The sequence below is a fragment of the Mycobacterium sp. ST-F2 genome (genome assembly GCF_001905655.1).
In the GTDB taxonomy this organism is placed as follows: domain Bacteria; phylum Actinomycetota; class Actinomycetes; order Mycobacteriales; family Mycobacteriaceae; genus Mycobacterium.
The window spans coordinates 1-201,845 of sequence record NZ_JMHT01000007.1 but is presented as its reverse complement, the minus strand read 5'-3'; the positions used below and the strand labels follow the sequence as shown (position 1 = coordinate 201,845).

The 201,845-nt window shown below is 67.6% G+C and carries 179 protein-coding genes, 1 tRNA gene and 2 pseudogenes; 57 read left to right on the top strand and 125 right to left on the bottom strand.

Features of this window, described 5'->3' with window-relative positions:
• The coding region (locus EB75_RS04535) for a DUF899 family protein (RefSeq protein WP_073694273.1) at window positions 1-605 on the bottom strand (605 nt) is incomplete at its 3' end.
• 86 nt (window positions 606-691) lie between these two features.
• On the opposite strand from EB75_RS04535, the gene EB75_RS04530 reads away from it, so the two are divergent.
• On the top strand, window positions 692-1,423 hold the full coding sequence (locus tag EB75_RS04530) for an MgtC/SapB family protein (RefSeq protein ID WP_073694272.1): 732 nt from the start codon (window positions 692-694) through the stop codon (window positions 1,421-1,423).
• Here the strand turns inward: EB75_RS04530 and EB75_RS04525 are convergent.
• Together EB75_RS04525 and uvrB are read right to left on the bottom strand one after the other, a co-directional pair.
• On the bottom strand, window positions 1,420-2,811 hold the full coding sequence (locus EB75_RS04525; RefSeq protein WP_174557621.1) for an MFS transporter: 1,392 nt from the start codon (window positions 2,809-2,811) through the stop codon (window positions 1,420-1,422). The genes EB75_RS04530 and EB75_RS04525 overlap by 4 nt on opposite strands.
• 49 nt (window positions 2,812-2,860) lie before the next feature.
• Entirely contained in the window at window positions 2,861-5,020 is a 2,160-nt protein-coding gene (gene uvrB / locus EB75_RS04520) for an excinuclease ABC subunit UvrB (protein WP_073694270.1), read from the bottom strand.
• 68 nt (window positions 5,021-5,088) lie between these two features.
• Between uvrB and EB75_RS04515 the strand changes: the two genes are divergently transcribed.
• Together EB75_RS04515 and EB75_RS04510 are read left to right on the top strand one after the other, a co-directional pair.
• Window positions 5,089-5,595: a ribonuclease FAU-1 family protein gene (locus EB75_RS04515; protein ID WP_073694269.1), complete on the top strand. Its 507-nt coding sequence runs from the start codon at window positions 5,089-5,091 to the stop codon at window positions 5,593-5,595.
• Window positions 5,596-5,606: 11 nt separating this feature from the next.
• Window positions 5,607-6,167, top strand: coding sequence for a hypothetical protein (locus tag EB75_RS04510; RefSeq protein WP_073694298.1), 561 nt, complete (start codon window positions 5,607-5,609; stop codon window positions 6,165-6,167).
• Here EB75_RS04510 and coaE read toward each other — a convergent pair.
• The 3 genes from coaE to EB75_RS04495 form a co-directional block, all read right to left on the bottom strand.
• Entirely contained in the window at window positions 6,164-7,342 is a 1,179-nt protein-coding gene (gene coaE / locus EB75_RS04505; protein ID WP_073694297.1) for a dephospho-CoA kinase, read from the bottom strand. The genes EB75_RS04510 and coaE overlap by 4 nt on opposite strands.
• Before the next feature lie 76 nt (window positions 7,343-7,418).
• Window positions 7,419-8,858, bottom strand: a complete 1,440-nt coding sequence (gene rpsA, locus EB75_RS04500) for a 30S ribosomal protein S1 (protein ID WP_020103282.1) — start codon at window positions 8,856-8,858, stop codon at window positions 7,419-7,421.
• A 169-nt stretch (window positions 8,859-9,027) separates the two neighbouring features.
• Entirely contained in the window at window positions 9,028-11,334 is a 2,307-nt protein-coding gene (locus EB75_RS04495; protein WP_142239418.1) for an outer membrane protein assembly factor BamB family protein, read from the bottom strand.
• Between the two features lie 169 nt (window positions 11,335-11,503).
• Between EB75_RS04495 and EB75_RS04490 the strand changes: the two genes are divergently transcribed.
• Window positions 11,504-12,601 (top strand): PrsW family intramembrane metalloprotease, encoded by a 1,098-nt coding sequence (locus EB75_RS04490; RefSeq protein WP_073694296.1) that lies wholly within the window; start codon window positions 11,504-11,506, stop codon window positions 12,599-12,601.
• Here EB75_RS04490 and EB75_RS04485 read toward each other — a convergent pair.
• A complete protein-coding gene (locus tag EB75_RS04485; protein ID WP_142239417.1) occupies window positions 12,586-13,902 on the bottom strand; it encodes an SMI1/KNR4 family protein in 1,317 nt (438 codons plus the stop codon). The two genes, EB75_RS04490 and EB75_RS04485, sit on opposite strands and share 16 nt — an antisense overlap.
• Before the next feature lie 83 nt (window positions 13,903-13,985).
• Here EB75_RS04485 and EB75_RS04480 point away from each other — a divergent pair, with 83 nt between their 5' ends.
• Entirely contained in the window at window positions 13,986-14,618 is a 633-nt protein-coding gene (locus EB75_RS04480) for a LysE family translocator (RefSeq protein ID WP_073694266.1), read from the top strand.
• 4 nt (window positions 14,619-14,622) lie between these two features.
• Here EB75_RS04480 and polA read toward each other — a convergent pair whose 3' ends face one another.
• Entirely contained in the window at window positions 14,623-17,283 is a 2,661-nt protein-coding gene (polA, locus tag EB75_RS04475) for a DNA polymerase I (RefSeq protein ID WP_168175981.1), read from the bottom strand.
• Window positions 17,284-17,341: 58 nt separating this feature from the next.
• Entirely contained in the window at window positions 17,342-18,229 is an 888-nt protein-coding gene (locus EB75_RS04470; protein WP_073694265.1) for a LysR family transcriptional regulator, read from the bottom strand.
• A gap of 70 nt (window positions 18,230-18,299) precedes the next feature.
• Here EB75_RS04470 and EB75_RS04465 point away from each other — a divergent pair, with 70 nt between their 5' ends.
• Window positions 18,300-19,439: an FAD-dependent monooxygenase gene (locus EB75_RS04465; RefSeq protein WP_073694264.1), complete on the top strand. Its 1,140-nt coding sequence runs from the start codon at window positions 18,300-18,302 to the stop codon at window positions 19,437-19,439.
• Here the strand turns inward: EB75_RS04465 and EB75_RS04460 are convergent.
• Together EB75_RS04460 and EB75_RS04455 are read right to left on the bottom strand one after the other, a co-directional pair.
• Window positions 19,434-20,873 carry an FAD-dependent monooxygenase gene (locus tag EB75_RS04460; RefSeq protein ID WP_073694263.1) on the bottom strand — a complete coding sequence of 480 codons (1,440 nt, stop codon included), beginning with the start codon at window positions 20,871-20,873 and terminating at the stop codon, window positions 19,434-19,436. The genes EB75_RS04465 and EB75_RS04460 overlap by 6 nt on opposite strands.
• Window positions 20,870-21,436, bottom strand: coding sequence for a TetR/AcrR family transcriptional regulator (locus EB75_RS04455; protein WP_073694262.1), 567 nt, complete (start codon window positions 21,434-21,436; stop codon window positions 20,870-20,872). The genes EB75_RS04460 and EB75_RS04455 overlap by 4 nt, the downstream gene beginning before the upstream one ends.
• Before the next feature lie 118 nt (window positions 21,437-21,554).
• Between EB75_RS04455 and EB75_RS04450 the strand changes: the two genes are divergently transcribed.
• The 3 genes from EB75_RS04450 to EB75_RS04440 are packed head-to-tail and all read left to right on the top strand — an operon-like array spanning window position 21,555 to window position 23,419.
• Window positions 21,555-21,995 carry a Zn-ribbon domain-containing OB-fold protein gene (locus tag EB75_RS04450; protein ID WP_286150083.1) on the top strand — a complete coding sequence of 147 codons (441 nt, stop codon included), beginning with the start codon at window positions 21,555-21,557 and terminating at the stop codon, window positions 21,993-21,995.
• Complete coding sequence (locus tag EB75_RS04445; protein WP_073694260.1) at window positions 21,992-23,194, top strand: lipid-transfer protein; 1,203 nt, start codon at window positions 21,992-21,994, stop codon at window positions 23,192-23,194. The genes EB75_RS04450 and EB75_RS04445 overlap by 4 nt, the downstream gene beginning before the upstream one ends.
• A gap of 3 nt (window positions 23,195-23,197) precedes the next feature.
• Complete coding sequence (locus EB75_RS04440) at window positions 23,198-23,419, top strand: DUF167 domain-containing protein (protein ID WP_083611969.1); 222 nt, start codon at window positions 23,198-23,200, stop codon at window positions 23,417-23,419.
• 153 nt (window positions 23,420-23,572) lie between these two features.
• Here the strand turns inward: EB75_RS04440 and EB75_RS04435 are convergent, their stop codons facing one another.
• The 6 genes from EB75_RS04435 to EB75_RS04410 form a co-directional block, all read right to left on the bottom strand.
• On the bottom strand, window positions 23,573-24,307 hold the full coding sequence (locus tag EB75_RS04435) for an ABC transporter ATP-binding protein (protein ID WP_073694258.1): 735 nt from the start codon (window positions 24,305-24,307) through the stop codon (window positions 23,573-23,575).
• Window positions 24,294-25,139 carry an ABC transporter ATP-binding protein gene (locus EB75_RS04430; protein ID WP_073694257.1) on the bottom strand — a complete coding sequence of 282 codons (846 nt, stop codon included), beginning with the start codon at window positions 25,137-25,139 and terminating at the stop codon, window positions 24,294-24,296. Before EB75_RS04430 ends, EB75_RS04435 begins: the two co-directional genes overlap by 14 nt.
• Complete coding sequence (locus EB75_RS04425) at window positions 25,136-26,329, bottom strand: branched-chain amino acid ABC transporter permease (RefSeq protein ID WP_073694256.1); 1,194 nt, start codon at window positions 26,327-26,329, stop codon at window positions 25,136-25,138. The genes EB75_RS04430 and EB75_RS04425 overlap by 4 nt, the downstream gene beginning before the upstream one ends.
• Entirely contained in the window at window positions 26,326-27,363 is a 1,038-nt protein-coding gene (locus tag EB75_RS04420; protein WP_073694255.1) for a branched-chain amino acid ABC transporter permease, read from the bottom strand. Before EB75_RS04420 ends, EB75_RS04425 begins: the two co-directional genes overlap by 4 nt.
• 94 nt (window positions 27,364-27,457) lie before the next feature.
• Entirely contained in the window at window positions 27,458-28,672 is a 1,215-nt protein-coding gene (locus EB75_RS04415) for a branched-chain amino acid ABC transporter substrate-binding protein (RefSeq protein ID WP_073694254.1), read from the bottom strand.
• Between the two features lie 206 nt (window positions 28,673-28,878).
• The gene (locus tag EB75_RS04410; protein WP_073694294.1) at window positions 28,879-29,511 is read right to left on the bottom strand and encodes an ANTAR domain-containing response regulator; all 633 of its coding nucleotides are present in this window, start codon (window positions 29,509-29,511) and stop codon (window positions 28,879-28,881) included.
• Window positions 29,512-29,618: 107 nt separating this feature from the next.
• Between EB75_RS04410 and EB75_RS04405 the strand changes: the two genes are divergently transcribed.
• The 4 genes from EB75_RS04405 to EB75_RS04390 all read left to right on the top strand — a co-directional run bounded on the left by EB75_RS04405 (window position 29,619) and on the right by EB75_RS04390 (window position 31,989).
• Window positions 29,619-29,695 (top strand) — tRNA-Leu (locus EB75_RS04405).
• 23 nt (window positions 29,696-29,718) lie between these two features.
• The gene (locus EB75_RS04400) at window positions 29,719-29,991 is read left to right on the top strand and encodes a hypothetical protein (RefSeq protein WP_073694253.1); all 273 of its coding nucleotides are present in this window, start codon (window positions 29,719-29,721) and stop codon (window positions 29,989-29,991) included.
• A 6-nt stretch (window positions 29,992-29,997) separates the two neighbouring features.
• A complete protein-coding gene (locus tag EB75_RS04395; RefSeq protein WP_073694252.1) occupies window positions 29,998-30,534 on the top strand; it encodes a hypothetical protein in 537 nt (178 codons plus the stop codon).
• A 90-nt stretch (window positions 30,535-30,624) separates the two neighbouring features.
• Complete coding sequence (locus EB75_RS04390; RefSeq protein ID WP_073694251.1) at window positions 30,625-31,989, top strand: adenylate/guanylate cyclase domain-containing protein; 1,365 nt, start codon at window positions 30,625-30,627, stop codon at window positions 31,987-31,989.
• On the opposite strand, the gene EB75_RS04385 is transcribed toward EB75_RS04390, so the two are convergent.
• From EB75_RS04385 to EB75_RS04365, 5 genes are read right to left on the bottom strand one after another with little or no spacing between them, the layout of a single operon-like run.
• Window positions 31,962-32,609, bottom strand: coding sequence for a response regulator (locus EB75_RS04385; RefSeq protein ID WP_073694250.1), 648 nt, complete (start codon window positions 32,607-32,609; stop codon window positions 31,962-31,964). The two genes, EB75_RS04390 and EB75_RS04385, sit on opposite strands and share 28 nt — an antisense overlap.
• On the bottom strand, window positions 32,602-33,777 hold the full coding sequence (macS, locus tag EB75_RS04380) for a MacS family sensor histidine kinase (RefSeq protein WP_073694249.1): 1,176 nt from the start codon (window positions 33,775-33,777) through the stop codon (window positions 32,602-32,604). The genes EB75_RS04385 and macS overlap by 8 nt, the downstream gene beginning before the upstream one ends.
• Entirely contained in the window at window positions 33,777-34,529 is a 753-nt protein-coding gene (locus tag EB75_RS04375) for an amino acid ABC transporter ATP-binding protein (protein ID WP_073694248.1), read from the bottom strand. The genes macS and EB75_RS04375 overlap by 1 nt, the downstream gene beginning before the upstream one ends.
• 41 nt (window positions 34,530-34,570) lie before the next feature.
• On the bottom strand, window positions 34,571-35,524 hold the full coding sequence (locus tag EB75_RS04370) for an amino acid ABC transporter permease (protein WP_142239416.1): 954 nt from the start codon (window positions 35,522-35,524) through the stop codon (window positions 34,571-34,573).
• Complete coding sequence (locus EB75_RS04365) at window positions 35,508-36,428, bottom strand: ABC transporter substrate-binding protein (protein WP_073694246.1); 921 nt, start codon at window positions 36,426-36,428, stop codon at window positions 35,508-35,510. Before EB75_RS04365 ends, EB75_RS04370 begins: the two co-directional genes overlap by 17 nt.
• Before the next feature lie 150 nt (window positions 36,429-36,578).
• On the opposite strand from EB75_RS04365, the gene EB75_RS04360 reads away from it, so the two are divergent.
• The 6 genes from EB75_RS04360 to EB75_RS04335 all read left to right on the top strand — a co-directional run bounded on the left by EB75_RS04360 (window position 36,579) and on the right by EB75_RS04335 (window position 43,434).
• Window positions 36,579-37,184, top strand: a complete 606-nt coding sequence (locus EB75_RS04360) for an HdeD family acid-resistance protein (RefSeq protein WP_502689336.1) — start codon at window positions 36,579-36,581, stop codon at window positions 37,182-37,184.
• A 140-nt stretch (window positions 37,185-37,324) separates the two neighbouring features.
• Entirely contained in the window at window positions 37,325-38,773 is a 1,449-nt protein-coding gene (locus tag EB75_RS04355) for a cytochrome ubiquinol oxidase subunit I (protein WP_073694244.1), read from the top strand.
• 12 nt (window positions 38,774-38,785) lie between these two features.
• Window positions 38,786-39,841 carry a cytochrome d ubiquinol oxidase subunit II gene (gene cydB / locus EB75_RS04350; protein WP_073694243.1) on the top strand — a complete coding sequence of 352 codons (1,056 nt, stop codon included), beginning with the start codon at window positions 38,786-38,788 and terminating at the stop codon, window positions 39,839-39,841.
• A gap of 23 nt (window positions 39,842-39,864) precedes the next feature.
• A complete protein-coding gene (gene cydD, locus EB75_RS04345) occupies window positions 39,865-41,472 on the top strand; it encodes a thiol reductant ABC exporter subunit CydD (RefSeq protein ID WP_083611965.1) in 1,608 nt (535 codons plus the stop codon).
• Window positions 41,459-42,985: an ATP-binding cassette domain-containing protein gene (locus EB75_RS04340; protein ID WP_073694242.1), complete on the top strand. Its 1,527-nt coding sequence runs from the start codon at window positions 41,459-41,461 to the stop codon at window positions 42,983-42,985. Before cydD ends, EB75_RS04340 begins: the two co-directional genes overlap by 14 nt.
• A complete protein-coding gene (locus EB75_RS04335) occupies window positions 42,982-43,434 on the top strand; it encodes a DUF4190 domain-containing protein (protein WP_073694241.1) in 453 nt (150 codons plus the stop codon). The genes EB75_RS04340 and EB75_RS04335 overlap by 4 nt, the downstream gene beginning before the upstream one ends.
• A gap of 15 nt (window positions 43,435-43,449) precedes the next feature.
• On the opposite strand, the gene EB75_RS04330 is transcribed toward EB75_RS04335, so the two are convergent.
• The 3 genes from EB75_RS04330 to EB75_RS04320 all read right to left on the bottom strand — a co-directional run bounded on the left by EB75_RS04330 (window position 43,450) and on the right by EB75_RS04320 (window position 46,275).
• Complete coding sequence (locus EB75_RS04330; RefSeq protein ID WP_073694240.1) at window positions 43,450-44,310, bottom strand: acyl-CoA thioesterase II; 861 nt, start codon at window positions 44,308-44,310, stop codon at window positions 43,450-43,452.
• A gap of 42 nt (window positions 44,311-44,352) precedes the next feature.
• On the bottom strand, window positions 44,353-45,771 hold the full coding sequence (gene pyk, locus EB75_RS04325) for a pyruvate kinase (RefSeq protein ID WP_073694239.1): 1,419 nt from the start codon (window positions 45,769-45,771) through the stop codon (window positions 44,353-44,355).
• Window positions 45,772-45,882: 111 nt separating this feature from the next.
• A complete protein-coding gene (locus tag EB75_RS04320) occupies window positions 45,883-46,275 on the bottom strand; it encodes a DUF2752 domain-containing protein (RefSeq protein WP_073694238.1) in 393 nt (130 codons plus the stop codon).
• Between the two features lie 108 nt (window positions 46,276-46,383).
• Between EB75_RS04320 and EB75_RS04315 the strand changes: the two genes are divergently transcribed.
• Window positions 46,384-47,538, top strand: a complete 1,155-nt coding sequence (locus EB75_RS04315; protein WP_073694292.1) for an LLM class flavin-dependent oxidoreductase — start codon at window positions 46,384-46,386, stop codon at window positions 47,536-47,538.
• 98 nt (window positions 47,539-47,636) lie between these two features.
• On the opposite strand, the gene EB75_RS04310 is transcribed toward EB75_RS04315, so the two are convergent.
• The 7 genes from EB75_RS04310 to EB75_RS04280 all read right to left on the bottom strand — a co-directional run bounded on the left by EB75_RS04310 (window position 47,637) and on the right by EB75_RS04280 (window position 55,400).
• Window positions 47,637-48,257: a TetR/AcrR family transcriptional regulator gene (locus EB75_RS04310; RefSeq protein WP_073694291.1), complete on the bottom strand. Its 621-nt coding sequence runs from the start codon at window positions 48,255-48,257 to the stop codon at window positions 47,637-47,639.
• Between the two features lie 328 nt (window positions 48,258-48,585).
• Window positions 48,586-50,199 (bottom strand): prolipoprotein diacylglyceryl transferase, encoded by a 1,614-nt coding sequence (gene lgt / locus EB75_RS04305; RefSeq protein ID WP_073694237.1) that lies wholly within the window; start codon window positions 50,197-50,199, stop codon window positions 48,586-48,588.
• Entirely contained in the window at window positions 50,196-50,987 is a 792-nt protein-coding gene (gene trpA / locus EB75_RS04300; protein ID WP_073694236.1) for a tryptophan synthase subunit alpha, read from the bottom strand. The genes lgt and trpA overlap by 4 nt, the downstream gene beginning before the upstream one ends.
• Window positions 50,984-52,255 carry a tryptophan synthase subunit beta gene (trpB, locus tag EB75_RS04295; RefSeq protein ID WP_073694235.1) on the bottom strand — a complete coding sequence of 424 codons (1,272 nt, stop codon included), beginning with the start codon at window positions 52,253-52,255 and terminating at the stop codon, window positions 50,984-50,986. Before trpB ends, trpA begins: the two co-directional genes overlap by 4 nt.
• A gap of 38 nt (window positions 52,256-52,293) precedes the next feature.
• Entirely contained in the window at window positions 52,294-53,112 is an 819-nt protein-coding gene (gene trpC, locus EB75_RS04290) for an indole-3-glycerol phosphate synthase TrpC (protein ID WP_073694234.1), read from the bottom strand.
• 129 nt (window positions 53,113-53,241) lie between these two features.
• Window positions 53,242-53,868, bottom strand: a complete 627-nt coding sequence (locus EB75_RS04285; protein ID WP_073694233.1) for a TIGR02234 family membrane protein — start codon at window positions 53,866-53,868, stop codon at window positions 53,242-53,244.
• Window positions 53,865-55,400, bottom strand: coding sequence for an anthranilate synthase component I (locus EB75_RS04280; RefSeq protein WP_502689335.1), 1,536 nt, complete (start codon window positions 55,398-55,400; stop codon window positions 53,865-53,867). The genes EB75_RS04285 and EB75_RS04280 overlap by 4 nt, the downstream gene beginning before the upstream one ends.
• Before the next feature lie 2 nt (window positions 55,401-55,402).
• Here EB75_RS04280 and EB75_RS04275 point away from each other — a divergent pair, with 2 nt between their 5' ends.
• Window positions 55,403-55,858, top strand: coding sequence for a peroxiredoxin (locus tag EB75_RS04275; protein ID WP_073694232.1), 456 nt, complete (start codon window positions 55,403-55,405; stop codon window positions 55,856-55,858).
• Here EB75_RS04275 and EB75_RS04270 read toward each other — a convergent pair.
• Window positions 55,845-57,518, bottom strand: a complete 1,674-nt coding sequence (locus EB75_RS04270) for a 2-isopropylmalate synthase (protein ID WP_406802403.1) — start codon at window positions 57,516-57,518, stop codon at window positions 55,845-55,847. The genes EB75_RS04275 and EB75_RS04270 overlap by 14 nt on opposite strands.
• Window positions 57,519-57,677: 159 nt before the next feature.
• On the opposite strand from EB75_RS04270, the gene EB75_RS04265 reads away from it, so the two are divergent.
• Both EB75_RS04265 and EB75_RS04260 read left to right on the top strand, forming a co-directional pair.
• Complete coding sequence (locus EB75_RS04265) at window positions 57,678-58,349, top strand: FadR/GntR family transcriptional regulator (RefSeq protein ID WP_073694231.1); 672 nt, start codon at window positions 57,678-57,680, stop codon at window positions 58,347-58,349.
• On the top strand, window positions 58,346-59,143 hold the full coding sequence (locus tag EB75_RS04260) for an ABC transporter ATP-binding protein (RefSeq protein ID WP_073694230.1): 798 nt from the start codon (window positions 58,346-58,348) through the stop codon (window positions 59,141-59,143). Before EB75_RS04265 ends, EB75_RS04260 begins: the two co-directional genes overlap by 4 nt.
• Window positions 59,144-59,165: 22 nt before the next feature.
• On the opposite strand, the gene atzF is transcribed toward EB75_RS04260, so the two are convergent.
• The 5 genes from atzF to EB75_RS04235 are packed head-to-tail and all read right to left on the bottom strand — an operon-like array spanning window position 59,166 to window position 65,895.
• Window positions 59,166-60,845: an allophanate hydrolase gene (gene atzF / locus EB75_RS04255; protein WP_286150079.1), complete on the bottom strand. Its 1,680-nt coding sequence runs from the start codon at window positions 60,843-60,845 to the stop codon at window positions 59,166-59,168.
• Window positions 60,842-62,854, bottom strand: coding sequence for a 5-oxoprolinase/urea amidolyase family protein (locus tag EB75_RS04250; RefSeq protein WP_073694228.1), 2,013 nt, complete (start codon window positions 62,852-62,854; stop codon window positions 60,842-60,844). The genes atzF and EB75_RS04250 overlap by 4 nt, the downstream gene beginning before the upstream one ends.
• Window positions 62,851-63,495: an urea amidolyase associated protein UAAP2 gene (locus tag EB75_RS04245; protein WP_073694227.1), complete on the bottom strand. Its 645-nt coding sequence runs from the start codon at window positions 63,493-63,495 to the stop codon at window positions 62,851-62,853. Before EB75_RS04245 ends, EB75_RS04250 begins: the two co-directional genes overlap by 4 nt.
• The gene (locus EB75_RS04240; protein WP_174557620.1) at window positions 63,492-64,358 is read right to left on the bottom strand and encodes an urea amidolyase associated protein UAAP1; all 867 of its coding nucleotides are present in this window, start codon (window positions 64,356-64,358) and stop codon (window positions 63,492-63,494) included. The genes EB75_RS04245 and EB75_RS04240 overlap by 4 nt, the downstream gene beginning before the upstream one ends.
• 28 nt (window positions 64,359-64,386) lie before the next feature.
• Entirely contained in the window at window positions 64,387-65,895 is a 1,509-nt protein-coding gene (locus EB75_RS04235; protein WP_073694225.1) for an amino acid permease, read from the bottom strand.
• A gap of 162 nt (window positions 65,896-66,057) precedes the next feature.
• Here EB75_RS04235 and EB75_RS04230 point away from each other — a divergent pair, with 162 nt between their 5' ends.
• Window positions 66,058-66,705 carry a TetR/AcrR family transcriptional regulator gene (locus EB75_RS04230; protein ID WP_073694224.1) on the top strand — a complete coding sequence of 216 codons (648 nt, stop codon included), beginning with the start codon at window positions 66,058-66,060 and terminating at the stop codon, window positions 66,703-66,705.
• Here EB75_RS04230 and hisI read toward each other — a convergent pair.
• The 8 genes from hisI to hisD all read right to left on the bottom strand — a co-directional run bounded on the left by hisI (window position 66,702) and on the right by hisD (window position 73,209).
• Window positions 66,702-67,049, bottom strand: a complete 348-nt coding sequence (hisI, locus tag EB75_RS04225; RefSeq protein ID WP_073694223.1) for a phosphoribosyl-AMP cyclohydrolase — start codon at window positions 67,047-67,049, stop codon at window positions 66,702-66,704. The genes EB75_RS04230 and hisI overlap by 4 nt on opposite strands.
• 166 nt (window positions 67,050-67,215) lie before the next feature.
• The gene (gene hisF, locus EB75_RS04220; protein ID WP_168175979.1) at window positions 67,216-68,016 is read right to left on the bottom strand and encodes an imidazole glycerol phosphate synthase subunit HisF; all 801 of its coding nucleotides are present in this window, start codon (window positions 68,014-68,016) and stop codon (window positions 67,216-67,218) included.
• The gene (locus tag EB75_RS04215) at window positions 67,986-68,798 is read right to left on the bottom strand and encodes an inositol monophosphatase family protein (protein ID WP_073694288.1); all 813 of its coding nucleotides are present in this window, start codon (window positions 68,796-68,798) and stop codon (window positions 67,986-67,988) included. Before EB75_RS04215 ends, hisF begins: the two co-directional genes overlap by 31 nt.
• On the bottom strand, window positions 68,798-69,529 hold the full coding sequence (gene priA, locus EB75_RS04210) for a bifunctional 1-(5-phosphoribosyl)-5-((5-phosphoribosylamino)methylideneamino)imidazole-4-carboxamide isomerase/phosphoribosylanthranilate isomerase PriA (RefSeq protein ID WP_073694221.1): 732 nt from the start codon (window positions 69,527-69,529) through the stop codon (window positions 68,798-68,800). Before priA ends, EB75_RS04215 begins: the two co-directional genes overlap by 1 nt.
• A complete protein-coding gene (hisH, locus tag EB75_RS04205; protein ID WP_073694220.1) occupies window positions 69,526-70,143 on the bottom strand; it encodes an imidazole glycerol phosphate synthase subunit HisH in 618 nt (205 codons plus the stop codon). Before hisH ends, priA begins: the two co-directional genes overlap by 4 nt.
• Window positions 70,140-70,748 (bottom strand): imidazoleglycerol-phosphate dehydratase HisB, encoded by a 609-nt coding sequence (hisB, locus tag EB75_RS04200; protein WP_020103224.1) that lies wholly within the window; start codon window positions 70,746-70,748, stop codon window positions 70,140-70,142. The genes hisH and hisB overlap by 4 nt, the downstream gene beginning before the upstream one ends.
• Window positions 70,745-71,890 carry a histidinol-phosphate transaminase gene (locus EB75_RS04195; RefSeq protein WP_073694219.1) on the bottom strand — a complete coding sequence of 382 codons (1,146 nt, stop codon included), beginning with the start codon at window positions 71,888-71,890 and terminating at the stop codon, window positions 70,745-70,747. Before EB75_RS04195 ends, hisB begins: the two co-directional genes overlap by 4 nt.
• The gene (hisD, locus tag EB75_RS04190; RefSeq protein ID WP_174557619.1) at window positions 71,890-73,209 is read right to left on the bottom strand and encodes a histidinol dehydrogenase; all 1,320 of its coding nucleotides are present in this window, start codon (window positions 73,207-73,209) and stop codon (window positions 71,890-71,892) included. The genes EB75_RS04195 and hisD overlap by 1 nt, the downstream gene beginning before the upstream one ends.
• A 57-nt stretch (window positions 73,210-73,266) precedes the next feature.
• Here hisD and EB75_RS04185 point away from each other — a divergent pair, with 57 nt between their 5' ends.
• Entirely contained in the window at window positions 73,267-73,683 is a 417-nt protein-coding gene (locus EB75_RS04185) for a nitroreductase family deazaflavin-dependent oxidoreductase (RefSeq protein WP_073694217.1), read from the top strand.
• Between the two features lie 50 nt (window positions 73,684-73,733).
• Here the strand turns inward: EB75_RS04185 and EB75_RS04180 are convergent, their stop codons facing one another.
• From EB75_RS04180 to EB75_RS04160, 5 genes are all read right to left on the bottom strand, one after another.
• Entirely contained in the window at window positions 73,734-74,306 is a 573-nt protein-coding gene (locus EB75_RS04180; RefSeq protein WP_083611961.1) for a flagellar basal body-associated FliL family protein, read from the bottom strand.
• Between the two features lie 22 nt (window positions 74,307-74,328).
• Window positions 74,329-75,186 carry a carboxylating nicotinate-nucleotide diphosphorylase gene (gene nadC, locus EB75_RS04175; RefSeq protein ID WP_073694216.1) on the bottom strand — a complete coding sequence of 286 codons (858 nt, stop codon included), beginning with the start codon at window positions 75,184-75,186 and terminating at the stop codon, window positions 74,329-74,331.
• Window positions 75,186-76,784, bottom strand: coding sequence for an L-aspartate oxidase (locus EB75_RS04170; RefSeq protein ID WP_073694215.1), 1,599 nt, complete (start codon window positions 76,782-76,784; stop codon window positions 75,186-75,188). Before EB75_RS04170 ends, nadC begins: the two co-directional genes overlap by 1 nt.
• Before the next feature lies 1 nt (window position 76,785).
• On the bottom strand, window positions 76,786-77,799 hold the full coding sequence (gene nadA / locus EB75_RS04165; RefSeq protein ID WP_073694214.1) for a quinolinate synthase NadA: 1,014 nt from the start codon (window positions 77,797-77,799) through the stop codon (window positions 76,786-76,788).
• Between the two features lie 132 nt (window positions 77,800-77,931).
• Window positions 77,932-78,840: an ATP-grasp fold amidoligase family protein gene (locus EB75_RS04160; RefSeq protein ID WP_286150078.1), complete on the bottom strand. Its 909-nt coding sequence runs from the start codon at window positions 78,838-78,840 to the stop codon at window positions 77,932-77,934.
• A gap of 280 nt (window positions 78,841-79,120) precedes the next feature.
• Here EB75_RS04160 and EB75_RS04155 point away from each other — a divergent pair, with 280 nt between their 5' ends.
• A complete protein-coding gene (locus EB75_RS04155; RefSeq protein WP_073694212.1) occupies window positions 79,121-79,813 on the top strand; it encodes an NUDIX hydrolase in 693 nt (230 codons plus the stop codon).
• A gap of 87 nt (window positions 79,814-79,900) precedes the next feature.
• A complete protein-coding gene (locus tag EB75_RS04150; RefSeq protein WP_073694211.1) occupies window positions 79,901-81,229 on the top strand; it encodes a lipase family protein in 1,329 nt (442 codons plus the stop codon).
• Here EB75_RS04150 and EB75_RS04145 read toward each other — a convergent pair.
• The 3 genes from EB75_RS04145 to bioB are packed head-to-tail and all read right to left on the bottom strand — an operon-like array spanning window position 81,186 to window position 83,094.
• Window positions 81,186-81,839 (bottom strand): DUF2567 domain-containing protein, encoded by a 654-nt coding sequence (locus tag EB75_RS04145; RefSeq protein ID WP_073694210.1) that lies wholly within the window; start codon window positions 81,837-81,839, stop codon window positions 81,186-81,188. The two genes, EB75_RS04150 and EB75_RS04145, sit on opposite strands and share 44 nt — an antisense overlap.
• On the bottom strand, window positions 81,836-82,075 hold the full coding sequence (gene bsaP / locus EB75_RS04140; protein ID WP_073694209.1) for a biotin synthase auxiliary protein BsaP: 240 nt from the start codon (window positions 82,073-82,075) through the stop codon (window positions 81,836-81,838). The genes EB75_RS04145 and bsaP overlap by 4 nt, the downstream gene beginning before the upstream one ends.
• Before the next feature lie 11 nt (window positions 82,076-82,086).
• On the bottom strand, window positions 82,087-83,094 hold the full coding sequence (gene bioB / locus EB75_RS04135; RefSeq protein ID WP_073694208.1) for a biotin synthase BioB: 1,008 nt from the start codon (window positions 83,092-83,094) through the stop codon (window positions 82,087-82,089).
• A gap of 61 nt (window positions 83,095-83,155) precedes the next feature.
• Here bioB and EB75_RS04130 point away from each other — a divergent pair, with 61 nt between their 5' ends.
• Window positions 83,156-83,767 (top strand): TetR/AcrR family transcriptional regulator C-terminal domain-containing protein, encoded by a 612-nt coding sequence (locus EB75_RS04130; protein ID WP_073694207.1) that lies wholly within the window; start codon window positions 83,156-83,158, stop codon window positions 83,765-83,767.
• Window positions 83,768-83,786: 19 nt separating this feature from the next.
• Here the strand turns inward: EB75_RS04130 and EB75_RS04125 are convergent, their stop codons facing one another.
• Genes EB75_RS04125 through EB75_RS04105 form a run of 5 tightly spaced genes read right to left on the bottom strand, consistent with a single transcriptional unit; the run spans window position 83,787 to window position 88,273 of the window.
• Entirely contained in the window at window positions 83,787-84,557 is a 771-nt protein-coding gene (locus tag EB75_RS04125) for a maleylpyruvate isomerase family mycothiol-dependent enzyme (RefSeq protein ID WP_073694206.1), read from the bottom strand.
• 38 nt (window positions 84,558-84,595) lie between these two features.
• Window positions 84,596-85,111 carry a 2'-5' RNA ligase family protein gene (locus EB75_RS04120; protein ID WP_073694205.1) on the bottom strand — a complete coding sequence of 172 codons (516 nt, stop codon included), beginning with the start codon at window positions 85,109-85,111 and terminating at the stop codon, window positions 84,596-84,598.
• 1 nt (window position 85,112) lies between these two features.
• Window positions 85,113-85,805 (bottom strand): dethiobiotin synthase, encoded by a 693-nt coding sequence (gene bioD / locus EB75_RS04115; RefSeq protein WP_073694204.1) that lies wholly within the window; start codon window positions 85,803-85,805, stop codon window positions 85,113-85,115.
• Window positions 85,802-86,944, bottom strand: coding sequence for an 8-amino-7-oxononanoate synthase (locus tag EB75_RS04110; RefSeq protein ID WP_073694203.1), 1,143 nt, complete (start codon window positions 86,942-86,944; stop codon window positions 85,802-85,804). Before EB75_RS04110 ends, bioD begins: the two co-directional genes overlap by 4 nt.
• A 36-nt stretch (window positions 86,945-86,980) precedes the next feature.
• The gene (locus EB75_RS04105; protein ID WP_073694202.1) at window positions 86,981-88,273 is read right to left on the bottom strand and encodes an adenosylmethionine--8-amino-7-oxononanoate transaminase; all 1,293 of its coding nucleotides are present in this window, start codon (window positions 88,271-88,273) and stop codon (window positions 86,981-86,983) included.
• Between the two features lie 112 nt (window positions 88,274-88,385).
• On the opposite strand from EB75_RS04105, the gene sucT reads away from it, so the two are divergent.
• Genes sucT through treZ form a run of 4 tightly spaced genes read left to right on the top strand, consistent with a single transcriptional unit; the run spans window position 88,386 to window position 96,650 of the window.
• Complete coding sequence (sucT, locus tag EB75_RS04100; protein WP_073694201.1) at window positions 88,386-90,542, top strand: acetyltransferase SucT; 2,157 nt, start codon at window positions 88,386-88,388, stop codon at window positions 90,540-90,542.
• 9 nt (window positions 90,543-90,551) lie between these two features.
• A complete protein-coding gene (gene glgX, locus EB75_RS04095) occupies window positions 90,552-92,675 on the top strand; it encodes a glycogen debranching protein GlgX (RefSeq protein WP_073694200.1) in 2,124 nt (707 codons plus the stop codon).
• Window positions 92,676-92,680: 5 nt separating this feature from the next.
• Window positions 92,681-94,939, top strand: a complete 2,259-nt coding sequence (gene treY / locus EB75_RS04090) for a malto-oligosyltrehalose synthase (RefSeq protein WP_073694286.1) — start codon at window positions 92,681-92,683, stop codon at window positions 94,937-94,939.
• Window positions 94,932-96,650, top strand: a complete 1,719-nt coding sequence (gene treZ, locus EB75_RS04085; protein ID WP_073694199.1) for a malto-oligosyltrehalose trehalohydrolase — start codon at window positions 94,932-94,934, stop codon at window positions 96,648-96,650. The genes treY and treZ overlap by 8 nt, the downstream gene beginning before the upstream one ends.
• Here the strand turns inward: treZ and ilvA are convergent.
• Entirely contained in the window at window positions 96,647-97,930 is a 1,284-nt protein-coding gene (gene ilvA / locus EB75_RS04080; protein ID WP_073694198.1) for a threonine ammonia-lyase IlvA, read from the bottom strand. The genes treZ and ilvA overlap by 4 nt on opposite strands.
• A 36-nt stretch (window positions 97,931-97,966) precedes the next feature.
• Here ilvA and EB75_RS04075 point away from each other — a divergent pair, with 36 nt between their 5' ends.
• Window positions 97,967-98,710: a hypothetical protein gene (locus tag EB75_RS04075; protein WP_286150077.1), complete on the top strand. Its 744-nt coding sequence runs from the start codon at window positions 97,967-97,969 to the stop codon at window positions 98,708-98,710.
• 29 nt (window positions 98,711-98,739) lie between these two features.
• Here the strand turns inward: EB75_RS04075 and EB75_RS04070 are convergent, their stop codons facing one another.
• From EB75_RS04070 to EB75_RS04055, 4 genes are all read right to left on the bottom strand, one after another.
• Entirely contained in the window at window positions 98,740-99,591 is an 852-nt protein-coding gene (locus tag EB75_RS04070; RefSeq protein WP_073694197.1) for a patatin-like phospholipase family protein, read from the bottom strand.
• Entirely contained in the window at window positions 99,588-101,048 is a 1,461-nt protein-coding gene (locus tag EB75_RS04065) for an ATP-binding protein (protein WP_073694196.1), read from the bottom strand. Before EB75_RS04065 ends, EB75_RS04070 begins: the two co-directional genes overlap by 4 nt.
• A gap of 265 nt (window positions 101,049-101,313) precedes the next feature.
• Window positions 101,314-101,952, bottom strand: a complete 639-nt coding sequence (locus tag EB75_RS04060) for a DNA-directed RNA polymerase subunit beta (RefSeq protein WP_073694195.1) — start codon at window positions 101,950-101,952, stop codon at window positions 101,314-101,316.
• Between the two features lie 31 nt (window positions 101,953-101,983).
• Window positions 101,984-102,310 carry a hypothetical protein gene (locus EB75_RS04055; protein ID WP_073694194.1) on the bottom strand — a complete coding sequence of 109 codons (327 nt, stop codon included), beginning with the start codon at window positions 102,308-102,310 and terminating at the stop codon, window positions 101,984-101,986.
• Window positions 102,311-102,438: 128 nt separating this feature from the next.
• Here EB75_RS04055 and EB75_RS04050 point away from each other — a divergent pair, with 128 nt between their 5' ends.
• A complete protein-coding gene (locus EB75_RS04050; RefSeq protein WP_073694193.1) occupies window positions 102,439-102,774 on the top strand; it encodes an RNA polymerase-binding protein RbpA in 336 nt (111 codons plus the stop codon).
• Between the two features lie 56 nt (window positions 102,775-102,830).
• On the opposite strand, the gene EB75_RS04045 is transcribed toward EB75_RS04050, so the two are convergent.
• From EB75_RS04045 to EB75_RS04010, 8 genes are all read right to left on the bottom strand, one after another.
• On the bottom strand, window positions 102,831-103,592 hold the full coding sequence (locus tag EB75_RS04045; RefSeq protein ID WP_073694192.1) for a polyprenol monophosphomannose synthase: 762 nt from the start codon (window positions 103,590-103,592) through the stop codon (window positions 102,831-102,833).
• Window positions 103,592-105,379, bottom strand: coding sequence for an apolipoprotein N-acyltransferase (gene lnt, locus EB75_RS04040; RefSeq protein ID WP_073694191.1), 1,788 nt, complete (start codon window positions 105,377-105,379; stop codon window positions 103,592-103,594). The genes EB75_RS04045 and lnt overlap by 1 nt, the downstream gene beginning before the upstream one ends.
• On the bottom strand, window positions 105,372-106,976 hold the full coding sequence (locus EB75_RS04035; protein WP_073694190.1) for an amidohydrolase: 1,605 nt from the start codon (window positions 106,974-106,976) through the stop codon (window positions 105,372-105,374). Before EB75_RS04035 ends, lnt begins: the two co-directional genes overlap by 8 nt.
• A gap of 30 nt (window positions 106,977-107,006) precedes the next feature.
• On the bottom strand, window positions 107,007-107,486 hold the full coding sequence (locus EB75_RS04030; RefSeq protein WP_073694189.1) for an FxsA family protein: 480 nt from the start codon (window positions 107,484-107,486) through the stop codon (window positions 107,007-107,009).
• Window positions 107,487-107,520: 34 nt separating this feature from the next.
• Complete coding sequence (locus tag EB75_RS04025; RefSeq protein ID WP_020103186.1) at window positions 107,521-107,913, bottom strand: PPOX class F420-dependent oxidoreductase; 393 nt, start codon at window positions 107,911-107,913, stop codon at window positions 107,521-107,523.
• Between the two features lie 4 nt (window positions 107,914-107,917).
• Entirely contained in the window at window positions 107,918-108,808 is an 891-nt protein-coding gene (gene purU / locus EB75_RS04020) for a formyltetrahydrofolate deformylase (protein WP_073694188.1), read from the bottom strand.
• The gene (locus EB75_RS04015) at window positions 108,805-109,185 is read right to left on the bottom strand and encodes a PPOX class F420-dependent oxidoreductase (RefSeq protein ID WP_073694187.1); all 381 of its coding nucleotides are present in this window, start codon (window positions 109,183-109,185) and stop codon (window positions 108,805-108,807) included. The genes purU and EB75_RS04015 overlap by 4 nt, the downstream gene beginning before the upstream one ends.
• A gap of 233 nt (window positions 109,186-109,418) precedes the next feature.
• On the bottom strand, window positions 109,419-110,060 hold the full coding sequence (locus EB75_RS04010; RefSeq protein WP_142239414.1) for an HNH endonuclease: 642 nt from the start codon (window positions 110,058-110,060) through the stop codon (window positions 109,419-109,421).
• Between the two features lie 739 nt (window positions 110,061-110,799).
• Between EB75_RS04010 and EB75_RS04000 the strand changes: the two genes are divergently transcribed.
• From EB75_RS04000 to EB75_RS03985, 4 genes are all read left to right on the top strand, one after another.
• Window positions 110,800-112,722, top strand: coding sequence for a 3'-5' exonuclease (locus EB75_RS04000; protein WP_286150076.1), 1,923 nt, complete (start codon window positions 110,800-110,802; stop codon window positions 112,720-112,722).
• A 191-nt stretch (window positions 112,723-112,913) separates the two neighbouring features.
• Window positions 112,914-113,237, top strand: coding sequence for a WXG100 family type VII secretion target (locus tag EB75_RS03995; protein ID WP_073694183.1), 324 nt, complete (start codon window positions 112,914-112,916; stop codon window positions 113,235-113,237).
• A complete protein-coding gene (locus tag EB75_RS03990) occupies window positions 113,237-113,521 on the top strand; it encodes a WXG100 family type VII secretion target (RefSeq protein ID WP_073694182.1) in 285 nt (94 codons plus the stop codon). Before EB75_RS03995 ends, EB75_RS03990 begins: the two co-directional genes overlap by 1 nt.
• Complete coding sequence (locus EB75_RS03985; RefSeq protein WP_073694181.1) at window positions 113,518-114,783, top strand: WXG100-like domain-containing protein; 1,266 nt, start codon at window positions 113,518-113,520, stop codon at window positions 114,781-114,783. Before EB75_RS03990 ends, EB75_RS03985 begins: the two co-directional genes overlap by 4 nt.
• Window positions 114,784-115,219: 436 nt before the next feature.
• Here the strand turns inward: EB75_RS03985 and darG are convergent, their stop codons facing one another.
• The 9 genes from darG to EB75_RS03945 form a co-directional block, all read right to left on the bottom strand.
• On the bottom strand, window positions 115,220-116,287 hold the full coding sequence (gene darG, locus EB75_RS03980) for a type II toxin-antitoxin system antitoxin DNA ADP-ribosyl glycohydrolase DarG (protein ID WP_286150075.1): 1,068 nt from the start codon (window positions 116,285-116,287) through the stop codon (window positions 115,220-115,222).
• Between the two features lie 4 nt (window positions 116,288-116,291).
• The gene (gene darT / locus EB75_RS03975) at window positions 116,292-116,930 is read right to left on the bottom strand and encodes a type II toxin-antitoxin system toxin DNA ADP-ribosyl transferase DarT (protein ID WP_073694180.1); all 639 of its coding nucleotides are present in this window, start codon (window positions 116,928-116,930) and stop codon (window positions 116,292-116,294) included.
• Between the two features lie 3 nt (window positions 116,931-116,933).
• Window positions 116,934-117,716 carry a hypothetical protein gene (locus EB75_RS03970; protein ID WP_073694179.1) on the bottom strand — a complete coding sequence of 261 codons (783 nt, stop codon included), beginning with the start codon at window positions 117,714-117,716 and terminating at the stop codon, window positions 116,934-116,936.
• On the bottom strand, window positions 117,713-118,405 hold the full coding sequence (locus EB75_RS29820) for a hypothetical protein (RefSeq protein ID WP_286150074.1): 693 nt from the start codon (window positions 118,403-118,405) through the stop codon (window positions 117,713-117,715). Before EB75_RS29820 ends, EB75_RS03970 begins: the two co-directional genes overlap by 4 nt.
• Before the next feature lie 5 nt (window positions 118,406-118,410).
• The gene (locus EB75_RS03965) at window positions 118,411-121,566 is read right to left on the bottom strand and encodes an Eco57I restriction-modification methylase domain-containing protein (RefSeq protein ID WP_286150073.1); all 3,156 of its coding nucleotides are present in this window, start codon (window positions 121,564-121,566) and stop codon (window positions 118,411-118,413) included.
• Complete coding sequence (locus EB75_RS03960) at window positions 121,563-124,304, bottom strand: DUF8741 domain-containing protein (protein WP_286150072.1); 2,742 nt, start codon at window positions 124,302-124,304, stop codon at window positions 121,563-121,565. Before EB75_RS03960 ends, EB75_RS03965 begins: the two co-directional genes overlap by 4 nt.
• A gap of 59 nt (window positions 124,305-124,363) precedes the next feature.
• A complete protein-coding gene (locus EB75_RS03955) occupies window positions 124,364-129,454 on the bottom strand; it encodes a DEAD/DEAH box helicase (protein ID WP_073694177.1) in 5,091 nt (1,696 codons plus the stop codon).
• Window positions 129,455-129,551: 97 nt separating this feature from the next.
• Window positions 129,552-133,115 carry a cobaltochelatase subunit CobN gene (cobN, locus tag EB75_RS03950; RefSeq protein WP_073694176.1) on the bottom strand — a complete coding sequence of 1,188 codons (3,564 nt, stop codon included), beginning with the start codon at window positions 133,113-133,115 and terminating at the stop codon, window positions 129,552-129,554.
• 3 nt (window positions 133,116-133,118) lie between these two features.
• Window positions 133,119-135,386: a GGDEF domain-containing protein gene (locus EB75_RS03945; RefSeq protein WP_073694175.1), complete on the bottom strand. Its 2,268-nt coding sequence runs from the start codon at window positions 135,384-135,386 to the stop codon at window positions 133,119-133,121.
• 430 nt (window positions 135,387-135,816) lie between these two features.
• On the opposite strand from EB75_RS03945, the gene cobG reads away from it, so the two are divergent.
• The 3 genes from cobG to EB75_RS03930 are packed head-to-tail and all read left to right on the top strand — an operon-like array spanning window position 135,817 to window position 139,055.
• Window positions 135,817-136,938 (top strand): precorrin-3B synthase, encoded by a 1,122-nt coding sequence (gene cobG / locus EB75_RS03940; protein WP_073694283.1) that lies wholly within the window; start codon window positions 135,817-135,819, stop codon window positions 136,936-136,938.
• 9 nt (window positions 136,939-136,947) lie between these two features.
• Entirely contained in the window at window positions 136,948-137,583 is a 636-nt protein-coding gene (locus EB75_RS03935) for a precorrin-8X methylmutase (RefSeq protein ID WP_073694174.1), read from the top strand.
• On the top strand, window positions 137,580-139,055 hold the full coding sequence (locus tag EB75_RS03930; RefSeq protein WP_073694173.1) for a precorrin-2 C(20)-methyltransferase: 1,476 nt from the start codon (window positions 137,580-137,582) through the stop codon (window positions 139,053-139,055). Before EB75_RS03935 ends, EB75_RS03930 begins: the two co-directional genes overlap by 4 nt.
• Here the strand turns inward: EB75_RS03930 and EB75_RS03925 are convergent.
• The 4 genes from EB75_RS03925 to dprE2 form a co-directional block, all read right to left on the bottom strand.
• On the bottom strand, window positions 139,027-139,764 hold the full coding sequence (locus tag EB75_RS03925) for a cobalt-precorrin-6A reductase (RefSeq protein WP_073694172.1): 738 nt from the start codon (window positions 139,762-139,764) through the stop codon (window positions 139,027-139,029). The two genes, EB75_RS03930 and EB75_RS03925, sit on opposite strands and share 29 nt — an antisense overlap.
• 148 nt (window positions 139,765-139,912) lie before the next feature.
• Window positions 139,913-140,668 (bottom strand): precorrin-4 C(11)-methyltransferase, encoded by a 756-nt coding sequence (cobM, locus tag EB75_RS03920; RefSeq protein WP_073694171.1) that lies wholly within the window; start codon window positions 140,666-140,668, stop codon window positions 139,913-139,915.
• Entirely contained in the window at window positions 140,665-141,852 is a 1,188-nt protein-coding gene (gene cbiE / locus EB75_RS03915; RefSeq protein ID WP_073694170.1) for a precorrin-6y C5,15-methyltransferase (decarboxylating) subunit CbiE, read from the bottom strand. The genes cobM and cbiE overlap by 4 nt, the downstream gene beginning before the upstream one ends.
• Window positions 141,853-141,880: 28 nt before the next feature.
• Complete coding sequence (dprE2, locus tag EB75_RS03910) at window positions 141,881-142,639, bottom strand: decaprenylphospho-beta-D-erythro-pentofuranosid-2-ulose 2-reductase (RefSeq protein ID WP_073694169.1); 759 nt, start codon at window positions 142,637-142,639, stop codon at window positions 141,881-141,883.
• A 32-nt stretch (window positions 142,640-142,671) separates the two neighbouring features.
• Here dprE2 and EB75_RS03905 point away from each other — a divergent pair, with 32 nt between their 5' ends.
• The 6 genes from EB75_RS03905 to EB75_RS03880 all read left to right on the top strand — a co-directional run bounded on the left by EB75_RS03905 (window position 142,672) and on the right by EB75_RS03880 (window position 149,850).
• Window positions 142,672-143,088 carry a F420-dependent biliverdin reductase gene (locus tag EB75_RS03905; protein WP_073694168.1) on the top strand — a complete coding sequence of 139 codons (417 nt, stop codon included), beginning with the start codon at window positions 142,672-142,674 and terminating at the stop codon, window positions 143,086-143,088.
• Window positions 143,089-143,253: 165 nt separating this feature from the next.
• Window positions 143,254-144,150 carry a helix-turn-helix domain-containing protein gene (locus EB75_RS03900; RefSeq protein ID WP_073694167.1) on the top strand — a complete coding sequence of 299 codons (897 nt, stop codon included), beginning with the start codon at window positions 143,254-143,256 and terminating at the stop codon, window positions 144,148-144,150.
• 161 nt (window positions 144,151-144,311) lie between these two features.
• Window positions 144,312-146,750 carry an Ig-like domain-containing protein gene (locus tag EB75_RS03895; RefSeq protein ID WP_073694166.1) on the top strand — a complete coding sequence of 813 codons (2,439 nt, stop codon included), beginning with the start codon at window positions 144,312-144,314 and terminating at the stop codon, window positions 146,748-146,750.
• Window positions 146,747-147,958: a cytochrome P450 gene (locus tag EB75_RS03890; RefSeq protein WP_073694165.1), complete on the top strand. Its 1,212-nt coding sequence runs from the start codon at window positions 146,747-146,749 to the stop codon at window positions 147,956-147,958. Before EB75_RS03895 ends, EB75_RS03890 begins: the two co-directional genes overlap by 4 nt.
• A complete protein-coding gene (locus EB75_RS03885) occupies window positions 147,955-148,149 on the top strand; it encodes a ferredoxin (protein WP_073694164.1) in 195 nt (64 codons plus the stop codon). Before EB75_RS03890 ends, EB75_RS03885 begins: the two co-directional genes overlap by 4 nt.
• 81 nt (window positions 148,150-148,230) lie before the next feature.
• Window positions 148,231-149,850, top strand: a complete 1,620-nt coding sequence (locus EB75_RS03880; RefSeq protein ID WP_073694163.1) for a 4-coumarate--CoA ligase family protein — start codon at window positions 148,231-148,233, stop codon at window positions 149,848-149,850.
• Here EB75_RS03880 and EB75_RS03875 read toward each other — a convergent pair.
• From EB75_RS03875 to EB75_RS03825, 11 genes are all read right to left on the bottom strand, one after another.
• The gene (locus EB75_RS03875) at window positions 149,847-150,542 is read right to left on the bottom strand and encodes a hypothetical protein (RefSeq protein WP_073694162.1); all 696 of its coding nucleotides are present in this window, start codon (window positions 150,540-150,542) and stop codon (window positions 149,847-149,849) included. The genes EB75_RS03880 and EB75_RS03875 overlap by 4 nt on opposite strands.
• A 118-nt stretch (window positions 150,543-150,660) precedes the next feature.
• Window positions 150,661-151,671: a methionine synthase gene (locus EB75_RS03870; RefSeq protein WP_073694161.1), complete on the bottom strand. Its 1,011-nt coding sequence runs from the start codon at window positions 151,669-151,671 to the stop codon at window positions 150,661-150,663.
• A gap of 10 nt (window positions 151,672-151,681) precedes the next feature.
• Window positions 151,682-152,026 (bottom strand): ArsR/SmtB family transcription factor, encoded by a 345-nt coding sequence (locus EB75_RS03865; protein ID WP_073694160.1) that lies wholly within the window; start codon window positions 152,024-152,026, stop codon window positions 151,682-151,684.
• Complete coding sequence (locus tag EB75_RS03860) at window positions 152,023-152,511, bottom strand: SRPBCC family protein (RefSeq protein WP_073694159.1); 489 nt, start codon at window positions 152,509-152,511, stop codon at window positions 152,023-152,025. Before EB75_RS03860 ends, EB75_RS03865 begins: the two co-directional genes overlap by 4 nt.
• A 76-nt stretch (window positions 152,512-152,587) precedes the next feature.
• Window positions 152,588-153,655: a tRNA 2-thiouridine(34) synthase MnmA gene (gene mnmA, locus EB75_RS03855; protein WP_064985826.1), complete on the bottom strand. Its 1,068-nt coding sequence runs from the start codon at window positions 153,653-153,655 to the stop codon at window positions 152,588-152,590.
• Window positions 153,656-153,657: 2 nt separating this feature from the next.
• Window positions 153,658-154,845: a cysteine desulfurase family protein gene (locus EB75_RS03850; RefSeq protein ID WP_073694158.1), complete on the bottom strand. Its 1,188-nt coding sequence runs from the start codon at window positions 154,843-154,845 to the stop codon at window positions 153,658-153,660.
• Between the two features lie 33 nt (window positions 154,846-154,878).
• A complete protein-coding gene (locus tag EB75_RS03845) occupies window positions 154,879-155,733 on the bottom strand; it encodes a lysophospholipid acyltransferase family protein (RefSeq protein ID WP_142239412.1) in 855 nt (284 codons plus the stop codon).
• Window positions 155,730-156,563, bottom strand: a complete 834-nt coding sequence (locus EB75_RS03840; RefSeq protein ID WP_073694282.1) for a GNAT family N-acetyltransferase — start codon at window positions 156,561-156,563, stop codon at window positions 155,730-155,732. Before EB75_RS03840 ends, EB75_RS03845 begins: the two co-directional genes overlap by 4 nt.
• Window positions 156,564-156,673: 110 nt before the next feature.
• Complete coding sequence (locus EB75_RS03835; protein WP_073694156.1) at window positions 156,674-158,284, bottom strand: amidohydrolase; 1,611 nt, start codon at window positions 158,282-158,284, stop codon at window positions 156,674-156,676.
• Complete coding sequence (locus tag EB75_RS03830) at window positions 158,281-159,363, bottom strand: C45 family autoproteolytic acyltransferase/hydrolase (protein ID WP_073694155.1); 1,083 nt, start codon at window positions 159,361-159,363, stop codon at window positions 158,281-158,283. The genes EB75_RS03835 and EB75_RS03830 overlap by 4 nt, the downstream gene beginning before the upstream one ends.
• Window positions 159,360-160,763 (bottom strand): purine-cytosine permease family protein, encoded by a 1,404-nt coding sequence (locus EB75_RS03825; RefSeq protein ID WP_073694281.1) that lies wholly within the window; start codon window positions 160,761-160,763, stop codon window positions 159,360-159,362. The genes EB75_RS03830 and EB75_RS03825 overlap by 4 nt, the downstream gene beginning before the upstream one ends.
• Window positions 160,764-160,938: 175 nt before the next feature.
• Between EB75_RS03825 and EB75_RS03820 the strand changes: the two genes are divergently transcribed.
• Entirely contained in the window at window positions 160,939-161,937 is a 999-nt protein-coding gene (locus tag EB75_RS03820; RefSeq protein WP_286150071.1) for a LacI family DNA-binding transcriptional regulator, read from the top strand.
• Entirely contained in the window at window positions 161,934-163,076 is a 1,143-nt protein-coding gene (locus EB75_RS03815; protein WP_073694154.1) for an NDMA-dependent alcohol dehydrogenase, read from the top strand. The genes EB75_RS03820 and EB75_RS03815 overlap by 4 nt, the downstream gene beginning before the upstream one ends.
• 115 nt (window positions 163,077-163,191) lie before the next feature.
• Here EB75_RS03815 and EB75_RS03810 read toward each other — a convergent pair whose 3' ends face one another.
• The 7 genes and pseudogenes from EB75_RS03810 to EB75_RS03780 all read right to left on the bottom strand — a co-directional run bounded on the left by EB75_RS03810 (window position 163,192) and on the right by EB75_RS03780 (window position 169,205).
• On the bottom strand, window positions 163,192-164,652 hold the full coding sequence (locus tag EB75_RS03810; RefSeq protein ID WP_073694153.1) for an aldehyde dehydrogenase: 1,461 nt from the start codon (window positions 164,650-164,652) through the stop codon (window positions 163,192-163,194).
• On the bottom strand, window positions 164,649-166,427 hold the full coding sequence (locus EB75_RS03805) for a flavin-containing monooxygenase (RefSeq protein WP_073694152.1): 1,779 nt from the start codon (window positions 166,425-166,427) through the stop codon (window positions 164,649-164,651). The genes EB75_RS03810 and EB75_RS03805 overlap by 4 nt, the downstream gene beginning before the upstream one ends.
• A gap of 66 nt (window positions 166,428-166,493) precedes the next feature.
• Window positions 166,494-167,237: an SDR family oxidoreductase gene (locus EB75_RS03800; RefSeq protein ID WP_073694151.1), complete on the bottom strand. Its 744-nt coding sequence runs from the start codon at window positions 167,235-167,237 to the stop codon at window positions 166,494-166,496.
• A gap of 63 nt (window positions 167,238-167,300) precedes the next feature.
• Window positions 167,301-167,960, bottom strand: coding sequence for a nitroreductase (locus EB75_RS03795; protein WP_073694150.1), 660 nt, complete (start codon window positions 167,958-167,960; stop codon window positions 167,301-167,303).
• Window positions 167,960-168,361 carry a cupin domain-containing protein gene (locus EB75_RS03790; protein WP_073694149.1) on the bottom strand — a complete coding sequence of 134 codons (402 nt, stop codon included), beginning with the start codon at window positions 168,359-168,361 and terminating at the stop codon, window positions 167,960-167,962. The genes EB75_RS03795 and EB75_RS03790 overlap by 1 nt, the downstream gene beginning before the upstream one ends.
• A gap of 94 nt (window positions 168,362-168,455) precedes the next feature.
• Window positions 168,456-168,575 (bottom strand): annotated as a pseudogene (locus tag EB75_RS03785) (sigma factor-like helix-turn-helix DNA-binding protein); the annotation flags it as partial.
• Window positions 168,576-168,641: 66 nt separating this feature from the next.
• A complete protein-coding gene (locus EB75_RS03780; RefSeq protein ID WP_142239411.1) occupies window positions 168,642-169,205 on the bottom strand; it encodes a sigma-70 family RNA polymerase sigma factor in 564 nt (187 codons plus the stop codon).
• Between the two features lie 209 nt (window positions 169,206-169,414).
• Here EB75_RS03780 and EB75_RS03775 point away from each other — a divergent pair, with 209 nt between their 5' ends.
• A complete protein-coding gene (locus tag EB75_RS03775) occupies window positions 169,415-170,329 on the top strand; it encodes an MBL fold metallo-hydrolase (protein ID WP_073694278.1) in 915 nt (304 codons plus the stop codon).
• A gap of 67 nt (window positions 170,330-170,396) precedes the next feature.
• Here EB75_RS03775 and EB75_RS03770 read toward each other — a convergent pair whose 3' ends face one another.
• The 5 genes from EB75_RS03770 to EB75_RS03750 all read right to left on the bottom strand — a co-directional run bounded on the left by EB75_RS03770 (window position 170,397) and on the right by EB75_RS03750 (window position 176,822).
• Window positions 170,397-171,116, bottom strand: a complete 720-nt coding sequence (locus EB75_RS03770) for an SDR family NAD(P)-dependent oxidoreductase (protein ID WP_073694148.1) — start codon at window positions 171,114-171,116, stop codon at window positions 170,397-170,399.
• Entirely contained in the window at window positions 171,113-172,021 is a 909-nt protein-coding gene (locus EB75_RS03765) for a hypothetical protein (protein ID WP_073694147.1), read from the bottom strand. Before EB75_RS03765 ends, EB75_RS03770 begins: the two co-directional genes overlap by 4 nt.
• A 99-nt stretch (window positions 172,022-172,120) precedes the next feature.
• Window positions 172,121-174,910 (bottom strand): helix-turn-helix transcriptional regulator, encoded by a 2,790-nt coding sequence (locus EB75_RS03760; RefSeq protein WP_073694146.1) that lies wholly within the window; start codon window positions 174,908-174,910, stop codon window positions 172,121-172,123.
• A gap of 108 nt (window positions 174,911-175,018) precedes the next feature.
• Window positions 175,019-175,975: an electron transfer flavoprotein subunit alpha/FixB family protein gene (locus tag EB75_RS03755; protein ID WP_073694145.1), complete on the bottom strand. Its 957-nt coding sequence runs from the start codon at window positions 175,973-175,975 to the stop codon at window positions 175,019-175,021.
• A gap of 46 nt (window positions 175,976-176,021) precedes the next feature.
• Complete coding sequence (locus tag EB75_RS03750; protein WP_073694144.1) at window positions 176,022-176,822, bottom strand: electron transfer flavoprotein subunit beta/FixA family protein; 801 nt, start codon at window positions 176,820-176,822, stop codon at window positions 176,022-176,024.
• A gap of 264 nt (window positions 176,823-177,086) precedes the next feature.
• On the opposite strand from EB75_RS03750, the gene EB75_RS03745 reads away from it, so the two are divergent.
• The 4 genes from EB75_RS03745 (at window position 177,087) to EB75_RS03730 (ending at window position 182,318) form a co-directional block, all read left to right on the top strand.
• Window positions 177,087-177,893, top strand: coding sequence for a class I SAM-dependent methyltransferase (locus EB75_RS03745; protein WP_073694143.1), 807 nt, complete (start codon window positions 177,087-177,089; stop codon window positions 177,891-177,893).
• Between the two features lie 29 nt (window positions 177,894-177,922).
• Window positions 177,923-179,485 (top strand): 1,4-alpha-glucan branching protein domain-containing protein, encoded by a 1,563-nt coding sequence (locus EB75_RS03740; RefSeq protein ID WP_168175977.1) that lies wholly within the window; start codon window positions 177,923-177,925, stop codon window positions 179,483-179,485.
• Between the two features lie 28 nt (window positions 179,486-179,513).
• Window positions 179,514-180,743, top strand: coding sequence for a glycosyltransferase family 4 protein (locus EB75_RS03735; RefSeq protein ID WP_073694277.1), 1,230 nt, complete (start codon window positions 179,514-179,516; stop codon window positions 180,741-180,743).
• Between the two features lie 66 nt (window positions 180,744-180,809).
• Window positions 180,810-182,318, top strand: coding sequence for a multicopper oxidase family protein (locus tag EB75_RS03730; protein WP_073694141.1), 1,509 nt, complete (start codon window positions 180,810-180,812; stop codon window positions 182,316-182,318).
• 1 nt (window position 182,319) lies between these two features.
• Here the strand turns inward: EB75_RS03730 and EB75_RS03725 are convergent, their stop codons facing one another.
• Entirely contained in the window at window positions 182,320-183,057 is a 738-nt protein-coding gene (locus EB75_RS03725) for an acyltransferase (protein WP_073694140.1), read from the bottom strand.
• A 64-nt stretch (window positions 183,058-183,121) separates the two neighbouring features.
• Here EB75_RS03725 and EB75_RS03720 point away from each other — a divergent pair, with 64 nt between their 5' ends.
• Complete coding sequence (locus EB75_RS03720; protein WP_073694139.1) at window positions 183,122-184,441, top strand: outer membrane protein assembly factor BamB family protein; 1,320 nt, start codon at window positions 183,122-183,124, stop codon at window positions 184,439-184,441.
• A 55-nt stretch (window positions 184,442-184,496) separates the two neighbouring features.
• Here EB75_RS03720 and EB75_RS03715 read toward each other — a convergent pair whose 3' ends face one another.
• From EB75_RS03715 to yczE, 7 genes are all read right to left on the bottom strand, one after another.
• Entirely contained in the window at window positions 184,497-185,192 is a 696-nt protein-coding gene (locus tag EB75_RS03715; protein WP_073694138.1) for an esterase, read from the bottom strand.
• Between the two features lie 101 nt (window positions 185,193-185,293).
• Window positions 185,294-186,487 carry a THUMP-like domain-containing protein gene (locus EB75_RS03710; RefSeq protein WP_083611955.1) on the bottom strand — a complete coding sequence of 398 codons (1,194 nt, stop codon included), beginning with the start codon at window positions 186,485-186,487 and terminating at the stop codon, window positions 185,294-185,296.
• A gap of 1 nt (window position 186,488) precedes the next feature.
• The gene (locus tag EB75_RS03705; protein WP_073694137.1) at window positions 186,489-187,526 is read right to left on the bottom strand and encodes a class I SAM-dependent methyltransferase; all 1,038 of its coding nucleotides are present in this window, start codon (window positions 187,524-187,526) and stop codon (window positions 186,489-186,491) included.
• Window positions 187,527-187,596: 70 nt separating this feature from the next.
• Window positions 187,597-188,259: an enoyl-CoA hydratase gene (locus tag EB75_RS03700; protein ID WP_073694136.1), complete on the bottom strand. Its 663-nt coding sequence runs from the start codon at window positions 188,257-188,259 to the stop codon at window positions 187,597-187,599.
• Window positions 188,259-189,059, bottom strand: a complete 801-nt coding sequence (locus tag EB75_RS03695; RefSeq protein ID WP_073694135.1) for an NUDIX hydrolase — start codon at window positions 189,057-189,059, stop codon at window positions 188,259-188,261. Before EB75_RS03695 ends, EB75_RS03700 begins: the two co-directional genes overlap by 1 nt.
• Entirely contained in the window at window positions 189,056-189,886 is an 831-nt protein-coding gene (locus tag EB75_RS03690) for an ABC transporter ATP-binding protein (protein ID WP_073694134.1), read from the bottom strand. The genes EB75_RS03695 and EB75_RS03690 overlap by 4 nt, the downstream gene beginning before the upstream one ends.
• Window positions 189,883-190,548 (bottom strand): membrane protein YczE, encoded by a 666-nt coding sequence (yczE, locus tag EB75_RS03685; protein ID WP_286150080.1) that lies wholly within the window; start codon window positions 190,546-190,548, stop codon window positions 189,883-189,885. Before yczE ends, EB75_RS03690 begins: the two co-directional genes overlap by 4 nt.
• Before the next feature lie 292 nt (window positions 190,549-190,840).
• Between yczE and yczR the strand changes: the two genes are divergently transcribed.
• Window positions 190,841-192,292, top strand: a complete 1,452-nt coding sequence (yczR, locus tag EB75_RS03680; protein ID WP_073694132.1) for a MocR-like transcription factor YczR — start codon at window positions 190,841-190,843, stop codon at window positions 192,290-192,292.
• Between the two features lie 8 nt (window positions 192,293-192,300).
• On the opposite strand, the gene EB75_RS03675 is transcribed toward yczR, so the two are convergent.
• The 3 genes from EB75_RS03675 to ctaD all read right to left on the bottom strand — a co-directional run bounded on the left by EB75_RS03675 (window position 192,301) and on the right by ctaD (window position 195,704).
• Window positions 192,301-192,612 carry a hypothetical protein gene (locus EB75_RS03675; RefSeq protein WP_020103125.1) on the bottom strand — a complete coding sequence of 104 codons (312 nt, stop codon included), beginning with the start codon at window positions 192,610-192,612 and terminating at the stop codon, window positions 192,301-192,303.
• A gap of 94 nt (window positions 192,613-192,706) precedes the next feature.
• Window positions 192,707-193,945 (bottom strand): phosphoserine phosphatase SerB, encoded by a 1,239-nt coding sequence (serB, locus tag EB75_RS03670; protein WP_073694131.1) that lies wholly within the window; start codon window positions 193,943-193,945, stop codon window positions 192,707-192,709.
• Window positions 193,946-194,006: 61 nt separating this feature from the next.
• Complete coding sequence (ctaD, locus tag EB75_RS03665; RefSeq protein ID WP_073694275.1) at window positions 194,007-195,704, bottom strand: aa3-type cytochrome oxidase subunit I; 1,698 nt, start codon at window positions 195,702-195,704, stop codon at window positions 194,007-194,009.
• Between the two features lie 211 nt (window positions 195,705-195,915).
• Here ctaD and EB75_RS03660 point away from each other — a divergent pair, with 211 nt between their 5' ends.
• Window positions 195,916-197,019, top strand: a complete 1,104-nt coding sequence (locus EB75_RS03660; protein ID WP_174557617.1) for an ABC transporter substrate-binding protein — start codon at window positions 195,916-195,918, stop codon at window positions 197,017-197,019.
• Here EB75_RS03660 and EB75_RS03655 read toward each other — a convergent pair whose 3' ends face one another.
• The 6 genes and pseudogenes from EB75_RS03655 to EB75_RS03630 form a co-directional block, all read right to left on the bottom strand.
• Window positions 197,020-198,057, bottom strand: a complete 1,038-nt coding sequence (locus tag EB75_RS03655) for an isopenicillin N synthase family dioxygenase (RefSeq protein ID WP_073694130.1) — start codon at window positions 198,055-198,057, stop codon at window positions 197,020-197,022. It lies immediately after the preceding gene.
• Window positions 198,057-198,599, bottom strand: coding sequence for a hypothetical protein (locus tag EB75_RS03650; protein WP_073694129.1), 543 nt, complete (start codon window positions 198,597-198,599; stop codon window positions 198,057-198,059). Before EB75_RS03650 ends, EB75_RS03655 begins: the two co-directional genes overlap by 1 nt.
• On the bottom strand, window positions 198,596-199,609 hold the full coding sequence (alc, locus tag EB75_RS03645) for an allantoicase (protein WP_073694128.1): 1,014 nt from the start codon (window positions 199,607-199,609) through the stop codon (window positions 198,596-198,598). Before alc ends, EB75_RS03650 begins: the two co-directional genes overlap by 4 nt.
• Complete coding sequence (locus EB75_RS03640; RefSeq protein ID WP_073694127.1) at window positions 199,606-200,352, bottom strand: aspartate/glutamate racemase family protein; 747 nt, start codon at window positions 200,350-200,352, stop codon at window positions 199,606-199,608. Before EB75_RS03640 ends, alc begins: the two co-directional genes overlap by 4 nt.
• Complete coding sequence (allB, locus tag EB75_RS03635; RefSeq protein WP_073694126.1) at window positions 200,349-201,641, bottom strand: allantoinase AllB; 1,293 nt, start codon at window positions 201,639-201,641, stop codon at window positions 200,349-200,351. The genes EB75_RS03640 and allB overlap by 4 nt, the downstream gene beginning before the upstream one ends.
• Window positions 201,641-201,845, bottom strand: a pseudogene (locus EB75_RS03630) (N-acyl homoserine lactonase family protein); the annotation flags it as partial. The gene allB and the pseudogene EB75_RS03630, both read right to left, overlap by 1 nt.

The following is a 201,845-nucleotide window of genomic DNA, read 5'->3' as shown; positions in this document are numbered from 1 at the left end:
CCGCCAACCTTGCGGGATTCAGCGTGTCCAACACACGGGGTCAAGTCCCCTCCACGCAGGTCGTCGTCGGTCCAGCCGTCGGCGTACAGCTCGTCGAGCGACTTGTAGTTGTATTCGATCGGCGCCCGCGCCGGGTCGAGCGTCACATGGAGGTCGTAGGTGAAATCGCCGTCGCGCGACGAGTACCACGGAAACGTCCAGCCATGCTCATCGCGATACCGGGCGATGCTCGCGTACGGCGCCCGGGATACGCAGGCAAACGTGACACCCTTGCCGTGCAACAGCTTTCGATCTTCCTCGGTGAACGTCAGGTCAGCGGCGGCGGTGCAACTCGGGCAGCCGGCGTCGAGTGCGTCGATCCACATGAAGTGGTGGATGTAGAGCTGGCTACGGCCCCCGAACATGTCCAGCAAGGTGACCGCGCCGTCAGGACCGTCGAAGATGTAGTCCTTCTCGACCCGCACCATCGGCAGCCGACGACGTTCGGCGTTGACCGCGTCGCGCAGGTGCGTCGCCTCCCGCTCGCGGGCCAAGAGCTTGGTGCGAGCCCCGATCCATTCCTCGCGCGTGACGACGTCGGGATAGGCAGCTGGTTGTGCAGACATGGCAGCACTCCTCGTCAGGTATCGGTCATCTATAAGACAGACTGCGACTCCCGCCAAAAGTCATCGGAGCGCGTTAGTTTGTCCCCATGGAATGGCTGGCGGATCCCGCTTTTTTCGGCGGCCCCGGGCAGGGCTCGCGGCAGATCATCGAACTCGTGGTCGCGTTCGGCCTGACCGCACTGATCGGCCTGGAACGCGAAATCCAGGGCAAGAGTGCCGGTTTGCGCACGCAGACCATCGTCGGTACCGCGGCCGCGCTGATCATGCTGGTCAGCAAGTACGGCTTCGGCGACGTCCTGACCCCCGGGCTGGTGGTCGTCGACCCGTCGCGTGTCGCGGCCCAAATCGTCTCGGGCATCGGCTTTCTGGGCGCGGGCATCATCATCGTGCGCCGGGGTTCGGTGCACGGGCTGACCACCGCGGCATCGGTGTGGGAGTCGGCGGCGATCGGCATGGCGGCCGGCGCGGGCCTACTCCTGCTGGCGAGCGTGATGACCGCGATGCACTTGCTGATCATCGTCGGGTTCATGCCGTTGGCCCGACGACTGGCGGCGCGGTTGGGCGGGTCGGTGCGGCTCCACATCACCTACGCCGACGACCGTGGTGTCCTACGAGATGTGTTGCAGGCGTGCGGCCGACGGGACTGGCAGATCACCGACCTGGAGACCGACCCCGCCGGCGAACCTCTCGAAGCGCCGCCCGGCCACGTCGGTGTCCAGCTGACGCTCGGTGGCTCCGGAGTCATGCGGGCGGCGACAGTGCTGGCCCTGGTCGACGGCGTCATCGGCGTCCGGCAACTGCAGGAAGACCCCGACTAACCCACGCCCCGACCGGCCCGGACCGACGCCACACAGCCCAACGCCGCCAACCCGGCGAACACCGCGAAAAGCCAACTGGCACCGACGGCGTCGGGCCGATCGACCGTGTTGACCACGATGCCGGCCAACCCGGCGCCGAAAGCCCCGCAGATCAGCTGCACCGTGTTGATCGCCGCCGCGGCCACCGTGCCCTGCGCAGGATCGTCGACCCGGCCCATGGCCCACACGGACAAGTGGGGCCACGCCATGCCGACGCCGGTGCCGGTGACCAGGAGCGAGAGCGCCCAGACCGCGACGACGGCCGGCGACGCCCCGTCGACCTGGCTGAGCGCCGCGGCGGCGAGTCCGATCCCCATCACCAGCGGCGCGACCGCCACGATGCGCACGATGCGGGCGGGCGTGGTGACCGAGGCACTGACGATCTCGCTCACCGTCCACCCCACGCTCAGCGCCACGGCGAGAAAACCGGCGGTCAACGGCACCAGACCGGCCAACCGCTGCCCGTACAGCGGCACGTACATGTCGGCCATGGTGGCCGCCATCAACACGCCGAGGGTCACATAAATCCACTTGAACGGGCCCGGCTCGTACGCGGCCTGCGGCAGCACGCTCACCGGCATCCGCCGATCCACGACGACGAACACTCCGACCAGCACTACGCCACCCACCAGCAGCACCACCATCAAAGGCACACTGCGCTGGATGCCGGCGACGCTGATCGCCATGGCCGCGGATCCGAGAATCACCAGGGACCACACCGGAATCCGCAGCGGCTCACGGACGTGGTCCGCGGACCGGCCCGGCAGACTCAGCGGCACCAGGATCATCACCGCCAGGGTCAGGATGGCCAGCGCGCCGAACGCCCAGCGCCACACACCCAACTGCGCGAACAGGCCACCGGACGACGGGCCCAGCAGCGTCCCGACGCCCCACATCGCCGACACCAGGGCCGACGCCTTGGGCCAAAGCGATTGCGGCAGTGCCGTATTGATCACCGCGTAGCCGAGCCCCGCGAGCGTGCCACCCGCGGCGCCCTGCACCACACGCCCGGCCAGCATCACCTCCATGGTCGGCGCCAGCGCACACCCGACGCTGCCCATCGCAAACACGCTGAGCCCCAGCAGATACGCCCGTCGCGGGCCGAAGCGGGCCACCATGCCGCTGACCGTTGTCGCCGCCATCACCGAGGCCACCAGGTAGACGGTGGTGACCCACGCGTACAGCCGGCCGCCGCCGATGTCAGTCACCGCGCTGGGCAGCAGACTGATGGTCAAGAACTCGTTGGTCGCGTACAGCGCGACGCCACCGGCCAGCACCGTCGACGCGCCAAGGTATTTGGGACCGAGCAATTCCCGCCAGCTGCCCACAGCCACGGTTTCGGTGCGCATTTCGGTCACACCGGCGACGCTAGGGGCTCAACCGCGGTTGAGGTCAAGCTCATTTCAACCCGGCCGCGTCCATTCCACGCAGCTCTTTCTTCAGGTCGGCGACCTCGTCACGGATCCGCGCCGCCAGCTCGAACTGCAAATCGCGTGCCGCGTTCATCATCTGCTCGGTGAGGTCCTTGATGAGGTCGGCCAGCTCGGCTCGCGGCATGTTCGAAGTGTCCCGGCCTTCGACGATGCCGGCGCTGACCGCGCGCCCCGGCTCGCCCTGCGCCCGGCGGCCACGGGAGGCGTTGCGACCCGACCCGCCGATCTCCACGGTCTCGGTGTCCTCCGCCTCGCGGTACACCTGATCGAGGATGTCGGCGATCTTCTTCCGCAGCGGCTGCGGATCGATGCCGTTCTCCTCGTTGTAGGCGACCTGCTTGGCACGGCGACGTTCGGTCTCCTCGATGGCCGCCTGCATGGAGTCGGTGATCTTGTCGGCGTACATGTGGACCTCGCCGGACACGTTGCGCGCCGCGCGGCCGATGGTCTGGATGAGGCTGCGGGTCGAGCGCAGGAACCCTTCTTTGTCGGCATCCAGGATCGCGACCAGCGACACCTCGGGCAGGTCCAGGCCCTCACGGAGCAGGTTGATGCCGACGAGGACGTCGTAGTCGCCAAGCCGGAGCTGACGCAACAGCTCCACCCGGCGCAAGGTGTCCACCTCGGAGTGCAGGTACCGCACCCGGATGCCGGTCTCGAGCAGATAGTCGGTGAGGTCCTCGGCCATCTTCTTGGTCAAGGTGGTGACAAGGACGCGCTCGTCGCGCTCGGTGCGCTTGCGGATTTCCCCGATGAGGTCGTCGATCTGGCCCTTGGTCGGTTTGACGACGATCTCCGGATCGACCAGGCCCGTCGGCCGGATGACCTGCTCGACGAACTCGCCGCCGGACTGTGCCATCTCGTAGGACCCGGGCGTCGCCGACAGGTACACCGTCTGCCCGATGCGGTCGGCGAACTCCTCCCAGGTCAGCGGCCGGTTGTCGACCGCCGACGGCAACCGGAAGCCGAAGTCGACCAGGTTGCGCTTACGGGACATGTCGCCCTCGTACATGGCGCCGATCTGCGGCACGGTGACGTGCGACTCGTCGATGACGAGCAGGAAATCCTCGGGGAAGTAGTCCAGCAGCGTCGCGGGGGCGGAACCGGCGGCGCGACCGTCGATATGCCGCGAATAGTTCTCGATGCCCGAGCAGAACCCGACCTGCTTCATCATCTCGACGTCATAGTTGGTGCGCATCCGAAGCCGCTGCGCCTCGAGCAGCTTGCCCTGCCCTTCCAGCTGCGCGAGCCGCTCTTCCAGCTCCTGCTCGATGGTCGAGATCGCCATGGCCATGCGCTCCGGACCGGCCACATAGTGGGTGGCCGGGAAGATGCGCAGCGAATCGACTTTGCGCACCACATCGCCGGTCAGAGGGTGCAGGTAATACAGCGCCTCCACCTCGTCACCGAAGAATTCGATTCGGATGGCGAGTTCCTCGTACGACGGGATGATCTCGACGGTGTCGCCGCGCACCCGGAACGTGCCGCGGGTGAACGCCACGTCGTTCCGGTTGTACTGAATGTCGACCAGCAGCCGGAGCAGCCCGTCGCGCGGCACATCGTCACCGACCTTGAGCTCGACGGACCGGTCCATGTACGACTGCGGCGTACCCAGACCGTAGATGCACGACACCGACGCCACCACCACCACGTCACGGCGCGACAGCAGGCTGGACGTCGCCGAGTGCCGCAGCCGCTCGACGTCGTCGTTGATCGAGCTGTCCTTCTCGATGTAGGTGTCCGTCTGGGCGATGTACGCCTCGGGCTGGTAGTAGTCGTAGTACGAGACGAAGTACTCAACAGCATTGTGCGGCAACATCTCCCGCAATTCGTTGGCCAGCTGTGCGGCCAGGGTCTTGTTGGGCGCCATCACCAGCGTGGGCCGCTGCAGCCGCTCGATGAGCCAGGCGGTGGTCGCGGATTTACCGGTACCGGTGGCGCCGAGCAGCACCACGTCACGCTCCCCCGCCGTGATGCGCCGCTCGAGGTCGTCGATGGCCGCGGGCTGATCACCCGCCGGGTCGTACTGACTGACCACTTCGAACTTGCCGCCGGCCCGCACCATGGCGTCGACCGGCCGGTATTCCGAGTGCGCGAGGACGGGGTATTCGGTCGCGAAGGCCATGAGTACCAGGGTAGAGGCGGGCACCGACCGCCGCTGCCGACCGTACGTCGGGCGCGTACGCTGACGCCATCCACGCACCCAAGCACGAGACGTTCAACCTGACCGCCCGCACGAACACCGATCCCAAGGGCCACGTGCGGGCCGTCGACGTGTACCGAGTCGAGCCGTGGGGCCTCTACATGGCACGCCCCACTCCTGGTCGCGCGCAGTTCCACTACCTGGAGTCGTGGCTGCTGCCCTCGATCGGGCTGCGGGCCAGCATCTTCCACTTCAATCCCGGCCATGAACGCGACCAGGACTTCTACCTGGACGTCGGCCGGTTCACCGCCGGCGCAGAGGTCTGGACGTCGGAGGACCACTACCTCGACCTGGTGGTGCGGACCGGAAAGAGCGTCGAGCTAGAGGACGTCGACGAACTCCTCGACGCGGTCCGTCACCACCTGCTGACCACCGACGACGGCGAGAGCGCCATCGCGACTGCGACCGAGGCCATCGAAGGGCTCGCCCGGCACAACTATCAGTTGGGTGATTGGCTAGCCAGTCTCGGTATGTCACTGACCTGGCGCGACGGGTAATGTCAACGACCATGACATCGATCAGGCGCGGACGCATGGCCGCGGCATCGCTGGCGTGCGCCATCGCAGTGGCCACGAGCACTCCCCTGCTGTTCGCCGCGACGGCGGCGGCCGATCCTGCACCGCCACCCGCACCGCCGGCTCCGGTCGCAGATACCGCACCGCCCACCGCGGGGCCGCACAACGTCACCTACCGGGCCCGCGTCGACGGAGTGTCCCGCGGGACGCTGGTGACCTACCGCCTCACCGACACGCAGCTCAATTCAGCGACGCCGAGCCTGCTGCCCGGCGAGATGTTCGAGGCCTCGGCCGTCCTCAACAACGCGGCGAACGCCGGCATGCAGGTGTCGATCCAGTGGCCGTACTCGGCCAGCCTGCACTGCGAGATTCTGGTCGACGACGAGATCGTCGCCCAGGCCGACCAGTTCGTCGCGCCGCGCCTGACGCCGCAGCGTCAGGATCCCGGCTACGGCGTCCTCAGCTGTGGTTCGGTGACCGACTTCGATCCCAGCCAGCAGTACAGCGCCGAGCTGCCGGGCACCCCGGCGGCCCCGGCCGCGCACACCAGCTAAGGGCGCCAACCGGTTTCGTCAGCCCAGGCCCAGGCCCGCCGGTACGACCCGGCGAGCCAGGGTTCCTTGGCGTCGGCGTACTCGCCACTGGTGGCCGGTCCGGCCGCCATCGCATCGTGTTTGAGCGCGAGGTATTCGACCCGCTCGTCCGGGTTGGCGGCAATCCACGCGGGGAACAGCAACGCGAACTGCTGGCCGGGCCAGCCGTCCACCCGGATGTGCACGTTGGTCGGCCGACCGGGATCGGCGGAGGCGTGAAAGCGCTTCTGCCACAATGTCTTGTCGTCGGTGTGGGCCACGTCTGCGGTGATGTCCGCGATCCGGGGGTAGCCGGCGGCCGGCAGGAGCTCGGCGAGTTCGTCGGCCAGCTCCAGCGACTTCACGGTCACCTGAATGTCGATGACGTCCTTGGCATCCAGGCCCGGCACCGCCGTCGATCCGATGTGGTCGACCCGGACCGCCCGGTGCCCGCACGCGGTTTCCAGTCGAGCCACGATCCGTCGGGCCTGCTCGGGCCACGTCTCGTCATACGACACCAGTGCCGGCGCGACGGTGGCCGGCACCCCAGCCTGCACATTGCGCGCGAACGGAACGATGCGCTGCTCCCACAGCTCGCGCGCCGTGGCCGCCAGTTCCTCGGCGCTGCCGTGGTTGTCCAGCCAGACGTCGGCGACGGCCTGCCGCTGCTCGATGGTCGCCTGCGCCGCGATGCGGGCCCGGGCGTCCTCCTCGGAGAAGCCGCGGTATTCGATCAACCGCGCGACCCGCACGTCCTCGTCGGCGTGCACCATGACGACCAACGGGAACAGCGGCGCCATCTGCGACTCGACGAGCAACGGAATATCCTCCACCACAACAGATCCCACCGGTGCGGCGTCGATGAGTTCGGCGCGGCGCTTGCCGACCAGCGGGTGCACGATGCCGTTGAGGGTCTTGCGCTTCTCCTCGTCGCTGAACGCCACCGCAGCCAGCGCCGGCCGGTTGAGCGAACCGTCAGGCTGCAGGATGTCCTCGCCGAAAGCCTCCACCAGGGCGGCCAGCCCCTCGGTACCGGGCTCCACCACCTCACGGGCGATCACGTCGCCGTCGACGATGATGCCGCCGGCAGCCGCGAAGGTCGATGACACAGTGGATTTGCCGGCGCCGATACCGCCGCTCAGTCCGATACGAAGCACGGACGACACCCTATCGGGAGCCCACCGACGACAAATGCCCCGACCCAATGGGCCGGGGCATTTGTCGTTGGACTACTTAGGCGTTGCCGGCGAGCTTCTCGCGCAGCGCCGCCAGCTGGGCGTCGCTGGCCAGGGTGCCACCGGTCGACTCCTCGGAACGCGAGGAACCGCTGGTCGCCGGACGGGCAGCTGCCTCGGCGTCGGCGGCGGCGAACTTCTCCATCTGGGCGGTGTGCATCTTGTGGCGACGCTCGGCCTCGGCGTACCGGGCCTCCCATTCGTCACGCTGCTTCTCGAAGCCTTCCAGCCATTCGTTGCTGTCGGCGTCGAAGCCCTCGGGGAAGATGTAGTTGCCCTGCTCGTCGTAGCTGTCGGCCATGCCGTACTTCGACGGGTCGAACTCCTCGGTGTAGTCCTCGTTGGCCTGCTTGAGGCTCAGCGAGATGCGGCGACGCTCCAGGTCGATGTCGATGACCTTGACCATGGCGTCGTCGCCGACCTGGACCACCTGGTCCGGGACCTCGACGTGGCGCTCGGACAGCTCCGAGATGTGCACCAGGCCCTCGATGCCCTCTTCGACGCGGACGAACGCACCGAACGGAACCAGCTTGGTGACCTTGCCCGGGACGATCTGGCCGATCGCGTGGGTACGGGCGAAGTGGCGCCACGGGTCTTCCTGGGTCGCCTTGAGCGACAGCGAAACCCGCTCGCGGTCCATGTCGACGTCCAGGACCTCGACGGTGACCTCGTCGCCCACCTGGACGACCTCGGACGGGTGATCGATGTGCTTCCACGACAGCTCGGAGACGTGCACCAGGCCGTCGACGCCGCCGAGATCGACGAACGCGCCGAAGTTGACGATCGAGGACACGACACCCTTGCGGATGGCGCCCTTGGTGAGCTGGTTGAGGAACTCGCTGCGGACCTCGGACTGGGTCTGCTCGAGCCACGCGCGACGCGACAGGACCACGTTGTTGCGGTTCTTGTCGAGCTCGATGATCTTGGCCTCGATCTCCTTGCCGATGTACGGCTGCAGATCGCGGACACGGCGCATCTCGACGAGCGATGCGGGCAGGAAGCCGCGCAGGCCGATGTCGAGGATCAGGCCGCCCTTGACGACCTCGATGACGGTGCCCTTGACGGCCTCGTCCTTCTCCTTGAGCTCCTCGATGGTGCCCCAGGCGCGCTCGTACTGAGCCCGCTTCTTGGATAGGATCAGGCGGCCTTCCTTGTCCTCCTTGGTGAGGACCAGGGCTTCGACCTCATCGCCCACGGAAACGACCTCGTTGGGGTCGACGTCGTGCTTGATGGAAAGTTCGCGAGAAGGAATGACACCTTCGGTCTTGTAGCCGATGTCGAGCAGAACCTCGTCGCGGTCAACCTTGACGATGGTGCCTTCGACGATGTCGCCATCGTTGAAGTACTTGATGGTTTTGTCGATGGCGGCGAGAAAATCCTCGGCCGAGCCGATGTCGTTGACGGCTACTTGCGGCGAGGTGACGGAGGGACTTGGCATGTGTTAGATGGCTCCGGACAGGTTTAATCGTAGGGATGAATTTTTTGTGTTTTGGTGACGCGTCACGGCGCGAGGGCCAGACGATTCACACGCACCCTTAGCCCATGTGGACACAGGTACTTGTCAAGGGTACTAGACCTGGCACACGCTGGACAAACCCGGGTAACGCCTAGCGCCGATACTGCGTGGCGCCCTCGGGCTCGTGTGTGTTGCTGATCAGCTTGGCAAAACACTCATTCACCGGAATTCCCCGGTCGTCGCACCACCGGTTGGCGGCGACGGGGCTCTCGAAGGTCAGTCCGGCGAACGTCACCCACCACCCCGGCAAGGCGATCGTGCGCCATTCGTCTCCCGAGGCCAGGCGCACCTCGGGGTACCGGGTGCGCAGCCGAAGGTGCTGGTTGAGGATTTCGCACGGCGTCCAGGTCACCATGGTCCGGGCATCGACATCAGTGGCGACCAAACCCGGCCGTTTCGACGAAATCTGGGCCACCCACCGGTCGGCCAGCCGGGATTGGATGAACGGCCGGTCCTGATTCACCTGCGCGGCCAACGCGGCGAGGGCTTCGGCATCGGTTCCGCAGGGGCCGGCGCCGGGCTGTGCCGGTGTGGCGGTCTGACCGGAGCCTGCGGCCGCGCCGCCCTCCTCCTCGCAGTCCACCAGCTGGTCCCCGGCCGCCTTGGTTTGCGTGACCGGCTGGTCCGGGTTCCCCGACGACTGGTCGGCAGTGCCGCCGAGGGTATTGGGCAGCCGCCAGAAATCCCCGGGGCCGAACTGGAATTCCTTCGTAATCGTCTGCCCCTCTTTGAGTTTCAGCGGGTCATGGCTGAGGTCGAAGACTGCCGAGGCGATTCGGCTGGAGTTGTCGCGGATCGACACCCGAAGGCGCGCACTGTCGACGGTATGACCGCCCGGACAGGTGGCCTTGATCTCCATCTTGACCACCAGCGCACCACCCTCGGTGCGGTACTCGACGGGCCGCATCTGGGGCACCTTGCCGCATTTGGTCCGCAGGCCGCCGCCCTCTGCCGACTCCGCACTGCCCGGAGCCACCGAATGCCCACCGGTCGGCGCATAGAACGTGATGGAGTCCGTGTCTGCCGCGGCAAAGCCTTCACCGGCCACGTCGACCGTGCCACCTGTGCGCAGCGCCCACTCCTGCTGCCCGGTTGCCAGGTTGTACGACTGCAAGACACCTTCGAAGTCGGTCATCACCCGCTGGCCGTCGGACAGTACGCCGTCGCCTTCCATGGCTCCCCGCCACAACAACGCGCCAGTGGCCCGATCATGGGCCACCGCTTTCCCATCCGCATTTCCGATCACCACATTGCCGATGATCTGGCGCAGATTGGCCGAGCCGTCGGCCTTCCAGAGTTGCTTCCCAGAGGCGAAGTCATAAGCCGTGTCGCCGATGATCAACGGCACCTGATCGGGATCGGAAACCAGCCACGGCGTGGCGGCACCGAATTTGGACGGGTAGGACCGCAACTGCTTGCCCGCGACGTCGTAGACCACCGTCTCGCTGGGCGAGCTCGAACCTTGTCCGTCACACCGTTGCGCGGCAAAGCCCTTGCCGGGGAACAGCTCTGGAGGCCGCGGCGAACCGTCGAACATGCGGCCCGTCCGAGCGTCGGCGATGACGGCGGTGTTATAGCTGCCGTAGTACACGACATCGTCGTTGACGCCGTATCTCGCCGAGTCGCCCGAATCCGCGCATCCGTCCCGCCCTGCCAGATCGGCCTGTTCGCGCCAGCCGGCGCCCAGATCCACAGTGGTGCCTCTGGTCATGGCGAGGTGCACGCCGCCATCGGAGCGGTAGCCCGCGGTGTAGACCGCCGAGCCGCGCACCATCACGACAGCAGCGCTGCTGGGCGCGGGCACTTTGTGGTCGATGCTGCCGTCGGCGAGGCGGATGAACGACAGCTTGGCGCCTTCGGCCTCGTCCGGCGGGCCGAACGTCGCCGCCTTGCCCAGGCATGGGAGCAACCCGTTGATCGCCTCCGTCGCGCAGACGGGGAAGAAACCGGCGTCGGCGTTGGTCCACAACACTTTGCCGGTCTGCGCGTCGATGCCTGTCAACTGCGCGGATCTGTCGGTCTGGTAGGCGATGACGTTGGTCACCAGGACCCGACCGAGATTCAGGAAACCGGCGGTTTGGTACTGGCGGCCCGCCGGGCCGGGCAGGGCGAACCGCGCATTCGAGAATGCGGGTGCTGCCTGGGCGGCAGTCAACTGCCACCCGACACTGGGCTTGGTCGGGTAGGTATTGCGCAGCTGCCCCGCTACCGGGCCACCCGGTCCGTCCGATGACTTGGTGAACAGGCGGACGCCGACCACCACCGCCACGACCACGACGACGACGGCGGCCACGGCCACTGCCGCGATGAGTGGCCCGCGCCGACGAGCCGTGGGTTCCCGCTCCAAATGGTCAAGCGAATACGGCGCCGGATACGGCGGCTCCGAGGGGAACGTCACGGTGCGCGGATACCTCCACAGAAACGGTTTGTCAGAAACTCACCACAGATTGTCGGTTCGCCGCGCAAAGCGCGGTATCGGCCGATCGTCTGAATTCCGCCCGGCTACCCTGCATTTCGTGTACCCCGCCCCATCGCCCGTGCCGCCGCCGTACCAGTACCGGGCGCCGATGCCGCGGCGAATCCGCAAGGTCGGTGCGCCGCTGGGCGTGATCATCGGGCTGGGTGTGCTCATCGGTTGTCTCCTGATCCTGACGACGCTCACCAACCCGATCGGCATGACCATCGGCTTCGTGCTGGCCAGTGTCGCCACCACGGTGGTGCTGCTGACCTATCTGTGGTTCGACCGCTGGGAGCCGGAGCCACCGCGGCTGCTGATCTTCGCGTTCGTCTGGGGTGCCTCGATCAGCGTCGTCATCTCGGTGGTCCTGGAACAGATGTCCACGCCCCTGCTCGGCAAGGACGGTTTCGCCGCGATGGCCATCGGCGCACCGGTCATCGAAGAAGCCGCCAAGGGCATGTTCCTGCTGCTGATGATGACCGGCCGGCGCCGCAACGAGCTCAATTCGTTGACCGACTGCCTGGTCTACGCCGGTTTCGTGGCCGCGGGCTTCGCCTGGCTGGAGAACATCTTCTACATCGCGATGGGCGAGACCATCTCGCACTCCCTGCTCACCGCCGCGCTGCGGCTGATCATGGGGCCGTTCGCGCATCCGTTGTTCACCAGCATGACCGGTATCGGCGTGTACCTCGCGCTGCAGCATCGTGGTGCCGGCGCCAAGGTGCTGTACATCGGGCTCGGATACCTCGCTGCGGTGGTCATGCACATGTTGTGGAACGGCTCGACGGTCGTCGGCGCCGGGGCGTATTTCGCGGTCTACCTCTTCTGGATGGTGCCGATCTTCGCGCTGGCGATCGTCACGGGAGTGATCGGCCGCCGCCGCGAACAGCGGGTGGTCGCCGAGAAGCTGCCCGGGCTGATCGCCTCCGGCCTGATCACCGCGAACGAGGCGACGTGGCTCGGCTCGATGCGCACCCGCAAGGCGGCGATCGCCACGGCAACGCGGATGGGTGGCGCCGCCGCCGGGAAATCGGTGAAGGAATTCGCCGTCCAGGTCGTCGAGTTGGCGTTCGTCCGGGACCGCATCGACCGCGGCCTGGCCGACCAGCGGACCTATCAACTGCACGCAGAAGAGGCCTACTGGCTGACCGCCACCCGCGCGCAGGCACCGGTGTTGCAGTGGCTGGCCGGTTACCGCGCGATGTGATGGACCTTGAGCGGCGGCTGGCCCCGGTGGCGCAGCAAGTCGTTCGCGACCTCGATGGTGTCGGCGAACGGCGCGCGGGACAGGCCCTGGGCGGCGTCTTCGAAACCGGCCGCGTGCAGGCTGTCCGGCACCAGTCCGTCGTCGATGACGGTGCGCCACATGGCAACCGGAAGTGAGAGGTAATCGAGCGCCGGGAGCCGAGTCAGCGCGTCGCACCCGGTGACGGTCGGCGACGAGACGAACACACTGCGCAGCCGAGGATGTCCGGCGAGCGCCGACAGGTCCACCGGCGCGTCGAGGTTGTGCAGGCGCAGCACCTCGGTGAGTGGTCCGACATCGGTGACGGCATCGGCGATCAGACCGAATTCGGCGGCTTCGTCTTTGACGTCGAACGGGCTGCGCGGGTTGATCACGGCCCCGTTCTGCAGGTATTCGGTCAGCGAGGGCGCCAGCCACTGTGCGCCGACCGGGGCATCGCGGTGCAGGTGCAGCAGCTGGCCGACGGTGCCGTTGGGCCCGGGCGCCATGTCGACGACGAAGAATCCGGCTTCGGGATCGGTTCCCACGACGAACCAGGCTGCCGAGTGCGCGAGCGGCTGGAGCTGCCCGAACCGATCTGGAGCGACTGCGGTTTCAGCACCGGATCGCCACGACAGATACCGCCGCTGCGGCTGGCAGTAGGCGCGGCCGTCGACTTCGTCGAGAGGCATGACGTACATGCCGCGGGTGATCCACGGCAGGTCCGGGTCGCTGGATTCCTCGATCGAATAGAGGTCCCCACCGGCCGCGGTGGCATACAGCGCCCGCACGTCGGGCGGCAACGGATGGCCGAACGCGTCCTCGGCGGCTGCGAGGGCACCGGGTTCCTCTGCGGGCGTACCCGGCAGTGCGTCGGTGACGATGCGCGCGACCAGCTCCGAAGCGCAGCCAGGTGAAAATCCTTGCCCAGCAGTCGGTTCCGGCTGGCGTCGATAGGGTTCCGGGTGGGCGCCCGGAGACAGGACCACCCCATCGATCGCACCGTACCCTGCCATCCCGGCCAGATGCGGCGACCGACTGTCGACCACCATGACCTCGGCGAAACCGTCGGGCCGGGCGACGGCGCAGAAGAGGAAGTCGCAGTCAGCGGCCTCGGCCTGCAGTGTCGCGAGAACCTCGCGGTCCAGCAGCATCGAGCCGCCGGAGCCATCCGAGAACAGCCCGCCATCGCTGAACTCGCAGTCGTTGGAGTTCGCCAGGGACACCAGGGCGTTCAGGAACGGCCGCCAAGTATCCGGTGAAGTGACGGTGTCGTTGAGCACCAACCGAATCTAGGTGATGCCGATTCGCCCGCCTGCCGGGCTCGCGACGATATCGATTTGCACTGGTCAGCGATACTTGCTACATGTTCGCGCACCTTGTCGACGTCCTGCCGGCGTTCCTCGTCGCGTCGGTGATCCTGGCCGCGCTGCCCGGCCCGGCGACCGCGCTGTTCCTGCACCGCTCGGTACGCGACGGCCGCAAGGCCGGCCTGGCGGCCGTCGTCGGCAACGAGATCGGCATCTGCGGCTGGACGCTGGCCGGCGGCGGCGGGCTGTCGATCCTGCTGACCGCCAACCACTGGCTGTCGCTGGCGCTGCACGTCGTCGGGGCCGCGATCATGATCTGGCTCGGCATCAGCGCGTGGCGCAGCGCCAAACACCCCACCGACATGACGGCGGCACTGCCGCCGCGCGGCCGGACGCCTGCGGCAGCGTTCCGCGCGGCGCTGGTGTCCATCGCCGCCAACCCGAAGGCCGCGGCCTTCGGCATCGTGGTGCTCCCCCAATTCCTGCCGGCCAGCGGCCCGGTCCTGCCGACGCTGCTGGTGCTCGCCGCCATTCAGCTCGTCATCGACACCTCGTGGTGTGTCGGCGTCGTCCTGGCCGCTGATCGGGCCCGAAACATCCTGAGCCGCACCCACATCCGCCAGCGCATCGAACGCGCCATGGGCGCGATCCTGGTCGCACTCGGCCTCGGCCTGGCAGCCGACGCCTAGCGCGTCAGTGCGCGGCGGCGTCCCAACTCGGGCCGTAGCCCACCGACACCTCGAGCGGCACATCCAACGGGTAGGCGCTGCCCATCTGGTCGCGCACCAGGGTCTCGAGCGTGTCCCGTTCGCCGTCGGCCACCTCGAACAGCAGCTCGTCGTGCACCTGCAGCAGGACCCGCGACTTGAGCCCGGCGTCCTTCATGGCGGTGTCGACGTTGATCATCGCGACCTTGATGATGTCGGCGGCGCTGCCCTGGATGGGCGCGTTGAGCGCGGCTCGCTCGGCGGCCTCACGGACGTTGCGGTTGCTGCTGTCGAGTTCCGGCAGGTAACGCCGACGTCCGAGCACCGTCGAGGTGTACCCGTCCTTGCGCGCTTGTTCGACAACCGAGTGCAGGTAGTCGCGCACCCCACCGAACCGGTCGAAGTACTGGTCCATCTGCTGCTTGGCTTCTTCGGTCGAGATCTTCAGCTGCGACGCCAGGCCGTACGCCGACAACCCGTAGGCCAGGCCGTAGGACATGGCCTTGACCCGGCGGCGCAGCTCCGCGGTCACTTCCTCGCTCGGCACGCCGAAGGCCCGCGAGGCGACGAAGGTGTGCAGGTCCTCGCCCGTGTTGAACGCCTCGATGAGGCCGGCGTCGCCCGACAGGTGCGCCATGATGCGCATCTCGATCTGGCTGTAGTCGGCCGTCATCAGCTCGGCGAAGCCCTTGCCCACGACAAAGGCCTCGCGAATTTGGCGGCCGGCTTCGGTCCGGATCGGGATGTTCTGCAGGTTCGGCTCGGTCGACGAGAGCCGGCCCGTGGCGGCGATGGTCTGGTTGAAGGTCGTGTGAATGCGACCATCTGCGGCCGTCGAATTGAGCAGACCGTCGACGGTGACCTTGAGCCGGGTGGCGTCGCGGTGGGCCAGTAGATGCTGCAGGAATGGATGCCCGGTCTTGTCCAGAAGTGATTGCAGCGCATCGGCATCCGTGGTGTAGCCGGTCTTGGTGCGCTTGGTCTTCGGCATCTCGAGCTTGTCGAACAGCACCACCTGCAGCTGCTTGGGCGAGCCCAGGTTGATCTGCTCACCGATGGCCGCATAGGCCGCCTCCGCGGCATCGCGGATCTGGTCGGCGAACTGGCTCTGCAGCCGGCCCAGCAGTTCGATGTCGACGGCGATGCCCGCGTTCTCCATCTCGGCGAGCGCCCGCTGCACCGGCAGTTCCATCTGGCCGAGCAGCGCCAGGGAGTCGATCCGGGCGAGTTCCACGTCCAGTGCGTCGGCCAGGTCGCCGACGGCCGCTGCCCGCACGATCAGGGCCTGCACCGCCGCGTCGTCGACCTCATCGGGATCATCGAGCAACGAAAGCTGTTGTTCCTCTTTGCCTTCCGCGCGCAGTTCACGCCCCAGGTACCGCACCGAAAGGTCGTCGAGGGCGAAGCTACGCTGCCCCGGGCGGACCAGGTAGGCGGCCAATGCGGTGTCAGAGGTGACGCCGGCCAGCGTCCAGCCGCGACCCAACAGGTCGTGCCACGCCAGCTTCGCCTCGTGCAGCGCCTTCGGCGGGCCCGGGTCGGCGAGCCACGATGCCAGCGCTGCCTCGTCCTCGGCGTCCAGTCGCGCGGTGTCGATGTAGACGCCCTCGCCGCTGGCGGACACGATGGCCAGCGCGGTGGCGTCGGCGTCGAAGGCCTTGTGCGTGCCGTTGACCGCCATGCCGAACCGGCTGCCATTGCTGTGCTCGGCGAGCCAGGCCGCCAGGGTGCCGGGCTCGAGCAGACCGCCCCGGACGTCGAAGCCGAGCTCGACCTCGGGCTCGACCGGCGACAGGGTGTCGAACAGCCGGTCCCGCAGCACCCGGAATTCCAGGTCGTCGAACAACTGGTGGATGCGGTCCCGGTCCCACGGCTGCACCCGCAGCCCCTCCGGGGTGTGCGGCAGCGGCACGTCCTTGACCAGGTCCGTCAGCTCGCGGTTGAGGATGACGTTGGAGAGGTTGGCCCGCAGCGAGTCGCCGACCTTGCCCTTGACCTCATCGACGTGGTCGACCAGCGCCTGCAGCGAGCCGTACTGGTTGATCCACTTGGCCGCGGTCTTCTCGCCCACGCCGGGGATGCCGGGCAGGTTGTCGCTCGGGTCGCCGCGCAGGGCCGCGAAATCCGGGTACTGCGTCGGGGTGAGGCCGTACTTCTCGACGACCGCGTCCGGCGTGAAGCGGTGCAGGTCACTGACGCCCTTCTTGGGGTACAGCACCGTGACGTCGTCGCTGACCAGTTGCAGCGAGTCGCGGTCGCCGGTGACGACCAGCACCCGGAAGTCCTCGTCCTGGGCTTGCGTGGCCAGTGTCGCGATCAGGTCGTCGGCCTCGAAGCCCTCCTCGGCAAGGACCGTGATGCCGAGGGCGCCCAGCACCTCTTTGGTGATGTCGATCTGGCCGCGGAACTCGTCGGGAGTGGCGGCGCGCCCCTCCTTGTACTCCGGGTACTTCTCCTTGCGGAAGGTCTTGCGCGACACATCGAAGGCGGCCGCGACATGGGACGGCTTCTCGTCGCGCAGCAGGTTGATCAGCATGGCGGTGAAGCCGTACACCGCGTTGGTGGTGAGCCCGCCCTGCGTCTTGAAGTTCTCGGCGGGCAGCGCGTAGAAGGCGCGGAACGCCAGTGAATTGCCGTCCAGCAGCATCAAGGTGGGCTTGGTGGCGGGCGGGGCGTCCGTTGCGGTGGGGCTCACGGCCCTAACTCTATTCAGCCGCACCGACAGCCAGTAACCGCCGCGCCATGTTGACCAATGCGCGGGCCGCTGGACTCATCGGACCGTCGGACCGCCAGGCGAACACCAACCGCCCACGCAGCGCCGGTGTCAGTGCCACCAGGTGCAGATCGCCACGCGACTGCACCATCGATCGCGGCAGGATCGCCACGCCCAACCCCCGTGCGGCGAGATCCGCCAACGCGTGCGGGGTACTCGCCTCGAACGCGACGTGCGCCTCGACGCCGGCGTCGGAGCAGGCCCGGTCGAACTGAAGGCGGATGCCGGCACCGACAGGCAGCGCGATGACGGCGCGGTCGGCCAGCTCCTCCAGCCGGACGCTGCGCCGGCCGCGCCAGGGATCGTCGTGGCCGACCGCGGCGACGATGGGCTGATCGGTGACCACAACCGCGGCCAGCCCGGACGGCAGCTCCGCGCCCACCGACACGATGACGGCATCGAACCGCCCGGTGCGCACGCCCTCGATCAGCACGTCCGAGTTCGCGGTACCGAGCGTGATGTCGACGTGCGGGTGCGTCCGGTGGAACTGCGCCAGCAGGCCGGGCATGTCCGCGTCGTGCGCAGTGACCGTGGCGATGGTGACCGACCCCCGCACCAGGTCACTGAGTTCGGCCACCGCGGTGCGCGCATCGGCGGCCGCGGCGAGGGCCACTCTGGCATGGGGCAGCACCGCCCGCCCCGCCGCGGTCAGCCGAATCTCCCTTCGGGCGCGGTCGAACAGCGGCTCCCCCAGTTCGCGTTCCAGCCGCGCGATCTGGGCGCTGACCGCGGGCTGCGCGACGTGGATGCGTGCGGCGGCGCGGGTGAAGTTGGCTTCTTCCGCGACGGCCACGAAGTACTCCAACTGCCGCAATTCCATAACTATTTATTATAGTTTGTGGACTAGATCGGTATTGGACTTATAGTTCTGCCGCGCCGAGGCTGGATTCATGACACAGCTCCTCATCGCCGGCGCCGGCATCGGCGGCCTGACCACAGCCCTCACCCTGCATGCCCGGGGTTTCGACGCACTCGTCCTCGAGCGCGCGCACGACCTGCAGCCGTTGGGGGTCGGGATCAACCTGCTGCCCCACGCGGTGCGCGAGCTCACCACGCTCGGCCTCGGCGATCGGTTGACCGCCATGGCCGTCGCACCGGACTCGATCCGCTTCTATACCCACCGCGGCGAGCTACTGTTCACCGAGCCTCGCGGGCTGGCCGCGGGTGACGCGTACCCACAGCTGTCGGTACACCGCGGACACCTGCAGATGATGCTGCTCGACGCGGTCCGCGACCGCCTCGGCGCCGACGCGGTGCGCACCGGCAGCGGCGTCACCGGATTCCGGCAGGACGACGACGGAATCGTCGCCGACACCGCGGCCGGCCCGGTCGCCGGCGCCGCCCTGATCGGGGCCGACGGCATCAATTCGGTGGTGCGCGCCGCGCTGCACCCGGGCCATGACCCATTGCTGTCAGCGGGCATCACGATGTACCGCGGCGCCAGCGACATTGTGCCGTTCCTCGACGGACACACCATGGCAATCGTCAAGGGCGACAACGGAGTTGACCTCATCACCTATCCGATCGGCGGCGGTCGGGTGAACTGGGTGCTCCAGGTTCCCGCCGGGCGGGCCGGCCCACGCCAGGGCGATGCCAAGTGGAACGCGCCCGCGACGGCCGACGACGTGTTGCCGCACGTGGCCGACTGGAACCTCGACTGGCTCGATATGGCGGCACTGATCGGCCAGAGCCCGGCGCTGTTCAGTTACCCCATGGTCGACAAGGACCCGTTGCCGCACTGGGGCGATGGTCTGGTGACGCTGCTCGGCGACGCCGCCCATCCGATGTACCCCGTGGGCGCCAATGGGGCATCGCAGTCGATCGTCGACGCCCGCGTACTCGCCGACGAACTGGCCACCCACGGCCTGGCCGGCCTGCGCGACTACGAGCGCGCCCGCCGCGCCGAGACCGCCGACGTCATCGCCGCCAATCGCGCGATGCACGCCGCGGGGGCGTCGCAGACCTCGACGGTATTGGCGCGCGTCGCCGCGCGCTATCGGACCGACACCGCGACGAGCACCCGGTCATGACGGGGTCGGCTCGCGAACCGGATCGAAGCGGCGCAACTGTTCCCGGATGACGTCCGCCCGATCGGTGATCGCCCCGACGTGCCCGTCCGGCCGCACCAACACGTACGAGCCGGCGGGCACGTCGTAGTCGGGGCCCGGCGCCAAGCGCAACTGTGGCACCCCGAAATCGACTGCCGGCCCGCCGAATTCGAGTACCGTCCAATGCGGGCCACGGAAGACGTCGAACAGTCGCCGCCCGTCGGACAGCAGGCCGTCGGGCGCGCGGTCGCCCGCCTGGAGCACACCTGGGCCATGCCCTTCGCCGGCAAGCGGGCCACCCCGGTAGGAGATGTCCAGCTGATGAATGGCGGACGGCGCAGGCCCTGCCGCACCGAAACCCTGACGGTGCAACGCGCCGCTGAGCTGTAATACGTTCGCCGCGATCGGCATCCGCTCGGCGGCATAGGTGTCCAACAGTTCATCGGGAGCGCCGGCCAGCACCGCGGCCAGCTTCCAGCCCAGGTTGTAGGCGTCCTGCACCCCGGTGTTGACGCCCTGTCCCCCGGCGGGCGAATGGACATGCGCGGCGTCGCCCGCCAGCAGTACTCGGCCCATCCGGAACTGTTGCGCCATCAGGAGATTCACCCGGTACTCCGAAATCCACCGCAAGTCCGATAGCACCACATCGCGCCGCCCCGAGCGCTTTTCGAGAAGATCCTGCATCGCGGCCAGGGTCAACGCCGGCGGGTTCTCGCCCGGCGCCATCGTCACCACCAGCTGGAAGTGCTCGGTGCCCGGCAGATTCCACAACGAGAACCGCTTGGACTGGTCGCCGTCACCGGTAAGCAGGTGACAGCACCGGCCGTCGAGCCCGGTGGCCCGGACGTCGCCCACGACGATGCGTTCCTCGGTCAGTGCACCACCGAGAAACTCGACGCCGGACACCTTGCGCACCGTGCTGCGGCCGCCGTCGGCGCCGACGAGATAGTCGGCGCGGATCGGACCGCGGTCGGTCTGTACCGTCACACCGCCGTCGTCTTGCCCGAAACCTGTTACCGCGGTGCCGAATTCGATGGTCCCGCCCAGTTCGACGAACCGTGACGCCAGGATCTGGTCGGTGCGCCACTGCGGGATCAGCCAGGTGTACGGGTACGGCACCGCCGGGGTGGCCGGGAGTTCGGGAAGTCCCAGCAGTTCGTAGATCGGCTTGGTCCACACCGCTTCCGCGCCGCGGTACAGCCGCATGGGCGGAAAGGCCTCGCCGGCCGCGAGCACCGCACAGACCACACCGAGGTCGTCGAAGACTTCCAGGGTGCGCGGCTGCAGTCCTTTGCCCCGCGAACCGGGGAACAACGTCGCGACCCGGTCGAGTACACGACACTCCACGCCACGTCTGGCCAGTTCGATGGCGAGGGTCAATCCGGTCGGACCGGCACCGGCGATCACAACGGTCATCGAGCACCGCCCAACAGTGGTAACAGGACGCCGTCGACGAGCTGCGCACTGAATGCGGAGTCGATGGGCAGATCGAGGTGGACTTGGCGCAGGATCATCGCCTCGGCGACGTCGTGAACGAGTTCGACGTCGGCGTCGGCGGCGATATCGCCGCGCGCAATGGCCCGCTCCAGGGCGTCATGGAATGGCGAGAGCTCTTCTTTGTCCAGATGCCGGCGGATGGCCTCGGCCAGTTGTTCGTCGTGCCGCATGAGCGTCGCCAGCTCTGCCGTCACGCGCGTCAACGGGTCGGCGACATTCGCGGCGATCGCCTCCATGACCGCGAACAGGTCGCTGCGCAGTGCCCCGGTGTCAGGAATCGACGCGTTTCGGGCGGCGTCCGCGGCGTCGAGTGTGGCGCGAACGAGTTGGGCCTTGTTCGGCCAGCGCCGATAGATGGTCGCCTTGCTGGCGCCCGCCCGCACGGCCACGGCGTCAGTGGTCAATGCCGCATAACCCCGCTCGACGAGCAATTCGGCCGTGGCAGCCAGCACCGCCTGTTCCCGCTGGATTCCCCGAACCATGCCCGAAGTGTACGAAACCGTTTCGTACGCTTCAAGACCGTTTCCCGACTGCCGGGACAAAACTGCAACACGTTTCAGTTTCTGGCCCGTCGGGAGCTACGCTGAGCTCGTGCCAGGAGTGACGGATGCCGGTAGTCAGCCGGCCATTGAAGGTTGGTGGGACACCGACGAAAACGGTGCAGCGCACCTGATCGGAGCCAAGTGCCCGCAGTGCGGAACATATGTTTTCCCGCCCCGCGCCAATAACTGCCCCAGCCCGGCTTGCGACAGTGACGTGCTCGAGCCCGTCGCGTTGTCGCGCCGCGGCACGGTGTGGAGCTACACCGAGAACCGGTATCCCCCGCCAGCGCCGTACCCGGCGGCCGATCCGTTCGAGCCGTTCGCCATCGCCGCGGTCCAGCTGGAGGCCGAAGGCCTCATCGTGCTGGGCAAGGTCGTCGAGGGCACGCTCGCCGCGGACCTCAAGGTCGGCATGGAGATGGAGCTGACCACCATGCGGCTGTACACCGACGATGACGGTGTCGAGCGCACCACCTATGCCTGGGAGATCGCGAAATGAGCACTCCGGAACCGTTGTACATCCTCGGTGCGGGTATGCACCCGTGGGGCAAGTGGGGCCGTGACTTCACCGAGTACGGCGTCGTCGCCGCGCGTGCTGCGCTGGCCGAGGCCGGCCTGGACTGGCGTCAGATCCAGCTGGTCGCCGGTGCCGACACCATCCGCAATGGCTACCCCGGCTTCATCGCCGGTTCGACGTTCGCCCAGAAGCTGGGCTGGAACGGCGTGCCGGTGTCCTCGTCGTACGCCGCGTGCGCCAGTGGTTCGCAGGCGCTGCAGAGCGCCCGTGCCCACATCCTGGCCGGCTTCTGCGACGTCGCGCTGGTCATCGGTGCCGACACCACGCCGAAGGGCGCGTTCGCACCAGTCGGCGGTGAGCGCAAGAACGACCCCGACTGGCAGCGCTTCCATCTGCTGGGCGCCATGAACCCGGTGTACTTCGCCCTGCTGGCCCGCCGCCGGATGGACCTCTACGGCGCCACGTCCGAGGACTTCGCCCAGATCAAGGTGAAGAACTCGAAGCACGGCCTGAACAACCCGTATGCCCGCTACCACAAGGAGGCTTCGGTCGAGGACGTGCTGGCCAGCCCGGTCGTCTCCGACCCGCTGCGCCAGCTGGACATCTGCGCCACCTCGGACGGCGCCGCGGCGCTGATCGTGGCCAGTGCCGAGTTCGCGCGCAAGCACCTGGGTTCACTGGAGGGTGTGCCGTCGGTTCGCGCGATCAGCACCGTCACGCCGCAGTACCCGCAGCACCTGCCCGAATTGCCGGACATCGCAACGGATTCCACTGCGGCCATCGCCGGACCGGACCGGGTGTTCAAGGACCAGATCCTCGATGCGGCGTACGCCGAGGCCGGCATCGGACCCGACGACGTCAGCCTGGCCGAGGTCTACGACCTGTCGACCGCGCTCGAGCTGGACTGGTACGAGCACCTGGGCCTGTGCGCCAAGGGTGAAGGCGAGCAGCTGCTGCGCTCCGGTGCCACCGCCATCGGTGGCCGGGTTCCGGTCAACGCATCGGGCGGTCTGGCGAGCTTCGGTGAAGCCATCCCGGCCCAGGCCATTGCGCAGGTGTGTGAGCTCACCTGGCAGCTCAAGGGTCAGGCCACCGGCCGCCAGGTCGAAGGCGCCCGCGTGGGCGTGACCGCGAACCAGGGTCTGTTCGGCCACGGTTCGTCGGTGATCGTCGCGCGCTAGTTGCTGATTTCGGTCCGGGTCAAGCCGGGCAGCCGCAAAGGGCCGCTCGTCGAGACCGACGCCGACGGCACGTTGGTCGTCTACGTCCGCGAGCAGGCGGTGGACGGCAAGGCCAATACCGCCGTGATCCGCGTGCTCGCCGAGCATTTCGACGTGCCGAAGTCGCGGGTCGAGTTGGTGTCCGGCGCGGCAGGGCGGATCAAGAGGTTCCGGATCGACGAGTAGCGCGGGGATACTGCAGTCATGCCCCGGATCACCGTCGTCCGCGGCGACGTCACGGTTCGCAGGCCTACCCGCCTCCGCCCACACGCCCAACGTGAAGAAGATCGCGAGATTTCCTCGGTTTCTCGGGATTTACTTCACGTTCGACCGCGAACCTCAGGCGACGCCCAAGTAGGCCGCACGAATGCTGTTGTCCGACAGCAGCTCCCGGGCGACGCCTTCCCGCGTCACCCGCCCGGTCTCCAGGATGTAGGCGCGGTCCGAACGACTGAGCGCCTGCTGCGCGTTCTGCTCGACGAGCAGCACCGTGGTGCCCTGCTGGTTGATCTCGGAGATGATGTGGAAGATCTGCGAGATCACCTTGGGCGCCAAGCCCATTGACGGCTCGTCGAGCAGCAGCACCCGGGGCCGGGCCATCAGCGCCCGCCCGATGGCCAGCATCTGCTGCTCACCGCCGGACAGCGTCCCGCCGGCCTGCGACCGTCGTTCGGCCAGCCGCGGGAACGTCTCCAGCACCCAGTCCAGCCGCTCGCGGTACTCGGTCTTGGTCGCGAATTTACGGCCGTAGCAACCCATTTCGAGGTTCTCGATGATGGTCATGCCCGGGAAGATGCCGCGGCCCTCCGGCGCCTGGATCAGGCCCGACGTCACCCGTCGGTGTGCCTTGACCTTCGAGATGTCCTCGCCGTCGAACCATACTGAACCCGACGACAACGGCAACAGCCCGGACAGCGCACGCATCATCGTGGTCTTGCCCGCGCCGTTGGACCCGAGCAGCGTCACCAGCTCACCCTGGTGCACCTGAAGCGAAACCCCGTGCAGCGCCTCGATTCTGCCGTAGTGCACCGAGATGTCGCGCACTTCCAGCAGCACCGGCTCAGAGCTCGTCATCGGGCACCCCCAGGTAAGCGGCGATGACCTTCGGGTCCTCGCGAATCTCGGCCGGCAGGCCTTCGGCGATCTTGCGCCCGAACTCCAGCACCACGATCCGGTCGGTGACGCCCATGACCAGGCGCATGTCGTGTTCGATCAGCAGCACGGTGTAGCCGTCGTCCCGGATCGCCTGGATCAGCTCGATGAGCGCCGACTTCTCGCTCGGGTTAAAGCCGGCGGCGGGCTCGTCCAGGCACAGTAGTTTCGGCTCGGTCGCCAGGGCCCGCGCGATTTCCAGCCGGCGCTGGTCGCCGTAGGACAGGCTCCTGGCCTTCTCCTCGCCGCGGTGCGCGATGCCGACGAACTGCAGCAGCGCTGCGGCCCGTTCGATGGCGTCGCGTTCCTCGCGCCGGTGCCGCGCGGAACGCAGGAGCGCGCCGGGCACCGAGGTCTTGTGCCGGGCATCCGTGCCGACGACGACGTTCTCGAGCGCCGTCATCTCGCCCCACAACCGGATGTTCTGGAAGGTGCGCGCGATGCCGCGGCGGGTGATCTCGTGACGTTTGATCTTGCCGAGTGGCGCGCCGTCGAACATCACCGAACCGGATGACGGCCGGTAGACGCCGGTGATCGCGTTGAAGCAGGTGGTCTTGCCGGCGCCGTTGGGTCCGATGAGGCCGAGGATTTCACCGCGCCGGATATCGAACGTCACGGAATCGAGCGCGGTGAGTCCACCGAACTTGACGGTGAGATCGGTTGTCGCCAAGAGCTTCTCGCCCTCTGCCACCTGCACGTCCCGGTGCAGTGCGGCGAGCTCCTCGTCGGGTGCGGGCTCCACAGGGTCGGTCATGCCGCCGCCTTCGAATCGTCCGCATTCCGCAGCAACCGTCGCGCCGAGGTGCCGTAGGCCAGCAGCCGCTGACGTACCGGGAACAGGCCCTGCGGCCGGAAGATCATCAACACCACCAGGGCGAGGCCGAAGAACAGGTACTTGAGGTCGCCGAGGTTGATGCCCATGAGGTGCACCCCGAGCAGCCGGTTCGGCAGGTACACGATGATGAACGCCCCGAAGATCACCCCGAGCTTGTTGCCCTGCCCGCCGAGGACCACCGCGCACAGGAACAGCATCGAGTTGATGATGTTGAACGTCGGTGGTGCGACGTACTGCACCTGGCCGGCGTACAGCGCGCCCGAGAGGCCGCCGATGCCCGCGCCGATGACGAATGCCCACAGCTTGAACTTGAAGGTGTTGACGCCCATGACTTCCGCGGCGTCCTCGTCCTCCCGGATGGCGACCCAGGCCCGACCCACGCGGCTGCGCTCCAGGTTGCCGACGAGCAGCAGGATGCCGACCATGAGCACCAGCCCCAGCCAGAACCACCAGGTGCCGTAGTTGGCGTGGCCGGCCGAGTTACCGCTGGAGAACACGCCATTGGGGAGGTCGGCGTTCTCCCCCAGCCGCGGATACGCGATCTGGTTGAGGCCGCGGGCGCCGTTGGTCAGGTCGGAGAGGTTGTCGGCCAGGAGCCGGATGATTTCGCCGAATCCCAGTGTGACGATGGCGAGGTAGTCGCCGCGCAGCCGCAGCGTCGGGATACCCAACACCAGACCCGCCAACGCGGTGACAGCCATGGCCAGCGGTACACACGCCAGCCAGGCCCAGTCCTTGTCGAGGAAACCGTCGGCCCCCACCTGGTTCCACGGGCTGTCCGGACTGGTCAGCAACGCAACGGTGTAGGCGCCGACGGCGTAGAACCCGACGTAGCCGAGGTCGAGCAATCCGGCTTGGCCCACAACGACATTGAGGCCGATCGCGATGATCGCCACCATCGCGAACTGCGCCATGGTGCCGCCGAAGCTGATGCCGGGCGTGTTGAGGAACGGCGGGGTGTACAGCGGCAGCAGCGCCACCAGCGTGAACACCACGGCCCCGACGACCCATTTCGCGGGACGGCTCTGCTGGTCCCACCACTGGCGCAACTGGTCGCCCGGCGCCAGCACGTACCGGGCCACACCCTCGCTCCGATGCTGCCCGCTCATGCCCGCGCCTTCCCGAGACTTTCACCGAGTATCCCGGTGGGACGGATCAACAGCACCAGCACGAGGAGGACGAAGGCCACCACGTCACGCCACTGCGTGCCGAAGAAGGCCTGCCCGTAGTTCTCCATGACGCCGAGGATCAACCCGCCCAGCAGCGCGCCCCGCAGGTTGCCGATGCCGCCGAGCACCGCGGCCGAGAAGGCCTTGATTCCCAACAGGAATCCGCCGGAGTAGATGATGCCCTGCGGCACCTTCAAGGTGAACAGGAGCGCGGCGGCGCCGGCCAGCAGGCCGCCGATGAGGAACGTCGTCATGATGATGCGCTCGCGGGACACACCCATGAGGGTGGCCGTCGCCGGGTCCTGCGCGACGGCACGGATCCCGCGGCCGAACTTGGTTCGGTTCAGCGCGATGTCGGTGAGCAGCGCCAGCACGATGGCGGAGACCACGATGACGATGGTGACGTTCGAGATGTTCGCGCTGAAGAGGGTGAACTGAGTCTTGGGCTGCACCAGGATGATTGGCTGCTGGGCATTGCTGCCGCCGAATCCTTTGAGGATCTTCGGCAGCACGAAGTGCACGAACTCCTGCAGGACGAACGACATGCCGATCGCGGTGATGAGGAACGTCAGCCCGCGCGCATTACGACGGCGCAGTGGTCGATAAGCGACGACTTCCAGTCCCACCGCGGCCGCGCCCGAGACCAGCATCGCGACCACCATGGCGACGCCCAGGTAGAAGATGGTCAACCCGACACCCAGGTTGTAGGCATTTCCGCTGGGTTTGAAGCCGAGGATGATCTCCAGCGCGAAGTATGCGCCGAACATGCCGAGCATGAAGATTTCCGAATGCGCGAAGTTGATCAGTCGCAGCACGCCGAACACCAGCGTGTAGCCGACGGCGACCAGGGCATAGATCGCACCCCAGGACAGCCCGTCAATTGTCAACTGCCAGAACCCGTTCACCAGGTTGTCGACGTTGAAATTGATGTTGGCCGCGGTGCACACGTAGTGGCCGACGCAGTCGGGTGTCATCGGGTGGCGGCTCCTCGCTTATCGCGGTGGTGACTGTCTGCGAACGAACGACGCGCCCGGCACGGGGTCCGGACGCGTCGTCGTCTGCAGGTTCCTACTGGACCTTGTAGATCCAGATCAGGTTGGTGGTCAGCTCACCCTTGTTGTTCCACTGGTACTTGCGGGCCACACCCTGGCCTTCGTACTTGGTGACGAAGTCCAGCAGCGCCGGCCGGGTGACGGCACCCGAGTCGATGCCCTTGACCAGGATGGTGCCCAGGTCGTAGCCCTCGGTGCTGTAGGTGCCGGGCTCCTGGCCGAACTTCTTGGTGTACTCCTCGGCGAACTGCTTGCTGGCCGGGCCGCACGGGCAGGACAGGATGGCGCCCTTCGTGGCCTCGCCGCCCTGCTTGACGAACTCGGGGTCCTTGGTGCCGTCGGCGCTCGCGAACGTCGCGGTCACGCCACCGTCCTTGAGCTGCTGGGCGAACGTCGCGGCCTCGGCGTAGTAACCGCTGTAGAAGATGGCGTCCGGGGCCGCGCCCTTGATCTGGGTGACGGCCGCCGAGAAGTCCTTGTCGCCCTTCTTGACCGAGATGTTGCACGCCGAGTCGGCGACCGGTCCGAGCGTGGTGCGCACGGCGGTGGCGAGGCCGAGGCCGTAGTCGGTGCTGTCGTCGACGACGCAGACCTTCTTGTACTTGAGCGTGTTCTTCAGGTAGTTCGCGACCGAAGGACCCTGCACGCCGTCATTGGCCAGGCCGCGGAAGAAGGTCTTCCAGCCGTTCTCGCTCAGCGTCACGTTGGTGGCCGAGGCGGTGGCTGCGACCAGGCCGGCCTGGTCGAACACCGTGCCGGTGGCCTTCGTCTCGCCGGAGAAAGCCGGGCCGACGAGGCCGATGGTGAACTTGTCGTCGACGATCTGCGGCGCGATGGCCGTCGCCTTCTGCGGGTCGCCTTCGGTGTCGAAGGTCTTGAGCGTCACCTGGCAACCCGGGTTCGCGGCGTTGTGCTTGTCGATGGCCAGCTGCACGCCGTCCTTGATGTTGATGCCCAGCGCGGCATCGGGACCGTTCAGCGCGCCCGCCATGGCGATGGAGACCGGTGGGCAGGTGGCCTTGCCGTCGCCGGCTGGATCAGCCGGGGTCGCGCCGGTGGCACCCTTGACCTCGCGACCGTTCTCGTCGATCTGCACCTGCTCCACGATCTTCAGATTCGAACCGGTGGCGCCGCTCTGCTTCGGATCAGACTGGCTGCATCCCGCCAGACCGAACACGATCAGACCGGCACTGCCGACTGCAAGAGCATTACGAGCTACGCGACTGCGCACGCTTCACCTCCGGGTCATGGTTACCTGGCACCGGATGCGGCCTGCACACTTGGCAGGTGGGCCGACATCCGGCACTTCGCGTAGACAGTAACCAACACGGAGCGGCGATACGCGCTGTTGAGCGATGCTCGCCGACGGTGTCTCTATCGGACCTGTGTAAATGCTGCGGCCCGAAACACAGAGTTAACCGGCGGCGGATGGCCGACTCAGTCGGCTGACGGCTCCGCCGTCTCGGCGGCAGGCGGATCCAGCGTCTCGACGACCACCTCGGCCACCCGCTTCATGGTGGTGCGCCGGTCCATGGCGGCCCGCTGAATCCACTTGAACGCCTCGGGTTCGGTCATGCCCTGCTTGGTCTGCAGGATGCCCTTGGCACGCTCGACGAGCTTGCGGGTCTCCAGGCGGTCCGACAGCGACAGGACTTCCTTCTCCAACGCCGTCAGCTCACCGAATCGGCTGACCGCGACCTCGATGGCCGGCACCAGGTCGGTGATGGAGAACGGCTTGACCAGGTAGGCCATGGCGCCGGCGTCGCGAGCGCGTTCGACCAGCTCACGCTGCGAAAACGCGGTCAGGATCACGATGGGCGCGATGCGCTTGGCGGCGATCTCGGAGGCCGCGTCGATGCCGTCGCGGCGCGGCATCTTCACGTCCATGATCACCAGGTCCGGCTTGAGCTGCTCGGCGAGCTCGACGGCCTCCTGGCCGTCGCCGGCCTCGCCGACGATCTCGTAGCCCTCGTCGCGGAGCATCTCCGCGAGGTCCAGCCGGATGAGCGCTTCATCCTCGGCCACGAGAACACGGCGCGGTGTGACGTCATCAGTTGTTGGACCGGTCATCACCACATTGTCGCGTGAGGTGCCCGCCAAGGCGACCTCGGGGCGCGCCGTGGCCGCCAGAATCACATCCACTATGGTGGTACACCGCACCCAGGAACCGGTGCGACGCCCTCGTATCCCAACTGGCAGAGGAAACGGATTCAAAACCCGTGCAGTGTGAGTTCGAATCTCACCGAGGGCACCAAAACTCGACGCTAAACTGCTCGCATGGGGGCACTGCGAGTCACTGCTGATGGATTGTTCGCCGTCGCCGGTCAACTCGAGCAGCATGCCCAAGCTCTGTCGGCACACACCATCAGCGGGGCCCCGCTGCCCGAAGGCCAGTCCACCGCTGATGTCGTCGGCGAGATTCAGGCGCGCGTCGATGCCGCGTCCGTCGCTCATGCCGAGCGCATCTGGTCGGTGGCGGCCTCGTTGACCTCCGCCGGACGTGCCTATACCGACTCCGACAGCTCGGCGTCGGCAGCATTAGCGGACTAGCCTCTGATGGCCGAACTCGAATTGCCGACCCTGGCACAGATCACCGATTGGGATGTTCAGCACCTGGTCGACGCCGCAGTGCAGTGGAACAAGACCGCCGAGCTGTGGGAGAACTCCTTCCACGAGGTCTGGCAGGGCACGCTGCGGCCCGGCGGCAGCACCTGGGAAGGCACTGCCGCGGAGAACGCCCAGGACATCGCGTGGCGCGATCTGGTGAAAGTCCGCGGGTCGGCCGACTCGCTGCGGACCGCGGCCAATATCGCTCAGACCGGCGCGGCGTCACTCTCTGACGTCAAACGCCTGGCGCTGGGCGCGATTGACGACGCCCGCACCAACGAATTCACGGTCGCCGAAGACCTGTCGGTGGCCGAGGTCAGGTACCGGTTCGTGGCCCGGGAACGCGAGTCGCGCGAGTCGATCGCCGACGATCATGCCGCCGACATCCGGCACTTCGCCGCGAATCTCGTTGCCTTGGACCGCGACATCGCGCACCGGCTGCGGGCGACGATGTCCGGGATCGGCGCCCCGAGCTATTCGGTCTGAGCCGCAGCGCCGGGGCCGTCCGGTTTCGCCGTCAGCGGAGTATCCGCAGGCGGGCACCAAATTCAGCCCTGCGCGTCTACCCTTAAATCCATGGCGATCATGGACGACGCTCGCCTTGCCGGTGGCGCCGCGCCTCCGGCCGGCGCCGACCTGGTCGCGGCCGTGCGTCGTTCGGTGTGCGTACCGACCGCAACCGTCGCCGAATGCCTTCGCCCCGATGCCGACATCCTGAGCCCCACTGTCGCGCGCAGCCGGCGGATCCTGACCCGCACCAGCCGCCTCGGCGCGCTGCTCAGCGTCTTCTTCGCGTTCCAGGCCTTGTCCACAGGCCCGTACGCGATGTGGATCGGTGCGGTCAACCTGGCGAGCGCGGCGCTGTTCCTGCTGGTCCCGTCGCTCTACCGGTTCGGTGAGCTGGTCGCCCCGGCGGCGTTCGTGCTCATCGCCTATACCTCGGTCACCGTCGTCTGCATCGACGTCGGCACCGGCTCCGGCATCCTCCTGTATTTCGCCGTGGCGGGCGCCATCGCACTGCTGATCGTCGGTCTCGAACATCTGTGGTTCGCGGCCGCCGTCGCCGCGGTCGGCATCGTCACCGCGACCATCCTGGAGTTCACCATCCCGGCGCACACCGGGGCACAAACGGAGATGGAAAGCCGCGTCACCTACATCATCACGGCGGTGTCGGCCTGTCTGATCGTGATGGCGACCGTGTGGTCGGTCCTACGCGAGAACGCCATCGCTCAGCGGGCCATCCAGGCCGAGTATCTCCGGTCCGAGTCGCTCTTGGCCAACATCCTTCCCGAGTCCATCGCGCAGCGACTCAAAGATCCGGCGCATTCGGTGATCGCCGACAAATTCGACGACGCCTCAATCCTTTTCGCGGACATCGCCGGGTACACCCAGCGGGCGAGTGACACGGCCCCCGGCGACCTGGTCCAGTTCCTGGACACGCTGTACACCGGCCTCGACGCCCTGGTCGACCGGCACGGCCTGGAGAAGGTCAAGACGAGCGGCGACTCCTACATGGTGGTCAGCGGAATACCACACGACCGGGCCGACCACCTCGAGGCATTGGCGTGCCTGGCCCTGGATTTCGCCGAAGAAGTCCGCGAACTGACCGACCCGAAGGGCCGGCCCGTCCCCGTCCGCATCGGCATCGCCGCCGGGCCCGTGGTCGCGGGCGTCGTGGGGTCACGCAAGTTCTTCTACGACGTCTGGGGCGACGCCGTCAATGTCGCCTCGCGCATGGAGAGCACCGATGTCGCCGGCCGAATCCAGGTGCCGCACAACGTCTACGAACGCCTGCAGCACGCCTACGAATTCGAAGAGCGGGGCGAGATCGACGTCAAGGGCAAGGGACTGATGCGCACCTGGTACCTGGTGGGCCGCCTGTCCGCGGCCGGCCCGTCGCGGGCCGACGGCGCTCAGTCCAGCCCGTGCTCGATGGCGTAGCGCGCCGCTTCCACCCGATTGGCGACCTGCAGTTTGCGGAAGGTCGCTTGCACATGGTTCTCGACGGTGCGGTGGCTCAGGGTCAGCCGCTCGGCAATCTGCTTGGCGGTCAAGCCTTTTGCCACGTAACGCAGGATTTCCGTCTCGCGTTCGGTCAAGCCCGCAGCCGGGTCCGCGCCCGGGGCCTTGGCCATGCGCCGGTGCTCGCCCAGCACCAGACCCGCCAGCCCGGGGGTGAACACCGCGCGTCCCTCACCCGTCGCGCGGACCGCGTCCGCCAGTTCGATCTTGGAGGCGCTCTTCACCAAATATCCAGTGGCCCCGGCCTTCACGGCCTCCAGCACGTCATCGCGCTCATCGGATGCCGACAGCACCAGCACCCGGCTGGCCGGTGACACCGCGAGCACCTGAGTGGTTGCCTCGACACCGCTGCCATCAGACAGCCGCATATCCATCACCACCACCTGGGGCTTGACCACCGCGGCCCGCCGGCCCGCCGCCGCGACGCCGTCGGCCGTCGCCACCACGGTGAAACCGCAGTCCTCGAGATCGCGCGCGACGGCGTCGCGCCAGATGGGGTGATCGTCGACCACCATGACCGTCAGCTGCGGCTCAGACATCGGTGGCCGCCCCGCGCCGATTTCCCGTCGCTTCGCTCGCCCGAGGTACCGTCAGCTCCCACTCCGTGCCTGTCCCCGGCGACGTCGTCAGCTCGGCCGAACCGCCGAGCGATTCCATCCGTCCCACAATGGATTTCGTCACGCCCATGTGCCCCTCCGCCGCCGCCTGCGCCAACCGTCCGTCGGCAATCCCCACCCCATCGTCGCGGATGCTCACCACCACCTGCTCCCCCAGGTCCTCGACGAGGACGAAGGCGCGAGCCTCCGGGCCCGCGTGTGCCGCCGTATTGGCCAGCACGTTGGCCGCCGCGGCGTCGAGCTCGCCCGCTACGCCGGCGTCCAGCAGCACCGGGTCCGGCGGCACGCTCACCGCGACGCGGTCACCGGCGCGGGCACGGAGCAGCTCGCCGACGTCGACCAGACCACCGGACGTCTCGTCCAGGCCGGAACTGACCAGGCGACGCAGGGCCCGTTCCTGCTCGCCGGCCAGCTCCGCGAGTTCTGTTGTCGCTCCACCGATTTCCCGCCCTTTACGGGCCACCAGCGCCAGCACCTGAATGGCGCCGTCGTGCACCTGGCGGGACAACCGCTCACGCTCGGCGGTCGCCGCCGCCAGCCGGGTCGCGCGTTGCAGTTCCGCGTGGGCCCGGCGGGCGGTCTGGGCGGCCATGCCGACGGCAAGGCCCACCGACAGCTCGATGACGAGCGTCGCCTGCCGTCCCAGGTTCGGGTCGAAATAGCCCTTGAGCACCGCGCCGGCCGCCGTGATCACCAGGCCGACACCCATCCCGGCGAGCGGCCCCAGTTGGATGGCCGCCGACAGCGTCGCGTTGGTGGCCCACAACGTCGTCGGCCACGACTGGTTGCCGGCGATCCACGCCGGGGACGCGACCAGCTCGGTCGACAACACCAGCAGCAGGACGACCAGCACTTCGGCCAGCACCCACGCCGGGCGCCGGCCGAAGCCCCGCAGATAGGCCACCGCACACGCCAGGCTCCAGGCGATGAGGACCCCGAACAGCGCCCATGTGACGGCCGGGTGCGCGAGGTCGTCATTGACCGCCAGTTGAAAACCCAAGGCGTACAGGCAGCTGAGCAACCGGAAGCCCTGCGCCGCCCGCCACAGCGGGGCAGCCGGGTCGGGTTCTGACGCCACGGGCACAGCCACTACATCACTTTTGACAGAAAAGCCTTCGTGCGTTCATGTTTCGGGTTGGCCATCACCTCACGCGGGGCGCCGTGCTCGACCACCACGCCACCGTCCATGAACACCAACTTGTCGGCCACTTCGCGCGCGAAGCCCATCTCGTGGGTGACCACGATCATCGTCATGCCCTGCTGGGCAAGCTTCTTCATGACGGCCAGCACTTCCCCGACCAGTTCCGGGTCCAGCGCCGAGGTCGGCTCGTCGAACAGCATCAGTTTGGGCTCCATCGCCAACGCACGGGCGATCGCGACGCGCTGCTGCTGACCACCGGACAGCTGCGCCGGATACGCGTCGGCCTTGCTCGCCAACCCGACCTGCTCGAGCAGCTCCCGTGCCCGACTCACCGCCGCGTCGCGCTTGACGCCTTTGACGTGGATCGGCGCCTCGATGACGTTCTCCAGCGCGGTCCGGTGCGGGAACAGATTGAAATGCTGGAACACCATGCCGACGTCACGGCGCTGGCGGGCGGCGTCCTTGGGCGGCAGTTCGTGCAGCTTGCCGCCGCGTTCCCGGTAGCCGACCAGTTCCTCGTCGACGTACAACCGCCCGGCGTTGACCTGTTCGAGGTGGTTGATGCACCGCAGGAACGTCGACTTGCCCGACCCCGAGGGGCCGACGAGCACCAGCACCTGGCCGCGCTCGACTTCCAGCGTGATGCCCTTGAGCACCTGCAGGGCACCGAAGCTCTTGCACACCTGCTCGGCGCGCACCATGGGCGCTGACAATGCGCGATCCGCCTGCGGCTCCTCGCTGGTCATGCGGGCACACCGCCGTGGTCGCCCATCTGCGCCCGGGCCAGCGCCTCGAGCTGTTTGGTCGTCAGCTTGCGCGACGCGCCCCGGGAGAAATACCGCTCCAGGTAGAACTGCCCGACCATCAGCAGACTCGTGATGACCAGGTACCAGGTGGCGGCCACCAGCAGCAGCGGGATGGGCTGGAAGATGACCGCCGAGATGTCGCGGGTACGGGTATAGAGCTCGAGGGTGTAGGGCACGGCCGTGACCAGCGACGTGGTTTTCAGCATGCTGATCAGCTCGTTGCCGGTCGGCGGCACGATGACACGCATCGCCTGCGGAAGGACGGTGCGGCGCATGGTCATCCACCACGACATGCCCAGTGCGACCGACGCCTCGGTCTGGCCTTCCGGGACGGAGATGATTCCGGCGCGGATGATTTCGGCCATGTAGGCCGCTTCGTTGAGCCCCAGGCCGATGAAGGCCATCTCGAAGGCCAGCGAAAGTCCTTGTAGCTGGATGTGAAACAGCGACGGACCGAACGGAACCCCGATCTGGATGTTCTGGTAGATCGACGGGAACAGGCCCCAGAACACCAACTGCACGTAGACCGGAGTGCCGCGGAAAATCCACAGATAGCCCCACGCGACCGCACGGAACACCGGGTTGGGCGACAGCCGCATGACGGCCAGGACGACACCGAGCACCAAGCCGATCGCCATCGCATAGACGGTGAGCTGCAGGGTGTTCCACGCCGCCTCGGCCACCCGCTCGTCGAGCAGGTACTTGAGGTAGGTGTCCCAGCCGTAGGCGGGATTGGTGGCAGCACCGTAGAGGAACAGGCCGGCGATGACGAGGATCGCCGCGGCCCCGACCCAGCGCCAGGGGTGCCGTAGCGGGACCGCGTGAATGGCGGCGGGACCGCTCGGGCCCGCCGTTGACTCAGCAGATGTCACGTCAGCTGGTCGCCCCATTGATGACCGGCTTGTCGATCATTCCCGGCTGCACGCCCCAGTTGCCGGCGATCTGCTTGTAGGTGCCGTTGTCGATCAGGTGCTGCAGCGCCTGCAACAGCGACTGCGCCAGCGGAGAGCCCTTCTTCACCGGCCAGCCGTACGGCGCCGAGTCGAACACCTCGCCTGCCTGAACCAGCTTCCCGCCCGCCTGCTTGATGGCCCACAGCGTCACGGGCGAATCGGCCGTCATGGCGTCGGCCTGGCCGACGACGACGGCGTTGGCAGCCTGGTCCTGATTGTCGAATTTCACCACATCGATCGGCGGTTTGCCGGCGTCCGTGCAGGCCTTGGACTTGGCGGGGAGTTCATCGGTGTCCTGCACCGTGGTCGATTCGACGGCGACCTTCTTGCCGCAGGCATTGTTCGGGTCGATCTGGCCACCCTGGCGCTGCGCCCACAAGCTGCCGGCCGAGAAGTACGTGACGAAATCGACCTGCTGCTCACGCTGCTTGCTGTCGGTGAACGACGACATCCCGACGTTGTAGGTGCCGGCCTGGATCGCCGGGATGATCTTGGAGAAATCCGATTCTTCGCGGTAGTCGACGGTCAGGCCCAGGGTCTGGCCGATGGCGTTCATCAGGTCGACGTCGAACCCGACGATCTTGCCGCTCGGATCCTTGAATTCGTTGGGGGCGTACGGGATGTTCACACCGACGATCAACTTGCCGCTGGACTTGATGGCCTCCGGCACCGTATTGGCGATGGACTCGACCTTGGATGCGGGGGCGGCCGACGAACTCGATGCGGGCGAGGTGGATTCGGTGTTCTTCGTACAGCCCGACAGCGCCAATGCGCCACTGGCAGCCACCACCACCGCAATGCGCCACGCCGTGCCCCGACCGGTCTGACTGACACCTGACACGTTGCCTCTTCCTTACTGCTTCGCTCTGTCCCGACCACAACTGCCATGACTTGGGAGAACCTTATCGGCACAGTGGTCATCGAGCGGCCCAATCGACGGTTGTCCACCGTGAAAAACACCGTTGTCCGAACTCTGCTCCACCGGCGTCAAATATGTGAGACTGCGTCAATGACCACGCAAACTCAGCCAAGTCTGTTGCAGCACCTGTGGAAAACCGAGCTCATCGCAGGCCTGATCGCTGTGGTGTTGGGCGCCGCCGTGTTGGCCCAGCCCGGCATCTCGGTCGCGGTGGCGGCCATCTTCTTCGGTGCCTACCTGCTCGTCACCGGCATCGGCCAAGTCGTGTTCGCGTTCAGCCTGCACGTCGCGGCCGGCGGCCGGGTGCTGGCATTCATCAGTGGCGCAGCATCACTGGTGCTCGCGGTGCTGGCGTTCCGTCATATCGGCGATGCCGTACTGCTGCTGGCCATCTGGATCGGTATCGGCTTCATCTTCCGCGGTGTGGCCACCACGGTGTCGGCGATCAGCGACCCCGGTCTGCCCGGCCGCGGCTGGAACATCTTTCTCGGCATCATCAGCCTGATCGCGGGCTTCGTGGTGCTGGGGTCGCCCATCGAATCCATCGGCACCCTGGCCCTGGTGACCGGCATCTGGCTGGTGGTCACCGGCGTCGCCGAAGTGATCACCGCATTCGGAATCCGCAAGGGCGCCAAGGCTGTTGACAAGGCCATCAACGAGGCGACGACCAATGCCTGAGTCAGCACCGTCGGCTTCGTGTGGCCGGGCGCACCTGTGCGCCTGGCCACACAATTCGCTGTTCGGCGGGTCTAGACCGCCGCCCGCCTTAACTACTACAGTAAGTCGTAGACCAATCCCTCCGGCTCGGGGAAGGCTCAATGGACGCACTGGACGTATCGCGGTGGCAGTTCGGGATCACCACCGTCTACCACTTCATCCTGGTCCCGCTGACCATCGGCCTCGCGCCGCTGTTGGCCGTCATGCAGACCATCTGGGTGGTGACCGGTAATCCGGCCTGGTACCGGCTGACCAAGTTCTTCGGCAAGCTGTTCCTGATCAACTTCGCCCTCGGCGTGGCCACGGGCATCGTGCAGGAATTCCAGTTCGGCATGAACTGGAGCGAGTACTCACGGTTCGTCGGCGACGTGTTCGGCGCGCCCCTGGCCCTCGAGGGCCTGGCCGCTTTCTTCTTCGAATCCACCTTCATCGGCCTGTGGATCTTCGGCTGGACGAAGCTGCCGCGCCTGGTGCACCTGGCGTGCATCTGGATCGTCGCGTTCGGCGTGAACGCGTCGGCGTTCTTCATCATCTCGGCCAACTCGTTCATGCAGCATCCCGTTGGCGCGCACTACAACCCGGAGACCGGACGGGCCGAGCTCACCAGCATCTGGGAGCTGCTGACCAACAACACCGGCATCGCGGCGTTCACCCACACCGTCGGCGGCGCGATCCTGACGGCGTCCACGTTCGTCGCGGCCATCAGCGCCTGGTGGATGGTGCGCAGTGGCAACACCGAAGAATCGCGGACCATGTTCCGGCCCGCTGCCGTGCTGGGCTGTTGGGTCGCACTGGTCGCCGCGGCCTCGCTCGGGCTCACCGGCGACATCCAGGGCAAGCTGATGTTCGTCCAGCAGCCGATGAAGATGGCGTCCGCAGAATCGTTGTGCCACACCGAAACCGACCCCGATTTCTCGGTGCTGACCATCGGTACCCACAACAACTGCGACAGCGTCATGCACGTCATCGAGGTGCCGTACGTGTTGCCCTTCCTGGCCGAGAGCAAGTTCGAGGGCGTCCGCCTCGAAGGCGTGCAGGATCTGCAGAACGAATATGTGGCCAAATACGGCCCGGGCGACTACCGACCCAACCTGTTCGTCACCTACTGGTCGTTCCGCATGATGATCGGATTGCTGGCCTTCCCAGGACTTTTCGCCCTCACCACGCTGTGGCTGACCCGCAAGGGCCGGATCCCCACCCAGCGCTGGCTGAGCCTCTTCGCGCTGGTGACGCTGCCCATGCCGTTCCTGGCCAACAGTGCCGGCTGGGTCTTCACCGAGATGGGCCGGCAACCCTGGGTGGTCGCCACCAACCCGACAGGCGACCCGAACCTGCACCTCACCATCCGGCAGGGTGTGTCGGACCACAGCGCGGGCACGGTCTGGATCTCGCTGATCACCTTCACCGCGCTGTACGCACTGCTGGCCGCCATCTGGTTCTGGCTGCTGCGCCGCTACACGCTCGAAGGGCCGCTGGAGCACGACGCCGAGCCGACACCGCCCACCCCACCCGGTAGCGACGACGTCGCGCCCCTGTCGTTCGCGTACTAGGAAGGGGGAGCCATGACACTCCAGCACCTCTGGTTCATCATCCTGGCCGTGCTCTTCGTGGGCTTCTTCGTCCTGGAGGGCTTCGACTTCGGCGTCGGCATGCTGATGGAATTCTTCGGCCGCACCGACAGCGCCGTGAAGGGCGACCCGGAACAGCACCGCCGCGCGGCCCTGAACACCATCGGCCCGATCTGGGACGGCAACGAGGTCTGGATCATCACCGCGGGCGCGGCGATGTTCGCGGCCTTCCCCGGTATGTATGCCACCCTGTTCTCCGGTCTCTACCTGCCACTGCTGGCGATCCTGGTCGGCATGATCGTGCGGGTGTGCGCCATCGAATGGCGCGGCAAGATCGACGACCCGCAGTGGCGCCGGTGGGCCGACATCGGCATCGCCATGGGATCGTGGCTGCCGGCCGTGCTGTGGGGCGTGGCCTTCGCCTCCATCCTGCGCGGCCTGCCCGTCGACGCCCACCACCAGATTCACCTGTCCTTCGGCGATGTGCTGAACCCGTACTCGCTACTCGGCGGCATCGCCACGGCCAGCCTGTTCGCCTTCCACGGCGCGGTGTTCGTCACGCTGAAAACCGAAGGGGCCGTGCATGATGACGCCCGCCACTTCGCCACCAGGCTGACCGTTCCGGTGACGGTGATCGTGGCCGCGTTCGGCATCTGGACGCAGGTGGCATACGGCAACGACGTGACCTGGATCGCGTTGGGAATCGCTGTGGTGGCGCAACTTTCCGCCGTCCGCCTGGTGTGGACGCGCCGCGCCGACGGTTGGGCCTTCGCGGCGACCGCCGTGGTTGTCGCCGCCGTGGTCGTACTGCTGTTCAGCTGCCTGTACCCGAATCTCGTTCCGTCGAGCCTCAATCCGGCGTGGAGCCTGACCATCCATAACGCGTCGTCGACGCCCTACACCCTGAAGGTGATGACCTGGGCCGCACTGCTGCTCACCCCGCTGGTGATGTGCTACCAGGGCTGGACGTACTGGGTGTTCCGGCAACGGATTTCGGCCGAGCACATTCCCGCATCCATCGGCTTGTCCCGGAACGGCGCGCCGCACTGACCCGATCGTCGACCAATCCCCGCATGACCGCCGGCCTGCGGCGGCACCTGGCCGCGACGGTCGGTAGCGGGGCCGTCATCACCGGCGCCGCTCTCGCGGCGGCGGTATTGACCGCGCAGACAGTGGCCGGAGTCATCACCCGTCCTGCCCCGCTGTCGCACTGGGCGCCGCAACTGGTGGCACTCGCGGCCCTGTGGACGCTGCGGGCAGGCGCCCAGTGGTGGCAGGCCAGGCTGAGCCAGCACGGCGCGACCGCGATGATCGCCGATCTCGACGCCCAGGTCCTGACGGCCGTGACCGCGCTACCGCCGCACCGGCGGCAGGCCGTGCGCGACGAGGCCGCGATCCTGCTCACCCGCGGCCTGGACGGGCTGCGGCCGTACTTCACCCGCTACCTGCCCGCAGTGGTCATGTCGGTGCTGCTGACCCCGGCCGCGGTGATGCTGATCGCCTGGTATGACGTGAAATCCGCTGCGGTCGTGCTGATCGCGCTGCCGCTGATCCCGCTGTTCATGGTGCTGATCGGCGTCATGACGACGGAACGGTCGGCGGCCGCGCTGGCCGCCATGGCGACCCTGCAGTCGCGGCTACTCGACCTGATCGCGGGGATTCCGACCCTGCGCGCCCTCGACCGCGCCGACGGCGCCGCGCCCCGCATCACCGAACTGTCTGACGCACACCGGCATTCGGCCCTGGCGACCCTGCGTATCGCGTTCCTGTCCGCCCTGGTTCTGGAACTGCTGGCGACCCTCGGGGTGGCGCTGGTCGCCGTCGGTGTCGGCCTGCGACTGGTCAGCGGCGGCGTCACCCTGCCCGTCGCGCTGACCGTGCTGCTGCTGGCACCGGAGGTGTTCTGGCCGCTGCGCCGTGTCGGCGTGGAATTCCATGCGGCGCAGGACGGGAAGGTCGCCTTCGGCCAGGCCTACCGACTGCTCGACACCGCGGCGCAGCCGGAATCCGGCACCGGGCGCGTCGGAGCGCAGCCGACCATCGCCCTCGAGCACGTCAGCATCGACGGCCGGGACGGACCGGCCCCGCACAATCTGACGCTGCGGGCCGCACCGGGTTCGGTGACGGTGCTGACGGGCCCCAACGGCAGTGGGAAAAGCACGGCGCTGCAGGCGATCCTGGGGTTGACGACGCCCGACGCGGGCCGGGTGCTGATCGATGGGCGTGAGGTCAGCGCGCTGGACCGGGCGCACTGGTGGCAGCAGATCGGCTGGCTGCCGCAACGGCCGGTACTGATCCCGGGCACCGTGCGGGAGAACCTCGAACTGCTCGGCGCCCTCCCCGACCTCGACGACGCTTGTCGCGCAGCGGGATTCGACGAGGTGCTGGCGACCCTGCCCGCCGGACTCGACACCGTGCTGGGCCGCGGTGGCTCCGGGCTGTCGCTGGGCCAACGGCAGCGGCTGGCGCTGGCCCGGGTGCTGGGCCGTCGTACCCCGGTGCTGCTGCTCGACGAACCGACCTCACATCTGAACGCCGAACTGGAAATCCGCGTCCTCCAAGCGGTCCGGGCCCGCGCTGCAGCCGGCGCCTCCGTCATCGTCGTCGGACACCGGGCCGCCGTGCTGGCCGTCGGTGACGAGATCGTCCAGACGGGAGGTGCGTCCCGTGTCCACAGTTAGATTCGCGATCGACCTGCTCCGGCCCCGGCTCACCCGTCTGGCCCTCGCCGTCTTCCTCGGGTCGGCGGCGCTCGGCAGCGCACTCGCCCTGGCCGGGGTGTCGGCGTGGTTGATCACCCGGGCCTGGGAGCGTCCGCCGATTCTGGAATTGACCGTCGCGGTGGTGGCGGTGCGGCTGTTCGGCATTTCCCGTGGGGTGCTGGGCTATTGCGAGCGGCTGGCGTCACACGACGTGGCGCTGCGGGCCGCGGGCCACGCCCGTACCGAGCTCTACCGGCGCCTGTGCGCGGCACCGCCGGCGACCGTACTGCGGCTGAGCAGCGGCGAATTGGTCTCGCGCGCAGGTGCTTCCGTCGACGACCTGGCCGACACCCTGGCGCGCTCGGTGCTGCCGATCGCCGTGGCGACGGTGTTGTCGACGGCCGCGGTGGTCGTCATCGCCGTCATCTCCCCCGCGGCGGCCCTCGTCCTGGCCGCCGGATTGGTGGTCGCCGGCGTGTGGGCACCGTGGCAGGCGGCCCGCGCCGCCCAGGCCTCCGAGAACCTTGCCGCAGCGCATCATTCGGGTCGCGACGGGTCCGTCATGCTGGCCCTGGACCATGCCGCCGAACTGGCCGTGTCCGGGCGGCTGACCGACGTCATCGCGCAAGCCGGCGCGGACCACCGTCGTTGGGGCGACGCCGTCGACCGCGCCGCCCGACCTGCCGCAATGGCGGCCGCGGTCCCGATCCTCGCCACCGGCGCCAGCGCGATCGCCGCGGTGATCGCGGCCGTCTCGCTGGCCGGCGCCGTCGCACCCACGACGCTGGCGATCCTCATGCTGCTGCCGTTGTCGGCGTTCGAAGCGACCGGCGCGCTGCCCGCTGCGGCAGTGCAACTGACCCGGGCCCACATCGCCCTGCAGCGACTGACGGGGATGCTGGCCGATGAACCGACGGACCGCGTGCTCACCGCCGTCTCGCCCCTGCAGGTGAGTGCCGGCGACCGCATTGCCGTGCTGGGCGCCAGTGGCCGCGGCAAGACCACGCTGCTGCTGGCCACGGCCGACCACCACCGCGTAACCGGTTCACCGGCAGGGTTTTTCGCCGAAGACGCGCACCTCTTCGACACCACGCTGCGGGACAACCTCCTGGTGGCCCGCGGCGACGCCACCGACGAGGAGCTCACCACCGCGCTGCACCAGGTCGGCCTCGGACCGTGGCTGGCGACACTGCCCGACGGGTTGTCCACCCTGCTCGACGGCGGCGCCGCCGCGGTCTCCGCCGGTCAGCGTCGACGACTGTTGCTCGCCCGCGCTCTGCTCACCGACTTCCCTGTGGTGCTGCTCGACGAGCCGACCGAACACCTCGATGCCACCGACAGCCACCGCCTGCTCGCCGAACTCCTCACTCCCGGTGCATTGTTCGGCCCCGACCGCGCGGTGGTGGTGGCCACGCACCACCTACCGGCGCACCTGGACTGTGCGGTGCTGGACCTGGACTCCAGCAACGACGGGTACCCTGCGGGGTCATGAGCATGTATCCCGGTGGCGGGTATCCCCCGCCGCCACCGCCGCCCTACGCCAGTCAGGGATACGGGCCGTACACAGCGGCGCCCCGCAATGGCATGGGCACCACCGCGTTGGTCCTCGGCATCGTGGGACTACTGACGTCGTGGTCGGTGATCGGTGGGCTGCTGTTCGGACTCGGCGCGGTGGCGTGCGGCGTCGTCGGCCGCAGCCGGGTCAAGCAGGGCCTCGCCGACAACGGCGTGGTGGCCGGCGCGGGCATCGCGCTCGGTGCACTGGCGACGGTGCTGGCCGTGGTGTTCGTCTTCGTCGCGATCGGTTTCTACCGTCAGGTCGGGTTCGGCGACTACGCCGACTGCATGACCCGCGCCGGGCAGGACCAGAACGCCCAGAGCACCTGCGTCCAGGACTTCAGGAGCCGCATCGAGAAGGAGTTCGGGGTCAAGGTCAACTGACCCCGCCCAAAACCGTCAGCCCGGAAAGTGTTTGACGATGCCTTCCTGAGTGACCGTCGCCAGCACCTGACCGGAGCGATCGAAGAAATGGCCGGAGGCCAGGCCCCGGGAATCGGCGGCCACCGGTGACGTCGTCGAATACAGCACCCACTCGTCGAACTTGATGGGCCGGTGGAACCACACGGTGTGGTTCATGGTGACCGCGAAAATCCGGTCGTGGCCCCACGACAGCCCGTGGGTGGTGATGATCGAGTCCAGCAACGTCGTGTCCGACGAGTACACCAGTGCCGCGGCGTGCAGCACCTGCTCGTCCGGCATGGCGCCCATGGTCTTGAGCCACACGCGGTTGTGGTCGAGCTTGCCGCCCTTGTCCCGCATCACCCAGGCCGGGTCGTTGGTGTAGCGCCATTCGATGGGCTTGAGCGCCTCGACGAAGAGCGGGACGGTTTGCTCGTAGCCCTTCAGCAGGTCGTCAATCGTGGGCAGCGACAACGGATCCGGCACCACCGGCGCCTTGACGGCATGCTCCAGGCTCTTGCCGCCGGCCAGGTGTGACACCAGCGCCGTCGCCAGGAGCGTGTCACCCTGCATGACGTCGACCCGGCGGTTGGCGAACCGTCGCTCGTCGCGCAACCGGACCACTTTGAACTCCAGGTCGCGCTCCGGGTCACCGCCGGCGATGAAGTGCGTCGAGAGCGTCGTCGGCGGCAACTTCGGCGGCACGGTACGGCTGGCGGCGACGAACGCCTGCGCCATCATCTGACCGCCGAAGGTGCGGACCGGGTTCCGGCTGGGATGACCACCGGTGAAGGTGTCGTCGTCGACCTGGGTGACGTCGAGAATCTTGAGCAGTTCCTCGAAATCCGCAGTCGTCACGCGTTGCCGTCTCTTTCCCGTCGCTTCGCTCGCCCCGGCGTGCTAGTGATCTTCCTCCCCGATCCGGTGCACGTGGATCAGGTTGGTCGAGCCTACTGTGCCCGGAGGCGCGCCTGCGACGATGACCACAAGGTCACCGCGCTTGTAGCGGTCCAGCTCCAGCAGCGCCTTGTCGACCTCTTGGATCATGCCGTCGGTGCTGTCCATCTGCGGCACGATGAACGTCTCGGTGCCCCAGGTCAGTGCCAGCTGGCTGCGCACCTCGGGCAGGTCGGTGAACGCCAGCAGCGGCAGTGGCGTGTGCAGGCGGGACAACCGGCGCACGGTGTCGCCCGACTGCGTGAACGCAACCAGGGCCTTGGCGTCCAGCCGCTCGCCGATGTCGCGGGCCGCATAGGAGATGACGCCACGCTTGGTGCGCGGCACGTGGGTCAACGGCGGAGCGGCCGTGGAGTTGGCCTCGACGGCTTTCACGATGCGCGCCATGGTCCGCACGGCCTCGAGCGCGTACTTGCCGACCGACGTCTCACCGGAGAGCATCACGGCGTCGGCGCCGTCGAGAATCGCGTTGGCGACGTCCGAGGCCTCAGCCCGGGTGGGCCGGGAGTTCTCGATCATCGACTCGAGCATCTGCGTGGCCACGATGACCGGCTTGGCGTTCTCCCGCGCCATCTGGATGGCGCGCTTCTGGACCAGCGGAACTTCTTCGAGCGGCAGTTCGACGCCCAGGTCACCGCGGGCGACCATGACGGCGTCGAACGCCAGGACGATCGCCTCGAGGTTGGCGACGGCTTCGGGCTTCTCGAGCTTGGCGATCACGGGCACCCGGCGGCCCACCTCGTCCATCACCTCGTGCACGAGTTCGATGTCGGCGGGCGACCGGACGAAAGACAGCGCGACCAGGTCGACGCCGAGCTTCAGAGCGAACCTCAGATCGTCGATGTCCTTCTCGGACAGCGCCGGCACCGACACGTTCATCCCGGGCAGCGACAGGCCCTTGTTGTTGCTGACCGGACCACCTTCGGTGACGGTGCAGACGACGTCGTTGCCGTCGATCTTGTCGACCACCAGGCCGACCTTGCCGTCGTCCACCAGCAGGCGGTCACCGGCGACGGCGTCCTCGGCCAGCTGCTTGTAGGTGGTCGACACCCGGTCATGGGTGCCTTCGCAGTCGTCAACGGTGATCCGCACCGTCTCGCCGGTGCGCCATTCGGTGGGCCCGTCGGCGAAGCGACCGAGCCGGATCTTCGGGCCCTGCAGGTCCGCGAGGATGCCGACGGCACGGCCGGCGGCATCGGAGGCCGCGCGCACGCGCTTGTAGGCCACCTCATGGTCGGCGTGCGCACCATGGCTGAAGTTCAGCCGCGCCACATCCATCCCAGCTTCCACCAGGGCCCTTACGCCCTCATCGGTGGAGGTAGCCGGGCCGAGGGTACAGACGATTTTTCCGCGCCTATTCACAGTGCATGAGCATAGTTGATCGATTCAGAAAACGGCCCGCCGGGAGGACCGTCGGCACATCAATATCCGTCGAATGCGGAGTTACCGCGTGGTGTCCAAAGGTGTCCGGAGCTAGCTGAACGTCGGCACCAGCGGGAAACCCGGCAGGTTGCGGACCACCGTCCACACCACCATCGCCACGAGCGCCGTCACCAAGGGCGGCGTCACCGACAACCGACGTCGCCAGCACACCACCAGCCACGCCATGAGCAGCGGCAGGCCGACGAGCGCGAACACGTTGTCGACCACCGCGGCCGCAAAGTCGCCGTGCAGGACGTCGTGAGTCATCCGCAGGCCACCGCACAGTGGGCAGTTCCAGCCGGTCGCCGCCTTGAACGGGCACGGGGGAAAGCCGAATCCGGGGCGGTGCGGATCGACCAGCCCGGTATAGGTCAGCGCGGCCGCGGACACGAGGCCGGTGCCGGCCACCGCCGCCACACGTGCTCCCCTGCCGGCCGACGTCATGAGTCCATGATGCCCGGCGGTGGACCGATCGCCGATTTACGCCGTTCGGCTGATGTCCTGCGGGTCCGCGCATCAGACAGTGGACTGACCGACTCCGAGGGGCAGCACATGACAAGCAACACGGGATTCCGCGTCGGCACTTCGGACGTCATCCTCGCGGCTCGACCGACCGTCGACGCCATGACCCGAGCCAACTACCTGGGGGCGGTCGCCACGGGTGTCGACTCGTTCTGGGTACCCGACCACCTCAACCAACTCTTCCCCCGCTCTTTGTGGCAGCGGAAATACAGCGGCGCCGCCAAGGTGGTCCCGACGATCGACGCCAGCTTGGAGCCGTGGACCATGCTGGGCCACATCGCCGCTCGCAACCGGGTTGGTCGGCTGCGGCTCGGCGTGGCCGTGACCGACACCGGACGGCGAAACCCCGCCGTCACCGCGCAGGCCGCGGCGACGCTGCATCTGCTCACCCGTGGACGGGCAATCCTGGGCATCGGACCCGGCGAACGGGAAGGCAATGAACCCTACGGGGTGGACTGGTCCAAACCGGTCGCGCGTTTCGAGGAGGCCATGGCCACCATCCGGGCGCTCTGGGATTCGGGCGGCGAACTGGTCAACCGCGACTCGCCATACTTCCCGTTGCGCAACGCGGTCTTCGAACTGCCACCCTACCGAGGAAAGTGGCCCGAGATCTGGATCGCGGCCCATGGTCCACGAATGCTGCGTGCTGCAGGACGCTACGGCGACGCCTACTTTCCGGCATTCCCGCACCAGCCGAAAGACTATGCCCAGCGGCTGGAAGTCATTCGCAACGCGGCGTCGGACGCCGGACGCGACCCCATGTCCGTCCTGCCTGCCGTAATGCTGTTCGTGGTGACCGGCCGCAGCAGGGACGACGTCGACACGGCACTGGATTCAGAGGTGCTCAAGTCGTTCGCACTCAACGCCAGCGATGAGATGTTCGGCCGCCACGGTGCCGAACATCCCCTGGGATCGGGTTTCTCCGGCGCGCAGGACTTCCTGCCGCACGGCATCGACGAAGGAACGGCGCTATCCCTGGTCGACGCGGTCCCGCCGTCGCTGATGCGGGACATCTGCCTCAATGGCACGCCCGACGAAGTCCTCGAGCAGGCGGCGGAATGGCGCGACTGCGGAGTCCGGTACATGGTGCTGGCCAACCTCAGCTTCATGCAGCGCAGCCTGCGGAAAGGCATGATCTCGGTCCAGCCGTTCAACCAGATCGTCCGGCGGCTCAAGAAGCTCTGATGGCGCGCGAACGTCGGTGACCCCTCGACACCGACGTTCGCTGCAATCCAGCGACAATATTGCCGTATTGTAACGGTTGGGGCAAACGCAGCGGGGGGTTATGGGCGCAACTGGCCGTGACGGATCAACTCGTTGACCGACTCTTCCCAGCGCACCAACTCGGCCTCCGAGGTGAACGGCGCGGGCAGATGCCGGTCGAGGTGCCGGCGCAGGATTACCGACCCCAAGGTCACGATCAACGGATTCAATCCGGCCCAGACCACATCGAGTCCGTCGACCGCGTCTCCACTTTCGACCATGCGCTGCCACCGCTCGATGCCGCTGCGCGCCATCGCATCGAATATCGCCATCCCGCTGGGTGTTTCGGAAGCCACCGCCCGGCCCAGGTAGTCCATGACCACCAGGTGATCGGCGAGCAGACCACGTACCGCCCGACCGATCGTGGCCACCGAATCGGGGCCCGGAGCCGCGAGCGCGGCGAACAAAGTGCTGCTGATGAGCTTCATGGCCACGTCATCGACGGCCTTGATCAGCCCATCCTTGGTGCCGAAATGGTGCTGCACCAACCCGACCGAAACCCCGGCGCGGTCGGCCACCATCTGCAACGTCGCATCGGACGTGCCCCGCTGCGCAAACACCTGCAGAGCAGCATTGAGGATGCGGTCCTGCCGAGACTGCTGCAGCTGCGCCCTGTCGGCTATGTCATCCACAGGGGACATCCAACCACCGGATTCCCAAAACAACCGGTGAGTCGGGAACATACCGTTCGCATGAAAGTCGAATCGTATTCACAGTGGTCACAGGGTGAATGTGAGGTTGCGCGATGCTGCTTGATCCCGCGCCCAGGGTCCCCGGTACTCGAGCTTTCCGCCTTCAGCGCAGGGCCAACGCCCGGGGTCGGTTGACACTGCGCCCAGGGCCCTAATCACTCGAGCTTTTCCGCCCTCAGCGCAGGGTCAACGACGAGGTCTGCCGAATGTGCACACAGCGCCGCATGCGGGCAGATCCGTTGACCTGTATGCACATTCGCGGCCTGCAAAGCCTGACTCAGCCCTGACGACGCCACCAGCGGCGCCGTGCAGCCGGCGGCTCCCACACCGGAACCCCAACCGGCTCGACTTTTTCGGCGGCTTCCACCTTCGGTGCGGCATCCTCGACAGGCTCGGCGTCGGCTTCTTCGTCGTCGGCGATGTCGTCAGCCGAGTCTCCGGATTCCGTTGCCTCATCGGCTTCTTCAGCAGCTTCGTCCTCGGATTCCTCGGCAGCTTCGGCCTCGGCATCCTCCACATCGGCGCTGTCATCGGCGTCAGCAACTGCCGTCTCCTCGGCCGCCTCGGCAGCTGACTCGTCGGATTCCGTTGCCCCCTCGGATTCCTCGGCAGCTTCGGTGGCGTCGACGTCCTCAGCGTCAGGTTCGGCGGCTGCTACCTCAGCCTCATCGCCAGCCAGGTCCTCGGCCTCGGTGTCGGACTCGTCTTCGGCTTCGACGTCGTCGGAATCGACTGTCTCCTCGACAGATTCGTCGGCGGAATCTTCTACGGCATCCTCGGCGTCGACCGCATCCTCATCCTCGTCGGACACCTCAGCGAGAGCTTCGGTCTCGTCGGACTGGGTCTCAGCGGCGTCGGCCTCGTCCGCGACATCACTGTCGGCGGCGGGTTCCTCGTCGTCGTCGTCCCCGGCAGCCGCACCAGCGCCGGCAGCAGCAGCACCAGCCCCCGCTGCGACAGCCGCGGGGACCTTCAGGACAGCTCCGCTGTCGAGCTCGATGACGTCGACGCCGTCGTCGGTACGCCGACCGGCGAGCGTCGACGGATCTTCACGGCCCCGCGGCGCCACCATCATGTAGACCACGGCACCGATGAATACGAACGTCGAGGTGAACGAGTTGACGCGGATACCGGCGATCAGCGTCGCGGTGTCGCTGCGCATCAGCTCGACGCCGAAGCGGCCGACGCAGTAGGCGGCGACGTACAGCGCGAACAGCCGGCCGTGGCCCAGCTTGAAGCGGCGGTCGGCCCACAGGAGGATGAAGAAAACCAGGAGGTTCCACAGCAATTCGTAGAGGAACGTCGGGTGCACGACCTCGTAGACCTGCCCCGTCGAGACCCCGTTGAGCAGGTGCGGGTTCACCACGCCGGAGCCGTCGCTGCGCTGGAAGATCTGCAGACCCCAGGGCAGATCCGTCGGGCGGCCGTACAGCTCCTGGTTGAAGTAATTGCCGAGGCGGCCGATGGCCTGCGCCAGGATGATGCCGGGAGCGACAGCATCACCGAACGCGGGCAACGGAATTCCGTGCCGGCGGCAGCCGATCCAGGCGCCGACGCCACCGAGTGCCACCGCACCCCAGATGCCCAGACCACCATCCCAGATGCGGACGGCGCCGGCGATGCCCGCGCCGCCCTCGGCGAAGTAGGTTCGCCAGTCGGTCATCAGGTGGTACAGGCGACCGCCGATGAGGCCGAAGGGCACTGCCCACAGCGCGATGTCGTAGATGACGCCCGGTTCACCACCGCGAGCGACCCAGCGGCGGTCACCGATGATCAGCGCGGCGATGATGCCGGTGATGATGCAGAGCGCGTACGCCCGGATCGGTACTGGCCCCAAGTGCCAGACGCCCTGGGCCGGACTCGGGATGTATGCCAGCAACGATGTGGTCACGCGGAAACTTTCTGTCGTACTCCGTGGGCCAGTTCTTCGGACAATGCTCGTACCGCGGGAATGCCGCCGTCGCCGAGCGCGGATACCAGCGCCGAGCCGACGATGACGCCGTCGGCGTAGGCCGCGATCTCGGCGGCCTGCTCGCGCGAGCGCACGCCGAGCCCGACACCCACCGGGATGTCCGACACGGCCCGCACCCGGGACACCAGCTCTGGCGCCATGTTCGACACCGCGTCGCGCGCGCCCGTCACGCCCATGGTCGATGCGGCGTAGACGAATCCGCGCGAGGCCTGCACCGTCGCCGCCAGCCGCTCCGGGGTGGACGACGGCGCCACCAGGAAGATGCGGTCGAGATTGTGCGCGTCGGAGACGCCGCACCACTCGTCGGCCTCGTCCGGGATCAGGTCGGGGGTGATCAGGCCGAGCCCGCCTGCCGACGCCAGGTCACGCGCGAAAGCGTCGACGCCCCAGCGCAACACCGGATTCCAGTAGGTCATGACGACGGCGTGCCCGCCGGCGTTGCTGATGGCCTCGACGGCCTTCAACGCGTCACGGACCCGAACCCCGTTCTGCAGAGCGGTGTTGGTGGCGGCGGCGATGACCGGGCCGTCCATGCCCGGGTCGGAGTACGCGACGCCGACTTCGATGATGTCGCAACCGGATTCGGTCATGGCGACCATCGCATCGATCGAATTCTGCACATCGGGGTAGCCGGTCGGCAGGTAGCCGATCAGCGCCGAACGCCCTTCAGCGCGGCACGATTCGAACAATCCAGCCAGTCGGCTCATGACGCTTCCCCCGTCTCGCCGTCCATCAGCCCGAACCACTTCGCGGCGGTCTCGACGTCCTTGTCGCCGCGGCCGGACAGGTTCACCACGATCACCGAGCCGCGGCCCAGCTCGCTACCCAGTTTCAACGCGCCTGCAACGGCGTGCGCCGACTCGATGGCCGGGATGATGCCCTCGGTGCGGCACAGCAGGCCGAACGCTTCCATGGCCTCGGTGTCGGTCACCGGCCGGTACTCGGCGCGGCCGATGTCCTTGAGGTACGCGTGCTCGGGACCGACGCCCGGGTAGTCCAAACCCGCTGAGATCGAATGGGATTCGATGGTCTGGCCGTCCTCGTCCTGCAGCAGATAGGAGAAGGACCCCTGGAACGCGCCCGGCGAGCCGCCGGTGAAAGTGGCTGCGTGCCTTCCGGTTTCGACACCGTCACCGGCTGCTTCGAAACCGACCAGACGCACGCCCGGGTCATCGATGAAGGCGTGGAAGACGCCGATGGCGTTCGATCCGCCACCGACACAGGCGGTCACCGCGTCGGGCAACCGGCCGGCCTGCTCCTGCACCTGGACCCGTGCCTCCATGCCGATGACGCGCTGGAAGTCGCGCACCATGACGGGGAACGGGTGCGGCCCGGCCGCAGTGCCGAAGCAGTAGTAGGTGTTGTCCGCGTTGGTGACCCAGTCGCGGAAGGCTTCGTTGATGGCGTCCTTGAGGGTCGCCGAACCGGCCTCCACCGACACCACGGTGCCGCCGAGCAGCCGCATCCGGGCGACGTTCAGCGCCTGCCGGGCGGTGTCGACCGCACCCATGTAGACGACGCACTCCAGGCCCAGCAGCGCGCAGGCCGTCGCGGTGGCGACGCCATGCTGGCCGGCGCCGGTCTCGGCGATGACGCGGGTCTTGCCCATGCGCTTGGCCAGCAGCGCCTGGCCGAGCACGTTGTTGATCTTGTGAGAACCGGTGTGGTTCAGGTCTTCCCGCTTGAGGAAAAGCCGCGCGCCGCCGGCGTGTTCGGACAGGCGCGTCGCTTCGTACAACGGCGACGGCCGGCCCGTGTAGTGCTGCTGCAGCCGGTCGAGCTCGTCGAGGAAGGTCTGGTCGGTGCGGACCTTGTCGTAGGCCGCGGTGACTTCCTCGATGACCGCCATCAGGGCCTCGGGCACCAGACGGCCGCCGTAGGCACCGAAATGCCCCTTGGCGTCGGGGTCGTGGCTCGTGGCTTCGGCGACCGCCGCGCTCATCCGCGGCAATTCAGTACCAGTGCGATCAGACATGAGAACTCGGGCTGCTTCTTCGCGCAGGAGCCCGCAATTCAGCGGGCTGGTTTCGGGCAGGACGGGTGCGTGCCGGCAGTCACCAGGTCGGCGACGGCGCTGCGGGGATCGCCACTGGTCACCAGGCCTTCACCGACGAGGACGGCGTCGGCGCCGGCACCGGCGTAGGCCAGCAGGTCGGCGGTGCCACGCACCCCCGACTCGGCGATCCGGATGATGTTGCTCGGCAGGCCGGGCGCGATACGGCCGAAGCAGTCGCGGTCGACCTCGAGGGTCTTGAGGTCACGGGCGTTGACGCCGATGACCTTGGCACCGGCCTGGATGGCGCGGTCCGCTTCTTCCTCGGTGTGCACCTCGACCAGCGGGGTCATCCCGAGCGACTCGGTCCGGTCGATCATCGAGGTCAGCACCGACTGCTCCAGCGCGGCGACGATCAGCAGCAGCATGTCGGCGCCGTGGGCCCGGGCCTCGTGAATCTGGTACGGCGTGACGATGAAGTCCTTGCGCAGCACGGGAATCGACACCGCGGCACGCACGGCGTCCAGGTCTGCCAGCGAGCCGTTGAAGCGACGCTCCTCGGTCAGCACGCTGATCACCCGCGCACCGCCGGACTCGTAGGCCTTGGCCAGCTTGGCGGGATCATCGATCTGCGCCAGCGCCCCCTTGCTGGGGCTGGCCCGCTTCACCTCGGCGATGACGCCGATGCCCGGCTGACGCAGGGCGGCAAGCGCCTCCTTGGCGGCCGGCGCCTGCTTGGCCCGCTCTTTGACCTCGGTCAGGCTCAGCGCGGCTTCGCGGGTGGCAACATCAGCGCGAACTCCCTCGATGATGGAGTCGAGCACGGTCCCCGAAGTCATAACGCGTCGTCGTCCTTCCGTGCCGGTTCGGCAAGCCAGATGATCACCTCGAAGGGTAGTCGCCAGGGCGGCGCAGACTGCCACCGGGCCACACTCACGCGCGATCCGCCTTCGGCTCCTCGCTGACGCTCATTTGCTCTCGCCGTCGTTCTGGCTGAGATCACGACCCTCGACCTGCGTCGGATCGCGACCTTCGTCGATGGCATCCCAGATCATCCGTTCGGACATGCCGTCGGCGGCTTCTTCCTGCGCCGCTTCGCGCCGCGCGCCCGGCGCGGCGTATTTGGAGGTGGCCGACGCAGCCGGTCCCCGACCGGCCGAACGCATCAGCAACACGGCTCCGACCAGCGTCAACACCGCGGCGGCCAGCGTCACGCCGGCGCCCCAGTAGTGCCGCTGCGTGCCCACCAGGAACATGACCGCGATCTGTGCCATGTCGGCCGCGCGCACCGAGACGTCGGTCATCGCCCACAGGCTGATGGCCAGATATCCCATCCCGGCGCTCGCGACGGCGACCAGCAGCGCCAGCAGCCGCAGCGCCCAGCCCCGCACGGCCAGCGCCGCCACCGCGGCAGCGCCGGCCAGCAGCGCGAGCGGGATGAGGGCCGTCGACCAGGCCGCGCCGGACAGCGTCGTCGTCTTCGGCTGGCCCAGCCCGTCGAACGACGACACGTCGACCCAGGGCAGCCGGGAAGCGCCCCACAGCATCAGCGCGGCAACGAGCAGCAGCACCTGCGCGGTGCGCGTCGTCCTCACGGCTCGCTCAGCGTTTCGGCGGCTGCGATCGCCGCCAGGACGGCCTTGGCTTTGTTGGACGACTCGTTGTACTCGTACGGCCCGTTGGAGTCCGCCACGACGCCGCCACCGGCCTGCACGTAGGCGGTGCCGCCGCGCATCAGCGCCGTGCGGATCGCGATGGCGAAGTCGGCATTACCGGCGAAGTCGAGGTACCCGAGCACACCGCCGTACAGGCCGCGGCGGGTCAGTTCGACCTCTTCGATGAGTTCCATGGCCCGGACCTTCGGCGCCCCCGACAGCGTCCCCGCCGGGAAACAGGCGGTGACGGCGTCCAGCGCGGTCTTGTCGTCGGCGAGGTGGCCGGTGACGGTGGAGACGAGGTGCATGACGTGGCTGTAGCGCTCGATGTGGCTGTAGTCCTCGACGCGCACGGTCCCGGGCTTGCAGACGCGGCCCAGATCGTTGCGGCCCAGGTCGACCAGCATGAGGTGCTCGGAGCGCTCCTTGTCGTCGGCCAGAAGCTCCTTTTCGAGCAGGATGTCATCCTCCTCGGTGGCGCCGCGCCACCGGGTGCCGGCGATCGGGTGGGTGGTCGCCACCCCGTCCTTCACCGTGACGAGCGCTTCCGGACTGGAGCCGACGACCGAGAAGTCAAGGCCGCCTTCGGCATTGGGCACGTTGAGGAGATACATGTACGGGCTCGGGTTGGTGACCCGCAGGATGCGGTAGACGTCGATCGGGTCGGCGGCGGTGTCCAACTCGAACCGCTGCGAGGGCACCACCTGGAACGCCTCACCTGCCTCGATGTCGCCGACGAGCTTCTCGACGATGGCCGTGTACTCCTCGACCGTGCGCTGCTGGCGCGGTTGCGGCTGTGGCCGGCTGAAGGTCGCGATGCTCGACGGCAGCGGCTCCCCCAGCGCCTTGGTCATGACGTCGAGGCGGGAGACGGCATCGTCATACGCCCAGTCGACGCGCTCGTCGGTGCCGTTCCAGTTGACGGCGTTGGCGATGAGGGTGATGGTGCCCTCGTGGTGGTCGACGGCGGCCATGTCGGTGGCCAGCAGCAGCACCATGTCGGGCAGCTTGAGATCGTCTTTCGCCAGTTCGGGGAGGCGTTCCAGGCGCCGCACCATGTCGTAGGCGAAGTACCCCACCAGCCCGCTTGACAGCGGCGGCAGCCCCGGCACCGGCGCGGTCTGCAGCAGCGCCAGGGTGTCGCGCACCGCCTGCAGCGGGTCGCCGCCGCTCGGCGCGCCCTGCGGTGTGGTGCCGAGCCAGACGGCTTCACCGTCACGGACCGTCAGCGCCGAGGGCGCACCGGCGCCGATGAACGACCAGCGCGACCACGACCGCCCGTTCTCCGCCGATTCCAGCAGAAACGTGCCGGGACGGTTGGCGGCCAGCTTGCGGTAGGCCGACAACGGCGTCTCGCTGTCGGCGAGCACCTTGCGCGTCACCGGCACGACACGGTGCTCGGCGGCCAGCGCCTGGAATTCCTCACGTGAGGTCGTCTTCACGCGGTCATCCTCCCAGAAGTAGCGTGGCAACCATGAAACGTGGTGACGTCGTCGCAGAGTTCAATCTCCCCGACCAGACCGGGACGAACCGCAGCCTTACCGAACTGTTGGCGAATGGGCCGATCGCGCTCTTCTTCTACCCCGCGGCCATGACGCCGGGCTGCACCATCGAGGCCTGCCACTTCCGCGACCTCGCCGCCGAGTTCGCGGCCGTCGGCGCCTCCCGGGTCGGGATCAGCATGGACGCGGTGGAAAAGCAGGACAAGTTCGCCGAGAAGCACAGCTTCGACTACCCGCTGCTGTCGGACACCTCGGGTGCGGTGGCCGAACAGTTCGGTGTGAAACGTGGTCTGCTCGGCAAGCTGATGCCCGTCAAGCGGACCACGTTCGTCATCGACACCGACCGCACGGTGCTCGAGGTCATCGCCAGCGAGATCTCGATGGACTCTCACGCCGACAAGGCGCTCGAGGTGCTCAGGACGCGTTAGCCGCCCGGATCACCGCGGCCAGTGACGCGGTGAGCACCGAGTCGCTGCGGCCACAGGCCCAGCCGCCGCGATGTTCGAGGTAGGTGACCGCCGTCGCGCCGATGGACTGCTGCGTCAGGCCCAGAATCTCGACGGTCCGGCCCACGTCGGCCAGTGCCAGGGTCAGCGCTTCGACCGGACCGACGCCGCGATGTGTGCTCGTGTGCGCAATCCCGTTGACGGTCACGGTGATCTCGGTGGTCTCGTCGCTGTTGGTGTGCCAATCCTTCAGCTCGACGGGGCCGCCGCAGCCCAGGTAGGTCGCCTCGAACAAGTCGTACAGCTCAGCGGCCGTCACTTCGGTGCCACTGCCGTCGGTGTGGGCCTGGACATGGCGGGCGAAGTCGATCTGCAGCCGTCGGGGCAGGTCCAGTCCGTACCCGGTGTGCAGCAGATAGGCGATGCCGCCCTTTCCGGACTGTGAGTTGACCCGGATGACGGCGTCGTAGCTGCGGCCGATGTCGGCCGGATCGATCGGCAGATACGGTACGCGCCAATCGATTTCGCGTTCCGACTTGTTCTCCGCAGCGGCCCGGGCACTATGTTCGGCCAGGCCCTTCTTGATGGCGTCCTGATGCGTGCCGGAGAACGCGGTGTGCACCAGGTCGCCGACGTACGGATGCCGCTCGTGGATGGGCATCCGCGTGCAGTGCGCGACCGTGCGGGCGATCGCGTCGATGTCGGAGAAGTCGATCATCGGGTCGACGCCCTGCGCATACAGATTCAGCGCCAGGGTGGCGATGTCGACGTTGCCGGTGCGCTCGCCATTGCCGAACACGCAGCCCTCGACGCGTTGCGCCCCGGCCAGGACTGCCAATTCGGCACAGGCCACGCCTGTCCCCCGGTCGTTGTGCGGGTGTATCGACAGGATCACCGCATCGCGGCGGGCGAGGTTCCGGTGCATGTACTCGATCTGATCGGCATACACGTTGGGCGTCGCCACCTCCACGGTCGCAGGCAGATTCAGGATCACCGGCCGATCCGCGGTGGCGTCCCACAGCTGCGTTGCGGCGTCACAGAGTTCCAGCACATAATCGGGCTCGGTGAGGTTGAACACCTCCGGGGAGAACTGGAACCTGACGTTCGGCATGTCCTCCGTCAACGTCAGCACGTCGAGCGCGCCATGCAGGATCAGACTGCGCAGCTCGTCACGATCCTTGCCCAGCACGGTGTTTCGCCACGTCGGCGCGGTCGCGGTGTACATGTGGATGACGACGTCGTTGCGCATGCCCCGCACCGATTCGACGGTCCGCTCGATCAGGTCGCGGCGGGCCGGGGTGAACACCGCGATGGTGACATCGTCTGGTGCGATGTCGGTTTCGGCGAGCAGCCGGACGAAGTCGAAGTCGGTCTGCGAGGCAGACGGGTAGCCGACCTCGATCTCCTTGTAGCCGATGGCGACGAGCTGTTCGAAGAACTGACGTTTGCGATCGGGGTCCATCGGTTCAGCCAGGGCCTGGTTGCCGTCGCGCAGGTCGACGGGAACCCAGAGCGGCGCGGCGGTGATTCGGTTGTTGGGCCAATCCCTGTGTGCGATAGGGACTTCCACACGATTGAAGACATCGGTGTAGCGATGCCAGGGCATGGACGACGGTTGTTGACGGTTCCAGGTGGTGCTCATGAGTGGTCTGCTTTCGGTCAGGTGAGGAAGTGACCGGTCGCGACGAAGCCCCACGGCAGGGGGCCGGTCGTGTCAGACCCCGCCGCGGCAGCCAAGGAGGAGCACGCGCGTCATGATGGCTAGACTATACACAACTCCTCAGACAAGTAGAGAGGTTTCATGGTCGCGCAGGTACAGCGTCAACCCCTGGCGGCGCAAGCCGCACAGCTCCTGCTGACGCGCATCAAAGACGGCGAATGGGCACTGGGACAACGCCTTCCGGGTGAAACCACCCTGGCCGCCCAGCTCGGCGTCGGCCGCTCGACCCTGCGCGAGGCCATCCGCGAACTCGCCGGAAAAGGCGTCCTCGACAGCCGCCAGGGCGCCGGCGTGTTCGTCACCGCCCTCGATGTCCCCGACGACTGGGACACCGTGCTGCGCAGCGCGAACATCGCCTCGGTGATCGAAGCCCGCATCGCCATCGAGGCCGAGGGCGCGGCATTGGCGGCCACCCGCCGCACGCCGGCCGACATTCGCGTCATCCGGCGCACCCTCGCCGCCCGCGGCGTCACCGGCCAGTCGGTACCCGAACATGTGGACGCGGACATGGCATTTCACCGCGCGGTGATCGCTGCGGCCCACAACGACGTACTGATCCAGTTGTTCGACCTGTTCCTCCCCCGACTACGGCTCGCGATGATCGACATGCTCAAAATTCGCCCGATCGCCTCGGAGCCGTGCGACCACGCCCTACACCAGCAGCTCGCCGACGCCATCGTGGCGCGTGATCCCGCCGCGGCCGCCGACGCCAGCCGCACCCACCTGAGCACCCTGAAGGAATCGTTCTCATGACGCCGGTCCTCGAACTCGACCAGGTGACCTTCCGCCGCGAGGGCAAGCAGATCATCGACGGCATCTCGCTGACGGTCCAGGAAGGCGAGCACTGGGCACTGCTCGGCCCCAACGGCGCAGGCAAGAGCACGCTGCTCGGCTTCTGCGGCGCGGTGACGTTCCCGACGACGGGTACCGTGCGGGTGCTGGGCGCACAGATGGGCCGGACCGACCTGGCCCCGCTGCGCCGGTCGATCGGCCACGTCAATCCACGGCACCGGTTGCAGTATCCGCTGACCGTCCGCGAGGTCGTGCTGACGGGCATCACCGGCACCATCGACATCGCGGCGCGCTGGACGCCGACCGCTGACGACATCGGGCGCGCCGACGCACTGATCGGCACCGTCGGACTAACTCACCGGGCCGACGCCGTGTGGCCCACGCTGTCGCAGGGCGAGCGGGGCCGGACCCTGATCGCCCGTGCCCTGATCGCCGAGCCACGGCTGCTGCTGCTCGACGAACCGACCACCGGCCTGGACGTGGCTGCCCGCGAACAGCTGCTGGAAACCCTTGACGCGCTGGAACATTCACACCCCGAGATGGCGTCGATCCTGGTGACGCATCATCTCGAGGAGCTGCCGACGTCCACGTCGCACGCCCTGCTGATCGCCGACGGCCGCACCATCGCGGTGGGCCCGGCGGTCGATACGGTAACGACCGATCATGTGACAGAGGCCTTCTCGCATCCGGTGACCGTCGGCTATGACGACGGCCGCTGGTCCGCACGCGCCACGGCGAGCTCGCGCATGGGCTAGCCGGTAGGGATTCGTGCACAAATCACTGGGTGGCGAACTCCCGAGCCTGCAGGTAGGCGCGCCAGCCGCCGAACTCCGAGATGTCGGGCGCCGCGATGGCCGCCTCGTCGGCACACACGAACCCGGTTTCCCACGACCCGTCGTCGAGTTCCACCGCCGCCAGTCCCATAGGTGTCGGCAAAGCGGCGAGGAATCGGCCCAATGCCGCGGGCGACAGCGACCAGCGCTCGACCTCGAACGCCCGCCCATCGCTCGGCACCCGCACCAGCGCGGGCTTACCGGACGGCAGCGCGGTCATCCGGTAGCGCTCGGCGGTGCGAGCCGGACCGTCCCAGCGCGCGCCGAGATCGTGGAGCTGACCGGCCAGCGGCTGGTCCCGCAGATGCGCACCGGCGACCACCAGCGTCAGCACTCCGGCGCCGGCCCGCTCCGGCCAGGACGCCACCGCACCGCGCTCGCCACCGCCCAGCCGGGCCGCGATGTCGGCCACCACCGCGTCGTCGAAGGCTCGGCCCAGCACCGTCACCCCGAATTGTGCTGTGGTGCCATCTGGTTCGGCGACCTCGCCGGCGGGTACCGCGACGCCGCACATGTCGAACAGATTGCAGAAATTGGTGTAGGTGCCGATCCGCGCGTTGACACCGACCGGGTCAGCCGCAACCTCGGCGAGCGTCGGCTGCAGCGGCGCTGTGGGAACCAGGAGTGCGTCGCACTCCCCCAATACCCCGAATGCCCGGTCCCGCAAGCGGTCCAGCTCGCGGCGATCACGTAGCAAGCCCGTCGCCGAATGACTCCCTCCGGCACTGATGATCGCCGCCACCGTCGGGTCCAGGCCGGCATCAGCACCGGCCCCGATGATGAAGTCCCCCACCGCCTCTGTGCGCTCGGCGACCAGCGCACCCTCGTACAGCAGTCGAGCGGCCGCCAGGAAATCTGTCAGATCGATGGGGACGATGCGCATTCCGGCGTCCCGCGCAGCGTCGACGGCGCGCTGGAACGCGGCATCCCAACCGGGCGCCATGGCAGGCAGTTCGGTCGGGATCGCGAGGGTCGGGACGGCGGGGGCGGCGAACCGGGTCGACGTCGGCCACGGCCGCTGCGTCGTCGTCGCCATCACCGCCATCGCGTCCTCCGCGGTGGGCTGGTCGCGCGCGAGGATCGTCACGCAGTCGTAGCTCGGGCAGGCCGGGACGACACCGGTCGTCGACACCAGACCGACGGTCGCCTTAATGCCGACCAATCCTTGATACGCCGCCGGCACCCGCCCGGATCCCGCGGTGTCCGTGGCGATTCCGAGATCGGCCGCGCCGATGGCCACCGCGACCGCCGAACCCGACGACGAGCCACCGGAGATCCGGTCCAGCCGGCGCGCGTCGCGCACCGCGCCGTAGGGGCTACGGGTTCCGACCAAACCGGTGGCGAACTGGTCCAGGTTGGTCTTGCCGATCACCACCGCACCGGCCGCCCGCAACGCCGCCACCACTGGAGCGTCGACGTCCGGCGTGTAGGCGTAGCCCGGGCACGCCGCCGTGGTTGGCAGACCGGCGACGTCGACATTGTCCTTGACGGCCAGCAGCCGACCGGCAAGCGGTCCGACCGCCCGCGCAACATCAGCGCGCACGTCATCCTCGTCTCGCACCGTGATGAACGCTTCCGGCCGCTGTGCGATGGCCGCGAACGCGGCGTTGATCCGATCCGTCACGCGACTTCCTGTCCTGTTGTGGCGCACCGTTTCTTGCGTGCCCCGATCTCACCGCTGGCCTCCCAGCGGGCCCGCTCCTCGCCCCGGGCAATGGTCATCCGCTGCCGTACCGCGGCGATGTCTTCGGCTTCCCGCGAGAGGAAGTCCAGGTAGTCCGCGATGCGGAACTCGCCGTCGGTGATGTCGACGGTGCCGCGCCCGGCAGCGACGTCAGCACGCAGATCGGTCAGTTCATCGGAGGACACCGGATACCACGACACCTGGTCGAAGAACCGCAGCAGCCAGGGCTGTTCGGGCTCGAAACCGGGCGCGGACAGCGGGTATCGGTGGTTCCACACCTGGGTGGTACGGCCCATCAGCTGGTAGCCGCCCGGGCCTTCCATACCGTAGATGCAGAGATAGGCACCACCGATACCCACCGCATTCTCCGGAGTCCAGGTACGCGCCGGGTTGTACTTGGTGGTGACCACCCGGTGCCGGGGATCGACGGGGGTCGCGACCGGGGCGCCCAGGTAGACGTCGCCCAGGCCGAGCACGAGATAGCTTGCCGCGTGGACGATGTCGAACACCTCCTGGTGGGATTCCAGGCCGTTCATGCGGCGGATGAACTCGATATTGCTGGGGCACCACGGGGCGTCGTCGCGCACGCCGTTCTGGTACCGCTCGATGGCCAGCCGGATGGTGGGGTCGTCCCAGCTCAGCGGCAACCGCACCGAGCGGCTCGGCAGCACCAACCGGTCGACGGGCCCGAGCGCGGACTCGATGTCGAGCACGAAGGCGGTCATCGTCTGGTGGTCGGTGAGCGCGGCGTCGAACTTGACCTGCAGCGAACGGATTCCGGGTGTCAGGTCGATGATCCCGCGGGGGCGGTGGGCCTCGATCGCGGTGTGCAGCGCGTGCACCCGCGCCCGCAGCACCAAATCCAGTGTCATCGTTCCGTATTCGACCAGGAGGTTGTCATCACCGCTGCGGCGCAACGTCATCGACGTCGTCCCGTCGCCGGTGACGCCGCGGTGCAGGACGCCGTCGTCGCCGTCACCGCGGGGACTGCGCACCACGGGCGAGGCCGCCCGTCGCGACATACCGAGGGCCGCCAGCGGTGCGGCGGCACTGGCCCGCACCGGGACGAAGCGCACCCGGTCGCCGGGGGTCAGCTGGCCGAGCTTCCAGCGATCGGCAGATGTCACCGTCACCGGGCAGACGAAGCCGCCGAGGCTGGGGCCGTCCGGGCCGAGCAGGATCGGGGTGTCACCGGTGAAGTCCAGGGCGCCAACCGAATACGGCGTGTCGTGGATGTTGGAGGGATGCAGGCCCGCCTCACCGCCGTCGGGCCGGGTCCACTGGGGCTTGGGCCCGACCAGGCGTACGCCGGTGCGGTCCAGGTTGTGGTCCACCAGATACGTGGCCTCGTAGAGGGTTTCGATGTCGGCCCGGGTGAAGAACTCCGGCGCGCCGTGCGGTCCTTCGGTGACCGCCAGGCGCCACTCGTGGCCGATCGACGGGACCTCCTCGTCGGTGAGCCGGCGCGGACGCCCCACCGCGGCACCCAGGTCGAGGCGGTCACCGGCGGCCAGCGCGCGGCCGAGGGCGCCGAACTTGCCGAGCGTGAACGTCGAGCGCGAGCCGAGGTAGGCCTCGGCCTCGATGCCGCCGGCCACCGCGATGTAGATGCGCATCCCGACGCCCTGCACCGCACCGATCTCGAGCACACCGCCCTCGGGCACCGCGATGGGTGCCCACTGCCGCGCCGGCACCCCGTCGAGCGTCACCGAGACCGGGGCACCCGTGACGCAGACGACGGTCGCCTCATCGAATCCCAGTGTCGGACCGGCCATCGTCGCCTCCAGGCCGGGCGCGCCCTCGGCATTACCGACCGCGAGGTTGGCCAGCCGCAGCGACAGGTCGTCCATCGGACCTGACGGCGGCACGCCCACCTGCCAGTAGCCGATGCGGCCCGGCCAGTCCTGGACGGTGGTGCTCGGCCCGGGTCGAAGCACGGTGACGGTCATGGGCGGGTGACGATCATCCGCACCGGCGTCGGATCGAAGCCGTTGCACGGGTTGTTGATCTGCGGGCAGTTGGACACCAGCACGAGGACGTCGGTGTCGGCGCGCAGCGCGACCCGCAGCCCCGGCGCCGACAACCCGTCGACGATGCCGAGGGTGCCGTCGGCCTCGACCGGCACGTTCATGAAGAAGTTGAGATTCGGTGCCAGATCGCGTTTTCCGAGGCCGTACCGCGCGCCTTCGATCAGGAAGTTCTCCACGCAGGCGTGCTGGTGCCGGGTGTGGTGGCCGTAGCGCAGCGTGTTGGACTCCTGCGAGCACGCGCCGCCGACGGTGTCGTGGTTGCCGACCTCGTCGGCCACGACGGTCATCAGCGCCCCACCGTCGCTGTCCCGCAACACTGTTCCGGTGCCGACGAACAGTGACCGCTGTGCCGTGATGGTCGTCTGGGCGCTGTAGCGCTTCGACGTGTCGTGCGCCCCGTAGATCAGGGTGTCGACGGCCTGGTTGCCGTGCAGGTCGACGATGGTCAGCACATCGCCTTCCTTGACGATCGCCGACCAGGGGCCGCGGGCGTCGACGATCTCGTCGAGGATGGTCGTGCCGGAAACCAGCGCGGGGACCGAGTCGATGGCGGTGCTCATGCGGATGCTCCTTCGGTGAGATGCAGTGCGGTCCAGACGTCTTCGGTGTTGCGGTGGGCGCGTTCGTATTCGGGCCCGATGGTCTCGGCGCGGGCGGCCAGCTCGGCGAGGTCGTCGGGAGCGGACCAGGCCAGGACCTCCAGGTCGGAGGTGCTGAAGCTCGGCTCCGGATCCAGCGGGTGGGCGGTGTTGGCGATCGCCACGATCACCGGCAGGTGCACGATCAGTTCGACGGTGGTGCCGGGGCCGGCCGAGCCCGTGGACTCCAATCGACCCGCATCGTCGGCACGGACGCCGTGGAAGAACGACACACCGGGGCCGACGTCGCGCGGTCCGAGACCGTGCTTGAGCGCGGCGAGCACCAGGAGCTCGCGGCCGGCCGGGCTGTCCGAATGGGCGGTGCCGGCGCCGTAGCGGGCTTCGTTCTGGACGCGGGTTGTGGTGCCGCACAAGGCGTCGTGGTGACCCGAGGTGTCGGCGACGATGGTCGCCAGGACGCGTCCCTGGTCGTCGAGCAGCGGATGACCGGTACCGAGGTACGCCTGCCACGGCACCTTGACGGTGTCGGCGGTGTTGAGCCGCTCCCACGGGGCGTCGGCGCGCCACAACAGCAGGTGCGCACACGCGCGGCCGTCGATGTCGGTGAGCCGCAACCGGGTTCCGCGAGCCAGCACCTTGCTGGTGTAGCGGCCGCCGGGCACCGTCTCGGCCCAGGTCAGGCGGGCGGCGTCGACACCGGCCAGCGGCGTCGGCCACTGCGATGCCGGGACGACGGGCATGGCAGCCGTGTGCGTGCCGGCCTGGGCGCGGGCGTGTGCGCGGGCGGCGGCGGTTGTTGAGGTGGACGAGACAGTCACGAGAATCCTTTCGGCAGTTGCTGATTGGAGGAGGTCAGAGCGACCCGACGGGGCGCGGGTGTTCCCGTCGATACGGGAAGCACAGGGCACCGAGCGCGACGATGGCAACGATGGTGAACGGCCCGGCCCAGACCAGCAGCGGCATGGTGCCGGTCGGGTCGTAGATTTCCGGGCGCGGCCAGGCCAGGTTGATCACCATGGCCACGCCGTACACCACGGCGAACACGTTGATCGGCAGGCCCCAGCGGCCCATCGAGAACAGTGGCCGGCCGCCGGCGTCAGTGACCGTTGCATCCCAACGCATTCCGCGCAGTCGGTGCGCCAGGAGCGGTGCGGTCACCAGCAGGTAGGCGATGTAGATCGCGATGATGCAGACGCTGGCGAGGGTCGCGAAGATCGCGGAGTTGCCGACATTCACCAGCAGCACGCCGACACAGGCGACACCGACCACGATGGCCGGCGGAATGGGCGTCCCAGTAGCCGGATTGACGCGGGACAGCAGTGACGAGAACGGCAGCCGGTGGTCGCGTGCCATGGAGAACATCAGACGGGTGGCGGCGGTCTGAATGGCCAAGGTGCAGATGAAGATTGCAATGGCGACGTCGACGAGGAGCAAGGTCCCCCACGGCGAGGACAGCACCGCGCCCAGCACGTAGGGCAGGCCCTCGGTCGCCAGGCGCCCATCGGTCAGGCTCGGGGCGGCCATCAGGGCGCCGATGATCATCAGACCACCGCCGAGCGCGGAGACGGTGAGCGCCGAGCGGATGGTGCGCGGGGCGACCCGGCGCGCGTCGCGGGTCTCCTCGGCGAGTTCACCGGCCGACCCGAAGCCGACCATGACGTATGCGGCCATGAGGCCGGAGGCGATCCACGCCCAGCCGTACCCGGGACCCGCTGCGCCGGTGTCGAAAACGACCTGGGGACCACGCTGTGCATGGGTGAAGAACACGCCGACGACCGCGATGACGCCGACGATCTCGCAGCAGACCCCGATGGTCGCGACTCGCGACATCCAGCGGACGCCGATGCAGTTGATGGTGGTGGTGATCACCAGCAGCGCGGTACCCAGCAGCACCGCGTTGGCGGCGCCGTCCGCGGACGTGAGAGCGGTGTCGGTGCCGATGATCTGGAAACCCGACCACACCGCCGGCAGCACCACCTGCAGCGCGATGGCCGCGGCCGACGCCGTGATGATCTGCGCGAGGATCATGAACCAGCCGCCGAACCAACCGACCACCTCACCGCCGAGGCGACGGGCCCACTGGTAGATGGCGCCAGAGATCGGGTACCGCGCGGCGAGTTCGGCGAAGCACAGGGCCACGGCAAACTGGCCGATGAATACCGCAGGCCAGGTCCAGAAGAACGCCGGACCGCCGAAACTGTATCCGAGGCCGAACAATTGGAAGATCGTGGTCAGGATCGAGACGAACGAGAAGCCGGCCGCGAACGAGGCGAACTTGCCCAGCGAGCGGTGCAACTGTTGGTCGTAGCCGAACTCGGCTAGATCGTCGTGATCCGCCGGCGACGTGTTGGTCAATGTCATCCGATCCCGCTTCTTCAAAGGTTAATACCTGTCAACTGACAGAATTAATGGGAAGCGTGACGCAGATGGGTCACCGACGTTTCCGGCGTGGGTCGCGGTGTAACAGTTGGGTTTCGTGCGAGCCGACGCTGCGCGGATGACCGCAGGTGGCACAGTAGTGGCATGAGCCGCCCCGGCCGCCCCCGTCATCGCGATGCCCTACGCCCCGGCATTACCGCCGTCGAGCAGATCCTCGACGCCGCCGGAGAACTGTTCGTGACACAGGGGTTTACGGTGACCTCGACGCGGTCCATCGCCGAGGCGGTCGGCATCCGGCAAGCCTCGCTGTACCACCACTTCCCCAACAAGGAAGCCATCCTCGAAGCACTGCTCGGCGCGACGGTGGTGCCGTCACTGGAATTCGCACGGCGCGTGACACGCTCGGTGGACGATCCACGGGCGGCGCTGTGGGCGGTGACTGCCGGTGACGCGGCCAACCTGCTGTCCGTGCCGTGGAACCTGGGCCGGCTCTATCTACTGCCGGAGGTCGACGGCATCGAAGGCTTCCACCGCAGACGCCGCGAGCTGCACGCCGTGTACCGCGAGCTGGCAGTCGACGTCGTGGGCGGCGACGAATTCCGGTGCGGGCTACCGGTGCGCCTGACCGAGACCGTCATCGCGCAACGGGTCGACGATCCGGGCATTGCCGGTGACGAGGTGGCAGCCGATATCGCCGACGCGGCGCTACGGGTTCTGGGTGTCGACGTCGACGACGCACTGCGGGCCGACGGACGTGCTCTGGTCGAACAACACCTGCCCGTCCCGGATTAGGACTCGGGGGCGAGCAACTGGTCGGCGTCGAAACAGCTGTGGTCGCCGGTGTGGCAGGCACCGCCGACCTGGTCGACCTCGAGCAGCACGGCGTCGCCGTCACAGTCCAACCGGACCGAGTGCACATACTGCGTGTGTCCGGACGTCAGGCCCTTGACCCACTGCTCACCGCGGGAACGGGAAAAGTACGTCGCCTCACGGGTTTCCAGGGTGCGGGCCAGCGCGTCGTCGTCCATCCAGGCGACCATCAGCACGTCGCCGGTGCCGCGCTGCTGCGCCACGGCGGTGAACAACCCGGCCTCGTTGCGCTTGAGTCGGGCGGCGATATTCGGATCGAGGCTCATGGCAGTCTCCAGGTGACGGCGGACCTGCCTGCGCCCGGCGTGTCGGCCCCCGGCGTGTCGGCGCTCCTGTCACACGTTCGAACCGGAGTCGTCAACTTTCCTTCACAGTCAAGGAAAGTTGACCGTTCCAGTCCGGACATGTGGTTGAGACCCGCCGTCGACACGCTCATCGGACCGTGATCCCTTCGGCCGCCATCGCTTCCTTCACCTGACCGATGGTCAGCTCGCGGAAGTGGAACACACTGGCCGCCAGGACAGCGTCGGCACCGGCCTGCACCGCGGGTGCGAAGTGGTCGACGGCGCCCGCTCCCCCGCTCGCGATCACCGGCACGCTGACCGCGGCACGCACCGCCCGCAGCATCGCCAGGTCGAATCCGGCCTTGGTGCCGTCGGCGTCCATCGAGTTGAGCAGGATCTCCCCGACGCCGAGTTCGGCTCCGCGCGTGGCCCATTCGACGGCGTCGATGCCGGTGCCGCGACGGCCGCCGTGGGTCGTCACCTCCCAGCCTGACGGGGTCGGTTCGGAGCCTGCCGGCACGGTGCGGGCATCCACCGACAGCACGATGCACTGCGAACCGAACTGGCGCGACAGCTCCGACAGCAGTTCGGGCCGGGCGATGGCGGCAGTGTTGACCGAGACCTTGTCGGCGCCGGCACGCAGCAGCGTGTCGACGTCCTCGACCGAGCGCACACCGCCACCGACGGTCAGGGGGATGAACACCTGCTCGGCGGTGCGGCGCACCACCTCGAGCATGGTCGAGCGGCCCGACGACGACGCGGTGACATCCAGGAATGTCAGCTCGTCGGCGCCCTCGGCGTCGTACGCGGCGGCCAGCTCGACGGGATCGCCGGCGTCCCGCAGGTTCTCGAAGTTGACGCCCTTGACCACCCGGCCGCCGTCGACGTCCAGGCACGGGATGACGCGCGTTGCGAGACTCACAGGTAATCCTCCGGAATGCCAACGGATTTCACGATCTCCAGCATCCTCTCGTGCACACCGGGCGCAGCGGCCAGCGCAGACTTCGAATCGGCCGTCCACGGCTCGCCGGCCAGGTCGGTGACGATACCGCCCGCGGCCCGCACCAGAGCCACGCCTGCCGCGTGGTCCCAGATGTGGTGACCGAAACTGATTGCGCCGCCGAGGATGCCGGCACCGACATAGGCCAGATCGAGACCGGTGGCGCCATGCATCCGCACGCGTGAGCACTCGCGGGTCAGGCTCGACAGGACCGCATTGCGCCACCGCCCCGGGAACCGGCCCTTCGAGTCGATGTTGAAGGTCTGGATGCCGACGATCGAGTCGGCCAGCGTGCTCGTTGCCAGCGGCGGCAATACCAAGTCCCCGTCGCGGACTGGGCCATCGAGGGTGGCGACGTACCGCTGACCCATGAACGGCAGCCACGTCAGTCCCGCGACGGGGGTACCCCGCCAGAGCAGGCCGAGCAGGATGGCTGCCATGGGCGAACCGGCCGCGTAGTTGAACGTGCCGTCGATGGGGTCCAGGACCCACACCAGTTCCGAATCGATGGGCTCGCCGCCGAATTCCTCACCGTGGACACCGATCCCGGTCGCCGCCGTGAGTGCCGCGACGACTTGGCGCTCGATGGCAAGGTCGATCTCGGTGGCGAAGTCGTTGCCCTTCTTGCGCACTGCCGCGTCGGCCTGGTGGCCGGCGACGAACGGGGCGACAGCGTCATCGAGGATGCTGGTCGCCGCGGCGACCAGCTCTGCCAACCTCGCCGGTTCGATCACTTAACCGCAGCCAGCGCCTCAGGCAGCGTGAACCGCTCTGCGTACAAGGCCTTTCCGACGATGGCGCCCTCGACGCCCTGCCCCGTCAGCGTGGCGATGGCGCGCAGGTCGTCCAGGCTCGACACGCCACCCGACGCGATGATCGGCGCGTTGGTGCGGCCGGCCACGGTGCTCAGCAGGTCCAGGTTCGGACCGGTCAGCGTGCCGTCTTTGGTGACGTCGGTGACGACGTAACGCGAACAGCCTTCGCCATCAAGGCGTTCCAGCACGTCCCACAGGTCACCGCCGTCGGTCTCCCAGCCGCGGCCGCGCAGGCGCCAGCTGCCGTTCTCGAACTGCACGTCCAAGCCGACGGCGACGCGGTCGCCGTACTCGCCGATGGCCCGCTTGCACCACTCCGGGCTCTCCAGCGCCGCGGTGCCGATGTTCACGCGGGCGCAGCCGGTGTCCATGGCCGCCTTGAGCGACTCATCGTCACGGATGCCACCCGAAAGCTCCACCGCCACATCGAGCTTGCCGACGACCTCGGCGAGGAGCTCGCGGTTGCTGCCCCGGCCGAACGCGGCGTCGAGGTCCACCAGATGCACCCACTCGGCACCGTCGCGCTGCCAGGTCTGCGCGGCTTCCAGCGCCGAGCCGTAATCGGTCTCGCTGCCGGCCTTGCCCTGCACCAGCCGCACTGCCTTGCCGTCGACCACGTCCACGGCCGGCAACAAAATCAAACTCATAGCCCCTCAACCCAATTCGCCAACAGCGTCGCACCTGCGTCGCCGCTCTTCTCCGGATGAAACTGTGTCGCCGACAACGCGCCGTCTTCGACGGCCGCGATGAACGGCACGTGATGCGTGGCCCACGTGACCTTCGCGTCGGCATGGCCGCCCCACTGCTGAGCGGCATAGGAATGCACGAAATAGAACCGGGTACCCGCGTCGAGTCCCTTGAACAGGGTGCTGCCGGCCGCGGCGTCGACGGTGTTCCAGCCCATGTGCGGGATCACCGGCGCATCGAGCCGGGTGACCTCACCGGGCCACTGCCCGCAGCCCTCGGTCTGCACGCCGAACTCCACGCCCTTCGAGAACAGAATCTGCATGCCGACGCAGACACCCAGCACGGGGTGACCCGCGGCGAGCCGGTCGGCGATGATCTTCTCCCCGCCGATCGACAGCAGACCCGTCATACAGGCCTCGTAGGCGCCGACACCGGGCACCACGAGTCCGTCCGCGGCAGCGGCAGCCGTCGCGTCCGCGGTCACCTCGACGTCAGCGCCCACCCGCTCGAGGGCGCGCTGCGCGGACCGGAGATTGCCCGAACCGTAGTCCAGGACCACCAATTTCTTTGTCACAGAGTGCCCTTGGTCGACGGCACACCGGCCACCCGCGGGTCGGGTTCGACGGCCTGACGCAGCGCGCGGGCCACGGCCTTGTACTGCGCCTCGGTGATGTGGTGCGGGTCGCGGCCGTACAGCGTGCGCACGTGCAGCGCGATCTTCGCGTTGAAGGCCAGCGACTCGAACACGTGCCGGTTGATCACAGTGTGGTACGGCACCGAGGACCCGGCGATGGTGAAGGACACCATCGACTCGGGCTCACCGGTGTGCACGAAGTACGGACGGCCCGAAACGTCAACGGCCGCATGGGCCAGGGTCTCATCCATCGGGATGAACGCGTCGCCGAACCGGCGGATGCCCTTCTTGTCGCCCAGGGCCTGGCCGAGCGCCTGACCCAGGACGATGGCGGTGTCCTCGACGGTGTGGTGGCCCTCGATCTCGACGTCACCCTTGGCGTGCACCGTCAGATCGAAGCTGGCGTGCGTGCCCAAGGAAGTCAGCATGTGGTCGAAGAACGGCACCCCGGTGCTGATGTCGACCTGGCCGGTGCCGTCGAGATCGATCTCGACGACGATGCTCGACTCCTTGGTGGTGCGTTCGACGCGGGCGCGGCGAGTCATGAAACTCCTTGTGGGGCTAGTGCCGATGCGGCGAGCTTGGCGCTGACTTCCAGCAGGGCGTCGTTCTCCGACGCCAAACCGACGGTGGTGCGCAGGAATCCGGGAATCCCGACGTCGCGGATCAGCACACCGGCGTCCAGGTAGCGCTGCCAGGTTGCCGCGGCGTCGGCGAACTCACCGAACAGGATGAAGTTGGCGTCGCTGGGGATGACCCGGAAACCCATGTCGGACAACGCCGCTGCCACCCGGTCCCGCTCGGCCGCCAGGGTGGCGACGCTGCTGAGCGTCTCGTCGGCATGCCGCAGGGCCGCACGCGCGGCCGCCTGGGTGAGCACCGACAGGTGGTAGGGCAACCGCACTAGCAGCATCGCGTCGATGACGGCCGGATCGGCCACCAGGTAGCCCAGCCGGCCGCCGGCGAAGGCGAACGCCTTGCTCATGGTGCGGCTGATGATCAGCTTGGCCGGGTACTCGGCCAGCAGCGCGACACCACTGGGCTGCGACGAGAATTCGCCGTACGCCTCGTCGAGGATCAGCACACCCGGAGTGACGTCCAGCAGCCGCCGCAGGTCGTCGAGCGGAACGCTCTGCCCCGTCGGGTTGTTGGGGCTGGTCACGAAGACGACATCGGGCTGCTGCGCGCTGATCGCGGCCACGGCCACATCGACGTCGAGCCCGAAATCGCTCGCCCGCGTCGCCGACAGCCACTCGGTCTGGGTGCCGTCGGAGATGATCGGGTGCATCGAGTACGACGGCACGAAGCCGATGGCGCTACGACCCGGCCCGCCGAACGCCTGCAGCAGCTGCTGCAGGATTTCATTGGAACCGTTTGCCGCCCACAGGTTTTCCGCCGTGAGCGCGACACCCGTCTGTGCCTGCATGTAGGCGGCCAGGTCCGTGCGCAGCGCCATGGCGTCGCGGTCCGGGTACCGGTGCAACTCCGCAGCGGCCTCGGCGACCGACGCGGCGACATCGTCGATCAGCGCCTGCGTCGGCGGGTGCGGGTTCTCGTTGGTGTTGAGCCGCACGGGCACGACGAGTTGCGGTGCGCCGTAGGGCGACTTGCCGCGCAGGTTCTCCCGCAGGGGAAGATCTTCAAGCGAAATCTTCACTGCATCTATGTTCTTCGCGCGAGCGCTCATCAGCTTTCGAACCTCCGGCGCACAGCCTCACCGTGCGCAGGCAGGTTCTCGGCGTTGGCCAGCGTGATCACGTGACCCGCAACGTCTTTCAGTGCCGCCTCGGTGTAGTCGACGACGTGGATGCCGCGCAGGAACGTCTGCACCGACAGCCCGCTGGAGTGCCGCGCGCAGCCGGCGGTGGGCAGCACGTGGTTGGACCCGGCGCAGTAGTCGCCCAGGCTCACCGGCGACCAGGCACCGACGAAAATGGCGCCGGCCGAACGGATTCGGCCCGCGACCTCCGCGGCGTCGACGGTCTGGATTTCCAGGTGCTCGGCGGCGTACGCGTTCACCACCCGCACGCCGGCGTCGAGATCGTCGACCAGCACGATGGCCGACTGCTTACCGTTCAGCGCGACCGTCACCCGCTCGCGGTGCAGCGTCGTGGCGACCTGCGCGGCCACCTCGACATCGGTGGCGTCGGCCAGCTTCTCGCTGGTGGTGACCAGCACGCTGGCCGCCATCTCGTCGTGCTCGGCCTGGCTGATCAGGTCGGCGGCGATGTGCACCGCGTCGGCCGAGTGATCGGCCAGGATGGCGATCTCCGTCGGGCCGGCCTCGGCGTCGATGCCCACCTGGGAGCGGCAGATGCGCTTGGCGGCGGTGACGAAGATGTTGCCCGGCCCGGTGATCATGTCGACCGGCGCCAGCTCTTCACCGGTGGTGTCCACGCCGCCGTAGGCCAGCAATGCGATGCCCTGGGCACCGCCGACGGCCCACACCTCGTCGACCCCGAGCAGGGCCGCCGCGGCGAGGATGGTCGGGTGCGGCAGTCCACCGTGGTCCTTCTGCGGCGGGCTGGCGATCACCAGGGAGTCGACACCGGCGGTCTGGGCCGGCACGACGTTCATCACGACGCTCGACGGGTAGACGGCGTTGCCGCCCGGCACGTACAGCCCGACGCGCTCGACGGGCACCCAGCGCTCGGTGACGGTCGCGCCCGGGGCCAGGGTCGTGGTGGTGTCGGTGCGGCGCTGGTCGGCATGCACGGCGCGGGTCCGCTCGATGGCGACCTCGAGGGCCACCCGCACGTCGGCGGGCAAGCGGGTCAGCGCGGCGTCCAGCTCCACCTTCGGGACGCGCACGGCCGCCGGCCGCACCCCGTCGAACGACTCTCCGTACTCCAGTGCCGCCACCGCGCCGCCTTCGACCACGGCGTCGACGATGGGGCGTACCTTGGGCAGCACCGAATCCACGTCGACACCGCCTCGGGGCAGCACCGCTCGCAACTGCGCCGCGGACAGCTGCTGACCTCGCAAATCGATACGCGCGAGCTTCACTGCAGTGTTCACCCCACTATTGTCCCAGAGCAGGCCAAATCGAATACGGAGGCGTCAATGTCAAGCCGTCAGGACCACCCCAACAACGCCGCCGGCGTGCCGATGATCTTCCCGGTGTGGTTGGAGAACTTCCAGATCAAGTACATCAACCCGGCGTTGCGCCCGTTGTCCAAGAAGCTGCCCGGGTTCTCGGTCATCAAGCATCGCGGCCGCACGTCGGGCAAGGAATACGAGACCATCGTCACCTCGTACCGCAAGGGCGATGTGCTGGCGATCGGGCTGGCCCACGGCAAGACGAACTGGGTCAAGAACGTGCTCGCCGCGGGTGAGGCCGACATCCACGTCGCGCGCAAGGACCTGCACCTGGTGAATCCGCGCATCCTGCCCGCGGGCACCGATGACCCGTCGCTGCCGCGGATCGCGCAGATCGTGGCCAAGCGCAGCGGCGTGTTCGTCGCCGACATCGCCCACTGACACACCGGGGGCCACGCTGAATGTCAGCGTGGCCCCCGGCCCGTCAACGGCTACTTGCAGATGTCGTTGATCTGCTTGCTGTCGGCGCCGGCGTCATCCAGGCGCACCTTCTGCTGCGCATCATCGGTCTGATCGCCGGCAGTCGCGGCAGCACCGATGTCCAACAGGGTGTTCGCGTACTTGCGCGTCACCGTCGCGAGATCGGCCGGCACCGCCGGGTCGATCTTGTTCAAGAGGTACTGGCCACCGGTGATCAGCGCCAGTCGGGCATTGGCCGCCACGGCCAGCGCGCCGGTGGTGTCGTCCGGCCCGCCCGGGACCGCCAGATTGGTGTTGATCGCGATGCCCTTGCTGACGACCTTCATGGCGTCGCAGAGCGCGATCTTGGCCGTGTCCTGCTCGGCCTGCGTGTACGTCTTGGCCTGATGCTTCACCTGGTACCAGGCGTAGCCCCCGATGCCGGCGGCGATCAGACCGATGACGACGGCCACGATTGCGATGATCTGCGTGACAGACACCGAACCCGACCCCGATTCCGACGCTGTGTCGGTGGCCTTCGCGGTGGCCTTCGCAGGCTTGCTCAGCGTGGTGGTCTTGTCTTCGGACTTCTCGTCTTCTGCCATGACCGTGATAGTAGCGGCCGGGTTACGTGTCCAGTCCGACGTCGAGCACCCGCACCGAATGTGTCAGGGCCCCAACGGCCAGGTAATCCACGCCCGTGGCGGCATAGGCCGCGGCCGAGTCCAAGCTGAGGCCGCCCGACGATTCCAGCTTGGTGCCGGGTGCCCGGGCGTCGCGGCGCTGCACCGCGATCTGCGTCTGCCAGACCGGGAAGTTGTCCAGCAGAACCAATTCGACGTTCTCGCCGAGGATTTCGTCGAGCTGCTCGAGCGAATCGACCTCGACCTCGCACGGCAGGTCCGGCGCCACGTCGCGCACCGCCTGCAGGGCCGCGAGCACCGAGCCGGCGGCCGCGACGTGGTTGTCCTTGATCAGCGCGGCATCGCCCAACCCCAGCCGGTGGTTGACGCCGCCCCCGACGCGCACGGCGTACTTCTGCAGTAAGCGCAGTCCGGGCAAGGTCTTTCGGGTGTCACGGATGGCCGCGTTGGTGCCGGCCACCTCCTGCACCCAGCGGGCCGTCTCCGAGGCGATCCCCGACAGATGGCAGACGATGTTGAGCATGGTGCGCTCGGCGGTCAGCAGGTCCCGAGTCGGCGCTTCGACGGTCAGCACCGCATCGCCGGGCTTCACCTCGGCGCCGTCCTCGGCGCGATCCCGGATCTGATACGCGCCCGCACCGATCACCTTGTCCAGCACCAGAACCGCGATGTCCAGACCGGCGATGACGCCCGGATGCCGCGACACCATCGACGCGACGGTGGTGGCGTCGGCGGGCACCGTCGCCGCCGAGGTGACGTCCGGTCCGTAGCGCAGATCCTCGTCGAGCGCGCGATCGATGATCGCGTGTGCGTCGGCCAATTCCGCTGCGGTCAATGCCATCAGTTACCCACTCCCATCGGCAGGGCGGCCACGGCGCGCCCGGCGGCGTCCAGCCGCACATCGATTGACACCCCGAACGCCGGATCGAGGTCCGGCCGATCGCTGCGGTGGTGGCAGCCACGGGATTCGGCCCGGGCCACCGCGGCCGCGGTGACTGCCGACGCCGTCACCGTCAGCGCCGCGTCTTCGACGGCCGCCCGGTCCGACATGGCCGTGCCCCGGGCACCGGTGAGCAGTTCACCGAGCTCACCCAGGCCGGCGGCGTCCCGCACCACCGATGCATGGCGCGTCATCGCGCGTTGCAGCGCATCACGATCCAGCGCGGGCCGCTTACCCAGATCGGGTTCCGGCACGCGGTTTCCGCCGGCATCGCGGGCCCGCTCCGCCGCCGCGCGGCCGGCCCGCCCACCGACCACCAGCCCTTCCAGCAGGCTGTTGGAGGCCAGGCGGTTGCCACCGTGCATACCCGTGCGACCGACCTCACCAGCGGCGTACAGACCGGCCATCTCGGTGCGTCCGAACACGTCGGTGACGACACCGCCGCAGCTGTAGTGGGCGCCGGGCACCACCGGAATCGGTTGGCGCGCAAGATCGATACCCAAGGCCAGGCACGCGGCCGTGACGGTCGGGAACCGGGCGGCGACGTCGGGGACGCCGCGGGCGTCGAGGTAGACGTAGTCGTCGCCGGTGGCGGCCAGGCGCGCGTCGATGGCGGCAGCCACCACGTCGCGCGGTGCGAGATCACCCATCGGGTGCACGCCGTCGGTCACCGAATCGCCGCGGCGGTCCCGCAGGATCGCGCCTTCGCCGCGCAGCGCCTCGGTGATCAGCGGGCAGCGCCCACCACCGGTGCCGGTGTACAGCATGGTCGGGTGGAACTGGATGAACTCGATGTCGCGGACCGGCAGCCCGGCCCGCAGCGCGAGAGCGATGCCGTCGCCGGTGGACCCGTCGGGGTTGGTCGTCGCGGTGTAGAGCTGGCCCAGTCCGCCGGTCGCGAGGATCACCGATGGCGCCGTCAGCACGCCGGGTCCCTCGGGACTGAGGACCAGCAGCCCGCTGACCGCACCGTCGTGGTGCAGCACCTGCAGGGCAACATGATTGGGCCGGATGTCCAAGGTCTGCGTCGCCGCGGCCAGAGCGCGCTGCACTTCCGCGCCCGTCGCGTCGCCACCGGCGTGGATGATGCGACGACGGCTGTGCCCACCCTCACGGGTCAGCGACCAGTCCCCCGGCCGGACTTCGTCGAAAGCCGCACCGGCACCGACCAATTCGCGCACCGCGGCATAACCGTCGGCGACGATCGAGGTGACCGCGTCGACGTCACACAGACCGGCGCCGGCAGCGACCGTGTCGGCGACGTGCGCCTGTACCGAGTCGTCGGTGTCAGGGATGACGACCGCGATGCCGCCCTGGGCATAGGCGGTGGCCGTCTCACCGGACTTGCCCACCACCACGACGCGACTGCCGGCCGACTGGGCCGCGCGCGCCGCCGCCAGGCCGGCGACCCCCGTGCCGACGACGATGACGTCGGCCCGTTGGCGCCAGTAACCGCGGCCGCCGCAAGCAGCTGTCCGACGGCCCGCGTGGGCGCTCACGCTATTCCCCGCCGCCGGGCTGCCCGATCCCGATCATGCGCTGCACGCTCAATCGAGCTGCGGCTGCGACATCCTCGTCGACGTGCACTTCGTCGGCACCATCGCGCAGGCAGCGCAGCAGCGCGGCCGGCGTGATCATCTTCATGTACGGGCAGGAGGCCCGGTCGTTCACCGCGAGAAACTCGGTTTCCGGTGCGGCACGGCGTAATTGGTGCAGCATCCCGATCTCGGTGGCGACCAGAACCTGCTTGGCCCGGGTCTCCCGGGCGGCGTCGAGCATGCCACCGGTGGACAGGATCTTGACCCGGTCGTCGGGGACGGCGCCCTCGCCGGCCAGATAGAGAGCCGAGGTGGCGCAACCGCATTCGGGGTGCACGAACAGCTCGGCGTCGGGGTGTGAGCGGGCCTGGTCGGCGAGCTCGTCACCGTTGATGCCGGCGTGCACGTGGCACTCGCCGGCCCAGATGTGCAGGTTGTCCCGCCCGGTCATCCGGCGGACGTGTGCGCCGAGGAACTGGTCGGGGCAGAACAGCACGGTCTTGTCCGCCGGAATCGAGGCGACCACCTCGACGGCGTTGGACGACGTGCAGCAGATGTCGGTGAGCGCTTTGACCGCCGCGGTGGTGTTCACGTACGACACCACGACCGCGTCCGGATAGTCGGCCTTCCAGGCGCGCAGGTCGTCGGCGGTGATCGAATCGGCCAGCGAGCAACCCGCCCGCTGGTCCGGGATCAGGACGGTCTTGGCCGGTGACAGGATCTTTGCCGTCTCTGCCATGAAGTGCACACCGCAGAACACGATGGTCTCCTCGGCGGCATCGGCAGCGATGCGCGAAAGGGCCAGCGAATCGCCCACATGGTCGGCGATGTCCTGGATCTCGGGCAGCTGGTAGTTGTGCGCGAGGATCGTGGCATTGCGCTGTTTGGCCAGGCGGCGCACTTCGTCCGCCCACTGCGCGTCGGCGACTACGTTGCCGAAACCGCCGGACTCCGTCGCTCGGTCCAGAACCGTCATGGCCGTCTCCTTTGAACCTGGCCAGGTTTTCGACTTATGATCGAAAACATGCCACATACTAGCACTCCACACGAAGTGTTCACCTCCGTGTTCCATGTGCGACCCCAAAGGACCTGACAGCCGCCCCGCCGGCTACGGCCGACCGGGCTGAACCTCATCGATTGTCGGCAATTTCCAGAGCATGCCCTGCTCGAGATCGAAACTCATGGGCTTGTACGGCAGCAGACCACTACCCGGATACGGCGTGTACTCCCCGAACCACACCTCGCCGTCGACGGCGTACAGATCGATGCGGATGAAGTCCCAGCCCGCCCCCAGCACTCGGGCGATGTCGCACATCTTGTCCAACTCCGCCGGTCGCGGCTCGTCGACGACCAACCGGTCACCTTGGCGCACGGAGAACTGTCGCCACTCGGCGTCCATGAAGGTGGCGGTCAGGTTCTTGCCGAACCGACCACGATTGACCTGGATCAGCTCGACCCGGCCGTCGAAGACGAAGAACTTGTAGTCCACGGGCGGCTTGCCGTCCGGGGTCGGGATGCGTTCCTCGATCAGCAGCAGCGGGCGGGCCTGGCTGTAACCCCACTCACCGAGTTCCATCGGCGTCTCGTGCAGCCAGGTCTCGGTGTCCGTGTACAGCGCAGCCAGGTCAGTGCCGGGTTCCGGCCCGAACAGGGCGTGCCCGCTGCTGTGGTTCGGTTTGAGCACCCACGGCGGCAGCGTCGCGAGGTCCGGGGCGTCCCGCAGATCGGTGCCTGACCACAACGTCTTCGCGATGCGCAGATCCGCGCCCGGGTAAATGGCTCGGGCCATCTCCTTCATCCACATCTTGTCGCAGGCCTTGACGATCCGGTCCCGCCGATCGTTGAAGATGCGCCAGTTCACCTTTTCGTTGAACGTCTGCGGATTCGTGAAGTCGCCGCGCGTCCCCATCACCGCCCGATAGAGCACGTGGCGCATCAGCCGCTTCGGGATCATCTCGATCATCCGACGACGCACGGGCACCAGCCATGCGGGTGTCTTCCGGTATTTCAACGCCACGACAGTTCCACCCCCGTAGATAGATTTTGCGTTGCTGCGTTCCAGTCATCGAGACAGACACCGGAATGGTGACGGCCCGATCTACGACCCGATCACAAAGAAATGCCAGCTCCCCCAGCATGTTTCAACATTCCCACAGCAATATAGCAGTATTGTTTTCCGCATCTTTGACGCTCTCGCTATTTTGCTGCAAATTCATCCGTTCGACCGACAGCAACGCCGCGCCACCACTGCGACGGCCACTTTTGCTCTCCGCTGTTTTCGACTTAAAATCGAAAACGTGACGGATGTGAGTACTGCGCATGAAGTGCTCGCCGTCGTGTTTCAGGTACGCCTCCTGGACGGCAAGAAACCGCAGCTCAGCGTGCTGCTATGGGAGCGCGCCATGGAACCGCAGCAGGGCGCGTGGTCCCTGCCCGGTGGCCAGTTGCGACACGACGAAGACCTGGTCAGTTCCGTGCGGCGTCAACTCGCCGAGAAGGTCGACCTGCGCGAACTGACCCATCTCGAGCAGCTCGCGGTGTTCTCCGAACCCAAGCGCGTGCCCGGGCCGCGCACCATCGCCTCGACCTTCCTGGGACTGGTGCCCTCCCCCGCGACACCCGAACTGCCGGCCGACACGCGTTGGCACCCGGTGTCGGCGCTACCGCCCATGGCCTTCGACCACCGCCCGATGATCACCCACGCCCACGCCCGGCTGGTCGCCAAGATGTCGTACACCAATATCGGATTCGCTCTGGCCCCAAAGGAATTCACCCTCACCACACTGCGGGACATCTACGCCGCCACACTCGGCCATCAGGTGGATCCGACCAACCTGCAGCGCGTGCTGGGCCGGCGCGGCGTCATCACCCCGACCGGCACGACGGCCCGCTCGGGACGCAGCGGCGGCCGCCCTGCCGCGCTCTACCGGTTCACCGACTCGACATACCGCGTCACCGACGAATTCGCCGCGCTACGCCCACCTAGTTAACCTACGAGCCGTGACGTAGGTCACTTTCAGGCCACATTTCGCGCGCCTGAATTGGTTTTTAAGGGTTCCTTAAGACATGATTTCCCGATGACCATGGGCAATGCGGCCAGGGCGTTCGACGCCGAGTGGATCGGCCAGCCGTACCACGAGGCACTCCAATCCGGCATCCGCCCGCTGCGGCCCAGCGAGGACACGTTCTACGTGCCGCCCGTCGGCTTCGAACTCACCGCGCCAGGCACGGTCCTGCGGTCCCGCGACGTCGAACTCGGCTTCATGGGCGTGATCCCCCAGGGCGTCACCGCCACGCAGCTGCTGTACCGCAGCACCGACCTGAGCGGCACCCCGCAGGCCGCGGTGACCACCGTCCTGCTGCCCGTCGGGCACAACGCGGACACCCGCTGCCCGATCGTGTCCTACCAGTGCGCCATCGACGCAGTCTCCGATGCCTGTTTCCCGTCCTACGCGCTGCGGCGCCGCGCCCGGGCCCTCGGTTCGGTGGCGCAGCTCGAATACGTGCTCGTCGCCGCGGTGCTCGCACAGGGCTGGGCCGTGTCGATCCCCGACCACGAAGGCACCGACGGCATCTGGGGCGCCCCGCATGAGCCGGGCTTCCACATCCTCGACGGCCTGCGCGCCGCCATCAACACCGAATCCCTCGGCCTCTACGCCGACGCACCGATCGGCCTGTGGGGCTACTCGGGCGGCGGCCTCGCCAGCGCCTGGGCCGCAGAGGAATACGCCAACTACGCACCCGAGCTCAACGTCGTCGGCGCCGCCCTCGGCTCGCCGGTCGGCGACCTGGCCGAGGTGTTCCGCCAGCTCAACGGCACCTCAAAGGCCGGCCTGCCCGCCACGGTGATCGCAGCCCTCATGCACATCTACCCGGGCCTCAAGCGCGTCATCCATGAGCACGCCACCGAAGCCGGCAAGGCGATGCTGCGGAACATCGAGGGCATGACCACCGCCGAAGCCGTCTTCCGCCACGCCGGACTCGACTTCGACAGCCTTTTGAAGTCGCCGCTGCAGCAGGTGCTCGACACCCCCGAGGTGCAGCACGTCTTCGAGAGCATCAAGCTCGGCAAGACGGCGCCGACCCCGCCGCTGCTGATCATGCAGGCCGTGTACGACCAGATCATCTCGGTCGGGAACATCGACGAGCTGACCGACACCTACGTCATGGGTGGCTCGCACGTGACCTACCACCGGGACATCCTCAGCGAGCACATCGCCCTGCACCCACTGGCCGCGCCGATGACTCTGAGCTGGCTGGCCGACCGGTTCGCAGGTAAGCCGCTGGGCCCCACTGTGCGTACCTCGTGGCCGGCGCTGCTGAATCCCGCGACCTACCTCGGCTTGATCAAGCTCGGCGTGGTCAGCACGAAGGTTCTGCTGGGACTTCCGATTGGGCGTCGGTAGCCGGTAGCGCTACAGCAACCGGCACCACCGGCGGCCAGGCGCCCAGATCGTCGCGCTTGGTCGCCAGCGTGCAGAACAGATAGACCAGCGCGGCAATACCGGCCGGGAAGAACAGCGTCGTGGCGACGACCCACGGCGAGTGGCCGAAAAACACCGGCGGCGCCTCGACGAGGTAGCCCACCCGATGCTCGGGAGACAGCGGAGCACCCGCCAGGTCCGGCGTCCCGTAGCGCCAATGAGCGACGACGGCGCCGACACCGGTGAGTGCGCCCGCGGCCGCCACATTGCCGAGCGCCAGCGCGCCGGCCAGGAGCGGCCCGCGATGCGCGCGCCACTGCCACACCAGTGTCGCCGTGACCACGGCGATCACCGTCAACAGACCGACCGCCAGCGCGCCGCCCAGGAAGACCCGGTCCGATTCGTCACCGAAGTACCCGTGAATGCGCTGACCCTTCTTGGTCAGCGCGACGACGGCGTCGACCGGCGGGGCGAGAAACGCCCACAGCACTCCACCGAGCGCGCCGGTCAGCGTCAGGCCGACGACGACCCGCAGCGCCGCGGCGCGATGCGAAAGTTTGGGCGCCGGAACAGTTTCGGCGGGCTGACTCACCGTTGGGTTTCCAGGTCCTTCGAGTCCACCACCCCGTGCCGCGAGCACTTGGCCCACCAACCGTCGGGGCGCACCTGCACCACCATGCGCCGACCGCACTCGGCGCACCACCGGGGCGCCTCCAGACCGAGCTGAGCCGTGGTCGGCATGACGGCGCCGTCGACGGCATCCGTCGCGACACCGGTGTACACGTTGAACTTGCCGGCACTGACCGGTGCGGGCAATTCGCGAGTCATCACGTCTGGTTCTACAGCGTGGCGTTCAGAGCCTTGATCGGCATCTGCAGGTCGTCCAGCAGTTCCAGGTCCGATTCGGCCGGGCGACCCAGCGTGGTCAGGTAGTTGCCGACGATGACTGCGTTGATGCCGCCCAGGATGCCCTGCTTGGCGCCCAGGTCGCCGAGGGTGATCTCGCGACCACCGGCGAACCGCAGCATGGTGCGCGGCATGGCCAGACGGAACGCGGCGACGGCGCGCAGCGCGTCGGCGGCCGGCAGCACCTCGAGGTCACCGAACGGGGTGCCCGGGCGCGGGTTCAGGAAGTTCAGCGGCACCTCGTGCGGGTTCAGCTCGGCCAGGTTCGCGGCGAACTCGGCACGCTGCTCCAGCGTCTCGCCCATGCCGAGGATGCCGCCGCAGCAGACCTCCATGCCGGCCTCGCGCACCATCTCGAGCGTCTTCCAACGCTCTTCCCAGGTGTGGGTGGTGACGACGTTCGGGAAGTACGACTTCGAGGTCTCGAGGTTGTGGTTGTAGCGGTGCACACCCATGGCCTTGAGCCGGTCGACCTGCTCCTGATCGAGCATGCCCAGCGAGCACGCGATCTGGATGTCGACCTCGTTGCGGATGGCCTCGATGCCGGCGGCCACCTGGGCCAGCAGGCGCTCGTCGGGTCCGCGCACGGCGGCCACGATGCAGAATTCGGTGGCACCGGTCTTGGCGGTCTGCTTGGCGGCCTCGACGAGGCTCGGGACGTCCAGCCAGGCGCTGCGCACCGGAGAGGCGAACAGGCCGGACTGCGAACAGAAGTGGCAGTCCTCGGGGCAACCGCCGGTCTTGAGGCTGATGATGCCCTCGACCTCGACCTCCGGACCACACCACTTCATGCGCACCTCGTGCGCGAGGGCCAGCAGGTCTTCCAGTCGGTCGTCGGGCAGCTGCAGCACCTCGAGCACCTGCTCTTGGGTCAGCCCTTCGCCACGCTCGAGCACCTGCTCGCGGGCTACACCCAAAACATCGGTCGCGGCCTGAGTCATCGGCACTCCTTACTCCAGGCCGACTGCGGCCTACAACTTGAACGGTGTTTAGGATACAGACGTGCAACTGCACCGAAGCGACGTGGTGGCCAAGGCCGCCGAGATCCTGGACAACTACGGGATCGCCGACCTGACCATGCGCAGGCTGGCCCGTGAACTGAGCGTCAGCCCCGGCGCGCTGTACTGGCATTTTGCCGACAAACAGGAGCTCCTGGGGGCTGTGGCCGACCGCCTGCTGGCCTCCACCGCCACCGTCCCGGTCAGCGGACCGTGGCCCGATCGCATCGTGGCGCTCTGTTCGGCGTTGCGCGACGCGCTGCTGTCCGCCACCGACGGCGCCGAGCTGGTGTCGGCCAGTTTCTCCGCCGGACGGTCGGCGGAAATGGGCCGGATCGCCGATGCCCTGGCCGACGCCTGCGCCGAGTCCGGGCTCACCGCCGACGACGCCGAACTCGCGGCCCGCACCGTCGTGTACTACGTGCTGGGCTTCACCGTCGACGAGCAGTCCCGCATCCAGTGGGACGCGGCCGGTGCCACGGTGGCCGACGGCGACACGGTGTGGTCCGAAAACGCCGGTGGCCGTTTCACTTTCGGCCTGGACCTGTTGATCGACGGACTCGCGGCACACGGGGATGACCGGACGCAATGGGTTGACGCCCTGCGGGCCCGGTGACGCGCGGAGAGACACCGCCTCAGGGCAGGCCGCCCGCGACGACGGACTCCAGCGCCGCCACCGCCGACGGTTCACCCGTCACCGAGACCGATCCCCCGCGGGTCCACGACCACAGCGCCAGATCCGCGACCGGGGCAGTGACGACTGCCGTCGCCCCACCCTCGACGGCACGCTGAGCCCGAGGCCGGTCGGAGCCGAATCCGTCTGCGGCCCAACGGCCGACCTCGACCAGCCAGTGGGCGCCGGTGTCTGCGGCGACGAACTCGACGACCGCGTCGCGCACGTACGTCGCGCCCTCGGGCTGCCACGCCCACATCACGTCGACCGCATGGTCGACGGCGCCGGTCGCCACGTCGGATGCCATGGGACCCAACGGGATTCGGGCGGTCAGCTCCGCATCGACCCGGTGCATGGTGGCCTCGTAGGTCTGCATGCGACGGGTGAACCCGACGGTCTGCTCCGGCGGCCACCAGGACCACCGGGGCTCGGCATCGGAGAGGGAGGCGAGCTGGTTCAGCAGTGCCTCGGTGCTGTCGGCACGTAGTGCCAGCAGGTCGGCGACGACCGTCGGACGGTCGGGCTTGGCCTGTTCTATCGCTCCGACATCGCCGTCGGTGCGGGCGTCACGGGCAAGGATCTGTGACCAGAACCAGTGGACCTCGGTGAGGTGCCACAGCAGATCCAGCGCGTTCCAATCCGGACAGGTCGGGCACGGCGCTTCGGGCTCGGTAGCGGCGAGCACATCGGCAAGTCGCTGGGATTCGGCGCGGATGATCGCGGCGCGGTCCATGTCCCCACCATGTCAGACTGCCGGCGCAGGGACCAGGCTCAGCTCGAACCGATCTGAATCTCTGTGCGCGCGTTGCCATTCCACAGCCGCAATCCGATGGCGGTGGCACTGATCTCAGCCGGCCGGCCGGCGATGCCGAGGGCTCGGGCAAGCCGGTCCGGCGGGACCCGACGTGCCAGGGTGACGTGCGGCGTCCAGTCACCCGGCTCGGTGTGCGGCATGGGGCCCGGCCGCAGATGCGGAGCGCTGAGCCGGCACACCTCGGCATGCAGGTCGAGAAGTTCAGCACTGGGAACCACGAGCCGGGCCAGGATTCCGGCAGAACGGCCGAACACCAGCGCGGCACCGATCCGGACCCCGAACGGAAAGCGCCCGGAAATGCCGGCGAGCACCGGCAGGACCGCATCATCGATCTGATCGGCCACTGTAAGGGTGGTGTGCGGACGAGCGGCGGGCGGCTGAGCTGTGATCCCCGCGGCCCGCAGGTCATCCCAGGCGCGCCGGATCACGGCCTCGGTGTCGAGGTCGAACAGCAGCTCGACCGAGTGCACCACGTCAGCCGACCAGGCTCGAAACCCATTGCGAATCAAAGGCTGCCACGCTGACGGTGGCGAATTCGTCAGGCGACAACCGGCCCGCGCCGTCGGGCAGCACCCCACGCACCGGGGCGATGTCGTCCAGCGCACCACGATTGGACTCTTCCGCCAGCCCCGGCTCCTGTGGCCAGCTGCCGATCACCAGTCCGGCGCAGTCGATGCCATGCGCGGCCAGCGACTCGACCGTCAGCCCGGTGTGGTTGAGGGTGCCCAGACCGGGCGCGACGACGACCAGGACCGCGGCCCCGAGTTCGACGGCCAGGTCGCGCAACGTCGTCCCGTCGGAGCCGAGTTGGACGAGCAGTCCCCCGGCGCCCTCCACCAGCGTCAAATGGCCGGGTCGGTCGACGTTCTTGATGAGCGCGACCAGCTCGTCGCGCGACGGCAGCCTCAGACCGGCCAACTCGGCGGCCGCCAAGGGTGCCAGCGGCTCGGGATAGCGCCAACCCGGGACGAGCGAGGTGATGCCGGCCAGCCGGGCCACCTCGGCCAGGTCGTCGTCGCCGTGTCCGGCCGCGGGCGCGATACCCGTCTGCACGGGTTTGCAGACCGTGACGTCCAAGCCGGCCTGATGAGCCGCACAGGCCAGGGCCGCGGTGGCGATGGTCTTGCCGACGCCGGTATCGGTCCCGGCGACCAGCAGCACGGTCACGACTGCACCAGCGCGAGCACCTCGCCGAGCACCCGCCCGGCAAGGTCCATCTCGCCGTCGTCGAGGGACGCGCGTGCGGTCAGCCGTAGCCGCGAGGTGCCGGCCGGCACGGTCGGGGGCCGGAAGCAGCCGACGCGGACGCCGCGGTCCAGGCAGGCCGATGCCGCGGCGAGCGCGACCTCGGGGTCACCGAGGATCACCGAGACGACGGCGGAATCGGGAGTGCCGACGGCGCCGCCGAAGCGGGCCAGCGTCGCGGCGTGGGTCAGGACGGCCTGCGCCCGCCACGGCTCGGCGATGAGGACCTGCAGCGCAGCCCGGGCGGCGCCGACAGCGGCCGGTGCCAGGCCGGTGTCGAAGATGAACGTGCGCGCGGCATCGATGAGGTGGGCCCGCACCGCCGCGGGGCCCAGCACCACGCCGCCCTGGCTGCCCAGAGATTTGGACAGCGTCGTCGTCACCACGATGTCGGGTTCGCCGGCCAGACCGACCTCGTGCACCAGGCCGCGCCCGCCGGTACCGCGCACACCGAGGCCGTGCGCCTCGTCGACGATCAGCAGCGCGCCGTGCCGGCGGCAGACCTCATGGAGGGCGTGCAGCGGTGCCAGGGCGCCGTCGGTGGAGAACACCGAGTCGGTGATCACCACGGCCCGTTCCTCGGACCGGCTGACCAGCGCGGTCTCCACGGCGCCGACGTCGTTGTGCGGGGACACCACGACCCGCGCCCGGGACAGCCGACAGGCGTCCACCAGCGAGGCGTGACTGTAGGCGTCGGATACGACCAACGATCCCGGACCGGACAGCGCTGCCACCGCGCCGAGGTTGGCGGTGTAGCCCGAGGAGAACACCAGCGCCGACTCGGCGCCCATGAAGTGGGCCAGCTCGGCCTCGAAGTCCTCGTGCAGTTCGGTGTTGCCGGTCACGAGGCGCGATCCGCCCGAGCCCGCGCCCCAGGTGTGCAGCGCCGTGACGCCGCCCTCGATCACGTCGGGATGCTGCGTCAGGCCCAGGTAGTCGTTGGACGCGAGGTCCAGCTCGGTGGCCACCGCGGGCCGGACCCGCAGCGACCGGCGCAGGCCTGCGGCCCGGCGCTTGTGTTCGACATCGGCGAGCCAGGCCAGCGGCGAGTGATCAGTCATCGGCGCGCTCCTGACTCCAGTGCTATTGAACGGTGTTCAGGTTAACGCACGGGCAACCGCGACCACACCAGAGGTGATCTGGTCGATCTCCGCGGGCGTGCAGATGAACGGCGGCATGACGTAGACCAGCTTCCCGAAGGGCCGCAACCACACGCCGTGCTCGATCGCGGTGACGGTGGCCAGGGCCATGTTCACCGGTTCGCGCATCTCGACGACGCCGATGGCGCCCAGCACCCGCACGTCGGCCACCGAAGGCAATTCCGCGGCCGGGGCCAACCCCCGTCGCAGCCCGTCCGAAATCTCGGCGACCCGGGCCTTCCAGTCCTGGCTGAGCAACAGCTCGACAGCCGCCACCGACACCGCACACGCCAACGCGTTGGCCATGAACGTCGGCCCGTGCATGAGGGCGCCCGGCTCTCCGGAGCTGATCACCCGCGCGATCTCGGCCGTACAGAGCGTCGCGGCCAGCGTCACGTAACCACCGGTCAGCGCCTTGCCGACGCACATGATGTCGGGGCTGACGCCGACGTGGTCGGCGGCGAACAGCTCGCCCGTGCGCCCGAAGCCCGTCGCGATCTCGTCGAAGATCAGCAGCACGTCGTGCCGCGTACAGATGTCGCGCAGCGCCGTCAGGTAGCGCGGGTCGTGGAACCGCATGCCACCGGCGCCCTGGACCACCGGCTCGACGATGACGGCCGCGAGCTCGTCGACGTGCGCGGCCAGCTGAGCCTCGAAGGCAGCCACGTATTCGGGGTCGTAGTTCGACGGAACCTGCGGCGCGAAGATCTGAGGCATCAGGACATCGGTCCAGATGGAGTGCATGCCACCGTCTGGATCGCAGACGCTCATCGGGGTGAAGGTGTCGCCGTGGTACCCGCCGCGCCACGTCATGAGCTTGTACCGGCCGGGGCGGCCGAGGCTGCGCTGGTACTGCAACGCCATCTTCGCCGCGACCTCGACCGAGACCGAACCGGAGTCCGAGAAGAACACCGTGTCCAGACCCGCCGGGGTGATCTCGACGAGCAGCTGCGCCAGCCGCGCCGCGGGTTCGTGCGTGAGCCCACCGAACATGACGTGATTCATGGTGGCGAGCTGCCGGGTGATCGCGGCGTCGAGCACCGGATGACCGTGCCCGTGCACCGCCGTCCACCACGAGCTCATCGCGTCGATGACCTCGACTGGTTCGCCCTCATGGACGAGGGTCAGCAGGGTGCCGTGGGCCTCGGTGGCAACCACCGCCGGCACCGCCTCGGCACCGATGGTGCTGTACGGATGCCAGATGTGGGCGGTATCGATCGCCGAGATTTCGGCAGGGTTCAGAGCTGGCACGATGACCGAGCCTAACGGTCCCTTCCCGCCCTCGAAACGGGCCTACTCGGCGGGCACTCGACTCGCCGCTACATGAACCAGACCTGGATCTTGGGTAGATTGACAGCCGAACATGACGACTCTTGCAGCACCGCGGCCGGCGTCGCAGCCCGGGTCGGGCAACGCCGCGCACGTCTTCGACGGCGGTGCGGACTCGGCTGCGGGCACTGCCCCGAGCGGGTTCTACCGCCACGACCTGGACGGTCTGCGCGGCATCGCCATCGCCATGGTCGCCGCCTTTCACGTCTGGTTCGGCCGGGTTTCCGGCGGCGTCGACGTCTTCCTCGCACTGTCCGGCTTCTTCTTCGGCGGCAAACTCCTGCGGCTCGCGCTGACGCCGGGGACGTCGCTGTCCCCCGCGCCGCAGCTGCGTCGGCTCGCCCGTCGCCTGTTGCCCGCGCTGATCGTCGTCCTGGCCGCGGGCGCCGTGCTGACCATCCTGATCCAGCCCGAAACGCGCTGGGAGACCTTCGCCGACCAGAGCCTGGCCAGCCTCGGCTACTACCAGAACTGGGAACTGGCCGAAACGGCGTCGAACTACCTGCGGGCCGGCGAATCCGTCAGCCCGCTGCAACACCTGTGGTCGATGTCGGTGCAGGGCCAGTTCTACGTCGCGTTCCTGGCGCTGATCTTCGGCTTCGCGTACCTGTTCCGGCGCCGGCTCGGCGACCGGCTGCGGCCTGCGTTCATCGCGCTGCTCAGCGTGCTGACGGTCGCGTCGTTCTGCTACGCGATGGTCGCCCACCAGGCCGACCAGGTCAGCGCCTACTACAACAGCTTCGCGCGCGGCTGGGAACTGTTGCTCGGCGCCCTCGTCGGGGCGCTGGTGCCGTCCGTCCGGTGGCCGATGTGGCTGCGCAACATCGTGTCGCTGGTCGCGCTGGCGGCCATCCTGTCCTGCGGCGCGCTGATCGACGGCGTGCGCGAGTTCCCCGGGCCGTGGGCGCTGATCCCGGTCGGCGCGACCATGCTGTTCATCCTCAGCGCCGCGAACCACACCGAGCGACTGCCCGCGCCGAACCGGCTCCTGGCCACCGGCCCGTTCGTATCCCTCGGCGCCATGGCGTACTCGCTGTATCTCTGGCACTGGCCGCTGCTCATCTTCTGGCTGGCCTTCAGCGGCCACAGCCGGGCACATCTGGCCGACGGTGCCGCCGTCCTGCTGGTGTCCGGGGTGTTGGCATGGCTGACCACCCGCTACGTCGAGAACCCGCTGCGCCGGCCGGTACGTACGCCTGACGTTCCGCTCGGGAAGCGGCTGCGCCGCCCCACTGCCGTCCTGGGGACACTCGTCGCCCTCATGGGGGTGACGCTGACGGCCACGGCGTTCACGTGGCGCGAGCACATGAACACCGAACGGGCCAACGGCAAGGAACTCGCGACGCTGTCCCCCGTCGACTACCCGGGGGCGCGCTCGCTGCTGCACCACGTGAAGCTGCCGAAGCTGCCGTTCCGCCCGACCGTGCTCGAGGCCAAGGACGACGTGCCGGCGACGACGGCCGACAGTTGCATCGCCGACTTCGACGACCTGTCCATCCGCAACTGCTCCTACGGCGACACCGCCGCCACCCGCACGGTGGCGCTGGCCGGCGGCTCGCACGCCGAGCACTGGATCACCGCGCTGGACATCCTCGGCAAGCGCTACCACTTCAAGGTGGTCACCTACCTGAAGATGGGTTGTCCGCTCTCGACCGAGCCCAACCCGCTGGTGATGGGTGACAACCGGCCGTACCCCAAGTGCTACGAGTGGAACGAACTGGTCATGCCGAAACTGGTGGCCGACCGCCCGAGCTTCGTCTTCACCACCTCGACCCGCCCCTGGAACATCAAATCCGGCGATGTCATGCCCGGCACCTACATCGGGATCTGGCAGCGATTGTCCGACGCGAACATCCCGATCCTGGCCATGCGCGACACCCCGTGGCTGGTCCGGGACGGTAAACCCTTCTTCCCGGCCGACTGCCTTGCCAGCGGCGGTAATTCAACATCCTGCGGCATCTCCCGCTCCGAGGTACTGTCCGACCACAACCCGACCCTCGATTTCGTCGCGCAGTTTCCTCTGCTGAAACCGCTCGACATGAGTGACGCGGTGTGCCGCCCTGACATCTGCCGCGCTGTGGAGGGAAATGTATTGCTGTACCACGACTCTCATCACCTGTCCGCCACCTACATGCGCACCATGACCGGCGAGCTCGGCCGCCAGGTCGGGGCTGCCACCGGCTGGTGGTGAGCTGCCTTCATGGTTGTCGGCGTTTGGCCGGGTAGCGCCTATCCGCTCGGTGCCACCTACGACGGGTCCGGCACCAATTTCTCGGTGTTCTCCGAAGTCGCCGAGCGCGTCGAGCTGTGCCTGATCGCCAAGGACGGCACCGAGGAACGTGTCAATCTCGACGAGGTCGACAGCTATGTGTGGCACTGCTACCTGCCGGCCGTGACGCCGGGGCAGCGCTACGGATTCCGGGTGTACGGCCCGTGGGATCCGGCCGCGGGGCACCGCTGCGATCCGAGCAAGCTGCTGCTCGATCCCTACGGCAAGTCGTTCCACGGCGACTTCGACTTCAGCCAGGCGCTGTACTCGTACGACATGGCCGAGCCGTCGGCCGTCGGCGAGCCCCCCGGTGTCGATTCGTTGGGGCACACCATGACCAGCGTGGTGATCAACCCGTTCTTCAACTGGGACAACGACCGCGTGCCGCGGACGCCCTATCACGAGACCGTCATCTACGAGGCCCACGTCAAGGGCATGACGCAGACGCACCCGGCCATCCCGGAGGAACTGCGCGGCACCTATGCCGGCCTCGCGCATCCCGCGATCATCGAGCATCTGCAGTCCCTCGGCGTCACCGCCATCGAGCTGATGCCGGTGCACCAGTTCCTGCACGATCACCGGCTCCTTGACCTGGGACTGCGAAACTACTGGGGCTACAACACGTTCGGCTTCTTCGCGCCGCACTACCAGTACTCCTGGAACCAGCACGCCGGCAGTGCGGTGGCCGAGTTCAAGACCATGGTGAAGGCGTTCCACGAAGCCGGCATCGAAGTCATCCTCGACGTCGTCTACAACCACACCGCCGAGGGCAACCACCTCGGCCCGACGCTGAATTTCCGCGGCATCGACAACGCCGCGTACTACCGGCTCGACGACGACGATCCGTCGCTGTACAAGGACTTCACCGGTACCGGCAACAGCCTCAACGCCCGCCACCCGCACACCCTGCAGCTGATCATGGATTCGCTGCGGTACTGGGTGCTGGAGATGCACGTCGACGGCTTCCGCTTCGACCTCGCCTCGACGCTGGCCCGTGAGTTCTACGACGTGGACCGGCTGTCGGCGTTTTTCGATCTGGTGCAACAGGATCCGGTGATCAGCCAGGTGAAACTGATCGCCGAGCCGTGGGATGTCGGCGAGGGCGGCTACCAAGTCGGCAACTTCCCAGGTTTGTGGACCGAGTGGAACGGGAAATACCGCGACACTGTGCGTGACTATTGGCGGGGCGAGCCCGCAACCCTGGGCGAGTTCGCCTCCCGACTGACCGGTTCCTCGGATCTGTACGAGGCGACGGGCCGGCGACCGAGCGCGAGCATCAACTTCGTCACCTGCCACGACGGCTTCACGCTGACCGATCTGGTGTCCTACAACGAGAAGCACAACGACGCCAACGGCGAGGAGAACCGGGACGGCGAGAGCCACAACCGCTCCTGGAACTGCGGCGTCGAGGGCCCGACCGACGATCCCGCGATCATCGCGCTACGGGAACGGCAGCGCCGCAACATCTTCGCGACCCTGATGCTGTCGCAGGGTACTCCGATGATCAGCCACGGCGACGAGATCGGGCGCACGCAACAGGGCAACAACAACGTCTACTGCCAGGACAACCCGCTGGCGTGGATGGACTGGACCATGCTCGAGACCAACTCGGCCATGTTGGAATTCACCCGCACCGTGGTGGCTTTCCGGCGCAAGCATCCCGTCTTCCGGCGGCGCCGGTTCCTGGCCGGCCAACCGGTTCGGAGCAGCGGGCAGGTCCGTGACATCGCATGGCTGACCCCCGCCGGAGAAGAGATGACGCTCGAAGACTGGGATTCCGGTTTCGGCAAGAGCATCTCGGTGTTCCTCAACGGCGACGCGATACCCGAACCCAACGCGCGCGGGGAACGGGTCACCGACGACTCGTTCCTGTTGTGCTTCAACGCCCACGACGAGGCGCTGGATTTCGTGATCCCCGGCCAGGACTACGGCGAGAAATGGGCGGCGGCGCTGGACACCGCTGACCCGCACGGGCACACAGAGCTCGTGGCGGGTGCCGGCGAGACCGTCACACTGCAGGCCCGCTCGCTGCTGGTGTTGCGTAAGACGGCGTGAACGCCGTGCCTGTTTCATCGACATACCGACTGCAAATGCGCAGCGACGGCATGACTTTCGACGACGCGCTGGCCCTGCTGCCCTATCTCGACGATCTCGGCGTCTCGCATCTCTATCTGTCACCGGTGCTGACCGCCGTCGCCGGGTCGACGCACGGCTACGACGTCACCGACCCGACGGCCATCTCGGCGGAGCTCGGTGGGCCCGAGGGCTTCGCCCGGCTCTCCGCGGCGGCACGCGCGCGCGGCATGGGGCTCGTCGTCGACATCGTGCCCAACCACGTGGGCGTCGAACGGCCCGAGCAGAACCCGTGGTGGTGGGACGTCCTGGCGCACGGTCGTTCGTCTCGGTTCTCCGCATACTTCGATATCGACTGGGACCTGGACCCCGACGGCCGAATCGTGTTGCCGGTGCTGGGTTCCGACGCCGACGTCGACGACCTCGCCGTCGACGGTGACGTGCTCCGGCTGGGTGACCGGTCCTGGCCGATCCGGCCCGGCACCGGCGCGGGCACGGCCGCCGAGGTCTACGCCCGGCAGGCGTATCGGTTGACGGGCTGGCAGTCCGGTTTCTGCGGCTACCGGCGGTTCTTCTCGATCACCTCGCTGGCCGCGGTGCGCCAGGAGGACCCGGACGTGTTCGACGCCAGCCACGCCGAGATCGGCCGCTGGTTCCGTGAAGGCCTGGTCGACGGACTGCGCGTCGACCACATCGACGGATTGACCGATCCCGCGGGCTATCTCAGTCGGCTACGCGAGCTGACCGGCCCCGACGCGTGGATCGTCGCCGAGAAGATCCTCGCCGCCGACGAGCCGCTGGAACCCAGCCTGCCCATCGGCGGCACCACCGGTTATGACGTGTTGCGGGACATCGGCGGGCTGTTCGTCGACCCGGACGGCGCCGATGTGCTGACGGAGCTGGCTCGCGAGACCCGATGCGACGTCCGGGAATTGAAGGTCAAGGTCGCCACCGAGACCCTGGCCAGTGAGCTGTCCCGGCTGTGTCGCGCGATCGTGCGGGTGACCGGCACCGACGATCCCGCGCTACCGACCGCCATCGCCCAAGTGGTCAGCCGCGTCGGCGTGTATCGCACCGACTACCGGGTGTTGTCCGCGGTGCTGCCCGAGGCCATCAGCGAAACCGCCGGCGCAGCACCGGAACTGGCACCTGCTCTACAGCTGGTTACCACGGCACTGCAGCAGCCCGAGCCTGCCGCGCGGCTGCAGCAGCTGTGCGGCGCGGTGACCGCCAAGGCCGTCGAGGACACCCAGTTCTACCGCGACGCCCGGCTGGTGTCGCTGAACGAGGTCGGGGGCACCCCCGAACGGTTCGGGATGAGCACGGCCGAGTTTCACCAGCGGGCCGCCGCGCGCCGACGGGACTGGCCGGCCACGATGGTGACGCTGTCGACGCACGACACCAAGCGCAGCGAGGATGTGCGGGCCCGCATCACGGTGCTGTCGCAGTGCGCCGACCGATGGGCGCAGCGCGTCAAGCGCTGGGACACAGTGTGCCTACCGCCCGACGAGGGCACCGGATTGTTCCTGTGGCAGAACATCATCGGCATGTGGCCGGTGTCCGGCGACGTCGACGACAGCGTCCGCGAGCGGCTGCACGCCTACGCCGAGAAGGCGATCCGGGAGGCCGAACTCCACACCGATTGGGAGCAGCCGGACCGCGAGTTCGAAGGGGCCGTGAGCGACTGGATCGACGCCCTACTCGACGGGCCGGTGGCCAATGAGGTGACCGCGTTCGTCGGGCAACTCGATGAGGCCGCGCGTTGCGATGCCGTGGCCCAGAAGCTGCTGGCCCTGACAGTGCCGGGTATCCCCGACGTCTACCAGGGCACCGAACTGTTCGACGACAGCCTGGTGGACCCCGACAATCGTCGTCCGGTGGATTTCGCGCGCCGGCAGACGGAACTGACGGCCTTGAGCCACCCCAAGATTCGGGTGGTCTCGGCAGCGCTGCGGTCCCGCCGGGAACGGCCGGACACCTACCTGTCGGGTGACTACACCCCCATCGTCGCCGAGGGGCCTGCCGCCGACCACGTCATCGCCTTCCTGCGCGGTTCCGATGTGCTGGTGGTCGTGCCCCGGTGGACGCTCAAGCTGGACCAATCCGATTGCGCCGACACCGCTATCGCGCTGCCCGAGGGCGAGTGGACCGACCGGCTGACCGACCGGACCTGGTCCGGCACCGTGACCGCCGACGCGCTGTTCGCCGAACTGCCCGGGGCGCTGCTGGAGAAGGCCCGTGCCTGATCACGAATTCTCGGTGTGGGCCCCCACACCTGACGTCGTCACCCTCGAGGCCGATGGGGCCCGGTACCCGATGTCGCGGTCCGACGACGGGTGGTGGCGCGTCACCGTCGACGTCCCGGCCGACGCGCGATACGGCTTCATCCTCGATGGCGCCGATCCACTACCGGACCCGCGCTCACCGCGACAACCCGATGGCGTGCATGGACTTTCACAGCTGTGGCCCGCCGAGCCCGTGGCTCCCTGGTCCGGTCGGGCCATCGCGGGCGCGGTCATCTACGAGCTGCACGTCGGCACGTTCACCGAGGCCGGCACCTTCGACGCCGCCATCGAGCGACTGGACCACCTCATCGACCTGGGCGTCGACTTCGTCGAACTGATGCCGGTCAACGCGTTCAGCGGCAGCCACGGCTGGGGCTACGACGGCGTGCTGTGGTACGCGGTGCACGAACCCTACGGCGGCCCGTCGGGTCTGGTCCGGTTCGTCGACGCCTGCCACCGGCGCGGCCTGGGCGTGTTGCTCGACGCCGTGTTCAATCACCTTGGCCCGTCCGGGAATTACCTGCCCAAGTTCGGGCCGTACCTGACGGCGGGCCGTACCCCGTGGGGCGAGGCCATCAACATCGCCGCCGCCGATTCCGACGCGGTGCGCCGCTACATCATCGACTGTGCGCTGCGCTGGATGCGGGACTTCGGCATCGATGGTCTGCGGCTGGATGCGGTGCACGCGCTGGTGGATACCACCGCCATACACCTGATGGAAGAGCTGGCCACCGAAACCGACCTGCTGGCAGCAGAATTGGGCCGACCACTGTCTTTGATCGCCGAGAGCGATCTCAACGACCCGCGCCTGATCACCCCACGCGACCGGGGCGGCTATGGCTTGGCGGCGCAGTGGGACGACGACATCCACCACGCCATCCACACCGCGGTCTCCGGCGAACGGCAGGGCTACTACGCTGATTTCGGGTCAATGCAGACCCTCGCCACCACACTGGCCCACGGCTTCTTCCACGCCGGCACCTATTCGTCGTTCCGGCGGCGCCGGCACGGCAGGCCGCTGGACACCGGGCAGATTCCGGCCACCCGACTGCTGGCGTACACCTGCACGCACGATCAGGTGGGCAACCGGGCCATCGGTGACCGCCCGTCGCAGAATCTCGACTACGGGCAGCTCGCCGTCAAGGCCGCGCTGGTCCTCGGCTCCCCTTACACGGCAATGCTTTTCATGGGCGAAGAGTGGGGCGCGTCGACACCGTTCCAGTTCTTCAGTTCACATCCCGAACCGGAACTCGCGCGCGCGACGGCCGAAGGACGCAAGGCGGAGTTCGCCGACCACGGCTGGGCCGCCGACGACATCCCCGATCCCCAGGACCCCGCGACGTTCCTGCGCTCCAAACTCGATTGGGACGAGGTCGGCACCGGCGAGCACGCCCGGCTGCTGCAGCTCTATCGCGACCTGATCACGTTGCGGCGCACCGAGCCCGACTTCGCCGACCCGTGGCTGGACCACCTGCGCGTCGAGTTCGACGAGGCCGACCGTTGGATCGTCATGCATCGTGGGGCGTTCGCCGTGGTGTGCAACCTCGGCGAGCAGCCTGTCGTCGTGCCCGTCGCCGGCGAGCCGGTCCTGAGCTCAGCCGAGCCGCAGATCGGGACAAACGCCACGACACTGCCCGGCCACAGCTTCGCGATCCTCCGTCGACGCCCCTAGGTCAGGTACCGGTACGCCGGCGACCCCGGCTCCAACGGCTCGACGTGGATGCCCGAGTTGTGCATCCGCTCCAGCAGCCCGTCGAAGTTGGCGGCCGAGCCGAGTTCGATGCCGACGAGCGCCGCGCCGGTCTCCCGGTTGTTGCGCTTGACGTATTCGAACAGCGTGATGTCGTCGTTGGGCCCGAGCACCTCGTCGAGGAACCGCCGCAGGGCGCCGGGCTCCTGCGGGAAGTCCACCAGGAAGTAGTGCTTGAGGCCCAGGTGCACCAACGACCGTTCGAGCACCTCGCCGTAACGCGACACGTCGTTGTTGCCACCGGAGATCAGGCAGACCACCGTCGAACCGGCCTCGACGCCGTTCTCCATCAACGCCGCGACAGACAGCGCGCCCGCGGGCTCGGCGATGATGCCCTCGTTCTGGTACAGATCGAGCATCGCGGTGCAGACCGCGCCCTCATCGACCGTCGTCACCGACGCCATATCGCCGGCCGCGGCCAGCGCCGCGTAGGTCAGCGTCCCGGCCCGGGCCACCGCGGCCCCGTCGACGAACTGGTCGACATGCTGCAGCGTCACCGGCTCACCCTTGGCGAGCGCCGCGATCATCGATGCCGCACCCGCCGGCTCGGCCCCGAGCACGGCGGTCGCGTTGGTGTGCGCGGTCAGGTAGGTGGTGATGCCGCTGATGCAACCGCCGCCGCCCACCGGCACGATCACCAGGTCGGGTTCGACATCCAGCTGTTCGAGGATCTCGACGGCGATGGTGCCCTGACCGGCCATGGTGCGCAGGTCGTCGTACGGCGGGACCAGCGTGGCGCCCGTCCGGGCGACGTCCTCGAGCGCCGCCTCGGCGGCCATGTCGTAGGTGGCACCGCCGACGATCAGCTCGATGAAGTCGCCGCCGTGATACCGGATGCGGTCCCGCTTCTGCTTCGGCGTCTTGGCCGGGACGTATACGCGGCCGTGCACACCCATCGAGCGGCAGGCCAGCGCGAAGCCCTGGGCATGGTTACCGGCCGACGAGCACACGACACCGGCGGCCTTCTCCTCGCCGGAGAGCTGCATCAGCAGGTTGTAGGCACCGCGCAGCTTGTACGAGCGCACCGCCTGCAGGTCCTCACGCTTGAGGTACACCTGGGCGCCGGTCAGCGCCGACAGCCGGTCGCTGTACTGCAGCGGGGTGCGGGTGACCACCGAGGAAATTCGCCGGGCAGCCGCATCGATGTCGGCCGCGGCAAGCGGCGACGTCCTGTGGGTTCCCTGGCTCAGCTCGGCAGACACCGTCTAATGGTGTCATCTCGGTGCAAAACTGAGCGCATGGACCCCACTCCAGAACCATTGCCGCCGGCGGTCAGGACATTCGTCGAGCGCACCCACCGCCTGACGAGCAGCGCGGAACACCACGTACCGTCCTGGCTGCGGCCCGGCGCGCCGGAGAACCGGCTGCCGGTGATCGCCGCCGTCCTCGGCGCGGTTCTGCTGCAATGGGCCGTCCCCGAGCAGTACACCGTGGTGCCCCGCTGGCCGCTGATCGGCCTCGAACTGCTGCTCGTGGTCGTGCTGATGGTCATCAACCCGGTGCGGATGTCCCGGGAGACCACCGTCGGTAAGTGGTCGATGTGGGTGCTGACCGCGGCTATCACCGCGGACAACACCACCTCCGCGATCGTGCTCGACGTCCACATCCTGTCCGGCCAGGTGTCCAACAATGCCGGACTGCTGCTGGGCAGCGGCGCGGCGATCTTCATCACCAATGTCATCGTGTTCGGCATCTGGTTCTGGGAGCTGGACCGTGGCGGGCCGTTTGCCCGGAGGGCCGGCCACGACCCGTACCCGGACTTCCAGTTTCCCCAGATGAGCGATCCGCAGAACGCCGAACCCGGTTGGCGCCCAACGTTTGTCGACTACCTGTACGTGAGCTACACCAACGTCGTGGCGTTCTCCCCCACCGACACCATGCCGCTGTCGCGGTGGGCCAAGATGATGATGACGCTGCAGTCGCTGGTGTCGATCTCGACGACGGCGCTGGTCATCGCCCGCGCAGTCAACGTGCTGAAGTAGGCCCCGCGCACGCGAGGAGCACGACGGATTCAGCCGCAGTCGCGGTGGGGTTCCAGCAGTTCGGCCTGCCCCACCTCGGGACGGGTGGTCGGCAGCCAGCGCCGCGTCGACTCGAGGGATCGTTCGATGAGTTCACCCGAGCGGGAGAAGTCGACGGGCGACACCCGCACCGGACACAGCGGCGGGACCACATGCAGGTCGACCAATCCCTCGAACCGCTCGACGTCGGTGGCCAGCCGCCTGTTGATCGCCAGCGTGAACGCGTGCATGGCCATGGCCAATGCGGCCCGCGGCGGTTGCGGCATGGCACACGAATATCCCGTCGGCAGCACCCACACCTCGGTCGCGCCCAGCTCCACGGCATAGGACAGCGGCGTGTTGTTCACCACGCCGCCGTCGACCAGATCGCGTCCGCCGATCCGGACCGGCGGCAGCACCGCCGGGATGGCAGCGCTGGCGACGATCGCGTCGACAGCGTCGCCCGACGACAGGAGGACGTCCTGCCCGGAGAGCACGTCGGTGGCCACCACATGCAGTGGCGTCGGCGCGTCCTGCAGCCGCCGGAACCGCAGATTCTGCTGCAACAGAGTGCGGATCCCGATATCGGACACCAGGTGCGGCCGGCGCCCCAGAAAGCCGAGCAGCCCCATACTCGGGCTGGTCGGGAACACTTTGCGGCGCGACAGGGTCCGCCACAGATCGGCCAGCGCCAGGGCCCCATCGTGGTCGGACCTCCCGGCGATCCACCCGCCGTTGAGGGCGCCGACAGAGGTGCCGACGATCAGATCCGGCTTGATGCCGGCCTCGGCCAGACCCAGCAGCATGCCGACCTGGATGGAGCCGAGACTGCCCCCGCCGGACAGCACGAACGCCGTCGTCATGGTCCCTCTCCGTCCTCTGGCGCTGGTTGTCGCGGAAGCCGCACGACGAACGTGGTATCGCGCGGCTGTGAGGCCACGAACAGCTCCCCGCCGTGCCGGTCGACAACGATCTGCCGGGCCAGATGCAGGCCTAGGCCGGTACCTTCACCGAGCGGTTTGGTGGTGAAGAACGGGTCGAAAATGCGCCCGCGGATGTCGGCCGGAATTCCGCTGCCGGTGTCGCTGATCTCGATCCGCACCGCATCGTCCTCGGATCGGCTGCGCACCGTGAGTCTCCCCGAGCCGGCAGGCCGCATGGCGGCGATGGCGTTCTCGATGAGGTGCGTCCACACCTGATTGAGTTCGGCTGGATGACAAAGCAGTTCGGGTATCGACGGGCCGAAGTCCGTGACCACTTCGACCGGAGTACCCGCGCCGATCCGGCCGGCGAACATCCGCAGGGTACTGGTCAGAAGTGCGTCGACGTCCGCGAACCGGAACGGCGCGCTGTTCAGCTGGGTGTACTGCTTGACGTCGGTGACCAGGCCCGAAATCCGTTGTGCGGCATCATGAACCTGATGCGTCAGCAGTTCGGCCTCGACCCGGTGCCGCAACCACGTCACGGCTCGCGGCAACCAGTACGGCTGCTGGTCACCCGGCAGTAGCTGTTCGAGCCAGTCACAGTCCAGTCCGGCCTCGACGAACGTCGGCGCCATATCCCACGCGTCCGCGATCCCCCGGCTCGACAACCAGTCACCGACCTGGTCCTCCAGGTCGCTCGCCTGCATCGCCGATAGCCTCCGACCCGACGCAGCGGCCACCTTCGCGACCACGTCGACCTGCGCCCCGGCCAGGAAAGTCAGTGCCGCGCTGTCGAATTCGCTGTCCACCAGCGGCACCAGGAGAGCATCAAGCCGGCCGCGCAGGTCGGTCGCGCCGCGGACGACGGCCGCCACCGGGTTGTTGAGTTCGTGCGTCAGCCCGGCTGACAGCTGTCCGAGCGCCAACATCCGGTCCCGTTCGTCGGCGACGCGGTGCTGCTTCTCCGCGGTCTCCGCCAGTCCATCGATGAGATGCACAGCCATCGGGAACTGACTTTTGACGAAGGCACCGAATTCGTCGGCGGGCATGACGAAGAACCGCGTCCGCCGGGTGGCCCGCACCGAGAACCGGTTCCGGTCATGACCGACGGGGCTGAACGCCGACCGCGCACCGAAGTAGACGCCGGGCTGCGACGTTCGATCGATCTCGAGTTCCCGGCCGCCGGCACGCTTGGAGAGCACCAACTCGCCATCGATGAGAACCCGTAGCGGTGTGACGGGGTCGCCTTCGGTGATGACCGGCCCCGGGGCGAAGACCTCGATGTGACCGGCGCGGCAGAGCTGCGCCAGCTGCTCGTCCGTCAACGACTCGAACAGGAACAGCTCCTTCAGTACCTCGGGTAGGCACTGCTGCAGGTCACCACCGACGTCTGTCACGCCGACACACTAAGCCCGCCAGGCCGGTGTGCTGCGGTCATTGGGGTCAATCCCATATGCGTCATTCGCACTCCCGATCCGGTCTCGCACCCGAGCCCGGCGGGCGGCGTCGACGCCCCGTGTCGCCCGTCACGGAATTGCTCACCCCACCCGAACATCCGCTAGAGTGAACACCGCCAGGCCGCAGTAACCCCGGGCCCCAAATTTCGCCGCCAAGAGCGGCCTACCGCCGAGAGGCGTTCTGCGGTCTGGCTTTAACTTCTCGTCAATCCAGCGAATCGCTGCGCCACAGCCCGGCTGCGGCATGCAGCTCGTTTGCGATGCGGGTGAATGTCACAGCCCGATCGGTCAGCTCCGCGGCGCGCTCCGGCGCCGTCGTCGTCGCATCCTCGGCCAGGCTCGTGCAGCCCGCCGCACTCACCCGGCAATACGCTGCCGCACGCTCCAGTGCGACGGCGAAATCGCCCTCGAACACGCCGCGCAGGATGCGATCGGCAAGATCCCGGATCTCCGTCGGCCCGACGGGCGTCTCGGCACCGGCGACCACGGGGTCGATCGAATGCAGCACCTCAGTGCCGCGGCCGAACATCAGGCTGGCCGAGTACGGATCGTTGCGGATCGACAGCCGCAGCAGGTAGACCCGCCACAGCGCACCGGGCAGGCTGCGCGCGCCCGCTCCCGCCCACAACTCGGCGATGGTTTCGATGCCGTGCTCGTCGGTGTACGCCACCAGCCGTGACACCACATCGGGATCGGGGTACGTCCGCACCCGCTCCAGGAGCGCCGCCGCCGTCTCGTGGGCGATGCGGCTGTCCTGCACCGGGTCCTCGACGTCATGGAACGCCTCGAAGCCACGGCCCAGGAACTTGGTCGGCTTATGGATCCGCCGACGGTCGTCAGTCATGCATTAGTTCTTTCTGGCCACTGCGCCGGCCCTAACGCCAGCCGTCGGCGTCTTTCGCGGCTTGCAGCAGCACCTCGCAGAGCTCTTTCAATTCAGTGGGTCCGGCGCCTTCGGCAACGGCGGTCGCGACGTCCTCGGCCGCACACCGTACCTGATAAACGCGGTCCGAGAGGGCCGCCGCTTCCTCGGCACTGAGCACCACTGCATCCTCCGCCAGGTTGGTCCCCTTGACCATGGCCCGCTGCTCATAAGCCCGCTGGCGGCACGACTGACGGCAGTACTGGCGACGACGCCCCATGCCGGCGTCGGCCACCTCGCGGCCACACCACCGGCACGGTTGGGCCTTCGAGCGCTTCATGTCCGCCTCACGGTCGTGACTGTATCCGTCGCCGGCCAGAACCCCGGTATCATGGACAACCGAGTCGGGAACTTCACGGCGCTGGCCTGCGTTGATTCCCTGTCGCTATACCAAGGGAGTGATTGACGATGGCTGATCGTGTCCTGAGAGGCAGTCGCCTCGGAGCCGTGAGCTACGAGACCGACCGTAACCATGACCTGGCGCCGCGTCAGGTGGCCCGCTACCGCACCGACAACGGCGAGGAATTCGACGTTCCGTTCGCCGACGACGCGGAAATCCCCGGCACCTGGGCGTGCAAGAACGGCATGGAAGGCACCCTGCTCGAGGGTGACGCCCCCGAGCCCAAGAAGGTCAAGCCGCCGCGTACGCACTGGGACATGCTGCTCGAGCGTCGTTCCATCGAGGAGCTCGAAGAGCTGCTCAAGGAGCGGCTGGAGCTGATCAAGACCCGCCGCCGCGGCTGATTGCGCAGACGAAAAAGCCCCGCCTCGCGGCGGGGCTTTTTCATGCCTGGTGTCGGCTACCGGACGATGCCGCGGGCCCGGTCCAGCCGGCCGCGGATGCCCCACTTCGCCACCTGCGACATGGCCTCACGGATGTTCGACCCGCTCATCTTCGACACACCCAGTTCGCGCTCGGTGAACGTGATGGGCACTTCGACGACGGTGAAGCCCGCGTTGATGGCGCGCCAGGTCAGGTCGATCTGGAAGCAGTAACCCTTCGAATCGACGTCGTCGAGGCCGATCTTCTCGAGCACGTCGTGCCGGTACGCGCGGTAGCCGGCCGTGATGTCATGGATCTTGACGCCCAGCAGCACCCGCGCATAGGTGTTCGCGGTGCGGGACAGGACCAGCCGGCGATGCGGCCAGTTACGGATGGCGCCACCCGGCACGTACCGCGAACCGATGGCCAGGTCGGCACCGTTGTCGACGGCGTCCAGCAGGCGGTACAGCTCCTCGGGCGCGTGGCTGCCGTCGGCGTCCATCTCGACCAGCACGCTGTAGCCGCGGCCCAGGCCCCAGGCGAACCCGGCCAGGTAGGCGGCCCCCAGGCCGCCCTTGCCGGCCCGGTGCATGACATGCACGCGGTCGGGATCGGCCAGCGCCAGCTCGTCGGCCAGCTGGCCGGTGCCGTCAGGGCTGTCGTCGTCGACCACGAGCACGTGCACGTCCGGACGGGCGGCATGCACCCGGCCGACGATCAACGGCAGATTCTCGCGCTCGTTGTAGGTCGGAATGATGACCAGCGTGCGCTGACTTGGACGGTCCTCGCCCATGGTCATTACCCCTGTTCGTTCTCGGTGACGGTGTCGCCATCGGGAGCGGCTGCGCTGCCGTCCTGATGTTCCGCATCCGCCTGGCGGCGACGCGTGAGCTTCCTATTGTGCAGCATGGCTGTCAGAAGAGCCGCAACGCCGACCCCGACGAGCACCACGTTGATGACCGGTCCCCACCTCGTGGCGAGGGTCAGATCCGTCTTCAAGCGCACCTGACGGTCCAGATAGGCGGGCTGGAAGAACTCGGTCCGCTCGAGCACATGACCGTCCGGCGCGACGATCGCGCTGACGCCGGTGGTGCCCGCCACGACGACGTACCGGTCGTGTTCGACGGCCCGCAATCGGGCGAACGCCAGCTGCTGGAGGCTCATCGGCTCGTCGAACGTGGCGTTGTTGGCGGGGACCGCCAACAACTGCGCGCCGTTCAACACCGACTGCCGGGCGGCTCGGTCGAAGATGACCTCCCAGCAGGTCGTCACTCCGACGGGCACACCGGCGGCGGTGACGACGCCGGAGCCGTTCCCGGGGACGAAGAACCCGGCGCGGTCGGCGTACGGCGACAGCAGCCGGAAGAAGCTGCGCCAGGGCAGGTATTCGCCGAACGGCTGGACGATCGCCTTGTCGTGGCGGTCCCCCGGCCCCTCGGCGCCGTCCCACACGATCACCGAGTTGGTGGTGACCGGGTTGTCCCGGGTGTACTCCGGCGCGGCCAGCACGGTGCCCACGAGGATCGGCGCGTGGATCGCCGACGACGCGGCCGAGATCAGGTCCGCCGCGTCGGAGTTGACCAGCGGGTCGATGTCCGACGAGTTCTCCGGCCAGATCACGACCGTCGGCTGTGGTACCCGGCCGGCGCGGACGTCCTCGGCCAGCTCCTTGGTCTCGTGCACGTGGTTGTCGAGCACCGCGCGACGCTGGGCGTTGAAGTCCAGGCCCAGGCGCGGCACGTTGCCCTGGACGGCGGCGACGTTGATGGCGGGGTCGTCACCGGATCCGGCACCCGCCTTGCGGACGTGCGGCCAGGCCAGGACGGTGAGCAGCAGGACGACGACGATGCAGATGCCCGGGACGAACACCTCCGGCGGAGCGGCGGCACCCGTGCGGTGATCATGACGCCAATGCTCGACCGCCTCGAGCACGATGGCCGTCAGGCTGAATCCGATGAGCGCCACGGCGAACGACACCAGCGGCGCACCGCCGAGTTGCGCGAGCGGTAGCAACGGTCCGTCGGTCTGACTGAACGCCACGACGCCCCACGGGAAGCCGCCGAACGGCACCGTCGACTTGAGCCATTCGGCCAGCACCCACAGCGCGGCGAACCACAGGGGCCAGCCGGGCAGGCGCCGCACGAGAACCGCGGTCAGCCCGAACACGCCCACGAAGAACGCCTCCAGGGCCGCCAGCATGAGCCACGGCACCGGGCCGACGAAATTGCTGATCCACGGCAGCAGCAGCACGTAGAACACCAGGCCGGCCAGCATGCCGTAGCCGAAACCGCCTGCGGGAGTAGTCCGTTCGTCGACCAGCACCCAGGCCAGCAGCGCCAGCGCGGGGAACGACAGGTACCAGAGGTCGAACGGCGGGAAGCTCGCGCACAGCAGCAGACCTGCCACGACGGCCGCGGCCAGCCGGACCAACCGGGGCTCGAAGAACCGGCGCAGACGCGCGACCATCCGCGCGCCGCGGCCGGGCCCCTGTGGCTGTTCGGCGGCTTCGGGCGCGTCCGGCTGCGCTTCGGCCTGCGCCCCTGCCTCTTCCTCTACTTCTTCTACTTCTCCGGTGCCCTCAGCCATGGATCAGCTCACCGCGGTGCACGGTCTGCAGGCAGGTCGGCAGCTCGTCGTCAGGACCCAGCGGAGGCAGTGCGGGTACCCGCGACCGCGGATCGGTCGACCAGCGCTGGACGGCGTCGGCCGGTGCGGTGACGTCGAGGGCGTCGGCGCCGCCGGGCACCTGCCACACGGCGTACGACGCGACAGCACCCGGCACCAACGTCCCGGTCATCCCGTCGCGGGCGCCGCCGGCCCGCCAGGCGCCGCGGGTGGCCGCCAGGAACGCCGACCGCGCCGAGATGGCGCTCCCGGCAGTCCGGTGACTGATGGCGGCGCGCACGGATTCCCACGGGTTGATGCTGGTGACGGGACTGTCCGAACCGAAGGCGAGGGGCACGCCTTGGGATGCTAACAGCGCAAACGGGTTCAAACCCTGTGCTCGATCGACACCGAGACGCTGGGCGTACATGCCGTCGGCGCCGCCCCACAGCGCATCGAAATTCGGCTGCACACTGGCCACCACACCCCACGCGCCCAGCTGTCGCGCCTGTTCGGCGTCCACCATCTCGAGGTGCTCGAGCCGGTGGCCGCAGCGCGCCACGGCGGGCGCCCCGAAAGCCGTCACCGTCCGGTCCAGGGCCTCGACGACGGCCGCGACCGCGGCGTCGCCGATGACGTGGAAGCCTGCCGTGATGCCGGCCTCGGTGCACGCGAACAGATGCGCGGTGACGGCGTCGGTGTCCAGGTAGGTGTTGCCGCAGCAGCTGGGCGCATCGGAGTACGGCTGCTGCAGCCAGGCGGTCCGGGAGCCCAGGGCACCGTCGATGAAGAGGTCACCGGCCAGGCCGTGGGCTCCGGTCCGGTCCATCAGTTCTCGGGCACCGGCTGCGTCGTGTACGGCCTCGCCCCAATAGCCGACGATGTCGACGCCGTGTTCGGTTGCGCGCAGGTCGGTCCAGTCGTCGAGGCCGCCGATCTCGGGGCCCGCGCACTCGTGCACCGCGACGATGCCGTTGCGGGCGGCCAGGTCGAGCGCGGCGCGCTGGGCGTCGCGGCGTTGCGCCGCGCTGAGCAGATTCCGGGCCGCGGCCCGCACGCGGTGGTGGGCGTCGGCGGTCAGCGGCCCCTGCGCGGAGAAGCCCGCCGTGTCGCTCAGTCCGGGGACGAGTTGCCGCAGGCCGGTCGATGCGACGGCCGAGTGCACGTCGACCCGGGCCAGGTATGCCGGGCGGCCGCCGAGCACGCCGTCGAGGTCCGCCGTGGTCGGGGTGGCGCGTTCGGGCCAGCCTGATTCGTCCCAGCCGTGGCCCCAGACGACGCCGTCGGGATTCTTCGCGGCGTGCTCGGTCAGCAGCGTCAGCAGGTGCGGCAGTGAGGTGGCGGTACGCAGGTCCAGGCCGGTCTCGGTGAGGCCGGTGGCGGTCAGATGCACGTGGCTGTCGACGAACGCCGGGGCCACGAACGCGCCCTCGAGGTCGACGACCGTCGCGTCGGGGTGCAGCGCCCGGCCGACGTCATCGGAACCGAGCCAGGCCACCACTCCGTCGCGGATCGCGATCGCGGTGGCATCGGGCGCCGCGGGGCTGTGGATCCGGCCACCCACCATCAATGTCGTCACGAAGGTGAGACGTTAGTCCGCTGCGCGGGCCTACCGCTGCACAGCGACCGGTGAGCTGTCGATGACGTCGATCACTTCACCGTCGATGTAGTCGCCGCGGCCGCGGTAGCGCTCGTCGTGGTTGATGTAGATCACCTGCGTCGGGAAGTCCATCGGGGTGAGCTGGCGGCTGAACAGCGCTTTTGCGGCCGGCCGCACCGCGCGCCGGGTGAACGGCACCAGCATGAGCACCCCGAGCACCGAGCTGGCCAGCCCGGGAACGACGACCAGCACCGTGCCGAGGGCCACCAGCAGACTGTCGGTGGCCAGCGTCGGGTCGGCGGATCGGGCGCTCAGCGCCTCGGACAACCTGCTGAAATGCCGGGTGATCTGCGTGCCGGCGATGGCCAGACCGGCGGCAAACGTCGCCAGGAGGGCCAACAGCGTCCACGCCACACCGATGGTCGAGGCCAGGGCTGCCAGCACCGCGACCTCGACCAAGGCATAAACCAGAAACAGTCGCATCGCCATGCCCTGGACAACGCCGGAACGCCGGAATTGGTTCCTAGCCGCCGGGAAGCGGCTCGACCTCGATGGCCGCGTGCACCTTCTCGACACCGCCGCGGATGATCGCCTGCGGGATCCACCACCAGGCGTGCCACCAGTAGCGCCTGGTCACCATGTCGAAGACGCGTTTGGTCTCGGACTTCGGCAGGTTGCGGGCGATGGCCTCGACCGGTTCGCCCTTGACCTTGCCCAGCGCGCCACACTTCTGGATGGTCACGCGCGGCGTGTTCTTGATTCGCTTGGTCTTCCACGAGCCGTCGTCGGTGCTGATCAGCAGCTTGCCCTCGTGCGGCACGCCCCAGACCGGAGTCGGCTTGGGCCGGCCGTCCTTGGTGAAGGTGGTCAGCAGCAGGTACTTCTCGCGATACACGTCTTCGAACTTCGGAGCCATGACTCTAGAAGACCACGGTTTCGTTGCCGTGGCGCAGGATGCGGTCCTGGCAGTGCCACAAGACGGCCCGGGACAGCACGGCCCGTTCCACGTCGGCGCCGAGCCGCACCAACTCCTCGACGCTGTGGGTGTGGTCGACGCGCACCACGTCCTGTTCGATGATCGGGCCCTCGTCCAGATCCTCGGTGACGTAGTGCGCGGTGGCGCCGACCAGTTTCACGCCACGCTCCTTGGCCCGCCGGTACGGCGTCGCGCCGACGAATGCCGGCAGGAACGAGTGGTGGATGTTGATCAGCGGGCAGCCGATGGCCTCGAGGAATTCCGGCGTGATGATCTGCATGTAGCGGGCCAGGACCACCAGGTCGACGTTGCCCTTGAGCAGCTCGAGCTGACGCTGCTCGGCCTGTTCCCGGATGTCCCGAGTCGCCGGGATGTGCACGAACGGCACCCCGAACGCCCGAACCTGCTCGGCCAGATCGGCGTGGTTGGAGATCACCATCACGACGGTCATGTCGAGTTCGCCGCGCCGGTTGCGCCACAGCAGGTCGAGCAGACAGTGGTCGGCGGTCGACGCCATGATGGCCACGCGCTTGGGCTTGGACGCGTCGGTGAACCGGTAGTCCATGTCGAATTCGTCTGCCACCGCCTGGAATTCACGCTCCAGGTCAGGTTGGGCAGCAGCCAGCCCGGGCAGGTGGAAGACGGTGCGCTGCAGGAAGACGCCGTCTTCCGGAGCAGTCGAATGCTGGTCCAGCGAGATGATGTTGGCGCCCGATTTGGTGAGGAACGTCGACACCGCAGCGATGACGCCGCGCCGGTCCGGGCAGTTCAGCAGCAGCCGTCCGATGTCCTTGTGGCGCGGCAGCTTTGGCGCGCCGGCAGGGAATTGACTCACGCGGCCCGCAACTCCAGCGCGACGTTGTTCTCCATGCCGCCGCGCAGCTTGGAGAAGAAGTTGAAGGCCTTGCCGATCAAGCCGTAGCGCTTGCCGATGCCGTCGTAGACGGTGCCGAGCTGCGACTTGTCCAAGATGGCCGCCGTGGCCTCGACGGCCTCGCTCTTGGGGTTGCCGCGCATGTCGCACTTGGCGACCGTGACGCGCGGGGTGTTCCGAATCCGCTTGACCTTCCACGCCTTGGCCTCGGAGATGACCAGCAGCCGGTCCCCGTCCGGGACCGCCCAGACGGCAGTGGGCTTCGGTCGACCGTCCTTGGTGAAGGTGGTCAGCAGGATGTAGTTCGCGGTGGCGACATCGGCGAAGGTGAGGGCCATGGCGCAACCATAATCCAGGGTCACCCATCCAGCCCGTCCCCGGTCACCCGCCGAGATTGACGAAATGGTCGCTTTCTGTGCCCGCGAGCGACCATTTCGTCCATCTCGTGGCCACTACGGGACATTCGGCCCACGACCGCAACTGCACGGCGAGATTCAGGCGGGATTTGCGCCACCCAGTTGCGTTCGCGAACGCATCCGGGGTCCCGCACGCGCGATAGGGCGAATGCGTGTCAGAGCTGTTGGTTGACTACGGGGTTGGCCGAGTTGGGCGCGAACGCCGAATCGCAGCGACTTACCTTGAACCACGACCGCACGTACTGGGAGTTCGTGTCTGCGCCCGGAAGCGGGTTGTCGGTGAGGTACTTCACGAACCAGCCGGTGAGCCCGTCCCACACGGAGATATCGCCCTTGGGGTGAAGGTCCCACCCCAACTCGGCGAGTGTCCACATGTCCTTCGCTCTGTTGGTGCGCATTGACGTTGTCACCCAATTTGATTCGTCATCCGCACCACCACGGGTAACGGGAATGACGTGGTCGATGGTCGGCAGCAGTTCCCAGAACGCGATGTGCGTTTCAGTCATCTTCCAGTTCGGGTGAAAGGGGAACACATCTGGCAAAAGAACGTGGATGAGGCGCAACACCCCCGGATTGACGAGCCGCTGACCGGTGTATCGATCGATGAATCCGTCCCGACGAAACACGGCGAGCTTCTGGGCATCGGAATACCTGCGGGCCGCCGCCTCGACGGGCGCGTGCGGGTAGCGACTGCTGATGATGTGCCGGGCGGCGAAGGTGCCATTTGCAGCCAACTCAGCGCATACAGCTTCAAGGGCGCCACACCCGTCCGCCGACGGCCGCATGTGTTCGCCCATGACCTCCGCCCTAGTCCACTGACTCCAGGGAAGATTAACGGACCTGGCAACGGTGCACCCCGTCATCCGGATAGCGTCGGAACAGTCGAGGGGCGTCGGTCGGTTGCCGACAGAAGCGACAGGAATGTGGGGGCCACCGGTACCGATGACATCTGCCGATTCAGCCGATTCACTCGTGGCAGCTATGGCCGCGGTGCGGATTCCCGCCGAAAACCATCCATTCATCCGCCGATTCACAGGCCGAGTCGGCGTCGTCGACTACCGGGCCGTTCCCTCGCCGGACAAGCCATACATTCGGGCCGTCCGACGAGACGGCCTCCCCGACTTGCATATCTATTACGGGTACACGACTGGATTCACCTCCGAAGCGGAAGTCATCGACGCCGCGGGCAACGGCGCGGGCCGTGGACGCAGTGCCCGGAAAGGCACGTGGTACGTCGAGCACCCGACGAATCGAATCTGGCACGGCCAGGAAGACCGATCGCGCGACAAACGGAGGCAGGCCGACTTCTGTCAGTGCGGTATGCAACTGTCGGTTACCGGCATATGCGGTTCGTGCGACTGAGGGAGTTGAAATACAGCAATGGCCCGACTCGGCATCGACAGAGACTTCCTGCTCGAATTCGCGAAACTGGACCGACCTGTGGCCGCGAAGGTCCGTGAGGTCTTCGGGAAGTTCGCCGAGGCGACACACACCGGCATCCATCTGGAGCCGATCAAGTCGGCACGAGACAAGCGCTTGCACTCGATCCGGATCGACGGCTACTGGCGCGGGGTCGTGCTCAAGCAGGATGACGGCGACATCTACACGCTGCTGACGGTCCGTGGGCACGACGAGGCCTACGAATGGGCGTCCCGCCGCTCGGTATCTATCAACTCGGCGACAGGCGCCATCGAACTCCGAGATGTCACGGCGCTGGACGAGCTGAGCTCCACGCAATCCGAGCAGAGGGCATCCGAACCAATCTTCGCGCACGTCAAGGACAGCGTGCTGATCCAATTGGGCATCGATGATTCAGTCATCAAGTTTGCACGCACGCTTACAGAGGTCGCCCAACTGGATGCAGCGAAAACACTTCTGCCGCAATCTCAGTGGGACGTACTATGCGGTCTCGCCGCAGGCCTGTCCCCCGATGAAGTCTGGGCTGAGGTCGCTGCCAACACTCCGACGGAAATCGACATCAATGATGTCGACGCCGCCGTGGAACGCACCAACAGTCGCATAGTCGTCGTTGATGGGCCTGACGAGTTGATGGCGGTGTTCGAACGCCCTCTAGACCTCTGGCGAGTGTTCCTACACCCCACCCAGCAGTTGTTGGTGGACAAGCAATTTTCCGGCCCCGCCCGAGTGACCGGCGGCCCCGGAACCGGCAAGACCGTCGTCGCGCTGCACCGGGCCTATCGACTCGCAGAACGCAATGACGGACGTGTACTCCTCACAACGTTCACGTCCACACTGTCGGCCGCGTTGGACGCAAGCCTCCTCCTTCTCGCAGATTCACCCGGCCGAGACACCAATGCTCGCAACAGAATTGACATCTTGCACATCGACAAACTCGCCAATCAGCTGGTTCGCGAGCAACACGGACACCTGACCATCATCAATGACGCTCAACAGGCGGGGCTGTGGCAAGAAGTCATTGAGCAGCGCGGCGCAGGGTTCACACCGGCCTTCGTCAGCCAAGAATGGCGTGACGTTGTGCTCGCGCAGAATCTGGAAACGCAGGACGACTACCTCGACGCGCGACGCTCGGGTCGAGGTGTCGCGCTGTCCGGCCGACAGCGCCAAGCGGTATGGAAAATTATGGATGCCTTCGACGTCACGCTGCGCGAACGCAAGCTCTGGACGCACGCGACCGTGCTACGCGAGGCAGTCCGGATAGCGAAGGCAAAAGGCACCAAGCCATTCCGACACGTAGTGGTCGACGAGGGGCAAGACCTCAGCCCGATGCAGTGGCGCCTGCTGCGTGCCGTTGCCCCAGTCGGCACCGACGACATGTTGATCGCCGCCGATTCACACCAGCGGATCTATAACAACTACGCGAGCCTGCGGTCACTCGGCATCCATATCGCCGGCAGGTCTAGCCGGCTGAACGTCAACTACCGCACGACAGCCGAGATCCTGGCATGGAGCCTGGGCATGATGCGCGGCGAGCCGATCGACGACCTCGACGAAGGACTCGACACCCTTGCTGGCTGCCGATCGGAGGTCCACGGCGAGGCACCGACGCTGCGCGGATTCACCAGCCGCCAGCAAGAGTTGTCGTTCATCGCGGACACGGTCGCAGGCTGGCTGCAGGGTGACGTGACCGCAAGTGAAATCGGCATCGCAGCGCGCACCAACTCATACGCCGAGCGCATCACCGATGAACTGCGGTCCAGGAACATCGCTGTGCGCGCCCTCGCGAATTCGGGCGGCGACTCAGTGTCAGTGGGAACGATGCACCGGATGAAGGGACTGGAATTCCGGTGTGTCGTAGTCGCCGGTGTCAGCGATGGTGCCGTGCCATTGCCGAACGCGGTGCGGGCGGCCGACGTTGACAAACAGGCCCACGCGCTGGACCTACTGCGCGAACGCAGCCTGCTGTTCGTGGCGTGCACACGTGCGCGGGAGGACCTGGTCGTCACGTGGAACGGCCAGCCCAGCGAATTTCTCGGATAGCCGACACTCAAGCAACCGTAGTAGCAGTGCCCACTTGGCACACAGGACGGCTCACCGACGACCCCATGCACCTTCGTTGGCGGCCCACTGGGTCCAGCTGCGCTACGCCTGACTGAATTTTGGTGCAGTGGGGGGTCCGCGGGAGCACTTACGCTGTTATTCGGCACTTGTTTCGCCAACTGGGGGGCGTAATGAAACAGCTGACGGTCGACGCCGAGGTGGCGTTGCAGGCAGCTCAAGGCGTGAGCGGTGACGCTACAGAGCTTCAAGAGGAACTGACGCGTCTGGAGCGGGAGTGGCAGGACATCGCCCACGGGTGGAAGGGTTCGGCCGCCGCTGCGTACGCCGCGCTATGGGAGCAGTGGCATGACGGAGCCATCAAGGTCGTTCAGTCGGTGGCCGAATCCGCGGAAAAGCTGAATCAGGCTGCCGTCCTCTACGCGCAGCAGGACGAAGAATCCGCGCACGTGGTGCAATCCGCATCGCCCGCCATCACGACCGAAATGGGGCTGTGATGCGGTACAAGGTGGAGCTGAACGAACTCGAGCGATTCGTCGAGAAACTGCAAGCGTTCGAACGACACGCTGAAGTCGTCACCGCTCGGATCGACGGACAGATCGCCCACCTCCACACCACCTGGTCCGGCGATGCCGCCGACGCACACCGGGCACAGCACGACAAATGGGTAGCGGCAGCCGCCGAAATGCGTGAGGCGCTAACGGGTTTACGGGAAGCCGCCCACAACGCGCACCGTAACTACACCGACGCGGCTGCCATGAACGTGGCGATGCTGACGTGACTCAAGACGTCGATCCACAGACTTACTACGACGTTGGCAAGGGCCTGTACGAAAAGGCCGGCACCGTCTACAACGCGTTCAAAACCAGCGTCGCAACTCTGGGCGAGACCGGGTCGATGGCCGGCAGCACCGACGACGGTAAAGCGTGGGCGCAGTCCTACGACAGCCGTGCCACTGATGTGCTCGGTGCGGTGAACGACCTGACGAAGGCGCTGGAGAACTACGGTGGCGTCATCATCCAGGCCGGCTACAACCACGCGATGGCCGAGTACAACGCGCACCCGTCGCAAAATGGCGCGCCGCCGGTGCGTCCCGCCGACCCCGCTAGTGTCGCCGGAGAACTGACTGCCCCGCCATCGGCGGGTGGCCCCGGGACCGGCTTGATCGAGAACATCGGCGTGCTCGAACACATCGGTATCCCCGTGCCCGACGGTGACACCGACAAGCTCGACAAGGCGTCAACTGCCTGGAATCAGCTCGCGACGGGTCCAGGCACCACGGCCGTGGTGCAGGCACTCAGCGGTAATGCTGCCAAGTTCCGGGACACCAAGTCCCCCGAGGTCGATTTCATCGTCAAAGACCTGGACGAGCTGCACCAAGCTGCCGATGCGATCCTCGGCAGCTGCGCTGAACTGGCCCAGTCGTGCTCCGAATACAAGACGTCGCTCGATGACCTCCGAACCAAGATGAAAGAAACTGTCGAAGACCTTGTTGAGGAGCTCGCGATCAGCGCCGCCATCGGCATCGCGACCGCATTCCTCAGCGCCGGAGTCGGTGCCTTTGCCGCGACCGCCAAGGCCGCCGCATCGATCAAGAAATACGCCGGGATCATCCGTGGGATCATCGAATCCTGGAAAATCTCCAAGAACATCTCGTCAGGCGTCAAGAAGGTTCACGATGTCGCCGGCGTACGGAAGAAACTGGAACGCATCAAGAACCTCGGACGAAAGAGCAAGCACGAAGGCGGAACTCTAGGCCCACGTGTCTCAATTCCAGAGGGTTCACCCAAGGGAATCAGTGGCTACACAAAACACGCCGAAGAGCAAATCGCTGGGCGAGACGGTGGCGTTGGGGTACGCAGGGATGCGTTGGAAGACGCATTCCAGAACCCAGTCCGAGACGTCGAAAGGCTCGTGGATTCACAGGGGCGAGTTAGTTACCGTTACACCGGGGAAAATGCGACAGTCGTGGTAAATCAGGATGGCAGAGTAATCACTGGCTGGGCAAACAACAGCAGCGGCACGGGAGGAACAGGTGGATAGTTCTTTTGGCTTTCTGACAAGCTCGCAAGCGGACGCGCTCCGCGACATCCTTGGCCGCCGAAACGCCGCATTGCTGAACAGAATTCAGGCGTCAAAGGTCATCACTCGTTCAGATGCAGAAACGCTGGTGTCAAGCCTCTCCGACGAGTTGACAGATAATCTGGACGATGAATGGGAGCCTACGGAGTATGGACGCGTAGTCAGCGGCATTCTAAGTCAAGTCAATTCGGCCCGAATCGCACAATGGCCGTCGTAGACGATTCCTCCTCGCACCGTCGTAACACACGAACAATCAACGCGTCAGCTGGTCTCGTAGGCACATTCAGACTCAGGCCGTGAACTACGTTCCCGCGCAACATGACTCAGCGTCATCATCGCTCGGTCCTCTCTGCAACTGGCCCACTCGGCGTAGCGGTTAAGCGAACCCACCTCGCGGTCACGACGACGCTATAAGCTCCCGATCACGCAGCGCGTTCCAGGCCACCTCGATGTGTTCGGCAGTAAATGTCTGCTTCTTTCGCGGCGACCATTGATGCACCTGCTCCATCGCTTTGCGCCAGTCAGCAGCGGCTGTGGCATCGTGTGATGCCACCCAATGCACCGACGCCAGCAGCTCCATGCCATACCGCGACTCGAACCCGTCGATCGCCCGCATCACCTCCTCGACGCGGTCGCGGGTCTCGACGTTGTCAGCGAGGACACGGCTCGCCTCGTCCTCCGCGCCCGGCAATGCCTTCATCGCCTCGGCTTCCAGCACCCGTGAACTTCCGTCGCCGTATCCGGTGATGAAATGCCCTTCAACGGTGGACAGCACGTGTCGCAGGTTGTCCGCGTACGGCCCGTAGTGACCTGGCTGAAAGTTCAGGTTCAACGGTTCGCCAGCAGCTTGCAAGAAGTACATCAGCTTTTGAAGCTCGATTGGTGTCGCCCCGACCGCAAGGCGCGAGTAGCGCGCTAGCAATGACACGAGCGCCGCGCGCCCAGTGGTCATTGCTGGCCGGACAGTAGCGTTTGGCATTTCAGCAGCAGCAGGTGCGCCTTGCGGCGGATACAGCTTGACCTCAACGCTGGGCAGATCTGCGAAAGCCCGGACGATCAGCGGCTCCACATCCGCCCAGTCGAGTCCACCATTGCCGCACCCAAGGGGCGGAATCGCGATAGATCCGATCCCGTACTTTCGCACTACGCTGACGAGGTCATCGAGACCTGCATCAACATCGGTCAATCGCGACGGGGCCCGCCAGTGGCCTTTGGTAGGAAAGTTGACAACGAACTGCGGGCCGTCCAGAGCGCCGGTCTCCCAGACATGCATGTGACCGAGCTGCACTTCGCCGTTCTTGCACGCACGTTCGTAGGCTTTGAACATAGCCGGGTAGGCCCGCTTGAACTGTAAGGCGATCCCCTTGCCCATGACGCCAACGGTGTTCACCGTATTCACCAACGCTTCGACATCTGCTTGCAGCAGATTGCCGTGCTCGCTGGTGATCATGGCGGTTGTCTCCATATGGTCAAAAGTAGAACTTGGGTATGACACTGATCGGCGGACCGTCTACGCCCACACTATCGAGGATCTCGCCGACGCGGACCTTGCGGGCCTCGTCGAACACCGCAATTCCGGTGAAGGCCGACCAGGGCACAGCTTGATGCACCAAACATTCGGCCATGCGCCGTTCCTTCCGGTCGGGATCGCTGTCGGTGTTGGCCCAGTACGGCGCACCCATCAGCTTCCAGTCGACCAACGTATCGAGGTCCGGCACGTGCGCGCTGTGCTTGGCCACCTCAAGCACCGCGTTCCGATCGGTGAAGACGAGCGACAATCCCTCTGATTGAAGCTTCTCAACCGTCGACATCAAGTAGACGACGTCGTGCGAGTCACCGGCAAACGACGGAACTCCCCCAGCATGGATCGAGAAGAGCATCGGGCTGCGGGACGCGAAGTAGAACGGCACATAGTCGGCGACGACGCCCCCTGGGGCAACCTTCACCCGGCGCTCGCGACGCCTCGCCTTGATCGACGGCTCGCCCACTTCGGTAACGCAGTGCCCTTCCCGCGCAACACTGTCGCACCGCAAGCCATCAACCGCGATCCTGGCGAGGTTGTCGAGGTGAGTGAAGTGCGCGACGGTGGTCGGGACTCGGCGCGCCAAGGGTCAGGCCGCCAACCTGTCATAAGCCTCAAGGATCAAGCGTTTGGTGCGATACTCGCCATGTGCCGCTTCATCTTTGCGTCGAGCAATTGGGAAGGTGTCCAAGATGTAGCCAACATCGTCACGGCGAATCCCATACACATGGAAGAACGCGGCGTCGAGGTCGGCACGGATCAACGGGCGCTGCTTTGGATCCCATGCTGCACCGTTGACTTCGACACCGAAATCGGTTGCAAGTGCAGTCATTTCCACGTTGTCAGCTACGAGTGCAAGCACGCGCTCTCCGACCCATTGTTTCAACGGCTGAGTGCACCAGTCCGGCGACGCGTCAGCGACCTCGCGGGAAATCATCGGAAGCTGGCGCATCGTGAAGTACTTGAGGTGAGTGCCTCCAACTTTCTGGCGTGCAACGAAATCGAACACAAAGCTGTTCCAGTTCGCGAGTACAAGAAGGGCATCCTCTGGCGAATCACAGAACGTAAGCAGGGTGCCGCCCTCCGGTGATGCCCCCGCACCGCTAATCGCAGCAATGCACGTCCGATCATCAGTCGACCGGCAGATATCCCTCCATCCAAGGAGCCAATCACGATCCCAGCGGTCGCCGATCCGTTCCGCGACCACCTCGGCACGAACCCAATACCGCGGTTGGACAACGAAATTCGGATCGCGCTTCTCATCAGTCGTGACATCGCGAGTCGAACCATCGGGTTCGTATGTGGCCCATCGGTGGTCGTAATGGTGGATCATCTTCGCCTCATACAGCGGAAGCATCCGGTGCGTTGTCATGTTCCCTCCACGATCGCCGCCAGCTTGTCGTATTCGGCGAGGATCAGTTCCTTAGTACGGAACGATCCGTGCTCAGCCTCGTCCTTGCGCTTCACGATGGGGAACGTCTCCATCACGTAGTCGACCTCGTCACGTGTGAGCCCGTAGAGATGGAAGTAATACGCATCGAGTTCGGCTCGGACCTTTGCCCGCTCATCCATAGCCACTATCCACGCATCTAGGCGGTTGACGCGCGACAGAACCCAGCTGGCTGCATTTCTATTGAGTCGCATCGCCGGACTAGGGATGGGCAACTGCTTGGCCACGCTGAATTGCAGATGCATATTGCTGAGCTTCTGTCGCACCACGAAATCAAACACGAAAGATGAAAAGGCAGCTGCGAACAGACACGCATCATCGGTGCCTAGTCCGAGAACCATATCGTAGTTCCCACCGCCCGGATACGCGGGAACACTCGAGCCGATCGCTGTACGCGCGTCGGTGGCGCGTGCGATCCCTCGCCATGCAAAACACGGGTCGAGCCGCGCCCCTTGGAGTCGGGCTTCCACCTGCCCCTCCGCTACCCAATAACGCGGCAGTGATGCTATGCCAGCTGCCTTCTCAGACTCAGTCATGTACCGCGTCTCACCATCGGGTTCATATGTGGCCCAACGGGTGTCGTAGTGGTGGATCATCTTGGCCTCGTACAACGGCATCATCCTCTCTCTCTCTCTCTCTCTCTCTCTCTCTCGAAGACGTTGCCGTTGAGCACCCAGCCGTCGGCCTCAAGTTCGCCTCGGGTGTGGAACAGGTGTGAGTCGCTGGTCATGTTGAACAGCCCCTGCATGAACTTGATGCCCCAGGGGTTTCCGTTCGGGTCGCCCTCCTTGATCATCACGGGCACACGCCGATAGATGCCGATGGTGATCTCGGCGTCGCGCCGGGTCCGGAAGATCGGGCAGGTGCCGGTATTGGGGTTGAGGAGCTGAATCTCCTCCGGTGTCAACGTGAATCGCGCATTTTCCCGGAGTAGGTCGCTGGGGTTATGTGCGAAGAAGTAGAAGTCGGCGCTGGACACGTGGTCGTCGCGGCCGGCGACGGTCAGCAGACAGAACTTATACGAACGATGAACGCCGACGAACAGCGGCCGTGCATTCTCAAAGTCGTACAAACTCGCTAGCACTGACCGTTGGATGAGGTCCTTGAAGAAGAACTGCGTGGTCGCATCGGTCGCGATACCGGACGGCAGGATCAGACCACAGCGGCCGTGCGGGCCGGTTACGTCGCGCCCGGTCTCCGCGAACACCGCGTAGAGGTTTATCCGTCCCCGGCCGGTATGCAGGTAGCGTCCCGAGTCCGCCAGGAAATGTCGCGTTGCATCCAGCTCACGTTTAGCAGCTACGAACTGGTGCGCCAGCGGTGATTCAGATTTCACGAGCTTGGCGATCAACTCCTTGCGCTTCGCCCCACTGGCGGCAGCGATCTCCGGGTCTCGCGCAGCGAAGAACTCCTTCTCCTTGAGCTCGACCTGATCCCACGGCGGGTTGCCGCAGATCACCGACAAACCACCGGTCCAACCGGTCACCTCGTTGACCGACCCGCCGGCCTCGGCCTTCGGGAACAGATGCGGAAACTCCAGATGCCAATGGAAGAAGCGGTATTCAGCAGCCAGCTGCTCAACTTCCACTCGCTGCGCAGCGTCCAGCGCGTCTGGGTTCTTCAGCAGTTGCTCGAACTTCGCCTGCGTAATCGCTGGCACCGCGCCCTCGGCCTTTCGCCAGACGAACGCGGCGCTCCACGCATCGGCAACGAGTTTGGCGTGCCGGTAGTCGTCGGATGCCACATAGTCGCTAAGCCGCTTGCGCTGCACGTGCACGTCGGCCAGCGACAGCGCCCGCTCAGCAACCACATTCCGCATCGCCGCGGCCAGCTTGGCGTTGTGCACCGCTTCGAGTTCGTCGGCGGCGAAAAACTCGTACTGGTCGGGATGCTTACGCTCACTGGCATTCCGCTTCCGCAGGGCGGAGGCGACGTTCTTGTCATCGCCCTCGATCGGCTTGAACGCGTCGTCGGGGATACCGCCTTCCAGCAGTCTCGGTGTCGCGCCGATCAGTGCGTTGCCGACCTTGATCTGCGCGTCCAGGAACGCCAGTGGCCTGCCGGGTTCCATCGCCTCCAGCCAGAGCGACACCTTCGCCAGTTCGGCAGCGAGTGGGTTCACGTCCACGCCGTACACGCACTTGCCAACCACCTCACGCAGAGCAGTCCGGACCTGTTCGGGCGGCGGTTCTGGATCACCGGTGCGGTGTGCGGCTAGCCGTTTAGCAATACGGCGGGCCGCGGCAACAAGGAAGTGCCCTGATCCACAGGCCGGGTCGCACACCGTCACCGCGAGCAACGCCGCATCAGGATCATCGGCTGCCATCGCACGGTCAAGTACCGGGTCGAGTGTGGAGTCCAGCAGGCATTCCACCAATGATGTTGGCGTGTAATACGAGCCGGTGCCCTTGCGCTCGTTGCCCGCAGCTTCGAGCAGTGAGTATGACCGCTGTACGGGGTCCCACGACGGGTGGAATTCCAGCAGCGACTCGTAGATACTGCCGAGTTCCTCGGCGTCGAGGCTGCGGTAGTCGACGGGCCATAGCCGATCCGACTTGCCCTTCACCACCGACAGGGAACGCACCGCACTGAGGAAATCGGCGTTACGAATGCCGTAGTCCGACAGGAAATCCAGCGGCCCGTTCTCGAACAGGCCGCCGAGCGCCGGTAGCCCGAGTTCGGGCATGCCTTCGGCCAGCCCTCGCCACACCAGCACTTGTGCCGACCAGCGGTCAGCGTGCCGGTCACCGAGACGGCGGCGCGCGACATTGCGCAGCCGGCTAGTCGAGAAGTACCGCGAATACCGTTCCCTTACAGCAGTATCCGCGTCATGAACATGCAAGACGCCGCGGTCTTCAACCACAAAGGTGAACAGCAGCCGGTACACCACCCGCAGCAGAGCATGGTGATAGTCACTGACCGCCAGCTCCCCTGACGCGACCTTTTCCCGAAGGTCTTGATTGTCCGGGTGATTGAGGAAGCCGTTGCCAAGCGTCTGGAGCGCCTCGACAACCCCGTCGCGCAGCTGGTCCAACGCACGGGCACCGGTCTGAGCAGCCGTCTCACGCCAGCGTTCCATCCAGCACGATGCCTGCCCGACTTCCGCGTCCAGTGCGGCGAGCCGCGACTGATGGCACATCCGGTAGAGCAGCAGGAAGTCGGAGAACAACTCACCGGCGAAGATCGCGTCAAGGTCGAACTCGATGTAGGCCGAACCTGTCAGCGATGTCGAATCGCGCAGCAGCCGGAGGGTTCTGCCGTTGGACAGGATCGCCCACAGATGCCGGCCGGAGCGGTTCAGATATTCCTGGACCATCGATTGCGGAGCCTGTTTCGCCGCACCCGACACACCCGGTGTCCGCTTGTCGAGATCCACCCCGGCACCGAGCAGATGGATCGGGATGTCGTCGGCCCACAGATGCGAAATGGGGAACCGCTTCTCCGAATCGTCGTCGCCACCCAGCCCACCGGCGGGCGCAGGCGGAACCCGTCCATAATCGAGCTGATTCAGCAGCGGCAGCAGGAACCGCTCGCGGGTCAGGCCGATGGCGGCGTCGTTGCTATTTGCGCTGGCGAGCTCGTCCTCGAAACGCTTCCACACTCCGCGCATGTACGCCCACACCCGATTCGCGGCGTCACGCACCGACTCACCGCCGGCGAGGTGGTAGTCAGCAGCCGACGAGCCGTCCATATCGCCGACCGAGATACGGGTGAGAACGCCTGCGGGGATCAGCCCGCCTTGCACCCGCACACCGACAAATGTGTCACTCATGCGGTCACCTCCGGCAGGTAGAGGTACGCGCCGACGATATCGGCGTTCGGTTCGACCGTCACCTTCAGGCCACGGACGAGCTCGTGGCTGGCCTGACGAACTCGCCGGTGTGACTCGAAAACTTTGGCGGCCAGCCCTTTTCCGACCCCACGTAGATGCCCGTCCAGTTTGTCCAGCTCGGCGAGCGCGCGTTCGGCAGCCGAATGTGCTTGCTGCTCAGGGATATTCTGCGATGGCACCGCGCCGAAGAGCGATGCCGTGTCTTCGAGCCACTCAGGGCTGGTCGGTGAACCCGCAAACGCCAGCGATACGAGCTCCTCGGCCACTAATTTGCGCTGCCCCGTCCGTGACGGCAGTTCCAGATGGAATCGGTAGCGCACCAGCAGCAGTGTCGTCCGCTTGGCGACATCGCGGGTGCGGATGACGGCACACCGTCGCGCGGGGCGCGCCCCAGCCGGGAGCTCAAAGTCGAGCGCTGACTGCAACACGTAGTCAGCGATAGCGGACACGGACTCGTCGGTACGCAGCAACACCGCATCGCCACGGCCCACCGGCAGGTCGTCGGCGAACAGGAGAGGATCGGACTTGCCAAGCGGTAACGCATTTCGAAGCCCCAACGGCAGGTTGGCGGTGGCCGCTTGCACGCCGTCTTTGCGATCCACCACGGTCGACCCGAGTTCGCTCAGCGCCCGCCGCACCAGGTCCTTGATATCGGCGTGTGTTCCCATACCGGCACGGACGTCGTCAATCTCCCGTTGCACCTCGGCGGGTTTGATCGCCGCCTGCGCGTATTTGGTCATCGACAGCTTCTCGCGTTCAGCGGCACTATCCCATTCCGCGTGTAGTGAATCGCGCCGCTTGGACACGTCCAGGTCGAGCGACAACTGCTCGGCTTCCATGCCGCGGAACAGCAGGCCCTCCATCAGTGCCTCGACGACTGCGTCGCTGCTGTCGGGCACTGGCACCGAAACGCCCGTCGCCTTACGGATGCGTTCGTGCTTGCGCAGCAGCACCTCCAGGACGATGCCGTCGATGTGATTATCCTTGCCGTACAACGTGACTGCGCGCACTACGTCGCGCCGCTGACCGAACCGGTCGACTCGGCCTTCGCGTTGTTCGTGGCGGGTCGGGTTCCACGCCAGGTCATAATGGATGACACCCTGGAAGTCATCCTGCAAGTTGACGCCCTCGGCCAGGCAGTCGGTGGCGACCAGCACATGCTGCCCACCCGCGGCAGCCAACTCCTCAATGCGGGCAACGCGTTCTTCCGGCGGGAGCGCGCCGGTGACCGCTTGCACCGTCACCTTGCGCCCAAGCTTGGCCGTCAGCACCTCCGCCACATACTCGGCAGTGTGGATGAAACGGCAGAACACGATCGGGTTGTAATCCTCGGCGAGGAGCTTTTTGACCACCTTCACCAACTCGGTGGCTTTTGTGTCCTTGCCCTCCAGCGCCTCGGCTGCCTTGCGGAATGCCGTGAGTTTGCGGGCCTGCGGACTACCGGAATCAGCACCCGGCGTCGAGTCGACTGACTCGAGGGTGTCCAGGTCGGGCAGATCCAGCACCGCGGCGCGACCGATCTCATCGGCTTCGTTCGGGTTGTCTGCTTCCAGTGACGCCGCTCGGGTCCGCAGTGTCTGAGCAGCTGCGCGAGGAGACGAGGCCAATGCCCGCAGCAGAGCCAGCGCGGACCACCAATTGACTCGCTTAGCGACTCCCCCGTCGTTCGTCCGGACAGTTTCGCGAGCGTAGTCGAGTACCTGGTCGAACAGCGCGCGGTACTCAGGGCTTAGCGAATACGCGACTTCCTGCGATTCACGATCTTTCGGAAACGGCGTCTCCTGGTCGAGGAACACCCGGATATCGCTGCGGCGACGCTGTACGAAATGCCGGGCCAACTTCTCGCGGCCCTGTGCCGAATCGAGCGCGTCCAGACGAAAATCCTCGTCCAGCAACCGGATCAGATTCTCGAATGCCTCGTCTTGACCGCTGTGCGGTGTGGCGCTTACCAGGATCAAGTGCCGATTCGCGTCGTCGGCCAATTCACGGATCAAGTCGTATCGCTGTGTACGACCGGGACCTGAGAGCCCGGCCGCAGCGACACAGGTGTGCACCTCGTCGACGATCACCAAATCCGGACACGTGCGCAGGAATTCATGCCGCCTACGGTGTGACTTGATGAAGTCCGTCGACACCACCACATGCCGGTAGCGGTCGAACAGTGACTCAGTGCCAATCAGGCCGCGCTCCAACCGTGTCACCGTCGACGGCAACACCAGCTCGGCCTCGATGCCGAACTTCTGCCGCAGTTCGGCCTGCCACTGCTCGGCCAGAGCCGGGCTACACAAGACCACCAAGCCGTTGGCTGCGCCCGTTTCTAGCAGCTCGGTCGCGATCAACGATGCTTCGACGGTCTTGCCGATACCGACATCATCGGAAATGAGCAGTCGTACGACGTCCTGTCGGAGTGCCATCATCAATGGCACCAGTTGATACGACCGCGGCTCCACGTTGATCGACGCCAGACAACGGAAAGGTCCTGTGGTCGAGCGGAATCCGACTTTGATTGCGTCACGCAAGAGGGTGGCGCTGTAATTGTCGCCGAGGTCATCCGGAGAGGGCGGTGCAAAGGTGGCAGCCTGAATGCCTTCGCTGAGGAAGACGCCGGCGGTATCGTCGTCGGCGCCGCCCAGTGGACGAAGGACCAGGAAGTCGCCGATGCTGTCCGGTTGAACCACCCATTCCCGTCCTCGTGCAGTGACCAGGCTGCCTGGGGCGAAAGTTGTTGTCGCTGAGGTCACTGCGCGGTCTCCTTGATCGTGCCGAACACCCATTCGTGGTTACGGGTGATCGCATCCCAGTCGTCGTCGTACCGCAAGCGCACGACTTCCCAGCCCGCGTCGTACAAACGTTCTTCCGCCGCCGCGTCACGTTCGGCCACCGATTCCGCATCGTGCACCGGACCGTCGATGAACACCGCAACCGCGACCCCGCTGTCGAGTCGGTACGCGAAGTCAGGCCGAACCTTGAGCGCGTCGATCCGCCGTTGCGCCTCCGTCGGGACCCGCAGGCCGCGCTCCTTGAGGTAGACGAGAAAGTCGTGTTCCAGCGTCGAGGTCGATTGCCGGTCCAAGTCCTCAACTTGCGCCTTGGGCTTCTGCGAGGTGATCGCTCCCGCCAGCCGCAGCAAGTAGTTGCGGACAATATGACGGTCTATCTTGGTGTGGTACAGCTGATTTCCGTAGGACAGCAGACAGTCGTAGCAGCCCTGCACGCAGTCGGGTTTGACATCGGCGCCCACAGCATCGAAATGGCAGATTTCGAGTGCTTTTCGAGCTGCCCGTGCCAGCGCATCGGGCTCCGCGGCGATCCTGCGCAGCACCCCGGCACCGCCCTCGGCGGACTCCGTGAACAGCATCCGGCCGCGTTCATCGGGATCAGGCAGCAGTTCGGTGGACAGCTCAGAGTCTTCCAGCTGGAACTCGGCCTCGATCCCGCGTTCGAGGGCGTATTGCAGCGTCACCGCCTCGTTCACGCCGATGCGCTGAGCCACCCGAAACAGCAGAATGTTACGGGTGTCCTCCACGTACGGGATGACCTTGTCTTTGAGCTTGGCCTTGCCGACGTCGTCGAGGTCGCTGTCTTCGCCGTCCATATCACCGGCGCTCTTTTCCGAGAGCCAGTTGCCTTTCGCCAGGTCCAGCCAGAAGCCTTGGTCATTGGGGTCTTTGCGCCGTCGGCGTCCTATATTGGTTCGGCGGATCAACGCAGTGTCGCCGTAGGCCAGTTCGGCGAGCGGACCTTCGGCGTCCACGACGGTCGAGTCATCGCGATTGTGGTTCGGCGTGAACTTGAACGACGTCGCAATCTCGAACCCTGCGCGACGACGTTCCTCCTCGTCCGACGAGATGCGCTCCCTGCGTCGGGTGAACACCGTCTCCATTCGCATCAATCCGATGCGCGGCTTGGGCAGCAGATTGTTGCAGTACTCGCAGCGCTCCAGTCCTGGCCCGCGGTCGTGGTGGTAGCCGCAGGCTTCGCAAGTACGTGCAGTGCTGGTGACCAAGCTGCCGTCCGCCGCAGCGTCCATCGGCAACTGGATACGCACAACCTCGTAGCGCGAACCCTCGTGATAGATAAGGGCATTGGGCCCGAACTCGCTGATCGCCAAAAAGCGGGGACGTTGGATGTAGTCGCCGTCTTTGGCGCTGCCTCGACCGGGGATGAACGCGGCGAGCGGCAATCGTGGGAAGTTGTAGCCGGGTAGGAAGCCTTCGGCGGCGAAGTACCGGTAGGTGTAGAAGTCAGAGAACTGCTGGCCGGTGTCGTCGTTGACGAGCAGGCGTAGCTGGTTTTCCGCTTGTGCGCGACGGGCTTTCGCGGCGTCGATGGTCTTGGTGCTGGCGCTGTGGTCGCCAACGACCTTGTGGAACTTCTCGCGGTCGGCCTGCGCAGCGAGATATAGAGACCGCCAGCGGTCGCAGGCTTCGTCGAACTGACGGTATGCCGAGCGCATCGTGCGTTCAACCCAGTCGTCAGTCCACCACGTCGTTTCCTGCAATACGGGTTCCAGCGGAGCAACGAGCTCCTTGGCACGAGCCGTGGCCTTCGCCACCGCAGTGTTCTTCGATAGGAATCCATCGATGTCCTGCTTGATCGGGAAGCCTGGTTTGTCCAGGTCCAGTAGACCGCGCATGCTCGAACTCAGATGCTCATCAGTCTCGGCCAGCCAGATGGCGTGCAAGTGCGACCGCAGTAGTGCTTCGTTGGCCAAGTCCAGCCTGGGCGCAGCCACCGACCCGGCCACCATGTCCTGAGACCGCCGGAAGTAGTAGTGGTCATGTGCGTTACCGCTCGCGCAGTAGGTGACCACGAGCGCCGGCTGGCCGCTTCGGCCCGCCCGGCCGCTCCGTTGGGCATAGTTCGCCGGTGTCGGTGGCACGTTGCGCAGACCGACCGCGTTCAAGCCTTTGATGTCGACACCCAATTCCATTGTGGGTGAACAGAACAAGAGCGGAAGGTCAGCTTCACGGAACTCGGCTTCGCGGTCCTGCCGTTCAGCGGATGAAACCTGGGCGGTGTGCTCCTTGGCATGTAGGCCGCGCAGCGTCTCGGCGGTGTCGCGGTACAGGTCGCGGAAATATGGGTTGACCCGCGCGCCCTCGCCGTCGACGCGCTTGCGGGTGGCATCAACAACGCCGTTGGTGCCGTCGCCGGCCCGCCAGATCAGCGCGGACGCCCGCAACCGGTAACCCATCCCTTTGCGCACCTCGGTCATGACGTCGGTAAGCAAGCCGGCATCATCGAGGCACTTGAGCATCTGAGAAAGAACCAGTTCGGTATCCGACTCGGTGAGGCTGATCCCGTCGTGATCGCGCAGCTTCTCCCGGACATACCGCCCGAGCGACGATCGGGGCGTCAGCCGGGGCGACAACGTGCGGGTGCGCGTATCGGACGTGTCCGTCACGCCGATCTTGCTGTTGTGTCCGAGCTTGTCGCCGAGGGTGAGCTGCCACAGCTCCACCAAATGCTGGGAGGACTGGCTCATCACCCGCTCGAACCCATACTCACTGAGGCATTCCGCATCAATCGCGAGCTCGCGGCGCAGCTGTTCGAGGAGGTTGAAGCACACGTCATATCGGACTTGCTGCGGTGCGTCCCGCAGCGCGGGGTGCGTTGCTGCCCACAGTTTTTCACTGGCAACAATCTCGTCGAGCGAGTCATAGTCGATGCGCAGCAGGCCGGTCTGCTCCAGGTTGGGCATGGTGACGCGCCATCCGCGCTGCAGGTCGGTGTACAGGCGGAATTCGATGACGGCCCGCAGCGCGGCCTCGGCCTTGCGCCGCATGCCGAATTCGGCCTCAGCGCTCGCGGCGTAGTCCGCGAACTCGAGCCCGATGGTCTGCGCCACTTTTTGCGCGATGTCCTCGTGGGTGAGGCCGTCTTTCGCATCGAGCAGGGCGCGGTAGAGAGCACCGCGCAGCTGCGTCACCTGAACGAAATCGTTGAAATGCCCCGCTTGCAGGCTGGCATCCTGCCGATTGTCGACGAATGTCAGCAGCTTGCGTGCGTTCGCGGGCAGTGCGTCGGCCGGCAGCCCCTTGAGGCTGCGGACAACCGATGCGGCGATCACCGTCATCGCCGACGATCGGCCTTCGGCGTCTAGTGGTGCCAAGCGCGCGAAATCCGTTGTACCGGCGCGCTGGTAGGTCACCGCGCAGCGCAGGCAAAACCTGAACGCACCGGTAATGAAGGCGGCGTCGACGCCGCCTGTGTTCGTCTCGGTACCATCTGGCAGCACCCGGACCCGCTGTGGCCGGTACTTCACCATGTTCGGTTTGAGTTGACCGTGCTCCATCCAGGATTCGGGGTATCGGTGATCGACCTCCGGGTCCTGCGGCCACGCAAAATCGGTTGAGATGTAGATATAGCCGTCTGCGTTGTTGTCCGAGCTTTCCCGATCATTGCGGGACCGGTACGTGGTTCCGTCACCATTGGTCGTGCGTGTGACCACGACATAGTCCTGGCCGCACTCACGGCAAAAACTCACCGGCAGCAACAGATGGTCCGGCCTACCTGGCACCTTCAGCTGGTACTCGGTCGCGATGTGCCGGGTCTCCGGAGACTCCAGCGACACCAGCACGCCTTCACCCTTCGAGAGGAACTGGTGCAGTCGGAACCCGAAGAGCGGCCGGTTGGTTTTTGGGTTGACTGCATTGGCGCCGGCGAGCAAAGTCTTCTCGATAGCGGTGGTAGCGTCCGCTTTCGACGCACCCGTCTGTTGGGCAAGCAGTTCAGCGGCATCCGGGACTCGTTGAGGACGCTGACGGACCAGCTGACCTTCACTCATCGTCAGCCCGAACGCTTCCTCGACCCAGCCCGCCAGCGGCGCGTGCACCAATTCGTCGTACGTGGTGACGCTGAGGCCCAGGCTCGTCACCGGACCCGCAGCAGTCGCCCGGGTAAGCGTTTCCCCGATGACCCGTTCAGGCGTGACGTCAGCTCCGAAGATCTGGGTGGCCACGGCTGCCACGGTGGCTTTCTGATCGGCGATCGAACCTCCGGAGGCCATCGTGGCCGAGGTCCCGATGCATTGCAGTTCCCCGGACCCGCACGCATCGCGCACCCGTCGGACCAACATCGCCACATCCGACCCCTGCCGGCCGCGATAGGTGTGCAGCTCGTCGAGCACCAGGAACTTGAGTGTGTGGGCAGCGCCGATCAGCGCCTTGCGCTCATTGGGCCTCGTCAGCAGCAGTTCCAGCATGACGTAGTTGGTCAGCAAGATGTCCGGCGGGCTCGCCAGAATCTCGTCGCGCTTTTCCTCGGATTCCTGGCCCGTGTAGCGCCCGAAGGTGACTGGCTCATTCCCCTCGCCGTATCCGTGGACGAGGAACTTCCGCAGCTCCTCGAGTTGGCTGTTCGCGAGCGCATTCATCGGGTAGACGATGATCGCCTTGACGCCCTTTCGTCGGTCTGTGCCCATCCGCAGCACATGGTCGACGATCGGGACGATGTAGGACAACGACTTGCCCGACCCAGTACCAGTGGTGAGGACATACGACTTGCCGGTGCGCGCAATCTCCACCGCATCACGCTGGTGCTTGTGCAAGGTGATCGGGGCGGAACCGTGGTCGTCGATGGTCGTCTTGTCGCGGAAGATGAATGAACACTCTCCGTCGACCAAACCCTCGGCAACCAGCTCGTCGATGCTGCCGCCCGAAGCGAACATCGGGTTGAGAGAGACCCAGGGCTCAGGCCACTGTCGACCTTCGTCGAGCGACTTTTCGATTTCCGCGCGAATCCGGTCGTCACGGATGTCGACACCGGCTGTGGTGAACCCGCGATAGTCGTCGATCAGTTGCTTGTGGATCTGGAATACGTCCACTCAGCACCCCCCAAATGAAACCTGTTCTAGCCGACCGGCGGCCAGCCAGTCAGGATACGACCTACCGCCGACAAGTTTGGCGAAATGTGCGCCTGAATTACCCCTCCAACTCCCCCTCGGTCTCCAGCAACACCTGCTTGAGACCGTCGAGGGTCGCAGACTCCGGTTCGGCCCACATGCCGCGGCCTGCTGCCTCCAGCAGCCGTTCGGCCATGCCGTGCAGCGCCCATGGGTTGGACTCGGACATGAACTTGCGGTTCTCGGGGTCCAGCACGTAGCTCTGCGTCAGCTGCTCGTACATCCAGTCCGCCATGACGCCCGCAGTGGCGTCGTACCCGAACAGGTAGTCGACGGTGGCCGCCATCTCGAAGGCACCCTTGTAGCCGTGCCGGCGCATGGCGGTCATCCAGCGCGGGTTGACGACGCGGGCCCGGAACACGCGCGTCGTCTCCTCGGACAGTGTGCGGGTACGGACGGCGTCGGGCCGGGTGTTGTCGCCGATGTAGGCGGCAGGGTCCTTGCCGGTCAGCGCGCGCACCGTGGCGACCATGCCGCCGTGGTACTGGAAGTAGTCGTCGGAGTCGGCGATGTCGTGCTCGCGGGTGTCGGTGTTCTTGGCCGCCACCGAGATGCGCCGGTAGGCCCGGTTCATGTCATCGGTGGCCGGCGCACCGTCGAGGCCGCGGCCGTAGGCGAAGCCGCCCCACGCGGTGTACACCTGGGCCAGGTCGGCGTCGTCACGCCAGTTGCGGCTGTCGATGAGCTGCAACAGGCCGGCGCCGTAGGTTCCCGGCTTCGAGCCGAAAATCCTTGTGGTGGCGCGCCTCTGGTCACCGTGATCGGCGATGTCGACCTGCGAGTGGGCGCGAACGTAGTTGTCCTCGACGGACTCATCGAGCCTGGCGACCAGCTGGACGGCGTCGTCGAGCATGGTCACCACGTGCGGGAAAGCGTCGCGGAAGAAGCCGGAGATGCGGACGGTGACGTCGATGCGTGGGCGGCCCAGCTCGGCCAGCGCGATGGGCTCCAGCCCGACCACGCGGCGGGACGCGTCGTCCCAGAGGGGCCGAACACCCAGCAGCGCAAGGACTTCGGCGATGTCGTCGCCCGCGGTGCGCATGGCCGAGGTGCCCCACACCGAGAGGCCCACCGACTCGGGCCAGCGGCCGTAGTCCGTGAGGTAGCGCTCCAGCAGCGAATCCGCCATTGCCACACCGGTTTCCCACGCCAGCTTCGACGGCACGGCCTTGGGGTCGACGGAGTAGAAGTTGCGGCCGGTGGGCAGCACGTTCACGAGGCCACGCAGCGGCGAGCCCGACGGCCCGGCAGCGATGAACCCGCCGCCGAGGGCGTGCAGGATCTGGTCGATCTCGCGGTCGGTCGCGCGCAGGCGCGGCACCACCTCGGTGGCGGCGAACCGCAGCACCTTGGCAACCTCGGGGTTGTCGGTGATGCCATCGACAGCGGAAGCGTCCCACCCCGACTTCTGCAGTGCCGCAACCAGTTCGCGGGCCTGACCTTCAGCAGCGTCGACGGCCTCGCGCTCCGCAGAACCGTCCTCCGTCAGCCCCAGCGCCTCACGCAGCCCTGGCACCGACTGCTCGCCGCCGAACAGCTGGCGGGCCCGCAAAATCGCGAGCACCAGGTCCAGCTCCGCTTCACCGTCGGGGGCCCGGCCCAGGATGTGCAGGCCGTCGCGGATCTGGACGTCCTTGATCTCGCACAGCCAGCCGTCGACGTGCAGCAGCATGTCGTCGAACACGTCCTCGTCGGGCCGGTCCTCCAACCCGAGGTCGTGGTCCATCTTGGCGGCGCGCATCAGCGTCCAGATCTGCTGGCGGATGGCCGGCAGCTTGCCGGGATCGAGCGCCGAGATGGTCGAGTGCTCGTCGAGCAGTTGTTCCAGGCGGGCGATGTCGCCGTAGGTCTCGGCGCGGGCCATCGGCGGGATGAGGTGGTCGACCAGGACGGCATGCGCGCGGCGCTTGGCCTGCGTGCCCTCGCCGGGATCGTTGACCAGGAACGGGTACACCAGCGGCAGGTCGCCGAGCGCGGCGTCGGTGCCGCACGCCGCGGACATGCCGAGGGTCTTGCCGGGCAGCCATTCCAGGTTGCCGTGCTTGCCCAGGTGGATCATCACGTCGGCGCCGAAGTGCTTGTTGATCCAGTGGTAGGCGGCCAGGTAGTGGTGGCTCGGCGGCAGGTCGGGGTCGTGGTAGATCGCGACGGGGTTCTCACCGAAGCCGCGGGGCGGCTGGACGATGAGCACGATGTTGTCGGAAACCATTGCCGCGATGACGATTTCGCCGTCCGGGTCCTGCGAGCGGTCGACGAACAGCTCGCCCGGCGCCTCGCCCCAGTGTTCGGTGACGGCATCGGTCAAGGCCGCGGGCAAGGTCGCGAACCAGGCCCGGTAGTCCTTCGCCGAGACGCGTACCGGGTTGGCTTCCAGGGCTTCGGTGCTCAGCCAGTCGGGGTCCTGACCACCGCGCTCGATCATCGCGTGGATCAGGGCGTCGCCATCCTCGGCGTCGACGCCGGGGATGTCACCGATGCGGTAGCCGGCGTCGCGCATGGCGCGCAGCAGTGCGACGGCGCTGGCCGGGGTGTCGAGGCCGACGGCGTTGCCGATGCGGGCGTGCTTGGTCGGGTACGCCGAGAACACCAGCGCGACACGCTTGTCGGCGGGCTCGATGTGCTTCAGCCGGGCATGCCGGACGGCCAGCCGCGCCACGCGCTCGCAGCGCTCGGGGTCGGCGACGTACGAGATCAGGCCTTCGCTGTCGATCTCCTTGAACGAGAACGGCACGGTGATGATGCGGCCGTCAAACTCGGGCACCGCGACCTGCGACGCGACATCCAGCGGCGTCAGGCCGTCGTCGTTCTCGTCCCACTGCGCGCGCGAGCTGGTGAGGCACAGGCCCTGCAGGATCGGGATGTCGAGGGCCGCCAGATGCGCGACGTTCCAGTTGTCGTCGTCGCCGCCGGCACTCGCGAGGGCAGGCGTCGCGCCGCCGGCCGCCAGCACGGTGGTGATCAGGGCGTCGGCGGTCCCCAGCAGCTCGATGAGCTCGGGCTCGGCGGTGCGCAGCGACGCGCAGAAGATCGGCAGCGGCCGGCCGCCGGCATGCTCGATGGCGCCGCACAGCGCGTCGATGTAGGCGGTGTTGCCGGCCAGCTGCTGGGCCCGGTAGTAGAGCACCGCGACGGTCGGTCCCTCGGCGTCAGACGAGCGGTCCAGCAGCCCCCAACTCGGAGCGGATTCGGGCTCGCCGAAGCCGAACCCGGTCATCAGCACCGTGTCCGACAAGAAAGAATGCAGATTCACCAGGTTGCTGACGCCGCCCTGCGCCAGATAGATGTGCGCCTGCAGCGCGACGCCTGCCGGAACGGTCGAGTGACTCATCAGGTCGGCGTCGGGCGCCTGCTCCCCCGACAGCACCACGGTCGGGATACCGCTGGCGACGACGGCATCGATGTCGTCCTGCCAGGTGCGATAGCCGCCCAGCACCCGCACGATCGCCAGGTCCGAACCCGCCAGGAGGTCCGCCAGTTCCCCGTCGATCAACCGGGACGGATTGGCCCACCGGTACTCGGCGCCGCTGGCACGGGCGGTGATCAGATCGGTGTCGGACGTCGAGAGCAGCAGTACGGTCGGCACCGACTATTCGTACCGTACGCAGACTGTCGAGCCGTCTGCGGCGTCTGGCGCACTCGCGATCAGCTGGTTGCGGCCGTGACCTTTTGCGTCGTAAAGCGCCTGGTCGGCACGCTCCACGAGGCGCCGGGCCGACGCCTGCAAAGCCGACAGCGAGCCCTCGGCGAATCCGGCCGACGCCGTCAGCGTCGTCTCGGTACCGGCAATCGGGCCCAGTGCTGCGATGCCATGGCGCAGTGCCTCGGCGTCCCGTTTGCGCGTGCCGTCGTGGTCCGGGGTACGCCACAGCACGGCGAACTCTTCTCCGCCGATGCGAGCCACCACGACATTGCTGTCGGCTTTGCGGACCCGCAGGTACCCGCCGATGGCACGCAGCGCGTCGTCGCCGGCCGGGTGGCCGTACCGGTCGTTGAAGCCTTTGAAGTTGTCGACGTCGAGAATCATCACCGCCGCATACCGGCTGTCTGTCGCTGCATCAATGCAGTCGAGTGCCGCGTCGAACGACCGCCGGTTGGACAACCCGGTGAGCGGATCGGTGTGGGACAGCTCGTCGAGTTCGCGCTCCTCGACCCACTCCGAACGCACCGACCGTTCCACCTTGTAGGAGGACCACACAGCGACAGCCGCCATGAAGCCCGACGCCGCGACGGTCAGGAACCGGTTGCTGGTCCAGGGCAGCACCCACAACTCCGTCGCCGAAATCACCAGCAGGATTGCCAGTACGGTCGGCGCCAGCACTCTGAAGCGGATTTTCACGACGCACATGCTGAGCAGCACTGCCATGGGCATCAGGTACGGGACGACGTCGTAGCCCCGTGACAGCTGCATGATCCGCTCGGCCATGAGGACGCCGGTGATGACGCAGACCGCGGTGATGAACATCGGCGCCGAGAACCGGTTGAGTCGCGGTATCAGCGCCGTCGCCGCCGCCGCTGTGGCGAACGGAATGATCCCGTATGCCACCGTGCGCACGGCGAGTGTCTGCGATTCGGGCGGCATCCTCAGCGTGGACAGGATCGCGATGCAGACGGCGATCAGGCCCAGCATGATCGCGGCCCGCGCGATCCGGCCCTGCCGATCGAACGCCTGCCGGAACTCGGCTTCCTCCGGTGGCGCGAGTTGAGTGGATCGTGGGACGGCAACCGGCGTGGCTGCCGTGATTGGCTTGCTCGCGTTGATCCGCTGGTCCGATATGACGAGCTGATTCCGGCCGCTGCGCTTGGCGCGGTAGAGCGCGGCATCGGCGGCGCGCAGGAGTTCGACGCCGACGCCCCCCGACATGTCGTACACCAGCCCGGCGGACGCCGTGACGACGCCGCCGTCGGAGTCGCGGACAATGGCCAGCCCGCCGATGCCCGACCGGATGGCTTCGGCACGTGCCGCCGCCTCGGCCGGGTCTGCCGCACACCACACCACGGCGAACTCTTCGCCACCGAGGCGCGCGCAGAACTCGTCCGGGCCGCTCGCGGACCGCCCCAAGTAGGCGCCGACGCGCCGCAGACAGTCGTCGCCGGCGGGGTGGCCGTTGCGATCGTTGAACGCCTTGAAGTGGTCGATGTCGAGCGTCATCACGGCCAAGCCCCCGCCGCCGAGGTCAGCGTGCCGCGCCGACTCGACGAGTTTGTCGTCGAAGTAACGGCGGTTCGGCACCCCGGTCAACGGATCGGTACGGGTCAGCTCGGCCAGCGCCCGCGCACGCAGCCAACCGGTCCGGGCCGACCGCTCGAGTTCATAGGCCGCGCTGAGCGCCACGGCGACCATGGCGCTCAACGTCGCCACGCCGAACAGCCGATCGCCGGCGGGGTCGAACGCCACGAGTTCGGTCACGACGATTCCGGCCATTCCGGCCGTTATCGCGGGCACCAGCAACTGGAACCGGATCTGGACGACGATCAGGGTCATCAGGAACGTCACCGGCATGACCAGCGGAACCACGTCGAGACCATGCCGGATACACGCGATGCGGAGCGCCATCAACCACGCGACATCGATGTAGACCGACGCGATGTAGAGAGTTGACGACCAGCGTCGCACTGGACTGTGATCGCCGCTCAGCCACCGCAACACCATCGGGACGGCCACTGAAATCAGCAGGGAGGGCCCCAGCGGCACGTCTGGCGGCACTCCCCACAGCGTGCGGTGGAAGATGATGCCCGCGATGACCGCCACCAGCAGGACGGCCCACATCTCGTGGCGGGACGTGCGACCGAGCCGGTTGAAATCGCGCCGGAACTCCGATTCCAGCGGCTCCTCGAAGCGAACCCCGTCGATCATTCTCGACCACACGGAACGCCCCCATCGCCACAGGAACTCGATCGGGGCAGCGTACGACGTCGTGTGGGGGCTCGGCCTCGGATTCAGACGCACAACGGGGCGGGCTGCTTTCGCAACCCGCCCCGTCGGCGGTCTTACTTACTCGAAGCGGCTGAGATCAGCGCTCGGTGGTCTGCCAGCGCGAGTACCAGGTCTTGCCCTGGTAGGGCAGGCCGGCGGCCACGATGAGAGCGAAGACGCCACCAACGTACAGAGCGAAATCCGACATTGCGTCCCTCCTTAGGTCATCCGAATGCGGTGTAGCAAACGGAAGTTCGCGTTCCACGGTACGGGCCGACACGTTGAAAACAAGAGACTTGTAAGGCACGGAACAGGCCGGAAACGGCAGTGACCCGCTTCACAATTTGCAGCACAACGTAACGTGGACAAGGTGATTCGCAGCAGTGACGACGACGCCTGCCCAGGCGCCCTGCAGGTGCACCAGGCAGCTGACGGTGGCCTGGCCCGCATCCGCCTGGCCGGCGGCATGATCACCGCTGCACAGCTGGAGGCACTGGCCCACGCCGCCGCCGAATTCGGTTCGCCGGCAATGGAACTGACTTCCCGCGGCAACATCCAGGTACGCGGCATCCACGACGAGGCCGGCCTGGCGGCGGCGGTTGATTCCGCGGGCCTGCTGCCGTCGGCCAGCCATGAGCGGGTCCGCAACATCGTGGCGTCGCCCTTGTCGGGCCGTAGCGGCGGCCTGGGCGACGTCCGCGACATCGTGCGCGACCTCGATTCCGGTCTACAAAAGCGTCCTGACCTGGCCAAACTGCCCGGACGGTTCTGGTTCGGGGTGGACGACGGTCGCGGTGACATCTCCGGCCTGGCGCCCGATGCGAGCACTCATCTACTGTCCCCCGACACCGCCGCGGTGCTGGTCGCGGGCCGCGACACCGGGGTACGGATTGCCGCCACGCAGGCCGCGGACACGCTACTGACGCTGGCCCAGGCTTTCCTGGCGATCCGCGGGAACTGCTGGCGGACAAGCGAACTCGACGATACTGTCGACCTCCTGACCCGCGCGGGCCTGCACGCCACCGAACCGCCCGGCGCCACCTGGTCGCCGGTCGATGCCCCGCCCGTCGGCTGGATCACGCAGGACGACGGCCGCATCGCGCTGGGCGCGGCGGTGCCACTGGGTGTGTTGCAGGCCCGCACTGCGGAGTTTGTGGCAGCCATCACCGCCCCGGTCGTGGTCACGCCATGGCGCTCGTTACTGATCTGTGACCTCGAGGAGGGCATCGCCGACACCGCACTGCGCGTGCTCGCGCCCCTCGGCCTGATTTTCGACGAGCACTCCCCCTGGCTGTCGATCAGCGCCTGCACCGGAAGCCCGGGGTGTGCCAAGTCACTGGCCGATGTCCGCAGTGACGCCGCCACCGCGGCGGAGTCCGGCGAGCCCGGCGGGCGCCGGCACTTCGTCGGCTGCGAGCGCGCGTGCGGCAGCCCGTCGGTCGGTGAAGTGCTGGTAGCGACCAACTCGGGGTACGAACCGCGCCACCCGTAGGGTTATCGGGTGCTCGACTACGTCCGCGACGCTGCGGAGATCTACCGACAGTCGTTCGCGACCATCCGCGACGAGGCGGATCTGGCGCGATTTCCCGACGACGTGTCCCGCGTTGTCGTCCGTCTGATCCACACCTGTGGCCAGGTCGACGTCACCGAGCACGTCGCCTTCACCGACGACGTGGTCACCCGGACGCACGCGGCCCTGGCTGCCGGCGCCCCGATCCTGTGCGACTCGTCGATGGTGGCGGCCGGCATCACCCGCTCGCGGCTGCCCTCGAAAGGCCAGGCCAACGAAGTCGTGTCGCTGGTCGCCGACCCGCGCGCGCCGGAACTGGCCGCGAAGCTGGGCAGCACCCGATCCGCGGCAGCCGTCGACCTGTGGGCCGACCGACTCGGGGGTGCCGTGCTGGCCATCGGCAATGCGCCGACCGCCCTGTTCCGGCTGCTGGAACTGCTGGACGAGGGCGCCCCGGTGCCGGCCGCGGTGCTGGGTGGCCCGGTGGGCTTCGTCGGCTCGGCGCAGTCGAAAGACGAACTGATCGCGCGGCCGCGCGGCATGGACTATCTGGTGGTGACGGGGCGGCGTGGCGGTAGTGCCATGGCCGCTGCCGCGGTGAACGCGATTGCGAGTGAACGAGAATGAACGCCCTGGGCACCTTGTATGGCGTCGGTCTGGGTCCGGGTGACCCGGAACTGGTGACGGTCAAGGCCGCGCGAGTGATCGCTGAGGCCGACGTGGTGGCGTACCACAGCGCACGCCACGGCCACAGCATCGCGCGCCGCATCGCCGAGCCGTATCTGCGCCCCGGCCAGATCGAGGAACACCTCGTCTACCCGGTGACCACCGAGACCACGTCGCATCCGGGCGGGTACGACGGCGCCATCGAGGACTTCTACACCGAGGCAGCCGAGCGCATCGCGACCCACCTGGCCGCAGGCCGTAACGTCGCACTCCTCGCCGAAGGTGACCCGCTGTTCTACAGCTCCTACATGCACATGCACACGCGGCTGACCGAGCGGTTCCACGCCGTGATCGTGCCGGGCGTGACGTCCGTCAGCGCCGCATCGGCCGCCATCTCGACGCCGCTGGTGCAGGGCGAACAGGTCCTCACCATCCTGCCGGGCACGCTGCCGGCCGGTGAGCTGCAACGCTGGCTGGCCGACTCCGACGCAGCCGTGGTGATGAAGCTCGGCCGGTCGTATCCGACTGTCCGGCAGGCGCTTTCATCCGCCGGCCGACTCGACGAGGCGTTCTACGTGGAGCGCGCGAGCACCGAGGCGCAGCGGGTGCTGCCGGCCGCCGACGTCGACGACGCAACGGTGCCGTACTTCTCGATCGCGATCCTGCCCGGTTCTCGCCGTAGCGAGTCCCCCGTCGGCAGCGTGGTCGTCGTCGGGCTCGGCCCGGGCGATCCGGAGTGGACGACGGCCCAGACCCGCCGTGAGCTGGCGGCCGCCACCGATCTGATCGGCTACGGGCCCTACCTGGACCGGGTACCGGTCCGCCCCGGCCAGCAGCGCCACCCCAGTGACAACACCGACGAGCGCGCCCGCGCCGAACTCGCCTGCACGCTGGCCCAGCAGGGCCGGGCCGTCGCCGTGGTGTCCTCGGGTGATCCCGGGGTGTTCGCGATGGCCACCGCGGTGCTCGAGGAGGCCCAACAGTGGCCGGGCGTGGCAGTCCGGGTGGTCCCGGCGATGACCGCCGCGCAGGCCGTGGCCAGCCGGGTCGGTGCGCCGCTCGGTCATGACTATGCGGTGATATCGCTGTCCGACCGGCTCAAGCCGTGGGACATCATCGCCACCCGGCTCACTGCCGCCGCGCGCGCCGACATGGTGCTCGCGATCTACAACCCGGCGTCCAAGACCCGCACCTGGCAGGTCGCCGCCATGCAGGACCTGCTGCTCGAGTACCGGGACCCGAACACCCCCGTGGTGATCGGCCGCGACGTGGCCGGGCCGAACGAATCAGTACGGGTCGTGCGGCTGGCCGACCTCAAGCCGGCCGAGATCGATATGCGCTGCATGCTGATCATCGGATCGTCGCAGACGGTGTGGCACACCACCGCCGAGGGCGACCGGGTGTTCACCCCGCGGACGTACCCAGGCTCCTGACCCAGCGTTCGGCGTCCTCGACGGTGCTGGCGGTCGTCACCCCGTCCGGCAGGGCCGGCCGGTCGACCATGATCACCGGAATCGTCAGCGCTTGTGCTGCTTCGATTTTGGCGCGCGTCATGGCGCCCCCGCTGTTCTTGGTCACGAGGGCATCGATGCGGTGGTCGCGCAGCAGGGCCAGCTCGTTCTCGTAGTCATAGGGGCCGCGGGACAGCAGGATGTGGTGATTTGGCGGCAGCGTTTCCGGCTCCGGCGGCGTGACGGCACGGATCAGGAACCAGGCGGCTGAGTCCCGGAAAGCTGTGGTGCCCGAGCGCCCCGTGGTGAGGAAAACCCGTTGGAAGCCGTGGTCTTTGACAGTCCGGGCGGCAATCCGGTCGTCGGCGACGACGATGGCGTCACCGTACGGCCAGGCCGGCCGGGCCAGGACGAGGTGCGGTAGCCGCAGGCCCGCGCACGCCTGGGCCGCATTGGCGGTGATGTTGGCGGCGAACGGGTGGGTGGCGTCGACGACGGCGGTGATCTGGTTGTCCTGCAGGTACGTTCGCAGACCGTCGACGCCACCGAACCCGCCGATGCGTACCGGGCCCACGGGCAGCGCCGGGTCCGGGACGCGGCCGGCGAGCGAGCTGATGAGGTCGATGTCGGGGTGCAGCCGCTTGGCCAAGGCCCGCGCTTCGGACGTCCCGCCCAGGAGCAGCAGTTTCATCGGCGTGTCGCCTCCGGCGTGTCCGCTCTCCTACGGCACACGTGATTTGGGACCGTCAACTTTCGTTGACCGTCAACGCAAGTTGACGAGCCCCAACCGAACATACCGAGGAAGGCCCGAGCGCTCGGGCGGGTGCCGGCGGGCGCGATCAATGTGTCGCCCCGCGGCGGCGGCCGCTGGAGTACAGGTAGCTATCGGTGAAGCCCTGAGCGCCCAGCGCGTCGCCGACGAAGATGACCGCGGTCTTGGTGATGCCGGCTTTCTTCGTCCGCTCGGCCAGGTCGGCCAGGGTGCACGTGATGACCTGTTCGGTCGGCCAGCTGACGAAAGCCACGACCGCACAGGGGGTTTCCGGACGGTATCCGCCCTCGAGCAGCTGCGGCACGATGTTGTCGATCTGCGCGGCCGCCAGATGCAGCACCAAGGTGGCCCCGGGCTTGGACAGGCTGACCAGGTCCTCGCCGTCGGGCATCGCCGTCGACAACGTGGCCACCCGGGACAAGGTCACCGTCTGCGCCACACCGGGCACCGTCAGCTCCCGGCCGATCGCCGCTGCCGCGGCAGCGAAAGCCGGGACGCCGGGGACGATTTCGTAGTCGATGCCGAGTTCGTCGAGCCGTCGGCGCTGCTCGGCGACCGCGCTGTAGATGGACGGGTCGCCCGAGTGCAGGCGCGCCACGTCGAGTCCGGCGTCATGAGCGGCGGCCAGTTCGCTGATGATCTGCTCCAGGTTGAGCGGACCGGTGTCGACCACGCGCGCTCCCGGCGGGCACTCCGCCAGCAGGTCGTCGGGCATGATCGAGCCGGCGTACAAGCACACCTGGCAGGACTGCAGCAGCCGCTGCCCCCGCACGGTGATCAGGTCGGCGGCACCGGGCCCGGCGCCGATGAAGTACACCGTCATTTCTTGACCACCGTCCACTGGGTTATCGGCAAGGCGGGGCGCCAACCGGTAAAGCCACCGATCGGTTCGCCGTGATAATGCTGGAACCGGTGCAGGTCGCCACCGAGCTCCGAATATCGCTGTACCACAAACGCTTCCGACTCCGCAGTGACCGCATTGGCGACGAGCCTTCCGCCCGGGTCCAGGGCGTCGAAGCAGGCGTCGAACAGACCCGGTTGGGTCAGGCCGCCGCCGATGAAGATGTTGTCCGGGGCGGCCAGGTCGTCAAATCCGTCCGGCGCCGCGCCGCGCACGTCCACGCTGACGCCGAACTTGGTGACGTTGTTGGCGATTCGCGCGCGCCGCACCGCATCGCGCTCAAAGGCGACGGCCCGGCCACCCGACGCGCGGCACCATTCGATGGCGATGCTGCCCGACCCCGAACCGACGTCCCACAGCACCCGACCGGGGCGCGGCTGCAGCGCGGTCAGCGCCAACGCCCGGATGGTCTGTTTGGTGATCTGTCCGTCGTGGTCGAAGGCCGTGTCCGCCACCACCGTCCCGATGCGCAGGTCGGGTGCGTACCGCACGGCAATGACATTGAGCGCGTCGACGGACGGGTCACTGGCGTCCCACTCCTGGGCCGTCATGGTGGTCACGCGTTCCGCCGGCCCGCCGAGTTGTTCCAGGACGGTGAATTCCGAATAGCCGCGCCGGGTTTCGGTGAGCAGCCGGGCCAGCGCCCTCGGGGTGTCAGACCCTTTGGACAACACCACCGCGCGGCCACCGAGGCGGATGGCGGTGTGAGGTGCGGCATTGACCAGGCTGATGACCTCGGTGTCCTGCACGCTCCATCCCAGCCGGGCGCACGCCAGCGTCACCGAGGACACGTGCGGCAGCACCGTCACGCGATCCCGGCCGAACAGCCGGATCAGCGTGGCGCCGATGCCGTGCAGCATCGGGTCGCCGGAGGCGACCACGTGCACGGTGGGCAACTCGTCGAACAGCGTGGGCAGCGCCGGCAGCATCGGCGACGGCCAGGCCCGCCGCTCGGCGGTCACGTCGCCGCCCAGCAGGTCCAGCTGCCGCGGCCCACCGAAAATGACTGTGGCACTACGTAGTTCATCGCGAGCAGGCTGACCGAGCCCAGCCATGCCGTCGGCCCCGATGCCGACGACCGTGATCTTTCCTTCGTTCCCGGTCATCAGTGCCCTCTGCTCTTCGCGCAAGCGCTCATCGCGGCATCTTCCGCCAGATCGCCTTCGGCACAAAACGCGTCGCGAAGATCAGTGGCCTGATCCCCCACGGCACCCACACCGCCGACTTGCCCTTCTTGAGTGCCTGGGCCGCGGCCTCAGCGACCTGCGCCGGTGTGCTCGACATCGGCGCCGGTTCCATATCCTCGGTCATCCGGCCGATGACGAAGCCCGGCCGCACGATCAGCAACTGGACGCCGGTGCCGTGCAGCGCGTCGGCCAACCCGCAGGCGAAGCCGTCCAGGCCCGCCTTGGCCGACCCGTAGACGTAGTTGGCCCGACGGACCCGCGCCCCGGCGATCGACGAGAACACCACCAGCCGTCCCCGACCCACGGCGCGCATGCGCTGCGTCAGCAGAGTCAGGAGGTTCACCTGCGCCACGTAGTCGGTGTGCACGACGGCCACCGCGTGCGCGGCGTCCACCTCGGCCCGGGCCTGGTCACCAAGAACGCCGAAGGCCAGGACCGCGGTGCCGATCGGCCCGTGCTCGGCTTCGATCGTGCTGATCAATGCGGCGTGCGACGTCAGGTCGTCGGCGTCGAACTCGCAGGTCTGCACCTCGGCGGCGCCTGCCGCGCGGACCGCCTGCGCCTCCTCGGTCAGCTGGTGTGCGCGACGTGCGGCGAGCACCACCGTGTTGCCGGGCGCCAGACGAGTGGCCAGCTCGAGGCCGATCTCGCTTCGGCCGCCGAAAATGACGACCACCTCACCGCCGCTATTCACCGTGTCGTTCACGGCAGCGATTATCGCCTGCGCTAGTTTTGACCATGATGGCGAAGGCAACGACACGGCTCACCAGTGACGCGCTGGCATTCCTCACCGAGCGTCATCTGGCGATGCTGACCACCCTGCGGTCGGACAATTCCCCGCACGTCGTGGCTGTCGGTTTCACCTTCGACCCGAAGACCCACATCGCGCGCGTCATCACCACCGGCGGCTCGCAGAAGGCCCTCAACGCGGCCCAGCGTGGCGTCGCGGTGCTGAGCCAGGTCGACGGCGCCCGCTGGTTGTCGCTCGAGGGCAAGTCGACGGTCAGCAACGACGTCGACGACGTTCGTGACGCCGAGCTCCGGTACGCCCAGCGCTACCGCACCCCGCGCGTCAATCCCCGGCGCGTGGTGATCGAGGTTCGGGTGGAACGCGTCCTCGGCTCCAGCGAGCTGCTGGACCGCGGCGAGGCTTAGTCCCGCACAGTCTGACGCCCCGTCGCCGAGAAGGACCAAATGGTCGCTTTGACGACCTCAGAAACAACCATTCGGTCCTTCTCGACACCAAGACGCTCACCGCTACACGCCAACGACAACTATTCGTCATACGATGCTCCGCGTACCCATACGGCAGGAGCATCGATGGCACGCGGCACTCCGCTGGAAGACAGCGCCCGGGCGGGCTCACCCCCCACCGATCGCGTCGTCAGCATTGTCGAACTCCTGGCGCAGCAGTCCGAGCCCAGCTCGGTGGCCTCGATCGCATCCCGGCTGGAACTCAACCGCGCGACGGTCACCTCCATTCTGCTGGCGTTGGAACGCGCGGGTTGGGTTGTGCGCCTTGCCGATCGGAGTTACACGCTCGGTCCGGGCATGCTCGGCGTCGCCGAGGCCGTGCGAAATGCCTTGCCCCTGCCGGAGAATCACGTCGAAGTCCTGCACGATCTGGCGAACGCAACCGGCTGCGGCGTCTCACTGGCCATGGTCGGTACCACCGAGATGACGTTCGTCAACGTGGTCCGCGGCGTCGGCCACATACCCGGCGGCGTCGGCGTCGGCGTGCGACTGCCCCTGACCGCGCCGGCCGGCGCCTCCGTCATCGCCCGCCGGGACGCGGCCAGTCAACAACAGTGGCTGGCCACCGCACCTCAGGAACTACGTCCGGCTTTGAGCGACATGCTCGAGCAACTTCACCATGACGGTGTCGCGGTGTTCGGCATGGGCGACTCCGATCCCGAGGTGCTGGGCGTGTTGAGCGACGTCGCCCTGCTCCTGTCCGAGCACCCCCGCAACGGCGCCCTGCGCCAGCGGGTCTTCGAGACCCTGGTCAGCCTCGGCAGACACCCGTACAGCACGCAGCAACTCAATACCACCAAGCCCCTCCCGGTGAGCTACCTGAGCTGCGCAGTGCTCAACGCCGACGGCTACGCGGCGTATGAGCTCCAATTGGGCCCACTCAACCCCTCGGTGAGCGCCGCCGACCGCACGTTGTACATCAACGAATTGCGCGCTGCCGCAGCAAAGCTCAGCAACCGCTAGCAGCAACAACCCCCGAACCCGCTGACATTCAGCGGGTACCAGACGCTGCCCGCCGGCCGGAAATCAACCCTTGCGCGTCCGCGCCCGCGATGCTTACCATCTGCTCGTCGCCAAATATTTGGCATCACTATGACAATTATTCGTCATCATCGGGAGAATGAATGGATACAGCGACGACGCTGAACCACCTGGGACGCTCGGCAAGCGCGGGCCAAGGCTCAGGCCACGCGCGCTTCATCGGGCGCGTGGGCGCATTGGCCGTGGCCCTCGGCATCGGCGTGGCCATCGCCAACGGCCCCGCCATCTGCCTCGCCGATACCGGCACCGACGCCGGCACCTCCGTGTCGTCGTCAGCTGACAGCCCGTCGTCGACCATCAAGAAACCCGAGAAGCCCACCAAGAAGGCGAAAGCGCCTAAGCGGCAGAAGCATTCGGCAATCAAGAACGAGCCGGCCACGAATGACCCGACGGCGTCGTCCGCCACGACTCCGGACAAGGCCGAAACACCCCCGACCAATACTTCCGACGAAAAGCCCACCGCGACACCGAAGAAGCCGCGCCAGGACCGGACCCGCAACCGGGCACCGAAGCCCGCTGTGTCCGTCGCCCAGGCGACCGCCGCGACCACACCGCAGCAGACCAGCAAGACCGCGGCAGTGGCGACGCCGAAACCGGTTGCAGCCCAGGCGCCTTCGGCGGCATCCGCCGCCACCACGGTGTCGTCGGCCCTGTCCGCCGCCGCGACCAAGATCAATTCCCTCACGGCCACAACACAACCGGTATCCACGGCCGCGACCGGTGGAAACTTCGTCACCCAGGTGGTGTCGAGCCTGCTCGGCGCCATCGGACTGGTCCCGCACGCCGGAACCGGTCCGGCCACCCCGCCGCAGGCGCCGGTGCTCTGGACCCTGTTCAGCTGGATTCGCCGCGAGATCGGCAACACCTTCTTCAATTCCGCGCCGATCATCAACTACAAGCAGACCGAGACCAGCCAGACGTTCGGCGGCGTCATCAAGGGCGACCTCAAGGCCACCGACGCCAATGGCGACAAGCTCACCTACACCGTCGACAAGGGCCCGACGAAGGGTGCGGTGACGGTACGGCCCGACGGCACATTCACGTACACCCCAAGTGACGCAATGGCTTTCACCGGCGGCACCGACACATTCACGGTCACCGTCGATGACCGGCCCGGCAATCCGTTCCACTTCAACCTGCTGAAGCTGTTCCAGCCGAACGCCGGCGCCACCACCACAGAAACGGTGACGGTCACCGTGAAGCCGACGAGCCCGCTCGGCACCGCCGACCAGATCGCGCTGGAGCAGAAGGCCCAGGACATCGTCAACACCCCGGAGGTGCAGGCCGCCATCGAGGCCCTCAAGGCGGCGTGGCTGGCGCACGCGCAGCAGCGGTTCGGCCTGGTCGGCGGCGTCGACGCCAAGAATCTGGCGCTGCTGGACCAGGCGGCCCGGGAGCAGGCGCTCAATGCCGCGATGACCGTCGTCAACAACGACCCCGACAACCCATTGGTGATGGCCGTCGACATGCGCGCGCACAGCTGGTACGGCACGGATACCCCGGGTGGGCGTTTCATCTACGACAATCCCGACACCATCTACCGCACCATCCCGGTGCGCAGCGATTCGACCTACGTGATCACCGGCAAGTACCTCGGCGGCGTTCCCGTCGACGGAAACTTCGGCGTCTACGCCGACATCAGCGACGCCAAGCCGATCGGCAATCTGTTGGCGAAGAACCTCGTGGTCAACCCCGACGGCACGTTCACCATCACGGTCGACGGCAATCCCACGCAACCCGGCCAGACCAACCACATCTATCTGCCGCCGGACGCCCAGCAGATCTTCGTCCGGTACACGATGGCGGACTGGAACACCGAATCGGCGCCCAGCCTCACCGTCACGCGCACGAGCGGCCCCGAGGGATCCCGGGCGGAGACGTACGACCAGATGGTCGCCCACACCGTCGACATCCTCGCGAATTTCGGTACCGCCGCGCACAATACGGCGCTGGACATCGTCACCGTCAATCTGCAGACCGGCCAGCTCAAGCCACCCAACACGCTGACGCAGCCGTTCAACTTCCCCGGCACCCTGGTGTCGCAGAAGCAGAGCCTCGGCTACTTCCAGCTGGCCGATGACCAGGCCCTCGTGATCACCATCAATCCCGGCAATGCCGGATACTTCGTAGTTCCGGTGACCAACGACTGGGAGCTCTCCCCCGGTGACGGCACCGAGCAGACGAGTCTGAACAACGTTCAGTCGATCGCCAATCCGGACGGCACCTACACGCTGGTCATCTCCCCCGACGACCCCGGCGTGGCCAACTGGGTTTCCACGGGCGGCCTGAACCAGGGCACCCTCTACATCCGGTTCCAGGCCCTGGACCCCAACAACCCAGCGGTGCCGATGATCGTCTCGCAGCAGGTCGTCACCCTCGACCAGCTCGGCACCGTGCTGCCGGCCGACACCAAGTACGTCACCGATGCCGAACGACAGGCCCAACTCGCCGCCCGCCTGGACGGCTACAACGACCGCTTCGGCCCCTTCCCCCAGCTCACCACAGGAGCACAGTCCGCATGACCACCACCGCCGTCACCTTCACCCCCGGTTCCGCCGCCACCTGGCGCAGCCCCTGGGCCATGTATGCCGCACTGCGCGAACATGATCCGGTTCACCACGTCATCCCCGAGCACGCCCCGGACAAGGACTACTGGGTGCTGTCGCGCTATGCCGACATCTCCGCGGCGGCGAAAGACCACGAGACCTTCTCGTCGGCCCAGGGCCTCACCTTCAACTACGACGACATGGAAGCCGTTGGCATCAAGGACAATCCGCCGATGGTGATGCAGGATCCGCCGGTCCACACCACCTTCCGGCGCCTGGTGGCCAAGGGGTTCACCCCACGGCAGGTCACCGCGATCGAACCAAAGGTGCGCGAATTCGTGGTCGACCGCATCGAGAAGTTGCGCGCCAAAGGCACCGGCGACATCATCACCGAATTCCTCAAACCCATGCCGACCATGGTGGTGGCGCATTATCTCGGTGTCCCGGAAAAAGATTGGGACCGGTTCGACGCGTGGACCGATGCCATCGTGGCCGCGAACGCCACCGGGCACCAGCCCGCGGCAGCCCCGGCCATCGCCGAATTGTTCACCTACTTCAACGAATTGATCGCCTACCGCCAGAAGAATCCTGAAGACGACACCGTTTCGCATCTGGTGGAAGCCGGCTTCGGCGCCGACGGCGACATGTCCGGAATCCTCTCCATCCTGGGCTTCGCCTTCACGATGATCACCGGCGGCAATGACACCACCACCGGAATGCTCGGCGGCGCAGTGCAATTGCTCACCGCGCACCGCAACCAGCGGCAGCTCCTGATCGACGATCCGACACGCATCCCGGACGCCGTGGAAGAACTGCTGCGGCTCACGTCCCCGGTACAGGGCCTGGCGCGCATGACGACCCGCGACGTCGAGATCGAGGGCACCACCATTCCGGCCGGCCGCAAGACCTTCCTGCTGTACGGCTCGGGCAACCGCGATCACCGGCAGTGGGGACCCGATGCCGAGGAACTGAACGTGCTGCGCCGGCCCGCTCAGATCCTGACGTTCAGCCATGGCAACCACCACTGCCTGGGTGCCGCAGCGGCCCGCATGCAGGCCCGCGTCGCGCTCGAGGAACTGCTGTCCCGCTGCCCGGACTTCGACGTCGACGCCGAGGCGGTCGAGTACGCCGAAGGCAGCTATGTGCGCCGCCCGACCCACCTTCCGTTCACGGCGCAGCCATGAGCCGGGTGGAGGTCGATCGCGACATCTGTATCGGCATGGGCATGTGCGAGGGCATCAACAGCACCGTGTTCCGGGTAGCTGACGGCGGCACGGTCGACATCGGTGACACGACCGATGTCGACCTGCCGGTGCTGCGCCGGGCAGTCGCGGCCTGCCCGACGGGGGCGTTGCGCTTGATCGACGAGATGTAACGCGGCCCGATAACCCGGCCCCACAGCGGCAGTCAACCGGCATGACGCACGTCACCCCGGCATGGTTCGATCTAAGACGCCATGACTATCGCCAGCCCTTTCCCCGAGGTCCAGATCCCGACGACGGCCGTCTACGAGTTCATCTTCGGCGATCTGGACGACTCGGATGCTGATCGCATCGCCATCACCGAGGTCGCGACGGGCGCCGACTACACCTACCGCGAACTGACCACCCGGATCGAGGCGTTCGCCGGCGCGCTGGCCGCCCGCGGCCTGGGTGTCGGCGACGTGGTGGGCCTGCTGGCACCCAACAGCGCCGCGTTCGCGGTGGCCTTCCACGGCATTCTGCGGTCCGGCGCCACGGCCACGACCATCAATGCGTTGTTCACCGCCAAGGACATCGCCAAGCAGCTGACGGACTCCGGTGCCGCCATGCTCATCACCGTCACGGCGCTGGCGCCGCAGGCACTGCAGGCCGCCGAGCAGATCGGGTTGGCACCCGACCGCATCGTCCTCCTCGACGGTCCCGGGAGCGCGATCGACGGCCATCCGAACGCCGCGGAACTTCTCGACGCCGCACTGCCGGCTCCGCAGGTGAGCTTCGACCCGGCCACCCACCTGGCGGCCCTGCCGTACAGCTCGGGTACGACGGGAAATCCCAAGGGCGTCATGCTCACCCACACGAATCTCGCGGCGAATGTGGCGCAGATTCGGCCGATCCAGGCGATGGACGGGGACGACCGCGTGCTGGCGGTGCTGCCGTTCTTCCACATCTATGGCATGACGGTGCTGCTGAACTCCGTGCTGCACGCCCGGGCCCGGCTGGTCATCATGCCCAGCTTCGACCTCGCCCAGTTCCTCGGGACCATTCAGGACCACAAGTGCACATTCGCCTTCATCGCCCCGCCCGTCGCGGTGGCCCTGGCCAAGCACCCGATGGTCGACTCGTACCGGCTCGATTCGCTGAAGGGCCTGATGTCGGGCGCCGCTCCACTCGATGACGACCTCGGGATGGCCGTCGCTGACCGGCTCGGCTGCCCCATCGTGCAGGGCTACGGCATGAGCGAGCTGAGCCCGGTGAGCCACTGCATGCCGTTCGACGGGGGCCGCGAAATCGTAGGCGCCGTCGCGCCTTTGAGCTCGTGTGGCTGGACCGTGCCCAATGCCGTCAGCAAGATCGTCGACCCCGATACCGGGGCCGAGATCGACCAGCCCGAGCACGGCCTCAGCGAGGTCGGCGAATTGTGCTTCCGGGGTCCCAACGTCATGGCCGGGTACCTCAACAACGACGCGGCCACCCGCGAGACCATCGACGCCGATGGTTTCCTGCACACCGGTGACCTGGCCCGGGTCGACGCCATTGGCTGTATCTACATCGTCGACCGGCTCAAGGAGCTCATCAAGTACAAGGGCTACCAGGTGCCGCCGGCCGAATTGGAGGCCGTGCTGCTCACGCATCCGGGCATCGCCGATGCGGCGGTGGTCGGTGTTCGCGATCCGGAATCGGGCGAGGAAGTGCCCAAGGCGTTCGTGGTCCTGCAACCGGAGTCCACGCTGTCCGGCGACGAGATCATGGATTACGTCGCCGGCCAGGTCGCGCCGTACAAGAAGGTCCGGCAGGTCGCGTTCATCGACGCGATCCCGAAGTCCGCGGCCGGCAAGATTCTGCGCCGCGAACTGCGCGATATCCGCGAGATCTAAGGGCCGATCTCCAGTTCGGCGTCGCGCTGAGCCTTGGCCTGGCGATACCCGACAGCGAGTCCGACGAGCGGCATCAGAATCAGCCCCGCCAGTCCGAACAGGTCACCCCGCACCTCGACCGGCTCGGCCGCAGCCCACACCGGGATGCCAGTGTGGTCGACCGACATCAGATCCGCAGCGCCCTCCTCGTTGACCAGCAAGGGCACCTGCAGCTCGAGGGGCGGCGGCGCCGCGGTCGGCGACGACCAGGAACCGCCGGCGGGCGCCCTGACGACGTGCTGTTCGGCCACGACGACGGGCAACGGCGCGTTTGGTGGCGTGAACGTTGGTGCCGCGGCGGGATTGTCAGAACCAGAGTTGGACTGAGCGCCCGACGCGGCCTTGTTTGCCCTGCCGATTGCGCTGCCGTTGCCATTGCCGTTCGAGTTCGACGAGTTCCCGTTGTTGGTCTGACTGGAGATCGACGATTTGGGGCCGGAGCTGCTGTTCTCCGCGGCACCACCGCCGTTGCCGGAGTTGCCGCGTGAAGCGCTGCTCTGGCCGGAACCGGACTTGCCCGAACCGCTGTTGCCACCATTGCCGTGCGAGCCGCCGGGGTCGGCGGCGGCGATCGCCGCCGAGGGCCCCGCCACGGCGAGAAGTGCCGCGACCGAAAGGTTCGCGATCGTCAGCAACGCATCGTCACGGCGCACGTTCGCCCCCGATCGTTTCCTTGCTGAGTGGCAACCCCCTGCGCACTCTGGACCCTCATCATGGCACGTCACCGCGCCCGAGTGAACCCATTCGACCGTTCGCTGGGAAGACCAGAACTCACGCTGCATCCGGGTCGTCGGCAATGCCGTCCGCGGCCTTGCGCAGCAGGGTCAATGCCGTGCGGGCCCACTTCTCCGTCACCCCGGCCAGACCACATGCCGGCGTCAGTCCGACGCGCTCACGCAGGACCGCGCGCGGAAAGCCGAGCCGGTCGGTGACGCTCGCGGCCGTGGCGGCCACCTTCTCGACGGGAACGGGACGATCCGGGGCCACACCCGGCAGGACCCCCAGCATGATGGTCCGGCCTGCCTCGACCCATTCGCCGATGCCATCGAGATCGGCGGCGGTCAGCTTGGACGCATCGACCGAGACCGCCTCGAAGGCGGTACGCGCCAGGGTTTTCCACGGCACATCGGTGGCGCACACGTGAATGCTCGCCGGCCCGCCGACGGTCGCGATGCACTCATCGAGCAGGCTCGCGGCCAGCAGCGCGTCGACCGGAGCCACCGGCGACATCCGGGTCACCCCGGCGAGCCGTCCGGCCAACGCAGCGGGCAGTGCTGGTTCGTCGAACTGCACCACCACCTCGGCCTCGCAGCGTCGCGCGACCTCGGCCCGATGACGGGCGACCCCCTCGGCGAGCGAGCCGGTGAGGTCGCGCAGGGCGCCCGGGTCGGTGATGGCCCGGTGGCCGCCGCACAATTCGAGTTCGGCGGCCAGCGTCAGCGGACCGGGCACCTGCACCTTGATGATCCGTCCGGTACCGCGCAACCCGGCCTTCTCCCATGCCTCTTCGAGCGCGTCGACGTCCTCGTCGAGCAGGCCGGTGGCCCGGCGCACGACGGCGCTACGCCCCGGTGCGATGCGGTAGCCACGGGGCACGGTGTCGATGCCGATGTCGACCAGAAGCGCACCGGCTCGTCCGATGATGTCGGCGCCGACGCCGCGGGCCGGCAGTTCCACGAGATGCGGCAGCGCGGGCAGCTCGCCGACGACGACTGCCGCCGCTTCCCGGGCGACCGTCCCCGGCCACGAGCCGATACCGGTTGCCTGGGCGAAAACAGTCACGCGGCCAACACTATTCGATGGGGTCTTCGGCCCGATCCTCCACGTAGGTCCGCAGGCGGTCCAGCGCCCGGTCCCAGCGCCTCGACAACGCGGTCAGGTACTCGCTGGCCTCGGCGAGCGGGTCCGGCTGGATGCGCCAGATGCGCTCACGTCCGTGCCGGCTGCTGGTCACCAATCCGACCGCCTCCAACAGCAGCAGATGTTTGGTGGCCGCCTGCCGGGTCACCGGGATCACCTGTGTCACTTGCAAAGTCGAGCACGGTCCGGCCTCGCAGAGCCGCACGACGATACGCAGCCGATTGGGGTCGCCGAGGGCGTCGAACAGCGGCGCCCGGTCTTCGACCGCGGTACTCACACCGGCTCGCCCAGGTACTTGCGTACCAGTTTCGTCTGCGCTTCCCAGCCGCCGCTGTTGGCCTCGAATGCCGCGGCGCGACGGTCGGCGGGAATGCTGTCGAACCCGGATTCGACGATCTGCAGCAGGACGCCGTCGGCGGTTTCGGTCAGAGTGAACTCGACCAGCGTGGTCGGCTCGCTGTCATAGTCGGCGCCGGGTTCGACGGCGTACGGGTGCCACCGGAAGGCCAGTCGCCGCGGCGGGTCCACGGCGACGATCTGCCACACCGAGGCTGTCCCGGCGTGCGGTTCCTGCGCGGCGGCGACCTCGTCGTCGACCTCGGTCGGTGTGATCACCCCGGTCACCGATTCACCCGCGACGAACGGGCCGTCGAATCGGACGCCGAACCAGCGCCCGAACTCGTCAGCGTTGGAAATGGCGCGCCACACGCGGTCGAGCGGGGCACGCAGGGTGACTTCTTTTTCGATGCGATCGGAATTCATAAGCAACCTCCTGGTTGCCTATCACGCTACGACCGAAACTTCAGAAACGCAACCATTTGGTTGCTTTCGGATGGGATCAGCGCGCGATCGTGGCGCTGGCGATGACCTCGTCGCCGTCCGGGTCGCGGCGGTACAGCACCATGGTCTGACCTGGGGCGACGCCGCGCAGCGGAGTGCGCAGCTGCACGTCGAGCACGCCGTCCGCGAACTCGGCGACCGCGTCGGCCAGTCCGCCGTGCGCCCGCACCTGGATCAGGCATTCCACCGGGCCATCAAACGGCACACCCGAGGTGAACACCGGACGCTCGCCCGTCAGTTCGTGGATCTCGAGATCCTCCACGCCGCCGACGTGCACGGTCCCGGTCTCGGCGTCGATGCCCGTGACGTAGCGCGGCAGGCCGTCCGGCCCCGGACCCGCGATGCCCAGGCCCTTGCGCTGACCGATGGTGAACCCGTGCACGCCGTCATGCTCGGCGAGCTTGGTGCCGCCGGCATCGACGACCGCACCCGGACGTATCCCGATGCGGGCGCCGAGGAAGGCCCGGGTGTCGCCGGACGGAATGAAGCAGATGTCGTGGCTGTCCGGCTTGTCGGCGACGGCCAGCCCACGCTCGGCGGCTTCCTGCCGGATCTGCGGCTTGGGGGTGTCGCCGATCGGGAACAGCGCATGGCTCAACTGCTCGGCCGTCAGTACGCCGAGGACGTACGACTGGTCCTTGTCCGCGTCGACGGCACGGCGCAGCCTGCCGTCCTCGAGCCGCGCGTAGTGCCCGGTTGCCACGGCGTCGAATCCCAGTGCCAGGGCCCGGGCCGACAGCGCCGAGAACTTGATCTTCTCGTTGCAGCGCACGCAGGGGTTCGGCGTCTCGCCACGGGCGTACGACTCGACGAAGTCGTCGATGACGTCTTCCTTGAAGCGGTCCGCGAAATCCCAGACGTAGAAAGGGATTTCGAGGATGTCCGCGACCCGGCGGGCATCCCCGGCATCCTCTTTGGAGCAGCAACCGCGCGACCCGGTGCGCAGGGTGCCGGGCGCGGTGGACAGCGCCAGGTGCACGCCCACCACGTCATGGCCCGCGTCGACCATGCGCGCCGCGGCCACCGAGGAGTCCACTCCCCCGCTCATCGCTACCAGAACCCGCATGACTACCTTCCCAACCCGGCACTGGCCAGTGCGGCCTGACGGGCCCGCTCGACCGCGGCCGGCAGCACGGCCAGCGCGGCATCGATGTCGGCGTCAGAACTGGTGTGCCCCAATGAAAATCGGAGTGATCCGCGGGCGCTCGCCGGATCGGCGCCCATCGCGATCAAGACATGTGACGGCTGTGCGACGCCGGCGGTGCAGGCCGAGCCCGTCGAACACTCGACACCCTTGGCGTCCAGCAGCATCAGCAGGGCGTCGCCCTCGCAGCCGCGAAAAGTGAAGTGCGCGTTGCCCGGAAGCCGATCCTCGCCGGTGCCGCCGTTGAGCACCACGTCGTCGATGCCGGACAGCACGCCGTCGACCAGGCGGTTCCGCAAGGCGCCGATCCGGGCCCGGTGGGCGTCCAGGCCCTCGACCGCGACGCGCGCTGCGGCAGCCATGGCCACCACCCCCGCGACATCCGGTGTGCCCGAACGCACGTCACGTTCCTGACCACCACCGTGCAGCAGCGGCACGCAGGCGACATCCCGGCGCAGCAGTAGCGCCCCGACCCCGGTCGGGCCGCCGAACTTGTGTGCCGCCACACTCATGGCGGACAGCCCACTCGCCGCGAAATCGACCGGCACGGCACCGACCGCCTGGATCGCGTCACTGTGGATGGGCACACCGAATTCAGCTGCGACCGCAGCCAATTCGGCGACCGGCTGGATGGTGCCGACCTCGTTGTTGGCCCACATCACGCTGATCAGCGCGACGTCGTCATGGGTTTCGAGAATCTCACGCAGGGCTTCCGCGGAGGCGGCACCCGAACTGTCCACGTGCAGCCACGTCACCTCTGCACCCTCGTGCTCGACCAACCACTCGACGGCATCGAGTACCGCGTGGTGTTCGACGGGCGACACGACAATCCGACGGTGTCCCGGGCAGCTGCCCCGGCGGGCCCAGAAGATGCCCTTGACGGCCAGGTTGTCGCTCTCGGTGCCACCCGCGGTGAAGATCACTTCGGAGGGCCGGGCACCCAACTGCTGGGCCAGGGACTCGCGGGCCTCCTCCATCCGGCGCCGGGCGGCCCGGCCGGAGGTGTGCAACGAGGACGCGTTGCCGCCTGCCGCCAGGACCGCCGTCATCGCCTCGATGGCAGCGGGGTGCATCGGGGTCGTGGCGGCGTGGTCCAGGTATGCGGGGCTCATGGCCTGTCCAGGATACCGGCCAGGCCAAACCGGTCAGGCTGCCAGCACGTGCCCGTGAACAGCGGCGACGGGCAGCGGACCCACCTGGTGCACCGCAGCCTGGCACCGGGCGGCCAGATCCCGGCGGTCGGTGCCGGGCAGCTGCAGCGACTGCACCTGCATGTGGCACACCGTCAGCTTGGCGGTGATGACGCGCTTGATGGACGTCAGCAGCGAATCGTCGCCGATGAACGCCGGGATGGTCGACTGCGCGCCGCCCGGGTGCCGGTAGGTCAACTGCAGCGGCTGCACGGGGCGACCGGTGTCGATGGCAGCCTGGAACATGGCCGGGGCGAACGTGCCGTGCCCCAGCCCGCACCATGTCGTGCCCTCGGGGAACGCGACGACCGTCTGACCTGCGGTGAGCCGGTCCCCGACGGTGCGGACGACGTCGGGCAGGCGACGCAGGCTGTGCCGGTCGATCGGGATGACCTTCAGCAGCCGGGCCACGAAGCCCAGGGCCGGCCACTCGATGAGGTCGGCGCGGGCCACGAACGAGCCGGGCATGACGGCGCCGATGGCGAAGATGTCCACCCACGACACGTGCCCGGCGACCACCAGGACGCCGCTCAGGTTGCGAATGGGGCCACCGGAAACGGTGATCCGCACGCCCAGGCACCGCAGCATCAGCCGGCAGTACATCCGCTGGATGCGGGACTTGCCGGGCAGCGGCACCGCCAGCAGCGGCAGTGCCGGCAGCAGCAGCATCGTCATGATGAGCCGGACGGTGGTGCGCAGCACGACGACGATCGGGCGGCTGACGTGCACGGCATCGACCCGGATGCAGCTGGTGTCGCACGACGCCTTCGGCAGCCAGGCGTGCTCCTGCGGTGTCACGGGCGTTGTCACTGGGCGGCCTTGTCGGTCGCCGCGGCCGCCGACCGCAGCCGGGTCAGGTACCGAACGTCGGCTTCGCGCTTGTCCAGCAGGGCCGGGAAGTCACCAACGCCGAAGTCCGGGTCGTAGGCCGGGTCACCGCACACCTTGGCGCCGAGGCGCAGGTAGCCGCGCATCAACGGCGGCACCGTCACCCGGGCCGGCGGCTCGATGTCGTCGAGCAGCTTGCCGTCGATGATCACCGGGCGGTACGGGCGCACCTTGTACTCCGAGGCGTGCCGCGTGTTGACGAAGTCGCGCACGCCGCGAATCTGGGTGGCCGGTGGCTCGTCGGGGCTGCCCTGGATGGGCACCGACACGCAGCCGGTGACGTAGTCGTAGCCGCTGTGGTCCAGGTAGGCCAGGATGCCGCCCCACATCAGCAGCACGACGGCGCCGTTGCGGTGGTCGGCGCGGACCACTGCGCGGCCCATCTCCACCAGCGACGGGCGCAGGCGGTCGAGCGCGGTGACGTCGAATTCCGTTGCGGTATACAGTCCGCCGGCGGCGATGGCGCCGGGCGGCGGCAGCATGCGGTAGCAGCCGACGTACTCGCCGGTGTGGTCCTCGCGGACCAGCAGGTGATCGCAGAACTCGTCGAATCGGTCGGCGTCGCGGCCGCTTTCGAATCCGGGGCTGTCGTCGGTGAGGGTGTAACCCGGCTCGGAGGTGAACACGTGGTGACGAAGCCGCTGCGCGGCGTCGATGTGTTCGGGATCGGCCGACAACAGGAGGGTGTACCTCGGGGTGTCGGTCGAAGCAGCAGTGTCGTCGGGGGCGATGAGTACAGAACTAGTGCTCATGCTCAGCACGGTGACGGAGCCGATCAGCGCGGCGGCATCAATCACGTAACGCGTTGATGACCGGTTGCGAAACGGTTGGCTTTCACCGTGATCTGGGGTCTGAAATGCCCTCAGCCCACGTGATGCTCGCGGCCCGCCATCACCGTCGTCCGCACGCGGGCCGTCAATAACGCATCGACACCGACGGTGAACGGATCGCGATCCAGCACAACGAAATCGGCCGCATGCCCGGCGGCCAGCCGGCCCGTCACGTCCTCCCACCGGCATGAGTAGGCGGCGTCACGCGTTCCGTGTGCCAGCGCCTCGGCCAACGGCAACGCATACTGCGGCAGGTGCGCTGCCAGGGCCGGATCGGACGCGGACCGCCGCGTGGTCGCGACGAACATATTGGGCAGCGGCGGGTACGGCGCGGTCGGCGCATCCGAGCCGAACGCCAATGTCGCACCGGCAGAAGTGAATTCAGGCCACGGGAACCCCCGATCGGCCCGGTGGTCACCCAGCATGGCCCGCCAGTTGTCGGCGATGGCGGGGTCGGCGTGGACGGGCTGCATGGAGGCGACGACACCGAGCCGGGCCAGCCGCGCGACGTTGGCCTCGGTGACGGTCTCCAGATGCTCGATGCGATGCCTGCGGTCCCGCGGCCCGTTCACCTCGATCGCGTGCTCCAGCGCCGACAGCGCGATGTCAGAGGCTTCGTCACCGATGGCGTGCATGGCCACCTGCAGTCCCGCGGCATCGGCTGCGGCCACCACCGGCGCGAGTGCTTCCAGATCCCAGATGGGGCCGGGATGGCTGCCGTCGGCGTACGGCTCTTTCATCGCGGCGGTACAGCTGTCGATGACGCCGTCGACCAGGATCTTGATGCCGGTGATGCGCAGCCACGGCCCGGACAGTCGCCGGTTGAGCTCGACGGCTTCGCGCACCTGGGCCAGATTCTCGGCAGCCGAGGACGTGCGGTTGATGATCCAGTGTCCGGCGATCCGCAATGGCAGCGTGCCGTCACCTGCCGCGAGGGCACGTTCCAGGGCGGGCAGATCGGCGCCATCGAGACCCATGTCGACGGCACCCGTCACACCGGCTGCCAGATAGTGCGTGAAGGCGGCGGCGAGCGCCGTGTCGCGTTCGGCGTCGGTGACGGTGCCGTCGAGGAACGTGCGCATCAAACCCAGTGCGGCCGTTTCGTACAGCATCCCGGTGGCATTGCCCTCGGCGTCACGCTCGATGGTGCCACCGATGGGATCCGGGGTGTCGGCGTCAATGCCCAGCTCGCGCAGCGCCGCGGTGTTCACCCACGCCGAGTGCACGTCGTTGGACGCCAGGTACACCGGCCGGTCGGCGACGGCCGCGTCGAGCATGTGCCGGTCGGGGGCCTGGCCGGCCAGTGGCGCGTAGAGCCAACTGCGGCCCAGAATCCTCGCAGCAGACGGATCGTCGGAAGCCGCTGCAGCCAAACGGTTTTGGATGTCAGCGAGATCGACGGCGTCGAACAGGTCCACCTGTTGCAGCGACTGTCCCATCGACACCAGATGCGTGTGCGCGTCGATGAAGCCGGGCAACACCAGCGCGCCGTCGAGTTCGACGGTGCGCGTGATGCCGGGCCATCCGTCGGCGGACGCCGTGTCGCCGACGAAGACCAGTTCCGTTCCGTCCACAACGAGGGACTGGGCCCATTCCGGTTCGGCAGCGGTGAAGATCCGTCCGCCGCGATAGTGCGTTGTCATCGGGCGACGACCTCCGTGCATTCCAGGGTGGTCCAGGCGCCGTCCCGGGCCTGAAGAGGTGTGCCCGCCAGGATGCCGGCGCGGCGGTGCTCGGGTTCCAGCAGCACGGTCGCCAGGGTCGCCCAACGCTGCCCGAACACCGCGTCCGGCGCGGGTACGCAACACAGTTGCGGCTCACCGGGATCGGACCGCAGATAGTGGACGAGATCGTCGGGCTGCCGCGGCGTCGGGTAGCTCCCGAGCTTAGACATGATGAGCTGCAACCGTTCCTGCGAATCCGGGTCGTACAGCCCTGGCTTTTCGAACGGCGTGTTCCGCGCATCGAGAAAGTGGTTGGTGTGGGGCAGATAGCCGTCACACGGTGGCAGTACACAGACGCCGCGGGGGCTGAGCTCGGCGCAGACGGCCGTCTCGGTATCGAGCAGGGTGAAGGCGCCCGAGGTGCTGATCGGCGCCCCACGCAACAACTCCAGTGCCTCGGCGACGCTGCCCGCGTTGCCGAGCACCGCCGCGGCCAGCACGTGCACCGGCACCCCGGTGGGAGCGTCGTCGCGGTGGCCGAGGATGTTGAAGAACAAGCCGAGCCCCGCGCTGTTGACGCCGATCTTGCCGAGCATGCCGTGCTCCGTCAGGCCCACATACGAGTACGTCGGGCCGCTCACGGTGTGCAGATGCCAGAACGGGTCCATCTCCTGGTGCCAGTCCCAGGTCTGGATGCCGAACGGCGATCCCGCCCGCGGCAGGTGCCCGATGGTGGAACATTCACCGGGCCGGCTACCGAGCGCCTGCGACAGGATCTCGGTGCGGGCGTTGACCGCGATGACCCGCCAGGGTTCCAGACCCGCACCGTCGGCCACGCCGAGGATCTCGTCGGTGTACCGGGCGTCCCACCCGGTGATGATGTCGGCGATGCGGTCCGCGTCGGAATGCGCTGTCGCGTCAGCGATTCCGACGGTGTGGAACAGCTCGAAATACAGGTCGACGGCCGCGGGTAGCTCGGCACGCAATGCGTGTCCGCGGGCCACCCCGCGTTCGGCGGGCGAGGCGGCGTCGACGGTGACCATCAGCCGGGTGCTCATCGTGTGACCTGCCGGCGGCTCATCAGCACGACGTAGACCACCGCTGGCACCAGGAGCCCGACCGGCAGCGAAAGATCGACGCCACCAACCGCTTTGGCCACCGGACCGGTGAACACCGGGGCGGCGACGCACATCAGGCTCAGGCCGATCCCGACCACCACGGCGACGACGCCCGCCCAATTGACCCCGGCGGTGTACCAGTAGGGGCTGGCACTGGTCTCGTCGCTGAGGCCGGGCCCGTCGTAGGTGTTGCGGCGCCACAGCACATCGGCGACATACACGGCCATCACCGGCCCCATCACGGTGACCACGAGCTGCATCATATTGCTCACGGTGTCAAGGAAATTCGATACGAGCAGGGCATACATCGTCATTGCGGTGCCGATGCTGCCGTCCAGCAGGACGCTCCGCGAGCGGCGCAGCTTCAGGCCCACCGACTGCAGCGCCAGCCCGGAGCTGTAGGCCGTCATGGCGTTATTGGCGATGGTGCCCACGATGACCGCGACGAGGAAGACGGGAATGAACCACGACGGCAGGACGCCCTCGATCGCGGACTCCGGATCGGCCATGTTCAACGCCGTCCCGGCGAGGGCGCCGAGCCCGGTGGTCAAGACGCTGGGGACGAACGCACCGAGCGAGGTCCACCCGGCCACGGCGACCGGCGACGTGTCCGACGGCAGGTAGCGGGCGAAGTCGGCGCTGTTGGTGTACGACAGCGGCGCCGACGCGACGATGGTCAATCCGGCAGCGATGGCCGCCCACAGCCCGACGCCGTGCAGAGGCTCGGCGGGGTGATATGCCCAGTCCGCCTTGCCCAGAACGAAAAACGCCATCACGACGAAGACCGCGGTGAGCACGAGTGCGAGCGGCTGGTACAGCCGGACGATGGTGGCGTGCCCGTAGACACCGATGACGAGGGTGACTCCGGCAACGGCCAGGATCAGCACGACCTTGACGGGGACGGTCACCTCGACGCCGAATCGCTCGGCCAGCCGGAACGCGGTGTAGGAGGCGGCCGCCCAGTTCAGCGCGAGGTAACACACGCTGATGAACCAGCTGGTCACGAGGATGTTGACCCGGTTGCCGCGGATGCCGTACATCGCCCGGCTGATGACCTCGCTCGGGGTGCCCGACGCGGGGCCGCTGACGGCGACGATGCCGGTGAGGACGGAGAACAGGTTACCGACGACGATGACGGCCAGCGCCTGCCAGAGGCTCAGCCCCATCAGGATGAGCGTGCCGCCGACCACCAGTGCGAGGTATCCGACGTTGGGCGCGGCCCAGACCGCGAACAGCTCGCGGGCCCGGCCGTGCCGCTCGGTTTCCGGGATGTAGTCGATGCCGTGGGTTTCGACCTGTCCCAACCGATCGGCGGACGGCTGGTCAGTTGTGGGCGTCATCAGAGACATGACTCCTCCGGGGACTTGCAGGGCGTGTGATGGCGATCACCGTACGGAACCAAATCGATTTGGACAACGGGTGGAACAAACTATCTTCAAATCGATTTGGTGCAGGTCTTTGGATTGCTAGCGTGTGGTGGTGACACAACGACGGACCCGTCCTACCATCCACGACGTGGCTCGCCGCGCCGGAGTGTCCGCGACCACCGTCTCGCATACGTTCAGCGGCAAGGGCGTGGTCGCTGCCCCTACCCGCCAGCATGTCCGCGAGGTCGCCCGCCAATTGGGCTACCGGCCCGATGTCGTCGCGCAAGGCCTGCGCAACAGCAGGCTCGGCGTGCTGGCCCTCGTCCTGCGGCCACTGGAGACGCTGGATTCGTTCCTTCCCGAGGGCGTCGACTACTTTCTCCGGTTCGCCGGGCAAGCCGCCCTGGCCGCGATGGAGCTGGGCTACGGGCTCATGCTCGTCGCCGATCCGACGCGGGAGGACTCGCCCGCAGCTGCCTTGGCGTGCGATGGTTTCCTTATCACCGAACCGGTCGCGAACGACCCGCTCGTCGCCATGCTCTCCGAGGAGCACATACCGTTCCTGAGCGTCGGACGGGATCCCGAGAACGCCGGTTATGACAGCTGGCTCGATACCGGCACCGCGTCGATGACACGGCAAGTGCTGCAGCATCTTCAGGACGCGGGCGCGACGCGTATCGCGTTGGTGACAGGAACGGATCGGAACTCGTGGAACCTCGACACTGAGTCGACGTACCGCGACTGGGCCGCGCAACACGGGCAGGAACCGCTCGTCGTGCATCAACCCGAGACCGCGGGCCAGGTCGGCGGAACCGCGGCTTTTGACGAACTCTTCAGTGCCGCAACGACTCCCGACGCCGTCTACTGCCTCACCGGCCGCCACGCCGCCGGCATGCTGAGCGCCCTCACCGGTCACGACCTTCGGGTGCCCGACGATGTGCAACTCGTCGCCGGTTCGGATTCCGAGCAGACCCGCTCGGCCGTTCCCGCGATCACCGCGGTGGATCTGGGCCCCGAACTCCTGGCCCGCGTCGCGGTCACCACGCTCGCCAATCGCCTTGACGCCGTGGACCGCCCGATCCCGAACGGCGACCTGTGCGGCCGCCTCATCACCCGCGGCTCCACCCGGCCTATGATGCCGCGATGAGAAGCCGCGCCGCGATTGTCCGTGAGGTCGGCGGAGACTGGTCGGTCGAGGAATTCGAGCTCGACCCGCCGCGCGCCGGTGAGGTCCTGTTGCAGATGGCCGCGGCGGGACTGTGCCACTCCGACGATCACATCCGCGCCGGCCAACTGGCGGCACCCAAAGGCGCTGCGGTGCCGAGCATGCCGCCCACCATCGGCGGTCACGAGGGCTCGGCGGTGGTGCTCGAAGTCGGTCCGGGCGTCACCCGGTTCTCCCCCGGCGACCATGTGGTGACGTCGTTCCTCGCGGTGTGCGGGAAATGTCGTTGGTGCACAAGCGGTATGGAGTACCTGTGCGACGTCGGCGCCGGCACACTGATTCCCGGGATGCCCACCGATGGCACGTTCCGTCATCACAGCCTCGCCGGTGAAGAGTTGCGACACACCTCGAAGATCGGCGCGTTCGCCGAACACACTGTGGTGGCGGCGGATTCGCTGGTGAAGATCGACCCGGCATTGCCGCTGGTGCCCAGCGCGCTGCTGTCCTGCGCGGTGCCCACGGGCTACGGGTCGACGGTGCGGCGCGCCGGGGTGCGTGCCGGCGACACCGTCGTCGTGATCGGGGTCGGCGGGATCGGTACTGCGGCGTTGCAGGGGGCCGCGTTGGGTGGGGCTGCTCATGTTGTGGCCGTCGACCCGGTGGCGTTCAAGCGGGAGTCCGCAGTCGGGTTCGGCGCCACCCACGCCGCGGCCACCGTCGCCGAAGCTCTTGAGCTGGTACGGGATCTGACGCACGGCGTGATGGCCGACGCCGTGGTCGTGTCACCGTCGCTGATCGGTGACGGTGACGTCTCCGATGCCCTGTCCCTGACCCGAAAAGGCGGCACCTGCGTGCTGACCGGGATGGCCGCGCCCTCGGCCGGGGCCGCGCAACTCGACCTGCAGGACCTGATCCTGATGAACAAGAACCTCTGCGGAACGTTGTTCGGTTCGTGCAACCCGACCACCGAGATCCCGGCGCTGGCGCAGCTCTATCAAGAGGGTCGGCTCAAGCTCGACGAGATGATCACCCGGCGCTACCGACTCGACGACATCAACGAGGCGTTCGATGACCTCTTGGGCGGCCGGGTGATTCGCGCGGTGATCGATTACGGCGTGTAGGCGCACTCGCAAAAGTTCGCCGTAGGTACAGCCTCGACGCGCTCGCGCCCCCACCTCGCGTTGACCCTGAAACCAGGGCGGTCGCTACTCGCACAAATGCGCCGTAGCTACAGGGTCAACGGGTTCCGGCGATACCGCGGGCGATGAGTTTGGTCTCCAGGTACTCCTCGAACCCTGCCAGGCCCATCTCCCGGCCGATCCCGGACTGCTTGTAGCCGCCGAACGGCGCGTCGGGTGAGTACCAGACCCCACCGTTGACGTTGATGGTCCCGGTCCGCAGCCGTGACGCCACCCAGTCGACGCGGTCCTGATCGGCGCCGACCACCGCGCCCGACAGCCCGTACGGCGAGTCGTTGGCGATGCGCACGGCGTCGGCGTCACCGTCGTGGGCGATGACGGTGAGCACCGGGCCGAAGATCTCCTCGCGGGCCACGCGGGCATCGTTGGTGAGTCCGGCGATGACGGTCGGCTCGATGAAAAAGCCACTGGCTCGGTCTGCCGGCCGGCCGCCGCCGCACGCGAACCGGCCACCCTCCTCCAGCGCCAGCCGAAGGTAGCCCTCGACGCGGTCGCGCTGGCGCGCGGAGATCAGCGGACCGCACAGGGTCTTCGGATCGGTCGGGTCGCCAAAACCGATGCCGGACACGGCTGTTGCCGCCGCGGCGACGGCCTCGTCGTATCGTGCGCGGGGCACCAGGAGCCGCGTGGTGAAGGCGCAGCCCTGCCCGGCGTGCATCGCGACACCGGCGGCCGCGGCGACACACGCCGCGGGCAGGTCAGCGTCGTCGAGCACGATGTAGGCCGACTTGCCGCCCAGTTCCAGGAACACCTTCTTGATGGTGTGCGAGGCGGCCACCATGACGGCCCGGCCGGTGGCCGTCGAGCCGGTGAACGACACCAGATCGACCCGGGGGTCCTCGGTGAGCTGCGCGCCGAGCGCATGATCGGCCGAAGTGACGACATTGACGACGCCGGCGGGAAAGTCGGTGCGCTCGTGGATGATCCGGCCGACCTCGGCGGCGCACCACGGGGTGTCGGGCGCTGCCTTGAGCACGACGGTGTTGCCGGCGGCGAGCGCCGGGCCGAGCTTGGCGAAGTTGATCTGGTGCGGGAAATTCCACGGCGTGACGGCACCGACGACGCCACAGGGCTCGCGGACAACGGTGCGCCGCGTCGGCTTACCGAACGGCGCCGCCTCTCCGAGATCGGTTGTCCACTGGTAGTTTTCGGCGACATCGGCGACATAGCCCAGACCGTCGATCGGCGCTTGCAGGTGGCCGCCGTACGTCAGCGACACCGGCGCCCCGACCTCCGCGACGGTGATGGTCCGCAGGTGCTCGATCTCGTCGCCCAGCGCATCGCGCAACTGCCGCAGGCAGTGCACACGGAATGCGGTGTCGCGCGACCAGTCGGTGTCGTCGAATGCGGTGCGGGCCGCGGCGATGGCCCGGTCCATGTCGTCGCCGTCCGCGTGGGCGGCGTGGCCAAGCACCTCCTCGGTGGCCGGGTTGATCGTCGCGAATTCGCCGCCCCGGCCCGGCACCAGCTTCCCGTCGATCAGCAGGGCCGTGCTCATGTGATCACCAGCCCCTCAAGGGTTTCCGCTTCCCGCCAGGCGGCGAGGATGTCGGCATATTCGGTGGGGCTGCCGAAGAAGAAGCTGTCCTGGTTCAGCCTGTCGCTGGGCTGTCCCTCACGGTTGTAATAGCCGGGCGTGCAGGCCTCGCGCCGGCCGGAGATCACCACGGAGCGCGCCACCACATCGCGAACCCAGCTGTCCTCGGCGTCGGCCGAAGCCTCCACTTCCGCGATGTCATTCTTGAGCGACCACGCGATGACCCACGCGGTGTGCCGGGACTGCGTGTCGATCAGGTACGGAAAGTTCACCGTGAAGCCAGACTGCGCGATGCTGGCGATGAAGCAGTTCGGAAAACCGTTGACGTGCAACCCATGTAGCGTGCGCACCCCATCGGACCACTTGTCGGTCAACGTCTTTCCGTCGCGGCCGATCACCTCGAACCCGGTGCGCCGCGTGTAGTCGGTGCCGACCTCGAAGCCGGTGGCGAAAATCAGACAGTCAAATTGGTATTCGGTGCCGTCCACCACGACCCCGCGTGCGCTGATCTGCTCGACACCGCGGCCCCGGGTATCGACCAGGGTGACGTTGTCCCGGTTGAAGGTCTGCAGATACTCGTCGTGGAAACAGGGCCGCTTGCAGTAGTAGCCGTACCAGGGCTTGAGGCCCTCGGCAGTGGCCGGGTCGGTCACCAGCGCGTCGATGCGCGCCCGGATCTGCTCCATCTTGGCGAAGTCGGCCAGTTCCGCCGTCGACGCCTGCGGATCGGTGCCCTCTCTGGCGATCGGCATGGCTTTCGCCAGGCTGGTCCAGGCGTCGGCGACCAGATCCTCATCGGCCTGCCCACCGGCGGTGAGGATCTGGAAATTCTCGATGCGGCGCTGCTGCCAACCGGGTTCCAGCGCCGCCGCCCACTGCCGGTCGGTCGGTGCGTTGGCCCGCACGTCGACCGTCGACGGTGTCCGCTGGAACACGAACAACTCCCCGACGGCCGGTGCCAGCCGCGGCACACACTGAATCGCCGTCGCGCCGGTGCCGATGATGCCGACGCGTTTGTCGGCCAGATTTTCCAGGCCCGCGCCGGTATAGGCGTAGTCCCAGCGGCTGGTATGGAACGCATGGCCTGCGAACTCGGTGATGCCCTCGATCCCGGGCAGTTTGGGCTTCTGCAGGTAACCGTTGGCCATCGAGACGAACCGGGCCCGGATGGCGTCGCCGTGGTTGGTGGCGATCACCCACCGCGAATCGGACGGGTCCCAACGGATTTCCCGCACCTCGGTCTGCAGGCAGGCGTTGCGGTACAGGTCGTAGTGCCGGGCGATGGCCTGGCAGTGCGCGAAAATCTCGGCACCCTTGGCGTACTTCTCGGTCGGAACGTAGTCCAGTTCTTCCAGCAGCGGCATGTACACGTACGACTCGACGTCGCAGGCGATCCCCGGATACCGGTTCCAGTACCAGGTGCCGCCCACGTCGGCTGCCTTGTCGATCAGCCGGATATCGGCCACACCCAGTTCCCGCAGCCGGGCGCCGGTGAGCAGCCCGCCGAAGCCGGCTCCGATGATCGCGACGTCGACCTCGTCTGTGAGCGGCTCCCGGGTGAAACCCGGCTCGGCCCAAGGATCTTCACCGAACGCCGCGAACCGGCCGGCGATCTCTACGTACTGCCCGATGCCGTCGGACCGCAGCCGTCGCGCGCGCTCCTCGGCGTACCGCTGCCGCAGCGCGTCAGGGTCGAACGTCGTGCCGTCGCTGTCCGAACTCCCGCCATGCCTCATCGATGCATATTGGAACACGTTTCAGTTTCTGGCAAGGACCTTTCGCGCCGCGGCGGCGGCAAGCGATCAGTGCTCCGCCAGCCAGTCCTGCAGGCGGGTCGTGGCGATGGTGGCGTCAGCACCGGTGACCAGGCCCGTGTCGCCGACCTTCGTGCCGAAGTAGACGGCCGCCGGGTCGACCACGATCGGCAGGGTGCTGCCACTGTGCGCCTGGGCCAGCTCGGCCAGTCGGGCGAAGGTCATCTTCTCGGGTCCGCCGATATTGGTGATCCCGTCGATCGGTGCGGCCTGCGCCGCGCGGGCGACTTCGGCCGCAACGTCTTTGCCGGCCATCGGCTGGATGAGGCCTTCCGGCGCGCGCACGACGCCGTCGACGACCAGCGACGCCGTGATCGCCTCGGCGAATTCATGGAACTGCGTGGCCCGCACGATGGTGTAGTGCAACCCCGATCCGGTGATGATGCGTTCCTGGGCGACCTTGGCCCGCATGTAACCGCTGTCCGGCAGACCGTCGCAGTTCACGATGGACAAGGCGACGTAGTGGCCGACGCCCGCGTTCTTGGCGGCGGTCGTCAGGTTCGTCGCCGACTTGGTGAAGAAGTCGAGCACCGGGCCGTCGGAGAAGTCGGGTGAGTTGACGACGTCGACGAGTACATCGGTGCCGGCAAGAGCGTCGGCAAGGCCCGCTCCGGTGAGCACGTCAGCACCGGACTCACGGGAGGCGGCCACGGTCTCGTGGCCGGCGGCGCCCAGCAGCGCGACGACCTTCGAGCCGATCTGGCCGCTGGCCCCTATCACGGTGATCTTCATGAGACTGCCCTTTCATCTTTGATTTCTGTTGTGCTGCAGCAGCTCTGACAGCTGCGCAGCGGGTCATTGGTCGTGGAATACGAAGTTCTCGTTGAGTGGATTGCGCGGAATGTCCAGGTTGTTCGCCGGGAATCCCGGATCGGCATAGCCGATCGATATCCCGCACAGGATGGTGAGTTCCTCGGGGATGTCCAACTGTGCGCGCAGCACGTCCGGGTACAACGCAATCGAGACCTGCACGCAGCTGCCCACGCCCCGTTCTTCCAGCGCCAGCAGCAGGGTCTGCAGGAACATCCCCACACCGAGTGCATCGACGTCCCCGAAATCGCGATGCATGCACACCACTGCGGCAACCGGGGCGCCGAAGAACTCCCAGTTTCGCCTCCGAGCGGCCCAGCGGCCCTCCGCATCATCACGAGTGATTCCCATCGCGCCGTAGACCAGCGCTCCACTGTCTCGGCGCAGGTGCGCGAACCTCTGCGGCAGGCCGGCGGCGTCCATCGCCGGAGGCGTCGACTCGACGGCGGCGAGCAGCGCTTCGGACAGGCGGGCACGTGCCGCACCCGTAGCGAAGAACACGTGCCAGGGTTGGGTGTTGGAGTTCGACGGCGCTCGTACTGCCAGCGTCAGAGCTTCCTCGAGCAGCTCATGCGGGACGACCTTGTCCGGCAAGAACTTCCGCGCCGACCGCCGCGACCGGACGACGTCGCCGAACTCGGCCATCAGCGGACTCGACGATTCTTGCGGGCTTCGAGCTCGTCGTCGTCGACGACCACGAGCATCGGCATGTCCGGGTTGCAGACCATCGTGACGAGGTAGCGCACCGGGATGTCCGCGCGATTGTTGCCGTCCGAATAGTGGATGACGTCGCCCCCGGGCTCCCAGAACGCCTCCCCGGCCTTGACCACTCGTGGGGCCTCGCCTTCGAGCTCGAAGAGCATCTCCCCCTCCAGCACATAGCCGAACGCCGGTCCGCCGGGGTGCCTGTGCGGCGGGGCTCCGACCCCTCCCGGCGGCCATTCGATGATCACCGTCATCACGTGCGCGTCGGCCGGAATGAACGGCGGCGTGACGGTCTGGATGGTCGTGATGGCTTTGGCTATGTCGTCGGACGTGGCGAACATCGTTGCTCCTCAGTTGAATTCAGACGGACGGCCTGTCAATCAGCCTGCCCTGCACATTGCTTCGCCGGACCCTTGGAAGTCCGTAGTCGGTGGGTCACGAGATGTGAGCCAGGGCGACGCGCAGCCGTCGCCTGCCACGGGACACCCGGGACATGACGGTGCCGTGCGGAATCCCCAGAATCGCGGCAGTCTCGGCGTAGCTGTATCCCTCGATCTGGGACATGCTCACCCCTGTCGACGACGCGGAACTCGCCGCCCGCACGCACCTGCGGGTGGCCGGCTAGCGCGCCGAACCGGGTTGATGGTCCAAGTGCGCCAACGCGACACGCAACTGCCTGCGCCCACGCGACACCCGTGACATGACGGTGCCCATGGGCACGTCCATGAGTGCGGCGGTCTCGGCAAATGTGTACCCCTGGACCCCGACGTAGAACATCGCCATCCGGGCGCCTTCCGACAGCTCCGCGAGAGCTGCCTCGACGTCGTCGTCCGGCATGAAGTCGAGCACTTCCGCTTCGGCCGAACGGCGGACGGCCGACGGTTCATGGCCACCGGCGGTGATGATCTCGAGTGAGACCTCGGACGGGCGAGCTTCCCGATAGCGATGCCTGCTGATCCACCGGTTGTGCAGAATTCGGAAGAGCCACGCGTTCAGATTGGTGCCCTGGCGGAACGACGCGAAGCCCTGAAACGCGTGTAACAGCTTGTCCTGCAACAGATCTTCGGCGTCAGCCTCACAGCGCGTCAGCCGGCGGGCACCGCGGCCCAGAGCGTCGAGCAGCGGGACGGCCTCGATGACGAACCGGGCAGCAAGTTCGGAGTCCGGCACCGGCGCTGCCGTCACGATCGAAGCCTCCCCTCGCTCAACCGGTGGCGGTGATCTCGTCCCGCCGCATCCAGCCTCGTCGCACGGCGGCCGCAGGAGACCTTTGAAAGTCCGTAGTCGAAAACATGAATCCGTGGTGTGTGACGGCATGGATGACTTCGCTGATCGGTGCGCGTTCAACCCTGCGCAGGGGCAAATCCACTGCCGAACGACCAGAAGGAGACAACGTGAGCGTGGACAACATTTCCCACCTCGGTCAGACAGGGCTCGACGAATTGGTGCCGTCGCGCTACGCGGTGCAGGTCGGCGACATCGAGGTACTGGTGATCAGCGACGGCGTCCTGCCGATCACCGCATCGACGCTGGCCACCACCACCCCTCCGGCCGACCTGGCGGGCTGGTTGAACGACAACTTCCTGCCGCCGGAGATCATCGACTGGCCGCTGAACGTGGTCGTCGTCCGGAGCGGGGACCGGACCATCCTGGTCGACGCGGGGCTTGGCCTGGAGTTCCCGGACTTCCCCCGTGCCGGCCAGACCATCCATCGCCTCGAGGCTGCCGGCGTCGACCTCGGGTCCGTGACCGACGTCGTGCTGACCCACATGCACATGGATCATGTCGGTGGGCTGATCACCGACGGGGTGAAGGACCGGCTGCGGCCCGATCTGCGGGTGCACGCCGCCACCGCCGAAGCCGAGTTCTGGGAGGCACCGGACTTCTCGCGCACGGTCATGCCGCAGCCCATTCCGGACGTGCTGAAGCGGGTTGCTACGCAGTTCCTGAACGAATACCGTGGCCAACTGCGGACTTTCGAGGCGGACTACGAAATCGCACCGGGCGTGCTCATCTCCCGCACCGGCGGTCACACGCCCGGCCACAGTGTGGTCCGGCTGGAGTCCCGCGGCGAGAAGCTGATGTTCGCCGGCGATGCCGTGTTCGCTCCCGGGTTCGACAACCCCGAGTGGCAGAACGGCTTCGAGCACGACCCGGTGGAAGCGGCCCGCGTCCGCGGCGGCCTGCTGCGGGAGGTCGCGGCGACCCGATCGGCCCTGGTCGCCACACACCTGCCGTTCCCATCGGTGTGCCACGTGGCGGCGACCGGCGACACCTTCCGGTGCGTGCCTGCGTCCTGGGACTACTGACCGCTGACCACGAGAACGGCCCCCGGACATGTTGTCCGGGGGCCGTTTTCGGCGTGCTTCGGTGCGTTCAGGCCGCCGCGCCGCCGCCGTCGGCGTGCAACGTCGAGCCGGTGATGAAACTCGATCGCGGGGAAGCCAGGAACAGCACCGCCTGCGCGATCTCTGCCGGCTGTGCTGTGCGGCCCAGCGGCAGTGCGCGACCGAGTTCATCATTGGTGTCACCCCACTCGGCCACCACACCCGGCGTCGCCGTCGGCCCCGGCGCGACGCTGTTGACGCGGACCCCGCTCGGCCCGAATTCGGTTGCCCACGTGCGGGTCAACGATTCCAGCGCCGCCTTGGAGGCGCTGTAACTGGACGCCCCCGGCACCCCCTTGAACGCCACCATGGAGGTGACGTTGACGATGCTCCCGCGTCCCCTGCGCAGCATGCCGGGCACCAGCGCGGCGACCAGGAAGTAGGCGCCGCGCACGTTGGTGTCGAACGTCGACTCGAACGACGCGACGTCCTGCTCCACGGTGAGCGCCCCTGGGAAGCTGGCGGCGTTGTTGACGACGATGTCGACGTCACCGCATTGCTGGGCAAGGGATTTCACGGATTCCAGGTCGGCGAGATCGGCGGCGACGAACCGCACCCCGAGTTCGGCGGCCGCCGCGGCACCGCGGGCAGCCGAACGTCCGGTGATGATCACCCTAGCGCCTTCGACGGCCAGCAGCCGCGCGGTCTCGAACCCGATGCCCGCGGTTCCCCCGGTCACGAGCGCGGTCAGTCCGGTCAGTTCCGTCATTGTTGCTCCTCACTTGATCCCGATCGGATCATCGGTTTGACACTCTTTGTCGCAGTACCTGCAGCCGGCGGCTGAAGCCAGGCAGCGATATTGGCGATGTAGTCCTTGAAGACCGCCAGTCGCGACGGGTCGTCCTTGATCTGTGTGCCGGGAACATCGGACACGAACGACGGTGCACCCGCGGCGAGATCCCAGTTGTAGTCGGCAAAGTGATGGAAGGTCGACTCGGCGATCGCGCGGCCCATCGGCCGGCCGTCCGGCGACCGTTCACCGTCGATCACGACGGCAAGATTGAAATGCCGGCCGGTCGCGGTGCTGCGACCCGTCGCAATAGCCTGGACGAGCGGACCTTTCGCGGACACCATGCCCTCATGCGGATGCGCGGGGAACCATTCGATGTGCCCGCTTGCGGTGCGGTTCGTGCGGAGCAGTTCGTGCGGCTCACCGTCGACCGACACCGGCTGGTAGTCGCCATTGGCTCCGGAGTGGTAGTTGGGCCACGAGATGCCCGGGTTGTCCTGGTCATCGCACAGCTCGCGGGGATCGACGCTCGTGTCGTGGAATTCGTTGACCACGCCGAGGATTCCGAGGCGATTCAGGCAGCACCCCAGGTCTTGGTGATCGCGCGCGGTGAGCACACCGCCACCGCGCTCGCGGAACCGCCGGATGCCGTCGGCGTCAGCCGGCGTCAGACCGTCGCCGACGTCGACCGCCAGCAGCCACAACTGGTCGAAATCGAGCTCGTCCAGGTGGCTCAGCACCGGGTCGTCGGTGAGACACGACCGATTGCGCGCGGTCACGTGGTGACCACGTGCTCTCAGTTCGTCCGCCAGCAGGGAGAACCGGCTGACGTCCCAATCGTCGGCGCACTCGGTGATGGTCGTCTGTAACAAAATGTGGGACACGGAACTCAATTCACGTCAAGGGTTTTCGCGGAATGCGATCAGCATGGCCGATCCCGGACCGCGGCGGACCCTTGGAAGTTCGTGGTCCCGCTGCGACGTTCAGCTCACGGGAAAGAGCTTTCGCAATTGCCGCCGCGAGGTGACGCCGACTTTGACGAAGACCTTCCGCAGATGCCACTCGACGGTGTGCGTGCTGATGAACAGCTGGGCACCGATCTCCTGGTTGGTGAGACCGGCGGCGGCAAGTTCGGCGATCTGAGCCTCTTGCGTCGTCAGCTCGTCACCGGAACTGACCGGCTCCTTGCGGACCTTCTTACCGGCGGCGATCAGCTCGCGCCGCGACCGCTCGGCGAAGGCCTCGGCTCCCATGCGGTTGAACATCTCGAACGCTGCTCCGAGGTGCTCGCGCGCTGCCACGCGACGGTTCATCCGGCGCAGCCATTCCCCGTAACACAAATGGGTCCGAGCGAGCAGGAAGACGACACCGGTGCGTCCGAGCCGTTCGATGGCCTCGCTGTACAGGGCGTCGACGTCCTCGTCACCCGCCACCAGGGCGCGCGCGTGGGCGACTGCCCCCAGTCCCCAGTCGGTGCCGCTCGCACCCGCACGTGCCGCCAGCCGCTGCGCTGCCCACTGCGCAGTTTCCTTGTCTCCGATGCGCGTCGCGGCTTCGACGAGCTCAACCAGACCCCAGCTGTAGAAGCCCAGATCCTCATACTGGCAACAGTTCCTGGCCGCAGTGAAAGCTTCCGCGTAGCGCCCGAGTCCGTTGTAGACGACAGCCGAAAGAAACCCCGTGACGCCGAGTACCCGACCTTCACCGCGGGCCGCCGCATCGGCCGCGGCGGACTCGATGCGGCCGACCGCGTCACCCGCGACCCCACGAAACGCCGCCAACGACAGCGAGTGGTATCGCAACGGGGCATAGTCGGTTGCCGTCGAGATGACGGCAGCCTCGGCGATGAGTGCTGCCGCCGTGTCGAATTCGCCTGCCAGCAGATGCACGCCGGCCCCGAAGGCGAGTGCGGGCGGAAGCACGGCCAGGGCGCCGGCGTCGCGCGCCTGGCGAATCACGGCGGTGGCCAGCAGCCGGTGGATTCCGTCATCCCATATCTCGCCGACGGCCGACTCCTGAATGATGGCCAGCCCCAACGGCATCCACCGCAGGAACTGACCGTCGGCGTCCTGCGCGTGCCGGCACATGAGCTCCAGCGCGGCGCGCATCTGTTCGGTGCCACCGCCGGTGACGATCCGGCTCGCCACCCCGCTCAGGAGCAAATCCACCGGCCGATGCAACTCGGCCGCCCCGCCGAGGGCAGCCCCCGCGGCCTCGGCCACCTGTACCAGCATGTCCGGCCCACCGAGCCGGCCCGCATACATGGCCGCGGCGAGCGCCTCGAGATATGTCTCCTTGGCGAGGCCGTCGTCGAGCGTCTCGAGATCTCGTGCCGCGGCAAGCAACTTCTGCACGGAGTCGCTGAGCGGCGGCACACCGGACCCACCACCCCGGCTGCGGGCGAACTGCATTTCGGCCCGCAACCGATCCACTTGTGCCCGTTGCAGATTCGTCAGTGGGCCGAGTTCGGCGATCGTCAGGAGGTCGTATGCCGCAGCCGGTGCCGCCGCGTCGCGTTTGGCTTGTGCCGCCGCAAGCGCCCGCGCCGCGCGCAGGGCCGGGTCCGCGGTGAGCACCGTCGCACGCTCCAGGAAGGCCGCCGCCGCGGCGACGCCGCCTTTGCTCCGGGCCCTTCCGGCGGACCGCTCCAGATCCGCGGCCACCGCGTCGTCGGGCCCCGCCGCCGCATGGGCGAAATGCCAGGCGCGACGGTCGGGGTCGTGCTCCGGATCTGTGGCCTCGGCCAGAGCCCGATGTACCACTCGGCGCGTGTTCGTGTCTGCCGCACGATAGACCGCCGAGCGCATCAGCGGATGGCCGAAACGCACGCGGGCGCCGAACTCGATCAGGCCGGCCGCCTCGGCCGGCGCCAGCGCACCGACGGACAGTCCCAAAGTCGTTGCGGCCCTCTGGAACAACGCCGCGTCCCCAACCGGGTCGGCGGCGGCGAGGAACAACAGTTGCCGGGCAGCCGGCGGTAGCGCCTCGACGCGACGCCGGTAGCCGTCCTCGACCTGTCCCATCACGCTGCGCCCGGTGCCCATGTTCCAGAACCCACCGGCGAGCTCGGCGGCGGAAACACTGCGGGGAACCTCGAGGAGCGCCAGCGGGATCCCTCGCGTCTCGGCGACGACGCGGTCGCGCACCCGTTCGTCGACCCGCCCCAACAGCACCGAGTCGAGCAGGTCGCGGGCGTCGGCATCGGACAGACCGGTGACCGCCAGCTCCGGCAGCGTTCCCAGCGCCTCCGCTCCGGCATCGCGGGCTGCGAACAGCAGCACGACGGGCTCAGCGAGGAAGCGCCGCGCCACGAAGGCAAGGGTCTGCAGCGACACCTGATCGAGCCACTGCGCGTCGTCGACCACACACAACAGCGGCTGGTCCGCCGTTGCGGCGGCCAACAGGCTCAGCACCGCGAGACCCACCAGAAATCGATCGGGAGTGGCGCCGACGCCGCGACCGAAGGCGACGTCCAAGGCGCCGCGCTGCGGTGTCGGCAACTCGTCGAGGTGAGGCAGCAGTGGCGCGCACAGCTGCTGCAGGCCCGCGTATGCCAGCTCCATGTCGGACTCGACGCCCGTCACCTGGATGCAGCGAAACCCGTCGACGGTGTCGGCCACGTGCCGCGGCAGCGCGGTCTTCCCGACGCCGGCCTCGCCCCGCAGCACCAGCACCTGGCTGCTACCGGCCTGCGCAGCCGACAACAGACCGCGCAGCACCGCGATCTCCTTGTCGCGGCCACGCAAGCCCGGCTCGCGACCCTGGCTCGACATCGGCACCACCGTATCTGTTCGCTGTCAGCAGTCAGCGCGGCAGACGCAAAAGTGCCCCAAAACCGGAGTTTTGGGGCACCTTCGCTTCTGCTCACGCAGAGAAAAAAATCAGCCCTTGCGAGCCTTGATGGCGTCGGTCAGCTGCGGGGCGACCTTGAACAGGTCGCCCACGATGCCGAGATCCGAGATCTCGAAGATCGGAGCCTCTTCGTCCTTGTTGACCGCGATGATGGTCTTGGACGTCTGCATGCCGGCGCGGTGCTGGATGGCGCCCGAGATGCCCAGGGCGATGTACAGCTGCGGGGCAACGGTCTTACCGGTCTGGCCGACCTGGAACTGACCGCCGTAGTAGCCCGAGTCGACCGCGGCACGCGAGGCACCGACGGCGCCACCGAGCGAGTCGGCCAGAGCTTCGACGACCGCGAAGTTCTCGGCGCTACCCACACCACGACCACCGGCGACCACGACGCTGGCCTCGGTGAGCTCCGGACGGTCACCGGCGACAGCGGGCTGACGCGAGGTGATCTTGGTGGCGTTCTCGGCCTGGGCCGGAACCTCGACGTTGACGACCTCGCCGGCACCCTCGGCCGCTTCGGCTTCAATGGCACCCGGACGCACGGTGATCACCGGCAGCACGTCGTTGGCCTGCGCCTCGACGGTGTAGGCACCACCGAAGATGCTGTGCACGCCAACGCCACCGGCCTTGACGTCGATGACGTCGACCAGCAGGCCGGCGCCCAGACGCGCGGCCAGGCGGCCGGCGATCTCTTTGCCCTCGGTGCTGGCGACAGCCAGGACCGCAGCCGGAGCGGCAGACTCGACGAGCGCCTCCAGCACGTCGACGGTCGGGGTGACCAGGAAATTGGCCGCGTCATCCGACTCGGCGACGTAGATCTTGGCCGCACCGGCGGCCTTGAGGGCGTCGGTCAGCGGGGCGGCGGTGCCCGGGGCACCCACCACAACTGCCGACGGCTCACCGAGCACACGGGCAGCGGTGATCAGTTCGGTGCTCACCTTCTTGAGGGCACCATCGGCGTGCTCGACGAGCACAAGTACTTCAGCCATGCGTATTTGCCTCTGTGTCTTTCTGGAAGTTTCGGTGTGGTGGGGGCTAGATCAGCTTCTGACCAACGAGGTACTCGGCGATCTTGTTGCCGCCCTCGCCCTCGTCGGTGACCTTCTCGCCCGCGGCCTTGGCCGGCTTCGGCGTCGACGACAGCACCTTGCTGCTGGCGTTGGCGACACCGACCTCGTCGGCCTCGACACCGATCTCAGCCAGGGTCAGCACGGTGACCGGCTTCTTCTTGGCGGCCATGATGCCCTTGAACGACGGGAAGCGGGCTTCGCCGATGCGCTCGTTGACGCTCACGACGGCGGGCAGGGTGGCCTCCAGGCCGAAGACGCCCTCGTCGGTCTCACGCTCGCCGGTGACCTTGCCGTTCTCGACGGAGATGCTGCGCAGCGAGGTCAGCTGCGGCAGGCCCAGCAGCTCGGCGATGACGGCCGGAACCGCGCCACCGACACCGTCGGTGGACTCGTTGCCGCCGATGACCAGCTCGGCGCCCTCGATGGTGCCCAGCGCGCGGGCCAGGGTCCAGCCGGTCTGGATGATGTCCGAACCCTTGAGCTGGTCGTCCTTGACGTGCACGGCGGTGTCGGCGCCCATGGACAGAGCCTTGCGGATGGCCTCGGTGGCGCGCTCCGGTCCGACGGTCAGGACGGTGACGGTGCCGGCGCCGCCGGCGGCCTCTTCCTTCTCCTTGATCTGCAGCGCAGCCTCGACGGCGCGCTCGTTGATCTCGTCGAGCACCGCGTCCGCGGCTTCGCGGTCGAGGGTGAAGTCGCCGTCGTTGAGCTTGCGCTCCGACTCATAGTCAGGGACCTGTTTGATCAGGACCACGATGTTCGTCATGGGTGTGGTTCGTCCTCCTCGATGAGGCCGGCGGTCGGCCTGGCATTCACGATTCACGCAACGCCCGACATGTTACTACTCGGTAACTTATGCGGCATGGCGCAGGAACACCATAGCTGGTCGAACGCCGTGCGAGGATGCCGCCTTTTGTTTTCTTGACCACACCTGAGCACGTTCGGCAACATGACAGAACCAGCAGGTGGGACGGCCCAACCGATCGGGCATGGGATCAGCGGTACCACTCTGGGCTAGCCTGCCTATCTAATGAGCACTTTTCCCGAAACCCAGCCGGACAGCCACGCGGCAAAGTCAGTGCCAGTGATGCCACTGACCGGTGAGCGCACCGTCCCGGACCTGGCCGAGGAGAACTACTGGTTCCGGCGCCACGAGGTGGTCTACCGGCGGCTGGTCGAGCGCTGCCGCGACCGCGACGTCCTGGAGGCCGGTGCCGGCGAGGGCTACGGCGCCGACCTCATCGCCGACGTCGCGCGCCGGGTGATCGGGCTGGACTACGACGAGTCCGCGGTGGCGCACATCCGTGCCCGCTACCCGAGGGTCGAGATGCTGCACGGCAACCTGGCCGCGCTGCCACTCCCCGATGCCTCCGTCGACGTCGTGGTCAACTTCCAGGTGATCGAACACCTTTGGGACCAAGGGCAATTCGTCGCCGAGTGCCTGCGGGTGCTGCGCCCGGGCGGCGTGCTGCTGATGTCGACGCCCAACCGGATCACCTTCACCCCCGGCAGCGACGTCCCGCTGAACCCGTTCCACACCCGCGAACTCAACGCGGCCGAGATGACCGAACTGTTGACCGAGCAGGGCTTCGTCATGGAGGCCATGCTCGGCGTGTATCACGGCGCCGGGCTGCGTGCGCTCGACGCCCGGCACGGCGGCTCCATCATCCAGGCGCAGATCGACCGCGCCGTGGCCGACGCACCCTGGCCGGCGGACCTGCTGGCCGACGTGGCCGCGGTGACGATCGACGACTTCGATCTGCTGAATTCCGGCGCCGCCGACAGCCCCAACATTGACGACAGCCTCGACCTGGTGGCAATCGCGGTGCGGCCGTGAGTGATTCGTCCGCTACGCCAGTACCGGGGATGTTCACCCTGGTGCTGCATACACACCTGCCGTGGCTGGCCCATCATGGCCGCTGGCCCGTCGGCGAGGAGTGGCTCTACCAGTCGTGGGCGACGGCCTATCTGCCCCTCACCCGGGTGCTGCGCGAGCTGGCGGAGGAAGGGCGCGGCCACCTGCTGACCCTGGGCATGACGCCCGTCGTCACCGCCCAACTCGACGATCCGTACTGCCTGGCCGGCATGCAGCAGTGGCTGTCCAACTGGCAGCTGCGCGCGTTGGAGGCGACGACCGTCCGGGACAGCCGGGGCGAGCGGAGCGACGGGACAGACTCCAGCGGTGCCCCCGAGACCTTCAACTCACCGGAAGCGTTGCGCGCCTTCGGTGTTCACGAACACCAGCAGGCCGGTGCGGCGCTGGCCGAGTTCGCCGACCACTGGCAGCACGGCGGCAGCCCGGTGCTGCGGCAGCTCATCGGCGCGGGCACCATCGAACTGCTCGGCGGCCCGCTGGCGCACCCGTTCCAGCCGCTGCTCAACCCCCGCTTGCGGGAGTTCGCGCTGCGCGAGGGCCTGGCCGACGCCGGCGCCCGGTTCGGCCACACCCCGGGCGGCATCTGGGCACCCGAATGCGCGTACGCCCCCGGCATGGAGACCGGTTATGCCGCCGCCGGCGTCACCCACTTCATGGTCGACGGCCCGTCGCTGCACGGCGATACGGCGCTCGGCCGTCCTGTCGGCGAGTCGGACGTCGTCGCCTTCGGACGTGACCTGCAGGTCAGCTACCGCGTGTGGTCCCCCAAGTCCGGCTACCCGGGGCACCCGGCCTACCGCGACTTCCACACCTACGACCACCTCACCGGCCTCAAACCGGCCCGGGTCACGGGCCGCACCGTGCCGTCGGAGTCGAAGGCACCCTATGAGCCCGAGCGGGCCGCCGCCGCCATCGACACCCATGTCGCCGATTTCGTGAATACCGTTCGGCGCCGGCTCATTTCGGAGTCCGAGCGCACCGGCCGCCCGGCGCACGTCGTCGCCGCGTTCGACACCGAGCTGTTCGGGCACTGGTGGCACGAGGGGCCGGAGTGGCTGGGGCGGGTCCTGCGAGCCCTGCCCGCCGCCGGCGTCCAGGTCGGCACGCTGTCCGACGCGATCGACAACGGGTTCGTCGGCTCACCCGTCGAGCTGCCGCCGAGCTCCTGGGGCTCAGGCAAGGACTGGCAGGTCTGGTCCGGTGAGCAGGTGGCCGACTTCGTGACGCTCAACGCCGAGGTCGTCGACACCGCGCTGACCACAGTCGACAAGGCACTCACCCAGGACTCGGCCTACCCGGCGCGCGACCGCGTGGCCGACCAGATCCTGCGGGAAGCCCTACTGACCGTCTCGAGCGACTGGCCCTTCATGGTGAGCAAAGACACCGCGGCGGAATATGCTCGCTATCGCGCGCACCTGCACGCGCACGCCACCCGGGAGATTGCCGGTGCCCTCGCGTCAGGACGGCGCGATCAGGCCCAGAAGCTCGCGGAAGGTTGGAACCGCGCCGACGGCCTGTTCGGCGCCCTGGATGCCCGGAGGTTGCCGCGATGAGCGCTTGCGCGAAGAGCAGAAGGCACCGATGAAAATCCTCATGGTCTCGTGGGAGTACCCACCCGTGGTGATCGGTGGCCTCGGCCGCCACGTCCACCATCTGGCTGTCGAGCTCGCCGCCCTCGGTCACGAGGTCGTGGTGCTCTGCCGTCGCCCCGCGGACACCGACCCCAGCACCCACCCCACCACCAATGAGGTGCACGAGGGCGTGTGGGTGATCTCCGCGGCCCTCGACCCGAACGAGTTCAAATTCGGCACCGACATGATGGCCTGGACGCTGGCCATGGGGCACGCCATGATTCGTGCCGGCCTGGGCCTGCGCGATTGGACCCCCGATGTTGTGCACGCCCACGACTGGCTCGTCGCCCACCCGGCCGTGACCCTGGCCGAGTTCTTCGACGTGCCGCTGGTCTCCACCATCCATGCCACCGAGGCCGGCCGGCACTCCGGCTGGCTCTCCGGCCCGGTGAGCCGGCAGGTGCACTCGCTGGAGTCGTGGCTGGTGCACGAATCCGACTCGCTGATCACCTGCTCGGTGTCCATGAGTGAAGAGATCACCGAGCTGTTCGGGCCCGAGCTGCCCGACGTCAGCGTCATCTGCAACGGCATCGACACCGCCGGCTGGCCGTTCGCGATGCGGCGCAAGCACGACGGCCCGGCCGAGCTGCTGTTCGTCGGCCGGCTGGAATACGAGAAGGGCGTGCACGACGTCATCGCCGCGCTGCCCCGGATCCGCCGGACCCATCCGGGCACCACGCTGACCATCGCGGGCGACGGCACCCAGTACGACTGGCTGGTCGAGGAGGCCCGCAAGGCCAAGGTCACCAAGGCCGTGAATTTCGTTGGCCGCGTTGACCATTCGGGGTTGTTGGAGCTGCTGCACCGGGCCGACGCCGCGGTGCTGCCCAGCCACTACGAGCCGTTCGGCATCGTCGCCCTCGAGGCCGCCGCGGCCGGTACCCCGCTGGTGACGTCCAACGTCGGCGGCCTCGGCGAGGCGGTCATCAACGGCAAGACCGGCGTCTCCTGCCCGCCGCGCAATGTGGGCGCGCTGGCGTCTGCCGTCCGCAAGGTGCTCGACGATCCCGCGGGTGCGCAGCAGCGCGCCCTGGCCGCACGGGATCGACTGAATCACGACTTCTCCTGGCAGACCGTCGCCGCCGAGACGTCTGAGGTGTACCTGGCCGCCAAGCGCGGCGAGCGCCTGCCGCACGCGCGTCGTCCCATCGTCGAGCGCCCCCTGCCCGACCGCGGCTGAGTTTTCTCGTCTGCTCGCGGAGTTACCCCGCTTGACTGATATACCCCCCGGGGGTACAACGGCAGTGTGTTCACTCGCCGTAGTTTCCTGATCGCCTCGGCCGTCACGGGCGCGTCCGCACTCGCCGGCGTCGCCGCGTGCAGCAAGACGCCATCCCCGGCCGCGGCAAGTGGCATCGACCCGAAAGCCATCGCCGCCGCGGAGGCCGCCCGCCCGCACACCGGGCGCACCGTCTCGGTGGCGCTGCACCCGCAGCCGGCCACCGTCGACCTCGGTGGCGTCACCGTGCAGACCTTGGCGTACGGCGATCAGGTGCCGGGCCCGCTGATCCGCGCGTCGGTGGGCGACGAGTTGTCGGTCCGCGTATCCAACGGGCTCGACCATGACACGTCGGTGCACTGGCACGGCATCGCGCTGCGCAACGACATGGACGGCGCGTCGCCCGCAACACCGAACATCAAGCCCGGCAACGACTTCACGTACACGTTCTCCGCCCCGCACGCCGGCACCTACTGGGCGCATCCGCACACCGGGCTCGACGCGGATTACGGCCTGTACCTGCCGGTGATCATCGACGATCCCGCGGACCGCGGCCGTTACGACGCGGAATGGATTGTGGTCCTTGATGACTGGACCTCCGGTGCCGGCAAGTCACCACAGCAGATCTACAACGGGCTGCGCGCCATGGCCGGCATGGGACACATGGGCGGGCACGACATGAGCGGCATGGGCGACATGCCCGGCATGTCGGGAATGGCGACCAGCGCGCTGCTCGGCGGCGACGCCGGCGACGTCAAGTACCCCTACTTCCTCGCGAACGGCCGGATTCCCACCGCACCAACGGTTTTCAATGCCAAGCCGGGCCAGCGCATCCGGCTGCGCATCATCAACGCCGGCGCCGACACCGCGTTCCGGGTGGCGCTGGCCGGGCACCGCATGACCGTCACACATACCGATGGTTTCCCCGTCGACCCCGTGGAGGTCGACGCGCTGCTGCTGGGCATGGGCGAGCGCTACGACGTCGTCGTCACCGCCGGCGACGGGGTCTTCCCGTTGGTGGCCGTCGCCGAGGGCAAGGACAGCGCCGCGCGAGCCCTGCTGTCGACCGGCGCCGGCACCGCGCCGGACCCGGCATTCCGGCCGAAGGAGCTGACCCGGAAGGTCGGCACCGTCGCCGATTTCACCGCCGGCTCGGCCGTCGACCTCGGACCGATCCCGCCGGACGTCACGCTGGCCGCCGAACTCACCGGCTCGATGATGAAGTACGACTGGGGCATCAACGGGCGGGGCTTCGACAACCGCCAGGCCCTGACCGTCCGGCAGGGCCAGCGCGCCACCATGACCTTCACCAACTCGACGACCATGTGGCATCCCATGCACCTGCACGGACACACGTTCCAGGTGCTGCAGGCCGACGGTCGTCGCGGTCCGCGCAAAGACACGCTGATCGTGCTGCCCAGGCAGAAGGTGACCGTCGCACTCGTCGCCGACAACCCCGGTGAGTGGATGCTGCACTGCCACAACGCTTATCACCAGGAGGCGGGCATGATGACCACCCTCGACTACACGAGCTGAGTTACCGGGAGCTCTTCTTACGCTCGATATCGGCCAGGGCCCGCGCGAGTTCCTCACGCTCGGCGGCCGAGGTCTCCCAGTCCAGCTTGCGGTTCCTGACCACCTTGGCCGGTGCGCCGACGGCGATGGAGAAGTCGGGAATCTCGCCCTTGACCACCGCGTGGGCACCCAGCACGCAGCCGCGGCCGATGCTGGTGTTGCGCAGGATGGTCACCTTGGCGGCGACCCAGGTGTCCGGACCGATCCGCACCGGACCCTTGATGATGCCCTGGTCCTTGATCGGCAGCTCCATGCTGTCCATCTTGTGGTCGAAGTCGCAGACGTAGCACCAGTCGGCCATCAGTGCCGACTCACCGAGCTCGATGTCCAGATAGGTGTTGATCACGTTGTCGCGGCCCAGCACCACCTTGTCGCCGAAGCGCAGCGAGCCCTCGTGGCAGCGGATGGTGTTCTTGTCGCCGATGTGGACCCAACGGCCGATCTCCATCTGCGCCAGCTCGGGCGTGCACTGAATCTCGACACCCTTGCCGAGGAACACCATGCCACGCGTGATGATGTGCGGGTTGGCCAGCTTGAACTTGAGCAGCCGCCAGTACCGCACGAGGTACCACGGGGTGTAGGCCTTGTTGTCCAGGACCCATTTCAGCGACTCGCGGGTGAGGAAGCGCGCCTGCCGCGGGTCGCGCAACCGCGAACCCCGCCATCGTTTGTGAATCGGTGCGCCCCACATCGTCGTCATGGCCGGAAAGCCTACGCGAGGCGAAATCGGACATTCGCCGGTCTCGGGCTAGTCTCGGAACTCGATGTCTGCACACCGAAAGCGCCGCCTTGCCGCCAGAACGACGCCGGTCGCCGCCGCACTGCTGACCTTGGCGGTCACCCTGACCGTCGCCGGTTGCGGCAACACCGACTCCTGGGTCGAGGCCCATCCTTCAGACGGCTGGCCGGCACAGTACGGCGACGCCGCCAACAGCAGCTCCACCAAGCTCGCCGGCGCGAGCAGCCTGAAGCAGGACTGGGCCCGCTCGGCCAAGGGCAACCTCGGTGCCCAGGTGATCCTCGGCTCCGGTAGCTACCTGGCCATCAACGCACAGTCGGCCGCCGGCTGCTCGCTGATGGTCTGGGAAAGCGACGAGCACGGCCGCCAGCGGTGGTGCACGCGCCTGTGGCAGGGCGGCGGCATGTCCAGCCCGCTCTTCGATGGCTTCGACAACATGTACGTCGGCCAGCCGGGGGCCATCTTGTCGTTCCCGCCGACGCAGTGGATCCGCTGGCGCCAGCCGGTGATCGGAATGCCGATGACACCGCGCATCCTGGCGCCTGGCCAGCTCCTCATCGTGACGCATCTCGGCCAGGTTCTGGTGTTCGACGCCCACCGCGGCCAGACCATCGGTGCCCCGCTGGATTTGGTCAGCGGCGTCGACCCCGCGGACTCGGCTCGTGGCCTGGCCGATTGCCAGCCCGCCAAGGCAGGCTGCCCCATCTCTGCGGCCCCTGCCTTCTCACCCGAGACCAACGTGGTGGTGATGAACCTCTGGCAGCCCGGTACCGACGCGCCCACACTCGTCGGAATGCGCTATCACGAGGGCCAGACGCCGCTGCTGAGCCGCGAATGGACCAGCACGGCGGTCGGTGGCGGCCCGATCGCCAGCCCGGTGCTGTCCGCCGATGGCAAGACGGTCTATGTCAACGGGCGGGACCGTCACCTCTGGGCGCTGAACTCCGACGACGGCAAGGCCAAATGGTCCGTCGACCTCGGCTTCCAGCCGCAGACGCCACCGTCGGTGACGCCGGACGGCCTGGTGGTCTCCGGGGGCGGACCGCAGAGCAAGCTCACCGCGGTCAAGGACAAGGGCGAGAAGGGCGAAGTGGCATGGTCCCGCAGCGACGTCGAGGCGCTGACGACGTCCACGCGCGCCGGCACCGATGTCGGGTACGTCGTGGTCCGCGACGGTGACCACGGACAGGCATTGCTCGTCTTCTCCCCCGCTGACGGCCACACCGTCAACAGCTACCCGCTGCCCGGAGCCACCGGCTGGCCCGTCGGCGTGTCCGTCGGCCACGACAAGCGCGTCGTCACGGCCACCAGCGACGGCCAGGTCTACGCGTTCGCTCCGGCCTGATCAGGGATTTGTGCACGAAAATCCGCGGCCGGCGCGGAAAATCGTGCACAAATCACTAGGCCAGCATCGCCTCGACCGGCGCCCGGGGCACCGTCACCTGAATCGCGCCGGCCGACTCCGGCAGCACCTGACCCTGGCTGAAGAAGAAGATCAGTGAGTCGTTGGTGAGCGCGAAGTTCTGGTACGTGTCCGGGTCCAGCCCGGCCGACGGCGGCAGCAGCACCGGCTGCGCGGACTGCCTGACCAGCTCGCCCTGGACCATCGGCAGGATCACCGGAAACGGTTGTGCGCCAGGGGCGAACAGGTTCTCGATGGTGATGGGCTTGCGCTGGACCTGGTCCCAGTTGAACGACTTGTAGAACGTCTGCGGGTGCGCGCCACCGACATCCTGGAACGTCTTGAACACCACCGACTGGGTGCCGCGCGGCGGGACCGATGCGCTGTACAAGGTCGCGGTGGAGTCCAACTCGTACGAGGTCTCGTGCGGCCCAGGCATCTTCGCCACGTTGACGTATCCGTCACGCGTCTGCGTGACGTAGTCGACCACCGCCTGCTGGTCGGGGTAATCGACCGGATAACTGATGTTGAGGGCGTAACCGCGTGACGTGTCGCGAATCTGGCACATCCGCGATCCGTCGATGACACCTGCCAATTCCGAGCACTTCGCCGGGTTCGCGGCCGCCAGCGGCATGCCGAGCCAACCGGCCACGCCTGAGGCAGCGATCACTGCGGCGAGAGCGGAAAGGCGCATGTGGTGGATCCTCCGAGGGATGACTGAATGCGGCACGTCACCGCCTTTCCAGCGTACCTGTCGGTGCCGCCGGGACTGGGCACCAACTGCGACCAGGTGATTCAGCGAGACGGACGGCAAATGAACGCCGTCGGCCGGGCCGCGGCGCCGGTGCCGATGCGGGTGATCACCACCGACATCTGCGCGCCGGAGCGCTGCAGCTTCAGCTTGGCGCGCAGGGCGTCGGGGTCGACGTCGACGCCGCGCACCAGAATCTCGACGGCCGACGCCCGGTGCGCCGAGAGAGCCTGACGGAGCCGCTTCTCGTTGTACGCGATCTGCTCGATGACCTCGAATCCCCTTGTCCCGCTGGGCAGTTCATCACCGGAGAGGTAGGCGATCGCCGGGTCCAACTGCCACAGGCCGTGCCGCGCCGCATAGTGGCGCACCAGCCCGGCACGAATCACCGCACCGTCGGGGTCGACGATCCAGCGCCCGGCAGGTGCCGAGGGGCAGTCGTCGGGGTCGGCGTCAGTGAATTCCTCGGCCAATTCGCCGGCCTTGTCCAGCACCGTCGCCCGGCGCGTGACGCCGGACGCCGTCAGCCCGGGCGACCACAAGCAGGCCTCCCGCACACTGCCGGCCAGCGACGTGATCTGCACTTCGCCGCTGAATCCCAGCTCGGCCAGCTGGCCGAAATCGACGCCGGGCGCGCATTTCACCACCAGGTCGCGGCCGCGGTACACCGCCAGCAGCTCGTCCAGCGGCGGCGCGTAGTCACGGGGATCGAACTTACGGCGCCCCGAACTGCGCCGGGCCGGGTCGACGACCACGACGGCATCCCGGGTCACCGGGCGCAGGGCGTCGGCACGGCACAGCTGCGCGTGCCCACCCACGTTGTGCTGCGCCATGGCCAACCGGACCGCGTCGAGATCACTGCCGATCAGCAGCGCGGCCGAATTGCGCAGGGCGGCAAGCTCTGTCCCCACCGAGCAGGTGGCGTCGTGCACGACGCGGCCGGAGAGCCGTCGGGCGCGGTGGGTCGCAACAGCCCCCGCCGTCGCCTGCTGCAGTGCCTCGTCGGTGAACAGCCAGCCGGACACGTCGCCGAGCTCGGCCAGTTTGGCGACGGCCTTCCGGCGCAGCAGCACCGTCTCGACCAGTACCGCTGCACGGTCGCCGAAACGCGAACGGGCCCAGGCGATATCGGAGACCCGGTGAGCATCGGTCAGCGGCCGGGCGGCCACCTCGGCGAGCGCCTCCTGACCGGGGCCGGTCAGGTAGGCGACATCGTCGAGCGTGAAAGCTACAGCCAACTCAGGAAGGCTTGACCCCGGTGATCATCACGTTGTAGAACCAGCCCTTCGGCACGACCCGGCGCCACACGTTGGCGTCGAACCAGCTCAGCGTGGTCCAACCGCCGAAGGCGAACTTGGCCCACTTGAAGCCGAGCTTGCCCGGGGGCACCGTCGACTCGAAGGTCCGCACCGGCCAGCCCAGCATGGCGGCGGTGAATTCCTCACTGGCCGTGGCGACTTCGACCGCACCGGCGTTGGTGGCCATGCGCTCCAGGTCGGCGGGATCGAAGGTGTGCAGGTCGACGATCCACTCCAGCGCCGCGGCGCGCGAGTTCTCGTCGAGCTCTTCCTGCGGACGGCGCCAGGATTCCAGGCCGGGCAGCTTCATGGCCGCGACGGTGGTCTTCCAGGTCAGGTCGGCCAGGCGACGGGCGTAGAAGTTACCGACGGTGGTGGGCTCACCGGCGAAGATGAAGCGGCCGCCCGGCTTGAGCACGCGGACCACCTCGCGCAGCGACAGCTCCACATCGGGGATGTGGTGCAGCACCGCGTGGCCGACGACCAGGTCGAAGGTGTTGTCCTCGTAGGGGATTCCCTCGGCGTCGGCGACGCGGCCGTCGATGTCCAGGCCGAGGGCCTTGCCGTTGCGGGTGGCCACCTTGACCATGCCCGGGGACAGGTCGGTGACCGAGCCACGGCGGGCCACGCCGGCCTGGATGAGGTTCAGCAGGAAGAAGCCGGTGCCACAGCCGAGTTCGAGCGCACGGTCGTAGGGCAGCTGTCGCTGGACCTCGTCGGGGACGATGGCGTCGAAGCGGCCGCGGGCGTAGTCGATGCACCGCTGGTCGTACGAGATCGACCACTTGTCGTCGTAGCTCTCGGCTTCCCAGTCGTGGTACAGAATCTGCGCCAGCTTGGTGTCGTGGCGCGCCGCCTCGACCTGCTCGGCGGTCGCGTGCGGGTTGGGCGCCTGGTCAACAGCCGGGGAAACTACGTCGGATACCTGGGCGGCAGCGTCGGCTGCGGCGACCTCGGACGTCTGGTCGGTACTCGTCATGCAGGTCAGCCTAACTGCCCGGTCACCGGGAGTTCACATCCACGGTTCTGTTCACCGGCTGACCACCGCTTCAGCGAAGCCCGAACGCCGCCTTTGCTGTGGCCAGCGCCTCGGGCGAGGAGTCCAGGAACCTGCGTGCCCACTTCTCTGCCTCGTCGAAGACGTGGTCGGGCGCCACCAGTTGGTCGATCAGACCCAGGGCCACCGCTTCCTCGGCGCCGGCGAACCGGCCGCTGAACACCAGGTCCTTGGCGCGGCTGTCGCCGACGGCTGCGGCGAGGCGCCCTGCCGCACCTTCCACGGGCGCCCGGCCCGACAGAATCTCCGTCGACCCGACCTTGACGTTGTCACCGCTGATCCGCCAGTCGGCGGCCAGCGCCAGCGTCAGGCCACTGCCCAGCGCGTAGCCCGTCACGGCCGCGACGGTGGGCCGCGGAATGGCGGCGACGGCGTCGACAGCGGCGCGGCACACCGCCCCCGCGACGCGGGCTTCGGCGGCGTCGAGGGTGCTGGTCTCGTGATCGTCGTCGCCAGTGCAGAACACCTCGTGGCCGCCGTACACGATGACGGCGGTGACATCCGGCCGCTGGCCCAGCTCCTCGGCAGCCGCGGTGATCTCCCGGCACATCTGGCGGGTCAGCGCATTGCGCGGGGGCCGGGCCAGGAGCAGGGTCCCGATGCCGTCGGTGACGTGGATTTCGACGAATTCCGCGGCGAACTCACGCTTCGTCATCACTGCGCCCTACCGGCGCGAGCCGCCTTGTACCGCTCGGCATCGAAGAACTCGATGTCCCACGTGCCCTCGCCCATGGTGAGCACCGGTTCGATCGGCTCGATCTTCCGCTCGTCCTTGAGCAACTCGCCGACCGTGCGGCCGTCCAGTGAGCTCAACTGCGTCCAGGTGGGCGGCAGCAGGAAGGAATGCCCCTCCTCGAACTCCGTGAGCGCCGCCGTGGGCGTGCGCCAGGCCACGTGGTCGCTCTCGGTGTTGTTGCCGTCGGCGCGCTGACCGGCCGGCAGAGCGCCGACGAAGAAGAACGTGTCGTAGCGACGCGTCCGCTCCTCTTTGGGGGTGATCCAGTTGGCCCAGGGCCACAGCAGGTCGGCGCGCAGCACCAGCTTCTCGCGGGCCAGGAACTCCCCGAACGACAGCTCACGGCTTTCCAGCGCGACACGGGATTCGTGGTACACGGAGGCGTCGGAGACGATGCCATCCGGGTCGCCGGCCGGGCCCGCGAACAGCACGCCACATTCCTCGAAGGTCTCGCGGGCAGCGGCACACACCAGTGCGCCGGCCAGCACGGGGTCGACGCCGAACTTCTCGGCCCACCACGTGCGGCCGGGTCCGGTCCAGGCAATGTCGGCATCGCGATCGCGCTCATCAACCCCACCGCCGGGGAACACCGTCATGCCGCCGGCGAAGGCCATGGACATGGTGCGGCGCATCAGGAAGACCTCGATGCCCGGCGCACCGTCGCGCACCAGCATCACGGTAGCCGCCGGCCTGGGATGCAGGGGATCAAGTTCGGTCATGCACGCCTCCTGTGTGCCGCACGGCTGCGGGTACGACGGGCGAAGTACCGCCCGTCGATGTAGTCCAGGGCGATCGACTGGCCGAAGGCCTGGGACAGATTCTCGGACGTCAGCACATCGGTCAGCAGACCGGCCGCGACCGCCTGACCTTCGGAGAGCAGCAGGCAGTGCGTGAAGCCCTCGGGGATCTCCTCGACGTGGTGGGTCACCAGGACCGACGCCGGCGCATCGGCATCGGCAGCCAGATCCGCGAGCCGCGCCACCAGTTCTTCGCGACCGCCCAGGTCCAGTCCGGCCGCCGGCTCGTCGAGCAGCAGCAGCTCCGGGTCCGTCATGAGTGACCGCGCGATCAGCACACGCTTGCGCTCGCCCTCGGACAGGGTGCCGTAGTGCCGGTCGGCGAGGTGTTCGGCGCCGACGCTCTCGAGGGTGTCCAGTGCGCGGTTGTAGTCGACGTCGTCGTACTGTTCGCGCCACCGGCCCAGGACCGCGTAACCGGCGGAAACCACCAGATCCCGCACCACTTCGTCGTCCGGTATCCGCTGCGCCAGCGCCGAACTGCTGAGCCCGATCCGAGACCGCAGCTCGGACATGTCGGTGCGGCCCAGCCGTTCACCGAGGACGAAGGCCGTGCCCGACGACGGATGTTCGACGGCGGCCGCCATGCGCAGCAGCGACGTCTTGCCGGCGCCGTTGGGGCCGAGGACGACCCAGCGTTCGTCGAGTTCCACGGACCAGTCGATCGGACCGACCAGGGTGGATCCGCCGCGGCGCAGCGTCACCCCGGAGAATTGGATCAGCAGGTCGTCATCGGCGGAGCCGATCAATTGGTCGGAGTCGGGCTCGACATCTGATTTTGCGAGGTTGTCGCTGAGGGCGCCGGGCACTCGCTCATCGTAGCCGTGACCAATCGGGAGGCCGGTTCAGCGACCCGGTCCCCCACCACGTGTGCCCATCCACTGGCAGCGAGCCAGCGACTCGGGGTGCACCGCAGCACCAGTTGCACCAGCGGCCCAATCCCCAAGGCATACACCACGGTTCCCACACCGACGGTGCCGCCCAGCAGCCATCCGGTGGCCAGCACGGTGACCTCGATACCGGTCCGGACCAGGCGCACCGACCATCCGGTGCGGGCGACCAGCCCGGTCATCAGTCCGTCGCGCGGCCCCGGACCCATCCCCGCGCCGATGTACATCACCGTGCTCACCGCGTTGAGCACCACGGCGCCGACCATCATCGCCGTACGCACCGGCAGCGTCGTCGGCTGTGGCAGCACCAGCAGCGCGGCGTCGACCACGACGGAGATGACGATGACGTTCGCGACGGTGCCGACGCCCGGCCGGGTGCGCAGCGGGATCCAGCCCAGCAGCACCACCACGCCGACGAGCGCCGTGGCGCCGCCGATGGTCAGCCCGGTGTGCTTGGCCAGGCCCTGGTGGAAGACGTCCCACGGGTCCAGTCCCAGGCCGGCGCGCACGAACAGCGCCATCGACACCCCGTAGCCACTCAGCCCGGCCAGCAGCAGCGCCGAGCGGACTGTCAGGCCGGTCCGGGTGACGCGTTTGGCCTCTGCCCTCACCGGTGATCCTGGAAGCGAGCGCGGATGGCGTCCAGCTCGTGACGCACCCGAGCGGCATCCAGATCACGGACATCGGCGCGGTTGTCACGCCTCGACCGGGCGCGCTTCTCAGCCAGTTTTGATAGCCAGTTCGTTCGCATGACGCCAGTTTTCCCGCCAACTGGCTTGCCATTCAATAGCCAGTTGGCCGATACTGGCTTCAATGTCGATCGAGATGTCAGCCAGATCACTTGACGAAGTCCTTCTGGCACGCGAATTGGGCAACTGGCGCACCTCCAGCCTCAGTGGCCCCGCCTATCTGGGCCTGGCCGACGCCATCCGGCTGCTCATCGTCGACGGCCGGCTCCCCGTCGGCGCCCGGTATCCCAGCGAACGCGCGCTGGCCGACGCCCTGCGGGTCTCGCGCACCACCGTCACCGCGGCCTACGCCCAACTGCGCGAGGACGGCTACCTCAACGCCCGCCGCGGCGCCCGCAGCACCACAGCCCTGCCGCCCACCGTGCTGACGACCAGTCCGGCGCCCATCGTCAGGACCGGCACGCTGAGCCTGGCCGACGCCGCACCCTCCGCGCCGGCGGCCGCCACCCTCGAGGCCTTCACCCGCGCGACCCAGCGCCTGGCGCCGCACCTACACGACCTCGGCATCGAACTCACCGGCGTCGCCGAGCTCCGCCAGGCCATCGCCGAAAGATATTGCGCCAGAGGGCTTCCCACCGATCCCGATGAGATCATGGTGACCACCGGGGCGCTCCACGCGATCAATCTCGTGCTGGACACCTACGCCCGCCCGGGCGACCGAGTGCTGATCGAGCAGCCGACCTATCACGGCGCCATCTCGCTCATCGCGGCATCCGGCGCCCGGCCGGTACCCGTCAGCATGGCCGACGACGGCTGGGAACTGGATGCCGTGCAGGCCGCCATGCGGCAACTGGCCCCCACCCTGGCCTACCTGATCGTCGACAATCACAACCCGACCGGGCAGAGCCTGCCGGCCGCGGGACGGGAGCGGCTCGCGCGCATCATCTCCGAGACCCGGACCCGCACCATCATCGACGAGACCATCTGCGACATCTGGCTGGACGAGCCGCTGCCGCCGCCGCTGGCTTCCTACCTGGACAGTCGCCGGGACCTGGTGATCACCGTCGGCTCGATGTCCAAGTCGTTCTGGGGCGGCCTGCGGGTCGGCTGGATCCGGGCCGAGCGGTCCACGCTGGCCGCCATCGCCGCGGTGCGGCCGACCATCGACCTGGGCACCGCCATCGTCGAGCAACTGGCCTCGGACGACCTGCTCCGCCAGGCCGACGCGGTTCTGCCGGCCCGTCGCGACATGCTGCGTGCGCGGCGCCAGCTGGTGAGTTCGCTTCTGCAGGAACAACTTCCGGACTGGACGGCCAGCCCGTGCCACGGCGGCATGTCGATGTGGATGCGGCTGCCGGCCCCCATGAGTTCAGCGCTGTCCGCTGCGGCGTCCCGGATGGGGCTCGTCATCCCCGCGGGCCCACGATTCGGAGTCGACGGCACCCTGGAACGCTTCATCCGGGTGCCCTTCACCCAACCCGAGGAACGTCTACACGAATCGGTTACCGTGCTGGCTCAGGCGTGGCGCAACGTCACCGGCGCCGGGACGCCCGACGCGCACGCCCTCGTCGTCTGAGGCGAGACTTACTGCTGGCTCTGGATCAGGCCGATGCAGGTGCCGATGTGCTCGGGCGTGCAGGGAATGCCGTTGACCGTCTGCAAGCCGCCCACCGACTGGGTGATCTGTGCGCCCGTACCGCTGTTGGACGTCTGCGGCGGCACGGCCTGCGGCCCGCTGCCATTCGCCGTCCCCTTGACGCACACACCTTCGAAGTGGCTGGGCACCGTGCCCCACGGGCATGCGTAGGCCGGTGCGGCCGCCGTCACCGAGACAACCGACAAGGGGCCGGCGACCAACGCGACAGCACTCACACCAACCAGAACCGCACGCTTCATGTCACCATCTCCCACACGCCTACACAGCAAATCAATATCAATAGTCACCACTGTAACGCGACAGCGGCCCCGGTGTGCCCTCGCCAGGGAATCCCTAGGGAATGTCCACCCGGCGCACCACACCGTCGACGGCGTCGGCCGCCTCGATCTCCCCGCGCGTGATGCCGAGGATGAACAGCACAGTGTCCAGGTACGGGTGGTTCAGCGACGCGTCGGCGACGGCCCGCAGCGCCGGCTTGGCGTTGAACGCCACCCCGAGGCCCGCGGCCGACAGCATGTCGATGTCGTTGGCGCCGTCGCCGACCGCGACGGTCTGCTCCATGGGAACGCCGGCCTGGTTGGCGAAGTCCCGCAGTGCCTTGGCCTTGCCCGGACGATCGACGATCGGACCGGTCACCCGGCCGGTCAGCTTGCCGTCCACGATCTCCAGGTGGTTGGCCGCCACGAAGTCGAGCATCAATTCCTCGGCCAGCGGCTCGATGACCTGACGGAAGCCGCCGGACACCACACCGCAGTGGTAACCCAGCCGGCGCAGCGTACGCAGCGTGGTCCGCGCACCCGGGGTGAGCTCGATCTGGTCGGCGACCTCGTCGACCACCTCGGCCGGCAGCCCGGCGAGGGTGGCGACACGTTCGCGCAGCGACTCCTCGAAGTCGAGTTCGCCGCGCATGGCCGCCTCGGTGATCGCGGCAACCTTGGCCTCGGCCCCGGCGCGCGCGGCCAGCATCTCGATGACCTCACCCTGGATCAGCGTCGAGTCGACATCGAACACGATGAGCCGCTTGGCCCGCCGAGCCAGGCTGTAGTCCTCGAGCGCGATGTCGACGCCCTCGTCGACCGCGACGCGGGCCAGCGCGGTCTGCAGCTGGGCGTAGGCCCCACCCACCGGCGGCACCGACACCCGCAGTTCCAGGCCGGTCACCGGGTAATCGGACACGCCGCGGATGAAGTCGATGTTCACCCCGAGCGCCGCGACCTCGCGGGCGACGACCGTGAAGGCCTCGGCCGTGATGGGCCGGCCCAGCACCACGATGGTGTGGGTCGACGGTTCGGTCAGGACCGGCTGGTCGTCACTGCTGTCGATGGCGACGTCCAGGCCGAGTGCTCCGATGGCCTGCTGCACGTCGGCGCGCAACACGTCGCCGGCCACCTCGGCCGGGACAGCGACCAGCACGCCGAGCGTCAGGCGGCCACGGATGACCACCTGCTCGACGTTCAACAGCTCGACGTTGTGCCGCGACAGCACGCCGAACAGCGTCGAGGTCACACCCGGCTGGTCCAGTCCGGTGACGGTGATCAGCACCGACCCGTTTGAGTTGTTTTCCGGCGTCATGCGCCTGAGTCCCCTAACGCAGAACCGCCCGCGCCTTAGGCGCGGGCGGGTCGGCTGATTCCTAGTGGTGCGATCGACCGATGTGCGCTTCGGCGCGCATCCGCTCGACCATGTGCGGGTAGTGCAGCTCGAACGCCGGGCGCTCCGAACGGATCCGGGGCAGCTCGGTGAAGTTGTGCCGCGGCGGCGGGCAGCTGGTGGCCCACTCCAGGGAGTTGCCGTAGCCCCAGGGGTCGTCGACCACGACGGGCTCGCCGTAACGCCAGCTCTTGAAGACGTTCCACACGAAGGGCAGCGTGGACAGGCCCAGGATGAAGGCGCCGATGGTCGAGATCACGTTCAGCGTGGTGAAGCCGTCGGTGGGCAGGTAGTCGGCGTACCGACGCGGCATGCCCGCGTCACCGACCCAGTGCTGGACCAGGAAGGTGGTGTGGAAGCCGATGAAGGTCAGCCAGAAGTGCAGCTTGCCCAGGCGCTCGTCGAGCAGCCGGCCCGTCATCTTCGGGAACCAGAAGTAGATGCCCGCGTAGGTGGCGAACACGATGGTGCCGAAGAGCACGTAGTGGAAGTGCGCGATGACGAAGTAGGAGTCCGTCACGTGGAAGTCCAGCGGCGGGCTGGCCAGCAGCACGCCCGACAGGCCACCGAGGAGGAAGGTGATGAGGAAGCCCACCGAGAACAGCATCGGCGTCTCGAAGGTCAACTGCCCCTTCCACATGGTGCCGATCCAGTTGAAGAACTTGATACCGGTCGGGACCGCGATCAGGAACGTCATGAACGAGAAGAACGGCAGCAGCACGGCGCCGGTGGCGTACATGTGGTGCGCCCACACCGCGACCGAGAGGGCCGCGATACCGAGCGTCGCGTAGATCAGGGTGGTGTAACCGAAGATCGGCTTGCGGCTGAACACCGGGAAGATCTCCGACACGATGCCGAAGAACGGCAGCGCGATGATGTACACCTCGGGGTGCCCGAAGAACCAGAACAGGTGCTGCCACAGCAGGACGCCGCCGTTGGCGGGGTCGTAGATGTGCGCGCCCAGGTGGCGGTCAGCGGCCAGGCCGAACAGCGCGGCGGTCAGCAGCGGGAAGGCCAGCAGCACCAGGATCGAGGTCACCAGGATGTTCCAGGTGAAGATCGGCATCCGGAACATGGTCATACCCGGGCAGCGCATGCAGACACAGGTGGTGACCATGTTGACGGCACCGAGGATGGTGCCCAGACCACCGACGGCCAGGCCGACGATCCACAGGTCGCCACCGGCACCGGGCGAGTGGATCGCGTCGGTCAGCGGCGAGTAGGCGGTCCAACCGAAGTCAGCGGCACCACCGGGGGTGATGAAGCCGGCGACGGCGATCATCGCGCCGAAGAGGAAGAGCCAGAACGAGAAGGCGTTCAGCCGCGGGAACGCCACGTCGGGGGCGCCGATCTGCAGCGGCAGCACCAGGTTGGCGAAGCCGAACACGATCGGGGTGGCGTAGAACAGCAGCATCACGGTGCCGTGCATGGTGAACAGCTGGTTGAACTGCTCGTTGCTCAGGAACTGCAGTCCCGGCATGGCCAGCTCGGTGCGCATGAACAGCGCCATCAAGCCACCGATGAAGAAGAAGGCGAAGCAGACGACGCAGTACATGATGCCGATCAGCTTGTGATCGGTGGTGGTCACCAGCTTGTAGATCAGGTTGCCCTTGGGGCCCATTCGCTCCGGGAACGGGCGACGAGCCTCGAGTTCTCCGATTGGGGGCGCTTCGGCTACCAACAGATCCTCCAAATGTTCCGCGCGAATAGTTCGAGCACACGGGGCATCCCATGTTGTCTGCCGGTGATCTTATCCCCCATCGCACGGCATTGCGGCGAGGGTCCTACAAACTGTCGTAATTGGCTGGACCCGGCGCTGTCCCCGGCGTTGCGCCGGGGACCGTGACCGCGCCCCATCTGGGCCGGACCGCGCGGGTGTTACCGTCGGCCACGTGCAGTTTCCGACTCCCCGTACCCGGCTGTCCAGCGCGAGCGCAGCGGTTCTCGCCGCCGTGTGCGCGACGGCCGCCACCGTCCTGACGGGCTGCTCGGGCCACACCAGCGACCCGCCGGCAGCGAACTCAGCTCCCATCACCAGCACCACCCGTATCGCCACGGCCGGCGTGTTGGGCAACCAGCGCCGGCCCGATGATTCCTGCGCGCCGGCCCCGGCCGCACTGGAAGACGGCCCGCCGACGCGCCAGGTGCAGCACGCGGCCGGCGCCACCGACGTCAAGGCCGACCCGCAGCGCATCGTCGTACTGTCGGGCGCGGCCCTCGACGCACTGTGCGCACTGGGGCTGCAGTCCCGCATCGTCGCCGCCGCGACCCCGGCGGATTCGTCGGGCCAGACCTCATATCTGGGCACCGTGATCCACAACGCGCCGTCGGCGGGCACCCGCAGCGCACCGGACATGGCGGCCATCAAGGCCGCCAACCCCGATCTGATCATCGGTTCGCAGGCGGCGGCGACGTCGGATATCTACGGCGGACTGTCGGCGATCGCACCGACGGTTGTCACCGGGCCGGCCGGCGCGGCCTGGCAGGACGACCTGCGCATGGTCGGCGCAGCCACCGGTCGCGGCGCGGCCGCCGGCGCGCTGGTCGACGGGTTCAACGCCGAGGCCACCAAGGTCGGCGCGCAGAACGACGCTCCGCATTTCCAGGTGTCGGTCGTGCAGCTGACCGAGAGCACCCTGCGAATCTGGGGCGCCAACAACTTCCCCGGCAGCGTGCTCGCCAAGATCGGGGCGGACCGCCCTGCGCCGCAACGGTTCACCGACAAGCCCTACCACGAGATCGACATCTCGAAGCTCGGTCCCGGCACCGACTTCTCGGCGGCCGACGGCGACATCGTCTACCTGTCGTTCGACTCCCCGGCCGCCAAGGACCACGCCACGAAGCTGCTGGACGGCCCGGCCTGGAAGAAGCTTGCCGCCACGCGCGACAACCGGGTGTTCCTGGTCAACAACGAGGTGTGGCAGACCGGCCAGGGCGTCATCGCCGCCCGCGGCATGCTGGACGACCTGCACTGGCTCAACGCGCCCATCAACTAGTCAGCCCGCACCCTGCAATGCCTGCTGGCCGAACTGTCCCAGTTCCAGTGAGCCGTCGGGCAGTACCAGTTCGCCCGACTCGATGCGCTGCCGCAGGTAGGCGAACGTCTGCGCGGTCTGGGCGAACAGGTGCTCACCGGCACGCAGCGCCGGGCGCGGCTTGGCATCCGGCGAAGCGAACTGCGGCAGAGGTTTCACCTCGGTGTGGTAGTCGACGTTGAAGAACAGCGGGAACGAGTACCGCTCCTCGGCGACCTTGCGGACGCGGTGGCTGGTGGCCACGAACGCGCCGTTGGTCCACAGCTCCAGCAGGTCCCCGACATTGACGACGAACGCCCCGTCGACCGGCGGCACGTCGATCCACTCGCCGGCACCGTTGAGCACCTCGAGCCCGGGGGCCGTCGGCTTGAGCAGTGTGAAGCACTCGTAGTCGGTGTGCGCGCCGATCCCGACACTGTCGTGGGCGTCGGGGTTGTACGGGTAGTGGATGAGTCGCAGCTGGCTGGGAGTCTTGGTGGCGTGCCGCGAGAAGACCTCGGGGTCCTCGCCGAGCGCGACGGCGAACGCCCACAGCAGCCGCTGTCCGACCGCGAGCAGAGCTTGGTAATAGTCCGTCACCGCTTCGGCGAAACCCGGTAGGTCCGGCCAGGCGTTGGGCCCGAGCATGGGGTTGCCCGCCAGATAGTCCGGATCGTCAGCAGGCAGGTCCAGCGCGGTGTCGAACGCTTCCTTCAGATCCGGGACGGTGCCCTCCAGGCCCTCCTCGCCGACCGGCACATATCCCCGGTGACAGCGCGACAGGCCGATGTAGTTGCGCATCTTCTCTTCCACCGGCAGCGCGAAGTATTCCTTCACCGCCGCCAGCATCACGCTGAACAACGACTCGTCGATGCCGGTGTTGCTGATGTAGAAGAAACCGACCTCGGCCGCCGCCCGGCCGAGTTCGGTGGCCACGCGGTGCTGCTCGGCACGCTCGGGTGACGACAATCCGCTGATGTCGATGATCGGCACCGACGTGAATGACGTTACGCCACTCATCAATTCACATTCCCTTCCGATTCGTCCACCGTCCAGCGCACGCCGTTGGCCTGGATTACGTCGCCGGCAGAGACCATGCCGGCGAAGTCGATACCGAGGGCTCGGTGCTCGGCGCCCCCTACGGCGCCGAGCACCACCCGAGTCCGGTCGGCCCAGCCGAACATGGCTCCGACCCGGACCAGAAGTGCCGACGCCCCGGCCGGTCCGGACAGGCGCAGGGCGCCGGTCGAACCCGCCTCGCCGGAGTCGCGGACCCAGTGCTCGACGTAGGGTTCGTGGACCCCGGTCTCGACGAGAATGTCTCCCTCCCAGCGCATTACGCCGGCATCCGGGTGCGGGCCCGGCGTCGTGACGTCGAACTCTCGATGCCACTCGAACACGTCGGCCTCCTGGTGCAGGGTGCCCGCGAAGCCACGGGAATCCACGTAGGCCGTCAGGCTCTGGAGCCACAGCACACCCGGTTCGGCGTCGCGTGTGCCGTCGGCTTCGATCAGCAGCGTCCGGCGCCACAGCCCGGCGCACTCCGCCAGCAGCGGCGTCATGACGATTCCTCCCAGCGGCGTTGCAGCGTGCGCAGCCCGTCGACTGTCGGCACCCCGATGGCCCGCACCCGGGCGATCCCGCCGTCCGGGTAGGCCTGCACCCGCAGTGCCGCCACGGCGGGCACGTCGATCGCGAACACCTGGCGCGCATCGGCGAGCAGTCGCGTCCGGGGCAGCACCGGAACATCGAAAGCGACCATCCCCCAGCCATGTTCGCGATCGGGGCAGCAACGGGTACCCAGCACCGACACTTCCGGGCTGGCATTGAATACGAAGTACGAGGTGTCGATCTCGATGCGGCGCAGGTCGGCGGGCACGGCGAACGAGATGATCACCGCGTCGTGGGTGTCCGGTCCGACATCTCGCCGCCTGCGCGCCTCCCAGCCGTCGCCCATGTTGTGGGGCCGATTGGGCGCGATCAGCGAGGTGGCGCTGGAATAGAAGCTGTCACTGCACCATTCGACCCGGCCACCGTTCTCCAGGCCGGATACCTCCACGGTGACATCGCTCCACAATGCCGGGTTCGGCAGCACCTCGCCGTATGCCCGAAGTCGGGCCACGCCGCCGTCGGACTGCAGCCGCAGCCGCAGATGTGTCCACCGAAGGTGGTTCTCGACGGCCAGCAGATTGTGCGAATCCGCCTTGAGCACAGTCGATTCCACAATTTCCGTCCACGCGACGGCAGGGTCCGTCGGATCGTCGGCGCGCTCCAGGCTGCAGGCATCCACCGCGCAGGCGCTCGGGTGATTGCCCGAGAAGAACCGGGTGTCCACGTCGATCGCGTGCAGCCGGCCGGGTGTCCCCAGCCGGATGATCGCCCAGTCGCCGGCGCGGCCGGCGTGGCGGCGGGTCTCCCAGCCGTCCACCACTTCTCCGCGCAGGTCGAACGTTCCGGGCACGAAGGCGGGTTCGGCCGGGTCGACGAGCCGTTCCTTGAATCCGAACGATTCGTCGCTGGCGGCCACCACGCTGCCGCCGACGAGGCGCGAGGCGAGATCGACGTCGGTCATAGGCCCAGTACCTCTGACAGCGGCCAGTGGCTGCGTGGGTTGTCGGGTCCCGGCGCGAACACCCCGGTCTTGCTGGTGGACAGACCCAGACCGACGACAGCCTGCGCAAGAGCCACGGCAGCGGCCACCCCGTCCACGGCAGGAACCCCGAGCTTGGCAGAGATCGCCGCCGTCACTCCCGCCATGCCGGCGCATCCCAGGCAGATCACGTCGGCACCGTCCTCGTTGATGGCGCGTGCCGCCTCGTCGACGATCGCCTGTACGGCTCCGGCCGGATCGGCGTCCACCTCTGCCGTGCTCAGGCCGCAGGCGCGCACCGAGGCGCAGTGCGCGTTCAGGCCGGCCAGCAGCAGCCGGTCCTCGATCGGCGGGATCGACCGTGCCAGCGTGGTGATCACCGAGAATCGCCGGCCGATCAGGTGCGCGACGTGCGCGGCGCATTCGGCGATGTCGAACACCGGCACCGTCAGCATCTCGGCGAGCGCGTCGCGGCCGTGCTCGCCGAATCCGGCGAGAATGACGGCATCGAAGTCGAAGTCACCGGACCGGGTCAGCCGAGCCACCAGGTCCATCACCCCGACCGCGGAAATGTAGCTCTCGGCGGCCGAGTCGATCGCGGCCGACCCGAAATGCGGTGACATGCAGACGATCTCGGTGTCAGAATGCGCCGCGGATCGCGCGGCGGCCGCGATCTCGGCGGTCATGGCCGCCGAGGTGTTCGGATTGAGCACCAGGATTCTCATACCGGCTCCCCCACCAACGCCGGCGTGCCGGCAACCCAGGTCTGCAGCACCGAACCCCGCAGCGCGACACCGTCATACGGGCTCACCGGGTGACGGTGTCGCAGCGTCGCCGCCCGCACGGTGTCCAGCGCACCAGGGTCGAAGGCGCACAGATCGGCCCGCAGGCCTACCGCGATCCGGCCCCGGTCGGCGTAACCGGCCAGCGCGGCGGGGCGTTCCGACATCCACCGGCTCAGGTCGGCCAACCCGAAACCACGCGCGGCAGCCTGCGTCCACACCGCGCGCGGGCTGAGCTGCAGTGAACTGATCCCGCCGAATGCCCGCCCGAAATCCCCCGCGCCCTTGAGCCGCGGCGCGCACGGTGAGTGGTCGGACACCACCAAATCCAGGGTGCCGTCGTGCAGCGCGGACCACAGCAATTCGCGGTTGGCACCATCCCGGATGGGTGGGCAGCAGGCGAATTCGGTCTTGCCGTCCGGGACCGCCTCGGCGGCGAAGGTCAGGTAATGCGGGCAGGTTTCGGCCGTCACGGGAATCCCGTCCCGCTTGGCCTCGACCAGGCGCGCCAGCACCGTGGCGCTGGAGACGTGCACGATGTGCGCGCGGGCCCCGGTCGCCGCCGCGGCGTCGATCACCAGTGCCACGGCGTCGTCTTCGGCGGCATCGGGGCGTGATTCCAGGAACGACCGGTATCCGCGGCCCGATGGCGGTGGGCCGGCATCGAGCACCCGGTTGCTCTCGGCGTGGACCAGCAGCACCGACCCCAGTTCGGCGATGCGCCGCATGGTATCCCGGAATTGTGCCGGGCTCAGGTGCGGAAAATGCGGGTTGCCCGAGTCGGCCAGGAAGCATTTGAAACCGCGCACCCCGGCCTGTGCCAGGTCGGCCAGACCGTCCAGGTTGCCCGGCACCACGCCACCCCAGTACCCGACGTCGACGTGGCAATTACCTTCTGCCGTGGCTTTTTTGGTGTCCAGTGCCGCGACACTGGTGGTCACCGGGTCGCAGTCCAGTGGCATGTCCACCACGGTGGTGATCCCGGCCGCGGCGGCCGCTGCGGTGGCGGTCTCGAACCCCTCCCAGTCGGCCCCCGGCTCATTGATGTGCACGTGCGTGTCGACGAAACCGGGCAGCAGCACCACCGACTCGGGCAACCGGATGTCTTCTGCGGCCGGGCAATCGGCGTCGACCTCGCCGACGAAGGCGATGCGCCCGCGGTCGATCCCCACCGTGGCCGGAATCTGGTGACCGTCGACGAGCACCCGGTCGGCGCGCAGCACGCACTCCATCACAGCGCACCGAATCGGTGGTGGAAATGCTCGGTGAGCTCGGGCCACACGTGGGGATCATGGCCGGGAATCAGCTGAAACCCCCTGTCGGCAGCCAACTTCTTGAGCCGGCGGATCGGCTCGATCGTGTCCTGCGGGTCGACGTCGATGAACCCGCCGATGGCGAGGTCGTGCTCGATGTTCTCCGTGAGATCGGGTGCGTGG

Coding starts and splice junctions, on each gene's coding strand:
- EB75_RS04420 (WP_073694255.1), bottom strand. CDS start 27,363: ATGACACCCGACTGCGTCGGCCACTACGTGTGCACCGCGGCCAACATC.
- EB75_RS04525 (WP_174557621.1), bottom strand. CDS start 2,811: ATGCGCACCGAAACCGTGGCTGTGGGCAGCTGGCGGGAATTGCTCGGT.
- bsaP (WP_073694209.1), bottom strand. CDS start 82,075: ATGACTCGCGAATTGCCCGCACCGGTCAGTGCCGGCAAGTTCAACGTG.
- EB75_RS04270 (WP_406802403.1), bottom strand. CDS start 57,518: ATGAGCACCACCTGGAACCGTCAACAACCGTCGTCCATGCCCTGGCAT.
- EB75_RS03850 (WP_073694158.1), bottom strand. CDS start 154,845: ATGAGCCCCGCATACCTGGACCACGCCGCCACGACCCCGATGCACCCC.
- EB75_RS04230 (WP_073694224.1), top strand. CDS start 66,058: ATGAGCCGCCCCGGCCGCCCCCGTCATCGCGATGCCCTACGCCCCGGC.
- nadC (WP_073694216.1), bottom strand. CDS start 75,186: ATGGCATTGACCGCAGCGGAATTGGCCGACGCACACGCGATCATCGAT.
- serB (WP_073694131.1), bottom strand. CDS start 193,945: ATGACGCCGGAAAACAACTCAAACGGGTCGGTGCTGATCACCGTCACC.
- cobM (WP_073694171.1), bottom strand. CDS start 140,668: ATGACGGTGTACTTCATCGGCGCCGGGCCCGGTGCCGCCGACCTGATC.
- uvrB (WP_073694270.1), bottom strand. CDS start 5,020: ATGGCCTTCGCGACCGAATACCCCGTCCTCGCGCACTCGGAATACCGG.
- EB75_RS04410 (WP_073694294.1), bottom strand. CDS start 29,511: ATGACCGGTCCAACAACTGATGACGTCACACCGCGCCGTGTTCTCGTG.
- trpC (WP_073694234.1), bottom strand. CDS start 53,112: ATGACTTCGGGGACCGTGCTCGACTCCATCATCGAGGGAGTTCGCGCT.
- EB75_RS03720 (WP_073694139.1), top strand. CDS start 183,122: ATGTCTGCACACCGAAAGCGCCGCCTTGCCGCCAGAACGACGCCGGTC.
- EB75_RS03740 (WP_168175977.1), top strand. CDS start 177,923: ATGTTCACCCTGGTGCTGCATACACACCTGCCGTGGCTGGCCCATCAT.
- EB75_RS03830 (WP_073694155.1), bottom strand. CDS start 159,363: ATGAGCACCCGGCTGATGGTCACCGTCGACGCCGCCTCGCCCGCCGAA.
- EB75_RS04355 (WP_073694244.1), top strand. CDS start 37,325: ATGGACGCACTGGACGTATCGCGGTGGCAGTTCGGGATCACCACCGTC.
- hisB (WP_020103224.1), bottom strand. CDS start 70,748: ATGACTCGCCGCGCCCGCGTCGAACGCACCACCAAGGAGTCGAGCATC.
- EB75_RS04265 (WP_073694231.1), top strand. CDS start 57,678: ATGGTCGCGCAGGTACAGCGTCAACCCCTGGCGGCGCAAGCCGCACAG.
- EB75_RS04195 (WP_073694219.1), bottom strand. CDS start 71,890: ATGAGCGCTCGCGCGAAGAACATAGATGCAGTGAAGATTTCGCTTGAA.
- EB75_RS03675 (WP_020103125.1), bottom strand. CDS start 192,612: ATGAAGCGTGCGGTTCTGGTTGGTGTGAGTGCTGTCGCGTTGGTCGCC.
- EB75_RS04510 (WP_073694298.1), top strand. CDS start 5,607: ATGACATCGATCAGGCGCGGACGCATGGCCGCGGCATCGCTGGCGTGC.
- EB75_RS04390 (WP_073694251.1), top strand. CDS start 30,625: ATGGCGATCATGGACGACGCTCGCCTTGCCGGTGGCGCCGCGCCTCCG.
- mnmA (WP_064985826.1), bottom strand. CDS start 153,655: ATGCGGGTTCTGGTAGCGATGAGCGGGGGAGTGGACTCCTCGGTGGCC.
- EB75_RS04310 (WP_073694291.1), bottom strand. CDS start 48,257: ATGTCCCCTGTGGATGACATAGCCGACAGGGCGCAGCTGCAGCAGTCT.
- EB75_RS04030 (WP_073694189.1), bottom strand. CDS start 107,486: ATGGCGATGCGACTGTTTCTGGTTTATGCCTTGGTCGAGGTCGCGGTG.
- allB (WP_073694126.1), bottom strand. CDS start 201,641: ATGGAGTGCGTGCTGCGCGCCGACCGGGTGCTCGTCGACGGTCACCAG.
- EB75_RS04400 (WP_073694253.1), top strand. CDS start 29,719: ATGGGGGCACTGCGAGTCACTGCTGATGGATTGTTCGCCGTCGCCGGT.
- EB75_RS03650 (WP_073694129.1), bottom strand. CDS start 198,599: ATGACGCCGCTGCTGGCGGAGTGCGCCGGGCTGTGGCGCCGGACGCTG.
- EB75_RS04125 (WP_073694206.1), bottom strand. CDS start 84,557: ATGGACCGCGCCGCGATCATCCGCGCCGAATCCCAGCGACTTGCCGAT.
- EB75_RS03930 (WP_073694173.1), top strand. CDS start 137,580: ATGAACGCCCTGGGCACCTTGTATGGCGTCGGTCTGGGTCCGGGTGAC.
- EB75_RS04385 (WP_073694250.1), bottom strand. CDS start 32,609: ATGTCTGAGCCGCAGCTGACGGTCATGGTGGTCGACGATCACCCCATC.
- EB75_RS04395 (WP_073694252.1), top strand. CDS start 29,998: ATGGCCGAACTCGAATTGCCGACCCTGGCACAGATCACCGATTGGGAT.
- EB75_RS03655 (WP_073694130.1), bottom strand. CDS start 198,057: ATGAGTGGCGTAACGTCATTCACGTCGGTGCCGATCATCGACATCAGC.
- EB75_RS04375 (WP_073694248.1), bottom strand. CDS start 34,529: ATGGTGCGCGCCGAGCAGGTGTGCAAGAGCTTCGGTGCCCTGCAGGTG.
- EB75_RS04320 (WP_073694238.1), bottom strand. CDS start 46,275: ATGACGTCGGCCGGCAGGGGAGCACGTGTGGCGGCGGTGGCCGGCACC.
- EB75_RS04055 (WP_073694194.1), bottom strand. CDS start 102,310: ATGAAGCGCTCGAAGGCCCAACCGTGCCGGTGGTGTGGCCGCGAGGTG.
- EB75_RS04110 (WP_073694203.1), bottom strand. CDS start 86,944: ATGACTGATCACTCGCCGCTGGCCTGGCTCGCCGATGTCGAACACAAG.
- trpA (WP_073694236.1), bottom strand. CDS start 50,987: ATGAGCCGACTGGCTGGATTGTTCGAATCGTGCCGCGCTGAAGGGCGT.
- EB75_RS03805 (WP_073694152.1), bottom strand. CDS start 166,427: ATGAGGCATGGCGGGAGTTCGGACAGCGACGGCACGACGTTCGACCCT.
- EB75_RS04250 (WP_073694228.1), bottom strand. CDS start 62,854: ATGACCGTCACCGTGCTTCGACCCGGGCCGAGCACCACCGTCCAGGAC.
- cbiE (WP_073694170.1), bottom strand. CDS start 141,852: ATGACCGGGAACGAAGGAAAGATCACGGTCGTCGGCATCGGGGCCGAC.
- EB75_RS04070 (WP_073694197.1), bottom strand. CDS start 99,591: ATGACGACGGCGTTCGTGCTGTCCGGCGGGGGCAGTCTCGGCTCCATC.
- yczR (WP_073694132.1), top strand. CDS start 190,841: ATGTCGATCGAGATGTCAGCCAGATCACTTGACGAAGTCCTTCTGGCA.
- EB75_RS03790 (WP_073694149.1), bottom strand. CDS start 168,361: ATGTTCGCCACGTCCGACGACATAGCCAAAGCCATCACGACCATCCAG.
- EB75_RS03715 (WP_073694138.1), bottom strand. CDS start 185,192: ATGCGCCTTTCCGCTCTCGCCGCAGTGATCGCTGCCTCAGGCGTGGCC.
- trpB (WP_073694235.1), bottom strand. CDS start 52,255: ATGTCTGATCGCACTGGTACTGAATTGCCGCGGATGAGCGCGGCGGTC.
- EB75_RS03900 (WP_073694167.1), top strand. CDS start 143,254: ATGGCACGCGGCACTCCGCTGGAAGACAGCGCCCGGGCGGGCTCACCC.
- EB75_RS04490 (WP_073694296.1), top strand. CDS start 11,504: ATGCCGCGGCGAATCCGCAAGGTCGGTGCGCCGCTGGGCGTGATCATC.
- EB75_RS03905 (WP_073694168.1), top strand. CDS start 142,672: ATGATGGCGAAGGCAACGACACGGCTCACCAGTGACGCGCTGGCATTC.
- EB75_RS03795 (WP_073694150.1), bottom strand. CDS start 167,960: ATGGCCGAGTTCGGCGACGTCGTCCGGTCGCGGCGGTCGGCGCGGAAG.
- darG (WP_286150075.1), bottom strand. CDS start 116,287: ATGGAGACAACCGCCATGATCACCAGCGAGCACGGCAATCTGCTGCAA.
- EB75_RS04275 (WP_073694232.1), top strand. CDS start 55,403: ATGAAACGTGGTGACGTCGTCGCAGAGTTCAATCTCCCCGACCAGACC.
- EB75_RS04370 (WP_142239416.1), bottom strand. CDS start 35,524: ATGGGGCGACCAGCTGACGTGACATCTGCTGAGTCAACGGCGGGCCCG.
- EB75_RS03945 (WP_073694175.1), bottom strand. CDS start 135,386: ATGATCGACGGGGTTCGCTTCGAGGAGCCGCTGGAATCGGAGTTCCGG.
- lnt (WP_073694191.1), bottom strand. CDS start 105,379: ATGGCTGAGGGCACCGGAGAAGTAGAAGAAGTAGAGGAAGAGGCAGGG.
- sucT (WP_073694201.1), top strand. CDS start 88,386: ATGACGACTCTTGCAGCACCGCGGCCGGCGTCGCAGCCCGGGTCGGGC.
- EB75_RS04060 (WP_073694195.1), bottom strand. CDS start 101,952: ATGACTGACGACCGTCGGCGGATCCATAAGCCGACCAAGTTCCTGGGC.
- EB75_RS03810 (WP_073694153.1), bottom strand. CDS start 164,652: ATGAGCACGGCCCTGCTGATCGACGGGAAGCTGGTGCCGGGCCGGGGC.
- EB75_RS03640 (WP_073694127.1), bottom strand. CDS start 200,352: ATGAGAATCCTGGTGCTCAATCCGAACACCTCGGCGGCCATGACCGCC.
- EB75_RS04010 (WP_142239414.1), bottom strand. CDS start 110,060: ATGGGCGAACACATGCGGCCGTCGGCGGACGGGTGTGGCGCCCTTGAA.
- EB75_RS03770 (WP_073694148.1), bottom strand. CDS start 171,116: ATGACGGAACTGACCGGACTGACCGCGCTCGTGACCGGGGGAACCGCG.
- cydD (WP_083611965.1), top strand. CDS start 39,865: ATGACCGCCGGCCTGCGGCGGCACCTGGCCGCGACGGTCGGTAGCGGG.
- EB75_RS04480 (WP_073694266.1), top strand. CDS start 13,986: ATGTTCGCGCACCTTGTCGACGTCCTGCCGGCGTTCCTCGTCGCGTCG.
- EB75_RS03835 (WP_073694156.1), bottom strand. CDS start 158,284: ATGACAACGCACTATCGCGGCGGACGGATCTTCACCGCTGCCGAACCG.
- yczE (WP_286150080.1), bottom strand. CDS start 190,548: ATGGCGCTGTTCGTGCGCGCCGGCCTGGGACTGGACCCGTGGGACGTC.
- EB75_RS04260 (WP_073694230.1), top strand. CDS start 58,346: ATGACGCCGGTCCTCGAACTCGACCAGGTGACCTTCCGCCGCGAGGGC.
- EB75_RS04425 (WP_073694256.1), bottom strand. CDS start 26,329: ATGAGCGGGCAGCATCGGAGCGAGGGTGTGGCCCGGTACGTGCTGGCG.
- EB75_RS04050 (WP_073694193.1), top strand. CDS start 102,439: ATGGCTGATCGTGTCCTGAGAGGCAGTCGCCTCGGAGCCGTGAGCTAC.
- EB75_RS03885 (WP_073694164.1), top strand. CDS start 147,955: ATGAGCCGGGTGGAGGTCGATCGCGACATCTGTATCGGCATGGGCATG.
- EB75_RS04045 (WP_073694192.1), bottom strand. CDS start 103,592: ATGACCATGGGCGAGGACCGTCCAAGTCAGCGCACGCTGGTCATCATT.
- hisI (WP_073694223.1), bottom strand. CDS start 67,049: ATGAGCCTCGATCCGAATATCGCCGCCCGACTCAAGCGCAACGAGGCC.
- EB75_RS03990 (WP_073694182.1), top strand. CDS start 113,237: ATGCGGTACAAGGTGGAGCTGAACGAACTCGAGCGATTCGTCGAGAAA.
- alc (WP_073694128.1), bottom strand. CDS start 199,609: ATGACCGACGTCGATCTCGCCTCGCGCCTCGTCGGCGGCAGCGTGGTG.
- EB75_RS04445 (WP_073694260.1), top strand. CDS start 21,992: ATGAGCACTCCGGAACCGTTGTACATCCTCGGTGCGGGTATGCACCCG.
- EB75_RS03755 (WP_073694145.1), bottom strand. CDS start 175,975: ATGGCTGAAGTACTTGTGCTCGTCGAGCACGCCGATGGTGCCCTCAAG.
- EB75_RS04015 (WP_073694187.1), bottom strand. CDS start 109,185: ATGGCCCTCACCTTCGCCGATGTCGCCACCGCGAACTACATCCTGCTG.
- EB75_RS04465 (WP_073694264.1), top strand. CDS start 18,300: ATGACACAGCTCCTCATCGCCGGCGCCGGCATCGGCGGCCTGACCACA.
- EB75_RS03825 (WP_073694281.1), bottom strand. CDS start 160,763: ATGACGCCCACAACTGACCAGCCGTCCGCCGATCGGTTGGGACAGGTC.
- EB75_RS03695 (WP_073694135.1), bottom strand. CDS start 189,059: ATGACCGAACTTGATCCCCTGCATCCCAGGCCGGCGGCTACCGTGATG.
- EB75_RS04245 (WP_073694227.1), bottom strand. CDS start 63,495: ATGAGCACCGCCATCGACTCGGTCCCCGCGCTGGTTTCCGGCACGACC.
- EB75_RS03735 (WP_073694277.1), top strand. CDS start 179,514: ATGAAAATCCTCATGGTCTCGTGGGAGTACCCACCCGTGGTGATCGGT.
- EB75_RS03970 (WP_073694179.1), bottom strand. CDS start 117,716: ATGACAACGCACCGGATGCTTCCGCTGTATGAGGCGAAGATGATCCAC.
- priA (WP_073694221.1), bottom strand. CDS start 69,529: ATGAGTTTGATTTTGTTGCCGGCCGTGGACGTGGTCGACGGCAAGGCA.
- cydB (WP_073694243.1), top strand. CDS start 38,786: ATGACACTCCAGCACCTCTGGTTCATCATCCTGGCCGTGCTCTTCGTG.
- EB75_RS03745 (WP_073694143.1), top strand. CDS start 177,087: ATGAGCACTTTTCCCGAAACCCAGCCGGACAGCCACGCGGCAAAGTCA.
- EB75_RS03880 (WP_073694163.1), top strand. CDS start 148,231: ATGACTATCGCCAGCCCTTTCCCCGAGGTCCAGATCCCGACGACGGCC.
- EB75_RS04315 (WP_073694292.1), top strand. CDS start 46,384: ATGACAAGCAACACGGGATTCCGCGTCGGCACTTCGGACGTCATCCTC.
- glgX (WP_073694200.1), top strand. CDS start 90,552: ATGGTTGTCGGCGTTTGGCCGGGTAGCGCCTATCCGCTCGGTGCCACC.
- EB75_RS04460 (WP_073694263.1), bottom strand. CDS start 20,873: ATGACCGTTGTGATCGCCGGTGCCGGTCCGACCGGATTGACCCTCGCC.
- EB75_RS03890 (WP_073694165.1), top strand. CDS start 146,747: ATGACCACCACCGCCGTCACCTTCACCCCCGGTTCCGCCGCCACCTGG.
- EB75_RS04150 (WP_073694211.1), top strand. CDS start 79,901: ATGACCATGGGCAATGCGGCCAGGGCGTTCGACGCCGAGTGGATCGGC.
- EB75_RS04470 (WP_073694265.1), bottom strand. CDS start 18,229: ATGGAATTGCGGCAGTTGGAGTACTTCGTGGCCGTCGCGGAAGAAGCC.
- nadA (WP_073694214.1), bottom strand. CDS start 77,799: ATGACGGTTCTGGACCGAGCGACGGAGTCCGGCGGTTTCGGCAACGTA.
- EB75_RS04180 (WP_083611961.1), bottom strand. CDS start 74,306: ATGGCAGAAGACGAGAAGTCCGAAGACAAGACCACCACGCTGAGCAAG.
- EB75_RS04430 (WP_073694257.1), bottom strand. CDS start 25,139: ATGACCGACCCTGTGGAGCCCGCACCCGACGAGGAGCTCGCCGCACTG.
- EB75_RS03725 (WP_073694140.1), bottom strand. CDS start 183,057: ATGACGACGATGTGGGGCGCACCGATTCACAAACGATGGCGGGGTTCG.
- EB75_RS03750 (WP_073694144.1), bottom strand. CDS start 176,822: ATGACGAACATCGTGGTCCTGATCAAACAGGTCCCTGACTATGAGTCG.
- bioB (WP_073694208.1), bottom strand. CDS start 83,094: ATGACTCAGGCCGCGACCGATGTTTTGGGTGTAGCCCGCGAGCAGGTG.
- EB75_RS04185 (WP_073694217.1), top strand. CDS start 73,267: ATGTCAAGCCGTCAGGACCACCCCAACAACGCCGCCGGCGTGCCGATG.
- EB75_RS03815 (WP_073694154.1), top strand. CDS start 161,934: ATGAGAAGCCGCGCCGCGATTGTCCGTGAGGTCGGCGGAGACTGGTCG.
- EB75_RS03995 (WP_073694183.1), top strand. CDS start 112,914: ATGAAACAGCTGACGGTCGACGCCGAGGTGGCGTTGCAGGCAGCTCAA.
- rpsA (WP_020103282.1), bottom strand. CDS start 8,858: ATGCCAAGTCCCTCCGTCACCTCGCCGCAAGTAGCCGTCAACGACATC.
- EB75_RS04025 (WP_020103186.1), bottom strand. CDS start 107,913: ATGGCTCCGAAGTTCGAAGACGTGTATCGCGAGAAGTACCTGCTGCTG.
- EB75_RS04075 (WP_286150077.1), top strand. CDS start 97,967: ATGGACCCCACTCCAGAACCATTGCCGCCGGCGGTCAGGACATTCGTC.
- EB75_RS03705 (WP_073694137.1), bottom strand. CDS start 187,526: ATGACGAGTACCGACCAGACGTCCGAGGTCGCCGCAGCCGACGCTGCC.
- EB75_RS03860 (WP_073694159.1), bottom strand. CDS start 152,511: ATGAATTCCGATCGCATCGAAAAAGAAGTCACCCTGCGTGCCCCGCTC.
- EB75_RS03965 (WP_286150073.1), bottom strand. CDS start 121,566: ATGAGTGACACATTTGTCGGTGTGCGGGTGCAAGGCGGGCTGATCCCC.
- EB75_RS03925 (WP_073694172.1), bottom strand. CDS start 139,764: ATGAAACTGCTGCTCCTGGGCGGGACGTCCGAAGCGCGGGCCTTGGCC.
- EB75_RS04455 (WP_073694262.1), bottom strand. CDS start 21,436: ATGGTTCGGGGAATCCAGCGGGAACAGGCGGTGCTGGCTGCCACGGCC.
- EB75_RS04435 (WP_073694258.1), bottom strand. CDS start 24,307: ATGACGAGCTCTGAGCCGGTGCTGCTGGAAGTGCGCGACATCTCGGTG.
- EB75_RS03700 (WP_073694136.1), bottom strand. CDS start 188,259: ATGACGAAGCGTGAGTTCGCCGCGGAATTCGTCGAAATCCACGTCACC.
- polA (WP_168175981.1), bottom strand. CDS start 17,283: ATGCTGCTGGACGGCAATTCACTGGCGTTCCGCGCCTTCTACGCGCTG.
- EB75_RS03840 (WP_073694282.1), bottom strand. CDS start 156,563: ATGAGCACTAGTTCTGTACTCATCGCCCCCGACGACACTGCTGCTTCG.
- EB75_RS03895 (WP_073694166.1), top strand. CDS start 144,312: ATGGATACAGCGACGACGCTGAACCACCTGGGACGCTCGGCAAGCGCG.
- EB75_RS04235 (WP_073694225.1), bottom strand. CDS start 65,895: ATGACATTGACCAACACGTCGCCGGCGGATCACGACGATCTAGCCGAG.
- EB75_RS03800 (WP_073694151.1), bottom strand. CDS start 167,237: ATGAAGATCACCGTGATAGGGGCCAGCGGCCAGATCGGCTCGAAGGTC.
- EB75_RS04335 (WP_073694241.1), top strand. CDS start 42,982: ATGAGCATGTATCCCGGTGGCGGGTATCCCCCGCCGCCACCGCCGCCC.
- EB75_RS03760 (WP_073694146.1), bottom strand. CDS start 174,910: ATGTCGAGCCAGGGTCGCGAGCCGGGCTTGCGTGGCCGCGACAAGGAG.
- EB75_RS04530 (WP_073694272.1), top strand. CDS start 692: ATGGAATGGCTGGCGGATCCCGCTTTTTTCGGCGGCCCCGGGCAGGGC.